The organism is Hufsiella arboris, assembly GCF_009834875.1.
GTDB classification, from domain to species: domain Bacteria; phylum Bacteroidota; class Bacteroidia; order Sphingobacteriales; family Sphingobacteriaceae; genus Hufsiella_A; species Hufsiella_A arboris.
In genome coordinates this window covers 1-230,686 of sequence record NZ_WVHT01000007.1, presented here as the reverse complement: position 1 = coordinate 230,686, position 230,686 = coordinate 1, and the positions used below count along the sequence as shown (strand labels likewise).

Here is a 230,686-nt window from a genome sequence, read left to right as displayed (position 1 = left end):
TGCCTCTACGTTCTTTTTAAAGCCCAATGAGCAGGAGATAAAGCGTGAAAAATTTGTGCAAGACTCAATTGCACGGGTTCAGCAAGGCAAACCAGCTGTCAAAAGCCAGGTGGCCAGCAAACCGGCAGTTGTTGATTCTTCGGTTCTAAAGGGTCCTTTTGGAGCTGCACATGCTGGAACCAATCAAAATATAACGCTTGAAAACGAACTTATTAAGGTTAATTTAAGTTCAAAAGGCGGCCGCATCGAATCGGTTGAACTGAAAGAATTTAAAACTTACGACAAAAAACCGCTGATTATGTTCAGCGGCGATGCTAATAAATTCGGCTTATTATTCAACTCGGCCGGCGTTAACATTTCTACAAACGATTTGTATTTCACTCCTTCATCAGGATCTGTAAACGTTTCTAAAAATGATTCCTCGTCGGTAACCATGCGTTTAACCTATGCCGAAGGAAAATATATCGATTACATCTATTCTCTTAAAGGCAACAGCTATAAAGTTGGCCTGACGATCGCCACCAAAGGCATGCAGGATGTCGTAGCGGCCACGCAGCAAAACCTTGTGCTAAACTGGGAAACCGTTCTTCCGCAAAAAGAAAAGGATATTAAATACGAAGAGCGTTATTCTTCCGCCTATTTCAAACACGGCGATGGAGAGGTTGACCACTTAAGCGTTAGCAAGGATGATAAAAAAGATCTTGGCGAGGACGGAAAAGTGCAGTGGATATCATTCAAACAGCACTTTTTCTCAAACGTATTGATCGCTAAAAATGGTTTCGAAAAAGGAACTATCGCAAATAATGTACTGACAATACCCGGTATGGTTAAATCATATGCTGCTAACATGCAGCTTCCTTTTAGCCGTAGCGATGTAAGCGCTTATCCGCTGGAATTTTATTTCGGACCGAACAAGTACAGCACACTTAAGGACCAAGGCTTTGATCTTGAACAGCAGATTGATATGGGCTACTGGCCTCTGAAATATGTAAATAGGTTCATAGTACTTCCTGTGTTTAATTTATTGAACGGTTTTGGCTGGAATTATGGTCTTATTATTCTTGTTCTCACTATTCTTCTGAAACTGGCACTTTCGCCGCTGACGTACAAATCGTACCTGTCGATGGCGAAAATGAAAGTATTGAAGCCGGAGATGGATGAAATTAAAGGCAAAGTTGGCGAAGATAATCCTACTTTATTACAACAGGAATATCTAAAATTATACAAAAAGGCCGGCGTAAATCCGCTTGGCGGCTGTATACCCATGTTGTTGCAGCTTCCGATTGTAATGGCGTTCTTCTTCTTCTTCCCTAACCTGTTTGAACTGCGCCAGGAAAACTTTTTATGGATGAAGGACCTTTCGACGTATGACGCGTTGATCACTTTCCCTAAAATTCCGTTGTTAAACATGGATCACATAAGTTTAATGTGTATCCTGATGACAATTTCGACGCTGATCTATACATATTTTAACAACCAGGTTTCGGGCGCTACAGGCCAGATGAAATATATCGGGTATATTTCTCCGATCATCTTCTTCGGCGTATTGAATAGCTACCCTTCCGGCCTGAATTATTATTATTTCCTTGCCAACATGCTTACATTCGGGCAGCAATTTATCATCCGTAGTTTTGTGAACGATGATAAAATCCATGCGCAGATACAGGAAAACAAGAAAAAACCCGCTGCGGAAAAGAAAAAATCCGGCTTCCAGAAACGTATGGAAGATTACATGAGACAACAGCAGCAAACTGCGAAAACAACTCCGACAAAGACGACTCCGGCGAAAAAGAAGTAAAATTTATATGTTATTATTGAAAAATGCTTATCGAATGGTAAGCATTTTTTTTTGCGGTTATTTAGCGTAAAAGGCAGTTTTCTGCTTGTCGATTTTAAATGTTCATTTATTAAAAGATGTCCATTTCGATCCGGTTTAGGCCGGACGGTCATTGCTCAACTTTCAACGTTGGACCGGTTCCTTTACCATGAAAGTTTGCCCCGCGTACAATAAACCCTGGTGAAGCGGCAGCTTTTTACCGGTGCAGATTTTATTTTAGCGATGCCGCTAACGGTAAAAACTACAGCGGAACAAGGGACTATCGAAACCGATAACGAAGAAACATGCTTTCCAAAATTTGTCAGTTTTGAGAAGTATTCGCGAATTTATTACTTTGGCTATTTATGCCGCATAAGCTTAAGCCCATAATAGATAACTATGAATCCGATTTTCTTAATACTTCGTTTGGTTCGAACTATATTCAATTTTCGCAATTTGAAGCGGAAATAAAAAAGCTTTGGGAAAATCCGTTATTCAAAATCGGGGAAGTCGGCAGTTCCTTTTTGCAAAGGCCCATCTATTCCATCCAGGCCGGCTCCGGATCAAAAAGCGTTATGCTCTGGAGCCAGATGCATGGCGATGAGCCGACCGCGACAATGGCTTTATTTGATTTACTTAACTTCTTTTCAGCAGACGACGAATTCAACAAAGTCAGGCATCTTATACTTAACAACTGTACATTTTATATCCTGCCTTTTTTAAACCCGGACGGCGCTGAGTTGAATACCCGTCGAAATGCACAAGGTATCGACATCAATCGTGATTATCTGGCCCAGCAATCTCCGGAAGGGAGAATTTTGCGCTTGTTTCACGAGAATATCAAGCCAGACTTTTCATTCAACCTGCATGACCAAAGCATTCAGTGGAGCGCAGGGAAATCGGGAAATCCGGCAACGATCTCGCTTTTAGCTCCGCCATACGATGATGCATGCTCTGTTAACGATACGCGCTTAAAGGCGATGCAACTTGCTACAAACATTAATGATGTTCTGCAAACTTATATCCCCAAATATATCGGCAAATGGTTCGATGAATTTGAACCCCGGGCTTTTGGCGACAATTGCCAGGCAGCGGGCAGCAGCACCCTGCTTGTCGAATCAGGCGGATACAAAGACGACTTTGACCGGCAGTTCGTGCGCAAAATTGTATTTATTGCTATGCTGACAGGTGTTTATTCGATAGCTGGCGCCGATTTTGGCGAACCTGATGTTTCAAGCTATGAGCAGTTGCCGGTTAACGAAAAAAGGCACTTCTCTATTCTTCTGAAAAATTGCCGGATAAATAACGCAGTTATAGATATCGGACTGGTTGCTGAACGAATAATCAGCAATTCAGCTATTTCTTATGTTTACCGGATTGAAGATATGGGTGACTTATCGGGTTTTTTCGGATATGAGGAGTACGATATTTCCGCTTTAAATATAGTCACTGAAACACCCCTGGCGATTGAACAACCGGCAAATTTCATTATCAAAGACAGCGAAAACGAAATTTTATCTTTCAACAATGGAAGGATTACTGCTAAAAAAATATAATTTCAACGGCTTGATTAACAAAAGAGGATGGCATTAAATTATATCTGGATCGCATTTTTCATTATCGCTTTTGTAGTTGCTCTCATAAAGCTGATTTTTTTTGGTGACACCGAGATATTTCAACATCTGATAGAAGGTTTGTTTGATACGTCAAAGTCAGCGGTGATGGATATCGCCTTGCCATTAATGGGCACAATGGCATTGTGGCTGGGTATTTTAAATATCGGTGAACGCGCCGGAGCTATCAATTTCCTCTCTCGTATTGTGGGGCCGTTCTTTAATCGCCTTTTTCCAGAGGTACCGAAAAATCATCCCGCAACAGGCCAAATGATGATGAACTTTTCGGCTAATCTTTTAGGACTGGATAATGCTGCTACGCCGCTCGGATTAAAAGCAATGGGAAGTTTGCAGGAACTAAATCCGCATAAAGAAACTGCTTCTAACGCGCAGATCATGTTTCTTGTTTTGCATACCTCTGGTTTACAAATATTGCCGGTAACTATTATTGCTCAAAGGGCCATACTTGGAGCCGCCGATCCTTCAGACGTTTTTTTACCCTGTGTCATCGCAACTTATGTTGCAACAATTGTCGGACTGATCGCCTGCGCCATCCGTCAAAAAATCAACCTGTTTGACAAAGTCGTAATCGCATGGCTTGGCGGACTAACTGCTTTTGTAGGATTGATCGTTTGGTATTTCGCTACGCAGCTCAGCAAAAACCAGATCAGCGAAGTTTCGAAGGTTTTCAGCAATATGATGCTGCTGGCAATTCCGGTCATCTTTATCATTGGGGCGCTGAAGAAAAAGGTCAACGTATTCGATTCATTTATTGAAGGCGCAAAAGGCGGATTTGAAACCACTGTAAAAATCATCCCTTACCTGGTGGCGATGCTGGCAGCGATCAGCGTTTTCAGAAACTGCGGTGCGCTGGATTATATCGTTGATGGGTTCAAATTTGCTTTTACGAAACTGAACGTTGATACGCGATTTACTGACGCCTTGCCGGTCGCGTTAATGAAACCATTGAGCGGCTCGGGCTCAAAAGCGATGATGATCGATACGATGAAAACCTTTGGCCCTGATTCATTCGCCGGCAGGTTGGGAAGTATTTTCAATGGTTCGGCTGATACCACTTTTTATATTGTCGCGTTGTATTTCGGGTCGGTCGGTATTAAAAAGTCGCGTTATGCGATTACCGCGGGGCTAATTGCTGATCTGGCGGGTGTTATTGCGGCGATTTTTATCTCATATTTGTTTTTTGGCTAACTAGCGGAATAATCAATAAATTATCGTCACGGGTCCGCGTAAAACCTGACTGTCGTTCTTTAAAGCGATAAGGTAATAATAAGTTCCCGAAGGCAATCTTTCGCCATTTTTTAATCCGTTCCATGGGATCGGATAACCTTTGCTGCTGAAAACAATTTTCCCATAACGGTTATATATTCGAACAGTAACGGTAACATCATTTTCGACACCCATGATCGACCACGTGTCGTTTATTCCATCCCCGTTCGGGGTAAAAGTATTTGCAAATAGCACATCGGAACAGCGATTATTAATCATCAGGTGTTGTGACGCTGTACAGCCATTACGATCCGTTACAGTAATATAACGGGGCCTGGCTCGGCGGTTGTAAACTTATCTGTTCCTTCCCTGCCGTTCCACTCATACTTTTTGAAACCTGGCGGTGCGGAAAGAGTAATTTTCTCTCCGCTGAATGAACAAACAGAGGTGTCGGATAAGTTCAATACCGGGTTAGCGAAAAACTTTATACCCATACCAAGAGTTACACTGCATCCGCTGGTCGGTTTAATTGTGGCATAGTACATGCCACTCGAATAAACACGAATCGAATCTTTAGTTTCGCCGGTCGACCAAGAAAAAGTACCGGGAGAATGAGTCGCCGTTAACACGACGGGCTGGCCGGCACACAAATCGGAAATATTCTGTTTGCTAATCGTCAGCTCCGGGAACGGAATAAAAGAAAGTGAAAAACCTTCCGATAATCGTTTGCATCCCGAAACACTGTCTTTCAATTCGACTGAGTAAAGCCCGGGCTCGGTAGTACTGATTGTTATCTTTCCATGTAAATCTTTTACTACTTTGCCATCACGCAACCAGTCGATGTTATTTGCTGAATCTGCATTTACATTTATACTTAATTGCGCCGTTTCACCCTCACAATAAGATGGCTTAGCAGAACTAATAACGGGCTCGGGCAACTCCACAAAGTTGATTCTGACACTTTTTGAAGAAACCCAACTCCCTTTACATGCGCTTACTTCTATTCTGTAACGTCCGCTTTCTGAAATATCCAGCCGGGCGTTGGTTTGATTAATCAGAACATTATCACGATACCATCGATATCTGTATGCCGGGTTGTTTTCTGTCTTAAGAGTTGCTAAAGAACCTTTGCAATATTTTAGTGTATCAGGGTACTCAAAAGAAAAAACAGGCGACTGGAGCACTGATACTTTTAAATGATTTGTTTCGATATGAAAGCCGGAACAAGGGTCATACAAAATAGCATAATACTCACCGGAACTATTTATCTTGAGATTACCGTCGCTCTCACCCGAAAGCTCAATTCCATTTCTGTACCATTGCGCAAGGCTGCCGACAGACGAAAAAAGAGGATTAATAGCTACTGTATTCACTCCCTGACATACCTGGATTACGGTATCGCCGGAATATTCGCCACCGAAATAGATAGCTTTAAGTCTCTTTTTAAAATCTATATATGGCGCGTAATCTGGCTTAAGCAAATAAAGTCCGCTTTCGGTTGAAACCCATACTCCATCTTCACAAACCGGTCGCTGATAAGAGGTAGCGTTAACACAGATGTCGTTTATAACTTTATCACCAAATCCAGGATGTTTGAAAAAGGAATATTTATTCATCCGATTCTCATCTAGTTCTTCATATCCTGAGGTACTGAAGTAAAAACCTTTATCGGTACCCACAAGAAGGTTCTCTTTAATTAGCCCGGGATTAAAAAAACCACCGCTACCGAAAGCTCGTAGGCCATAAATAGATGTGATTTTATTAACCTTAAGTCCATGCAGATAATGTTTGTGAGGACTGGTATAATTTGAAGAATAGTTGCGATCCTTTTGAAACAAGCCATTTTCAGATCCCCAGTAAATATTCATAAGGAAGCCACTTTCATACACAGACAAGTCAGCCGGATCGTTGCCAACCATCCCATAAGTATAATAAGCGGTATATATGTTATTGCCATAATCATCGGCTCCATAATATAAGGTTCCTCCATAACCACCGCTTGTGCCTTTATTAAGTTGAATAGTGGAATATTGGGGTATCAAACTGAAGAATCCTCCAAAATCAAGATTGCTAAACATCTCAGAGCGGTAAGTTGCCTCAAATACTTTCGCAGGTTTTTTTGTAGCGTTTGGCAGGATTTTTCCCAGTTTATAATCGTAGAGACACATGCCGTGGTCTGTCGCTATGAAAAATGCATCTCCCTCACGGCCTCTAAGATCTCCGTCAATGAAGTCATAAACGTAGCCTCCCGGATAATCCATTCCAATAGAATTTACTGTACCCGGAATGCCCTCTTGTGAGCCGATAACCTTTGTAAGCCCGTTTAGGTACAAAATTACGTTGGTTGAGCTGGTTGCGATATAAACTGAATCCTTGTTGTGTCCCGCGATATCAATGAAATTAAGATTTCCGTAAGCACTAAACCTGGCGGTATAATCCTCTAATACATTTGTAATACTGTTAATGCGGTAAACTTCGTTGTTTTTGGCAAGTACCCAGAGGTACGGATCTCCAAAATCGCGCTTTGCCTTTAGTATATTTTTGTTCTGAAGGAAAATCTTACTGATATGAAAATCCACGTCCTGCGCACTACAGGAGAGAAAAAAAATAAAACAGAAAACAGAAGCAAGAAGGAACCTGCACAAATTATGAAAGGCCATGAATCTACCTAAGTAACAGATAATTAGGCAAATGACAAATTGACAACATCGTGGAAATTGATTCAATTATCTTTTTCAGATCACTTAATGAGAAAAAATTTCGCAGACTGAAAAGCGGAGACTGGAACCGCTTTAGCTTAAAAAAATTGAAAAACTTTGTTTCCGTTAAATCAATACTAAATTGAAGATTCCAATTCAATACGCCTGTAAATTTTACAGGCAAAAGCCTAGGAAAATTTTCGTGAATAAATTGTGAAACATAATGTCACGATGCCGTTCACTTATTTTACAAGCCAGATTTAAGGCATCCGTTTTTACGTTATATTTCAAATTGGTAACAAAACATTAACCCGAAAAAAGCACTTTACTTAACTATGCGAGCAGCCATCATTACCCAACCCGGCGGGCCAGAAGTTTTACAAATTGCCGAGCGGCCGCTACCAAAAATAAAAGCCGACGAGATTTTAATAAAAGTAGAAGCCGCCGGCCTGAACGGCGCCGATATAGCACAGCGTAAAGGAAAATACCCGGCGCCACCAGGAACACCCCAGGATATTTTAGGAATGGAAGTGTCCGGCTATGTTTATGAATGCGGAGCGTCCGTTAGGAACTGGAAGCCCGGGGATCGGGTTTGTGCATTGATTCCAGGTGGTGGATACGCTGAATATGTACAGGCTCATGAAGGCTCCTGCATGCCAATGCCGGGAAACTTAAATTTCGTGGAAACAGCAGGTTTGCCTGAAGCTGTTTTGACGGTATGGCACAATGTTTTCCAGCGCGGCCAGTTAAAAAAAGGCGAGCGGTTCCTGGTACATGGCGGCTCAAGCGGAATCGGAACAACTGCTATCCAACTTGCCAGGGCTTTTAAATCGGTAGTTTTCAGCACCGCCGGCAGTCCGGAAAAGTGTATGGTTTGCACCGGCCTTGGGGCCGATATAGCCATTAATTATAAAGAGCAGGACTTCGAAGATGTTTTGAAAAACACAAAAGTGGACGTCATTCTCGATATGGTCGGCGGAGATTATACACCAAAGAACATTGCAATTTTAAATAATGATGGGCGGCTGGTTTTTATTAACTCCAAAAAAGGATCTGAAATGAATGCAGACATATTACAGATCATGCAAAAAAGGCTGACAATAACCGGAAGTACTCTTCGCAATCGCGACAATGACTTTAAAAAAGCACTGGCTTCAGAGGCTGTAGAACATGTCTGGCCGCTCATAGAACAAGGTTTGTTTAAGCCGATTATTTACCAGACGTTTCCGTTCAATGAGGCGGCAGAGGCGCATAAACTTATGGAATCAAGCAAACATATCGGAAAAATTATTCTGAAAATTGAGTAGTGTTTCGTGAAAGGCTTTAATTGAAAAATATCATAAATTTATGATAGTTAACACATTAATTGCCTGTGCCTTATCGATGCTTTGCTAAATACTTATTGATTCTAAGCGCCGTCTTATGTATTAGTCTGCAAGCCGCGTTTGCCCAGCCGGCAAATGATGATTGTGCACAAGCGACTTCTATTCCAAGCGGCAAACAATTTTGTTCAGCAAACGGCGCCTACAGCACAGATGGAGCCACTGAGAGCTTTATCGGAAGTGGTAATGACGTTTGGTTTTCGTTTGTTCCGCGCGATGGATATGATTTATACATTACCGTGGCCGGAGCAGGTGATGGCGGAACACTTCAATCGCCTAAAATCAGCTTGTTCAGCGACTGTACGCTTTCCAATGGTTTACTCGGCACAACTTCAACACAAAATAATTCAACTACATTTTACCGCGGAGGTTTAATTATCGGACAGCGATATCTTATATCTGTCAGCGGGGCGAATTCCGGATCTTTTTCGGTATGCGTTACTAACTCAGTGCCAAATCCCGAGCCGGGCCACGATTGCTCCACAGCTACTTATTTATGCAGTAAGGAGCAGGTAAAAGGAATAAATATCCACGGCATAGGAACTAATATTAACGAAGGATCAGGAACTTGCCTGGACGTGGCAGGCGGCAATGCCGAAATCAATTCAGCCTTTTATAAGTGGACTGCTGCGAACGACGGCTCGCTGGTTTTTACGATAACACCTTTTGATTCAAAAACCGGCGATATAGACTGGGTGCTTTATGACCTTGGAACTTCCGATAACTGCGCAAACCTGAATGCTGCACACGCCATCCGTTGCGCTGCCGGCTGGGGTGTCGGTTGTACACCTTTTTATTACTTGACGGGGCTCAGTTTTTCAGAGAACGATCTGAATGAACAATCTGGTTGCTCTCCAACGCAAAATGGGTTTTTAAAAGCTGTTGATATGCAGGCGGGCCATGTTTACGCGCTTTTGGTAAATATCTTCCAGGGAAACGACAATGGTTTCTCAATAGACTTTACAGATCCCAGCGGTAAAGCAGGTACCGGGGAATTTTTAGGACCTAACGCGTCATTTGACATGGCTGTTAACAACGAATGTTTGCCTAACCAAAGTTATACATTCACAAGCACGTCTACCAATACAACCCGCCTGGTGTGGAACTTCGGCGAAGGGGCTGATATACAAACTTCCGCCAATGGCACTGAGACGGTACACTATAATACACTCGGAACAAAAACAGTCGTTCTCGAAGCTCATAACGACCTATCCTGCTTTACTATCGCATCCAAAACTTTTGAAGTAGGCTTAAAGCCGCCAACACCTCAAATCTCATTGAATAAAACCCGCTTTTGTCTCGGCGATTCCATTGTTTTAAGCACAAATGCGGTTACCGGCGCAGTTTACAACTGGACCGGCCCGAACAACTTTACCTCCGCGCAGCAATCGCCCGTTATTCCGGTTAGCTCGTACCAGATAGCCGGCACATATACTTTAACTGTTGCCGTTGGTAACTGCGTAAGCGACGCAGCATCAATTGTGGTTCCTGTGGCGTTAACTACCCCAGTTCCGAATTTTGAAATTAACACGTTAAATCCCTGTACAAACTCTCAAAGCTTCCAGATAAACAATAATTCGGTTGATTTTACTTCGATAGACTGGGATTTTGGTGAGGGAGCAAGCACACGAACGGCACGTACAAACGGCCCTTTTAACCTTACTTATACGATAGCGGGAGATAAGGTTATAACCTTGACGATGCAAAATAACGGAAACTGTCCCGTTGTGTTAACGAAAATACTGCATGTCGACCTTGTTCCTCCTACGCCTAAAATTGTTATTAATAAGCCTGATTTTTGTTTGAAAGACACGATTCACCTGAGTACAGATTTACTCCCCAACACCACATACACCTGGACAGGACCTAATAATTTTGTCAGCGATCAGCCTTCACCTGCGATTCCGGTTACGAGTGAAAGTGTAGCAGGCGTTTATAACCTTTTCATCAAACAGGGTAACTGCAGCAGTGAGATTGTCAGCGTAACCGTCCCTCCCATCTACAAAAATCCGGTTGCTTCATTTACCTCATCCCCCGCTTTGCCGGCGAAGCTATCTAACCCAGCCTTAATTCAATTCTTCAACCAGTCAACCGAAGCCGATTCATATCTATGGGACTTTGGAGATGGTAGTACTTCCACCGAAATAAATCCGCAGCATTTATTCCAGATAAACGGAGAATATGAAGTAACGCTTACCGCATTTAAAAGTAACGTATGTTTTGCTTCTATTATCCAGGGAAAATTCGTGATAAGAGCCGACAACACCACATTTATTCCAAATACATTTACACCAAACGGCGATGGAGTAAATGATGAATTTGTTATAAACGTCACAAATCTGGCCAATTATCACATCAGCATATTCAATCGTTACGGAGTAGAAATGTTCCAAACCGGCAATATTTTCGATAACTGGAAGGGAACTTATAATAATCAGCCGCTCCCGACGGGAACTTATTATTACGTAATCAAGGCCAAAGACCTGGGCGGAAATCCGGTTGTAAGATCAGGTTACGTGGCGTTGATTTATTGAAGACGATCCTTAAAAAGAGTATCAATTATTAGAAGCGCAATGAATTTATAATCTAGTAGATTTTCATTAGTTGTGTGTTTTGACCTTCATATTTATTAAATCAGTGTGAGCAGCATTTCGGTTAACTTAAAAAGCTCTGGCGAACACTGGAAACGGCCGTTCATCACGTTTTGCATTTGCAGCCCCGCCATGCAGTCCAAGTCCTCGCACCAGCACACTACTAGCCAGCGCTTCGCTGTGGGCTTTACCTACTGTCGGGTTTACTGCCGAATGGTTTGCTTTTCATCGGTCGATTGGGATTGTGCAACGAGGTACTACCGAATATATTCGAACGGTCCTTCCGACTAAGCAGGATGTTGCCAGAAGCATAGACTGAAGTTGTTTAAACCCAATCGAAACGGCAGCTTTTTGCTTATCCTGTCTTTCATACAGTAGTCACATTGATGGCAAAAACTATAGTGGAGAGTGGGACTGAACCAGCCGAAGGATGGAAAGGCCTTGCTTTTCAATAAATCCTGGAAGCTCTGTGAACTCCTGCACAAATTTTTAAAAACCCTACTTCATTCTGGCAATTATCGGATCGGCTTACCGTTCATTACGAACTGCAACACACCGCCATTCATAATCTCATCGTGGGTGATATAAAGCCTGTCGAGCGGTTTACCATTTAAAATCACCTGCTTAACATAGACATTTTTATCACTTTGATTTTGCGCGGTAATACTAAAAGTCTTTCCATTTTCAAGAGTAATAGTGGCCGACTTAACTAGCGGACTACCGAAGTAATACTTATCCGAACCTGGAGCTACCGGATAAAATCCTAAGGAGCTGAAAATATACCAGGCACTCATTTGCCCGCAATCATCGTTTCCACCAAGGCCGGCGGCGCCGTTATGATATTGCTTGTTCAAAATCATTCTCACGGTCGACTGGGTTTTCCATGGCTGATCAGTAAAATTGTACAAATAAGCTACGTGATGGGCCGGCTCGTTTCCATGAACGTAGTTTCCAATGATGCCGTCGCGGGTGATGTCTTCGGTCTCAGCAAAAAACTCATCCGGCAGATGCATGGTAAATAACGAATCGAGATGTGTAACGAACTTCTTTTTGCCGCCCATCATCTGAATCATTGCATCAGGATTCTGAGGCACATACAGGCTAAAGTTCCAGGCGTTGCCTTCTATAAAACCTTGTCCGTCAGTTTTTAACACATCAAAATTCTTGCGGAAGCTGCCGTCGCTTAATCTTGGCCGCATGAATCCGGAAGCTTTGTCATACACATTTTTCCAGTTTTCGGACCGCTTATTGAACTCTTCATAAACATCTTTCCTGTTTAGCTTCTTTGCCAGCTGCGCAATACACCAGTCATCATAGGCATACTCTAAAGTCGAGGAAACGGAAACACCATTTTTCTCGGAAGGTATGTAACCCATATCCATGTAGTAACCCAAACCTTCGAATGATCGGTGTTTTGCGGTGGCTACGCATGCATCAAGAGCAGCATTTTCATCGCCCTTATAAGTTCCCTTGATGATCGCATCCGAAATCACCGAAACGCTGTGGTAGCCACTCATACACCAGTTCTCGTTCGCATAATGCGACCAGATCGGCAGCATGTGCATAGCAGTCTGATCATAATGCGCCATCATAGACGAAACGATATCCGCATTGCGGGACGGCGAAATGATGTTCAGGTACGGATGAAAAGCGCGGAAAGTATCCCACAATGAAAAAGAAGTATAATTGACAAAGCCCTTTGCTATGTGCACTTCCTGGTCGAGGCCCTTATATTGCCCGTTCACGTCCATATAAACAGTTGGCATTAACGCCGCATGATACATTGACGTATAGAAGTTCACCAGGTCTTCCTTGTGCGTGGTGCTGACAACTATCTTGTTGAGTTCCTTGTTCCACTGATCCTGGCCTTGTTTTTTTACCGCTTCAAAATCCCAGCCGGGTATTTCCGCTTTCATATTTTCCAAAGCGTTGCTCATACTAACCGGCGAAAGCGCCATTTTCAACTGAATCTTTTCGTTCTCATTGGTTTTAAAATCGAAATACATCCGAAGCTGTTTTCCGGCTAGCTCAGGGAAATTTTTGGACTGATCGAACTTGCCCCAAAAGCCGCGGTACACTTGCCTTTTTGAGTTGTTCTGGCAGCCATATTGGTTAAACGGTTTTGAGAATGACAATGCAAAGTATACGGTCCGGGTACGTGCCCAGCCATTTGTCTGCCGGTAGCCGGTGATCAGGCTGTCGTTTACAACCCGCACATAGGTCCACACATCTTTATCTTCATAATTATAGATTCCGGCCATCAGATCAAGAATAATATGTGCCTGATCTGTTTTTGGGAAAGTGTACTGATGAAATCCAACCCGCGTCGTGGTTGTGAGTTCGGCGAGTATGTTATTTTCATCAAGTTTTACTTTGTAATAGTTGGCTTCTGCCGTTTCATTTGCATGAGAATAAGCAGAACGATAACCATTTTCAGGATGTTCCTTTGTTCCGGGATTAAGCTGAAGTTTTCCAACTGTCGGCATGACCAGGAAATCTCCCAAATCGGAATGGCCCGTACCGCTGAAATGCGTATGGCTAAAGCCGACGATTGTAGGATCATCATACTGATATCCGGCGCAATATTTATAAACATCGCCGTTATACTTTCCGTTCAATTCATACGAAAGCGTATCGGTTTCCGGACTTAGCTGTACGCTGCCAAACGGCACCGTTGCACCCGGAAAAGTATGGCCCATTTTCGCGGTTCCGATTATCGGTTTCACGTATTGAACAAGATTCCCGGAAGGTTTTTGCTGAGCTGAAACGTTTAAAATTGACGAGCAAAAAAGTACTGTAAGTATCGATGTGTTTTTCATTCAAATAACCGTAATGAGTTTCAAATATAGAACAATCGGGTGTATGACAATGAAACAATGCTTTTACATGGGTTTTCGCCGGAGTCATGGCGAGGTTTGCCTACGAATCAATGATGGAAAAATACTCTGTCGGGATAAAAAAACACTTTGCTGGAATGCAAGCATACATTTCGGGGATAAGAGAACACTTTTCGAGGATGCTGGAATACTCTTTGGGAATGCTGGCACATCTTTTAGGGATGCAAGAACACTTCACCGGGATGCGAATATACTTTCTCAGGATGCAAGAACACTTCACCGGGACGCAGAAATACTTTTTCAGGATACAAGAACACTTTATGAAAATGCTAACTTTCAATATACTACAACAAACTTTTACCGCGCAAGAATACTTAGTCACAAAGCTAAAACGAGCTCTTATAGTGCAAGAAAAAACACCAAATACCTGTAAAATTTGAAGGCTTTTGAGTGTTTTGAAATAATTATCTTAGCGAGATAGAAGTAGAAACGTGGCTCCAATCCTGCCTGCGGCAGCGGGATTGGGGAGATCCGGTGGCTTCTATAAACAAGTTGGTGTTAAATGTAAAAACCTAGCTTGTTCACAATAACGACTCCAATATGATTGATTATTCCAGAGCAAAAGAAATTTTTTTTACTTATTCTAGCAGCAAATTTCAAATGATGAGAGATGGGTTTTCTGGAGAATATTACACCTTTAATGTAACGACAGAATTAGAGGGGCAATGGTTGCATGAACTCATACAACAAGAACTTAACAAACTCGACATAAACAACGCAGATAGCCTATTTCCTTTGTGGTACATATTAGAGACAAACTGCAGTATTAAATACCTTAAAGACATTGTTGAGTTTATTGAAACAATGCCAATAAAGCACTAAGCGAATTAAACTTCCTGAAATTTACAGCAAAAGCTTTAGATACGATTGACAAGCTTCAATCAAGTTGCAGTAAGATCAATAATGCTGAATTAAGAGAATACCGAAGACAAATAAGATCTCTGCGAAATGAACCATAATAAAAAACGCCAACCTTGTAAAACTATAAATCAACTAGTTAATTGACCAAACAAATCTCGACTAGATTAGCTAATAGTAGAAAGTTATTAAAAGAGGGTTATTTCCGGCTCTTGCTAGTGCACGCGTGCCGCCTGTGTTCATTATGCTTGACGCGTAGGTTCCTCTTAAAGCTTTATCGACTTCGATTATACAAACAATGCAAAAATGACAGCAGTAGCAGACAATAATATATTGGGGTTTTATGCAAGCTTTCAATCAGGTGAAACTGATCAGGAATTAATAAAACAATATTTATGGGGTGACGCTGGTTTGAAAGAACGACTAAAGAGTTTGAAGTGGCAAGAATTTGGCCAAGATTTTCACCTCATATTATTTGAAATCTATGTAAAACCTATTCCGTATTTGCGAGACGCATTAAAAGAAATTGGAAATTACAGACGTAAAGAAAAATCAATTGGAATTCCAGTGATACTTGACCAAGAGAATTTTTTCAGTCTAACCGAAACCGACAGACACAAATTCTTTCACTCGACAATTTTAAAAAGGCTTGAACTACTCAAAGAAAAAGTTAAAAGAAACAAACTTGACTTAGACCTTGAAAAACTGAAAACTAAGGCAGACAAACTATTGCTTGTGAAATGATGGTACAGCCAGCACATAACAGCACATTTGCAATAGGCGGGGTTCCGTGTTCGCAGACACATTTGTGCAAGCTCATCGCAAATCTACAAAACGTTAACACTCAAGCCATTTAAAAACATCCACGCCAATCAAAAAACAAGAAACCACTATGTCAATTACACAAGAAACCGAATTAATCGGCATGCAAAAGGCGAGTGAAGCCGTTGCTTACACTTTGAAGGAAATGAGTAACTACGCTCAGCCTGGTATGACAACCAAGGAATTAGACGACTTTGGAGCGAAAATACTTTCAGATTTTGGAGCTAAATCAGCGCCACACCTAAGCTATGGTTTTCCGGGGTGGACTTGCATAAGCGTAAATAATGAATTTTGTCATGGTATTCCGTCCGGCAACAACGTACTAAAAGAGGGCGATCTGATCAACATTGACGTATCAGCCGAACTTGGTGGCTTTTGGTCGGACAACGGAAACTCATTTGTGCTCGGCCAGGACATCAACCAACACCAAAAACTTATAGACGCTTCAAAACAGATTCTGCATAAAGCGATCAACAATATAAAAGGCGGAGTGCGCATTTCGGATATCGGTCGTCTTATAGAAACGGAAGCTAAGAAACGTGGTTACAATGTCATCAAGAATTTAACAGGACATGGAATAGGCAGGAGTCTTCACGAAGAACCAGGCGAAATAGCGAATTACAGGGACCGGTCTAATCAGACAAGATTTAAGAAAAATTCTGTTGTTGCCATTGAAACATTTATCTCAACAATATCAACATACGCCGAAACATTGAATGATGGCTGGACAATGGTTGGAAATAAAGGCGGTTTTATGGCACAGCACGAACATACCATCGTAGTTACCGGCGGAAAACCAATTATTCTGACAGAGATGAATGGTATTTGGAATTAGGGAAAGCTTGTAATAAGACCCGTTTTATTTATCCTCTTCCAGTACAGACAAAATATTGCCGGCAGGATCAGTGAACCAGGCAATCCTGGGTCCGCCGCCGCCTTCCGCAATCCCTTTTTCGTTGGTTTTTATATACTCGTTATCGTAGTGTTCGAATTTTACGCCGCGGCTTGTCAGCTCGTCAACAGCCTTTTCCACGTCCTTTACAGGGAAATTTAATATCGTAAACGTAGCCGGTTCATGATTAGGTTTTGTATATACGAGAATATCATTTCCCCCTTCAACTTTCAACCGGAGCAACCCTTCCATTTCGGGAATTTCCTCTACCGTTAATCCCAGGATGTTTCCATAAAATTCTTTGGCTTTTGCGAAATCGTTTACTGAAAATCCGCTGAATGCTTTTGTGTTTTTAAACATAATAAACTCCTTTGTTTAATACATTAAATGAATAAAACATTGAACTATTGTGCCCCGGGACGATATCAGCTAAAATTTCACAATGAAAGCCATATGCCTGCAGCAACAGAATAATTCCGGCAGGTTCAACAATAGCGACATTTTGCACCCGCAAAATATTATCACAATCTTCCAGGTCAAAATTCGCTTGATAGCCCCGGAATATTTGATGAAGCTCAAAAAGAATACGATTCGCATCGCTTCTTCGCTTAACATTTGTTTTAAAAACCTCAACCATATGCAAATAGTTTTTATATTGTAATAAACGGGCTGGCTTGATCGCAACACTGTACCTGGCCTCCAGAAAAACCATTTATAGATGATTATGAAATATAATTTTTTGCATCTTTATATGGTTTAATACAAACTTAACTAACCACTATCAAAGTATCAGGTGCAAATGCGCCAATGAACGGGTTGTTTACGACAAGCCAATTATATACCTTTAATTATGAAACACATATCGATTCTGGTACCTGAAAGGGCGATCATGGGAAGCATCGAGGGTCCACGACAGCTATTTACACAAGTAAATCAATTCTTCACAGCCAGGGGCAAGGAACCTCTGTTTGATATCCAACTGGTTGGACTGAAAAGTGAAACGGTCGTAAGCGGTGGAATTTACACGATACATTCGGATATACTTTTAAAAGAAGTCAAACATACCGACCTTATAATCATACCAGCGATTGACGGTGAGTTTCAAAGCCTGCTTGAAATTAACAAGGATTTTATTCCATGGATAAGCAAGCAATATCACAATGGCGCCGAGGTTGCCAGCTTATGTATGGGAGCGTTTATACTGGCTTCGACTGGTCTGCTGGACGGAAAAAAATGCGCAACACATTGGATGGCTGCTAACGAATTCAGAAGAATGTTTCCCGATGTCAATCTCATACCGGAACGATTAATTACTGATGAAAAGGGCTTATACTCAAGCGGCGGCGCTTTTTCATATCTCAACCTTATTCTGTATCTGATAGAAAAATATGCCGGAAGAGATATTTCCATTCTGTGCGCTAAAGTGTTTGCAATTGAAATCGACCGGGAGAGTCAGTCGCCGTTTATTATTTTCCAGGGCCAAAAAGAACATGAAGACGATTCGATCCGGAAAGCCCAGGAATTTATTGAAAGCAACTTCCGCGACAAAATAACTGTTGATCAGCTTGCGGATACGTTCGCAATAGGCAGGCGCAATCTTGAGCGACGCTTCAAAAAGGCCACCTCAAATACGGTGATGGAATATATTCAGCGTGTTAAAGTAGAAGCTGCTAAGAAGAACTTTGAAACCAGCAAAAAGAATATCAATGAAGTGATGTATGACGTTGGCTACTCAGATGTAAAAGCTTTCAGAACGATCTTTAAAAAAATTACCGGCCTCTCACCTACCGATTACCGGAGTAAATACAACAAAGAGCTGATCGTCGCTTAACGATCAGCTCTTTTAATAGTCATTCTCTGCAGTTTAAAAACGCTTAATTAATTGCTTTACTTTCGGCCAGCTGATAGCCAATCTCCCAATGTAAGCCGAAAGGATCTTCGAGTCGGCCAAGCCTCCAGCCATGCCCCTCGCCCACCGGAAAAATCTCTTTTGCTCCCGCTGTTATCGCTTGCTGGAAAAGTTCGTCGGGATTTGACACCGTTAACACCATCCTGACAGAGTCGCCTCCCACAGGTTCATCACTTTTCCCCGGATCACTACTTACCCAAAATTCCGCGCCGTTGACGGACAATCTCACTACAACTCCGCCTTCCGGATCTTCCAACCGGTAAGTTTCTATCGCATTGAAAGCAGACTGATAAAATTGCGAAGCCTGATCACCATCCTTAACAGTAAGCCATGGCGCAATAGCAGAGGCTTGAAATTTTTGATTTGATTGTTCCATCGGTTAGCTGCTGTACTAATTTACTATACATTAACCAAAAATTCATAAACCTGTATAGTTGCAATTACAAACTACGGACAACAAATTTCTTATTTTGGGCTTTTTGAATATTGTCCATAAACAACTTCATACCCGCATACTCGCTTGCGGGTATAACCTGGTTTTTGATTATAAATTCCGCTTTACTTATAACTTCATTTTTAGCTACAAGATACTCGTATGAAATAGTGTAGCTTCCGTATTTAAATTTAAGATCTACATTTTCCGGCAATGATTCTAACTTAAATCCACTTGGCAGATCAATTACTGTTAAACAGCTTTTTTGCATAGGATGCTGGAAATAATAATCCGTTTTTCTTTTCCCAGTTCCTGACAATGTATAATTCCACAGATCAAAAACCCTTGGCCGGTAAAACTTCCTGTTGCCGGTCGAGATATCCGAAAACGTGTCGTACTGCAAGTTAAAGTTCACCTCCTTTATATCCGATTTATCAGCTGTGCTCGCAAAATTGAATTCTGCCGGCTGTTTAAAATTTAATGTCCGGATGAGGTACTCCTTTTGTTTATCTTGACTGATACGAGGCAACTCACTAACGAATAAATCGCGATATCCGCCCTTGCACAAAAGTTTGACCGTTGCATCAGCACTTCCATCTGCTTTAATGTTCATATGAACTTCGCTGTTAAACTGATTGTCAGTGATCGAACTTTGCGGCGTATTAACTAATTTGCCGCCTTCCTCAGTTATCAACAGCGCATTACGATTCTCTGTAAAAGAACCCAGTTTACCAAAAGGCTGTGTATTACTTGTGCACTCCAGCCAGGTAGTATCTGATTTAAACGGAATACATAAGATGATATGGTTAAAAGGATCGGCAGGGAAATCCGCCAGCGCCGGTTCGTTATTTGTGCCTGCATTTACCAGCGCGTAGTACGAAGGAATATTAACGGCTTTCAGCATCGCATACATGTAATTTACCAGCGCCTTACAATCGCCGTATTTCTTTTGATCGACGAAATCTGCAGGAAATGGCTTGAGCCCTCCGAGGCCTAACTGGATACTCACATATCGAACGTTTTGCTGTAAATAATGATATAAAAATTCGGCTTTCTCCCTATCACTTTTCAAATTAGCAGTCATCCGCTTCAGCTCGTCGCCGCGTTGCAGACTTAATGTATTCACGTCAGCATTCAAAGCTGTATACCATTTTCCGTAACTGTTCCATGAGCTGATATCGCCGGGAATTCCGTTAAACTCAAACTTATCGGCGGCGAAAACAACCCGTTGGTCGACGCACCATCGGGGAATATCATCCTCAGGAATTACAGCCTTTAGATTGGCGACCTGCCATGTGTAAACACTGAACTTTTCTTCGACTGTTTTCCTGGGTTCTATCGTTGTGTTTCTGTTTTTAAACCGAAACCCTACTGACGAAACTGCCTTAACTCTGTATTGTGAAGATTGTATGGCGGTTTTTTCCGGCTGTATATTCCATTCGCCCAGATCAAGGTAACTGTTTGAGGACATTTCATAACTGATTTCGACGGTTGTGGGAAAGCTGGCAATTGTATGATGCAGGGCGAGTAAGCGCTCATCTGTTATTACGGAAAATCCGTCTGTCGCGGACCTGTCGTAGGCGTCACTCTTATTGTACTTTTTAATCAATTTCCCCTGTGCGTCATATATAAGCATTTGCATAGCATTGACGCTTTGATATTTCTTGCTGTAAAACAAAACCAATTCAGCGGCATCTTCAGCCTTATCATTTAATACCGTAACAATGCTATGATGTTTCCGGACAACATGTCCTGGTTCTGTTATTACCATTTCACTCTCCGAAAACCTGACAACTTTATCAGCATCTGTTTTCAGGGAATCGGGAATAACGGAAGCCTGGAATAATGCAGTGTTTTTATTTTTTTCCTGGCAAAAGGTATGGATGAAGCAGCTGGCAAAAACGAAAACCAGGCTTATTATTCTTTTAAAAAATGAAAGCATTACTAAGATTTTTTGAGTACAATCTGTTCGTTAATCAATTCAAACATCTTTTTATAGAATCCATAGAAATACTCATAGTCCTCCTTAAAGAACAAAGACTTTTTATAGTTAATTAGGTATCTGATTTCCACAGAACCATCTTTTTCCTCTATATATCGTTTGAATGAAATTGCATCGTCGGGCAATGACATCACCACGCTTTTCGGCAAGGTTTCCGTTTTAAAACCTGCCGGAAGTTTATAAAATCCACTGATTATATAAGTGTCGTTATGGCCAAGATCAATATCTGTGGTTCTGTTTTCGGATAAAAAAGGATTGGTACCAAAGGAGCTCATTAAATTTGGGTTGAAATAGATATACTCCTTATCCGAGCCTGAAAGCTCCATTTTAAAATCAATATTTTGGACAAAAGGAACGGTGTCGACATCTAATCCCTCGGTTTGAAGTGATGTGATGTCTAGCCCGGTTGTAATTTTTTTCAGGTCTTCTAAATATTTCTTTTCGCCTTTTTCCTTGTACTCTTCTACACTGCTCAGACGTGCATAGCTTGTGCCGCTTATTTGCACTTTTCCTTCCATTGTACCTTCCGGCTTGATATCGGCCATAACCATAACAACACTCCTTACCGGTTCCGTATTTTTAAGAAAAACCAGGTCGTAAATTTTATTTTCTTTATCTACAAACAATCCGTAAGAATTAAGCAGATTGGAAGGAATTGTTGAATAAGTGTTGTATTTACTGGTAGCATCCAGTATGTAGCTTTTGGCTGAGTCTACAGGAATATAAACCACGGCGCGATTAAACTGGTATAAGAAGCTAAACGCGGGATTTACCTTACCGTGAGAACGAGTACTAACGACCATCGGATAAGCTTTAACACCACTTTGTTTAAGAAGATGATAAAGAACCAAATTTACCTCAGCGGAATTTCCTGTTTTCTTTTCCCATGATTTGTTTGTGCCGTCGTTTGTATACCAACGATCAATACCATTCCATTTCATATTGGCTTTTACTTCATTAAAGAGATATATAATCTTCTCCTGTTCCGTTTTCAAAGCTTTTGCCTTGGCAATAATAAGTTCCTCACCGGACAACTTCTTTTTCAGCTGCATTCCAAAATCTTCGTCGTCGGCTAAAATTCCGCCTACTTTCGCCCATGAATCGGAATAACTTCGCGTAAAACCAGATGGTCCCGTATATCTTGTCAGATGGTGATAAATAGCCTGCATATTATCTGTAACCGAAGTCATGAAAGGCTCGTCAGGTGCAGAAACGACATTAGCCATGGCTAACTTATGCTGCGTTTCATTAAACATCATCGGTGTTCTGCCAATAGAAGGAATCGTCCGCGATTTTTCTTTCTTTTCATTAACTGTAAATGGTGTATAAACACGTTGCTGAACAGAAAAATAAAAATATTCAGGTATCAATGTCGTGAACTCACTATACCTTACCGGTATTTTTTCCTGGAAGAACCAATCAGGGATCGCTCCGAGTGAATTGATCGTTTCAGTGTATTTGTATTCAACAACTGAACCGGCTTTTACATTTGGGAAGGAAAACACGACAGCGTTTTGAAGCTTATCTATGTTTTCGATAAAAATTGTCTTTTTGTCAAGTTTGGTAACTTCGGTTACACCGTCACGAAGATTAAATACCTGGGCCTGTATATCGGTGATGGTTTCAAAACGATTTCCACCGTAGTATTCAATGCGTATATCGCCTTGCTTTTTGCCCGCCTCACTAAAAATTTTGATTCGCTTGTGATGTTCAACAACAATCGAAAAATCGTCGTTGTAATACATGCTGCCTTTATTGAAAAGCACCATCGCACTCGCGTCCTTTTCAAAATCGCAATTTTTTAGTTCAAGATCTTCCTTTTTGATTTTTCCGAAAGTTTCTGTAACCGGAACGGAGGTAGTCTGTCCATTGGCAGACAGTCCTGCAAATAGCAAAGCTATAGCAGTGAACATTTTTGTCATTATGATAAATTAGTTTAGTTTAGACAACTAACTTACAAAACTTTTTTAAAGTCGATTGCTCGAATTCTGCACAAATTTCGTTTTATTAAATTTTAGCATATTACCACGATACATGCAGAATAATAATCCAAACGCCACCTTTATAAGAGCTGGAGTTAAATGGCTCTGGCTGAGATGTGTAATGATTGCTCAATCGCTATCGCATACCGGTTCGTGCTTAACTGGAAAATTACAGGAATTTGCAATAAAACACAGTTTATTTGCCTGGTGATGCAGCTCGTTCGCTTTGTTTTTCATCGATTGATCTTTAACAGTGACATGCGGGTGCAGGATCACCTGTTTAAAATGGCCACCCCCGTTTGCCGTTTCCAGCATAATTCCGGTTGCGTTATCTTCATAAGCCGTTACAATAACCCCGGCTTCAGAACAAAGATGCAGATACCATAGCATATGACACGATGAAAGCGAGGCAACCAAGAGTTCCTCAGGATTATACCTGGTTGGATCGCCGCGAAACGAAGGATCTGATGAACATAGAATGTCGGCTTTATTTATAATTGAAACTGTATGGCTGCGTTCATACGTCCGGTAATTAACAGTTCCCTCACCCTTATTTCCCGTCCATTTAACCGTTGTTTTATATTCGTGTTGCTTAGTCATTTTGTTAAAACTTCCGTTAAAATCTGATAATCTATGGTTCCTGCGCGTCAAAATGCTGACGTATTTTTTCTTCCTCCAGATCGAGCAACTCTAATTGCTGTCTTATAATATCGTCGCTTACCCCTTCTTTTTTATTTAAAGTTATCAGAAGGTTCCGCTGTTCTTTTAACAGATCCGACATGGTATCACGGTAGATCTGCCGCGAACTGTTTTCAGCGTCCTGGTTCTCTGACGCGGGGTCGCGGCCTGATTTGATATCGGCACTTAATTTTAGTTTAAGTGATTTCAGCATGTCATTACTTTCCAGTTGCTCTTTATATTTCGTTTCGAGCAGTTGTAATGAATTTTTGGAAAGTTTATTTCGAACTAATTCCCTTTGCTGATCAAGCGATATGGTATAATCCGGATCAGCCATGTCAACCCATTTAACAAGAGCCGGCAACGTCAATCCCTGCAAAACAAGTGTAACCAATATGACGGTAAAAGTTATAAAAAGGATCAGATTACGCTGTTGAAAAGGCAATCCCGATTGTAAAGTGACCGGAACGCTTAAGGCCGCGGCCAATGATACGACGCCCCGCATTCCAGTCCAGCCAAAAAGCAATGGCGCCTTCCATCCCGGACTGCTATCTGCAGTTTTAATATACCGGCTGATAAACATAGTAAAGAAAAGCGCGCCGTACGTGCTCGCCAGCCTGGTAACAATCAATACGCCGGTTATAATAAGACTGTATTTAATGGCCGGGGCCAATCCTCCAGGCCCGAGAGATTTTATAATTACCGGAAATTCAAGTCCGATAAGTATAAAAATAAAACCGTTTAGCACGAAGGCGATAGCTTCCCAAACATTAACTCCCTGTAACCGGCTTCGATGAGTTAAAAATGAGTGCCGCCTGACTGATAAAAACAATCCTCCGCTTACGACCGCCAGCACGCCTGAAAAATGAAATGATTCGGCAACAAGGTACATTGCATACGGTGTTAGAAAAGTGAGGACAATATCGATGTTAGTGGTAGTAGGGAACCAACGATGTATCGCGTAAAATATCCATGCAACTGCCAGTCCGGTTAAAACGCCTGCAACTATCACAACAACAAAGCTAAGGGCCGCTTCGCCGAACACGAACGTACCTGTTGTTACGGCTGCGAGCGCAAATCTGAATACAATCAAACTGCTCGCATCGTTCAAAAGGCTTTCACCTTCTACGATCGCTACCAGTCTCTTCGGCACCTTTAAATTCTTCATAATGGTGCTTGCCGAAACCGCATCGGGAGGTGAAATGATGCCGCCAAGGAGAAATCCGGCGGCGAGCGTAAATCCGGGAATAAGATAAACAGATACTACGGCTATTACGCAGGATGTGACAATAACGATCAGAAACGCAAAACTCGAGATTACCCGCCGCCATTTCCAGAAGTCTTTCCAGGATGTGTTCCATGCCGCCTCATACAAAAGCGGTGGTAAAAATATCACGAATATCGTATCTGGTTCCAGTTCAATGCTACCCAGGTAAGGAATAAAGCTTAAAGCGAGGCCGGCGATGACAAGTAAAATCGGGTAAGCAATTTTAATTTTTCGCGCCAGCATAACGATAAACAAAATAATCAGCAGCAGGCAGGTGTACCGGATAAAGAGATTATGCATAATGAACGCTGTGCCACTAAATTAAAACAAATAACCTCTTTGAAAAAGCTTAACTGTTTTCGTCAAGGGTTTAGCGGATTGCCCTATTGAGACGAGTTATCAAAATATGTATAATCTTTTGTTATCAGGCCGTTTTCGATAGTAAAAATCGTGCAGATAGGTAGTTCGAATTTCTTCTTATTAAAACCTGTACCGGTGGATATGAATTCGACTGTCAGATGATTTCCTGATTCGTAACTGGCGATTATGCTGTCTCTGATATCCGGAAATATCTGGTTTAGCTCCGAATACTTCTTAAAAATATCGGCGCGGCTCTGAAGTATTGCTTTTTTACCATACGAGGGATCTTTCATCTCCGCAGTGTCTGCATACATACCAGCCATTTTCTGCCAGTCGTGCTTATTGAAGTGATCGAAAAACTGATCTACTATTTCCTTATTCGTTGATTTCTGTATTGGTTTTTTAGGCCGGTCTTTATCACAGGAAAATAAGCACACCGCGATTATGATTACAAGAAAAACTTTCATAAAGCAATTATTCAGGTAAATTTTATCGATCACACCGGCCGGCTTTGCCCTTCAAAATTTAATATATCCTGGCTCTACATAAAATTAGGAAATGAAAAATGGATAAACCTGCGCTTATCCATTTATTTTTATTCGCCGTATTTGTTAACAGATAAACAGTTAATTACTGATCAGATTATTAGCTAATTTCCTTATAAAGCAAACATCTCCAGCATCCACTGCAGCGCAACAGGTGAATGCAAACTCTTCGTCGATTCTAATGAAATCGAAGTAACCTCTGAAGCCCGGCATCTCATCTGAACTTCGTACTTCGCTATCGCCGTATGCAAATTCTGACAATCTCCTTCAGTAAGTTTTTCAGCAAGTTCAAACGCGTCCTGCATGGCCATGTTCACTCCTTCGCCGGCGTAAGGCGGCATCAAATGTGCTGCATCGCCAAGCAATGTGAGATTAGGTTTTGTTTCCCATCTTTGATCAAGCGGCATGCTATTGATCTGTCGCGGCATAAATTGCGTACTATCGTTTAAGAACAATTCATGCCATAAAGAATCCCAGTCTGAATATTCCTGCTTAAACCAGGAAAGAAGCTGGCTTTTATCACTAAAATCTAAGCCACTTTCGCGAATCCAGTTTTCGTTTGTTTTCCATCCGGCATAAAAAGCCAGGCTCCCGTCTCCTTTCGAGCTGACAACAAGAGTTTTATTATTCGCCAGGGCGAATATTTTGCCATCATTCAGTAATTCAAATATGTCCGGGGTGTTCTCTTTAGCGTCGTATACCGTTCCTTCTATCACGGTTACACCTGAATAAAAGGGCTTAGCAGGGGTAATGAACGGCCGGATTTTAGAATTTGCGCCATCTGCCCCGATAACAAGATCGGCTGCGGCAGAAGTGCCATTTTTAAAGTCAAGCTTCCAGCCTTCGCCTTCAGCCGACATTGATAAAAACTGGCTGTCCCAAATCACGGTGCCGGGTTCAAGTGAGTCCAATAAGATGTTTCTTAAGGGCCCCCGGTCTATTTCCGGCCTGAAATATTGATCTTCAAAATCATCAACGATTTCTCCGTTGTGTTCGTCGAAAAAAACTACTGCCTTACCATCGACGATACGGATCCGGTCTGCTCCTGGACGATAATTGGCTTTGAACTCGCCCATTAAACCCGCTCTTCGTAAAGCTTCCAAACCTGATTCATAGTGCAGATCAAGCGTTGCTCCCTGAACCCTGACATCTCTGTTCAGATCTCTTTCATAAACTTTTACGTCTGCGCCTTTTATTTGCAGTAATCTTGCAAGTGTTAGTCCGCCCGGACCACCACCAACAATAGCTATTCTTTTATTTTCAATCAGCATCCTTTAAATAGTTTTCTTTATACAAAACTATTTCTTCGTTAGGGCTGATAATTGTAGAAATCGGTCGTTTTTATTTTTGTAGAGATCCTTTGGCTTTACTCCTGAAAGCCTTTTTATCTCTTTGATAAAATGCGCCTGGTCGGCGAAGTTATGTTCCGGAAAAAGTTTGCCTTCAGCAATATGATGGAACGATGCCCGGAAACGCAAAATATTACAATATGTCTTAAGCGGCATGCCAAACCTGCTTTTAAAATAACGGTTTATCTGGCGGCTGCTCCAATGCACCTGCTCTGACAATTCTTCCACGCTTAGCGCGCCCTTTGATGAATAGATAAGTTGAAATAATTTCTGTTTCCTTAGGTCTGTAGTGAAATGCAAATTCTCTTTAATCTTATCGGATACCTTTTGGCAAAAGCCTTCAAATTTAATGAGGTCGCTTTTCTCAATTCCCCAAAAACCGCCAGGTAATAACTGCGTTCCGTTAACTATATCCGATATACTTATATTGAAGATGTATTCAATAGCCGGCAGTTTGAAGCTTACTGCGTATATCACTGTTTTGGGAGATAAGGTTGTCTGGGTTGGCTCGCTCTCCAGTCCCATCAACATAGCATGAAAAGGCTTTGTGTCCGAAAAAGAAAAGAACAGATCAATCCGTCCGTCAGGCACAACAACGAGATCTTTTGCAATATCTGAATGGTTTTCCAACATCCATAAACTATCCACAAAATCCGAAAGCGAACGTTCCGGCGCAGTTATTTTATAGGTGATGTCGCTGTCGTTCATTTATCGTTAAATGAAGCTTTGATGTTAGAAATTCAAATTTATATTTTTCCTTTTGATCTAAGCAGGAGCAGCTTGAGAATTTATTGCTGAATTTCCAATAAATAGAAACGCTCAACCACCGGTAAAATCAGGCGGCTGAGCGTTTTTATGATGGTTATATTTGAAATCAGGCTTTTAAATATTCATCAAGATTTTCCAAACCTGCGGTAAATCCTTCCTTGAAGCCCATTTCCAAGATCTTCTCAAGGTCTGAAAGCTTCTCGTGCTTTATTTCAATAATTACAAGCGTCGATTCCGGTTTGTCATTAAATGTGTTTGTCCAGAACGACCGTGGAAACTCATTATTGATCGTACCGTTTTCATCGCAAAAAGCATCCTTTAACGAATAGCTTTTCAATTGATCAATTGATTGATAGTCGGCGCGGCACCAATGCTCTACACCATCCGGGGCAACCATTGCATAAAGCCAGCGGCCGCCTTCCCTGAAATCCATTGATTTCGTTTTGGCCTTGTACGGCTTTGGCGCCCACCATTGGTCGAGGATCTCACTTTCCGTCCATGCCGCCCAAACTTTCTGCAGCGGTGCAGCAAATTCTCTTTCGACCTTAACTGTGTTGTTTTCCTTGTCGATGGAAAAGTTCATTAAAAGGGTGTTTTTCATTTTTCGTTTGTTTTTAGGTTATGTAATACTTCGTCGAGCTGGTTAAATCGTTTTTCGAAAAGAGCTTTAAATTGCTGCAGCCATTTGTCTATCTCACCGATCTTTTCGGCATTGAGGTGATAGTAGATTTCTCTCCCCACCTTTTCCTGCTTCAGCAATTCGCTATCGGTTAAAACTTTGATGTGTTTGGAGACAGCCTGCCTGGTGGAATGAAACTGTTCGGCTAATGCATTCGGCGTCATAGCCTGGGCCGCAATTAGTAATAAGATCGCTCTTCGCGTTGGATCGGCAATCGCCTGAAATATATCTCTTTTCATTTTAGCAACTAATCAGTTGCAAATATACCAGCAACCGATTAGTTGCGCAAATTTATTTATTAATTTGGCTTGTAAAAAACGAGGCCTCTCCTTTCGGTGAGGCCTTGGTGATTGGGTTTAGGTATAAATCAGAGGGGCAATGATTTATATTTTGAAGACATGAGCAACAGAAGGTCACTTAACCCAATTCGCTGTTGCCGTTATAATTTCTGTACGATATATCCTTCAGCTTTATCCGCCGCCTGTTGATAAAGTATCCAGGCTTTTCCGTCAGCTACTTTGATCACTTCTGCTTTCGCACAATTGACGCGTGCTGGTTCGGCGCCGCTTAACCTGCTGTATATCGTGGCACCGGTTTTAGCGCCGGCTACAGCAGGATCACCTTCAAACTCTAAAAAGAAAAATGACTTTCCATCAGGCGTCGACCATCCGAATTTTTGCTTGCTGCTACCGAAAAGTGCGCCCTTATCGTGGTAAATGACCTGGTTGCTTAAACCATTTTTTACGCTTCCGTTTGAGCCCCCTTCGAATCGCAGGGTTGCGTCGGCTTTAACTGTCGAGTAAGGATCAGCTTTGGGCTGCTCCGGCATATCCTTGCGACATGACGCCAATAAAGAACCAGCGGCGAAAAGCCACGCCAGCGATCTGTTGATATTTTTTGATTTCATCTGAACTTTGTTTAAGGTTAGATTAATTTGTCTTTTTAATTATCACTGGTTTCTCAATATTGAATTTGCCGTCGGCTGTTTCAGCCTTAACAGTGTGGTTACCCGCGGCGATTGATAACTCTAAATAAAATTTGTTTTCTACGGCTGTCACGGCAGTCCCGTCAATAAACCAGTTGATTAGCAATTCACTGCCCGGGCCTTTTGCTTTCAGCTCGACTTTATCTGTAGCTTTTTGCTGATACTCGTCGGCCAACCCGTCGAAAAGCGGGATGTACAATACTTCCGCTTTATTAACTGCGACGATAACAGCGACCGAGGTAACTGTCCCGGCGAGATTTGAGATTACACATTTGTAAGCCCCCGAATCTGCCAGAGCTGCCTTCTTGATTTTGTAAATAGCAGCTGTAGCGCCTGCAATATCTTTATCACCTTTTTTCCACTGATAATTCAAAGGAGTACCTGTAGCGGCAATCGTTAAGGCTAATGAATCATTTTCTGTAACGGTTATGTCCTTCGGCTGCGTAGTGATCTTTGGAGCGATATCCGACGTTGAAATAACCACTTTAGCGATATTTGACAACACATTGCCGCCCGTATTATACACAAGACAGGTATAGTCACCATTGTCTGTGTTCATTACCGGAGATGGATTTGTATAGGTTGTCGCAGTTGCGCCAGCGATATCAATGCCGTTCTTTTTCCATTGATATTTAACTGCGGTTCCGGTTGCAGCAACACTTAGCGTCAACGGAGTTTTTTCAATAACTGTTTGATCTGTTGGTTGGCTGGTAATTATCGGTTTTGCCAAATTAACGGTTACAATAGCCTGACCTGAACTGACTAAACCTTTTCCATTTGATACAACGCATAAATATTTTCCTGCATCGGCTGTTACAATTTTTGACTTTGTATAGGTTGAGGTGTTCGCCCCGGCAATATCACCTCCATCTTTCTGCCACTGGTATTTAAGGTTGGTTCCGGTTGCTGATATTGAAAGAGTAATATTACCGTTTTCCGTTACAGACACATCAAGAGGATCAACGGTGACGACAGGCATTACATCTGAAGTAGCTACCGTTATAGCAGCCGCATTGGAAGTGACAGAGCCGGTAGCATTCGAAACCACAACAGTGTAGTTCCCTGCATCCGTCATGGCGGCGTTCGTATTTGTATAAGTTGAAGAGACTGCGCCGGCGATATCCTGACCATCTTTCTTCCATTGGTAGGATAGATCCGTTCCAGCGGCAGTTATTGAAACCGTTAATGCAGTATGTTCAAGTACGAACTGATTTTGCGGGTGAGCGGTAATAACCGGCGCACCAAGGCTGATGGTAATCTTCGCTACGTCAGACGTAACGCTGCCTGCACTATTGGAAATTGTGCAAGAATAGTTTCCGGCATCATTTTTTTCAACGTTATTCTTTGTAAAAGTTGCTGCGGTTGCTCCAGAAATGTCCTGGGTGTCCTTCTTCCACTGATACGTTAAATTGCTGCCTGTTGAGGTAACGGATAAATTAAGGTTTCCTTTCTCGTTTACTGTTTGGCTTTGCGGTTGTGTTGTGATAACAGGAGTAGTTAGTGTAACAGCTATTGTAGCAGAACCAGATGAGACGCTTCCTGCAGTGTTCGTGACGATACAAAGATAGGCACCCGCATCTGTTGGCGTTATATTGCTTTTAGTATAATTGGCAGCATTAGCGCCGGAAATGTCTGCGCCATCTTTCCGCCATTGATAAGATAAACCTAAGCCGGTAGCTACAACATTTAACGTCAGTGTTCCATTTTCAACTATTGTTTGATTTTGAGGCTGAGTAGTGATACCAGGAAGCGCCTGGCTGATAGTTACTACACCGGGTGCCGTTGTTACGCTTCCGCCACCGTTTGACACCACACAGGTGTAAGTTCCGGCGTCCGCAGTTGAAGCATCTAAAATTGGATATATGTTATAATTAGGACCGCTGGCACCGGCGATATCTATTCCATTTTTCTTCCATTGATAAGTGAGATTTGATCCTGATGCATAAATTTCGAGCTTTGCATTACTTCCTTCAGGGATAACCTTATCTTTTAAATTAGTTGTAATTACAGGCGGTGCGATATTAATCGTTACCGTTGCAGTAGCTGAGGTTACAATTCCTGCGCTATTTGATACACCACATGTGTAATTACCAGCGTCAGCTAATGTGGCCGTTTTGGCATAGGTCGCAGTGGTTGCACCAGAAATGTTACTTCCATCCTTTTGCCATTGATAGCTCAGGTTGTTGCCGGAAGCCGTTACTGATAGAGAAATCAACTGATTTTCAATCCTTGTCTGATTTTTAGGCTGAGTAGTTATAACTGGTAATGTCGCAGTTGCGTTAACGGTTATATTGACTGCTCCCGATGCTGTACTTCCTGCACTGTTTGTGGCTATGCATGTATAACTTCCTGCATCCGCTATTACAACGCTTGCTATCGAATAAGTTTGCCCGGTGGCACTTGCAATGTCAACGCCTCCCTTTCTCCACTGATATGATATAGTGCCTCCAGCAGCCGTTCCTGTAGCGACTGCATTGAGTTTTAAAGGATCTCCAACCGCTAAGGTCTGAGCTTGTGGTGGCGTGGTAAATGTTGGCTTTGAAATTGATACAGTAAGTTGGTATCTGCCGGATATAGCCGGCGGCGGCGTTGTGCCTGTCACAATACAGCGATAATAGCCGTCATCTACTCCGTATACGGCACTTGGCTTTGAGTAAGTACTGGTTGTTGCGCCTGGTATGTCCGCCCAATTGGTTGTTCCGTCGGTTGATTTCTGCCATTGAAAACTAATTCCTCCCACGGTAGTAACCGGCCCCAAAGAGATCGGGCCACCCTCCGCCGTAGTTCTCGCTGCCGGATCCGTAGCAGGAGAAACAGTAGGCGCGGTTGCGGAGGAGCTGACACTTATCACTGCATCTGAAGACTGTACTTTGTCTGAGGCAGCCTTCGAATAGCTGTTAGCAACAACACAATAGTAAGTTCCAGCGTCACCTAAAACTACGTTATTGATTGTAAATGTCGCTGAATTTGAACTAAGTACATTTGCGCCGGCTATAGCAGTTCCGTCCTTATACCACTGGACCTCTGATACGCGCGATGCAGAGGCCCACCTTGCAGTTAATGTTAGTTTTGCACCAACGATCAGCGCCTGTGATGTCGGCTGTGTTGTGATTGTTGGTGTAACTGTTGCAGGAGTAACAGTAAGATTGAGCTCATTTGATACTGCTATACCAGCGCTGTTAGTCACAACGCAACGCCATATTCCCTGGTCAGCAGCAGATAATCCAAATTTGGTTACTGAATTGATATTAAAACCAGGAATATCAGAAAAAGTAGTTCCCCCGTCTTTGGAAATCTGCCATTGGTACGACAAATTATTTCCAGATGCAACGACGTTTATGATTAAAGTTGAGCCCTCTGCATTAGTTTGACTGGAAGGTAGATCGGCAGTAATTACTGGCGGCGAATCCGCGGCACGATTGGTTTCTGTTTTTCCTGCATTTTTTTCTACTGCATAACAGGGTTGCCAAGGAACCCCCGTAAGTACCATACCAAGCAGAAGGAACGTTAAGTAGTAAATTTTCCTCATTGTTTAAAATTTAAGTTGTTAAGGTTTTATATTATCAAAAAGTCGGAGTAATGACCGTTACTCCGACTTGCACTGTTAATATTTAATTACCACAAATCCTTTTCGAGAATTTCCGTTAGACAGTTCCAATACATAATAGTAAGTTCCTTGTGGTATTTTGCTTCCTTTATACGGCCCGGTACTTGCCGTCGCATCCCAGGTGTTGTTATAGTCTGTTGCCTCATAATGCTTCCGGCCCGACGCGTCAAACACAGTCAGGTGGTTACCGCCAAACTTTTCGATATTCTGGATATAGAAAACATCATTCGCGCCGTCGTTATTCGGTGAGAACGCCGTAAAAACTTGTAAGGAATTTTTATCGTGCGGCGTGTCAAGCACTTGTACCGGTATTTGAATAGATTGAGCTCCTTCGAAGGCCGTAACTGTTATTACGGCGTTTCCATAAGCCTGAGCTTTCACATTTCCATACTGATCAACGCTAACCAGTCCCGGGTAGTCTGATTTATAAACCGCATGAAGGCCTAAATTCAGCGGCTGCACGAGGCTTTTGAGTGTAATAGTATCGCCGACGGTCATCGTCAACTTAGTGGGACTTACGTCGAGCACCCCCTGGTTTCCGAGCCGGCCATCCAGCAGCATGTTTTGTGCATAGATATCTCCGGAATAAATCGCTCCGACCCTTGTATCGCTCCAGACAGCTACGACCTGGTTGTTTACCGGATCACCCACGTTGATAGAACCTTTTAAACTGGTTTTACCGAGGTCAGGATGATAGTTGGAAATGAGCTTTTCATAAATAGGTTTTTTCTCATTGGTGTAACGTATAGCTTTGATTTTGGTATTGGTTTGGTTATCCTGGTAAAACAAAATCGTTTGGCCACCTGGTTGCGGGATTGCCTTAGTCGGTAGAATAGATGCATTAGCAGGTGCATTTATCAAAACCTTCCCTGTATCTGCTCTGAGGTATCCGCGATCGTTAAACTCCTGGAATTCGATCATTTCATTTTTATAAGCAAGGTCCACTGACGCGTAATATACCGATAAGCACGACTTTTCTTTATTATAATAAGCCACCGGGGTACCGAATTGCCGGTGTAAGGTATCCGTCGAAATAGACAGATCTTTCTTATAACTCAACTTGCCGTCACTCCGGATATGCTGCACACGAATACTTGGTTTTTGCAGAACAGGTGAAAGGTACCCGAAAAGAATATAAACTCCACCCTTGTCATCGGCCACTGTCATATAATCTCCGCCTATACTAATCCCTTTACCTGTAAAAATCGGCGTTTTCCATAAGCGTTTTAAGTTAGCGTCATAGCCCATAGCATGAAACTGCGATGGTAAGTTAAAGCCCGTTCCGCCTGACTTAAACATATAAGTCGCCAGGTAATTGCCGTTAGAGAACCGGTTTGTTTTAAAGTTATTGATCACATAATTGGTATCGACAGAGGATGAAAAGATCGAGTCAGCCGCCAGAATCTTCCCGTCAGTAGCTGACACTTTTTTTACCAGGATGGCCCCGGTATTTTTCGCCTCGTTATAATCGGTCCAGTTTGCCAGGGCTACGTTACCTGGGTAAAGCGCCAGCCTCGGAGCCGAACATTCAATACCTCCCCTGCTGGTATTTAACTTTTTACCTTCTGCGCCCCACGTTGGCGAGCCGTCAGCGGCATATTTGTATACATAAACATCGCTGAAATAATAGCCCATCGCCCCGGGGCGTGGACGGAACTTTCTAAAATCCTTGAAGATCGCCAGCGTGCCATCATCGTCCGTTCCGGCCATCGAGTAATCATCACTGGCAGAACCGGTAGGCTTGTCGCTGATAACCAACCCTTTGCCCGGCCATTTCAGAACACCGTTTTTGCTTAAACACTGAAGATAAAGTACCTGCATCGCTCCTGTCGCCGGAGGAATCGGTGTATTTTCGAAAGAAATATAGGTGAAATACGTCGACCCGTCGGGATGCGTACTGGCTTTAATGCTCGTTTGCTGATTGGGTCCTTTCCATACAAGCGTGTTATTAATGTTATCGTCGGTAAACTGCGCAAATGCTCCGAATGATGTAAAGGTGATTATTAACAGGCAGAATATTTTTTTCATTTTCATTAATGTGGTGATTTGGGCCGTGTTTTAATTCTTTTTCGCTGGAATGGAGAGTCGCAGTCCGAGTTCATGCGTGGTGCCGGCTTGTTGCGAAAGCTCGCCCGTACCAGCGCCGAACGAATAGTTAAGGCCGATAAGTTTCTGGATCTTAAATCCGATATTCAGTCCTGCTTCCTGGCTTGTACGGTAAAGGGCGCCGATCCAGAACGTATCATCCATGAAAAGGGCCGTTAACACACCCTCGGCATTTACTGAACCGCTTGCCTGGTAGCAAACTAATCCGGACGGCCGCAGCTTCATACCCTGACTGGTTGCAAAGGTATATCCAGCTGCCAGATACGTCCGGAACATATTTTTGTCAAACAGCTGGGAGGTTACTTCATTGCCTTTGAATGAATTGTAGAAGAACTGCGGGGCTGATAGTCCAATATAATATTTATCACCATCGTAGTACATCCCAAACCCTGCGTTAAAGGCAAATGCCCGGCTGGTGTTAGCAAACAAGCCGGTCGTTTCCTGGTCTTTTATCAACAGATCTTCATTGCTTTCTTTCAATGATTCCCCGCCGCCTTGCAAACCAAAGTAAAGGGATCCGTTACTGAGCTGCAGTTTGTAAGAATATTGAGCCATTACATCTAACTGGCTGGTCACTCCGAAACTGTTATTATTTAAAAGAAGTCCTACAGAACCTTTTGTATTTCCCAGAGGCATGGCGATATTCATTCGCTGCGCTGAGGGAGCTCCCTCCACGTTAAGGGATTGTTTTCGGGCATTTAAACCTGCGGTAAAGCCTTCATAAGCACCGATGTAGGCCGGGTTAACCGCCACTTCATTAAAAGTATAGCTTAAAATTGGGCCGCTTGTCTGTGCCATACCTAAAGTGGCAGAGCACAGGACAGCCCCTAACATTAACAAACGCTTTATCATATATCTTTTTATCAAACTTAATTGATGATCGGCTAGCCGAATTAATTATTCATTTACTGTATTCTCTTTTCTGTTTCTCAACGTGACTGTAAACCAATAGCGGCTATCAGATCTGGAAATGAGTGTGAAGACACCGCTAGCTGCGGGCACCACCGTCAGCCCTTTGGGATCCAAAAGAACTTTGGTTACGAAAGGATCGGTGTAAATTTTAGGCCCTGAAAATCCGCTTGCGACAGTGGTTTTAAAAGTCAGGAATTGATAAAACAGTTTATCCTCGTCTTTTATCGTTGGCTTTAAATAATAACTATGAAAATCATAGGTCGCCCCGCCATCAAACGTTTCCACTGCCGTATATAAATTCTGATTTATATCGCCGCTTTGCGTTGTCCAGTTAAAGTATAACTGAGTGGTGTAGTATCCGTTCAGTAACAGTAGCTTTCTATAATAATCATCACTCACCAGCTGACTTACCCCGCTGATCTCATATTGCACCTGGCCGTCCATTAAAGCAGCACCCACGCCTTTATTACTATACAAGGCGGTATCTACAGGTGTAAGTGTCCCGCTAATACCTTTTGCGGCGTCGCCGATTGGGTAAACTCCGTTTGTTTGCCGGGTACCGAAATGCAAAGCACTTAACTGCTGATTACCTACATTTATCGGTTTTGTCAACTCAATCCCGTCAGCGGCTAATTTATATGGATACGAGTCTACTTGTGTCTGCCCGTCTTTCTGGTAAACCAGTAAAATACTGTTGGTGCGTGACTGGAAAACCGCTGTTGCCTGGAGCTTATTATTCGCAATATCTTTAAGATCAATCTGGCGGAAATACTTCATAGTCGGATCCAGCACGAACTGGCGGATTTCGCTCTGCATGTCAACCTTTGCTTTGAAAACCTTTAAACTTTCATCAGTAGCTTTTATCAAATGAAACCTAACGCCTTTATCAGCTAAATGAATAGGGTTGAGCCAAAATCCGCCTGAACTATCCGGTTTTATTTCAAATTCAAAATTACCCGAGGCCCGCTCATATAACCTTGCAAAAACGCTATACGTTTCGAAAGTAATTTCCGGCAAAACAACACCTGAAACTCTGTAATGGACATTTGACTGCTGGCGGTAGTCCTCGGTGCTGTTTATATAGTAATCAGATTCCATATGAACCGTATCACCCTTAAATGTCATGTGCATGTTGAAAGCCCCTGTACCCACCGCGGGTGTGTATTCAATTAGCCAGCCCTTGTCTGCTTCCTGCAAAGTTTTATTGTAGCTGGCGCAAATTTCGTCCATCCGGGGCAAGTCATCCGGAATTAAGCTGCCTGCTTCTTTTTGACATCCAGTAGCCAATACTCCTAAAAGAAGCCACAAAATATAGTGTTTAATTTCTTTCATAACGTATTAATTTCCAATATGATAACCTGTAATCGCCTGATCTACATTCACCTGAAGTATATGTATATCTATTCCCAGAGCTTTATAATAATCGTAAACCATGGCATACTTTTTTTCGAGCAAAGCGTTTCCTTTTATCGTTGCCAGGTAGTCAGCCTTTTGCATAGAAAGGATACCCTCCACCATCGTGGCAAAGTCTTCCGCTTCATTTGACATTCCGTAGGGAATCCAAAAACCACGGGAATTTGCTTCTGCCAGGCTATATTGGTCAAAACGGCTGCTTCCGGCATACAGGCCTTTTGATACATTATCAAAACCCTTTGGTCGCCCGTATAATTTATCCAGAACGTGGGCGAACTCGTGATGCATGGTTTTCGCCTGTTCCTTCATCCAGCTCATCCCGCTGTTGATTAGCCAAACTTTGTCGGTAGGCTTAAAATTGTTTAGGTCTGTCAGGATAATCCGGGAAGAGGATATAGCCAAACCGGCGGCGTTAAAACCAACCTCATCACCAGATTCATACTTCATTGTGGTACCAACGAGTACCACTTCTTTTGGCATGTTTTTAAGCATGAAATTATCTACCTGCATATCATAAGGTATAGCCCATATTTTTTCTAAAAAATCCAGGTAGTAAAGCACATTATCATAGTTGGGCGGTGCGATCACAACATCGTTGCCGAAATACCGGCGGTCCCATTTATAAATGAATTTCGACCGGTATTTACCTTCCAGTTCATAAACCTTAAGGTCGGTTGGATCGGTAGGTATCGGCCTTGGCGCTGGTGTGTCAAGCACAATTGGATCCTCGGTCTTACAAGCAGGCAATGCCAGCGCCGTGAGTGCAAGAATGAAGGATAGCTTAAAAAACTGTTTCATTTAAATTGTGATCAAATGTTCAATTAATTTCATGTCTTATCTGGGGTTAGGAACAATGGCTTTGTTAATAGTCAGTTCCCTGAATGGAATTTGAATGGCGTAGCGCAGGTCCCCGGAAGACAGCGTTTCAGTGCCTGATCCCGTGCTGTGGGTAACTGGTAGTTTCAGGCGTTTAATATCGAACCATCGGTAACCTTCGTATGCCAGCTCGAGCCTTCTTTCCGTGTAAACTCTTTGCAGCAACAAGTCGCTGAGCGTTCCGGTGGCTGAGAATTGAGCGGCTGTCAAGGCTGTAAACGGACTGTAACGCTTGATCAAAATCTTATTCAGATCAGTGATAGCGGCATTATAATCAGGTTTTAAAGAGCGCACATATGCTTCCGCTTGGTTCAGCAACACCTCCTCTACTGAGAAAAGTACCACGTTCGATGACTGCTGCCCTGAAAGCTTAAGCATTTTCCAGTTAGGCGATGTATTCGAACTTATCACGAAAATCTTTCCGCGGTAATCCTGGTTAAGGTAAAGCTGTTTAAACTCATTCGCGTAAAAACCCGACGAGGCGTACCCGTTGTAGGTTGCCGATTGCGCAACCAGTAAGTTGTTGGATTTGGTTACCGAGCCATAATCCAGCGAAAAGTTGTAGAACTCATTTTTATTCGGGATGTAGTTGTTATAGTCGGCAATCAGGTCACGGACAGAAGAATTTAGCGCAAGCGCTTTGTTTGAAGCGTCAATACAGCCGGCCCAGTCGCCTTCATATAATTTAACCCGGGATAAAAATGCGTAAGCGGAAGCTTTCTGAAAATGATATCCAGGCTCCGTAACTAGTTTATCGTTTACCATGTCTGCTCCTTTTAGCAGATCTGCTTCGATCTTGCTGTAAACATCGGCGACCGACTGACGTGGAAAGTTTTCCTGCTGCGCATCACCTGTGCCAAGCTGGTATGGAACCCCCGGATCTGCTGCAGCTGTCGCCGGATCATAGTGTTTTGCAAAAATATTCACCAGCATAAAGTGGCAATAAGCACGGATCAAATAAGCTTCACCCAATACCGAACGTTTCAAGTCTGACTCTTCCGGAAGTTTACTTAACCCCTCGATCACCACATTTGCGTTATATATCTTATTATAATAGCTATTCCATGCCTTTTCCGGCCCGATAGGCAGATTTTGGTCGTAGCCGTCGGACCAGGTATACAGCGGCTTGATCCAGCTGACTAGGCTGGGCTGATTGAAACTGGTGTAATCATAGTATCTGAAGTTGTCTGTCATAAATTCCGTAAACAGGTAATATGCCTCAGGATACGCGTTAACTACCATCGCCTGGTAATCTTCAACCGACTGCGGACTTACCCTCGCGTCAGGCACTTCGCTCAAATATTTTTTACAGCCGGAGAAAATCGCAGTAAGCAGGAATAAAGCAATCAGCAGATATGGGCTTTTCTTATTCATTATTATTCGTTTAAAAATCTACAGAAAGACTAAATGCTACAGTTTTTGTCATAGGCACATTGGTTCCGCCAAGCAATGATTCCGGATCTTGTCCGTTCAACTTCGCGTCGGCCCAAACGTGGAGGTTCTGGCCCTGCACCTGGAATTGCGCGTTTTTTATCCCTGCTTTAGTAATCAGGCGTTTCGGCAGGTTATAACCAAGGCTGACATTCTTTAAGCGCACATACGAGCCGTCGGCCACGCGGATGGTACTCCGGTTGTAACTGGTAACCGGGTCCGCGTTTTGAAGTCTCCAGCTGTCATATGTTTCCTGGTCGAGTATACGTGGCACATTTGTGTAGATTTCATCGCCCGGTGTCGTCCAGCGGTTTGCCAGGTCCTGGCTCAGCGCATTTACGTCATCGTAATAAGCCTGGTAAAAAGGAAGCAGGCGGATTTTATTTCCATAAGAGTAAGTAAGGAGCATCGACAAACTAAATGCCTTATATCGGAAAGTATTCGTAAAACCACCCGACGCAAGCGGGTCGCGGCTGCCTTCGTATTTCAACAGGCTCATATCGGTCGAATAGCGATTTATCAGCGATGTTTTCTCTCCTTTTTCATCGTAAAATAAAGGAAGGCCCTCTCCATCCAGCCCGGCAAACCTGAAAGAATACAAACCATTCAGCGGCCGTCCCACCTGGGCGCTGCCGGCGTCACCCGTGGCTTGTAAAACAGTTTGGTTAAAGAATGCATCGAGAACGGTGTTCTTGTTGTAGCCCCAGGTCAGTACCGTGTTCCAGCTCAGGTTTTTAACAACCGGTGTCGTAAAGTTAAGCGTCAACTCCAAACCAGAATTTTTCATACTGGCCCAATTCACATTTTTATTGGCAAAGCCGGTAACCATTGATGCCGGTATTGAGCCGATCTGGTCATACTCTCTACGGTCATAATATTCGATCGAGCCATTTAGCTTATTGAAAAATCCAAAATCAAGGCCGACGTTTAAAATATGTTCCTTTTCCCAACGCAGGTTTGGATTATCGGGAGCAACTACGTAGAGTGTCGGTTCATCTGTATCAACGTCAAGGCGGTTTGTTTTTCCATAATAAACAAGCATTTCGGAGCTACCGATACCACCGATATTACCTCTTAAACCATACGATGCGCGTAATTTCAGGATATCAAGCCAGCTCAGCTCTGAAAGAAAATTTTCCCTGTCGAGATTCCAGCTTGTTCCGGCCTGCCATGTTGGGAGGAACTTAAACCGCTGTGTTTTGCCAAGTCGGTTTGAGCCGTCAGATCGAAGAGAAACTGAGAAGTTATACCTGTCGAGATATGTATAGGCTGTGTTTGCGAAATATGAGAACTCGTTGTTTACCGAGGTTGTGAAGCCGTAATACGACGAACCCGAAAGCAGGTCGCGCTGCACGGCGCGGTAATCTGGCGATGCACTGCGGCCACGATAAAATTCATAACCATATCCTTTCGTATAGGTATTTTCATAGTCTTTATGACGGAGTTCAGTACCTGCAAGTATATCAAATACATGGTCCTTCCCGATAGTAGGTTTCCAGTTCAGTGAGTTCCGGACTGTATAAAAAGTACCACGGGTTTCATTCATGATCAAAATACCTCCGCGCGGCAGAACAGAGATCGGGTATTGATCAACATCGTTTGGATCGTTAAATAAATAAGGATTTCCGTTCCGTACTTCAAGATTGTCTGATACTTCGCGGTAAGCCTGAGCGGTATTGGAACGTTCGGTAATACTATGATCGCTCGCTGCGGTTGTCAGCCTGCCCGAAACAAGCCCGCTGTAAGTTAAATTTTTCGATAGCTTCAATCCCACATCCGCCTGCAGCTTGAGCTCACGCGTTTTCATATCGACAAAATTGTTCTGAAGCTCTTGCAGGACATTGAACGGTACGTAATTGTTTAAGTAATATTCGTAGTTACCCGCTTTGTCAAACGGCCGCATTGCACGGCTCGTGCTCATCGCATACGAGTAAGGGTTCAGGTCGAACTCCCGTGAAGTGATGCCATTATCCGTATAAGCATCGGCTGTTCCGAAAACACGCTGATTACGTGCCGACATGTAAAGCGTAGGACTGATTGTAAGCCTCTTGTTAATATTGAACGTTGCGTTCATGTTGGCGGTATACCGGTGTGTATTCTGACCATCCGTTTGACCGTTGTCATTATACAGGGATACAGAAGTATAATATTGCGCCTGGTCTGTACCTCCCGAAAGGCTTAAACTATGTTCCTGGGCTAGCGAGTTATGAAACAGTTCCTTAAACCAATCGGTATTCTGCATTTTGTCTTCTCTCATCAGCTGATCGAATCGGTCATCAGTGATCTGTTTTTTCGACCACTGCGAATACAGCGATCCGTAAGCACCATATGAACTGTTAAAATTCACAAGCGCATCAGGATTTTTCAGGTAATAATCCTCAGAAAATTCCATTCGCTGCTTAGAATTAAGCACGTTAAAATCCAGGATTGTCGGCTTAATAGTAAGCGTAGAATTATTCCGGTAATTAACGGACATCGCGCCCTTTCTACCCCTTTTTGTGGTGATAACGATCACACCATTTACGGCCTGTGTACCGTACATCGCTGTCGCGGAAGCGTCCTTTAAAACCTGGATATCCGCGATATCGCTCGGGTTTAGTCCGCTGATAGCTGAACTTAAAAGATCGGAGGCATCACCGCTATACAACTGGTTAGGGTTAATATTCACAATCTCATCCAGAACTACACCGTCGACGACCCATAAGGGCTCCTTGTTACCACTGATCGATGAGCTGCCGCGGATACGTATTTTAGGTTTTGAGCCGAAGGTGGATGAAGGTATTTCAACACTCACACCGGCAACCTGTCCCTGCAACATTTTCCCAACATCAGGTAATGCAAGCTGCTGAATTTTGTCGGCGCCGATCTTTCCTACAGAACCTGTAAACGTCCGTTTATCTACTTTTTGATACCCGGTAACAACGACATCTTTCAGCTCTTTTACCTCAATTGACATTTCAACATTAAAGCTGCCCTGATCAGTAATAGCGATCTCTCGGGTTTTATATCCTGCCATGCTGAACGTCAGGATTTTTGCATCGTCTGATACCGATAACTGGAAATTACCTTTCGCATCAGTGCTTGTTCCGGCTGAAGGATTACCTTTTACAAAAACACTGACACCCGGCATCGGTGCATGATCTTCCGCACTGGTAACCGTACCTCTTATGATTTTCACCGGCCTGCTTGCTTCGCTTTTCAGCGGACGAATACTTTTTTCCGCGTCATGTTTTAATACAATCAGGTTATTATTGATAGAGTAAACCAGGTTGTAATCGCTAAGCACTGTTGATAATACCTGGCCAAGGGGCTGGTCTTTTATATCCAGATCTATCTTCTTTTCAGAAGCGACATCATCTACGCTATAAAAAAAACTATACTGCGAACTTTTTTCGAGCTTTCGCAAAACAGTTTCCAGATCAGCATGCTTAACCTTCAAACTTACGTTAGCTGACTGAGAGTAAACAGTTGCCGAAAGCTGCATGGTTACAGCGAGGATCAGCAAGGTGGTTAATTTCATCGTTCGAAATAGAAGTTTTCTTCTCCCCGTTACCGGGAAGAACCGTTTTCGTTTTTTATTCATACTTTCGTATAGTTAAGTAGTTAACAGTGCGAAATACGTTGACCGACGCCGTTCGCACACATTCTAATTGACGGGAAGTGTGACCGCACTTCTCGTTTTATTTTACATAAATTTTATTGCCAGCTACGCTGATCTTTACCTTTCCTGTTCCTTCAAGGATATTGGCAATACGTTCAAAAGAATCTGTTTTGCTGACCGAGCCCTTAAAACGAACCTTTCTGAGCTGTTCATTTTCAAATTCAACTTCCGCTCCATACCATCTGCCCAGATCCGACATGATCTCTCCGAGAGCCTGATCTTCAAAATCAAATCGGCCTTCTTTCCACGCTATTGCTGGATTTACATCAACTTCCCTTACCTGCATTTGACCGCTGCCGGTAATGTAAGACGACTGAAAACCCGGTTCCAAAAGTGCTGTAGCCGACACGTTCGCCGGATCTGTCATTTTTGCTTTACCGCTAACTAACGTGGTGGTTGTTTTTGATTCTGCTTTATAAGATTTTACATTGAACGAGGTGCCGATATCTTCTACATTGATCCCGTTTGTTTTTACCAGGAACGGCTGTTTCTCATTGTGCTTAATATCGAAGAAAGCCTCACCATCTAACTGAACCTGGCGGATGTTTCCGTTGAAGGCGACCGGGTAAGTGAAAGTTGTTCCTGCGTTTAACCAAACGGTTGACCCATCGGCAAGCTGAATCTTAAAGTCGCGCTGAGCAGGGACGATGATTGTGTGGTACTGATCTTTTACAGACGCGGTAGCATCATAAACCAACTCCTTTGTATCCTTATCTTTAACAACTACACCGTTTTCTATTTTACTTGCATCATCCAGGTTGATCTTTTCTCCCGTTGATGTATAAAGCACAATGCCTGCCGGAGCCTTATTTGAAAAAGCTTGTGAATTCGGGACATCCTTTTTATTAAAGACCGTGAGATAAACCGCAGCTCCAATCAAAACCGGAAGCGCAATAATTGCTGCATATTTAATTAAAATACTCAGCGACCGAGATGCTTTATGTTCTCTGTTGCCAGCCCGTTGAACAAACTGATTCCAGTGTTCATTTATATCGAATTCTTCGTGGCGCTCAAACCTCTTTCCTATGGATGACTGAGCCATGAATTGGTTATAAAACTGCCTGTTATCGGCGTTTAAGTTAACCCATTGCTCAAGCTCCGCTGTTTCCTTCTCAGTAATTGAACCAAGCACCTTGCGCGCAAGAAGCTCACTTAACCGAAAATCTGACATATGTTGATGTTTCATAGTAATTTCTTACTTAGTTAACTTTCCGCTAACAATCACTAAGACACCGGCAAAAAGAAAGTGGGTAGTATGAGAAATAAAAAATTGTAGAAATTTATTTCCGGCAGGCATTTTTGTTCGATTCGAAATATAAATGGCCCTAATTTTTATTTACAGATTGAATATTTAAAAATTAGCAATATATTGGCCAGCTCATTTACAATCTTCTTGGAAAATAAATGGTTTATATGGGGATAATTTTACTATTTAGTGTAGATGACGGTGAGCATTGGTTTTGAAAAAAAAACCTCCAATCTTAACAGCTTTAAAAAAACTTACAGCGCGTATTTCGGGTCGGTTGTAACCTTCATTCAACGCATTACCAATGATTATGATGCAGCCGTCGATCTTGCGCAAGATACTTTTGTATCGATGCTCGATAAACAGGATACGATCAGAAATGAAGAGGCGATTAAATCCTATTTGTATTCCACCGCGCGAAATAAGGCATTGAACTACCTGCGCAGTTTAAAGGTTAGGGAAAAATATGTTCAGGAAGAGATAGCAGAAAAAGACAATGAAATCTATTTCCAACAGTTAGCCATAGAAGAAGATGCTTACCGGCTGATCTTAAAATCAATCCAGGAAAATCTCAATGATCAATGCAGGAAGGTGCTGTTGCACAGCTTAAAGGGTGCGAAAAATCATGAAATCGCAGAACTACTGGATATATCGGTCAATACTGTAAAATATCACAAAAAAAACGCTTACAGGATTTTAAAATTGAAGTTGCAGGATGTAGCTTTTTTATTAGCTCTGTCAGGTTTTCTTATCGCAATGAAAAAATAATAAAGCTTTTTAGTTTATACTGCTAGTTCTTCGGCCGGTATTTTTTCTCCATTCCTTTAATATAGGTTATCGATTTCTTTGAAAACACGGGTGGCTTCTGACTGTCCCTGGCGGCAGCCTTATTGTAGAGATAAATAAATGCAAACGGGTTTTGGATACTTGCTAACATATTTGTCTTAAAACCATTTCGCACAATTATGTCGGCCATATAATAGCCAGGGCAGTGTCCGCTTGTCCACCTGATTAAATTCCGGAATTCTTTCTCTGTCTTAAACTTTTCACCTTTCGAATCTGCCATATCCAGCAAGATCGTGTCAACCTGCCTGACAATGCTGTCGGCCTGGAACAGCTCAAAATCAGAAAACTGGAATTCCATTGGCAATTCTTTTTCATGCAAAAGTTCGTATGACTTATCGATCATATCTGCAGTACCTTCATTCAAAACACCATTAAGAAAATACATAATGCCGTTTTCGTTATCAGCTACATGTTCGAAGGCCTTTCCTTTACGCAACACATGGTGCATTTCATGTCCTCCAAGTATCCCTTCTTTCAGCTTATCCTGGTTATATGCGGTCCATAAAGTAGCAATTACGGTACCTCCGCCTGCTATCGCGTCATTTTCTATTCCCAGAAATTGAATATTGACCGTTGTATCTTTTTTTTGAAGGTTCCGTGGAAGCCAGTTAAAAGCATTTTTATATATAGAATCCAGGTAAGATGGGTTTGAAAGCTGTTTTTCGTAATTCTTCAGTTCCTTTTCATATTCTTTGTACACATAAACTTTATAGGTCATCCAATAAGACGCCGGGTCTTTTTTAATCGCTATTAACCTCGACTGTAAAAGGCTATCGTATTTAGGCATGTAAACGAACTGGATATTTTTCCTCAGCCGTTCCAAATAGTTCTTATCAAATCCCTGGTTGTCAACGTAAATATGGTTAGCTTCAATATTTAGAAATTTGTTCCAGTCGTCAACAGCCAGCGAATCCCCATGCTTCAGGGGTTCCACCATTTTCCAATAAGCGTCTAAGGGCGAGGTATCAATTTTTTGCGCCAGTAAGGAAGAAAAATTTAGTGAGAGAAAAAAAGCGACTAATAATTTAAAACGTATGTTCATATAATTGCAAAACGATGCGGAATGTCAAGGGAAACTCTATATTTTTTAAAGATATTAATTTAAGCGATCTTTTATAATCGCTGTCTGGCCCGCCCCTGGCTTAAGCTTAAGGGAAGATGGAGCGGAGATTTTCTTAATGCCTGTTATGACAGAACTTTTCAACTTCATCCGCTCAGTATCGCCCTGCCGGCGCAACTCTTGGCGCCCGAACAATGCGCTGCCTGGCTTGTGCCTCAATCGTATTTTTCTTGTTCATACGCGTTTTGAACGCTTACGATCTGGCGTAAACTGACGCCTGTCGGCGCATAATGGCAGCCCAGCGCGCAAAGTGTCAGCGTTAATTTCGCAATAAACTGACTATCAGCGATTTTGAAAAAATCGTATCTGCCGGTTACATTTGTTACAAAACGTTGAGCGATTGCTAGCTAAATTTCCCTCAACAATCCAGGAGATAAGTGCGGGTGCAAGTGCAAGCCTGATACAGGATTAACCGGTGAAGAAAGCTCCTTTTCCGTTTAGCTTAGCAGATAACGGTGGCAGGGCATCGATATGCATACGTTATGGGTAAACAAAGCGTTAATCGGTGTTTTCGGAAGTGTCGCTCCTGCCCGCTCCCCGCGGAATTGCAGCTCGTGACCAATTTGCAAAATAGCTCCTTTTCTAACCTGTTTTGCCGCGTTTTTAGCACCAAACCGGCATTAAAAAACGCTCCTTTTTCACCCTCCCTCAACACAACCTTAACACAAGGTCAACCCTTCTTATATACTTCTTAAAAAAGAGCAAAATCCTGTCTTTTTTTATATACTAAAAAACCGTCGAAAAACTTTCCCGTTCCGGCCTTCCGGCCGCTAAATTTTAACCAGTTCTATTAGCAGGAACACAGCATGTAATTATAACCCGAAGTTCTTAATTACAACCGCTGGTTGTAGCATGACCGGTGTCCGATGCTTTACTTCATGAATAGCCTTAAACAAAACTTATGGGTATTCACCGCGAACCAATCGATCCGAAATACGCCGGCCAGTACGATAAGAAAGTCGTCGTAAAACACTGGCTGGGAAAAACAATCCTTACCGCCTACCCGGACATGAGCAAAGTCGTACCGAGCCCGGCTCAACTGGCGAAAAAAAGTCGGTTCAAACAAGCAGTTGCCTACGCCCGTTCCGTGATCAGCGATCCGCGGCAAGCCGCTGTTTACCGTACCAAAGTTCAGGCAAATAAATCCATTTACCACGCAGCTATCGCTGATTTCATGCGTAAAGATAAAGGCTGTCAGAATGGTTTCTGAGCTGTCATCGGATCGTGCCTGTAAGGCATCTGAAAGGGTTCTTCTTCGGGTATCTTACGTTTTTCAGGACTGAAAGCCGAAGCAGGTACGACGAAGGTCCCTTATAGAACACTCACTGTAATGGCAATTTAAATTCAGGGTCAAATCAATAATACACGATAGACGTGCGAAGTTTCTACTTGCTAAGCTGTGCTAAATAATCACTTACTTTCTTAGCCGAATAGTCGGCTACTCCTTCATGCAGAAAAACAATTTCGCCGTGTTTGTTTAAAATGAAAGTTGTTGGAACTGAGCCCCGGAACAACGTTTCAGGAATTGTCCCCTCTACGCTATAAACAGGAAGCGAGTATTTTCTTTTATCCATGAATTTCCGGGAATTTGCCAGGTTACCATCAACGTCGACCATGATGAAAACAATCGAATCGTTTGCTTTTGAACTTTGGTAAAGCTTTTCAATTGAAGGCATTTCTGCCCGGCAGGGTGGACACCAGGTTGCCCAAAAATTGACAAAAACGACTTTTCCGCGTAGATCGCGGAGATCTGTTATTTTTCCCTCGGAATTTTTGAAAGACATCTCCGGAACCAGCTTAGCTTCTGCTGGATATGCACTATTCGGTTCAACCTGAAAAAGACCAACCTTCATCAAACCTTGTAATACAAATGCTTTCGCACCCGGGCTAAACAACAGGATTAAACAAAAAACCAGTATAGCTGCGGATGAAATGTTTGACGCTGATAACTTAAAGCGCTTCATAGTGGCCTTAATCTGCCTTGCTGATGTCGGAACTTCCGGAACTGCTGACTGTTTTCACGCTGGCGCCGCCTTTGTAACTTACGTCGCTGGCGCCGCTGGCCGCAATCTGTAAAGTTTTGCTTGCGTATAATTCAGCGTCAGACCCGCCGCTGCAAGTTGCATTACAGGTTTCTGCAAGTAACTTATAAGCAGACACGTCGGAACCACCTTTTGCCACAATAGTAAAGGTTTTGGCTTTTCCGCTTAACTCGGCATCAGACCCGCCGTTTAGAGACACATTTAATTCGCCGGTATTGATGTTTAGTTTAAGGTCACTGCCGCCCGACGCGTTGATTGACAGAGAACTTAAATTAATCGCGTTTTGTCCGTAAACATCGGTACCGCCACTTACGTTGAGAGATTTTAAACTTTTAAAAGTAATGTACGCTTTAACCGATTCTTTATTTCCTGACCAAAGTGAACCGGCACTTTTCTTCACTTCAATTTTTAAAACTCCGTTTTCCTGGCTTACCTGGACATCTTTCAGGCGATCTGCGTCGCCCTTTAACTCCAGCTTTTCAGCTGTTCCCTGGCTAAGATAGAGGTCAACACCATTTGCAGCGGTGATGGAAGTGAATGGACTAACAGTCACCTGTTTCGAAGTTGTCTGCGCAAATAAGGAAGTTGCTATAAAAACAAATAAGCTGGTAATTAAGATTTTCTTGTTATTCATCATTCAATAAATGTCTGCCTAAATATACCAATTTAGATCATTGCATTTAAGGCCGCCAGCTCAATTTCGTTTCAGTAAAGCGAAAGCCCCTAAGGCTGCACTAAATAGTAATCCAACGGCAATATACTTCCTGTGAGCCTTTGGTTTCCCGGGAATGCCGTGTCCGCCAAAAATACTATGACCAAAATCAAGAGAGTTGAACAGGTTGCCGCTCGTTGCAGGGGTAGTCTTAGCTTGCTTGAGGTAAGTATTCATTACAAGCCTGGTAGATCGCGTGGTAACGGCTGGAAAAAGAGCGTGTGCCAGGCGAAGTACCGACGATGCGCTACCTACACTCACCGAGCTTCGCGGATTTTGAACAAGTGATACCACAGCCTTTGCTACCCGCCGCGGATCATAAACTGGCGGCGCCGGCTTAATCACCTTTCCTGTATAATTGCCTGCATGCCTGATACCAGGCGTGTCAAGAAATGCCGGAAACAAATCGCAAACGTAAATATCCGGCCATACCGATAGTTCAGCTCTAAGTGCTTCTGAAAAGCCGCGTAATCCGAACTTGCTTGCCGAATATCCCGTGCCATACGGAACTGGCAAAAATCCTCCTATCGAAATATTATTTATCAGTGTTCCATATTGCTGTCCTTTAAAATAAGGCATAACGGCATGTGCGCCATGTATATATCCGAGCAAGTTTGTCTTAATAACCTGGTCGTGTATTTCAAGAGGAGTTTTATCAAATTCGCCTACAGCAAGGACACCCGCGTTGTTTACCCATACATCGATTTTTCCAAACGCTTTATTTGCGGCAGACGCAAGGCTGATCATCGCGCCTTTTTCGGTTACATCTGTCGGCACCACCAGCACTTCTGCGCCAGCCGCCTCGCATTCACTTGCTACTTCCTTAAGTATTTGTTCATTTCGCGACGCAAGCACCAGTTTGGGCTGATAAGCTGCTAACTCGAGGGCTATCGCTAATCCGGCGCCGCTACTCGCTCCCGTAATTACGATGGTTTGCCCCGCTATAGATTTTTGCTGTTTCATGTATCCTTTTTCAATTTAACAGGAGAGAACTACATAAGTTTGGACGCGATTTACGCAAAGCTTGTACCTTTTTTAACGATAAATGCGCTCACGAGGCAGCTCCTTTTTCTGAAGTTCGCATCTTTTTATTTGCCTCCAAGAATACTTCCCAATTTCCGGATAGCTGAAAACGGAGATGCTGAAATGTCCATAGATTTATCAATTGTACCGGAAAACCCAAAGGAGTTACGAACGAGGATTTGGAAGGAAAAGAAGGGCTAACCTTCCAGGAGAATTGAGCTTTGATTTTCAGATGATCGCCTTTATAAAAAATCAGTTTATTGATTTTAATCCGATCAAACAAATAAAGGGAGCAATGCCCGTTGCTCCCTTTATAAAAACTTATTAATGTGCACTAGTAAGCAGCTATAAACATACAGAAATACATTATTTCTCTGAGCGCTATTACGAAGTTGTGATAATTCTTGTAAACTAATTCTCATGTTTTCCTAATAATTCTCTACATCTAAACAAACATTATAACTGTATCAGCGGCGAACAAAATATGTTCGTTTGCGAACACGCCCTTATAGAAAATATGCCTTTCAGACCCTTTAGACCATTGGCACGTTATTTTATTAACCTATATAAAAACAACAAAGTGAAAACTCTATTTAACCAATCCAGATTCTTGCTAACCTATTTGGTGTTTGTGACAGGATTAATGGTTTCAGTGTATTTTTACAGGTATGTAACAGACTGTGTAATTGCACAGAAAAAAAGCGAAAGTGCGCCAGCTTGCAAAGAAAATGAATACACGCTGTTTTTCAAACAAACATCTAGCGATACCACCAGGCAACTAAATCGGATGCCGTGCCGGACCGACTGCTAGTTCGTCCGCGATATTTTAATTAAGCAGCGGGTTTGCGCACACTCATTCGTTTAACAGCTGCCTACCTAAGATGTTGTGTGGTTGGAATTGACCTGCCCCAACACGGCAATTGATCTTAGAGAAAACAAAATTACAGCCAGAAAACTTATTTGGATATGAGAACATTTAAATCTTTGCTGGCTGGTCTTGGCGGCGCCCTTACTTTAAATTTCATTCATGAAACCGTAAGACATTTTGATCCTGCGGCTCCCCGGGTGGATAAATTAGGCGAGCAGGCCCTGTCCAAATCTATGGTAAATATAGGCATCAATCCGCCGGAAGGAAATCAGTTATACCAGGCTACATTAGCGGGAGATATTTTAAGCAATGCATTGTACTACAGCTTAATTGATGGTAAAAACAAAACAAGGTACTGGCTTAAAGGCGGATTATTTGGATTGGCAGCAGGCATCGGCGCCCTGTCTTTACCGGAACCGCTGGGTCTTGATTCCGAACCAGTCGCCGGTTCAACTAAACGTAAAAATCTCACTGTCCTTTATTATGTCGCCGGCGGATTGGCAACGGCAGGTATCCTGCATCTCTTAAACAAAAAACGATAAACACAAAAGCCAGCTCACACATCAGGCAAACTGGCTTTCTGTTTAGGCTTCTTATTGCATTTGAAAAGAAATTGGAATCGTGTATTGTACACGCACCGCTTTCCCGTTTTGTTCGCCGGGTATCCATGCCGGTGATTTCTTTATTACTCTCATCGCCTCTTCATCGCAACCAAAGCCAAGCCCTTTCATAACTTTTATATTAGAAAGCCTACCGTCACGTTCAACTATAAAACTTACAAACACTCGTCCGCCTATATTATTCTCCACTGCATTATCAGGATAACGTAAGTTGCGGCTCAGGTATTTATAAAATTCTTTTTCACCGCCCTGGAATTGCGGCAGCTTCTCGACCGATTCAAAAACAGCATTAGGATCGGCCGTTTCAGTACCCTGCATGCCATTTCCTGCAGAGGGATTTATTTCCGGAGTTTGTGTTCCGGCCGGATCACCGGCTTTGTTAATTTTTCCAATCAGCGAATTAGTGAGATCCTCGATTGCAGGAGCTTCTTCAATAACCTCTTCCCGCTTTACAGTTTTAAAGGTGGTAAACTTTTTCGTATCAGCTTTCGGCTTTTGGATGGCAGCCGGCGATTCAGTATTCTTAGGAATAATAACTTTATCCGGAAGTATGACGTTGGTTACTTTAAACTCATTATCCAGTTTGGCAACGTCTGCCAGTGTTTTTTTGCCTTTTGATATCAGGAAAAAAACGACCAATGCCGACACCAAAAAGCCGGTTGTTAAAAGTGCTTTAGTCATTCGTTGTCCGTAATGATGCCGGAGTTCATAAGCACCATATTCCTTGTTACGATTTTCGAATACAACATCGAGCCACTCGATTTTGTACAGATCTGATTTGAAAAGGTTCATAAACTGTTTTCTTTCATGATGCGGAAAGAAAAAGAATTCCATAAACGTTATATATCACTGTTTATCAATGATGTGAAGACACCATTTAGTGGAATTAATCATTTTATACATTATAAGAGCTATACTAAAAGTGAGAAAAACGTCGTTGCAAGATTTTTTTGAACGATTTTTATAATTTTTCAATTTTTTTTAATTTTTATCAAACATTTTAGATAATTTTCCATCCGAAAAGGAAATTCATTAAAAACTTATTATTATTTCATAATAAACCATGTCAAACCTCCGCTTTCAGGCTCTTAATGCCGTACTTACCAGGACGATTCCTGAAGTAAAACCACCATCACACAAAATATCTGAGTATTTTGGTATTAATGTTTTCGATAAAAAGAAAATGAAAGAGTTTCTTTCGAAGGAAGCATTTGAAAGTGTAAACAACTCAACCAACTTCGGCACACCGATGGACCGTGAAGTTGCTGAACAGGTAGCTTCTGCAATGAAAGCATGGGCTATAGGTAAAGGTGCAACTCATTACACCCACTGGTTCCAGCCATTAACCGGTACTACTGCTGAAAAACATGATTCTTTTTTTGAGCCATCTGGTGAAAGCGGTCTTGAAAAATTTTCGGGTGAGGCATTGGCTCAGCAAGAGCCGGATGCATCAAGTTTTCCAAACGGCGGCATTCGCAGTACATTTGAAGCCCGTGGATATACTGCTTGGGATCCTTCATCTCCGGCATTTATTATCGGAAAAACTCTTTGTATTCCAACGGTATTCGTTTCATACACAGGTGAAGCATTAGATTATAAAGCACCATTGTTAAAAGCATTAGGTGTACTAGATAAAGCTGCGGTATCAGTTGCTCAATATTTTGACAAAAGCATCGAAAAAGTAAATGCATCTCTGGGTATCGAACAGGAATACTTCCTTGTCGACCTTGCTTTATACAATGCACGCCCGGATCTTTACCTTACAGGAAGAACGTTGTTCGGCCACATGTCGGCAAAGAACCAACAGTTAGAAGATCATTATTTCGGTTCTATTCCTGAGCGTGTACAGGCTTATATGCAGGATATGGAAACCGAAGCATTAAAACTGGGTATTCCATTAAAAACACGCCATAACGAGGTTGCTCCTTCTCAGTTTGAGTGCGCGCCGATTTACGAGGAAATCAACCTTGCAATTGACCACAACCAATTGTTAATGGATTTGATGGACAAGGTTGCCCGCCGCCATAATTTCAAGGTGTTATTGCACGAAAAACCTTATGCAGGCATTAATGGATCAGGAAAACACAATAACTGGTCATTAATAACCAATACCGGTAAAAACCTTCTTTCACCAGGTAAAACGCCAAAAAACAACCTGATGTTCCTTACATTTTTTGTAAATACTGTTAAGGCTGTTTTTGAACATTCAGATTTATTACGTGCATCTATCGCATCTGTAAATAATGATCACCGTTTAGGTGCCAATGAAGCGCCACCGGCAATCATTTCTATCTTCCTTGGAAGCCAGTTGAATGATGTTTTAGATGAAATCGAAACTTCACGCGTAACATCTAAAATGAAGCAGGAAAATGCTTTATGGACTAACATCCCTAAAATTCCGCAAATCCTGTTAGATAACACTGACCGTAACCGTACTTCTCCTTTTGCCTTTACCGGCAACAAATTTGAATTACGTGCGGTAGGTTCATCTGCTAACTCGGCAAACCCAATGACGGTTTTAAACCTGATCGTTGCGGACCAGTTGAACAAATTCAAAGTTGAGGTTGACAAGCTTTTGAAAAAAGGCGAGAAAAAAGATGTTGCCTTGATGACCATCATTAAGAAATACATCAAGGAATCGAAAGCTATCCGTTTTGAAGGCAATGGATACAGCGATGAGTGGGCTACAGAAGCTGAAACCCGTGGTTTAGCAAATATCAAAACCACACCGAAAGCTTTGGATGTTTTATTAACTGACACTACAGATAAGCTGTTTGAAGAAACCGGCGTTTACAGCAAACGTGAAAACCACGCCCGCCACGAAATTTTATTGGAAAACTATTACAAAAAACTTCAGATCGAAGCGCGTGTAATGGGCGAGCTGGTAAACAACATCATTATCCCTACCGCTATCGGCTACCAAACTGAGCTAATCAACAACGTTAAAGGTTTGAAAGATATCGGTTTGGGAGAAGATACCTACGCTGCACAGTTGGATATCATCAAGAAAATTTCAACGCACGTTAACTTCATCAAATCAAACGTACACGATATGATCGAAGAACGTAAAAAAGCGAATGTTATCGAAGATGCGCGTGAGAAATCAATCGCTTACGATGAAAAGGTAAAATCATTCTTCGATCCGATCCGTTACCATGTTGACAAACTGGAGCAATTAGTTGACGATGCAAAATGGCCGTTACCTAAATTCAGAGAGTTGTTATTCATCAAATAGAATCAACCCAAATAACAATAGCAAATCCCGGGAGTAATTCCGGGATTTTTTTGTTTATGGAGAAGGAACGAGTTTAAGATGACTGACAATTTTAACAAATCAAACGCTGGAATATTAAAGTAAAGTAGCTGTACGTTTGCTTGCAAAGTAATAATCAAGAAACTGCAATGCTGACAAAATATTTCTTTAGATTTTAGACTTGAAAACCAGCGGTTAGCACAAATATCAGTAAGCAGCCGCGCTTTACGCTCATACTTCACAGGCCTTAACCACCTGGCCGGTATCCGCTTCAATCGCGTTTATGATGAATGTTTGTGCAACAATAGCGCCGCATTTCTTCCGATGAAAGTATGTCCCGACTGTTTTAAACCCGATCAGCATGGAAAGCTTTTTTGGCGCAGAATACCTTCGGCTTTAGAAAATCATTGACAAAAAACTTGAAATAAAGAGCGGGACTGAAATGACCAATATTAGGCAGGTATTGTTTTTCTAAAAGACTTTAGCGACCGGCGTGGGATTTACACATAATCAGACGTCTATTCCTAAAACAACTTCTCTGCCATTTGACTATTTATACCGCCTATCAACGATCTATTTTTTACTTTTGTCCCGCACAGATATTGAGATATTACTTCTCATATCTCAGTACTCAAATCTCATATCTAAACAATGTCCGATACCAAATACAACCAGCGCGGCGTTTCTGCCGGGAAAGAAGATGTCCACAACGCCATTAAGAATATCGACAAAGGAATTTTTCCAAAAGCGTTTTGCAAGATCATTCCGGATATTTTAGGAGGTGAAGCCGACTGGTGTAATATTATGCATGCCGACGGCGCCGGAACAAAGTCGTCGCTGGCCTATGTGTACTGGAAAGAAACGGGTGATATTTCCGTTTGGAAGGGTATCGCGCAGGATGCGATCATTATGAACCTCGACGATTTGCTTTGCGTTGGAGCTATTGATAACATCCTGCTGTCGTCGACTATCGGCCGCAATAAAAACCTGATCACAGGCGAGGTGATTGCCGAGATCATCAACGGCACGGAAGAGATTTTAAGCGAGCTGCGTGAATTGGGAATCGGTATTTATTCAACTGGTGGCGAAACTGCTGATGTCGGCGACCTGGTGAGAACCGTTATTGTCGACTCGACCGTTACCTGCCGCATGAAACGCTCAGACGTTATCTCGAATGACCGCATTCAGGCTGGCGATGTAATCGTTGGACTGGCATCTTACGGCAAGGCAACGTACGAGAAAGAATATAACGGAGGCATGGGATCAAACGGCTTAACCTCCGCACGGCATGATGTTTTCCATAAATATATTGCCGAAAAATATCCGGAAAGTTACGACCCGGCGGTTCCTTACGAACTGGTTTTCGCTGGTAATAAAAAGCTGACTGATGTAGTTGCGGTTGAAACCGGAGAGGCCGTTGATGCTGGCAAACTGGTATTATCACCTACCAGGACTTATGCTCCGGTAATAAAAACAATCCTCGACAAATATCGCAGCCAGATAAACGGCATGGTGCATTGCAGCGGTGGTGCGCAAACCAAGGTGCTCCATTTTATCGACAATTTGCATATCATCAAAGATAATTTATTCCCTGCTCCGCCCCTGTTTAAGCTGATACAGGAACAATCGAACACCGATTGGCAGGAAATGTATAAAGTTTTCAATATGGGGCACCGGATGGAGCTATATGTTCCTGAAGAAATCGCAGGCGGCCTGATTGAAATTTCAAAAAGTTTCGGAATTAATGCGCAAATAGTTGGGCGCGTGGAAGCTGCTGACACAAAGCAGGTGACAATAAAGTCGGAATTTGGAGAGTTTGTTTATAATTAAGAATTAATCAAAAAAAGCAAAGAGCCGGCAATAAACCGGCTCTTTGCTTTTTTGGCGGCTTGGGCTACCTGGAAGTTTCATTAACATCGAATCCCCATTTACCGATATCAAGGCAAATATTCCTTTCGGACGAAATCAGCAAATCTCGGGAAGCCATTACCATCCGGTTAATATGAGCGAACAATATATCCCGCTCTTCGAAAGCTTGTTCCGACTGTTTCTTCAGAGATTTTGCTTCGCGGTGTTTATCGAGCGCAATCGCAATTGTCGGTCCTGTCGCGTTCCAGTTATATCCTTGTAATGCATTTAAGGGGCTGGCTTCGCCGTCTTCCAGGTGCTGCTGAAAAATCAATTCAGCAAGAGATAATAATTCTTCGATGTTTTCGGGTGCATTACCCCCTGAGGTTTGGTTGGGCATTTTTTGATAAGAGCTTTTGGTTGAAAGTTCATACAAGATAACCCTACAAAAAAGTAAAAGCAAGCGTAAGATTTTAACATTTCACAAAGAGTGTTAAAAACGATAGCCGGTTGATTAACAGGAAGCCATTTCAATTCAACCGAAACGCAGTTCTTTTCAATGGAACAATTTTGATCAGCAAAAATATATCCGGCTAAATAGCTGAAAACGCGCACAGTACCAACAAGAAAGCCGCCCCGGTTATCCCGAAGCGGCTTTCTTGTTTATTCAATCAACCTGGATTAGTTGAAAATGTATCTGAATCCAAATTGCATATAGTAAGTTGACAACGTCGTTTGCAAATCATTCACTGATTTAGTGATCAGCTGATTTTGGTAGGTAGCTAATCTGAATGTTGGCTTAGTAGTGCCGCCTGGCGTAAGGTTAGCTGTGTTGGTTGGAACAAGGATACTGCTGTTATTGACAGTTTGAACCAATCCCCAATCCTTATTGATCAGGTTTCCGATGTTGAAGACATCCCAGGTAAACTGGAAAGTATTTTTCTTACCTCCAACATTTTTGAAGATATCCTGAGTGAAACGAACATCCACCTGATTTCTCCACGGAAGTTTTGCACCATTTCTCACAGCATATTCTCCTTTATGTGAGCTCAGGTATTTATCCTGGTCAACATAAGCAAAGAATGCAGCACTTTGTTGTTCCGGTGTATAAGTAACGGCAGATGCGCCGGTACCAACGGTTAATGGAACAAATGTAACTTCAGACGCATCTTTAGGTATATAAATCAAGTCATTAACCTGACCATCTCTGTTAAAATCGGTGCTATAAGTATAAGAATAACGGCCCTGAATTGATCCTTCATAGAATAATGAGAACTGAGTGGCCAGGCTCTTCAAATATTCTTTACGGAAATTGATACCTGCAATAACACGATCAGGAACTACGTAGCTTGCATAGCTTAAGGCAGGATTGTTAGGATTTCCGGAAATGTTATTTAATGACCATGTATTTAACAACTGGTCACCGTTACCGTCATAAATGTTCTTTGCTTCGCTTCTTGTATAAGCAACAAACGCCGATAGTCCGTTTGAGAATTGCTTATCCAGCTTAGCTGTTACAGACCAGTAATAACCTTTATTTTTAACGTTATGTAACTGGATTGCGTTAAATGCACTTGCATCATTGCTTGAAGTAACTACAGGTTTCCCATCAACGGTAGTTCCCGGAGCAACAGGCAGACCTTTAATTAACGGATTGATGAATTTTTGTGTGTTAAAATTCGGATACATCGGGCGGCTATCCGGGTAACCGGCAACGTTTAATGCAGTTGGCTCAACCAGGTTAGGGTTTGTACCTAACGCGACAATTAAATCCTTTGTGTAAATCCCTTCTAACGTTCCAACAATTCCCCATGGCAATTTTGCATCAACCGCTAAACTGCTTTTCCACGACTGAGGGTTTTTGAAATCCGGAGCGATAGAACTGATGGTACTTGGAATGGTTGTTCCAGCGGCCGGAGGAGTAGCTGGAAGATATTTTGTTGGGTCCGGGCTAAATGGACCTGGTACTGTATTACCCGAATAAGTTTGGGTGATTTGTAGCAAACCTGAGTCGCCTGACTGCGAAACGATCCAAACAAATGGAACACGTCCAGTGAAAATACCTGAACCACCACGAACTTGTACAGATCTGTCTCCCATTATATCCCAGTTAAAGCCTAACCGTGGAGAGAATAAAAGTTTTTGATCTGGCAAAACACCGGTGTTAATTTTCTCACCATTAGCGAAGTTTAATCCGTAAACTAACTCATGAGTTTTGATTTCGCTAACATCCGGATAAGTTGGCAACTCGACACGAAGGCCGGCAGTTAACTTAAATCGGTCAGAAATTGTGAATTCATCCTGCGCATAAGCTGAATATTGAGCAAACTTAAAGCTAGGGAAAGCCTGAGCAAAACCTGGTGATAGCGAGTAAGTGATGGCGTAGTCCGTCGGTAATTTTCCACCAACAAAGTCAGCCCATGAGTTAAAGCGGTAGTAACTTGTCGCAAAGCGCTGGAATCCGTTTTTAGTCTGGCTGAAATCCGCCTGAGCACCCAAGGTAATAGTATGTGACCCCAGATACATGTTGAAGTTATCTAAAACAGTATATGTTGTTACATCTCTCAAATTTCCTTTTGTAAACGGCTCGTAACCAAATGAAGTAAATGGAGTACCATCTTTAAGGATGTCAACAAATGGAAAATCACGGCTATCAGAGCTTCTTGGGTCATTCTGGTGAGAATAGCTTCCTCTTAACGTATTAGAAAATTTGCTTCCAAATGTAGAGTTCAACTCTGCAGCTAATGTGTAAAGGTTAGCTTCCTGGTAGTAGTTCGAATTTGAGAAATGCAGTGCATTGATGCTTGTACGGCCGGTTGCTGTTGCAAAGTTAGTTACTGGCGAACTTGAGGTACTTGGAAAACTTGGATTCGAGCTTTCTACCTGGCTGTAACGTACATTGAATCGGTGGTTTTTAGCAATGTTCCAGTCTAAACGAGCAAGGAATTTTGTGTTGTCTTGTGCAAATGCGTAACCCTGGTATTCACCTGGCTCATATTGATAATTAGTTACCAGATAGCTTTTAATAGCATCCAGTTCGGTTACACTCGGACGAGCTACTACAGTTCCACTTGGCGAATAAGGTAAGGCAGCAGTAGAAGCAATCCTGTTCTGTCCAGGTACTATTTGCTTGTTCTTTTCTGCGTTTACAAAGAAGAATAACTTATTTTTAATAATCGGTCCACCCAATCTGAAACCATAAGTGCTGATATTAGTTCTCTGAACAGGAATGCTTACATCGCCAACCTGGTCACCTTGATAAGAGTTATTTCTGAACAGATAATAAGCTGACCCCGAAAAGCTGTTAGAACCTGAACGTGTAACAGCGTTTACGGCAGAACCAATAAATCCTGACTGTTTTACATCATAAGGAGTTACGTTAATCGAGATTTCTTCAAGGGCATCAAGCGAAATTGGCGATCCGTTAGCCGGAAGGTTGGTACCGATACCAAAAGAGTTATTAAAATCAGAACCGTCGACAGTAATAAAGTTCTGACGATAGTTACCGCCACCTATTGCACCACTATTAGCCGAAGATGCCTGCGGAGTGATACGTGTCATATCATTTAAGCTGCGGGAAATAGTAGGTAGCGAGTTGATATCTCTGGAGCCAATATTGGTGGTTGTTCCAGTTCTTTTTGCATTTAAAACAGACCTTGAGTTTGTAGCAGTTACAGCTACTTCACGTAACTCTGTTCCGGTATTTTGCATAACCGCATTTAAAGTGAAAGGTTCACCCAGTTTCAAATAAATGTTTTCGTACTTCAAAGTTTGATAACCCACATAGGTTATCTCAATAAGGTAAGGTCCACCAACCCTCATATTGGGAATAGTAAACCGTCCGTCACCATTGGTTGACGAACCATAAACGGTTCCCGTAGGCTGGTGAGTTGCTTTCACGGAAGCGCCGATCAAAGTTTCCTTTGAATCTTTAACACTACCCGTTAAACTGCTCGTCGTCACCTGAGCAAAGCCGGCAAAAGCCGTCAGGATCAAAACAAGCGATGAGAGTAAAAACTTCTTCATAAAGTGTTTTTAAATGAAATTTAGTTATGTGAATTTTGCGCAAATATAGACAGGTTTTCTCATAAATTTCATATTTATAAGTCTTTCTATGTTAACAAATTGTTAACTAAATCGACTGTCTAAATATTTTCTTGTTTTAAGCAAAAAAGGAAACATATTTAAACAATAAAGCCACCTAAAAGGTGGCTTTATGCTATCGTAAATAAGAAATATCTAATTAAAGATGTATCTTAAACCAATTTGCGCCTGCCAGCGTGAAAGCTGGGTTGTCAGATTCGTATAAGAATTTGTAAGAGGAATCTGATTACTGCTGTCAAGATAAGGAAAAGAGAATGTTGGCTTGCCTGTTCCCGCTTCTAATCCTTTATATGTTAGCAATGTCGGCCGGGTTAGCACCCTGTAAACGCCCCAATCCTTGTTAAGGAAGTTTGTAAAGTTAATGATGTTAAACTCAACACGTATGGTATTACGCTTTGTTCCGGCTTTAACAAAGAAATCCTGGGACAGGTTAAGATTGATATTGTTGAAGTATGGCAGCACTACGCCGTTTCTTTTGGCATACTCTCCCCTTTTATCATGAAGATATTCATCCTGCTTAATATAAGAATCTAATTGCGCCCATATCTGCGCAGGTGTACGTGAGTCTACCGCTCCTTTTGTCGGATCAGTGTTATCTGGCACGAGAACGATATCCACCGATGTTTTTGGCACATAGATCAAATCATTGGATGTTTGTGCATCGCCGTTAAGATCGCCCGAATAAGTATACGATGACACTCCATTGTTTGCAGATTCGAAGGTCAAACCGACCGATGTTGCGAAATATTTAGCGTATTCCTTGCGGTATGAAGCTGTAGCGATCACACGGTTCGGCATGTAAAAATTCGAATAAGAAGTAACATCAGCGTTCGGGTCACCTGAAACCACACGGTCTCTCCATGTTGATTGTGCGATAGAACCACCATCGTTAACAGTTCTCGAGTCGGAATGAGTATATGCCAAACTGAAATAGAATGCCGAAATCGTTTTTTGAACCTGGGCGGTAACAAAATAGGTGTAACCCTTATTTGTATTTGACAGCACAGTAACGTCAGATATGTTCGGATTCTGAGCGGTGTTCCCCCCCTGCGCAGCCGGTATTGAGCCGTATATCTGGCTCGCACTATACCTGATACGGTTATCCGAACCCGCTAAAGCTGCTCCGGTTGACGGCAGGTTGATATTCTGATACATTATACCGTTTATATCCTTACTGAATGATCCTTCAAGGGTTCCGATAATTCCCCATGGTAGTTTTTTATCTACCGCAAGGTTAGCTTTGAACAGTTTAGGAAATTTAAAATCAGGATCAGTAACGGCAAGGTTATATGAAGTACTCGCGATACCCGAACCTGCTGCCGGCCTGTTCGCGTCAACATTCGGATTAAAAGCAAGACGTGGATCAGTAGCTAACACGCCGCCTGTACCTGGCTGGATAGAATACGAACCGAACTGAACACCATTGTTACTTGCCTGGTTTGAGATGTAAACATATGGAGGCGGACCAACAAATAGCCCTAAACCTCCACGCAATTGAATGCTCTGGTCGTTTTTGATATCCCAATTAAAGCCGGCTCTTGGAGAGAATTGTATTTTGGCATCGGGATATTTAGCTACATCTACATGCTGGCCGTCGCGGAAGGTTAAAGCAGCCGCGTTAGGATTTGCCTGCGACGTTGTATTATAAGTTGGCAGGTCAAAACGTACACCGTATGTTAAACGGAAATTATCTTTTATTTGCCATTTGTCCTGTCCGTACAACGAATAAGTAGCCACTTTTACATCTGCATAAGGGAATGACGCGTCAGGCAAAGCAGAATATCGGAAATCATATCTCGCAGCATTCGTTAATCCCGTGTTAGCCGAGTTATAAAAATCCGTTAAGCTGTTAAAACGATAATAACCGTAGTAGCTCGGTGCAAAACCGTTCCTGAATTTGTTCAGTTCGGCAGCTGCACCTACTGTAAACTCGTGTTTTCCCGCAAAAATCTGGAAGTTATCAGAAAACTGCCAGGTATCTGTATTTAACAGGTTAAATGCAGTGAACGGCTCATATCCAAAAGATGTCAACGTAGAACCGGACTCAAGAATATCAACCAAAGGGAATGGTGAGCCTCCCGGTGAAGAACGGAAATCGCGTAAAGCCTGGTACCCAACAGTCAACTTATTTGAAAACTTGGCGCTGATGCGTGAGTTCAACTCGGCTATACCTATGTTGAAATTATTGTTGATAGTATAATAAGAGGAGAAGAATGGCAATGTTAGTGCACCCGGACTACGTGATGTAAGCGCGCCCGAAGCACTCGGAGGAACATCTCTGAATGACTTCAGATAGAAATATTTCAGTGACAGGCTATTTTTTGAGTTGATGTTCCAGTCAAGCTTTGCAGCAATACGATCTGAATTGGTACGAAGGTTATAATTCTGATAGGCTCCGGGATCGTATCCATATTTTGTGGTCAGGAAACTGCTTAACTGATCCATGTCTGCCTGCTTTGGGCGGGCGATATTACCGCCCGTAACTTGTCCGGCTTGTGCCGCCTGTAAAGACGTTGCAGGGTCGTTATTGCGTTCCTGCTCACCCGATACGAAGAAGAATAATTTGTTCTTGATAATCGGACCACCTAAACTTACACCGTACACGTGGTAATCTACCGTAGGCTTCGGAACTTCTGTCGTAAGCGTATTCCGGCCTACTAAATCAGCTCCTCTCCAATAACCATATGCGGTGCCTTTAAATTGATTGGTACCTGATTTTGTAACCGTATTGATACCAGCCCCGGTAAAGCGGCCTTGGGTAATGTCGTAAGGCGACAGGTCGACCTGGATTTGCTCAATTGCATCAAGTGAAATTGGCTGAGAGTTGGTTTGACCGCCAAGGCTGCCCGCAAGTCCAAAAGTATTATTAAATAAAGCTCCGTCAACTGTCAGGTTATTTGCGTTAGTACCGCGACCACCAAACGAGTTTCCGCCTACAGCTGTAGAATTCGCGCTCGGAGTAAGCTTGGTATAGTCTGATAATGAACGACTGATAGTTGGCAAACGATCAATCTGGCTGCGTGTTATAGTTTCCCGAGTTCCTGAACGGGAAGCATTGATCACTTTGTTTTGAGTTCCGGTAACAACTACCTCTCGTAAGGCGGTAGCATTATCGGTAATCTTAACATTCAGTTTGTAATCCTGGCCGATAGTCAGGTTTATTTCGCTTTCGCTGTAAGTCTGAAAGCCAATAAAACTCACTTTAACCGTATAGGGACCACCGATCCGCAGGTTGGGCAGGTTAAATCGCCCGTCGCCACGGGTTGAAGTGGTGTAGTTAGTTCCCGTTGGAACATGCAGTGCCTGAATGGTCGCACCTGCAACTGGTTCGCCTTTGGTATCTGTAATCAAACCACTCATGGAAGCGGTGGTTACACCTTGAGCGAATAGCGCTGCAGTAGCAAACATTAAAACAACTGTAAAAAGTAGAAACTTCTTCATATTTTTTGATTATTGTTAATATTTGAACCAAAAATATGCAGGTTTTTCAATATTTATGGAAAAATCAGATTAAATTAATGTTAACAGTCCATATTTTTATTAACATTTAATTTACACAACTATGTTTTTTCTGAAAATAGAAGAAATTCCAAAACAAAATTCAAAAAACTGCTTTTTATCAAATGTTTACATCTTCATATTATAGTTCAAGTTATCAGTAACCAAAACCATTTTGATTTAATAACTATCAGCAAGTGGTATTTATTATGACTTACGCCCTATCTTATTTTTTTGTATCAGCACGCAACAATTAGTAGTTTTGGCGCTCAACATTTTAGAGAATCAAATGAACTACGATTTAATTGTAATTGGTAGCGGTCCCGGTGGATACGTGGCCGCAATCCGGGCTGCACAGCTGGGATTAAAAACCGCAATTGTTGAACGCGAATCATTGGGTGGAATTTGCCTTAACTGGGGCTGCATCCCTACCAAAGCCCTTTTAAAAAGCGCACAGGTATTTGACTATATTAATCATGCTTCCGAATACGGTATCACAGTTGATGGTGCCAAAACTGACTTCAACGCTATTATCAAACGCAGCCGCGGCGTGGCCGACGGGATGAGCAAAGGAATCCAGTTTTTGATGAAAAAGAACAAAATAGATGTCATCATGGGAACCGCGAAAATTAAAAAAGGCGGAAAAGTAGAAGTTAAAGCTGCCGATGGTTCTGTAAAAGAATATGCCGCCAAACATACCATTCTTGCAACCGGCGGGCGTTCACGCGAACTGCCAAGCTTAAAGCAGGATGGAAAAAAAGTGATTGGCTATCGCCAGGCAATGAACCTTCCTGAACAGCCGAAATCAATGATCGTAGTAGGATCGGGCGCTATCGGAATTGAGTTTGCTTACTTCTACAATTCAATCGGAACAAAAGTTACCGTAGTTGAATACCTTGATAACATCGTTCCCCTGGAAGATGAAGAAGTTTCAAAAGCGCTTGCAAGAAGCCTGAAAAAAGTCGGTATTGAAATCATGACCAGCGCTAACGTTGAGTCGGTCGACACTTCCGGAAATGGCTGCAAGGCAACCGTAAAAACTGCTTCCGGCACGCAAACACTTGAAGCTGACATCGTTCTGTCGGCAGTTGGAATTTCAACAAATCTTGAAGGAATCGGACTGGAAGAAGTTGGCGTAAAAACTGATAAAGGGAAAGTTTTAGTAGACGATTTCTACAAAACTAACATTGAAGGGGTTTACGCAATCGGTGATATCGTGAAAGGACAGGCTCTTGCACACGTGGCGTCAGCGGAAGGCATAACCTGTGTTGAAAAAATTGCTGGCCATCATCCTGAGCCAATTAATTACAATAATATTCCGGGATGTACTTATTGCACTCCCGAAATCGCATCTGTCGGCTACACCGAGAAAGCGGCAAAAGAGGCTGGCTACGAAATTAAGGTGGGTAAATTCCCATTCTCGGCTTCAGGAAAAGCCAGCGCTGCGGGAGCAAAAGACGGTTTTGTGAAAGTCATTTTTGACGCGAAGTACGGTGAGTTCCTTGGTGCCCATATGATCGGTTCCAATGTCACGGAAATGATCGCCGAAGTGGTGGTAGCCCGTAAACTGGAAACTACTGGAATGGAAATCATTAAATCAGTTCATCCCCATCCTACCATGAGCGAAGCAATTATGGAAGCGGCTGCTGATGCTTATGGTGAGGTTATACATTTATAGGATTTTAGTAGTGAGTGGAGAATAGTAAGTCATAACAAAAGTTACCAGAAGTTGTGAATAGTAAACACATGCTATTAAAATAACAAAAGGCAGGAATTATTCTGCCTTTTGTTATACAGCAGTATTTATGTAAACAGATTAAGCTATGTTTATTATAAAATAATTCAATATGCTTATTCTTTCTCATAAAATCTTGATGTTTACAAATCATCAATTCTTTTGGCTAAACAGATTTACATCCTAACCAGTAAATTACCAACTGATGAAAAAATTCGACTTAAGTTCTCAGTTGAGAAGAGGTAGTATCTGTAGATTCTAATATTGCTGAAGGAGCTTCCAGAAAGTCGTCGACTGAAAAAAAAGATTCTATGAAATAAGCAGAAGTTCATTAGTAGAAATCGATACCCAAATAGAAATAGCGATTGCGACCACTTTAATTGACAATGGTGATATTTTTGAAATCCAGCCAACGGTAATTTCAATTTTCAAAATGCTGACAGGTTTGATCAATAAACTGGCAGCTCCATCGTCAACTCTAGTTCGTAATTACTTACTATTCACAATTTACTACTTACCGTCACTACTAAACTCACAATTCACAACTCGCCTTATGAAACTTTATTCTATCAACACCGGCAACTTCAAACTCGACGGCGGCGCTATGTTTGGTGTTGTTCCGAAAACGATTTGGCAAAAAACAAACCCTGCTGACGCAAACAATCTGTGTACCTGGGCAATGCGCAGTCTGCTTATTGAAGATGAAGGCCGGCTAATTCTTATCGATACAGGAATCGGGAACAAACAAAGTGAAAAATTTTTCAGTCATTATTTCCTTCATGGCGATGATACACTGGATAAGTCGCTGGCAAAAAACGGCTTTAACAGGGATGACATTACCGACGTTTTCCTAACACATTTACATTTCGACCATGTGGGGGGCGCCGTGGTACGGGAAAATGACAGGTTAATTCCAGCTTTTAAAAATGCGGTTTTCTGGAGCAACGCAAAACATTGGGATTGGGCCGTTAATCCAAATGAGCGCGAAAAAGCGTCCTTCCTTTCTGAAAACATTCTCCCGCTGAAAGAAAGCGGCAAACTTCAATTTATCCAGGAAGAACAGGATGTTTCTTTTTCTTCAAACATCAGCTTGAAATTTGTCTACGGACACACTGACGCGATGATGCTTCCGGTTATACGTTACAAGGATAAAACGATCGTTTATATGGCCGATTTGGTTCCCTCCGTGGGACACATTCCTCTGCCCTATGTTATGGCCTATGACATGTTCCCTTTAAAAACTCTTACTGAAAAACAAGCTTTTATGAAAGAAGCGGCTTCAAATGATTACATACTTTTCCTTGAACATGACCCGGTGAACGAATGCTGTACGCTGACGCAGACTGAAGATAAAATCCGGTTAAAAAGCACTTTTTTATTAAAGGACATTCTTTAACCTGCCTGTTTTTACAATAAAACAACACACCAGATAAAGCAATAGACGCCTTTTCACGTTTTTAACAGCATGATTTGTGGCGTTCGATTTTTGCTTTTATCTCTTTTTTTGCTTTCCGGATGCGACGCGTTTGAGTATAGTCCAAATGTTGCTTTTGACAATAACTCTCCCCGGGATATTAACGCGAAAAATCTGCAGAAACTACTAACGGTTAACAATGACGATACCATAAAAATTGCTCTGACCGGCGATACACAACGCTCTTATGAGCAGACGGCAGCATTTGTTGATAAGCTTAACTCTATTCCCAACATAGACTTTGTTTTTTTGGCGGGAGACATTTCAGACTTTGGATTACTGCAAGAGATGAAATGGGTGAATGACTATTACTCTAAGCTCAAAGTGCCTTATTTCGGCGTTATTGGCAATCATGACCGCGTTGCCAATGGCAAAGAAGTGTTTATTAACATGTACGGGCCGGTTAATTACAGTTTTGTTTTTGACGGTGTAAAATTCGTTTGCTATGACAGCAACGGGCGTGAATCAAATTTCGATGGAACAACTCCGGATATTGAATGGATACAGAATGAGTTAAAACCGCAAGCCGGCGTCAATAATTTTGTTACTGTCTGTCATGTTCCAGCCGGCGACGGCGATTTTGATCCAACACTGTTTGTACGTTATGGCAAAGTACTCGACACAACACCCGGCCTTCTTGCATCGCTGAATGCCCATAAACACAAAAGTGGTGTGTATTACCCGTATGGTGACAATATTCCCTATATCATAACGAGCGCCATCCAGCATCGGGAGTTTACCATTATCAAAATTTTTAATGGGCAGCTAAACTATGAGTTTATCGACTATTAGACCGAAATCATTCATTGTTATAATCCTGACCACATTTTGTTATGGTAACAACTTGCTTGCGCAAAAATTTCTGATTCCGAAAAACGTGACTATACAATATGCCGGAAGTATCGGCTTCATCAGTGGAGATTTTGGATATAACCTTTTTAAAAAAGAACGTGGCACAATGGACTTTGGTTACGGTTTTGTTCCTGCGTCGAAAGGTGGCCCGCTTAATATCCTGAATGTAAAATTTTCTTATAAGCCGTTCAATATCAAACTGAAAGAATGGGGAAATCTGCTTCCGGTAAATCCAGGTTTTTTCATTTCTTATCACCTTGGTTCCAATTACCATATTGGCTGGAACGATGATCAATACCCAAAAGGATACTACTGGTGGTCGACTGCGTTACGACCGAATATTTCTTTAAGCAGCGAATTAAAAATCAAACCGAACATTATCTTTACAAAAAGCAGGATGCGTTATATTAGTATTTATACTGAAGTAAGTACGAACGAGCTTTATTTTATAAGTTTTGTTCAAAATCATGATGAGTTTCCTTTCACGAATATTTTGAAACTTGGCATCGGAACAAAACTGTATTTTTAGTGTCACTACTATGCAAGGAATTAGCTGACAAAGCTGAAAATCAAAGCTGATGGAATGATTTTTGATAATTAATTATTTTGAAAAAAACAATACTTCCCAACCAACTTTTTCCGCTTATTATCGTTTAAACAGTAAAAGTTGTTAACTTTGCAGACTTTTAGAAAGGGACCCAATATAATAAATGAGACAACTCAAAATCACCCAATCGATTACCAACCGTGAATCACAATCATTAGATAAGTATTTACATGAAATTGGTAAGGTAGATTTAATTACTGCCGAGGAAGAAGTTATTCTTGCTCAAAAAATCCGTGAAGGCGACCAGGCGGCACTTGAACGTTTAACGAAGACTAACCTTCGTTTCGTTGTGTCTGTTGCAAAACAATATCAAAACCAGGGTTTAACCTTAGGGGATTTAATTAATGAAGGCAATCTTGGCTTGATTAAAGCCGCCAAACGTTTTGATGAAACGAAAGGATTTAAATTCATTTCTTATGCGGTTTGGTGGATCCGCCAGTCAATTTTGCAGGCTATTGCAGAACAGTCGCGTATTGTGCGTCTTCCGTTAAACCAGGTTGGATCATTAAGTAAGATCAGTAAAGCTTTTTCCAAGCTTGAACAGGAATATGAACGTGAGCCTTCACCGGAAGAACTCGCCGATATACTTGAAACGACAGTAGACAAAATATCAGATACGTTAAGTAATTCAGGGCGCCACGTTTCCATGGATGCGCCATTTGTACAGGGCGAAGAAAACACGTTACTCGACGTGTTAGAAAACAGCGATCCAAATACAGACAGTAACCTGATCAACGAATCATTGTCAGAAGAGATTAAACGCTCACTTGCAACATTGACTGAGCGCGAACGTGAAATCATCGTACTATTTTTCGGATTAAGCACCAATCATCCGCTTTCACTGGAAGAAATAGGTGAAAAATTCAACCTGACCCGTGAACGTGTACGCCAGATTAAAGACAAAGCCCTGCAACGTCTGCGTCATACATCAAGAAGCAAAATCTTAAAATCTTATTTAGGATAACGATATAATCAGTAATAAAAAAACCGTTTCGAAACTACCGAAACGGTTTTTTTGTTTATAAGCCATGCGGCCTTCAGAATACGAAACCCTGCGTCCCGAACAGGCAATCGATTTTCAACAAGAATTAAGAAAAAAAATCTGTATTCAACACCTCTCTACAGAAATTCGGTTAGTAGGGGCAGCGGACGTTTCCTTCAATAAGTATTCCGATGACATATTTGCCGTGGTAGTAATCCTCTCCTACCCGGATATGAAAATCCTGGAAAAGGTTAGTATTAAAACGGCTACCAAATTTCCATATATTTCTGGCTTGCTGGCTTTTAGAGAAGTCCCGGCAGTTTACGATGCCTGGATGCAGTTGCAGTTAAAACCGGATGTGATGATCCTCGACGGGCAGGGAATTGCACATGAAAGACGAACAGGTATCGCTGTGCATTTCGGATTGCTGGCAAATGTACCTACGATTGGTTGTGCAAAAAGCCGCCTGTCAGGTCGTTACGAAGAGCCAGGAAACAAGCAGTTTGACGAGAGCCCGATGCTTGATAAAAATGAAATCATTGGAACCGCATTAAGAACAAAACCTAACTGCAAGCCTGTTTTTGTTTCTCCGGGCCACAAGATAGATCTTAAGCAAAGTATTGAACTGATTAAAACGTGCGTTAGAAAACATCGGATACCTGAACCAACTCGGCTGGCTCATTTACTGGTTAACGAATTTCGCAAAGGATTTGAAAAAGATAGCAGTATCCAACATAGTTTATTTTGAACAGCTATTGCTCAATCGGCAGGGTAAAATAAAAAGTTGCACCTTTTCCCAATTCACTTTCTACCCAAATCTGTCCGTTATGGCGTTTTATTATTTCAGCACTGATATACAAGCCTAAGCCTAAACCTGAAAATTGAACGCCAGAGGTATCAACCCGATAATACCTGTCAAACAAATGCGGCATTTTTTCCGGACTGATCCCAATCCCGAAATCCTTGACTGAAACAAGAGCCATTCCGTTACTCAGGCCGATATTGATAATTATCTCTTTGGAATGCGGCGCATACTTTACCGCATTGTTTACCAGATTAACAATTACCTGATCTATCCGCACATAGTCCGCGCAAACCATCAACTCAGTATTGCCTTTGAGGATTATTTCGTGAGTGCCAGCTAACCTCACATGGTCGCAACAGCCATTGATCAAATTCGCCAGATTAATCCAGGTCTTATTTAAAATAAGCTGCCCGTTTTGCACTTTTGAAACGCTCATCAGATCGTCCAACAAATTGGTGAGTTTGCCAACATTGTTATTAGCCTTATCGACAAATAGGGGTAATTTTATGGAAGTCTGGTCTTCCTTAATAAGTTTCTGCAAAATTTGCATCGAAGCTTTTAATGACGTAATTGGAGTTTTTAATTCATGGCTAGCCACACTTATAAACTCATCCTTCCGCTGCTGCAATTGAAATTCGTCTGTTACATCCTGTAAAATTCCACTTAAACGGTATGCATTTCCATCCGAATCAAATAACGCTTTTCCTATTGCCTTTACAATTCTTGGGATATTATCAACCGGGCTTTGAATAGTGTAAATAATATTGTAGTTGCCATCCGATCCGTTTTGGACCGCATTAAAAATTGCAGCAATCACCCTTTCCCGATCCTTTTCAACAACCACGTTGGTAGCTTTTTCCAGATCAATCTTCTCGTCATGAGGCAAACCGAACCAAGTCTTAAGGCGATCGTTGCCCATAAAAACATTTGTTTTGGGGTCCAGATCCCATGTACCTAGCTCTGCGGCCTCTATAGCAAATTCAAGCTCTTTATTTGCCCGGTGTATTTCGTTGTAAGCTTTGACCTTATCTGTCGTTTCGTTACAAATTACTAATACGCCTGCAGGTTTTCCGGTTTCATCATTCACCCTGCTATAGCCGAATGTCCAGTAAACATCCTCAAGCGCATTATTACGGTAAATCGGTATCAGCTGATCTTCACTCCATGTTGCCTCCTGCCCTGTCATTACCTGGTCTATCAAAGGTTTTATAACCGTCCATATTTCCGGCCAGCATTCTTCGCCCGGCTGCCCCAAAGCTGTCGGATGCTTTCCATTGTTTCCTAAACTGGGGCGGTAAGCATCATTATAAAACTGTATTAACTGCGGCCCCCACCACAAAAACATCGGAAACTTTGAATTCAAAATGATACTGATCGTGGTAAGCAGGCTTTGCGACCACTTGTCCGGAGCGCCAATTGCAGAATTTTGCCAGTCGTATGAGCGGATCAGCTGGCCCATTTCGCCACCTCCGGCTAAATAAGCGTTATTGATAGATGTATCGGATTTACTTTGCAGCATTACATAGGTTGGAAATTTAACATGATGTGGTATAGATTGTTTGGGCAAACATAACATAATCAACAAGGCGTGAAATTGTAGCTACGTCGAAATATAGTCGAAGATAAACCGGACACTTAACTCGTCCTGGCTATTGCCACCAGACGAGATATTTCATAAATCGGAATATGACCTAATTCTGTTCAATTACTTTCCGGCCTTTCAACAATAATTGAATCTTTGCATAAATCAATAGAAAATGAAAACCTTAAAGATCTATCAGGCTGATGCTTTTACCGACAAGCTTTTTGGTGGAAATCCCGCCGCGGTTTGTCCTTTGGATGAATGGATTCCTGTGCCTCTCATGCAAAAAATCGCCGCAGAGAATAACCTTGCCGAAACGGCTTTTTTTGTTGAAACCACTAATGGCTTTGACTTGCGCTGGTTTACACCTGAGTTCGAAATAGATCTTTGCGGACATGCTACTTTGGCAACGGCTCACATTTTGTTTACCCAACTGGGATACGCTCATCCTATTATTCATTTCCATACTCAGAAAGCGGGAACTTTGACGGTAACAAAGAATGACAATCTGTATACGCTTGATTTTCCGTCGCGACCTGTTGAAACTACTACTATTCCATCTGAAATTATTGCTGCCTTGGGCGGAAAAATCCCTAAAGAAACCTATCGCTCGCGCGATTACTTTTTAGTTTACGACTCGGAAGAAGACGTCGCTTCGATGAGCCCCGACTTCAATGCGTTGAGCAAAATAGATGCAGTAGGAATTATCGTCACAGCGAAAGGTCGCGATTGCGACTTTGTTTCCAGGTTTTTTGCACCCGGAGCCGGCATAAATGAAGACCCTGTAACAGGATCCGCACATTGCAACCTCATCCCTTACTGGGCGGATAAATTAAACAAGACAGAGCTTCATGCTTTTCAGATTTCAGCGCGGCGCGGCGAATTGCGGTGTGAACTGAAGGGAGATCGGGTGCTTATGTCGGGCCAGGCTATTACATATTTGAAGGGAGAAATTTTTGTTTAACACAAAAGCATCTAAACTCGAAAACTAAAGAAGTTAAGATTCTGAAACTAACCAGGTTTTGGCGGCGCCTACGATCATAGTTGAAGTGTCATTGAAATTTAAACACGGGCGAAGTGGATACCGGCTTGTGGCTAAGGCCGCGTGTAGTATGAACGAAGCACGGGACTTTCCGTCGGCATGAAAGTGTGTCATTGCTTTTCTAATTTTTATATCTGATAAAATTAATCAACAATAAATCAAAGCTATTACTCATATCGCGAACACAGCAGCCGGCAAGTGACGCAATCATTCTGCCACTTTGACAATTAAACCGCTTTGGAACAAGCCTTGATGAACGTGTTCTATAAATTTTAACATTTAACTACATCATATTATGCAGGAAAAAGGCACGATTTCGATTCACACCGAGAACATTTTCCCAATTATTAAAAAGTTTCTTTACTCGGACCATGAGATATTTTTAAGGGAACTTGTTTCAAACGCTGTCGATGCGACACAAAAAATTAAGAGACTTTCTTCGCTTGGACAATTCCAGGGTGAACTAGGCGATTTAAAAGTTCAGGTTGCTTTTGATGAAAAGGCAAAAACCATCACCATCACCGATCGCGGTTTAGGTATGACCGCCGATGAGATAAAAAAATACATCAACCAGATTGCTTTTTCCGGCGCGACTGAATTCGTAGAAAAATTCAAGGATGCTAAAGATGCTAACGAACTTATCGGAAAATTTGGCTTAGGTTTTTACTCGGCATTTATGGTTGCCGACAAGGTAGAAATCAACACCTTATCTTACCAGGAAGGCGCCGAGCCAGCCAGGTGGATATGCGATGGAAGTACTGAATTCGAAATAACAGAAAGCGACCGCAGCGATCGCGGTACCGAAATCATCTTACATGTTAACGCTGACTCAGAAGAATTTTTAAATCAGCATAAGCTACAGGAAATTCTTGATAAGTATTGCAAATTCCTACCTGTTCCAATTCAATTTGGTACCAAAACCGAAAGTGTTGAAGATGGTGAAGATGAAGAAGGCAAGCCAAAATACAAGTCGGTTGAAGTTGACAACATCATCAACAATCCGAACCCAATCTGGACAAAGTCACCATCTGAGCTAAAAGACGAGGATTATATCGCATTTTACAAAGAGCTTTACCCGTTCTCGGAAGATCCTTTATTCTGGATTCATTTAAATGTAGATTATCCGTTTAACCTGACAGGTGTTCTGTATTTCCCGAAAGTGAAAAACGACATGGAATTTCAGCGCAACAAAATAAAGCTGTTTTCCCGCCAGGTTTTCATTACTGATGAAGTAAAGGATATTGTTCCGGAGTTTTTAATGCTTTTACACGGCGTGATTGATTCACCGGATATTCCGTTAAACGTGTCGAGAAGCTTTTTACAGGCCGACAGCAACGTTAAAAAAATCAATAATTACATTACCAAAAAGGTAGCTGACAAATTATCTGAACTGTTTAACAAAGACAGAAAAGCCTTTGAAGAAAAGTGGCAGGACATCGGCCTTTTCGTGAAATACGGAATGATCAGTGAAGATAAATTTTACGACAAAGCGAAGGATTTTGCACTTCTTGGAAATACGAAGAAAGAATTCTTTACACTTGATGAATACCGCGAAAAGGTTAAAGATGTACAAACAGACAAAGATGGAAACGTTGTTTACCTGTACACCGTTGATGCCAGCAAGCAGGATTCCTTTATTCAATCTGCTAACCGCAAGGATTACGATGTGTTAGATATGAGCTCGCCGCTCGACAATCACTTTATTAATCAGCTTGAGCAAAAACTTGAAAAAACACAACTGAAACGTGTAGATTCAGACGTCGCTGACAAGTTGATTAAAAAGGACGATGCCCCTGCTCATGTTCTGACGGAAGATGAAACAACCACTGTAAAGTCTGCTTTTGAAAAGGCGATCAGTAAGGCAAATTATAAAGTTGAAATCGAAAGTTTGAATCCTGATGAACTTCCGGTAAGCATTACCCAGGATGAATTTATGCGCCGCATGAAAGACATGGCGCAAATGGGCGGAGGAATGAGCTTTTATGGGTCATTACCTGAAAATTACAAAGTAGCAGTTAACGGGAATCACCCGCTGATTAGCCGCATTGCTAAAGCAGATGATTCGGAAAAAGAGAAGCTTGCTAAACAGGCTTTTGACCTGGCATTATTGTCTCAGGGATTGTTGACAGGTTCGGATTTGACGGAGTTTGTAAAAAGAAGCGTTGAACTGATTTAACAGCAACATTAAATGCAGAAAGGCCATCTTGTTAAGATGGCCTTTCTGCATTTGAACCTTATATTTTTTCGATGCCATGGGCAGATTCGAACTGCCGTAAAAGGTTTTGCAGACCATAACCTATCCACTCGGTCACATGGCTTTGTCAATTAAAAATTTATCCTGAATTTTCCTGTCAAGATGATTTGCTGTCATCTGTTTTCTTATCTGCGCCTGTAAACAGGCAGGAATTAGCACCTTGTCGGTACAGGTTGCTAAGACATCATCGGGCCTTTCCCTCCGTCTTTCTGGATAAGTAGTTAAAAGAACTATGATGCAAATATATACAATCAATCTATAATTCCTATAGACTAAAATATTTTTTTTATTTAAACAATGTTACCTTCGAACGATTATAAGGATATGCTTCTAAAAATATACCCGGAAAACCCAAACCCCAAAGCGATTCAACAAGTGGTAGATTGCTTAAAGTCAGGAGGTTTAGTAATTTATCCAACCGACACTATTTACGGTTTAGGCTGTGACATTACTAATCAAAAAGCTATCGAAAAAATTTGTAAAATTCGAGGCATCAAGCCTGACAAAGCTAATTTTTCGTTCATCTGCTACGACCTAAGCCATATTTCGGATTATGTAAAACCATTGGATACTACACAATTTCGTTTATTGAAAAAAGCACTTCCCGGCCCGTTCACCTTTATTTTTAATGCAAATAATAACGTTCCCAAACTTTTAAGTTCCAACAGAAAGACGGTCGGAATTCGTATTCCGGACAACAATATTCCAAGGCAAATCGTGCATGAGCTGGGTAACCCGATCATTACAACTTCTATCCATGATGAAGACGAGATCATGGAGTATTCAACAGATCCCGAGTTAATTCACGAAAAGTTTGAGGATCTCGTAGACATTGTCATCGATGGAGGTTATGGCGATGCAATTCCGTCAACGGTAGTAGATTGCACATCAGGAGATTTTGAAATTTTAAGACAGGGCAAAGGTGTTTTAGAAGAGTATGTCTGAAAGGTCAATTCGAAGGATGCCAGAAGAAGAAAATCAGGCTTCTCTTTTTAAACTTATCCCAATCTGTTAATCAATCAGAACAATGACGCCTGAACGTAAGTCCGGCTTTCGGTCATTGCAAAATCAGTAGGTTTTTCATAGTGCTGAATGTGGTAAACATCCGTTTCCTGGTAGCGTGATGCGACGGTAATTTCAACACCGTTTGCGTGCAGGCTGAACAGATTTGCAACCAAATCAGGGCAATTGTTTTCTCTCGATAAATGCGATAAAAACAATCTCTTCAAATACGGCGAGCGGTGAGCTTTAAATAACTCGAGCGCCTGCGAATTGGAAAGATGCCCTCTCCCGCCGCGGATTCTATTTTTCAAAAAGTAAGGATACCTGCTATTGTTCAGCATTTCTTCATCATAATTGGCCTCCAGGAACGCCGCATGGCATTCTTTAAAGTACCTGATGAGTTGCTCGCAAGGATGGCCCAGATCAGTGAAGACACCTATTTTTACGCCATTACATTCTACTAAAAAACTATGAGGATCGGCCGCATCGTGGATTTTGGGAAATGCGGTTATGTTTATTTCACCAATTCTTATTTCGTCGAAACTTGCTATTGGGCGGAGCAGATTATCATCAATGTGCAAACCACCATTGACCCAGGTTGGCAAAGTAACGTAAACCGGGAGCTGATATTTTCTTGCCAGAACCGGAATTCCTTTAATATGGTCGGTGTGCTCGTGTGATACAAAAATTGCTTTTACTATGCGGATATTTAGCCCGATCCTGGCCATTCGCTTCTCTACTTCTTTACACGATATGCCAACATCTACCAGGATTGCTTCTTCATCATTACCCACATAATAGCAATTTCCATTACTTCCCGAATTCAACGACGCCACAAACAAAGACATGTGCTAAAAATAATAGTTTTCTCAGTTAGATCGGGCAAATTAAAATGGTTTTTTTATTTTACGCCAAATGGCCGTTTCCTTTGATCTTAATCGTTTTCGTGAGTTTTTCAGATCTGCCAGCAATAGCGGGATTATTTTAATTGCTTGCGTGATTATTTCAATTACAATTGCAAATACCTCTCTGGCGAATACATTCAAACACTTACTTGAAACACAATTTGGCGGAAATCCTTTTGGACTCCATTTACGATATTCCGTTGAAGGCTGGATTAACGACGGCCTGATGGCTGTCTTCTTTCTGCTGGTAGGTTTAGAAATTAAGCGGGAAATAGTTGAGGGAGAACTTTCGGAGATAAAAAAAGCGGCCTTGCCTGTTTTTGCCGCCTTAGGCGGAATGTTGATGCCGGCCATTATCTATTATGGTATTAACCGCAATTCCGGATCGGCGCAAGGCTGGGGAATTCCCATGGCTACCGATATTGCTTTTGTGCTAGCCATAATTGCGCTTCTCGGCAAAAAGGTACCTTACAGCATGCGGATATTTACCGCCGCTCTTGCTATTGTGGACGACCTTGGCGCTATCATCGTGATAGCGGTTTTTTATACTTCTAAGATCCAGTTTGATTATTTGCTTGGAGCCGCCGGCGCGTTATTCATCCTGGTTTTAATGAATCGTTTGGGCGTAAAGAACATTATTTTGTATCTGGTGCCGGGAATTATTCTTTGGTATTTGATTCACAATTCGGGTATTCATGCCACCATTTCGGGTGTTTTGCTGGCGCTTACCATTCCAACAAATCCGGAGAAAAAAGCCTCGCCGCTTGAATTCTTGGAACACAAGCTGCATATACCCGTAAATTTTATCATCATGCCTATCTTCGCGCTGGCCAACACCAATATTCATTTTAACAGTAAAATGCTGGATGGCCTTACATCTCCGCTAGGCCTGGGTATCATAGCAGGACTGTTGCTCGGGAAGCCTATCGGTGTCAGCTTATTTTCATGGCTTGCGGTAAAACTAAAGCTTAGTGTTTTACCGGAAAATTCTCAGTGGAAGCACATAATCGGGATAAGTATTTTAGCTGGTATCGGCTTCACCATGTCGGTATTTATTTCACTCTTGTCCTTTAAAGAAATTTTTGAATTCCAGGAAGAAGCAAAGTTCGCTATCCTGCTGGCATCGTTATTATCCGGCGTTTTGGGCTTTATATATTTCTCTGTTCTGAGTAAAAAAGAAAGCAGCTAATTACCCTTTATGCTTTGCACGAACGAACTAATTTTATTCATGTAATCAGGTTCTCCAAGCAAGCGTACAAAGGCGCTGCCAACGATGGCTCCACTCGTATATTCGGCCGCTTTATCAAAACTTTTCTTATCGGAAATACCAAAACCGATCATCAAGGGATTCTTAAGATTCATAGCCTTGATCCTGCCGAAGTAAGTTTCGGACGATTGTGAGACATCCAGTTGTTTCCCCGTTGTAGCTGATGACGAGAGTAAATAAATAAAGGCGTTACTCAGGTCATCGATCTTCCGAATACGTGCTTCAGATGTTTGCGGAGTTACCAGGAAAATATTGCTGACATTATGTTTCAGGAAGCAATCCTTGTAAAGTTCCTCATATTCATACATCGGTAAATCCGGCACTATCACCCCGTCGACACCCGCATCTGCGGCAGCCTTGCAAAAGTTCTCAACGCCGAACTGCAATACCGGATTTACATACCCCATCAATAAAACAGGTATGCTCACTCGTTTACGGAGCTCTTTTAGCCGCTCGAACAGTACTTTAAGCGACATTCCATTATGCAGCGCTTTTTGCGAACTTTCCTGGATTACAGGGCCATCCGCCACCGGGTCGGAATAAGGAAAACCTATTTCCAGGAAATCTGCACCCGCTTTTTCAAGAGCTTCCGCGATATTTACCGTACTGTCTATCTCCGGATATCCGGCAGTGTAATAAATCGATAAAAGCGGTTTGTTTTTATTTTCGAATAACTGTTTAAGTCGGTTCATTTTTTAAGTAATCAGTAGTAAGTATTATCCGGTCAGTTGTAAGTCTTTACGCCTTACATCCTTTTTTCTTACTCATTTATAAATTAAAATATTTCATATAAGTATTCAGGTCCTTGTCGCCGCGGCCTGAAAGGCATATTACTACGGTTTCTCCTTTTTTGAAGTTCATTTTCTCCAGGTGGGCTAAGGCATGAGAGCTTTCAATTGCCGGTATGATCCCCTCCAATTTGGCCAAAAGTAAGCCTGCCTGCATTGCTTCATCATCTGTCGCGCAAACATATTCAGCTCGCCTGGTTTTAAAAAGATGAGCGTGCTGCGGGCCAATTCCCGGGTAGTCCAAACCGGCGGAGATTGAGTAAGGTTCGATAACCTGGCCATCGTCCGTTTGCATCAGGATAGACCGGCTTCCGTGTAAAACTCCTTCTTTTCCCAGGATAGTCGTTGCTGCAGATTCACCTGAATTTACACCGTGTCCAGCCGCTTCAACCGCTATCAGTTTAGCATGCTGATCATCAAGGAAATGATAGAACATCCCGGCCGCATTGCTTCCGCCACCAACACAAGCCAATACGTAATCAGGACTTTCGCTGCCCGTATGTTCTTTTAGCTGCCGGCGTGTTTCCTCAGAAATAATCGATTGAAACCTGGCCACCATATCAGGATAAGGATGCGGTCCAACAACCGACCCAATTATATAATGCGTATCTACTGGGTTATTTATCCAATCGCGCATAGCCTCATTGGTTGCATCCTTCAAAGTCTTACTTCCGGAAGTTGCAGCTACCACAGTGGCTCCCATCATTTTCATACGTGCGACGTTTGGCGCCTGGCGTTCTATATCTATCTCACCCATATAAACAACGCATTCAAGCCCCTTTAACGCGCAAACAGTTGCAGTCGCAACGCCATGCTGTCCGGCTCCGGTTTCGGCGATGATCCGTTTTTTTCCCAGCCGTTCAGCCAATAAAATTTGCCCTACGGTATTATTGATTTTATGCGCACCGGTATGATTCAAATCTTCACGCTTGAGGAAAATGTTTGCGCCGTATTTTTCTGACAGGCGATTAGCAAGGTACAATGGAGATGGGCGGCCAACATAATCCTTAAGTAACTGATCGAATTCCTTCTTAAAATCGGCACTGTTCATGATATCCAGGTACTTTTGCCTCAATTCTTCTACATTCGGATAAAGCATTTCCGGAATATAGGCCCCGCCAAAATCGCCGTAATATCCTTTTTCGTTAACGTGGTAATTCATAGTTCGCTTATTTTTCAGCCCTCGCTGTCTTTAATTTTCTAAAAACTTTATCAAGTTTAGCCAGGTCTTTTAAACCCGGCTCTGACTCAAACTTACTGTTTAGATCAATCGCATATAACCGCTCATCCGTCATTTCAAGTATCGAATCAATATTCACCTCATCGATACCGCCGCTTAAAAAATACGGCTTGCTCAATGTGTAATGTTGCAGCAACGACCAATCGAAACTTTTGCCAGAACCGCCGTAAGCTGCAGTTTGGGTATCAAAGAGAAAATAGTCACAATACTCAATATATTGGTTCAAACGCCCGAAGTCAAAAGATTCATCCAAACCAAACGCCTTAATAACCTCAACATTTAAGTTCTTTATTTCATTGCAGAATTGTGGTGTTTCGTCACCGTGCAACTGTACGGCCTTTAAACCATACTGGCTAATTTTTTCTCCGATCTCCGCTTTTGATGCATTGACAAAAACTCCCGTTCTTATGATTTTTCCAGGAACATGCTTTAAAATACCGGGATTCAAATCGCCTGCGAAGCGCTTAGACTGCGGGTAAAAAATAAGTCCCAGGTAATGCGGATTTAACGCAGCTAAGCCGACGATGTTTTCAGCGTCCCGCATACCGCAAACCTTTATTTTAAGATCGGAGCTTCGCATTAGTTTATCAGTTTTTCAAAGCTCTTTAAAGCCCGTTTACTTAACAATGATTCCTCAGCTTCGTAATAACAATCTGCAAACGATGATTCGTGATTAATTGTCTGAATGGCTACCGCGGCATTACATAAAACCACGTTTACTTGCTGGGTAGTGGCATTTCCGTTTAAAACATCCTTAAATATTTTTGCCGAGTCCTCCACTGTGCTGCCACCTTCGATAGATGTGGGATCAATTTTTTCGAATCCGATATCCGAAAGCCTGTTCAGCTTTTCGCCGCCATTAGAAAATGTTTTGTAGTCACATGTCAGCGATACCTCGTCGTATCCGTCCACAGCGTGGATAATCGTGTATCGCTTGTCGGTTTTTTGGTAAAGATAATTGTAAAGGCGGGCCAGCTCAAGGCTGTATACCCCAACTGTCTGAAACTTTGGTTTCGTAGGGTTAACCATAGGGCCAAGCATATTGAAAAATGTCTTTACGCCCAGCTCACGACGGATCGGAGCAACATTTTTCATAGCAGGGTGAAAAAGAGGCGCATGCAAAAAGCATATTCCGGCTTCCTCAACCGACCGTTTAAGTTCGGACGGATCTGCAGAAAACTTATAACCAAGATATTCCATCACATTGGATGAACCGCACCCCGAAGAAACTCCATAATTACCGTGTTTGGCGACCTTGTACCCGGCTCCTGCAACTACAAAAGAGGCAAGCGTAGAAATATTGAATGTATCTTTTCCATCGCCTCCTGTTCCGCATAAATCGATCAGGTCATATCCGTTTAATTGCGGATCGACACATAATTCGAGCATCGCCTCACCAAATCCTTCCAGTTCATCTACAGTGATGCTTCGCATACAATAGGCTACCATAAAAGCAGCCATCTGCGACTGGTTATATTTTCCAAGCGCAATGTTGGTAAGGATCTCTTTAGCTTCTTTCTTAGAAAAGGTTTTGTTCTCGAAAAGATGGTTTAATATTTTCTTCATAAAAATTATGACATAAAAAAAGGGTTGCCTGTACGACAACCCTTCCCTGTTATTTTAAAAACAGCACACTACAGCGGATTGCCTAACGAATTTTCGTTATGCCACCACCAGTTTTTATGTGCGTTTGTTGTAATCATTTTGCTCGGTGACAAATATGTATAATCTTTTTTTGGGATGCAAGCTGAATGTTAAATCTTTCCATTTTTCGGCTTTTAATTCGTTTAAAAAGATTGAAAATTGTATTTTATGACCTCACCTTAAATTTTTAGCCGATGAAATTAAATAAACGCTACAGAAGATTTGTCCAGTTACAGAAAGAAGCAAAAAATGTCCTTTTAATCATTTTAGGCGTTTTTAGTGCCGCATTCGGCCTTAAAGGTTTTTTAGTTCCGAATCATTTTATCGACGGTGGGGTCACAGGTATTTCACTTTTAACCAATCAGCTGACAGACATTCCTGTTTCTGTTTGGCTGGTTGTTTTTAATATCCCCTTCATATTTTTAGGTGCCAAGCAGATAGGTAAAAGATTCGCCGTTACCACGTTGATAGCCATCATGATGTTATCATTGCTGATCTTTTTCATCAATTTTCCCGTGATTACGCACGACAAACTGCTGATTGCAATTTTCGGTGGTTTTTTTGTTGGGGCAGGCATTGGCCTGGCGATGCGCGGCGGCGGCGTTCTAGACGGAACAGAGATTCTTGCAGTTTTCATTACCCGCAAAAGCGTTTTTAGCATCGGCGACATTATTTTAATTATTAACCTTTTCATCTTCGGCGTTGCGGCTTTTGTTTTAAGCATTGAAAGCGCATTATATTCGGTTTTGGCTTACCTGGCAGCATCTAAAACCATTGATTTTATTGTTCAGGGTATCGAAGAATATACCGGCGTTACCATCGTTTCTCCCAAAAGTAACCAGATCAGGGAAGCGATCATTAATAATTTAGGCCGGGGCGTAACTATTTATAAAGGAGAAAGAGGTTTTGGCATTGGCAACACGAATAAGGACATAGATATTATCTTTACCGTTATAACACGATTGGAGACGACCAAGCTGCGACAGGAAGTGGAGCGCATTGACCGCAAGGCTTTTATCGTGATGAACGTGATTACCGATACAAAAGGCGGCATTGTTAAAAGAAGGCCGCTGCATTAGGAGACAAATCTTTAGATGCAGCTAGCCGAAGACAACCGGGCTCATTCCGAAGGCTACCGGACTCATTCCGAAGACAACCTGCTTCTAACCGATAACAACCAGCCTAATTCCGATGGCAATCTGAACCTGGTTAATGTCACTTGGATGCAGGCCGCAGGCATTCATTTACGGTCCAAAGGCATTCGTTTATACTCTGAAGAAGGTTTATAATTAAAGCATAAATCTTTCATATTCTTTTTTTGAAAACGAACGCAAGTATTTCATCGGCCCTACGGCCCTGCTGTTTGTTACAAGCTTTTTATGAATGGAAATGCCAACACGAAGGCGATTTCAACAAAAAGCTTTTCACGGCCATCAGGTTTATTGAACGACAGACTGTTCAACTATAAACCTTCAGTTTCGTCACTGCAAGAAATTTCTGCTGTAGTACATCTGCGTGTACGTAAGAAACATTGAGAACCCATCTCCCTGTTCTCCAGTCCTGTTCCTTTAAGAAATCAAGGGATCTTTCTCTTTCGAGAATAATTTGAAAACCTGTTTATCAACCCAGGCCGGGATCAGCTTATTCATCAGCACCGCTAATTTTCCCTGCCCGGTCATTATCAGACTACGTTTCCGATCGTTTACTCCATCGGCGATTATTACTGCAACCTCCTCTGCGGTCATCATTTTACCTTCGTCCATGCTGCTTTCACCCTGCTGACTACCGTCTTTAACGAGCGCCGTATTCCGAATATTAGAAGCGGTAAATCCGGGAGCGGCAATCATTACGTGCAATCCTGTTTTGAGGTTTTCCACCCGCAGCGCTTCCAGAAAGCCATTCATAGCAAATTTCGATGCCGAGTATCCCGTTCTTCCCGGCAAGCCACGGTAACCAGCTATTGATGTCACACCAACAACAGAACCCTTGCTTTTCAACAGTTCGGGAAGTGCATATTTCGTGCAGTAAACAGTTCCCCAAAAGTTTACGTTCATCAGGTTTCTAAGCACTACCAGGTCCAGATCTTTAAATAGCGCCCGCATGCTGATACCTGCATTATTTATCAGCACATCTACCCTGTTAAATGTTAATACAGCCTGCTTGATTAGCTGTTCACAATCGTCTTCTCTTGCCACATCGCACTGAACCGCCACGGCTTTCACCCCGAATTTCTTTTCTATCTCCTGGGAGATTTCACAAAGGGTAACATATTGTCGCGCTCCAAGAACCAAATTAGCTCCACGCTTAGCGAATTCTTCGGCGCAAGCCTTCCCAATTCCGGAAGAGGCGCCGGTGATGACGATTGTTTTATTCTTAAAATCCATTGATTATTTAACAAGAGAGTTTTCGTAGGGAATGCGTGTAGCGATCGAGCGTCCTAACGTTATTTCATCTACATACTCCAACTCACCGCCAAAGGCAATACCGCGGGCAATTGTTGTAATAGGCAGGTTGAATTCCTTCAGTTTTTTGTACAGATAAAATATTGTTGTGTCACCTTCCATGGTGGCGCTTAACGCGAGGATAATTTCCCCTGTTTCACCGCTTTTCACCCGATCCACTAAGCTTTCGATATTCAGGTCAGACGGCCCGACACCGTCAATAGGTGAGATTAATCCTCCTAAAACATGGTACATTCCGGTGTATTGATTGGTGTTTTCGATGGCCATTACGTCGCGGGTATCTTCAACTACGCAGATAATAGACTTATCACGTTTTACGGCCGAGCAGATTTCACAGATATGCAAATCGGAGATGTTATGGCAAACCTTGCAATACTTAATTTCGTTTCGTAAACGGGTAATTGCCTGGCTGAATTTTTCTACATCCTCGCTTTGCTGGTTCAAAAGGTGAAGCACTAATCGAAGCGCTGTTTTTTGGCCAACTCCCGGTAACTTCGAAAACTCTGCAACAGCATCCTCTAATAATCGCGAAGAAAAATTCATGATACAAATTTATGTTTTCAGATTAAAAAGATGATATTGCGAATCATAATTCAGTTCAATCATCGTGAAAACACATCTTTTTTTAGTTTCTGCACTGATGTTTTTTGCCAAAATTTCTACCGCTCAAAATATCATTCCTTTGTATAAGAATGTTCCAAATTCCGTTGCCGTCGAAAACCTGGAAAAAACCGAAACTGCCGCTGATGGAATTACACGCGCGAGCAAAGTTTCTGTTCCGACTTTATCTGTTTACCAACCCGAAAAAGGCAAAGCTAACGGAACGGCGGTTATCATTTGCCCCGGCGGAGGCTATGCTATACTTTCAATCGTGAAAGAAGGTTACGATATCGCAAAGGAATTTAACAAGCGCGGTATAACGGCTTTCGTGTTGAAATATCGTTTGCCGAGTGATGTTACGATGAAGGACAAATCAATAGGACCATTGCAGGATGCTCAACAAGCCATAAAACTTGTACGCGAACGTGCCGGCGAATGGAACGTTGATCCCGCAAAAATCGGGATCATGGGTTTTTCAGCGGGCGGTCACCTGGCGTCTACAGCAGCTACACATTACAATAAGGCAGTAATTGAAAACTCCAATAACACAAGTGTACGTCCTGATTTCCAAATACTGATGTATCCTGTAATCAGTTTTACCGATAGTATCGCACACAAAGGGTCAAGAGAAAATCTGCTGGGTAAATCTGCGCCGGCAGAGCAGGTAAAACTTTATTCGAACGAAGAACAGATCACATCAACAACACCGCCCGCTTTCCTTATTCACTGTGAAGACGATAATGTTGTGCCAGTGTTGAACACGATCTGGTATTATGAAGCGCTGATCAAAAACAAAATTCCTTCCGAAATGCACATCTATCCAAAGGGTGGCCACGGTTTCGGCTTAAACAATAAATCAACCAGCGATCAATGGTTCGACCGCTGCATAAACTGGATGCAAAGCAGTGGACTGCTGAATAAAACAAACTAAAACTTTATACAGATTAACGAATGTCGCCGGCAATACTATTAACTTTTATACTGAGCTATTTTGCAGTTCTGATCTTCATTTCCTATCTAACATCACGTAAATCATCAGACAATTCAACCTTTTTTATTGCTAACCGTAATTCCAAATGGTACCTGGTTGCTTTTGGAATGATTGGCACAGCTCTCTCAGGAGTTACCTTCATATCTGTTCCGGGTGCTGTAGGAAAAAGCAGTTTTGGCTATTTCCAGTTTGTTTTAGGCAACGCCGTTGGCTTCATCATCATAGCCACCGTTTTACTGCCGCTTTATTATCGCATCCGGTTAATTTCTATCTACACATATTTAGAAAAGCGTTTAGGCTACTGGAGTTACAAAAGTGGCGCGGTGATATTCCTTATCTCGCGCACTATAGGATCGGCTTTCCGGCTTTATCTCGTTGCCATCGTATTACAAAAATTTATTTTTGACGCGTGGAACGTTCCTTTTTGGCTGACGATTGTAATCTGCTTAACTCTGATTTGGCTTTACACGCGAAAAGGAGGTTTAAAAACCATAATCATAACCGACACGTTGCAAACCGTATTCCTGCTTTTATCCGTGGTTTTGTCTATTTACTTTATTTCGAAATCCTTAAATCTCGACATAGCCGGAACAATAGAAGCGGTAAAAAACAGCAGCTACTCAAAAATATTTTTCTGGGATGATTTTTCAGGAAACAAGCAGCATTTTATCAAGCAGTTTCTTGGTGGTCTGTTTGTTACCATCGCAATGGTTGGCCTGGACCAGGACTTGATGCAAAAAAACCTGAGCATGAAAACGATCGGTGAAGCGCAAAAGAACATGCTCAGCTTTACCACGGTGTTTGTGATCATGAACATCTTTTTTCTGAGTGTTGGTGCTCTTCTTTATGTATATGCCGCACAAAACAATATAGATGTCGCGTCATTGGGAACGCCGGACAATCTTTACCCCGAGATTGCGCTGAGACATCTGAATATTCTTCCGGGAATTATTTTTATGCTCGGCCTTACTGCCGCCACATTCGCCACAACCGATTCGGCGTTAACAGCATTGACAACCTCGTTTTGTGTCGATTTTCTGCATTTTGATAAAAAAGAAAATCAAAATGATCCGAAATTGGTTACAACAAGGCATTGGGTACACATCGGTTTTTCACTGCTCATGACGATTGTAATCCTGATCTTCCGGGTTATCAATGATGATTCAGTTGTAAATTCTATCTTTAAAGCCGCCGGATACACATACGGGCCTTTGCTTGGTTTATTTGCTTTCGGGATGATCAGCAAACGGGCTGTAACGGATAAACTTGTTCCGTATTTTTGTGTGCTTTCGCCGATACTCTGCTATATCATTGATACACATTCTGTAAAATGGTTTGGCTATTCGATGAGCTTTGAGCTCATCATTTTAAACGCATTGATAACATATTTGCTGCTGTTGAGTACAAGTAAGCCAACAAGCATGCAAACAAAATTTTAGAGTAAATTCGAATATGACTAGTGACGATAAGATTAGAAACGCTTTCGAAAATAAGGATTGGCAGGAAATAAAAGTTACTGACTCCTGGCAGATATTTAAGATCATGGCCGAATTTGTTGACGGCTTTGAAAAACTTGCAAAAATAGGTCCCTGTGTATCTATTTTCGGCTCCGCAAGAACATCGAACGATAACAAATACTATAAACTGACGGAGGATATAGCGAGGCTGCTCACAGAACGCGGATATGGTGTTATATCTGGCGGAGGGCCTGGAATCATGGAAGCCGCCAACAAAGGCGCTTATGAAGCCGGTGGAAAATCGGTTGGGTTAAATATTGAACTTCCTTTCGAACAGTTTCACAACAAATACATCGACCGTGATAAGATCCTGGAGTTCGATTATTTCTTCGTTCGTAAGGTTATGTTCATGAAATACTCCCAGGGATATATCATTATGCCGGGTGGATTCGGAACACTGGATGAGATGTTTGAAGCTATCACACTTATTCAAACCGGCAAAATCGCCCGCTTTCCAATTGTTCTTGTGGGATCCGAATATTGGGGCGGCTTAATAGACTGGGTAAAAGAACATATGCTGGCAGCTAAAAACATCAGCCCCGACGACATGAACTTGTTCAGGATGGTTGATACAGCGGAAGAAGCCGCGGAACATATCTTCCGCTTCTACAACAAATATGTACTAAAGCCAAACTTTTAATCATGAATATAGCCGCTACAAACCTGCTTTTTTATTGTTTTGTAGCGGCCTTATTGGTTACAGCTGCCGGATTCAGAAAAACCTATTGGTTTATAAGCGTTGGATATGCATTCAGCGTGATGGCAATGGCACTGATAATTTGCATTTTTTACCTTCCAGAGCTCCGGATTTATAACTGGTTTCAAAATCTCGCCCTACTTGCGTGGGGCTTGAGACTTGGATTTTTTGTGTTAAAAAGAGAACAGAACACCGCTTACAATAATAGCATCGAAGATCTGGCCGCGAAAGCAAACGCCGTAAAATTTCCTGTTAAGCTACTTATCTGGGTCGGGGTAAGCGTTTTATACGTGTGTATGATTTCGCCGTCAATATTCACATCTATACATTTTTCACACTTTGACCGAACGCTGAAGCATGTGGTTATGATTGCTGGAATTATCATTCAATACACAGGATTTACAATTGAAGGTATTGCCGACAGGCAGAAATCAGCATATAAAAAATCTAATCCACAAAAAATTTACCTGGGCGGCCTCTTCCGCTTTATTCGTTATCCCAATTATTTCGGTGAGATCCTGTTTTGGTCAGGAAATTTCATCATTGCTATTCCGTTCCTGGTTTTTTGGTGGCACTGGGCGATCGCACTTGCAGGCCTCGTCTGCATTTGGCTTATTATGCTCGGTTCAACAAAACGTCTTGAAATAAAACAAAACCAGCGGTATGGAGATCAGCCGGATTACCAGGCGTTTATTAAAAATGTGCCGGTACTTTTTCCCTTTATACCGGTGTTTTCCATGAAAAAGGCCAAATTCTACCTGGGATAACAGCAAACCTAGTTTAATACTTATTGCCAACCATGCTCGTTTCTCATTTAATGGCAATATGTTTTTTGATAAATCTATATCCGGAAGTACTTGTTATTCCTTTATGGATTTAAAAAACAGGATAAGCGTTATACAGGGCGATATAACTAAAATAGCCGTCGATGCAATTGTAAATGCAGCAAATACTTCATTGATGGGCGGCGGTGGCGTGGACGGAGCAATTCACCGGGCTGGCGGGCCGCAAATACTTGACGAATGCAGGGATATAATTGCCAGGCAGGGTAAGTGTAATACTGGTGAAGCAGTTATAACTAAAGCAGGTAAACTCCCGGCGGATTATGTAATCCATACCGTCGGGCCGGTATGGAACGGCGAAAAGCACAACGAAGGCAAGCTCCTTGCAAGCTGTTATCGAAACTCGCTTGAGATCGCGTCGAATAAAGGGATTAAAATCATTTCATTTCCAAATATCAGTACCGGCATCTACCATTTCCCCAAACAGGAAGCTGCCGAAATAGCGTTAAAAACTGTTACTGATTTTTTATCTGGCAGTGATGCTATACACAAAGTGATTTTTGTTTGTTACGATGAAGAAAACTTTTCGATCTACAGCAAACTGATCGGAACCTGAGAAAAACGTTAACGATGGTGCCCGATGCCGCTGACTCCGCCGCTTACAACAAATTTCATTGCGTCGGGCCCATTCATTTTAAGCGGTTGGATTTTCTCTTTACTTACCACGCAAAGTTGCCCGGCAAACGAATAGCTATAAGGAAAATAAACAGCTACCTCTCCGGGCAGGTCGAGGGAAGTCAAATCCTTTTGTGTCAGAAATCCGATTTTCTTTAAACCAGTCTCGTTTACTTCAACCAGTACTGGCTCATTAAATTTCTTCTCGTCGCCAACAAAGGCCTCCGTCAAATCTTTAATTGAGGAATATAGAAAATTGAACAGAGGCAAGCGGTTGAACCATCGGCCTACCCAGTTTTTTATCGGGTCTGTTACAAAATTAGTTACCACGATTCCCGCAATCATGATAATGACGAGCACCGTTAAAATTCCTAATCCCGGAATATAAATTGGCCTACCCGTTTTGGGATTCACCCATAGTACATCGCTGAGGTTCAGGGCGTCGTCTACTGAAGACATGATCCAGAATATCAGAAATATTGCGGCGCCAATTGGTACCACTACTAATACTCCTTTCACGAAATAATTGAGCAACGCCCTTACGATCCTATTCATGCAGCAAATTTAATTGAATTAAGCTCTTTACACTAATTTCTGAAGAACGGGTCTTATTCTGAGAAGTAAACCCGCTTAACCCGCTGTGAAATCCCCGTCAATAATTCGTAGGCGATAGTTCCGATATCAGCAGCCACCTTTTCAATTTTGATATCCTTACCGAAAACGATCACTTCATCCCCTTCTTTCACATCGATCCCGCTTACATTAAGCATACACATGTCCATACATACATTCCCGATCACTGGAACGATTTTACCATTGATCGACATTTGCCCAACACCATTTCCAAGCCGGCGATCATAGCCGTCTGCGTAACCGATTTTCACGGTCGCGATGGTACCGTCATCAGACAATACTCCTTTTCGGTTATAACCAACGGACTCTCCTGCTTTTAAATTTTTGAGCTGCGATACACTAGTTTTAAGAACTGCCACTGATTCGAGTGGCGAACGCTCCTGGTAAGCATTGTCAATTCCATACAATCCGATTCCAAGCCTTACCATATCGAACTGGGCCTGTTTCCAGCGACTAATTCCGGAAGTATTGGCGATATGCCGGATAAATTTATATCCTAGTGATTTTTCAATTTTATCAGTAATTGTTGCAAAAGATGAGATCTGCTGATCTGTAAAATCATCCAGGGACACATCTTCTGAGCCCACCAAATGAGAGAAAGCACTCTTTACTTCTATCGCATCAGTATTATGAATAAGGTCAAGTAATGCGTCAACTTCGTTATCCATAAAACCCAGCCTGTGCATGCCGGTGTCTATCTTAATATGAACAGGATACTGCTCAATATTTTTCTGGTTAAGAATATCGATAAAGTTTTCGAGTACCCGGAAATTGTATATTTCAGGTTCGAGCTTATGCTGAATGATTGTTTCGAAAGCTAATTCGTCGGCATTCATCACCATAATAGGCAAATTGATGCCAGCTTTTCTAAGTGTCACGCCTTCATCGGCAAAAGCTACCGCGAGATAATCGATTTTATTAAACTGTAGAAGATTTGCAATTTCGAAGCTGCCACTACCGTAAGAGAAAGCTTTAACCATTGCCATCACCTTCACGCCAGGATTCAATAATGATTTATAGAAATTGAGGTTGTTTTCGAGGGCGTTAAGATTGATCTCTAAAACCGTTTCATGTACCTTTTGAGTTAACGCACGGCTTATTTTTTCGAAACCAAAAGCTCTCGCTCCTTTTAATAATATCGTTTCATTAAAAAACGGCAATTCATTCAAGTGCTGCAGTAAATCTTCCGTAGAATCAAAAAAACGTGATTCTATCTTAAATAAGTCGCTATTACTGCTAATCATCGGCCCCACTCCAATTAATTTGTCGAGATCTTTATTTTCCAGGAGCCGGGCAACCTGTTCATATAAATTTGCAGGATCAACGCCGCTTTCAGGTATATCAGAAAGGATCAAGGTTCGTTTTACGTGTTGATTTTGCTGCCTTAAAAAGTCTAGCGCAATGGTTAGAGAAGAAATATCCAGGCTGTATGAATCATCGATTACAGAACAATTATTATTGCCAGTTTTCATTTCCAGACGCATCCTTACAGGAAGCAATTTCTCCAGTCTTTTATCGGATATTTCGGGATTATAATCCATCGCCAGCATCGTCGCCCAACAGCAAATGGCATTTTCAACCGAAGCGTGATCGGTAAAAGGTATAATACATTGAACTTCACCGCCTTTAAATTCGCCACGCAGAAACTGGTATTTGTTTTCCAGGATTTCATCGCCCCAAACATCAAGGTCCGCCTTGGCATGATGGCACCAGGTGAACTGTGTTCTTCCGGGAATAGTGCCTGTATATCCGCGTAAATAAAACGGTGAGTAAATAAACAAGCCACAATTTTCAAATAGCTTTAACTTCTCTTCGATCTTTTCTTCGGTTGATGAAAAGCCTTCATTATGCGCTTCCCCGATATTCGTTAAAATACCGATAGTTGGCTTAACGATCTTTTCAAGCGCCTCCATCTCCCCTGCTTTTGATATGCCGGTTTCGATAATTGCGAGTGTGTGCTCATCAGTCATTTGCCAAACCGAAAGCGGCACACCAATTTGCGAATTGTAACTTTTCGGACTGCGAATAACGGTGAACTCAGGCGATAAAAGCTGGTAAAGCCATTCTTTAACAATAGTTTTCCCGTTGCTCCCCGTGATAGCGATTACAGGATAAGTAAACAAGCTGCGATGATAAGCTGCAAGTAATTGAAGCGCCTTCAAGGTATCATCAACAATTAAAAAATTAGCGTCAGGAAATGCTGAAACATTAAATTCCTTATCATAAATCACGAAACTCCTTATCCCGCTTTCGTAGATGTCGGTTATAAAATCATGGCTGTTTCTCCGGCCTTTTAATGCGAAGAAAAGCGCATGTTCCATATCAGTTAGTTTGCGGCTATCAATCGAAAGTGTACGGATTGAGGTTTCCGGGTGATTGATAACACCATCGGCATGAATGATCGCTTGTATTTCCTGGATTGTATAAAGTTTATGGCTCATCAGCTTGCTAAGTTCATTTAATTTTTACGATTTTCATGGCTATAACATGGAATCACCTAAAAAAGTTATAACAAAAAACGAAGCCGTTTCAAAGATTGAAAGTTACTGCGCTTACCAGGAGCGTTCACAAAAGGAAGTGCGTTACAAACTCATAGATCTGGGCATTTATGGAGAAGATTTAGAGACGATCATTTCGGATTTGATACAACAGAACTTTTTGAACGAAGAGCGTTTCGCTAAAGCGTATGCACTGGGAAAATTCAGAATGAAGCAATGGGGAAAAATTAAGATCAGGCAAGGATTAAAATTAAAAGGCGTTCCGGAAAAATTGATCCAAAAGGCATTGAAACAAATAGATGATGATGATTATTATCAAACCTTAGCAACCCTGCTGGACAAAAAAACCTTACAAACTGTCGCTAAAAATCCAATACAAAATCGATACAAGCTCTCGCAGTACGCCACTGCTAAAGGCTATGAAAGAGATTTGATTTTTGAAATACTGAGAGACAAAGAGTTATGATCTTTTATCAAAAAAAGTAAAAAATTTCTTGACAGGATTGCTTTTCTGCCTATATTTGCACTCACCAAAACGCAAGGGACAAATAGTTCAAGCGAATTGCGAAAGTAGCTCAGTTGGTAGAGCACGACCTTGCCAAGGTCGGGGTCGCGAGTTCGAATCTCGTCTTTCGCTCAAATCCCTTCCCGAAAAGGAAGGGATTTAATGTTAAAAGGTTAATCGCCTGCTCGGGTGGTGGAACTGGTAGACACGCAGGACTTAAAATCCTGTTCCCGTTAAAGGAGTGCGGGTTCGATTCCCGCCCCGAGTACAAAGCCCTGATACATGTCCGTATCAGGGCTTTTTGTTTCGATTAATTCTCTCACACCCGCTAGTAAAGAGTGATTACGTCATATTGCCTGTTCAAAACAGCTGGCCGGGTCGCGTCGGCTCCGGTTTCTTCAAAATAGCTATAACTAACTATTGCTGATTCATCAAATCGACACTAGCTTTGGAACAACGCTACACGGTATCTCCGATTTTGAACAGGCACCGTTGCGCCCGGTTGACTTGATTTTCCTTTAAACGAACTATGGCCTTCGCAGAACCATCCAACTTCTCGCCCGGGACAAGTCCTGCCGTTATGCCAGCTGCGAGTTTGGGGCAAATTAATGTTGATGTGCGTCCTGATATTTCTTTAAATCCTTTGGCGTCGTTAACTATCCAGTCAATAAATAAGGTGTCTCAACCAACAGATTCACCCCCGGCACCACCGAATGTCATTTACAGAAAATGTACTTGTTCAGCGAATGACGATCTGAATGAACATATCCTTAGCCGCAATGCACAGAGCTCCGCATCGCCGGTGGAACTTTCAAGTTCTTTTATGTCTTCTCTAACTGCCAGCCAAGGCAGCGGCAGTCCGCTGCCCGAAAGTTCAAAAAATTTTATGGAAAGCCGGTTCAACAGTGATTTTTCTGATATAAGAATACACAACGGTCATCAGGCGGCAGAAATGAGCAAGGAAATAAATGCACACGCATTCACCACGGGGAACGATATCTATTTTAACCAGGGACGTTTTGATGAGCACAGTATTTCCGGTAAAAAATTGTTAGCCCATGAACTGACACATACCCTTCAGCAGGATTATGAAAACAAGTTAAAACGATTTGTCGCCTGTGATCAGCCTTCTTTGTCAGGAGAAAAATGTCCTGCCAGGGAAAAGGGCGAGGAAGAGAATTCAAAAAAGGGACCAATGGCATTTTTAAGTGATCCTACGAATTTTTACGTAGTAAATTTTGAAATCGGCCACAGCGATATCAAAAAAAATCTTAAAGATCTGATCTACTGGCAAAACGCTATGAAGCTCATGGCAAAACCTGGTACGATTTGGAATATCTGGGGCCTTTCAGACTGCGATGGTACAGAAAAATCAAACATGGCTATTCGGAAAGCTCGTGCCGAAGCTATCTATAAAATCCTGCCCGCCAAAGCAAAAGCCAATGTAGCTAGCATTGAGGCTGCTGCAATTACTGACTGTCTGGTTCCAAATCATATCCCCGCCGACCGGACGGTTAACCGAGCCGTCATGATTGAACAGGTGCAAAGTACCCTCGATATTGACGAATCGGAAAGCGAACTTATTGAGGTTGATGTTCCCGAGTTCCTTTGCGGCCCCGACGTCACGTCGCAAGTGGCAGGAGCAGTTGATAAAGCAAAAACAATGTTCCTTGGTTGGAATGCCGATCAACAGGAAGAAGCCTGTGATGCATTGGTAAGCTTCGGGGTTGGCGATTGTTCGTGGGACATTGTCGAATTGCATAATAATGCATGGATCAACGAGCAATACCGGCCGCCCTGTGCAACCAAAGGTGCTAAGCCAACTTGTGGTGAATCCGTCCAGATCGACACGGATTGCCACCATGCCGGTTCGTCGAATTATGTTATTTATGGATTGATGTTCAAATTATGTCATGACAAAGTCTCGGACGATTATAACCGGGTGGCGATGAAATCCTTTATTGATATGTATAAAGGTTCAGGTGTCTCGGGCGTGGCGACACCTTCTTCGAACTTTCAAGCTTCACTTGCCTGGGCTTACGCAGGTTACGATGGCTGGCCAATGAGCGGTTCGCCGGCGGGCGATCGGAATAACTGCGAACCAAAATGTCCGACAGCATATTCCGGTCCGCCTTTCAATGTACACTGGTATCCAAATTCCATGGAAGAAACTTGTTCAAGATAAAACCAACACGATTGGATCAACTGTGAAGTTTTTTGGCATCATTAAATACTTCAATTAACGCCAGGTGAGTGCGGGCACCGAAATGCATCGCATCCAATTTCAAAGCGGAATTAAAAAAAGATGCCGCGTAATCAAAATCTTCCAGCCCTAAATATCCTAATCCGCATAAATACTGGCAATGAATAAAGTTTCGCTTGTTTAAATCGTCTTCGAAGATTAACAAATCAGGCAAAGAAACAGCGAAATAGTCTATTTCAATTTCATCAGACTGGTGGTTTTTTCCATGATTGATCATGCTTTCAAAAATTCCCCGGGCTTTATCCTCCTGTTTAAGTTGCCTGAAGGCAAGTCCCTGGTAAAAGATTTTATCAGGCTGCTGATCATTATAGAATATAGCGGCTCCGAAATTTGCCGACCCCTTTGAAGCCTTTTCCCAATATTCAATTGCTTTTCCAGATTCTTTTAAAGAGAAAAACGCGGCGCCCGACCAATAAAAAATATCGTTTTCCTGAGCTCCGGCGATTTTGCCCTCACCAAGATTATGAGGATACTGCTGAGCCTGCTCCAGCTTTTGAATTGCATCATGATATTGCTTGTTCTTAATATCAATTTTTGCCAGTTCAACTAAACTAAAAACGTATTGTCCTGATACTTTCCCCTCTCCTCCTTCCCAGGGATGAAACGTACGATTTTGTATCATTGTTAACGCAGCCTGGTAGTTGCCCAGGAAGTTTTCCAGAGCGATCATTTCTAAATAAATGTCGTCGCGAGTCCATGCTACACCCTTTACATCTTTTAATTTAGTAAGCCGTTCCGCAGGCGACCTATTCAATTTCTTATATAGCTGATCAAGTTCCATCAGCACTCTTGCATCGTTCTGATCTGAATTATAAGCGCGCTCGAAATACTCCAATGATTTTGCGGCGTCTGCCTCCTTATTAAAAGCGGCTATCGCAAGATTTCGCAGCACCGTCGCGAAAGAATTGTTTAAACCAGCGGATTTATTCCAGGCTTCGAGCGCTTCAGGGTACTGCCTTTTGTCATACCATAAATTTCCAAGATAGTAAAGTGCTTTATAGTCACCAGGGTTCTGAGCGATAACAAATTGTAACACACCGATATCTTCCAGTCTGTTCGGAAAACAAAAAGAAGGATCAGCTTTTTCGGCGACTTTAAGAATTTCTGAACATTTTTCCGGGCAACCAGAATGAAACCAGCAATAAGCAAGGTAATATTGAATCAGCGGCGTACTGAGCTCTGAAACTGATGCACATTCCATTAGTTCAATGGCGTTCGAATAAAGCCCGATGTTTATATATTCGATTGCAAAATCAACCAGCGTATTCGCATTGCTTCTACTTAAAGCTTTCAGTTCATTAAGTAAATATTCAGAAGCTTCAGGTGAGTCACAATCCCGGTGGCAGCGAGACAGTTCAAACAATACGCTCAAGTTAAACTCATCTCTTTTCAGCCCCTGGTTTGCAGTTTCAAGCGCTTCATTAATCCTGTTAAGCTTTCGAAGTATATGAACCTTAAGCATCCAGGCTTTACCGTTACGCGCGTTTCTATCGAGAGACCAATCAATATGCTCTAGAGCGGCTGCATAATCTTTTTGCAAGATATCATACTGTGTAACATAAAAATATGCGGAGTCCTGCCATGCCGCGCTCCAGGCTGCCTTATGAAACTGATCATGAGCTTCGGCAAGTTTTCCCTGGCATTTCAGCGATAACCCCAAATTATAATATGCTTCCGAATCGTATGGATTTGGATTTCTTGAGGTAGCAGTTTTGATTGCGGTCCGAAAATACTTTTCGCTTTTTTCAAACTGTCCCCTTCTCAACAACCATAATCCTAAAGCATTATTAACACGAATATCCTGCGGATCGCGGCGCAAAGCCTCCTCATAATAAGGTACCGGACTATAAGTAGCGTGCCGGTATTGTTCCAGGTGCTGCCCGGTTAAAAAAAGTTGCTCATTGTTTTCAACCAGCTCGGGACGGAGCGCAGGTTTTGCCGGCTCGGGAATTTCCGTTTCGGTGGGTTCTTTTTCCTTAAACTCCAGCAATGGAAATCCTGACAAGTTATTAATCGTTACCGCCAACAAATCTTTTGTTTCCTCAAGCGGAAAACTGAATTCCTTGCTGAATATGGATTCCGGATTCAGCTTAGCTTGCTCTTCAAACAACACCTCTGAACCGTGACGTAACGCGATGCTTACCTCGAGATCGGATGTAGCCTGTATTTTTAGGATTATTTTGTCTCCTCGCCTTTCGAGGTTCAACAATAAGTCCTTTGACGCATTTTTAACTAAACCTAATTCCCGGTAGGGCAGAAAATATTCGGCGAAAGATTTTTCCTCGAACGGCATCAGCCAGCTGAAATCGGGCTGATTATCAGTGTACATACCGGTCATTAATTCGATGTACGGCCCATCCTCATCGGTTAAATTTCTGTCCCAGGCGAAACCGAAATCGCCGTTTCCCCAGGTCCATTGCTTTTTACCGGGAGAAACATGATGATCGGCAACATGCAACAATCCGGCTTTAGTATCATGCTCATAACCGCCGATAAAGTTGTATTTCGAATCGACAGCCATGTACGAAGTTGGAACCGGTATATTTTGATACCTCGAAATATCAGTTCCCGGTGAATAGTCAATTTTATAATATGTGCCGGTAGCAATCGGGAAACTTGAAACATCGCGCTTGCCGTGATCAAAAACAGCATGCACATCGGGAGGAAATACCGACTGATAATGCTCATCCACACTTACCGCAGGATTCGCCCACCATAAAAATGTTTGAGGAATATTCGTCCTATTATACAACTTGCCTTTTATTTCAAGATATGCCTTGTCGGGATACAAGGTAAAAGCTGCCATTCCTTTGGTGTGGAACATCTTTTCCACTTCACTGATCAATATTGTTTTACTGCCGTCGGCGTTTTCTTCTAGTTTGAAATCTACTGGCTCAAAAGTACTGGGGCGATGATGTTGAGGCCAGTTAAATTCTATCCCACCTGAAATCCAGGGACCGCACAAACCGACCAGGGCCGGCTTTATTACCTGGTTATAATAGATAAAGTGGCGGTTGGCAATTTTATCATAAGCCATTTGAACACGACCGCCAATCTCAGGCAGGATCAAAATTTTAAGATACTTATTTTCGAGAAACAAACCCAGGTAATCCTTATCTACTTTGGTATCTTCTACTTTTTCGATTACCGGATTTGGGTAGACAACCCCACTGCTTCCCTGGTACACCCTTTTTTCAAAAAACATAGGATTTTTTTCCGGCGCCCCAACCGGATACGTTGGTATGGTTACAGTCTCCTGCCAGATCTTTACACTCATATCTTCAGAGGTTTTTATTGTTCGTTAAAAGTTTGTTCCAATTGTTCGAGGGTTTGGCCTTTCGTCTCTTTCACTTTAACCATGATAAATACAAAACCAAACAGGCAAATCGCCGAGTACAAATAAAAAGGGCCATAAGTTCCCAGGTATTCCGCAAGCACCGGGAATGTAAAAACCAGGATGAAATAAGCCAGCCACAAGCAGACGATGGCTACCGATGAAGCGGCTCCTCTTATCTGGTTAGGAAAAATTTCGGAGATCACCACCCAGGTGACAGGCGCTAGTGAGGTGGCGTACAGTCCGATGGCGGCCAGCACAAATATCGATACCCAAAGCGCAGCTGCTTTTTCCTGCAGCAAGAGGGCCAGCACAACATAAACCAGCATTAAGCCGAAGGAGCCGGCTAACATTAAAGGCTTACGGCCCAATTTATCGACCTGCCACATCGCCAGCAGCGTGAATAATAAATTAACAATTCCAATTGCTACCGTTTCAAAAAGCTGCCTGTTCAAATCGGCGCCGACCGCCTGAAATATCGTAGAGGTATAATTAAAGACGACATTTATTCCACACAGTTGCTGAAAGACGGCAAGCACAATACCAATAATAAGCGCGGGCCTGACTTTTTTTGCGAACACGTCACGGTAGGATACTTTTATGGGACCGGCAGATAATGACGACTTAACATCTGTCATCACCTGATCTGCATACGGTTTGGACCCAATCTTTTTGAGGATAGCCTCAGCTTTTGAATTTTGTCCATCTTTAATCAACCATCGGGGACTTTCCGGCAGAAAAATAACGCCGATCAGAAATAATAAAGACGGCACTACTCCCAGGCCAAACATCCACCGCCAGACATCACCGCCCTGATCCGCAATGAAGTAATTAATAAGGTTGGTTATAAGTATTCCAATAACAATAGTTAATTGATTAATAGCAACGTTACGTCCTCTTACACTTGCAGGAGACACTTCCGCAATGTATAAAGGACTGAGCATAGAGGCCATTCCGACACCGATTCCAGCCGAAAATCGCATCACAATGAAAATAAGCAGGTTTCCGGAGAAAGCCATGCCAAGCGATGACAATGCAAAAATTCCTGCTGCCATGATTAATCCTGGCTTTCGTCCATACTTGTCCGATATTTTTCCGGCAACCAGGCAGCCCGCGATGCATCCCAAAGCTAAACTGCCCGTTAAAAATCCTTCCCACCAGGATGTCAAACCAAAGGTGTTACGTAAAAATGGCAGCGCGCCCGATATAACAGCGAAGTCAAAACCGAATAGATAACCCCCGAGTGCCGACACGAAGGATATTCCCAAAATATAGCCGTGATTATACTTCATACCGGCCTGATCCGTAACTGGAATGTGTATTGAATGATTCATTAAAATTTTAGGTTGGTTTTATATTCCGGAATAAAACTCACTGAGTTTATCTTCAGTAACGGCTTTTCATTTGATACCTGCTTGTTAACCGCGTCAGGTAAGTCCATCAGATATGGTGCATCTTTAAAAATCGGCCTGAAATAAAAAGCCATTTGCGGATGTCCGGGACTTATAAATCGCTTGAGACCTATTTGCCAGGGAACTCCCTTGTAAAAATCATCAGCAACAAGCTCTCCATTGAGAAAAGACATGCCGGTATCTCCTGTATAGTTAATCGTTAAAAAAACATCGTTTAATCCTGCAGGCAATTTTGTGGGCAAATTGACAAATAGCTTTCGCTGCCCTACCGTTTTAAAGTCTGGACTTAGCTTAACTGCGGGCAAACCAAACGCAAAACCTGTAAAAGAAGTGTTTCCGCTAATTTTTTTGATTGTGCCAACATCGGTGGTTGGCGTCCTGGTAATTTTCGGATAAACTTCTAGTTTTCCTGTAGCATTTCCTGTTGACAATAATTGAAAACCTTCATTGTCATTTAGTAACAGTGCATCCGAAAACACGAGGTGTTTAATTCCTGAAATTAAGACTTGCTGTGCCTTCAACGCCAGTTTTTTAGGAATTACAAGAACGTTGGTTTCTTTCTTCCCGGACGAACTGATTGTAAACTCCGCGACACTTCCAGGCGAGCATTTGATGATTTGTCGTTCGCTATACTGTAGAACACTTGCGTTTTTCAGATTGCGGATCCGGGTATCTTTATTTGCGAAGCTTAGCTCCGCATTCGTTCCCTCCGGATAAAAGAATATGTAAAAAGGTCTGTCTGACTTATCCGACTTTGTTAGCAATTGCGCGGTGGAGTAAACAAGGCGGTTCCCATTAATATCCAGATTAAATGGCATAATGATATTTTCGCCTGATTTTAAAGAAAAGCTACCCGACTGAGGAATAGAGATTGTTTCCTTATCAGCTTCAATTGTTATCCGCAGATTGGTTTGATCCGGCGTTTTAAAATGATCCTGAAAGTTGTTTATAAATAAGAATCCAGATTTACCGTCCGTTCTGGCCGCATAGCGAAGATCGGTGCTTTCAGGATTTATTCCTGCAGCATTTTTTGGCAATACCGTGATTTGCTTTGCCAGCACATCGCCAAAGTCATTGATAAAGAAATGGAGCAGCTTAAGCCGGTTAAAGGAAGGATTTATTTGTCCGTACTCGCCAATAGGTGCCTGAAAATCGTAGGATATTTTAGGATAACCGTAAGCTTCATCATTAAAAAAGTACTGATTTGCAATCGGCGTGGAACCGCCGTGAAACATGTAGTAACCGATGCCATTTGCACCGCTTCCAAGCGTACGGTTGATCAGTGCATCGACGCTTTCCGCTGGCACAATCGGCCGCCGGGAGTAAGTAGACATAATTCCAGAACCAAGTTCCGCTGAAAATGCCGGATAACGTAAAGGATCATACCTGACAGGCGAATAATCAGGCTTTTTGTGCAGTTCGGTAAAAAGGTAGAATGGCGACAATTCATTTTTTGTCGTCCATGTAGGATAAGCATACGCAGCTGTTACCGGAAGCGTTTCATTTTCAATGATAGCAGCATAGCCCCAGCCGGTAGCGGTATAAAACGGCGTTGTTATCCCTGCTTTCTGAGCCAGGGCTTTAAGCACCTTCATATGATTGTCGCCCAGATTAGCATAAGGATTATCCGCGCTTGCCACACTTACGCCCTCCTTTGCAGAAGAGCGGTCGCGGTCGGCTACAGTAAAATCATAAGGCTGGCCGGGATATGTAAGTCCCCACGGCGATGCCGAATGCTGATATTCATTCTCAATCTGCGTTCCGATGATCGGGCCGCCGTCCTTAAAATAAAGACCTCTAAGCTGCCCGGCTATCTGATTGTACAGCAATTCTACATAATGCAGATATTCGGGATCATTATCTCTCACTGTAAGAGGCTTCGAAAGTAGCCAATCCGGCAATCCACCGTTTCTGATCTCTCCATGGTCGAATGGACCAATTCGTATCATAACCATCATGGAATTTTCGGCACAGAGCTTTATAAATTTTCGAAGATTCCTATTTCCGGTCCAGTCAAAAACTGCTTCCTTTTCTTCGTGGATATTCCAGAAAATATAGGTCGCGATTGTATTGACACCGCCAGCTTTTATCTTCTTGATCGACTCATCCCAATACTGTTCGGGATATCGTGAAAAGTGAAATTCTGCAGTTACCGGAATAAAAGGAACTAAATTTTTACTGATGTAATAACTGTTAGCCGATAGTTTATTGCCAGACGGATCTGAACCGCTCAGTTCGGTAAGTTCGTTCGGCGCTATCGGTTGAACTTTGCTGATATCCAGTTTAAATTCTCTAACCTGTGCAAAACTGCTATGAACAAATAACAGTTGGATCAGCATAAGCGCAAACAATTTCGGTTTGTTTCCGAAAAAAAATATCGTAAAATCAGTTACGTAAACAGTCATTAACAGGTGTAATTGGTTTTCTAAAAATAATCGCTGTCCTAGCTGTGGCAAATGGATTATGAAGTGTAAAAGATGGATAATTTTACTTTTTATGTACCTTGAATTCCGATGAATGATTTTAATTATTTGAAGCAGATGCCAGGTATTTACAGCTCCGGCATGGCTCAATTTGAACACGTTTATATGGCAAAAACTTTTATCAGAAGCATTAATTTCTAAGCCAGGAAAAATTATGAACAATATAGCGACAACCGATAAAAAGCTTAAAGAAGGATTCGTTGGCCAGAAAATGATCGTTTTACCTCCGGATATAAAGAAAGGAATTTTAAAAAATGATCTTATTAAAAATTTTCATCTCACGGCGATAGGATATTATCCGCATGCGAGTTATCATGATAGGGAACGCAAAGCCGGATGCAGTGAATATATTTTATTGTATTGTACAAATGGCTCAGGGTCAATAAAAATCCGGGACGCGATTTACACTCTTACACCGAATACTTTTTATATTTTACCTAAAAACTCTTATCACCATTACAAATCCTCCAAAGAAGATCCTTGGTCAATTTACTGGTTGCATTTTACCGGGGAGCTGGCCGACTCTCTTTATCAGCGGTATATTGAGACGGGAAACTCTTTTATGGCGCTTCCTTATGAAGAAAAACGTATCGAAGCATTCGACGCCATTTTTGAATTGCTCGAAAACAGCTTTGATTTGCGAAACGTCGAAATCGCCAATATTAAACTGTTGGATTTCATCAGCTCATTCATTTATTTCAAGGAAATTAATCCGACAATTCAAGACGACGATCTGATTAAGAAATCGATCGTATTTATGAAAAAAAATCTTGACAGCCGATTTTCTGTTGATCATTTCGCTTCAAGTCAGCATTTGTCTGTATCGCACTATTCCAGGCTTTTCCGTGCAAAAACTGGTAGTTCACCCAATCAATATTTCAGCCTTCTGAAAATTCAGAAGTCCTGCCAATATTTATATTTCAGCGATTTAAGCATTAAGGAAATTTGTGCCAGGCTGGGCTTCGATGATCCGTATTATTTTTCGAGACTCTTTAAAAAACTTATGGGCACCTCACCAGCAAAATATAGAAGCAAGCATAAAAAGAATTAACAGATAAAGGCCCTTCACAGGGCCTTTAATAATAATGCTAATTGAACTCCGGTTAAAGGTGTCAATTTAAAATTTGGCTGATAGCAGACGCGCTGATTGTTTTATCAGGTGAGAATCTACCACTTGCCATGTAATTCAGAATGCTGTATTTCAGTTGTTTTGCCACCGGCCTTTTGTCCATGTCAGTAAACAGGTCAATCCCCGAAACCATTAAACTTCCCTTGCCTACTTTGCATTCAAATAATAAGCCAAGCGGCCTGGCAGTTACCCAATCGTCAATAACGCGGACCAAAGGATCTATATTGTCGGATAGCTTGTTTAACAAGATTGGGCTTGAATGCGTCATGGCATCGAACCATTGCCAGTTGCTATATTTTTGAGTTGGGAAGTTTTCAAAAACCGCATGTTCCGGATTACAAAGAACTCCCATAGTAACAGGCGGCTGACCTTTTGTCCAGGCTGTATTCCAGAAGATCGTAGAGAAACCGATGGCTATGTCGCCGCCGAATTCAGGTTTTAACGAACCTTTTTTCAATGTCAATAATACTTTTTTGCCCGCTTCTAATTGTGTTGTCACATCGACCGTAAGTTTATCGACAATTAATATTCCGTTATCGTTAGCGGCCTTTTCCGGTGGGTAAACAAATATGTCCCATGCGTTTTTATAATTTTCTATCTCTACTTTAATAGTTAAATGGGAAGGTTTGGTTATCGAAGAAAGAGGCTGCGAAAAATCACCCAAACTAATGTTTCCGTTTACAATGTCTTTAGCCGGCAGTTTGCCGGAGAATAACATCTTGCCGCGATCATCGGTAATTTCCCATTCAGTCGCTACGTTTTTAAGTTCCGAGGGTCCAAACTGAGCAACTTCTATATGCCCCTTAATCGTTTCTGCAGAATTGTAAATCATCTTCGGAAGCCGCAGCAACGGAACTACAGGCCCGCAAAATTGACTAAATTCTTTCGCAGATATATAACCCTTGTCCTGCCAAAAAGCGTCTAACACTCCTACCAGTGCGGTGCCCTGGCCTGGAAAATCATTTAACCCAAGTAATTGAAACCCCCCGAAACCATTGGTTCTTAGAGCAGCCTCAATATCTGCTTTGTAGCAAAGCGACTGTAGCTTACCCGAGGCAAAAAGGAAATCGTTGCTACGATTTTTCATTCCGTGCTCATTCAGTAAATCCTGGAAGATCTCGAAGTTTTTAGCTTTTAAAACACCGTTATATTTCTTTATCTCATCAAAATCAGGATAAACGCACCATTGGCCAATTTCATGGCTTACTGTTGGCTGTTTCAAACCTTGTAACTTCGCCGACCAGTCATACATTGTGTTCGGCTCTTTGCTATTGATTATACTAGTCAGGCCCTCGCCCCACTGCTGAATCCTCGGCGCAGGCGTGCTGTTATAATCAGACTCTTTAACTATCGGCCACCCGGCGGCCGTGGTATATAAACGCCTCTTATCTTTCTGCTGCCAGTATTTTACGAAGCTGGTTAAATACGCAATATGATTTTTCCCGGCAGGTTCGTTTCCATAAGCCATCAGACAAAAAGAAGGATGATTGCCGTAAGTGCTTACAATCCGTTCACTTTCTGCGTATAAATAACGATCAAGCGGCTTCCCATCTCCCACAGTGGCACCCTGATTAGCCCACGATCCGCATTCGATCTGAAAATACATGCCAAGCTGGTCGGCTGCGTCAAACGCGGCTTCCGGTGGGCACCATGAATGAAACCGGATATGATTCAATCCATAATCCTTGCAAATTTTCAGTTCACGCAACCAGGAAGCTAAATCAGTCGGCGGGTAACCGGTTTTAGGAAACACAGCGCACTCCAGCGTACCTCTCAAAAACGTTAGTTTACCATTAATCGTAAACTGCGTGTTTTTAACGCCGAACTCTCTCATGCCAAATTGTTGTAAGCGCTCATCCTTTGTAGTTCCGCTGCCGGCAGAAACTGCCATCCGGTAGAGATGCGGATTAAACTCATCCCAAAGCATGGGGGTTTTTCCCATCGGATAAATTACCGTAACCAACTGCTTTCCGCGAATCTTTACAGATTTTGAAATTACCGGCAACTTATCCGATGGGCGGTCCACATTCAGGGCTTTTAAAGAAACTCCAATGGTTTTTTCACTTGCGGAATTATTGTTCACCAAAATTTTCGCTGTCACAGTTCCGGTTTTTATATCCGGGTATAGCTTAACGTCTTCTATTATAACCTGCGGATAAGCCTCCAAAAGAATTTTGCCAACAACACCATTCCAATTTGTTTGAGTATGATCAGAAATACTGTGTGAATTTTGGCCGACATTGATATCTGAAACACGGTTATCAACCCTGATAGTTAGTTTGTGCTTTCCCGAACGAAGATTTGAAGGAAGAGTAAAAATATTAGGTGTCGACAGGCTGTTTTTGGTACCGAGAGATTGATCGTCCAGCCAAACACCTGTCGTCCAATGGCATCGCTCCAGATATAGTTTAATTTGACTGCCGCTCCATGATTCAGGTATTAAAACCGCTTTTTGGTACCAGGCGGCACCCTTATAGTATTTTACTGGTTGCAGCCAAAATGGAACTTTGATATTCTTAGGGTCGCGATATTTTGCATATTCCTTATTCCGAAACCATGATGAATCTTCGATACTTCCGGTCCACGGCGTATTGACCGTGATGTCATCGCCCTTTAGGTTGGTAGTCATTGATCCCGGAAGTGTCACTTCATCTTCCAGATTTTGGCTGTACCATTTCTTACTGATTCCTTCATCCAAACTATCAACCCGGAACTTCCATTTTCCTGAAAGGTCGAGATTAAGCTTAGATTGCGCAGTAACACAACCAACGGTACACAGCGATGCCACTAACAGGGCAAAAAACCTCTTAACCATATTCATAACATTTTAAAGACTAAAAAGCGCATGCTAAGAAGAAGCATGCGCTGAAGAAAGATATTACCAATTTGGATTTTGAACCATCTTCGGATTGGAGTTTATCTCCGATTGTGGAACAGGGAAGTAATCGAATTTTGGCGATGCAAAAAATTGCTTTCCAACTTTATCGCTGTTGTCAATCTCCTGCTTAAGAAGTCCCCAACGTTTTAAATCATAGAAACGCTGATTTTCACGTGCAAACTCGATCATACGCTGGTGCCTGATTTCAGCCATCATCTGGTCCTGGCTATATCCGGCAGGTAAATCAGCCAGGTGTGCACGGTCACGGATTTGTTTAACAAACGGATAAGCATCCGGAACTTTACCTTGCATTGTCATAGCTTCCGCGATCATTAAAAGGACATCCGCGTAGCGTAAGGCCCTCTCATTGTTACTTGAGGTATAGTCAGATGCTCCGCTCGCACCAGTCAGTTCGCCGTCCTGGTTATAGTTTTGATACTTTTTAATTATTGTACTGTAGCCAAAAACCAACTTAAAGCTGCTAAAAGGCTTGTTGTATAACACGGCACCGGGATAATCCCAAACCATTGTTGCATACATCCTCGGATCCAGTTCATTGCTCACAGTTTTTTCCTTTTGAAATTCCTTAAACAATTTATCGGTGAAGGAAACCTCGAACCATCCTGCAACCTCCGAAGGCGCGAATTCCTGCGCGGTTGTTACACCAATTGCCTGAGCAGCATTTTCGCCAGCCCATGGATTTGTACCCCCAACGTCTGCAAGCTGAATCTCAAATACCGATTCCTGGTTATTGTCTTTGCTGGCAAGAAAATTGTCACCATAGTTAGGCATTAACTGATAGCCATAACCGCTGGTAAGTTGTTTTAACGTCGCTTCAGCCGCCGTATAATTTTTAGTATAGAGCTGCGATTTTCCAAGGTAAGCAATAGCAGCGCCTTTTGTCGCTCTGCCAACCCATTGCGCGGGATAAGACTGTGGCAAGCCGGCTGCAGCATCAGTAAAATCCTGTATAGCTTGTTTCCAAACGTCCGCTTCGGGAGACTTGACAGCAAAATAGTCGTCTTTACTTTGAGGAGTTTTTGTAATTATAGGGCCATCGCCAAAGTTTATGGCGAGAATAAAATAGTTCAGCCCTCTTAAAAATTTAGCTTCCGCGATATAACCTGTTTTTGCCTGATCGCTTAAGCCTGGCACCGTTGGCGCATTTTCAATGATTTGATTCGCACGAAATATCGCACGGTAACTGGTGTTCCACAGATCATTCAGCACACCGTTATCGGGAGTGTTAGTAAATGTCGACAGCTGGTATAAATTGGCAACATCATTCCGAATGAAGAAGTCGTCGCCGCGACCATTTGCCAATTCAATACCTCTTACGCCCCAAAATCCGCCATTTACGTCCCTAAGCAAACCATAAGTTGCCGCAAGGGAGCTTAATACATCATTTTCTGTCTTCCAGTAAGTAACTGTAGTGATCTGGTTTGGATTATCAAGTTCCAGGTCGCTCTCCTTACAATTGGAAAATAGTGTGATGATACTTAAAAAAACAATTGCCTTTTTCATATCTAATATTTTTACTTTTTAATTGGTTAGTGTTGTTATAAGGATAATTGCAGACCTACAGAAATTGTTCTTGCTATAGGATAAGCAACGTGTCCAAAGTCAACTCCTCTGTCAAAAATGCTTCCTGTACGACCAAGGTCAGGATTAAATCCAGTGTATTTTGTTATCGTAAACAAATTATCTCCGCTAACATATGCTCTCAGGTTCGTTAGCTTCAACTTCTTTTTCAGCAGATCAGTAAATGTATATCCTATCTGAAGCGTTTTCATCCGGAAGTATGATCCATCTTCCAAAAACCGTGTAGAGGTACGGTCGTTATAGTTAGGATCGTTTATAACGGCTCTAGGCACATTTGAGTGATTTTCAGGAGTCCATGCATTTAGCGTTTCTTTAGAATAATTAAATTCAAGGCTCATGCTTTCAAGGTCCTGGCGTAAGCCGTTATAAATTTTATTTCCCTGTGTGCCCTGGAAAAATGCAGTGATATCAAAGTTTGCATACGAAGCATTGAATCCAAATCCATATTCAAACGATGGGAACGGACTGCCTGAATAAACTTTATCCTCGTCGCTGATTTGCCCGTCATTATTAGTATCCTGGAATTTTATATCGCCGGGAGCGGCATTTGGCTGGATTAGCTTGCCGTCTTTGCTATAGGCATTGATCTCATCCTGGGTGTTAAAGATTCCAACATCCTTGATCAGGTAAAACGCTGTGATCGGGCCACCTGCTTCAGTTAGCGTACTGGAGGCACCATGGTGGGTTGGCTGGCCGCCAAATATTTGCTGAGAACCTGTGCCAAGCTCTAAAACTTTATTGTCAACCGTGCTTAACGTCCCGAAAACTGAATAATTGAATTTTTCGTGATGATCTGTAAAATTAGCGCCAAGTTCAAATCCTTTATTTCTCAATTTTCCGGCGTTAACCACAGGGTTAGACGTTGAACCTGCTGATCCGGGAATAGGAACATTTAATAGAACATCATCCGTTGTTTTATCGAAATAATCTGCCGTTAAACTAAGTTTATTATTAAACATTCCCACATCCAGTCCGATGTCAGTTGTCTTCGTATTTTCCCATTTTATGTTTGGCGACGCAAAAGTAGTTTGTATCGCACCAAACCATTTCTGCTGTTCGGAACCTGTTACATAATTTATATTAGAAGCAATCGCCGCACTGTACTGGTAATCGCCAATTTCCTGGTTACCCAGCACACCATAACTGGCCCTTAATTTTAGCGTTGGCAGGACATTTTCCAGCTTTCCGTAAAATTTCTCATTTGAGATATTCCATCCTACAGCAATAGACGGGAAGTTACCGTACCTATTATCGCTTCCAAACCGGGAAGAACCATCGCGGCGGAAACTGGCTGTCAACAGATACCTATTATCATAGGAGTAAATCACACGCGCCAAAGCCGATGCAAGCCGGCTTTCATTACTGTTTCCACCTGTTGTTGAAGTTCCGGCACCCGCATCGATATTTTCAATTCCGTCCGGAAGATCTGTTCTGGCAGACAACAGATAAGTGTATTTATTCTTCTGATAGGTGTAACCAGCCAAGGCTTGCAAGCTGCTTTTTCCAAATGTTTTGTTATAATTCAGTGTGTTTTCAATCAGAAGTAAGTTGTTTTGATCCTTGGTCTGACTTAAATCGTTTGTAGGGTGTGAAAACAGCGTTCCAACAACGTAGCGGCGGTAGTAATCATTGCCGCTACCGAAATTACTGGTATAACCTAAATTTAGTTTGTAGGAAAGTCCAGGTGTAAAAGTAACCTCCCCATATGCGTTTGCTAAAATATTTGAAGATATTCTGTCTATATCTTCCAGGTAAAGCTGAGCCACCGGGTTTGCTACGTTTACAACCGGACCATAAGCACCGGCATAACCACCAATAGCCGCAGGATCATATATCTGGAAAACAGGAATCATTTTCGCAGCCGAACCAACTGGATTTCCACCTTGTCCACCCCATCCGCCGGCCATGTTAATAGTACGCTCCCGGGTTAAAAGAAGGGTTTCACCGAACTTAAAAATACCTTTTGTAGTTTCGGATTTTGCCCGAAGGTTATAGCGGTTATAACCAGTCACGTCTACAATACCTTCCTGATCGGTGTAGCTTCCGCTTACACTGTAATTTGTTGACTGAGATCCCCCACTTACCAATAGTTCATATTGCTGAACGGGAGCCGACTTATAAATCGCATCCTGCCAATTTGTACCTTCCCCAAGGCTTTGAGGATTCGCAGCGATATCTAATTTTGGCAATCCGGCTGCATCGTGTGCCGCATTGCTTACGTTTGCCCATTCTTGCGCATTCAAAACACCGATTTCATGAGCAATATGCTGAACACCATAATTCGCGTTAGCCTGAACAACGGTCACTCCGTTTCGTCCCGATTTAGTTGTTACTAAAACTACGCCGTTTGCTGCCCGTGATCCATAAATAGCCGCAGCCGATGCATCTTTCAAAACATCGATCGACTGAATATCTACCTGGCTTAAATTATTGATATTGGCAACCTGCACGCCATCAACAATATATAATGGCGCAGCGTTTCCGAGGGTTCCTACCCCCCTGATCAATATTCGTGTGCCAGCACCCGGATTACCGCCGGCCGATTCGATAGTAACTCCTGGCAGCCGGCCTTGAATTGACTTTGTGATATCACTAACACCCTGCGACTTAATATCAGAACCTTTGATATTTGCAACGGCGCCGGTCAGGTCCTTTTTACGGATTGTTCCATAGCCAATAACAACTACTTCATTTAAATTGCTTGCCTTTGATTGCAGCGTTATGTTTAATGTATTCGTGGAAACGGCCACTTCCCTTGTTTCAAATCCAATAGCACTGAATACAAGCGTTGAGCCTGCCTCCGCTCTGATAGAATAACGTCCATTAGGGTCGGATGCAACGCCATTGGACGTATTTTTCACTTTGACACTTACTCCCGGCACAGGAGATGCGTCATTCGAAGTGATCGTACCGGACACAACATTTTGCTGCTGTGCATGAGCTGTAGAAAACAGCAGCCCTGCGAAAAACAGTGTACTGAGACACCACTTTTTTAAATAGCTTGGTTTTAAATTTCGCATAATTTTTTAGGTTTTTGATAATTGATTGGTTTGTAAATTCCATAAGGGTCGTGTGTAATAATCGGCAAAAGCAGATCAAGCAGAGTTGTCTTCATTGCCCATACTGGAAGTCTCGAACGTCTATTCTTTCCTCATAATTGAAATTTTAGGTTTTAAAAAGCATCCTTTCATTCACAAGACCAGGGAATCAGCTGCGATGAAAAGGATTGTAGTAATTGGTTATTGCAAATAAAGTGTATTTACGACACATAAAAAAATACAATCAGTATATTTAAAGCTTAAGTATTACTATATCAAACTTATCAGTAAACTTAAACCTGCGACAAAGTCTTTCAAATGGACAAATGTTTTGAAAAAATGGATTATTCGACCTTGTTAAGTAAGTCCGTAACGGCGCCCGCATTCCGCCGTAATGAATCCATCACTTAAGCGTCGGATTATACATTTTCGAATCCCAATTAACTATTCATCAGGAAACAACCTTCAAAAACGGTACATATAATTTTAGCCCGATAACGTCTCCCGGCAGCGGCCTGTCATTCCAGTTATTATGAATGGCTACCGCGGCGCCCATGGCGGTTGCCTGCGCCATAGAAGCTGCGTAAACCTCAAATCCCGGAAATGCCATGGCCAGCAAATTCATGTAAATAACGTTGCCTGAAAAGCCGCCGTCGACGAAAATTCGTTTTACTTTACTTTTTTCCAAAACCAGATTGGTAGATATAAATTGCTTAAAAATCAGCGTATAAATTAAATAGTGATAGGCTTCAGTATCACTGCTGAAACGGCTGAGATCTTCTTTTTCAAAGTTCAGATAATTAATACCGAGTCTGTTGAAATATATCGGCAGAGCTTCTTCGGGCAGAAACTTTCTCATGATCTTCAGATCAAATTTTAAGGATTTATATTTAGTATAAGACTGGCCGAAATATTCTGCGATTCGTTTTACTTCCTTATCATGCTCATAACCGGCAAATAAACGCGATGCCTTGACCGGCTTACCTTTATAACTGAGGTAGCAAAGGCAATCCTGCGAAAGTTCAAATTTCGTTAGAGGAGAATTGTTGAAAGGGTTCAGGCTGATACACCAGGTTCCCGTTGAAATTAAGATAAAAGGTTCGTGAAAACTTTCAAGGTAGGGTATCAACGCTGCGGAACTATCATGAAGACCGACACCTGAAGGAAACTTGTCACTGGGAAAAACGGAAGGAATGACGGCATCTCCAGGAAAAATCGGAGCTAGTTTATCAGCCAGCTTTTCTTTTGAAACCCAATCCTGGTATGTGTTCTTCTGAAAGTTCCATAAGCTTGTATGACATCCGATACTCGTGATATCACTGTATAACTTACCAGTTATAATGGAGCTCATGTATTGCGGAAGATGAAGGGCGTAACGTACCTTTTTAAAAATCTCCGGCTGCTCACATTTCAGCCGATATAACTGCATGCCGGAATTTAAACTGCCCAAAACAGGCGATGCGGAACTTAAAGCAAGTTCTTGTTCATCACCATATTTGCGATAAAATTCATACTTAAGCTTTTCAGGATATGCTTTCAGGTAATTATAGAGCGGCGTCAGCGGACGTCCACGCTGATCAACATAAACGAGACTGGCTCCATAAGTGGAAAAGTTAATCGCCTTAATATCAAACTCCTTGTTTCTGATTACCTCACTCAGGGAATCGAAAACCGACAAGCGAAGGCTTTCCAGATTTTCGCAGCTATCACCGTCTTCGTCAACGGTCTCTGTAAATCTCGCTGAACGTTCAAAAACAATCCGGTAATCCTCGTCGAAAAGAAAAAGCTTTTTATTGGTTTTACCTACATCAAATATGGCAATTACTGGTACCGGCATCTTGAAAGACTAATTCACGGTTTATAATCCTGTGGCTACAGTTTTCAGTCCACGCTCATCAATTAGTTTTTTACGCACATCCAGCGTTCTGAAAAGTGCTATCGGATCTAACGCGGCTCCTGCTCGTAGTCTGGCTTCGGCAACCAGCGGGCGAACATCCGTTCGGTGTGCATGCTGAAGAATTTCCTGGCAAAGAGCAACATCATGGACCTGTTGAGCTGCTTTCAAAGCTGTACGATCTACCAAAAGTGATTGCGCATAAGCCATCATGATCGCTTCAACTGACTGAAGCAAATCTTCGAGCGGATCTTTTACATTATGGGAAGCATCGATCATCCAGCCAAGATCTGTTGCATGATTCATACCCCTGGCATCCATTCCTTCAACAAGTTCGTTGAATATCAGAAACAGCTGATATGGTTTTAGAGAACCTGCGGTAAGATCATCGTCGCCGTATTTTGAATCATTGAAGTGAAACCCTCCCAGCTTACCTTCCATCAGTAGCAATGATACGATCTGCTCGATGTTGGCATTAGGTAAATGATGTCCAAGATCTACTAATGTGAATGCCTTCTCTCCCAATTTGGTTGCATACAACAAGGATTGACCCCAATCGCCAACTGTAGTAGAATAAAAATTAGGCTCATATGCTTTGTACTCTACAAATATTTTCCAGTCGGTCGGTAAAGCGGCATAAATTTCACGCAGGCTGTCGAGCGTCCGTTGAAAGGCTTCACGAAAGTTTAATTGACCAGGGAAACAAGAGCCATCGGCAAGCCATACAGTTAAAGATTTTGAGCCAAGGGCCTCGCCATGTTTTATAACTTCAATATTATGCTCAATCGCCTGCCGTCGTACATTCTCATCCACATGCTGCAACGATCCGAATTTGTAACTGAACTCTTGCGCGGCCTGATCCTGGAAGGTGTTCGAATTCATCGCGTCGAACTTCAGGTTTAATGATCCGGCCAGGTTTTTTATTTTTTCGGCATCTGATGGAATATCCCATGGAATATGTAGCGATACAGCGCCGCTGCTTCCGTTTAACTGGTGCAAGAGGCCGATGTCCATTAATTTATCTTCAAGATTCCGGGGTTCACCGCCTCCGGAAAATCTCCCAAAACGCGTACCACCGGTTCCCAAAGCCCAGCTTGGAATGGCAATCTGAAAATCAACTAGCTTTTGAATGATATTTTTAGCTGATGTATTTTCCTCCAGGAAAAAGCTTATCCTTTTCTGGTGTTTATCGTCGAGCTCTGAATTATGCTGATCAATCCTATATTTCTCTAACCTCATTATTTTAATTTAAGAAGATTAATTGGTTGTAATTTCTATCTGACAAAAGCCATAGCCACGCCGCCATCTACGTTCAAAACATTACCTGTAGACTTATCGAGCAAACCGCCAACAAATGCGAAACAAGCATTGGCTATATCGTCCGGTAATATTATTTTATTCAGTAATGTTCGTTTAGCATAATATTCAGGAAGTTCCGCGACCGTTATTCCGTAAGCTTTCGCCCGGCCTTCGGCCCAGCCGCCAGCCCAAATATTGCTGTCGCTTATAACCGCATCCGGATTTACTACGTTAACACGAATACCTGCCGCTCCAAGCTCAGCCGCATTCAACCGGCTTAAATGCAATTGTGCAGCTTTTGCACTTCCGTATCCGGCATTGTTGGGCCCGCTTACCAAGGCGTTTTTGCTGACAATATTGATAACGTCGCCGCCTGTATTTTGGTCTTTCATTAATTTCACCATCGCCTGTGTGACCATAAACTGCCCTTTTACAAGCACATCGTACAATAAATCCCAATCTTTCCCGGTATGATCTTCAATCGACTTAGAAATCGAAAGGCCCGCGTTGTTTACAACGATATCCACCCCGCCAAAGGTTAAAGCAGTTCTTTTCAGTGCTTTTTCAATTTGCTCGTGATTAGTCACATCTAAGGGCGTGGTAGCAACCGAATCTTTACCAAAATTACTGATGAACTCATCTCCTGCTTCTTTCAGGCGTTTCTCATTCATGTCATTTAACACGACACAAGCGCCTTCTTCAACAAATTTTTTAGCAATGGCTTTGCCAATTCCGCCGCCGCTGCCTGTAATTAAAGCAACCTTACCCGTCAGCGGTTTCGGCTTAGGCATGCGCTGGAGTTTCGCTTCTTCCAGTAACCAGTATTCGATATTAAATGCTTCCTGGCGCGGCAGCGATGTGTATTCAGATATCGCTTCTGAACCTTTCATAACGTTGATGGCATTGATGTAGAACTCGGCGGCAACACGCGCAGTTTGTTTATCTTTTGAAAAAGTGAACATACCAACGCCGGGATAAAGTATAACCACCGGGTTACTGTCGCGGATAGCCGGACTGTTTGGATGCTTGCAGTTTTCGTAATATTCACGGTACATTGCCCGGTATGTATCGAACTGCGGCACAAGCTTATTTTTGATTGCTGCGACATCAGAAATATCTTCGTCTGGCTCCAGGTTAAGTACCAGCGGACTGATTTTAGTTCGTAAAAAGTGATCCGGGCAGCTTGTACCAAGCGGCGCCAACCTGTCGAGATCGTTTGAATTAATAAATTCCAGAACCCTGGCATCATCGGTAAAATGGCCAAGCATTAAGCGGTCGCTGGAACAAAAACCACGGAGTACCGGGGCTAACGATGCGGCCTTTTCGTGGCGTTCATCTTCCGGAAGGCTGTTTATCTTTTGTCCGCCGAATACCGGTTTACTTTTCCCGTAGCTCTGCTCCAAGTAGTCTGCGCACTTTTCAATTACCTCTAAGGTATTGATATAACTTTCGTAAGCAGTGTCGCCCCAGGTAAACAAGCCATGGGAACCCAACATGATTCCGCGAATGCCTGGGTTTGCATCCAGGCAAGCTTTTAATTTTAAGCCAAGGTCGAAACCCGGCTTTTGCCAAGGCACCCAGCCAATCGTACCGTTAAATAATTCCCGGGTAATTTGCTCGCCGTCTTTGGCGGCAGCGATTGCGATTGCTGCGTCGGGATGCAGGTGGTCTATATGTTTAAAGGGCAAAAACCCGTGCAGCGGTGTATCAATTGATGGCGCTTTCGAGCATAAATCGTAGATACAATGATTAAAGAGATCAACCATTTCATCCTCATGTTCGATACCGCGGTAAATATTTTTCAGGTTACGTAAACGATCAACATACAGCGCCGCCAATCCACTCCTTTTCAGTGTACCCAAGTCGCCGCCCGAGCCTTTTACCCACATTACTTCCGTGTCTTCGCCCGTAAGCGGATTTTTGGATATCACTTTACAAGATGTGTTGCCTCCCCCATAGTTAGTCAGACGCAGATCTGCGCCAAGCAAATTAGAACGATAAATTAATAAAGCGACTTCATCACCAGCCAGTTTAGCCGCTTCCGCCTCGTCCCACAAATAACTTACACGTTTAAAAGATGATGTTGTCAAAGACATATTATTGTTATTTAAAATGTTATTTAATCGAATTGCCTATACCTACAATAATTATAGATAAAAGAATTACCATGATGCCAGCCACTATCGTCAGCATAGTTTTTCTGCTGACTCCTTTCCATTCTTTCAACACCAGGCCCCATAAATTTGCTACCAATATGATTGAAGCCATATGCAGTATCCACGAGCTGGCGCCGTTGCCAAGCCTGCTTTCGCCCATGCCGTAGAAGAAAAACTGCAGGAACCAGGTTGTACCCGCAAGCGCCGAGAATATATAATTTTTTAAAAGCGGCGTTTTGCTGTTCGTGTAATCTCCGAAAGATTTATTGCGGTAATTTAAGATCATGCACCAGATAAAATTGGTTGTTAAACCGCCCCACAATACAACCACGTAGGTAACATTATTCTGAAACAAAAACTCGCCCTGACCAGGATTAGCGGCTTTCCACAGTTCATTCGCCTGGTTCGCCATGTCTTTTCCGGCGTCGATGCCGAAGGCAAAACAGGCACTTAACACGCCCGAAATAATTGAAACGATCAACCCCAGACCGAGCTTAAACTCGGCGTTTGATGACTTCTTTTCTACAGCGCTCATCCCTTTATCTTTCATCTGGCCGGCTTTTCCGCAAATGACAATTCCGATGATACAAACGAGAAGCCCAAGAATCACTAACTGTCCCCAGCTTGAGGAAGCCATCATGCTTATTGTTTCTTTACCAGCTTTTGGGTAAAATTCGTAGTAGACAGATGGTATCAACGACCCAAATACTGAGCATAAACCCAGAATTATGGAACTACCAAGGGCTACCCCAAGATACCTTACTCCCAATCCATATGTTAAGCCCCCGATTCCCCATAATAAACCGAACAGGTAAGAATAAAATAAAGTTGATGAGGAAGTTGACGCTATGATCTCCCAGAAAGAAGGAATAGTTAGAAACGCGGCTAAGGGTGGAACGATAAGCCATGAAAAAAGGCCGCCAATAATCCAATAACTTTCCCACGACCAACCCTTAACTTTTTTGTACGGAATGTAAAAACTGCCTGAAGCAAATCCACCAAGTAAATGGTAGAAAACACCGAAAATTGCTTGCATTTATGTCGATTTATAATTAGTTTATATTGGCCCTGCCAAAGTAGGAAGATAAGAATTTTCAACTGTTATGTACTATCATGTCATAAGGCAACTGAAATCAAACATGTAAGTTTACCGTCCCAAAACGTTAAAAAACGGGAATTATCATAAAAGAAACGGTAAGCACACGGCGATGCGGATTTATCTTTCCCGCGATTCAAAACAATCACAATTAATTAAATCGACGGCCTGATTGTTATCCGGAAAGGTACTTCTTTATGCTCGATCGTTTGATTTTTAATCATCTCGGCAGCCATCGCCCCCATCATTTTAAAATCGGTTGAAATAGTAGTTATACCATTAAGAAGCAGCTTTTTTAAAGGTGTTTCATTATAAGATATAATTCCTACTTCCTTGCCCATTCGCAGGTTTAACGACATGATACGCTCTATCAGCTTAACGAGGTCGTCTTCCATCAGGTTAATAAACACTTCGCCTTTCCCGATAGGTTCATTTTCGATGTCATCTACTACGAAATGATTGAAAGCATATTGCCGGCAAAAGCGCTTAAAACCGTTTACAATCTCTTTTGGAAAATAACTGGGTTTGGGAAATATAAGCTTCAAGGTATGATATTTTGTTAGCTGGCCTTTGGCGTCGTCAAGCGCTTTATAGATATCATTTTCAAAATTCTCGTAAATGGCGGCAAAAGTGCCATCAACACCCGGAACTTTTTTATCAAGGAGGATAAGCTTTTCTTTTGGAAGCGTATTAATGATTTCATAAGCATTTTCGCCGCCTTCTACAAAATGCGGCAGGATCACATAGTGCGAATAATCGGTCCGTTTGTTCTGAATAAGCCGTTTAAAAAGCGCGAAATCATTATTGTAGATATAGAAGTCAATTGCTGCATCTTCACCAAGCGATGATACGAAAGAGTCGTAAATAATTTTTTTATGCGCCGACAACTTATTGAAGAGTAAAAATATTTTGATCTTCCGCTTAAAATCGGTGTTACCGATATAGTAGCCTTTGCCTGGAACAGAAACGATGACCCCCCTTTTTTTCAGATATTTATACCCTTTCTCGGCAGTGTCACGGGAAACTTCCAGTACATAACTCAGCTCATTAATCGACGGAAGGATATCGTCTTTTTTTAGATATCCATTTTCAACAGCTGCAATAATTGATTCACTCAACTGCAGATATTTAGGCGTCGCGGAATATTCATCAACAACTATAAATTTGAAAAAATCAGGCGCTTTCATTATCAAAACATCGTTATGTACAAAGGTCAGTTGCTATCAAAGGACTTCTGTAAAATACTTAATTCCGCTTTTGTTATTTCCAGTATCGTTCCATGACGGATTCCCTTCGGAAGGTCAATTTCATCGGAAATGTCTTTCCAATTTTCTAAGTCACCGGAAGAAATTGCGCCATAGCGATGTAAAGTGTATTTATCGAAATAGATAATCCATTGTGAGCCTTTTTTCAATAAAGTAGGCCCTTCCGCCCAGTAATCACTAGTAATCGGTTTTCCCGCAGCTGAATACGGCCCGGCTAAGTTTTTACCGGACGCGATCTTCAGATTTTTTTGCGGTGGCTCGCGGGTTTCATCTTTCATAAACATCAGGTACCGGTCGCTATCTTTAACGATTGTTGCATCGATCACGTTGAAGCCGGGATCATAAAGCAATTTAGTTGGCGAATAAGATTTGAAATCAGGTGTTGTTGTATAATAGATACGGTGATTGTAGCCGCTTTCCTTTTCTGATGCCGTCTCGGTGAATTTTCCGGTTATAGTAGTCGACCAGTATATCATGTAATTACGCTTTTTAGTATCGTAGGTAATCTCCGGAGCCCAGCAATTCCGTGATCCTTCTTCCTGTTTCATTACCGGAAGAAACTCCTGCTCCGACCAGTGTACCAGGTCGCTGGAACTAGCGTAACCAATGCCCTTATCCTTCCAGCTGGCCGTCCATACCATATGAAACTTCTTATCGCCGCCGCGGATTATGCATGGGTCGCGCATAAGCTTTTCATTGCCGACCGCCGGCTTCAAAACAGAGCTGTCTTTGTGCAACGCTTTCCAATGAAAACCATCTTCACTATAAGCCAAATGCAGGCCGTCCTCTCCATTATTTTTAAAATACGAAAACAGGTAGATAGTATCGTTTTTGAACTGCCCAGAAGAAAATAAAACACAAAAAAACGTGGCAAGAATGCTCAGGCAGATTACTTTTTTCATTCGTTTCAATCCAGGTGAAAAACTATTTTTAACGGTTTGCTGACCGGCGAAAGATCATCATTTGTTTCCATGATGTCGGCCATGTAAGCCCACCATTTTTTAACTATTTCTGTGTCTCCAAGATCCTGCGATGAAGCACCGGTTTGCTGTTGTACCGCGAATAACTGGTTAGTGTCTTCGTCTAAAAAAATTGAATAATCGCTCACGCCATTTTTTTTCAGCAATTCCGCCAGTTCCGGCCATATTGCATCGTGCCGCTTTTTATACTCCTCTGCAAATCCGTTTTTTAACTTCATTACGAATGCTGTTTTCATATTGCTACTTTATAAGTCGAATTATAATCTCAATTTCAGGGATGCTTCTTTTTGCTATTTCATTTTATAAACTTCCGAACCTGCGAGCAGGAAACATCCCAATCCATAATCTTCAAAATCGGGAATATGATCATAGCTCACCGGCTGTCCATCTTTTGGTTCCTTGCCAGTGCCTTGTACAAACCCAAGCATCCCGTCAGGATGTACAGCGTTTTTGCATACGGCATTCCATGCTTTAGACAGAACGGGCTCGTAAGTCGCGCGGTCCAGCCAACCATGATTGATGCCCGCTGCCATTCCGTAAATAAAGAGTGATGTTCCAGAAGTTTCCGGACCACCGAAATGTGTTGGATCATGAAGACTGACATTCCAGAAACCATCGCTGCGCTGAAACGGAAGCAAGGCTTTCATCATCTGCTTATAATCCGCCATGTATTCGTCCCGATGCAAAGCATTTTCTGGCATCAGATCCAATACTTTAACAAGAGCGGCAACAACCCAGCCGTTGCCACGCGACCAGTAACAGTCTTCTCCGTTAGGCTCTTTATACGGCGGCACAAAATCTTTGTCCCGCCACCAAAGTCCGTCCTTTTCGTTATATAAGCCACCGCCTTCAACCGTTTTGGAATGCCGGTACATTTTGTACATGTACCCGAGGTATTTCGGGTCGTTTTTCAGCTTGCTTAGTTTGGCGAAAACCGGCATCCCCATCTGCAGCGCATCAATCCAGGTCCAGTCGTCAACCCTACCCGATGAAATCATCAGGTCTATAGATTGAGAGATCGCCTCGATACGTTCCGGTTTTTGATCAATTTGATAAAGGTCGATGTAAGTTTGCCCGCAGGCCTGATCGTCTGCATTTCGGGCGTTTACGCCGCCACGAAGGTTCCACTGATGTTTTTGACCCCATTCTACCGCATAGTCATAATATTTCTCATCCTTGTCGATGCCATAAAGTGCCATCAAACCTTCATAGTAAACAGCACGTGTCCAGATGTTGCTCGGGCGTTCTTTGTTCGTGACGATTGACTTGCCCGGATCGGGCCACTTTTGCATAAAATAGACGTTAGCCTTGCGCATACACTGGAGTGTTCCCTTCTTATCGGACACAAGGCCTTTTTTGGAACTACAACCAGCGATCAGGAGTAAGGCCAATGGAAAAAAAAGATAGTCCAGAAACCGATGCATAAATTTTATTTTGTGATTGGTATAATTAAATTATTCGTCCGACTGGTTGCAACCTTCCGGATAACCATATTTGTCATTTTTAATAGTTCGTGCAGCGAAGCTTAATTGGCTAAACCGCTATTTTAAGTTTAATGCCGATGTAACGCAACCTGCTGCATCCTGTATATACTTGTATTTTATATTAATTTAACCGCTTCCAAACCATTTCTGCGATTTCTTTTTGCCCGGCGAGATTCGGATGTAATCCATCCGCGTAGTTTGATTTACTTACCGTATGCAGCAATGAAACGAACTCCACATGTTCTTCTTTCGCCAAAGCTTTATATTTCTTGCTCAATGCCTGAAGCGCATTTTTGGTATTGTCATTATACTTCTTCTTTATGTTCACCTCGTTCATCGTTTTTAGATTGATATCCGTTGGCGCGAGTATTACAATATCTGCTTTCCCGTTGACTTGTCTGATTTCGGCTATCATCCATTTCATATTTTCCACACAACTATTCACCATTGAACCTGTTCCGTCTTTTAAGTCATTTACACCAAGAAAAATCAGGTATTCATTAGCTTTGGGATATTTTTCAAGTACGGGTAGCAATTCTTTTTTATCCGATGTTTTTCTCCCGCTTCTGCCGGCGTTAACGAAATCGACTTCCGGATGCAGTTCTTTTAGATACGACACCCAACTGTACCCATCGACATTTGCACCATAAGTAATAGAATCTCCAAAACATACCGCCTGGCCGCTTAAGCCTTTTTCTTTAAAGCCAACAAAGGCCAAAGCCAATAGAGATATTAACGCAATTTTAATTTTCATACTGTTTGATTTAGCCCTGGCCAAATGCTACACGGTTCACTTTCCCGTTTTTCCAGGAATTACGTGAAACCATCTTACAAAGAAATTTAATGTTCCGGATTGATTATAGCCGGGTCTTTTGGCTAATTTACAACATCCAAACCATTCGCATTGAAAACGACTATTATGTTGAAAAAACCCTTTGCCATTGCCTTACTCGCTCTTCTTTCTTCAACCCTTTTCGCGCAAGATGCGGTCATTCAGGTAAATCTTGATAAAGAAATCGGTTCGATGACGCCAATCTGGAGCTGGTTTGGGTATGACGAACCAAACTACACCTATATGAAAGACGGACAAAAGCTGCTGACCGAGCTTTCGCAACTAAGCAAGTCGCCGGTATATGTTCGCACCCATAATCTGCTCACTTCGGGCGATGGCACGCCGGCGCTGAAATGGGGTTCAACCCATGCATACACCGAGGATAAGCATGGAAATCCTGTTTATAACTGGGAAATCACAGACAAAATATTCGATACTTACGTTAAGCGCGGGATGAAACCGCTTGCACAGATCGGCTTTATGCCGGAAGCTTTGTCGACCAAGCCGCATCCATATCAGCATCAATGGAAACCTGGTCTTCCTTATAGCGTTATTGAAACCGGCTGGGCCTATCCGCCAAAAGATTATAAAAAGTGGGGCGACCTTACTTATGAATGGGTGAAGCATTGTGTAAAGCGATATGGCCAAAAGGAGGTTGAAAGCTGGTATTGGGAAGTATGGAATGAACCCGACGGCGCTTATTGGAAAGGTACGCTACCTGAATTTTTCAAGCTTTATGACTACGCAGCCGATGGCGTTAAACGGGCCTTGCCAACGGCAAAAATTGGCGGAGCGAATGTTACCGGCGGAGGCATGAAGTTTTTAAACGCTTTCATTAAACATTGCTTGTATGATACCAACTATGTTACCGGCAAGATTGGCTCACCGCTCGATGCCGTGCTGTTTCATGCGAAAGGATCTCCCCGCCTCGTAAATGGCGTTGTACAGATGGATATACGCAGACAGCTCAGGAATATCGACGACAATATGAAGGTCATTGCAAGTTTTCCCGAGTTAAAAGACAAAGCTATTATTATTGGCGAGTCTGACCCGGAAGGTTGCGCGGCTTGCGGGATGTCGACCAACCCGGAGAATGCTTACCGTAATGGCACGATGTATTCCAGCTACACGGCCGCATCCTTTGCAAGGCATTATGAACTGTCCGACAAATTTAAAACAAATCTCATTGGCGCCGTTTCCTGGTCGTTTGAATTTGAAGATCAGCCCTGGTTTGCCGGTTTCAGGGACCTGGCGACAAACGGCGTGGACAAGCCGGTTTTAAACGTGTTCCGCATGTTTGGAAAAATGAGCGGATCAAGGGTGGCGGTAACCGGTAATAGCATGTATTCCTTAACCACAGTTCTTGATTCAAGTATCCGAAATAAGAACGAAATCGGTGCCATGGCAGCTAAAGGAAAAAACTCGGCAACGATTATGGTCTGGAATTATCACGACACAAACAAACCCGGCGATATCATCCCGGTTTCTGTTGCAGTAAGCGGCCTGGCCCAAAAAGACATCACCTTAACAGAGTATCGCATTGATGAAAGTCATAGCAATTCATACACCGCATGGAAAAAGATGGGCAGCCCCGCAAATCCAACCCAGAGTCAAATAAAACAACTTCAGGAAGCAGGGATGCTGCAAACTATAGAAAATAATAGCCTCCGAAAAGAAACCGGTAGCACGGTGGTTATCGAAACCCAATTACCCGGCCAGGCAGTGGCCTTAGTTAAACTCACCTGGTAAGGATTTTCAGCATCCTTGTCAAATCCTAAACTGAAAATGACAACCTATTCACCATACTATTTTATTTGAACCGCGCTGTCGTTAATTTCGAAAGGATGCTTTTCAAGAAGCCTGTAAATTTCGGAACCGGCTAGCAGAACCGGTCCGTAACCATGTGCGGCGAAATTGCTTATCGGCCTGTAGTAGTAAAACGCCGGGTCGAAAGCCATCCCCGTTCCAACACATGTGCCTTCTACCTGCCCTTTCTGATTTACTTTTGTACTTACAGCGCTCCACGCTAACAAAGCTGCCGGACCATAAGCCTTTGCCTCAAGCCAGCCCTTGTTTATCGCACGTGCGAAGCAATAGGCATAAATCGCGGTAGCAGAGGTTTCTAAGTATGAATCGTCACGATCCAGAAGCTGATGCCAGAATCCGGTTTTATCCTGTCTTTGCGCTAAACCTGCTGCATGTTTAGCTAATTGATCCAATATGAATTGCCGTGAAGGATGATTTTCCGGCATAACGTCCAGCAGTTCGATCATCGTCATGATAACCCAGCCATTTGCCCTGGCCCAATGAAACTGCGGATGAGGCTCCATGCCTTGTACCCATCCGTGCATGTACAGGCCGCGTTCGGTATTGAACATTCTTTCGGAAAACTGTTTAAACTGCTTGCCGGCCTCATCGAAATACTTACTGTCTCCTGTTAGCCTCCCCATTTGCGCCATCGCCGGTAAACTCATATACAGATCGTCGAGCCATAACGTATTGGGCTGGGGCCGGTTACGGGCTAGTGTCCCATCGGCCAACCGAAATTCTTTTGTCATGATGTAATTGAGGTAATTATCAACCATTGGCTTAACCAGTTCTTTTTTCGCACCCTGATTCATAGCCTTGATCATAGAAGCAGCGATTGAGCCCGCGTCGTCAAGTGCATGAGGCGCTAACACCGAACGGACGGGTGTGGCGACATTCGGATTCTTTTTCAAAAAATCTTTATAATTTTTTACAACGTCGCCGATAAAATTCACCCGGTTAAGCGTGTATGATGTAAACTTTTTGTCGCCGGTTGCTATCCCCGCTTCGAGCATTCCGGTATAAGTAACGCCCCATTCATAACTTAACAGCCTGAAATCTCCGGGCTTGAAAATTGAATTGGTATCAGCCTTCGACAAGTCAGTGACAGCCTGATCTGATGTTTTGTCAACCAGTTCAGTTGGTGTTACCGCATTCAGATAATTGTAAACCCGGTCCAACACGATCTTAACGTTATCTTTCGTAGTCTCACCGTAAGGCGTTTCATATTGGGGCTTCATTAAATGAAGTGGCATCGTTGAATCGTTACCTTTTCCGGTTACGTATTGCGCGCCGACATTAAACGAAAAAAACAATAGCGCCGCGCTGAAAACGGCTGACCTGTTAAAGAAACGTTGATAGTTCATTGTTAGTTAGATTTGGTTAATTGAATCTGGTTGAGCGTTATCAATTGGTTAATTTGTCAGGATATTTTCTTTGGGCATTACAAACTGCCTTGAATTATTATCGCCTTTTTGAAGTCCGAAATAAAAATAAAGTGTCCGTCTTTTTTCTCCGCTAAATTCATTCATCTCTCCAGCAGGGCCGTAATTCTCGGGATGCGGCGTAATTCTCATTCCCAGCTTGCTTCCAATTGCGGGAATGCCATCAAGGAAAGAAATATCTCCTTTCGGAAGATCAGGGTGAGGTTTTAGACCCGTAAGGCCGTAAAAATCAAAAAGACGCACATAAAGTTCATCATCCGGTGTTCCGACAAGAAATTTACCTTCCACTGTATTCATCTGGATCCAGCTGACATCCGCGAAATAACCCTTGAATTCAGGATATATCCAGGGCGCGGCACCGGTTTGAGTATTATTTTTCAGATTTTCCCAAGTGCTGCACGAAACGCCTTCCAGCCTGTTCTTCCAAACTCTGTAAGGGCCTTTGCCAAGCCAGCGTGCGCCTAAAACGAAATTTTCCGGATAATTGAAACTGATTCCGCCGAAAGGATATTTTCCCTGCAAGGTGTATGAATAGTCCATTTTTAACCATCCCGACGGCACCATAGTCCAGGTTATTTTTTGCATGTCACCGGTGTAATTAGCTTCAATAGTAGCCTGGTTATTTTCTAGTTTGTAACTCAGCGAATCGAACACCGCGTTTCCGCTTACCAATACCGGACCGTCTTTGAATGATAAAGGCATGCTTGTTGAATTTGCCAGCGAAGCGATCATACCTGTTCTTTTGCTGAACGTTACACTTATTTCACCGCCTTTAACTGTCAGCAGGGAATCGTTTTCGGAAACACGTACACTATCCGGACCTTTATCGCTAACGATATCTTCGAGCAGCTGCTTATTAGATTTGACCTTCCAAACCCAGCGATATATTTCCTTTCCGGCCGGATCAGATGCGGAAAGCGCTAATCCGTCGGCATGCTTCCAGTCAGCTGGGAGCTTCAGGGCGAGGATTCCTTTTTGTGTTGGCGCGATATCCGGCGATCTGGCAGTTCCGCTGTTTAGTATTTCTTCACCTGCAAACTGATCTTTCGGCGAGCGAAATTTCAGTGTCGACCATTTAAAACTGCAATCCGCTATATTGATGAAGTTGTACCGATTTTCGATAGAAATCTTTCCCTTAAAATCATCCGGAAGCTTTTTCATGTCGATTTTAACAGGCGAAAAGATCTCGCGTATGGCATAAAAACTGCCTTCTTTTTCCCGGTGGGGGCCTAAAATTCCGTCGGGGGCATTTACACCGTTCACATCGATCATTCCATTGTGATCCGTTCTTGCCAGCCCTTCATCAAGCAAGGCCCAGATAAATCCTCCGGCTCCGCGCTTCGAATTCCAATGAAGATTCCACATTTCCGAAAGCCCTGCACCACCGGCACCATCATCCTGCGCATGCATGAACTCGGTAACCATGTAGATATTTGAGTCGGCAAGTATTTTCTGTGTGCTGTAGTAATCCTCGTAGTGATTACAGTCGATACCGTTAATAGCATTGCCTGGTTTATGATGGGCATGAATCACGGTTCTGGCAGAGAGATCGTATTTGGCATAGTCGTCATCAAGGTCGAAATTATGTCCGCCTTCGTTCCCGTTACTCCAAAAAATGATCGAAGGATGGTTCGCATCCCGTGTCACCATTTCCTTCACCAGGGGTTCGCCGGCTTTAGTGCTATAGGCTTTCTGCCAGCCTGCCAGTTCGTCTAATACGTATAATCCGAGTGAATCGCAATAGTTCAGGAAAGACGCATCCGGCGGATAATGAGAACAGCGAACGGCGTTCATGTTCATTTCCTTGATAAGTTTCACATCATTCAGATCGATTCCGGCATTCACACATCGCCCGCTTTCAGGCCACCAGACATGCCGGTTAACGCCTTTCATTTTAATTTTCGTTCCATTTACATAGATCCCGTCTCCTTTGCGCACCTCAATAGTTCGGAAGCCGAAGCGTTCAGTTGACTTATAAACCGTTTGTGTTCCTTCCGATAAGGTGGTTGTAACTTCATATAGATCTGGAGTTTCCGCCGTCCAGAGATCCGGGTTATTAACTTTTGTTTTTAGCGTAATTGACGTGTCAGCTTTCGAATTCGTGAACTGGGTGTTTCCGACAATCCGACCTTCGCCGTCTTTGATCTGCGCGGAAATAACCGCTCCTTTCACAGGGTTTTCAAGATGAACAGCTATTGCGAAGTTGCCATCAGCTTTCGCATTGATGGAAGTCCATTCGATGTGATGACGCGGAACTGCTTCAAGGTAAACCGGGCGAAAAATTCCTCCCAGAATCCAGTAATCTGCAAGCCGTTCGGCATTGTTAACAGATTGATCTGCTGACATTTTGCTTACGGCAACTTCAAGTTGATTAGGTTTTCCGTAAACAAGCTTATCGGATATATCGTACTTAAAGCGATAGAAAGCCCCCTGATGGATTTTACCGGCAGGTTTCCCGTTAATTTTAACTTCCGTATCTGTCATGGAGCCTTCAAAAACAATCTTAATTTCCTTACCCTTCCAGCTTTCGGGAACGCTGAAGTTGTATTTATAGAACCCTTTTTCGTCGGCGAAACGAAAGTTCTTGCCATACGTAACATAGTCACGGCCATAGTTATAGTCGCCAAAACCTTGCTGCTCCCAATGTCCGGGAACATTGATTTTCTGCCAACTGCCAGCTTTGCGGCCTCCTGAACAAAAGAAATCCCAGGCAACCGTATGGTCGTTGTCCTTTCCTGACAAATATTGAACAAGCTTAGTTTGCGCAGTGACACTATCTGAAAATAAACCTGTTAAGATGATAATGGCTGAAAAAAATCTGAACTTCATTTTATTGAGGTTTATTAAACTTTACCGGGGTTAAAGATACCGGACCGATTAAACCGGAGGCGTGCGGAGTCCAGTTTTTGGCAGTAAATTTTCCATCTTCGCCCCTGTTTTCTTTAAGCCTGGCCGACATGTTGATGTTGTAAAACTTCCGGTAAGGCCGGTTATTTTTATCCATGTAAGCGATGCGGTTAGCCATCAGGTTGGCGACTTCAACAACAAGTGTATTTTGCTTTTTTAATTGCGAAGTTGCAATAATCAACTGATAATCCGGACCAATAAGTGTTTCAAGCAAATTGCCATTCAAGTATACTTTCGCACTACTTTCAACTGATCCAAGATTCAAAATCCAGGCATCAGAGTAACTTTTAGGTTTACCGAACTTAACCGAATAACGAGCTGTACCAGAGAAATTTTTATAATCCTGCCCTTCAAAATCCGTCCACGACCGAAGATTTTCGGTTTTTACCTGTGCCGGTAAACTCGGACCGCCATTTATAAAATCAATCGTCCACAAACCTTTTACGGAAACCGGCTCTCCGGCAACTTCCGGATATTGATAATTTGCTGCATGATCCTCGTCATCGAATGTTTGAACAATAACGCTCTCGCTGTTTTTCAACTGCAGATATATTTCTGTGTTTCCGTTTTTGTGTCTTATAGCGCCGTAACCTGATTGGCCGACCAACGGATTGAATACTGCGATTGATTTGGCTTCGGCGTTTAACTGAACCCATCCGGTAATATTTTTTCCGCTTTTATTAACCAGGAAATAATATTTACCTGTTGCATTTGCGCGTCGAATAAATTCGATACCGGAGGCAGTCATTGGTTCGGCGTAAACGTTTAGCAGTTTTAGATCGTTCAAGTCGGTAACAAGCATAACTCTCCCTTTGCCAACCGTTGCCGTTTTAGCTGAAAATTTCAAACCTGATATGATTTTTGCTAATTGAGCCCGCCGGTTTTGCAGATCATTGAAACCGGGAACATCTTGCGGCATTTTTTGATAAAAAACGATTGACGCTCCGTTTTCAGCCAGCTTAACCAGGTGCTGCAATGTTTCAAGCGGCATTTGCTCAGCTGCCGGAACAATAATCGTTTTGTATTGCACATCGGCTGTTCGTATTAATCCATTTTCAGCTTTTGTATTCTGAACCTGGCGGTCGGAAATAAAATCAAACGAATAACCTGCTTTGTATAGCTGATTAGCTGCACTATCAAATGAGCTACCCTTGAATCCATGTTCTATGCCGTCGAAATGCACAAGCTGCGAGCGTCCCTTTATAGCTACTGCATCGTAAAAAGGTAAATAAACAAGCACGTCATTGTCGGGCTTTCCCAGTTGCAAAAACGACTGAACCCTTGCAACATAATTGTTCAGCGTCGGAAAATCTTCCCAAAACGTATTATCAGGAGTAAAGTGCACAGCGGCGTAGAACAGCCATCCCGGCCAGGCAGCATCTTTTGGAGTATAATTTGCCCCATGGTAAAATGTATGATTTATTCCGCCAAGGAAATACATATCCATTTTTCTTTTCACGTCGCCCAAACCAGAAAGAAAGTGTTCATTCAGCCAGGTTGCCGACTCAGATGAGGACAATTTTTTGCCGGTTACATGTGCGGCAGAGGAAGCGAACTTAACCCGCAGTACATCATCGCCCTCTGCTTCGGGGATATCGGTTGCCGCATACAAATCGAGTATATTTGCAGGTGAACCGTGCGCCTGGTTCCGGATGAGCTTACTTTTTTGTGCGGCCCACTTATGCCAGGCCATCGTGTAATGTTCAAGCAGTAAATCGGATACTGTTTCACGATAATCTGTAAGCACACGCTTGTTCTCATCCGCCGACGCCAACCCAACAAGCGCCGGCAAATGACCTTTCAGATCATATCCTCTTCTCGATTTAAACTGGCTAAGGAAATCAGGTGTCCAGTCTGCTTCGCCTATCGCGTCGTCAACCTCGTACGAATCGTTGAAAAATCCCCGCAAATAAGAAAGATCATGCCCGGCAAACGCCCGATCAAAATGATTTAAATAGTTATTTGTAGCACTTAAGGAAAAATGATCAATCGCGTAGCCTTCTCCTCCCGGACCGGCGCGTTCAACCATTTTTCCGTGAAGGCCCTGAAAAATAGCTACGAGCGTCCACTTTCCTGCGGGCGCTTTCCAGCTAAGCATTCCGTTTTTACCTACTTTAGCCGATAGATCTAGCACCTCTCCTTTTTCAGAATAGGCCATCAGTGTTTCCGCTGGCAGCGTTTCCGGGTAACGAACCTGGTCGATTGCTAACAGCTGCAAGTTCTCATTTGCAGTTATCGGCTTTTTGAGTACAGCCAAATCTATTTTCTGCCCTTCCTGTCTTAAAATACCTTTTTGATCGTAAATGACGGGTTCTTTCAATGTTTGTCCCCCGCTAAGTTTGTAAATCTTGTAATCGAAGTATTTACTGGCATCAGCATTTTTCACCCATGGCCCACCGAATGGCCAACCACTCGCCTGCGCCATATCAATTCCGAGGCCGGCTCGTTCTGCTTGTTTTAACGTATAGTCAAGCATATTCATCCATTTCGGTAATGTGAAATCGATAAATTTATTTTCTTCTCCTTTTACACCGTAAATGCTTGTAATTTCCATTCCGCCGAGGCCGGCGTTTTTGTATTCGTTGATGATCCATTTTAAATTAACTGTATCAACAGCGCTGCCCTCCCACCACCAGCGTGTCCAGGGCTTTGCCTGCTGAGTTATTTCGGGCCATGCCAGGGAATTTTGAGCAAAACTCTTTCCCGGGAAAAACCAAAGAGTAGCAGAAAATAGCGTGATCGTTAAGATATTTCTTTTAAGCATGCAATTACCTGTAAGGTCCGTGAAACAACAAGGTCTAATAGTAAACGCTGTTTCACCTGCCTAATTTAGGTGTAATCATCTGTGAAGATGAATTGGTTATTTATCGTATCCTAAAAGTATGCACTACCACACGTTAGATTGTCCTGTGGCATCCTGTATCGATACATATCTAACAAGATTTTTACGTTCTAACAAAAAGAGGTCGCATTCGGGCGAATATGACCTCTTTTAACCAACGGGAACTGTGAACTAACTAATATAGTTCGGCTTCTTAATAATTCAATATTTAAAAACTTTCCCTCCTGCCATAACATCTTGCGTACTCTCGTTAAACGTTGCCTTGGTACCGGTTCTTACGGCTGCGTTAGTCATGATATTTGCGATGGAATGATAGTAACCAGCTTCAACCGGCGCATTAGGTTGTTTGCGGCTGCGAATACATTCCATCCAGTTTCTAACGTGATTAAGTACCAGGGTATCTGCCCCGGTATTTGCCGCAGCAACCGCTTGTACCGACTTATCGGCAAGTGTAACATTGGGAAGCAGGTTCGGCTTCATATTCATTGCCGATGCAAACTTTTCGGTTAAACCACCTTCCGGCGAAACTGTATTGGTAATCAGATTCAGCTCACCGCCATTTGAATAATAGATTTCGGCGGGGCGCTCATCACCGTTTTGCATACGCGAACTGAAAATAACCTGGAAGCCGTTTGATGGATCGCCCGATGGGCCATAATCAAACACAGCAGTGGTCGTATCCCAATTTTTACGGCCGTCTTTCCAAGTATAAATGCCGCCGTTTGCCACAACACTGCGCGGATGTTTTAAACCGGAAAACCAGTGCACGGTATCAATCTGGTGGCTCATCCACTGTCCCGGCATACCGGAGGAATAGGGCCAGAATAAGCGATATTCAAGATATTTCCTCGGATCGAACGGTTCGTAAGGCCGGTTTAGCAAAAAACGCTTCCAGTCGGTATCTTGTTCCTTTAGCTTAGCAACCAGTTCAGGCCGGCGCCATCTGCCAGGCTGATTAACATTCCAGGTTAGCTCAACCATCGAGATATCGCCGAATTTGCCTGATTTGATAAAATCTTCGGCGGCTTTATAATTGCTTCCGCTTCGGCGTTGTGACCCGATTTGAACAATTTTCCCGGTTTCTTTAACCGCTTTCAGCGCGGCCCGGTTATCTTCCATCGTTTCAGCAAAGGGTTTTTCTACGTAAGCGTCGCAACCGGCTTTTACCGCTTCGATACAATGCAGCGCGTGCTGGAAATCAGACGAAGTAATAAAAACCGCATCCAGATCCTTCACATTGTATAATTCGTCATTATTTACGCAGGCCGTAATATCATGACCCATTTTCTCTTTCAAATAGGCCTGGCCCTCCTCTCTGCGATATTTCCATATGTCGGAAACTGCAATAAGATCAAAGTTAAGCTCCTTGTTACTTGCCAGGAAAGCCGGAAATAATGAAGATCGAAAGCGGTCAGAAAATCCAACCAATCCAACCCGGACACGATCGTTGGCTCCTAAAATCCGGGCATAACTTTTTGCACTAAAGCCAAGCGTACCAGCGTAAGTACCGGCAGCCGCAATTGCCGACTGTTTTATAAACTTTCTTCTTGAATATGCCATAGTTTTATTTCAATACGTCGATTTTAATACTTCTGTACGATACGGTATTGCCGTGATCCTGCAATAGGATGTGACCTTTTTCAGCCATGCCGAAATTTGGCCAGATTTTGTATTTGCTTTCGGATACCAACTTTAAATATTCCGGTGAGCCGCGATGATATTCTACGACTTTCTGACCGTTAAGGTAATGCTCCACTTTATTATCCGGGTAAACGATTACGATCCCCTGATTCCATTCGCCGATGTTATGCCGTGAGTTTGCAATTTTTAGTGAGGGTATTAAATCATAAAGCGACGCCAGTGTACGGTTACCGTCCCTTCCTAATTTAGCGTCTGGATGTTTGTCATCGTCAAGAACCTGGTATTCCAATCCAATGGCCGATCCCGAGCTTTTCTCGTTTTCGGTAACGAAATATTTTACTCCGCTGTTGGCGCCTTCGGTAAGCTTGAAATCGAATTTTAACACAAAAGCGCTGTATTCTTTTTGTGTGACAATATCGCCGCCTATTCCGCCTTCTTTTCCGCCCGAATCGCGGATCGTAAGTACTCCATCCTTAATTTCCCAACCAGTACCAGGAAAACTGGTTTTATACGCTCCGCGCCAGCCGTTTGAAGTTTTCCCATCGAATAACAGAACGTAACCCAGTTTTTTCTCCTGGGCAGAAAGATCGTTTGGAATCGTGTTAACAACAAACGTATTATCCAGCGGCCTTGGTTTAAGATTGGCTGTTTGTATACGGACGTTTCGCCAGTGAATTTCTTTACCTACATTTTCCGGCTTATAAATTTCGTGCACCTGCAGTGCGATGAAGCCTTTTGCTGTTTCTGCATCTACTAAATTAGCGGTGGGAATTCCGTTAACCCATGTGCGGATACTGCTTCCGATACATTCAATATGATATTTATTCCATTCACCATTCTTAAATGCTTTTTTCCCGGAAGGATTAACATCCATTGGATAAAGCCAGCCGCGGCGCGCTTCGTCATAAAGTCCGCCGCTCCATCGGCGCGCTGAAGGATCCACTTCAACCTGATAACCGTGCACACGGCCGTTTTGATAATCCGGAGAGCTCAGGCTTCTGATCTGAATTCCTGAATTCATTGATGTGTCCACTTTAAGATCAAGCTCGAGGATAAAATCGCCATATTCTTTTTCGGTTGCCAGAAACGAATTCTTTTCATTAGGCACAGTAATACCCACAATTTCATCACCTCTCACCTGGTAAGTCGCTTTTCCATTAAGCTGTTTCCAACCTTTCAGATCTTTGCCGTTAAATAATTGTGTCCATTGTTCTTTTGTAGTTTGACTAAATGATTGCGAAGCAAAAGCCAGGCATACCAAAGTCACGATGGTTTTTTTCATAAAGTATAATAAAGGTTTAACTGAATAAAATCAGATCTATTAAATTGGTATCGCAATATAAAGTTGCATTTTTTTTTGTTGAAATCCCACCGGTCAAAAATAGTATGGGAACGTTCCCTATGCGTGGGAACATTCCCACGATTTTTTTTTAAATTAAAAACTTTAAAACCCCAATTATACTAACCAACTTAAATTTATGAAGCATCATCAAATAACAATTGTTGATATCGCTAAGCAACTAAATACCTCTAAATCAACTGTTTCGAGAGCTTTAACGGGGCATCCGAAAGTCAGTCCGGAGAAACGCAAAGCTATTCTGGACCTGGCACACAAACTCGATTATCAAAAAAATCTGATTGCTTTAAGCCTGGTAAAAAGGAAAACAAATACTATCGGCGTAATTGTACCGGAGTTTTCAAATTCGTTCTTCCCGCATGTAGTTATGGCCGTACAAAAGATTGCATCGCAAAATGGCTACAGCGTAATTATCAGCCAATCTGATGAGTGCTATGAAACGGAAGTCGAGAATGCCAGGGTTATGCTTGCCAACCATGTTGACGGCCTGCTGGTTTCTATTTCAAAACAAACAACTGATTTCGAACACTTTAAAGTATTTGAGCGAAAAGGTATTCCGCTTGTATTTTTTAACCGGATCTGCAATGAAATGCAGGTACCTAAAATAATAGTCGACGACCGCCATGGCGCTTTTCAGGCCGTCGAGCATCTAATCAAGATTGGAAAAAAGCGTATCGCCCACCTCGCCGGCCCTCAGTGTTTGCTTATCGGGCAGAACCGGATGAACGGATATCTTGACGCGATGAAAAAATACGATATACCTGTTGATGAAGAACTAATTAAAGTTTGCGACCTGACGGTGCCAGTTATTAAAGATAGCGTCAATGCATTAATGGATATGAAACAGCCACCCGACGGATTATTTGCCTTTAATGATCCAACGGCCATCGAAGCTATCAGAGTTGTCAAGTCCAGGGGTTTTAAAATTCCGGATGATATCGCGATCGCTGGGTTCAGCAATGAGTATGTATCTTCTTTTGTCGAGCCCAGCCTTACAACAGTTGCCCAGCCTATAGATGAAATAGGTCGGTGCGCAACGAATGCGTTATTTGAGCAAATGAAAAGGGATGTTTCCGAATGGAAAGCCGTTACAAATGTTTTAAATACCGAACTGATTATCCGAAACTCAACTTTATCAGATATCAAACCGTAAAAGTATCAGTTTGCATAAACGCCAATAATAAATAAACCTCGGGGCAGGGTAACCGAAACCTGTCTCTATTTTACTAACCAAAACTAAACAACGTATGAGACCAATTAAACTCTTACTGCTGTCGGCTATGCTATTATTTTGCGTGGTTGTTACGGCACAAAACAAGAAAGTTACAGGCAGGGTAACTTCCAGTGACGACGGCGGACCGCTCCCCGGCGTATCTGTCAAAATCAAAGGGGCGACAGCCGGGACCGTCACCGATGCCGGCGGAAATTACACAATAAATGCCGCCTCAACTGCCACCCTGGTATTTACCTATATTGGCTATGATCCGAAAGAAGCCGAAGTCGGAAACAGGACAACCATTAACATTCAAATCAAGCCACATGAAAACTCCTTACAGCAGGTAGTGGTTGTTGGATACGGCACACAAAAAAGAAGCGATATAACCGGTGCGGTTGCGTCAGTTTCATCCAAGCAAATCAGTGAACTTCCGGTAGCCAATTTGCAACAGGCATTGCAGGGACGCATTGCAGGGATCGACGTAGCAAGTAACGGCAGCAAACCAGGGTCCGGAGTTGTTGTACGCATCAGGGGAAGACGTTCGTTTGCGGCCGGAAACGACCCTTTATATGTAGTTGATGGAATTCCTTTTTCAGGCGATCTCGGAGATATCAGCCCTAATGACATCGAGTCAATGGACGTTTTGAAGGACGCATCCGCAACGGCGATTTATGGTTCACGCGGGGCGAACGGCGTTGTTCTTGTTACCACGAAACGCGGAAAAGTGTCTAAACCTTCTGTTTCTTACGCAGGCTATGCGGGGTTTTCGACACCGCTCGGTTCATATGATATACTGCAAGGCGATAAATTTGCCAGCTACAAACGGGAGGCGTACCGTGCGATAGGACAATATGATCCAAACGATCCGGGAGCTATAATTGACGACCCGGCTACATTCAAAACAACAACCGTATTCGAACCTGTTGAACTTGAATCCATGAAAACAGGCCGTAATACTAACTACCAGGACATGATCCTGGAAAATGGCTTTCAGCAGCAACATTATTTGGGCTTCCTCGGAGGAAATGATAATACAAAGTATGCAGCCTCCGCTAATTACTACGATGAAAAAGGTGTTATAGACGGACTTGATTTCGAACGGTTCAACCTTAAGCTTAACCTGGACCAGAACATTGGAAAAAAAATAAAAATTGGCTTATCTACAATTGCCACTCTCGGACAAAGAAATGGCGCCTCAATAAATTACCTTGGCCAAAGCCTCGTCAACAGCCCGCTAACAGTGCCATATGACGCAAATGGTAACCTGGTATTCAAGAATTCGAATGATGCTTTACTGTCAAATCCACTATCGGAAGTTGTTCCGGGAGCAAATGTCGATGAACTAAATCGTACTCGGATCTTTGCAAGTATATTCGGTGAATACCAGATAATAGATGGACTTGCATTTCATATCAATTTCGGTCCAAGCTACTATTCTACCCGTAACGGCAGGTTCGTCGGCCGTTACACCAACGCGCGAAATTTAGGAGAACCGCAGGCGTTTACTGCTAACACCAACAACTTTTCTTATACTTTAGAAAATATTCTGACGTATAAAAAGCAGATAAAAGATCATTCAATCGGAGCAACGGCTTTATACAGTATTCAGAATGACCGGACTGAAAATTATTCAGATGCCGTTGAAGGTGTTCCTGTTGAATCCCAGCAATTTTATAACCTCGGAAATGCTACCACAATAACAAGTGTCGGAAGTAATTTAACTGAATGGACAATTGAATCTTTCATGGGGCGCTTAAACTATGGTTTTAAAGATAAGTACCTGGTCACCCTTACCGGCCGTGCCGATGGTTCTTCGCGTTTCGCACCCGGAAATAAGTGGAGCTTCTTCCCTTCCTTCGCTGTTGCGTGGAGACTAAAAGAAGAAAATTTCCTTAAAAACAAAGAATTCCTAAACGATTTGAAATTGCGGGGCGGTTACGGCCGGACCGGCAACACAGGAATTAGTCCTTATGCCACTCAGGGCGCCTTAGGCCGAACCGTTTACGCATTCGGCAGCGCCAGCGCATTCGGTTTTTCTCCTACCGCTATTACCAATCCTGATTTAAAATGGGAAACAACCTCAACGATTAACCTTGGTTTAGATTTCAGCTTTTTCAATTATCGCCTGAACGGCTCGGTTGACCTATATCGCCAAAACACCACTGATCTGTTAATGCCCCGGCAACTTCCAATTACCGGAGGATATAGCACAGTGCTGCAGAACGTCGGAGCCACACAAAACAAAGGGGTAGAATTATCGCTTTCGTCAATAAATTTCGACACTCCTGGCGGTTTTAAATGGAGCACAGAACTCAACGTAACGATTAACCGTGAGAAAATTGTCAGCCTTTATGACGGGACAGCAGACGATATCGGAAACAGCTGGTTTATCGGACAACCGTTAACTGTTTATTATGACTTTGAGCGGATCGGCGTATGGCAGACCAGCGAAGCCGCAGAAGCTGCAAAATACTCGGCCAAAGTAGGTGAAATAAAAATTAAAGATCAGGATGGAAACGGAACGATTGATGCGACAAAAGATCGTGTAATTTTAGGCTCCGATATTCCTAAATGGACAGGCGGCATCACCAACCGGTTCAGCTATAAGGGATTTGATTTCTCCGCATTCATTTACGTTCGCGAGGGAAGCATGATACGAAGCAACTTCCATTCAGATAACGGAACGTATGCCGGAAGATACAATGTAATAGCAGCAGATTACTGGACCCCTGAAAATCCTAGTAATTATTATCCACGTCCGAACAAAAACCAGGAGCGTCCAAACTATGTAAGCACGCTAACTTATTACGATGGCTCATTCTTAAAAGTTAGGAATATGCAACTGGGCTACAGTTTACCAAAAAAGGTCATTGATAAAATAAAGATACAATCGTTGCGTGTCTACGCCAGCGCTCAGCAACCCTTTATTTTGTTTTCATCTTATCGTGACAAGTATCATGGAATTGATCCGGAGTTTGCGGTTGGCCCTAGCAACGGACGTGAACAAAGCACTTCAATCAGCGTAGATGCACCACCAACGCGTACGTTTATTTTTGGTGTAAACGCTAGTTTTTAATCCTCATTTGATTTAATATGAAAAAACTTACAAAACGGCTTATCGAACAGTTTGAGAAGCTTTATAGACCGACATTCTTTCCTAAATTAAAGTATATAACAGTGCCCGTTTTTACGATGGTATTGTTGCTGGTCTCCCCTTCCTGTAAAAAGATACTGGATGAGGAAGTTATTTCCGGCGTTACGGAACAATACCTCAATACAAAACCAGGATTTGAAAGTGCTGTAAAAGCGTCATACAGCGGTTTGCGTATTTTTTTCGCCAGTGGTGAAATGGGTATGACGTTGACAGAATTCGGCACCGATATGTATACGCACGGCGCCGATGGCGACTTCAAACATTACGATTTATACGATACCAAATTGAATTCGCGTGATGCAATGGTCAGGGATCTTTGGAACAACTTTTACACAACAATCAACACCTGCAACATTGTAATAGATCGCGCGGCTTCTGTTCCCGGTATTGATGATGCCACTAAAAATAAAAGTATCGGAGAAGCCAGATGGCTGCGTGCACAATATTATTTTATTTTGGTTCAAACCTTTGGGCCGATCCATTTGGCGCTTAAGGAGAATTCGGAAATTACAACAGAAGCAAAACGATCATCCGTTAAGGAAGTATATGATGCGATCGTAGCCGACCTTGAATTCGCGATAGCTAATCTCCCGGTTACACAAGCTGATTACGGGCGTGCAACGAAACCAGCTGCTGAAAATTTACTGGCCAAAGTTCTGCTTACCCGGGCTTATATACCTGAAGCCGCCCAGCCCACTGATTTTGCAAGAGCTGCAGAATTAGGAAAAAATGTGATCAACAACTATAATTTCAGATTGCTGGATGATTTTGCCGACATTTTTAAACAAGGCGCGGGTGAAGTAAATGCAGAAGTTATATGGGCTGTTCAATACACCACTGATAAGCTGAACGATGGAAATGGTAACCGTATGCATCCATATTACGTAATGCAATACGATATTTTACCTGGCATGGTACGTGATCTTGAAAACGGGAAATGCTTTAAGCGTTTAAGGCCCACTAATTTCGCGCTCGCAAATTTTGGTGATCGCACGGTCGATTCACGCTATAACAAAAGTTTTAAAGTTGCTTGGATCAGTAACAACGCTGCAAACATACCAAAGGACGCGGCCGGCAAACCTAAATTTGCAGTTGGTGACACAGCAATCTGGCTGCCTGGTAAAAACCTGGCACCCGAAGAAGTTGCAAAAAAACCATACCTCGTTATTTTGCCGAAGGATTATACTGAAACCAAATATCCATCGCTAATTAAGTTCATGGATAAAACCCGGTCTGCTGTTAATGACGATGTAGGTTCGCGTGATTACCTCGCATATCGCCTGGCGGATACTTATCTGATGGTTGCAGAAGCATATATCGGAGCTGGAAACCTTGCTGAAGCCACTACTTACATCAACAAAGTTCGTGAACGCGCCGCTTATCCGGGCAAAAAGGCACTCATGGATTTAACCCCGGATAAACTGAACATTGATACCTTACTTAATGAACGTGGAAGAGAATTATCTGGTGAGTTATGTCGTTGGTTCGATCTGAACAGAACAGGAAAACTTGTTGAACGCGTAAAGCTTTACAATGACGAGGGCAAGAAAAATATACAGCCTTTCCATGTTTTACGACCAATACCACAAGATCAGATAGACAGAACAACGAATAATTTCGGTCAAAACACAGGTTACTAAAATGACTTTCAATTTAAAAATACTTGCATTATTTTTTTTGGGAACTGGCTTTACGGCCAGCTCCCAAAATTTACCGGTTCAGCTTAATTCGAATACGTCTGCGAAAAAAGTTGACGTTTTAATCGGCGGAAAATTATTTACGTCGTTTCATTATCCAGACACCATTGAAAAGCCATTTTTATATCCCATTAATACGGTTTCGGGAAGAACCTTAACCAGGAAATTTCCACTTGAAACCAAGGCTGGCGAGCGGACAGATCATCCGCATCACATTGGTTTATGGATGAACTACGAGAGTGTCAATGGTCTGGATTTTTGGAACAACTCATATGCAATCCCTGCTGATAAAAAATCCAAATATGGCTGGATCACAAATGTCAAAGTAGAGAAAGCTAAAAGTGGAGACAAAGGCGAGTTGCAATATTCAGCCGATTGGAACAACCAGGACAAAAAAGTATTGCTCAGAGAACAAACTGTTTTCTCGTTTTCCGGAACAGAAAAAATGCAGGTGATTGACCGCACCACAACATTAACTGTTCAAAAGGACACTGTAAAATTTGCAGATGTTAAAGACGGTTTTTTGGCAATAAGAGTAACCGGTGAATTGGAATCGCCTCTCGAAAAACCACAGGAATTCACCGATATACATGGCAATAAAACAACGCTTTCAACAACCGGCCAATACAAAGCTAATGGTATCTACTTAAGCAGCGAAGGTAAGACCGGGAACGATGTTTGGGGAACACGTGGTAAATGGTGTGTTTTAAACGGAACGGTCGAGGGCCAGGACGTTTCAATTGCAATTTTAGACAATCCTCAAAATCCCGGTTATCCAACGTACTGGCACGCAAGGGGCTATGGACTGTTTGCGGCCAACCCGCTTGGCCAAAAGGTTTTTAGCAATGGCAAAGAAAATTTGAACCTGGTGCTAAAACCCGGAGAGGCGGTAACTTTTAAGTATCGGATAATTATTAATAGCGGCAGGTTAACTACCGAAAACATAAACAAACTGTTCGATGAATTTACGCCGATAAATAGGTAATTTTTAGCTGTAACTGAGATTAATGATAGTTTTAAAATTAAAATTTCACGTAACAATACACAACTACTAGTTAACATCTTAAAATATATTATAAGTGGTAAATTGCAGGTAACTGCTTAAAGCAAGCAAGTAACACACTACATCTACCATACTTATGATTATTGAGCTACGGGGCGTGGACTTTGTAAACAAAGGCGCCGAACTGATGCTGCACGCAGTTTTTAAGCAGATAAAAGATTACAATGAGAGTGTCGTAATCTGTATGCATAAAAGCCCAAGAGTTCCTGCCGAAAAGTTAAAGCATTTTGATATTTCGATTAAACTAAGCTCCCGGAAATTGAATTTTATCGGAAAACTTATCCCCCGATTTTTTCGCAGAAAATTGGGTATCGTTTTAGAAGATGAGATTAACATTGTGATCGATGCTTCTGGTTTCGCCTTTGGAGATCAGTGGGGCGCGGAATATGCTCAACGACGATTAGGAAATAAAATAGTCGAATGGAAAGCTAAAAGAAAAAAGATCATTCTTTTACCGCAGGCATTCGGGCCGTTTTCAACCGAACCGATCAGAGAAGTGATGAAAAAAATCATTTCAAACGCAGATTTGATTGTAGCGAGGGAAGAAGAATCGTTCGATTATCTGACAGGTGTACAGCAATCGCCTCACATTATACAGTCACCGGATTTTACAAATCTGATCAGTGGATCTGTTCCCTCCGATTTCGATCCGTCAAAAAATGAAGTAGCTGTTATTCCCAATTATAAAATGATCGAAGAAGATGTCGTAGGTAAAGATCATTACTTTGGATTTTTAAAATTTATAATTGAAAAAATTCGATCAAAAGGTTTTATACCTTACTTTTTAATTCATGAAGGGAAAAAAGATGCCGAACTAGCTTATCAGCTAAATAAAGAGCTGGAAAATCCGCTGGATGTTGTTATTAAAGATAATGCGCTGGAAATCAAAGGAATCATTTCAACAGCCCGCTTTGTTGTGTGCTCGCGTTTCCACGGAGTTGTAAGTGCATTGAGCCAGGGCGTACCCTGTATGGCTACAAGCTGGTCGCATAAATACCGAATGCTTGTTAAAGATTACGGCTTTGAAGAAGGCCTGGTGGAGGACTTAAACGACTTTGAACAAGCGGAAAAATTGCTGGATAAGCTTGCCGACCCCATTTACAATTCCCAGGTTTCCGAACGCTTAAAAATATTGAGTGCTAAACAAAAAGACTTATCAGTGCAAATGTGGAAGAAAGTGTTTAAGATTATTCAACCTCAAACCACTTCTGTTGTGCAGCCGATGCTATCCATCAATCAAAGTACCTCTCTGTTATTGCTTCTCCTCAACGAAAATTTCCTGACGGGGTTGGGTGAGATATGCATTTAGCCACAAAAAGAGAGCCGCCTATAGCTGGCGGCTCTCTTTAAGTTATAACTGACTATCTTGACCGGTCCTTACCCCGATTATCATGACCGTCCCATCTGTTATCCCTTCTCTGATCTCTATCATTATCCCTTGCGTATTTAGCGTTATTATTGTAGTCGCGAATGCTGCGCTGATCGTGTCTGTTTCTATATGAGCCGTACCTACTGCTATAAACATTATTGTTTATCCATGGATTACGGTCATTTATTACAACTTTATATGACCGGTATAAATCGTAGTTTTTATATCGCGATGGAAGCGAGGTTTTTGTAACCCATCTGTTTCCTTGCTGATAAGTATAGTTACGTTGTGCTACATTATAATATGCACCAATTTCCGGAAGGTAATAGTAATCGGCACGGTCATAGCCATAAGGTCCCCATTCTGGTTGATTGCCAATGTTAACATTGATCCTGATCTGAGCGTCTGCTGCTTTGTATACAAAGCTTGATAAAACAAGAGCAGACATAATTAAAAGTTTTTTCATCTTTCTTCATTTTAAATTAACAGTAAACACGGACGTCCTTTGTTTTGCTGTTGTTTGAATATTCGACTGGAAGAAAGGATGATTAGTTTAGAGAGGCTACTGTTAAAAAACGTTAATTACGAAAACCAAAAAAATATCGACTTATTACATTTCTACTAGTTTATGCTTAATCGCATATAGCACCAATCCTACCCTATTTTTGATCTGCAATTTCTCGAATAACTGATCGCGATAACCATCAACGGTTCGTATGCTGATACACATTTTATCAGCAATTTCCTTGTAAGTTAGCTCACTGCAGTTCCAGATAAGGAACTCTGTTTCACGTTTATTAAGCGTCACTTCTCCATTGGTCTTGGGAGGAGGTTTAAGCTTCTGCATCATATGTTTTGTTACAAATGACGGAAAGAAAACATCGTCTTTCGACACCGTATCCAAGGCACGCTTAAAATCATCCATGTCCGAATCTTTTAAAAGATAGCCCTTAATGCCCATCTCAACCAGCTTTAAAATCTTTTCCGAATTGTCGAACATAGAAAGAATAATCACGTGAATTTCGGGGAAGTTTTTGTGCAGCCAGTCAGTTGTGGCGATACCATCCATTTCGGGCATGTCGAGATCAAGAAGAACGATATCAGGCTTGAATTTTTTGCTTATTTTCTGAATAAACTCTTTGCCGTTAGACGCCTGGAGCGAAACAATGTATTCGGGAAAATTGCCAATTAACGAAGCCATACCGTTTCGGAAAAGCCGGTGATCATCAACCAGAGCCACTTGGTATTGCCTCATTATCGTTAACTTGAGAATTTCCTGACGGATTTAAGCTAATAGTAATTTGGCAACCTTCATTTGGTGAGCTATTCACATCCATTGATGCACCAATCAGGCTGGCCCTGTTTCTGATATTTTTTAAACCATTCCCCTCACAATTTTTTAAAATTTCCCCGGCATTAAAACCTAAACCGTCGTCTTCAACGGTTAAATTAAACATTTCGGGAAAATATTGCAAGCTGATTTTCAGATGTTTAGCCTTTGAGTGCTTAATGATATTATTAATTGCTTCCTGAAAAATTCGATATAATACAAGTTCAATTCGTTGATCCAGGGAATAATGCTGACCCGAGATAATAAAATCTATATCGTAAGCGCCTGTGTTTTGCAATGTCTGAACATCGTTTTTAATCGTTTCCGGAAGACCGTGTTTAACAATATGCTCAAAACTTAAACTATGCGAGAGATTTCGAAGATCGACAATTACATGACTGATCAGCTCACGGCTTTCATCAATCTTCTCCTGTTTCTGACCGCTGTCCAGGTTTTTCGCCTGGCTGAGGTTAAGCTTGATGAAAGACAGTACCTGCCCAATGTTGTCATGGATTTCATCTGAAATATGTTTAAGAGTTTGTTCCTGGATCTCGATACGGGTTTTCAAAAGTTCCTGATGATATTGCGCGACCATCTGGTCTTTTTCCCGGTCATTTTTTAACTGTTTATTTCGGTACACGAAAATAAAATAGATGATAAAACCCACCAGGCATGAAAACACAAATATCCCCAGAAAGAATAAAAGGTATATTTCAGCTTGTTCCGGTGATCTTCTCATAACTTCTATTTTCTGTCAAACCACAATGCTGCTCCAAGTAAGATATAAAAAATGTAGTTGGCGATGTAAAAAAGCATATATATGTAAGTTTCGTCAAGCTTGTGCCGTTCGAAATAATTATACAAGCCGATACTCGACAGCATGAGCACCGGAAAGACCAGAAAGGCTGTTGCGCTCCAGAAAATGCTTTGTTTAAACAGGTTAAGTTTAATTGGCGAATTGATCATTTGAATATACAAAAGCAGCGAATACAATAAAAAGAGGCTATGTGATATCAAAGCAAAGTTTGATGGATATGTATGGGCCTTTTGAAAATAAACGCTGTTAATCACACCTGCGATACAAACTGGTATCAATAAAACAAGACTAAATATTTTGATCTCCAGGCGGGAGAACGAATAATAGAAGAACAATGTCGCCAGGACATATTGTAAAATAAAAAATATATGGTAGTTGATCAATGTCTTATCACCCAGATACATTCCGATACACTGGTTTATCAACCCGGAAAAAATCAAACAGCATAATATCTTACCAGCGATACTATGCTGTTTGAAACGGATTAGTCCGGTCACAAATGAAAGGAAGATAATTCCCAGTAATATCCAATACAGAATCATCTGCTATCAGGGTTTTGGTTCAATGCTTTTCGGAGGTGGAACTCCGTCTAATAATATTTTGCCTGCGATCAGTTTATTGAATGAATTCACATCGAAGGTGTTGTAGCTCGTATAGGCGGCCCGTTCTTCAGGCGTTGCAGAGAAGAATACCATTGAGTATTCACCCCTTTCGGAAGTGCCTTCGGATGGCTCACGGATACCGAAATAAAACACGAGTTCCTCTGATCTTGATTCAGACACTAATGTTCTGACAAGGTTATTGTCGAGGTAGAATCCATAATGCAACAGATCCTGAAGTGACGGCCAGCTGGCTAATTCATCTAAGCCGCTGATGCATCGATTAATCATATCTCTGGCTGTTTGATCGTCGATCCTGTGCCTATCAATGTTAGGTAAACGGCTTGCAAAGCCTTGACGTTCCGTAGCAGGAATTTGATCTGGGATACGCGTAGCATCCGGCTCTACGGGCTTTATACGTTTTCCATAATAGTAACCTAAAATAAGCCCGATTGCGAGGGCAATAATAATTGTTCCTAGATTTTCCATAATGTTAGTTAGTATTTGTATATGAAGTTAATTGTTAATTTCCTGGAGGCGGAACGCCATCGAATTTTTTGCCAACTAACGCCTTAGCTACATCTGTTTGTGTACTGTCTTCTGCTAGTGCGGATGCAGCACCGTCATCTCCTGCGTAAATAGCAGTGAAGTGGACATATCCTCCACTCTTTCGACAGTTGATCCCAAAAATTATTCGAACTCCCTTGATGTTAGGATTTTGGGTGTCATGGAGAATTTGCTCCAAAGACGCTTTGCTTAGGAATAAGCCTTTTTTTAATATTTTGACAAGGTTGGTGTGTTTTTTTAAAGCCCTATCGTTTTTTAAGAAGGGATAATCAGAAAGTCCATTGACAAGATGATTAATTTGGGTATCTGAGATTGGTATTGTAGGGTCAATTTCGTCTAAATGATCTGGATCTGTTGTGCAAAATGATGGCGATATACTGCAATCAGCAGCAAAATTAATACTATCCGCAGCCAAACTACTTGCATTTATTTCGTTTAAGTTTTTCTGCTTCGGATCACCGCATGCTGAAATTAACACAAAAGTTAAAAGGACAAAAAGCCCTTTCAATGTTGCTCTGATTTTGTTAATCTGACTCGTTTTCATAACACTAATTTTTAAAAGGTTTGAATTACATTAAAATTAGTGATGAAATTTTTCGGACGCACCCCGTGTTTTCACCCTTTTTTTATGTGAAAACACGAGAGCGATAGGGTGTTTCTCCGGTGGATGCGCGTAGCTGCCAAAATGAACTTTGAGGTGTAAATCAAAACATCAAAAAGTCATGAAAAAGCTATCATTTTTACACTTAGTTTCAATCACAGCAGCAAAGTTCGGAGTATATGCCCTGGGATTATTTTTCGCTTTCCAGTTACATGCCGGAACAGCTTCACAGAAAACAGAAATGAATTTTAAAACTCAGAATTTAAGCCTTGTAATTAACGCAATGGAATCTGTAAATACAGACGTTACAGGTTTAACCGATCACAAGGGCAAACCCGTAACAAACGTTCTTTTTTCTGAAAACGCGTTAACAAGATATACAGAAGATCAGGAACATGCATCAGAAGACATGAGCCACCACCATTTAGCTGAAGAAATTGATTTCTCGAAACGCATGAGATTGTTAGTTGCGATATTGTTTCAATCACTTATCTCAATTTGCCTGATCGTGTTGTTTTCAGTCGTTTTTCTCTAATAAAAGTTCGTGTTTATTTTAAAAATTTCAACAAACGGTCGGCCGGCCAATTTTAATAAATATGTACAAACAAATCTACAAGGTAGTGCGCTCGTCAATTCTTCATCGATTTATCTCTAACCGCTTTAAACTCGGAGCCATTTTTCCATCCCGGAAAAGTAGTTTCATTGCCAAGCTTCCAACCAATCTGGTATAATATATTGGCAATTTGAGTGATGCCTCCGTAATCCTTTATCAGCGAAAAATTATCCGATGGTTGATGATAATTATCGTCATTATAACTTTTGCTTTGTGCTTTTCCCCAATCAGCTCCGTGCAATACACTTTCAATTCCTGTGTTGATGTCTAATGCGGGAACGCCGACTTTCGCAAAATTGAAATGATCTGAACGGTAATAGCTTCCGGCGCCCGGCTTTGTATCACCGATTGTATGTTTACCGTTTTCTTCGACAATATCTTCAACATAATCTTCCAGTTCATTTTGTCCTTTTCCGGTAACGGCAACGTCCGTAGTTTCGCCAAACGGATGTAAAGCGTCCATATTGAGATCGGCAACAGTTTTATTCAGCGGGAATAACGGATGCGCAGCATAATATTCCGAACCGAGCAATCCTTGCTCCTCGCCCGTTACTGCCAGGAAAAGAATTGACCTTTCCGGCTTTTCCGATTTGGAAAAAGCCTTCGCCATACTTAACAACGCTGCCGTGCCTGTACCGTTATCTACGGCGCCATTGTAAATACTATCTCCTTTAGCGTCAGGCTTTCCTTTACCAAAATGATCCCAATGGGCGGAATAAATTACACATTCATCGGGCCTTTTAGTTCCCTTAATTAAAGCTGCAACATTGTGCGAGGTTGAATATTTAAGTTTATTATTTAATACTAATGACATACTAGTATTCAGCGGAATCGCCTTAAAGCCCTTCTTCCTGGCAAGCGCTCTGAAATCCCCCGTAATTCCGGCGGCAGCCAGCAATTTTGTAGAGGCTTCCTCAGTAATCCATCCTTCAACTTTACAGCGGGACATGTGTTTGTCACTTTGCTGAAGATAAAGTTTCGCACCGGAAAAGCTGTTATTTACGACATGCCAGGGATAACTCGCCGGCTCGGTTTGGTGAATAATTAAAACACCCGCAGCTCCCTGTCTCGCCGCTTCTTCGTATTTGTAAGTCCAACGGCCATAGTAAGTCATCGTGTCTCCATGAAATAACGAAGGGTCATTCGATTTAAATCCCGGATCATTTACCAAAACAATAACGGTTTTTCCTTTTACGTCCAGTCCGGCATAATCATTCCACTGGTATTCAGGAGCTACAATACCGTATCCGGCAAAGACTAATGGTGAGTTTTGAATATTGATCGTTTCAAGCTCCTGCCTTGATCCAGCTACGAAATCTGTATATGGCTTCAACGATAAATTGGACTTTCCGGACAGTTTTAAATCTCCTGCTGGTTTACTCGTAACTTCTACCATCGGTACATCCTGGAAATAACTTCCTTTATTTGCCGGCTCCAAGCCCAATTTTTTAAATTCATCCGATAAATAACGGATTGTTTTATCCTCACCCACAGTAAATGGCTTTCTACCCTGTAATGAATCATTAGCAATAACCGATAAATAATTTTTTACATCGTTTTCAGATATTTTACCTGATTGTTCAGCGTACTTGTTGCAGGATGCAATTGCGAAAAACAGTATGACGCTTAAAACGGATAAAGACTGGACTTTCATGTTGATAAGTTCTTAATTCTAAGAAAGAGTTAAAATCTGAATTTATCAACCGTTTAGGCTAAAAATTACGAATAATCAAAAGCGATTCTAAATTTACTGGCATCCGATTACGCTTGTTTAATAATTGGCTTTATGGCTCGGTTGTTGGAACATTTGATAAGACGACTGATGCGTCAATTGTTTACTGGAAGAAAGAAAAACGAGCACATGCAGACGTGCTAGTGCCGCTAAACACACAAAATACCAGTTGATAATTAAAGGTAATGGTTCTTATAGACCAATTTGCAGAAAGTCGGGATAAGTAATTGTTAATCACTATAGCGCTCAAGGTTCGGGCAAACTTTGAATAAGATAAGCCCTTTGGCTATAATAAGCCGTACCTGATTGGCAATTCTTTCCCGGCTTTTTCAAAATCAGGGAATAAAATGCACAGTTACACGATATAATAATAAGATTATCAGAACATTCCATTATTACCATCTTTTGGATAACAAGTTAATCAGCCAGTTATTTGTGAGAAGTCCAAGTGAAAACAAGTTTTAAGCCTTTTCCGTCACATACTAAAGCCTAAGATACTGCTACTTTACGCAGAAATCTCTGCCATTTGTCCAAATCGGATAATATCTACCATAAATTGAATAATTTAATCGAATATCAGAACTGGTAAAAATCCGTGTTTTGGAATTCTAACTAAAAATTCAAAATAATGGAAAATAATTTATTTCCGCTGGACGATACTATCCATGTCGGCAATGATCAGGTCAGCGCATTCCGAGAAAACGGCCACGTGCTCATCCATGAAATATTAAAGCCAGAGGAGCTTTCTTACTACCGGAATGTCATTAAAAAAGCAGCTTACCAATACAATACGGAAAAACGCGACTTAAAAGACCGGGACACTTATGGGAAAGCCTTTCTACAAATTATGAATTTGTGGCAAACGGACAAAGAGGTACGACGATTCACTCTGGCTAAACGTTTTGCAAAAATTGCGGCGGATTTACTAGGCGTGGAAAACGTTCGCATTTACCATGACCAGGCGCTTTTTAAGGAACCTGGCGGAGGATTTACTCCATGGCACCAGGATCAATATTACTGGCCGCTGGATACTTCGAAAACTGTCACGATGTGGATGCCATTGATCGACATAGATGAAGAAATGGGAATGCTGACCTTTGCTTCCGGATCGCATACCGCAGGCTTTGCCGAAAATATTCCGATATCTGACGAATCAGAAAGCACATTACAACAATTTATTGAACGGAATAATTTCCCGGTTACACGAGCCAAAACCATGAAAGCTGGTGATGCAACATGGCACTACGGCTGGACATTGCATACAGCGCCCGGAAATTCCTCAAAAGACGTCACCCGCGAAGTTATGACGGTTATCTATTTCGCAGATGGCGCTCACATTACCGAACCGCAAAACAAGCACCAGGAAAATGATCGCCAGACATGGCTTAAGGGGCTGGCTGCGGGACAGCTTGCCGCTTCTGAATTAAATCCAATGGTTAAATAGCACTCGCAACCTCAATTTAAAATGCAAAAATCTCAAAACCAGTCTTGGCTGATAAAAATTGCCATATTCACACTTATCATTATCGCGTTTTCATTGGATTCCCGCGCTCAAACCGCCCAGAAATGGCCGGAGAAAAAGGCATGGGATTGGTATAACAAACAACCATGGTATTGTGGATTTAATTACATCCCGGCTTACGCAATAAATTATACGGCGATGTGGGATAAAACAACGTTTGATCCGAAAGCGATTGACCGGGAGCTCGCCTTGGCTGAACAGTCGGGAATGAATTCGTTGAGAGCTGTATTACAGTATGCTGTTTATGAGGATGACCCTGCTTACTTTTTAAAAACGCTTGATACTTTCATGGCGCTGTGTTATAAGCACCATATTAAGTTCATACCAGCGCTATTTGATGACTGTTCATTTGGTATAAAAAGCGATCCGGTAGTTGGAAAGCAACCCGAACCGCTAAAAGGCTGGTATGCCTGGGCATGGTCGCCGAGCCCGGGCCACAGTATGGTTACCGATTCGACAACCTATCCCAAACTTGAAAAATATGTGAGGGATATCATTAATCACCACAAAAACGATGAACGGATTTTATTTTGGGATCTCTACAATGAACCGACGAACGGAGGACTTGGCAGCGCAACTTTTCCGCTGTTAAAAAAGGTAATCGTATGGGCTCGTTCAATTAACCCGGATCAACCGTTAAGCATCGGTATGTTTGATCAGAATCCAAGGTTAAATGAGATCATCATCAATAATTCGGATATAATTACTTTTCACGATTACGGAAACAAAGAAACCGTTACCAGGGCTGTCGAAAAATTTCAGAAGCTGAACCGTCCTTTGATAAATACCGAATGGATGAACAGGCCGTTTGGATCGACCGTTAGCGAGATCCTGCCTATCTTTTATCAATATAAAATTGGGTGCAACTTATGGGGACTAGTAAATGGTAAAACTCAAACAGATTTGCCATGGGGGCATCGGCCTGGTGATCCCCCGCAAGATTTATGGCAGCATGATCTTTATCACGGTGATTTCAAACCATATAAACCGAGTGAGATAGATACAATTAAAGAATACATTGATCGTTCGGAGAAGAAAGAATATATTGAGTTGCACAAACATCAATGATCTGAATGGTTAAACCGTCCTTAGAAGCTATTTCGGAAAGTGAAAACGGTTCGTTCCTAGTCAGAACCTTCGAGGAATCTGAATTCCATGCACCGTTTCATTTTCATCCTGAATTTGAATTAACGGCAATCCTGAAGGGCGAAGGCAACCGGTTTGTTGGGAATGACATGTCCGTTTTTAATTCCGGCGACCTGGTACTAATCGGTTCTAATGTTCCGCATTGCTGGAAAAATACTATTTTAACCGAGGAAATAAACGCCAGATCGGTAGTTATACAGTTTCAACGCGACTTTTTAGGAAGCGATTTTTTCCGGAAGCTTGAGACCGCCAGGGTTTCCCGCCTACTTAATCAAAGCTTTTTTGGCATTCATTTTTATGGCGAAACAGCGGAACTGGTTACCCTAAAAATGAATGAATTATCCGCAGAAACAGATCCGCTTAAAAGATTAATTAATCTGCTCGATATATTCAGCCAGTTATCAAACACGAAATTTTTCAAACTGCTGAATGACGAAACGATAATTTACGAGCCAGGCACCCATGAACATCATCGCTTAAATGAGGTGCAGGCATTTATTATTGAAAATTTCCGCAATAAAATCGGTCTAAATCAAATAGCGGAAATTGCGCGGATGACACCAAATGCCTTTTGCAAGTACTATAAAAAAATGACCGGCAAAACGTTCTCAGAGGTTATTGCCGGTTATCGCGTCAACTACGCCCGGCAGCAACTAATCAATACCGATAAACCTGTGAGCCAAATATGTTTTGAATGTGGATATGCTGATATAGCCTTCTTCCATAAAGTATTTAAACACACTACCCGATTCAGCCCCCTGACATACCGCAAGGAGTATATCAATCGGCTAAAATTTCAAAGCTAATTAAAACTGCAAAACGCATAACACGGGACAATGATCCGAGGGGAATTTACCACGGTAAGTATCAGTAAGTATTCCCCATTTGGATGCATGAAACTTGCTGGAAATAAAAATATGATCAATCACTTCATCATTTTGAAACTCCCTGCCAAAATCAGTGTATGACGAATTATTTTGATATGGATTTTTCACCTCTTTTACCGAATCGTGAATAATGCCAGATGAAGCAAGAATTTTATACCATTCACTTTTCCGGTCGCCGTTAAAATCGCCCGTTAATACAACCGGTTCGTTTCCGGCAATTGAATTAATCCGTTTGATCATCAGTTTTGCGCTTTCAACACGTGCAACTTTCCCTTGGTGATCAAAATGTACATTGAACATATAAAATTTCTTACCACTTTTCAGATCCTGGAAATACGCCCAGGAACAGACCCTGTTGCAGCATGTAGCGTCCCAGCCTAAGGATGGCTTTTCCGGAGTTTCCGACAGCCAGAAATCACCGCTTTTCAGTAATTTGAACTTATCTTTTTTATAAAATATCGCCGAGTGTTCGCCACCGTCCTTTCCATCGTCTCTACCCTTGCCGTACTTTGAATATTCGGGAAGATCCTTCAGCAGATCACTTAATTGATTCTTTTTTCCTTCCTGGGTTCCAAATAAGTCAAAATCGTGAAAACGTATCAGGTCGGCTACATACTTTGAGCGATCCTTCCATAGGTTTCCGCTGTCTGCCGGATTATCATAACGGAGATTATAGGTAGCAACCCGAATGGAATTTTGCGCGCTGCAGATCAGACAACTGAATAAAAATAAAATTGCTAATAATAAGGAATTGCTTTTCATAAATTGGCTTTTGAATCTGCTCGAAAATTAAAGATTTTACATCACTCAAAGGAAAAAGAATTTGTAATGAAACCGTTAGTTGTCCTGATCGTAGTTTTTGTAATCTCTGTTGCCGGTGTAAAACTATATACCGGAGATTCTGATTATTCCATGGCCGGAAGAATTGGCTTGTCGGCCATGCTTTTTCTCACCGCAAGTGGGCATTTTATGTTTAAAAAAGGGATGGTAATGATGATTCCTCCACCCGTTCCCTTTAAGCCGCTGATGGTTTACGTAACTGGAATAATAGAAATAATCGCAGCTGTTACCCTGCACGTTCCAGAGTTAAGAACTATTACGGGCTGGCTTTTAATACTCTTTTTTATTGTGTTGCTTCCAGCAAATAGTTACGCGGCATCGAAACAAATAAATATGGAAAAGGCAACGTATGACGGACCCGGCTTGAAGTATCTCTGGTTCAGAGTCCCTTTACAGCTGTTTTTTATTGCCTGGACCTATCTTTGTTCTATTGGCTAAGTCGTCTTAATGTATAATTTGTGCCCTTAACGCATGAAGGCCAACAACACCCTGCAGATCTTCAACCTGGAAATTTTCAACTACGTCAGCCAATATTTTTTCGTTCTGTAATATCTCAATGTACTGTCTGTATTCTTTCTCCTCTGATCTGCCGGAATAAACAATCGTTATTTTGCCGGTCTGTGTAATGCGTTCAGTAGTGTCTTTAATGAAGGCTTTATCGATACGCTTTTTGACAACCTCATAACGCGCGTTGTAAGTACCGTCAACATCAAACCGTTTTTCATCCATCCTAAACCGAAGTGAAATACTTGAATGATAAGCAAGGATCAACGAAGTTACATCAAGGGGATAAGGTAATTCCTTTTTTAACTGGTGATGAGCGAGCTCCATCTTGCATAAAATCCGCAATTGCCATAACCGGAGATCTTGTAGAAGCCTGATATCGAAATGATGTTTTGGCGAAATAGAAGGCCCGATGTAAAGATTGTGTTCAACACCGTCTGTTTTAAACCGCTCGTAATAATGCGGATAAATTGTCTGGGCCGAAGCTTCACTGTTGTCAAAATACGTCGCGAGCTTGTTATTGATCATCGAAACCGAAGTTTCATATTTTCTCCGGTTCGCATAAAATGTCCCGAACTTTTTATCATTCTCAATAAAATAAGCATCTACCAATGGCATTACTTCCTTGCCTGCGATCTTTTGCAAATACGGGTGAATTTTATTTTCCAGAAAGTCGTTGACATATTGTTCGGTATTTGCATAAAACAAGTGTTTAATCGATTCGAAATTATCCTCTATCTGCTTCGTTCTTGTATCATAATCAAAATCGGTTAGATAACTTTTAATTTTTGGCAGCAAAATAAGGAGATGTTTAAGCTGGCTGGTTAAGTCCTGGCGAATGCATTGGTTCCTGGTATCCGACGAACCCTTTATATCGGTTTGACCATATAACGGATAAACATCGTCAAGGATTATTTCCTTTAAGACATAGTCTTCGCCACGGCGATTTGCCCTGATGAGATTTTGTGCTTCGCTGGAAAATTTCCAATAAACGCTTGAATGGATGCTGGTATAATTTTTTTGGATAACGGCCTGAACTTCATTCCTGAATTCCGTAATAAGCCTGTCGATTGTATCTACCAGAAACGGCATCACGATTTCCAGTTTATGGGCATTTACGCTGTTCAGCTCTTTTGACCTCATGGATACAATTTCAAGAACGCCCATCAATACGCCATTTTTGGTTATGGGCGCTAAAATAAAACTGTTGATTCCCTGTTCTGCCATATGCCGGGCAAGCAAATTCTCCGGCTCGGCAGCTAACAGTGCCGCAACATCAGATACAGCAAAAAAGTCCTGTTTTTCAATGATACAGAAATGAGATTTTGAACAAAATGTATTTTCAGAGTTGTGCTGACTCCCTTCTTTTAAAACAAAACTTTGCAGTGGTTCGCCAAAATCGATGATATCAAATGTTTGGTGCTCCCTGCTAAATATGCTGGCACCAATCTGTATATCCGGAATTTTATAAATAGAGCGAAAAATTGACTCCATGCTTCCCTTAAATTTTCCAGTATTCGATATCAGTAGCTTTTCCTTCAAAATTGAAACTGCATTTTCCACAGTTGCATCGTATAAAGTCATGATGGCAAAACCGCTTAGCCGCCAGCTTCCTTTCGGAAACTTTTCCTTCCACAACTCAAGGTTGTCGTAATTATCCAGCAACTGATTAATGTCCTCAGCTGTTAAAGAGATGGATTTCTCGGTCGGTATAATATCCAGGAAATCCGCATTATAAAGTATCCGATAGTGTTTAAGTACCCCATTCGCAGTTGGAATGTCGTAGAACAACGGTTTACTGAAATCCAGCTGAGTTCCATAAAATTCATTTAGTATGAGGCAGCAGCTCGATACATAAAACTGATGTTCGGTATAATCCCTGATATTTATTTCGAAGTCGAGATCGGCAGCCCGCAGCAAATTTTTAAACCGCTCGGTCGGGTTAAGCAAAACCTTTGTAAATGGAATGGTAGCTGCCTTAATTTCATTTAAGGTAAGCGCAGGTGGAAACATCGCTTCCAGCAATTGCCCTATCAGATCCTCGTTCCCGTTTAACTGGTCGAAGTCGATACTGCCATCTTTTAATTCAGGATGTAAAGAAACCTTATTTAATACGCTTTGTGCTTTAACAGCGTCTGGATTTAACGGATCGCTTGCCACTTTTTCAAAATGTTCGATGATGCCCGAAAAAGACAGCCTGATATCAAACGGCGATTCAGGAAAATATGGAAGTATCATTTGTAATTCCTTCTAGATTGGCTTCAGAATTTAAAGATAGCAAGTTTGCAGCGGTACAAAATAATGTTAATGTCGGATTGTGTATGGCATAAAGCTGCTTGCAAAAAAGGCAGAGTACTTATCACTCTGCCTTTCATTAAATTCGCATCACTACTTTATACTGATAGCAAAACCGCCGCCCGGTGCAACAAACTGTTTGAGAACGGTTTTGCTGTTAACTTTCAATTTTCTGATTGCATAGCTTTGCGGGTTCTTATCGAAACTGGCATCTTTACCATCGGCGTATATGATAGCTTCGTAGGTTTTACCTTTTGGCAAAAACTCAAAAGTCACATTTGCTATACGAGAGTTTTCATCAGTAATGCTTCCCAGGTACCATTCTTCCTTGCTTTTCGCTTTACGGACCAACGTAATGTAATCGCCCGGTTCAGCTTCGATAACCCAGGTATTGTCCCAGTCGACCGCCACATCTTTAATAAACTGGAAAGCATCCATGTGCTTGTTATACGTTTCGGGAAGGTCGGCAGCCATTTGCAGCGGACTGTACATTGTTACATATAAAGCTAATTGATGGGCAAGCGTTGTATGAACGAACGAGGTATTCTGCGGATTATAAGCACTTACTTTGGTCTGAAAAATACCGGGTGTATAGTCCATTGGGCCGCCCATTAACCGCGTGAATGGCAAAATAGTGGTATGGTCGGCATTATTGCCGCCAAACGCCTCATACTCAGTGCCGCGGGCGGATTCATTGCCAATAAGGTTTGGATATGTACGGCTTAGCCCGGTAGGACGGATAGCTTCGTGAGCGTTCACCATGATTTTGTATTCAGCCGCCTTTTGTATTGTGTACAGGTAGTGATTTACCAGCCATTGGCCGTAATGGTATTCGCCGCGCGGAATAATATTTCCAACATAGCCGCTCTTTACGGCATTGTAACCATTTTCCACCATGAATTTGTATGCGGTATCCAAATGGCGTTCGTAATTTCTGACCGATCCTGATGTCTCATGGTGCATGATTATTTTGATGCCTTTTGAGGCGGCGTAACGATGCAACTCTTTGACATCAAAATCCGGGTACGGCGTAACAAAATCAAAAACGTAATCTTTCGACTTGCCGAACCAATCTTCCCAGCCAACGTTCCAGCCTTCAACTAAAACAGCGTCAAGGCCATTTTGAGCGGCAAAGTCAATATATTCTTTTACATGCTGTGTATTGGCGGCGTGAGTTCCGTTTGGCTTTAATTTTGAGTAATCCGTTTCGCCAAGTTTTACACTCGGAACGTCGGCGTAAGACCATGTGCTTTTCCCTGTTATCATTTCCCACCAAACACCGACATATTTTATTGGCTTGATCCAGGAGACGTCTTTAAATTTTGTTGGTTCGTTTAAGTTCAGGATAAGTTTTGAAAGGAGAATATCGCCGGCTTTGTCGCTTACAACAATTGTCCGCCATGGAGATTGTGTTGGCGCCTGCAGATAGCCTTTATTTCCCTGGGCATCCGGCGTAAGCCACGATTGAAGTACGAAATTCTTGTCATCGAGATTTAATGACATACAAGAATAGTCAACCAGCGCAGCTTCATGAATGTTGATGTACAATCCGTCTTTGCTTTTCATCATCAGCGGAGTTTGCAAACCCGTTGGAGAAAAAGGTGTTTGGGAAGCATTCGGCGTGACGGCGGCTTTCATTTTCCCGCGTACTTCCGATAAGTTCGAAGTAACAGTACTGTATTCCTGTGTATCATAATCGCCGGGCAGCCAGAACGCTTTATGATCGCCGCTCAAAGCAAACTGAGTTTTTTCTTCTTTGATGACAAAGTAGGTCAGGTTTTTTTGCTCTGGAAATTCGTATCTGAAACCCAGGCCGTCATTAAATAAACGAAAGCGAATACGAATCTCCCTGCTTTCAACGGCTTTCTGAGCCAGCGTTACCAGCAATTCGTTATAATGATTCCGGATTTCTTTTTGCTCACCCCAAACAGGGCTCCAGGTTTCATCAAATGTACTTTGTTCGGTTTTTGAGATGGTAAACCCATCAAGGAAAGATGGTACATCCTTGGTTTCTATTCCCAATGTGCTGGGTTTTATCACCTGTTTGTTTTTATAAGTTAACTGATAAGATGGAACACCGTTCGACTGAAGCTCGAATTTAAGTGTCAGGTTTTTATCCGGAGATGTAATTACCTGGGCTTTGAGCATAGCTGAACTTATTATTGACAAGACAATAAATAAGAGGGATTTACGCATAATAGTTTTGTTAATTTCTACCTGCAAATCTTGTAAAGAAATTTAATATTCCTACTGTTTTTAAAAACAGCCGTTGCTAACATTCATTTTTGAAAACTTAATGAAATACTTTTTAACTTATTACTGTGCGTTTAGTTTATAGCTTTGACCCTTTTTTGTTAGAAATGTTGTCACATATCCGAAATCGGTTTTCTTGAACGGAACATCTTTACTATCAACTTTTAAAGGAATTGCAGATCTGACGACGCAGGCCTGGCCTGCAAAAGACGTTATCACCGCCTCATCCAGGCGGCCGTTTTTCCATTTAATATCTACCTGGTAATCTCCGCGCGCCCTTAGTCCTTTGACGAACCCGTTTTTCCACTCATCAGGCAGGGCCGGCAAAAGGTGAATTTCATTATTCTGGCTTTGCAATAACATTTCGGCAATGCCCGCGGTGCCGCCAAAATTTCCGTCGATTTGAAAAGGCGGATGCGCATCGAAGAGGTTAGGATAGGTGCCACCTCCTTCTCCGTAATTAGCATTGTTTTCAGTTGTTAAATGTAAGAGATCGCGAATGAGTGAATAGGCATGGTTTCCGTCCCAAAGTCGCGCCCAAAAGTTTATCTTCCAGGCCTTGCTCCAACCTGTCCCTTCATCCCCCCGGATTTCCAGTGTTTTACGTGCTGCAGCTGCCAGCTCCGGAGTGGCGGCAGGTGAGATCTGGTTGGCTGGGTGCAGTCCGTATAAATGAGAAACATGCCGGTGATGAACTTCCACTTCATCCCAGTCTTTATACCACTCAACGATATTGCCTCTCTTGCCGATATGAAAAGGATACAGTTTTTTTTGCTTTGCAATAACCTGCTGCCGCAATAATGAATCGGATTTCAGTAATTGCGATGATGCAACAAAATTGGCAAATAATTCACGTATGATCGACATATCCATGGTACTCCCCATTGCAATTGCTCCTTCCTTTCCATTCTCGTCTTTGAATACATTTTCAGGTGAGCCGGAAGGCGATGTCACCCAATAACCGTCTTTGTCTTGTATCAGGAAGCCCATTGTAAAAATAACCGCTCCTTTCATCAGAGGATAGGCTGTTTGCCTTAAAAACTCCTTATCGTTTGTAAACCGGTAGTAGTCCCACAAATGTTCACAAAGCCAGTTAGCCCCCATAGACCAATTGGCCCATTTGGGATCGCCTTTGCCAAGATCGCCAACGGGGTTTGAAGTTGCCCAGATATCGCTGTTATGGTGTGCCACCCAACCATCGAGCCCGTAAAACTCTTTCGCAGTTCGCGCGCCGGTAATGGAAATATTTTTGATCAGTTCGATAAAAGGCTTATTGAGTTCAGCGAGATTAGTAACCAGTGACGGCCAGTAATTCATTTGGGCGTTAATATTAATGGTATAATTGGAACTCCAGGCGGGACGCAAGTCTTTATTCCAGATTCCCTGAAGGTTCGCAGCCGTTTGCCCGGGCCGGGAACTCGATATCAATAAATATCTTCCGTATTGGAAATACAAAGCCTCCAGGCCGGGATCGTGGCCGCCACCAGTGTAAGCCATTAATCGTTTATCGGTTGGAAGCTTAGCCGCCCTGGCGGTGTCCTGTCCGAAAGAAATATCGACCCGTTTAAAGTACTTTTGGTAGTCTGCTTTGTGATTTTCCAGCAACAGGTTATACGATTTCAGAGACGCTTTCCGCAAATAGCCCATTGCAAGGCTTTTTTCATTTTTCCCCTGGGAGGAAGGACACTTGTCAAATCCTTTAAAGCTTGTAGCAGCAGACACAAGTAACAAAACCTCCGTTGCACCTTTAACTGATAATGCATTTTTGTCGCTTGTTACCGAGCCGCCTTTATTTATCGCTTTAATGAGGAGATTAAAGTTCATACCACGGCAACCGCCGGAATCTGCGTATATCACCGGCTCCTTGTTGTATCCGACATAACTTGGATCAACGTGGGCGGGCGCCTTTCCGCTCATGGAAAAAATGTTATTGGCAATCGATTCTGTAGTAAATTTTAATTGGCTTTTCGAGGAAATTTCAAGGTTTAGCTGGCCGGGCTTATCTGCCCTGATTCTAATAACAATCACCTGGTCGGGCGCTGAAGAGAAAATTTCGCGTGTGTAATTAACACCCCCGGCCGTGTATTTTGTCGTGGCAACCGCATTTTCAATATTCAGATCTCTGTAATACGATCGCAGGTTTTCAGACCGGAAGTTTTGTTTAATACGAAGGTCGCCCAACGGCATATAGCTTTCCGTATACAATCCCTGCATTTTTTTGCAAAGTTCAGCGCCTTTCTGATAATCGCCGTCGAAAATTGCTTTACGAATCAGTGGTAGATATTTCCGAGCGTCCGGGTTAATACTGCTTTTGACAGGCCCACCGGACCAAAGCGTACTTTCATTAAGTTGAATCAGTTCTTCCTGAACGTTGCCAAAGATCATTGCACCCAAACGGCCGTTGCCAACCGGCAGAGCTTCCGTCCATACGCTCGCCGGTTGTTCATACCAAAGTTTTAAATCAGTTTGTCCACATGCGAAGGCCGGGATCAGGATTAACAAAAGGATGCGAAACTTCATTAGTTTAATTTTTCTGGTTATCAGCGATTATACTTATGCATTTGCCAAAGCACGGTCCAGGTGAACATACCCCCCGTCGACAAATAACAATTGCCCTGTAGTATGACTTGAGCGTGAAGACAATAAAAAGGCCGTTGTATTGGCAATTTCTTCCGGCGTGGTCATCCTGTTTTCCAGCGGAATTTTGCCTGTTATTTCTTTTAATTTATCTTCAGGGTCCGACAATGTTTGAATCCACTTTTCATAAGCAGGTGTCCATGATTCTGCCACGATTATAGCGTTTACCCGAATTCCATATTTTAAAAGCTCTACCGCCCATTCTCGAGTTAAGGCTATACGACCGCCGTTTGCCGCGGCGTAAGCGGAGGTATTCCCCTGCCCGGTGATTGCTGTTTTAGAAGATATATTGACGATCGAGCCTCTGGATTTTATTAAAGCTGGTAAAGCATGATGCGCCAATAAATAATAATGGACAACATTGCGGTGCAGTGATTCCATAAACTTTTCATAACTGCCATTTTCCAGGCCTACACCGTCATTAACTCCAGCGTTATTTACCAGCCCATCGATTTTCCCAAACTGATTCAAAACCACATCAATTGCGCGTTTGCACTGGGTGGGATCAGATAATTCAGCGACCAATTGAAATACCTTGTGGCCCTGCCCCGATATCTCTTTGGTTAACTTCAAATTGTCATCCTCATTTCTACCAATGATAACCGGAATAGCACCTTCCTTTGCCAACACTCTGACAATGCCGTTTCCGATGCCTTTTGCACCGCCCGAAACGATGATTACCTTGTCTTTTAACAATAAATCCATAGTTTAATAATCTTTTGCTAGCTTTTGAGCCGGTAAAAATTGGCCGCGTTTTTACCCCAGATCTGTTCCTGCTCGCCTGGCGATAAATTTGAAAAATAACTTTGTACGATGTTCACTACCGAGGCGTAGGTAGCGGCAACAAGGCAAACCGGCCAATCCGAACCGAACATGATACGTTCCGTGCCAAATGTTTCAAAAATCACATCAAGATATGGGTAAAAATCTTCATTCTTCCAATTGTGCCAGTTTGCTTCCGTTACCATTCCGGAAACTTTACAACTGACATTTTCATAGCTCGCGAAAGCTTGAATATCATCTTTCCAGTGGTCGATTTTGCCGCGTTTTATATCAGGTTTGGCTATATGGTCGATCACAAAAGGCTGATCCGGGAAAAACTCAACAAGCTCCTGTATGTAACGCAACTGATCGGGAAATATCAAAATGTCATAAGTAAATCCAAAACTATTTAACATGCCCAGCCCCCTCTTGAATTCAGGTTTTAACATTAAAGCTCTATCCGCTTCGCCTTGTAAAACATGGCGAAAGCCTTTCATTTTTTCAAATTGCCTGTAATGCGCCAGCCGATCTTCAATATCTTCAGCCTGTAAATCCACCCAGCCAACTACGCCCTTAATAAATTCATGCTGCCCGGCGTTACCAAGCTGGAATAAATTCTCTTCTTCACTCTGACTGGATTGAACAACAATACAACCATCAAATCCATTTTCGTTTAACAACGGCTCGAGATCAGCCGGTAAAAAATCATTTCTGATAATAGCCATATCATCCGTTATCCAGCTGTCCCGAACGGCATCGAATTTCCAAAAATGTTGATGGGCATCTATTTTCATGTTCGCTATTACCGTTTAAGCTGAAATATTTTTTTCATAAGCAGCCATTTTTCTCCGTGCTCCGCCCATGGCAAGGGTTGTTGGTATTTCCACATAAGTTTTTCCCAATCCTGAACTTTCGGATTTGCAGCATCTGATAGGGCTTTTCTCTCGAAACTGAAGTCATCCGTAGTATCCATAATCATGAAAAGCCGGTTTCCGAACCTGTAAATTTGCATATCGGTTATTCCTGAATCCTGAATGCTTTTTATGATTTCGGGCCAGACATTTTGATGCCAGTCTTCGTATTCTTTTATTAATGTCGGATCATCAATTAAATCCAGTGCAAAACAATGACGGTTCATAATTGCTAGTTATTTCTGGCCTGTTCGTTAACCAGGAATCATTTTGGTTTGCTTTCCCACCTGTGCTATCCACTCTCTTGCCATAAGTTCATGTCCGGCCGGCATTGGGTGAATACCGTCCCATATCCAATATTCTGCAGGTGCACGACTTAAGGCTTTATCGAAGGCACTTTGAAAAGCCACAAATACAGCGTTGTATTCAGCGCTAAGTTTCTTTACTACTATTTGTCGCTTTTTAACTTCCTCTGAATACTGTGGCCACTTTTCTTTCACATTACCGACCGGCAAAACAAAAGGTTCACAAAGCACGAACCTCACTTCGGGAAGTCTTTGCCTGGTCTCGTCAAGCAAGTCCCGATATCCTTTTTCATAATTTTCGGCAGTATAAGAATGGTCACCGTTCAATAACGCAGAAATATCGTTAATCCCGATTAAAACACTCAACAGATCCGGTTTCAGGGAGATAGTGTCGCTTTGCCAGCGCGCAGCCAGATCAGTTATTTTATTACCACTGATGCCGCGATTAAAAAAGTGATAGCCATTTTTAGGATAATCAAACCAAAGCCTGCTTGCGATGAGGTAAGCGTATCCATGGCCCATAACATGATTCCAGTCATCATTCCGGCTTCGATTGCCGTCGGTGATAGAATCACCCTGGAACAAAACCGTTAAACCGTCTTTCGCCTGCTGCGTATCATGTGATATCTGCATTCCCGACGCTAAAATGTTGTTGGACACGGCGGAAACCGCACACAGCGCTAAAAATCTATTTAAAAAAATTCGTCGCTGAAGCAAATTTCCTTTTTTCATAACTTGTTATTAACGGGATAACTTTATTGTACCCGAATTTCTAGTTTTCCTGGTTGCAAACCCCTAGCATTTGTCAATAAATTAACCGCCCCGGATTTACCAACCGGCCTGACAATGACCAAACAGCGGCCCTGATAAGTATCGTGGTTTAATTGCCTGAAGCTTTGCATTCCCTTTGGATTTCCATTTCCGATGGCCGCAATTTCTGCAGCCCCACTTATCGAAAAATTGACCGGCATAACTGCGTCCGGGACAAGTTGATCGTTTTCATCCAATACCTCCACAGAAATATATGACAAGTCGTTGCGACTGTTGTCGATCCTTCTTCTATCAGCCGTTAATCGTAATTTAAAAGGCTTTCCGACAGTTTTGAGACTGGTTGCACCTACAACTTCATTATTCGTTATGGCAAAGGCTTTTATTTCACCAGGATTGTAAGGCACATTGAATTTAAAAGCAAGTTTTGCCGGATCGCTAACCTGTTTTTCAGCAAGTGTTTTACCGTTTAATTCCAGCCTCACTTTATCGCATTTTGAATAAACAGTAATTTCAAGCTCTTTCCCTTCATTTCCCTCCCAGTTCCAGCTGCGGTATTCATCGGGCCAGCCCCAGGCACTGAAAACGTCTTTATGACCGGCAGGAACCGGCGCATGCACAGCCATTTCGATAACACTCCTGTCCCACACAACGTCCCTGAAGTATGATTGTGGACGTTTAATTCCCGTGACATCCAAATCTCCGCAATTAGAAATATAATAAGCGGGCCACATACTAGCAGGCATAGGTTTCACTGAATCTAAATCATTATGACCGATCGCCGCTTCTCCCATGTAATCCATAGCGGTCCAGACGAAATCGCCAATTACGTACGGATGTTTTTCTACCTGCGACCAGTTTTCTGCGGCTTCATATGCAAACGATTCAGTTCCCATCATAATTCTTTCAGGATATTTTTGATGATCACTCTCATAATTCTTCCATTCGTAATTAGAGCCGGCGACGTCGAGTGGTTTAAAAGCATTGGCCGAATGATCCCATTCTACGCCAGGATGATCCCAAAATCCACATACTCCTTCTGTTACTTTGCGGGTTGGATCGATGCTTTTAACGAGCGAAACCATTTGAGTCGCAAGGTCAACACCATCTGTTTCCGCACGTTCATTAATCTCATTCCCGATGCTCCAGAAAATCACCGAAGGATGGTTGCGATCTCTCAGCACGATAGAACGGAGGTCTTTCTTCCACCACTCTTTGAAATACAAATGATAGTCGGCTTTATTTTTAGGATGCTGCCAGGTGTCGAACGCTTCATCGATCACGACCATGCCCAACTTGTCACATGCGTTTAAAAACTGCTCTGAAGGCGGATTATGCGTGGTTCGTATCGCGTTAAAGCCGTTGGCTTTTAATTGTTCTACTTTTCGCTCCTCAGCACGGTCGATGGTAACTGCGCCTAAAGCACCGTTATCATGATGTACGCCTCCGCCTTTTAGCAACAATTTTTCACCATTTATGCGTAATCCGTAAGTTGCATCAACGCTTATTTCCCGTATGCCGAACGTTAATTGTTTTCGGCTTATTAGTTTTCCGTTGATTTCGATGGTGATATCCGCTTTGTATAAATGAGGTGATTTTGGCGACCATAAATCAGGTCGTGCAACATTCAATGCTTTTGTTAACACTGTTTTACCTGACGCATTCAATTTTGTATTAATTTTTCCCGAAACTACTTTTCCCCCTTTGGTAGAAAAAATAGTAAACCCGATGACAGCATTTTTTATCTCCCTGCTTACATTTTCAACTTCGGTTTGAAACTGCACTGTAGAGAGGCTTTTATCAACCTTTGGACTGGTAACAAACGTTCCCCATTCGGTAAAATCAATCTTGTTTTTCATCATCATCCAGACATGCCGGTAAATACCCGAACCACTATACCAGCGGCTATTCACACCCAAATTTTTCACCTTTACAGCGATAACATTGTCTTTACCGGCAGGATTAAGAAAGTTTGTGAGATCGTAATAAAACGGTGTGTAACCATATGGATGATTTCCCAGGTGTTTTCCATTTATCCAGACATCCGAGTTCATGTACACGCCATCAAACAAGATACTAATTTGCTTCCCAGCTTCGCCAGGTTTCAGCGTAAAATGTTTGCGGTACCAGCCTGTACCGCCCATCACATAACCAGTCGCACCCGCTGATTCACTTTTCTTTGAAAAAGGACCGATAATGCTGTCACCCGCTGAACCCTGCAAATCCTCAATGCTCCAGTCGTGTGGAAGATCTATTGTACGCCATGCCTTGTCATTAAAAACAACAGATTCTGCGTTGAAAAAATCGCTCTTTTCGAATTTCCAGTTTGCGTCAAAACTTTGTTTAGAAGTAAATGGGGCAGACTGACCGAAAGCTTCCGATTTGAAAAACCATAAAGAAAAGGAAATCAGGACGAACGTCGTTTGTCTAAAAAGGTTAAAGTGACTTTTGAACATGCAGTTTTAAATCATCGACGCCAATTTATGGCGTATAGGTTTATTTAAAGAAGATTAAATTGGTTCTTATAATCAAATGTAAAATAAAAAGTATGCAGTCAAAGAACATAGGTCTTAATCCTCAGTTTTCTGGATCTTAACGACTTGGTGTAACTGCTAAAAACAAAAGCCACTGATTAAATCAGTGGCTTTATAAATCAACTTATCCGTAATTCATCAGATCGAGCCAGTTAGATTTTATTTAACGGGCCTAACATGAAAGACAAGAGCGATTATTGGGTGATATTTTTAAAAAATTGAGGAACCGTTCCGTATTGAGGCAATTTCCCGTCCCATTTTTCAATTACAAGCTGTTGCACTAAAAGTGGTGTAAGCGATTGCTGCCTCAGGCGATTGGCTTCAGCTTCGGCTCTCGCTCGCACCAGCAAAGCAGCCGCCTCACCCTCGGCTTTTGCTTTACTTACAGTTGCTTCAGCAATGGCCTGTTTAGCTTCATTTTCCGCTTTGAGACGTGCCTGTATCGATGCGTTCTTTTCATCTATCATTCGTCTTAAAGAGGCCGGCGGACTTATCGCAGATGTCAGTTGATCATAAACAAACCCGTCTTTCCCGAGATTTTTGGTGAGCAACACCTGTATTTTATCTTCAAACTTTTCACGGTTAGACATGACAGAATCCGATGTAAATGAATTTGCTACGATCCGGTAGGCATCGTAAATCGTATTTCGCATAAACTGTTGCTCAATCTCAGAGAGCGACTTCCGGTATTGGCGATAAATCTGGGGAACCATTGCAGAATTGATGTGATAATTTAACTTTGGATCGACCTGAAACTCAGCGGCGTCTCTCGTCGTTACAACAAATGGCTCATAATCAACGGATTGGGTAAAAGTCGGAAATTCGATGATTTTTGTCGTCCATGTATTGTACCAAACACGTCCGGTTACAATAGTTATGTTATCAACGCCACGATCAGAACCATACAGGTTTATTTTGATCCCCACATTTCCGGCATCGATATTTTCATAGGTAAACGGCTGAATGATCCAGATAATTACCAGCAGAACCAATCCAACACCAGCCTTAATAAGCTTTGAACGTAGGGCGCCTCTGCCCTCGTTATTTTGAGAATCCATAATTATAATTGTTTGATAAGAGTTTTGGCAGGATTGTATACTAGCGCAATAGCGGTAAGAATTAAGAATATTCCCAGTGCTACCGACAAATTTGAGGGTTCGCTTATTTTATTACAGCCTAAGGTTATTAAAATGATTGCGAGCACTACTTTTAATACGATGAAAAAAAATTTCATGAGCTAAATATAGTGAAGCACATCGAATAAGCAATTCAGATAACAAAAAATGCCTGACACTTTCGTATCAGGCATTCTGTACGCCCATCAGGATTCGAACCTGAGACCGACGGTTTAGAAAACCGTTGCTCTATCCAGCTGAGCTATGGGCGCAGCTTTTTCAGCGATGCAAAAGTAAAAAATAATTGCTTTAATTAAAACCAGAATATGATTATCCGACCTATTTCAACTCTATTTCAGTTAAGACGTTGTAAAACACATGGTAAATTGTCCTCAGCGCTTCGGGTTCCATAATGCCATGCTCAATTCTCAGCTCCAGAAAAGGCACCTTTTGATCGGTCTCAGGGACAGTATAATGTACGATCCCCAACGTAAAATTGGTTAAATTACCAATTGCACTTCTTACCTGGCTATCTTTAAACGCGTATTTAACCTTCTCCGCGTTATTTGTTTTAATGATAACTTTTTTATCGAACTCAGGATAACCAATCTCGATATCTTCCATTCCGAAAAACTTGCCGACCTCGTCAACAAAACTTTCAGGATGGATCGCAAACCGAAAATCATTTTCGGGGCTCACGACTGCACTTAACGTTGTTGTTTCGTAACCGCCTTCAAAACCACCTCCCGGGTCGATATCAACGTCGATAATTGTTGTTTTGCCAGCTTGATTTACTTCAGCATGGAACTGGAAACTATCATTATTTGCAACCAGCGCACTGTTGAGCTGGGTCCAAACTTCGTCTTCTGTATTGCCGGAAAATGTTAATGTCTGATCCATTGTGTTTTTTAATGATCTCAACATGAAAGGCAAAAAAAAGTTGGCCTTTGAACTTACTTATTTTGCTTTAATCGCCGTTACCTTTGTCGCTTCCTCTCGCCGCATTGTTTCGAAGACGATCTTTGAATCGCTCAGCTCGCTTACCAGGAAAGGAAAATCATGGGTACGGCCGCTATCAAGAAGTTCGTGATAACGGATCATGTTACCGTCGATTTTATAGGTGCCGTGCGAAAGCGTTTTACCTTCCCAGATCATTTCAAGCTTACCGTTGGGATGAAACGTAATACTTGGATCTGCGAATTTTATTTCTTCGGCGCTTGTCGTATCTGGCGGATGAGTGTTTGGATCTTCGACCTTTATATATTTCCAGGTACCGTAAAGATCATTTTCTTTCATTTTACTTCGACAACCAAAAGCAGCAGTTACAAATATTAAAAGAATGCCGCATAATACTCTATAACACATCAGCAAATTTATTAAAATAGAAGTTAAGTTAATTTAAAATTTATGCATTGAAAATCAATTGCTTAAGGACAAAAATAATCATAAAGAAAATATAATATTTTTTATTTCAAAAATTATTTCTTTTTTAGTAGCACTTAACATTATTACATTTTATGAAACAATTATTACTCACGTGCATATTTGCACTAGGGGCTCTTGTTGCAAGTGCTCAATCAGAAACTTTTAAACCTTTCAAAGTCGACGTAGCCTTCGGCTACGGAATTCCTGGCGGCGGTGACGCAAAAGGAGGAGTTCTTTTTGCAATCGAACCAAAGTATGCTATCAGTGATGCCTTAGCTTTTGGATTGCGCTTTGAAGGAGCGGTTCTTGCAAGAGCCTCTATGGATGTTGATGGTTATGTTGAATCTGTCGACGCAAAGCTCTCGGGCTCTTACCTCGCTACCGCGGATTATTATTTTACAACAACCACTGTTCGTCCGTTTTTCGGGCTTGGGGCTGGTCTGTTCCAGCTGGTTCAGGCACAATCCACCACTATCAACATGGGTGACGAATATGTGGACCTTGATGAGTCCAGCACTGCTACCAAATTCGGATTCACACCACGCGCGGGTATCGAAGCCGGACATTTCAGAGCAGCTGTCGAGTATAATGTCGTTGGAAAAAACGAAGGCGTTAACGGCAACTATTTAGGAATTAAATTAGGCTTCTTCCTTGGAGGCGGCCGGAAATAACTTTTAAAAGAATGAGGCTAAATCAGTAGCCTCATTCTCATTTCATGTACAAGCTGACTTGAAAAAGGGTCAATCCGTATACACTTCCTCGCCCGTTGACTTCAATTATTTTCGTAAACGAACTGCTCCGTTTACGGCGGCCGACAGTCCAGCTATCCACTTTTACTCCTCGCCGGCATCATGCATATGTCAACACGGCCGTAGGATAACGCTGATATTCTGTTTATAGTGAAAAGCAACCGCCAGAATATGCCGGAGCACTTATCTTGTGAGCTTCAATTTTATTAAAAGCCGGTTCTCTAGTCACAAGCAGCCATCGAATATAATTTTGTTGCGAAAGTGGATGAATTCAACAACAACTACTTTGGCATTAAAGCTGGCTTTTTTCTCGGCGGAGGCCATCGTTAACTGTTTGTGCACAGGATTTAGTATCCTGTGCCAATTTAGCTATCCCATAATAGCACAACAGTTTCTTCCGCTTCTATTTCAAGATTTAAACCGGCTATTGCGGATGATTTTTGCGGGTAAATTATTTCAGGCTTCAGATCAAGTGTTGTTTTGATTTCAATATTTAGAGCACTTCCGGATTTGTTAATAATTACCGTTAGATATTCATTTCCATTACGCAAAGACTTCATCAGCACACCTTCTCTGTAATCATCAAATCGAAACGGTTGATTGCTTAACTCAGTAGCCAAGTACTTGCGGAGCAATGCAGCCAACGGCTTCCTATCTTCTTTTACCCGCGCACCCAAACCTAACGGTGAAGGGATCCAAAGTACCCTCCCTTCACCAAATAAATTTTCGCTGGCAAGTACAAAATCCGCTCCCAGGGATCTCGCGGAAGTAAGTTTTAATTCTCCTCGCCACATATGTGCCGGCAAAATCAAATCGCCCTCGATGTGCACATCAAATAAGTCTCCGGCTACCTTAAATTCCTTAATTTCTGCTCCAAACAAGTCTTTTAACGGAAAATTTTTGAGCCTGCAAACCGCCCACTCGTCATAGTAAGCAGTCAGCCCGTCAACGATCAATGTTCCCCCCTTAGCAACAAACGCCTCTAGCTTTGCGTAATACTTGGCCGGAATTGCTACCTGATGAGACAAGATGATAACTGAATTTTTGAAATCCGGTGTATCGAAGTCAAACTCCGATATCTCTTTAAAAGCCGGCTGTATGCCCAATTCGGTGAGCGTTTCAAACCAGGTTAGAGATGAACGCATAACCGCCCCGTTTGTCCTGGCTTCTATTTGTTCTAAAGTTTCGATATTCAGCTTTTTTTCAACCCATAAAGATTCTCTTACATACAAAACATTAAAATCTGGCTCCAGGGAAACTGCGTTCTCAAAAAAAACAGCTTTCTTATTTACACACTTAATTACATCGGCGGCCGCCAGCATACGGTCAGATGGTTCGTCCTGGTAGTTCAACATTGCCCACTCTCCTGCTTCAAAACCCGACATTCGCGGGTTAAGGCACCAAAAAATAGCGCCCTTTCCGCCGGAAGCCAGCGTAAGCCACAACCATTGCGTTATTTCTTCTTTCGTTGGGCACAGAGGTTGAAAAGCGCTCATGGTGTTGTTCCCGCCTTGCAATTCGGTCATTAACCAGGGCGTTTCTCCTGCGCCGGAACGGATGATTTCACAATTTGCCGACACAGCCAATGTATATTGATGTCTTTTAAAGTAACCGAAATGCCAGCTTGCGTGTGCCGAGCCGCCAAAACTTGTCAGGAACTTTCGCCAGGCCGGGAAATCATATTCTGCGACGTTTTTAAATATCGCATGATTATTCACATGGATCTCAGCGTGTGGCTCGTATTTTAGAATTTCTGCAGACAGCCAGTTGAGGTACCAGCTATTGTAACTTAACAGGAAACGTTCTTCTTCAAATTTAAAATGAAGAAACGAGGTATCAGCTGCCGGACCGATTTGAATTGCTTCTTGATCTCCCCGCATTTTGGTGGATAAGGGGTTTTCAGGCAGAATCTCAGCGCCTGGTTCATTAATTGGCACCCACCCGGCGTGTGAATCAAACTTGCTGAAATGCATAACAACCTGCTTTATGTAATCTGCGATTAATTGCAAATGGTTGTCATCACGCGGAAATTTAAAACCGCCAACGTCATCAAAAGTTGTCTCAGGGAAAAGGTTGCCATATATTTTTATTCCATACTTATCACCGGCTTTGTATGCCATATCAAACAAGGAAAAATCCCAGTTGCCGTTCTCGTTTTTCATATACGTTTCAAACAGCCTTATGCGGGTAATATTCATTCCGCACTCACGAAGCCGCAGGAACCATGTATCGATTTCATGTTGTGTCTGGCCAGGTTCAATAAAAACCTCTGCACCTATAAAAATTCCGTCGGTTATTCTGAAACTCATTTTTGAAACAGTGATACGGGATTAAGCGGTTTTCACACTCCCAGTGCCTGAAATATTTCCTTTATTGAAAACTCAGCGCCACAAACAAACTCATCGGAGGCGCCGTAATAAACCGTGATTGTATCGCCATCAGGATGAACAAAGTGCCCGTTAGTGAAAACAACATGACCAAAAAATCCACTCGTTTCATAAGTTTCTGTCGGCTCCATAATCGGCTCGTCGGTTCTTGCGATTACCCGTGACGGATCATCGAGATCCAAAAGGAAAGCTCCAAGACAATAACGATGCTGCGAAGTGGCTCCATGGTAAATTTCCAGCCATCCTTTTTCTGTCTTAATTGGCGATGCTCCGGCGCCTACCCTCCCGCTGTCCCAGTTATCCGACCGTGTTTTCAAAATACATTTGTGATTACCCCAATGAATGCCGTCGGGTGACTGCGCCAGCCAGATGTAGTTTCCACCCAAATCGACGCTGCTTGGTCGATGCAAAGCGTAAAACATCCCGTTTATCTTCTCCTCAAATATTGCACAATCTTTATTATGGGGAGGCAGTATCATGCCATGCGAAGTAAAACGCTTCCAGTCATGCGTCGTTCGTAAAGAAACGCCAACGCCGCTGGGTGACACCGCAGTAAAAGTCAGATAAAACTGATTTTCAATTTCAGTGACGCGACAATCCTCGATTCCGAAAGTCTGCAGCTCACCTGTTCCGAAAAGTTTAGGATATTCTTCCGGCTCGTAAAATTTTATACCATCGTCGCTGCAAAGCAAGCGGAGATGAGATAAGGTTGTCAGGTAATCGACGCCTTTGTAACGAATCACACGCGCATCTGTGGCGATGAGTTCATTGTCATTAAGCGGAATTTCCATGATCTCAGTATCGCCATCGGGCGATAAAACCGGGAAGGAAACCGTAAATTCTGTTTGTAACGGCCTCTCAGCAACACGAACTATCAACCAGGTTTTGTTTTCAAAACGAAAAACACCTGGATTCAGCAGACAGGCAATGTGTAAGCCTTCAGCGCTAGGCTTAAGATCCTTCGGGGATAACAGTGGGTTTTGCGGAAATCTTCTGGCGATGTCACTCATTATTTTTTGTTTATCATGATAGGTAACCACATGGCGATAGCGAATGTTTTCTCCGATTTACTGCTGTAATTTTTCTTGCCATACTGTTGGCGCAGTTTTCAACTATCCAAACCAAATATCCGCGAGCCTGTTAAGGTGGAACTATGAAAACGAACAAAACTATTTTTCCATACCTGGTAGCCGGAGCAGGTATAGCAGCCGGACTTATTGCGCTCAACTCGTGCGCTTCGATACCAAAAGGGGCCGCAGCCGTTAAGCCATTTGAAAAAGACCGCTACCTCGGAACCTGGTACGAAATCGCGAGGATGGATTACCGGTTCGAAAAAAATCTGGCCGAGGTAACCGCGAATTATTCAGTTAAAGATGATGGCAATATCAAAGTCCTTAACCGGGGCCGCGATGAAAAAACCGGGAAGTGGAAAGAAAGCATTGGCAAGGCGAAATTTGTGAATGAACCTACAGAGGCCAGGTTAAAAGTTTCCTTTTTCGGACCGTTCTTTGCCGGATATAATGTCATCGCCATTGACCCGCAGTATCGCTACGCGCTGGTGGCTGGGAATAATCTGAATTATCTGTGGCTTCTTTCCCGGGAAAAAACGATGCCCGAGAATATCAAGCAAGATTATCTTACAAAAGCTTCTTCATTGGGATATGATGTAAAGAAGTTGATTTGGACGAAGCAATGAGATAGGTAAGATAATTACTGACAATTATTCAATAATCAAAAAGTTGCGAGGTTTTGATTGAAAACGAACGCTCGTCACTTTTGGCATTTGCAGTCCCGCCATTCAGTCCAAGTCCTCGCGCCGGCACATAACCCATCACATGCTGTGGGCTTTCCCTTTCTGTCGGGTTTACAATTGATCGCCGGTGTTCCATTTGCAACGGGGCCAGTGCGCCTGGATATTGCTGCAATGCATTAACGGTTTTAAACCCGATCCCGATTAATCGGGACGGAAATCCTTAAAAAGTGTACGCAGTTTCGATTTTAAAAGACTATTCACTTTTTAAGGATTGCCGCATTGGCGGGACTAGCGGAAACTACTGGCGTAGGAACTGCTTTTCAAAAAATTAAGCTTTACGACATTATTAGCGTAGTCGAAACTAACGCATTTACTGCATTTCAGTTACGCTAATAATGACGCCCAATCTCTTAAAAAACCTCATCTCAAACACAAACTTCACTTCTTCAACAGCCTGCATCCGAACACACCACCTGCCGTGCTGCCTTCCATTGCCTGGAACTTCACTGTAACAGTTTTTTTGCCGGCCAGCAACTCCGTTGGAATTTCGTATACTTCGTTGTAAAGCTGGTTAGGATGTTTTGCATCCAGCTTCTCGCGGGCGATCTCTTTTCCTTCAATCAGGATCGCAAACTGCCGGTTGCCGCTATCGCTTCCCCAGTATGTGCATTGGAGGTTGGCATTTGCATTCCCTTTTGTGTCCAACGTAAATGAAAACCAGCCACCATCCCGGGCATCACGCCATTTGCTCGAACCCATGCTTCCCGTTTCGGTTTTATCGCCGGTAAGATTATGGTCTCTTTCAGGCTGCATTTCTCCTATCCGCATCACATCGATTGTTCTGGCTGCAAGTTCTTCATCAGCCTTACGTTCCGCCTCAAACTGAGCCTTTTTCTTCGTCCATTCTTCGGGGGTAAAGAAATCCCAATATACGGCTTGCTTCTGTCCGTAAACTTTATAAAGCGGCGCCAGTGTTAGCTTGCCTGTATTGGTCGACATCGTTTCGAAAACATTCGGTTTAGCCGGGTCCTTTTTCACCCATTGAGCGAGATTCTCATTTGCTGAGACAAACATTGGGATGTCCCGCGACTTCAATTCGCCGTTGCCCAGTTCACCTGCAAGTACCAGCGGTCCATACAGAAAAGCTTTTTTATCTTTATTATCCGGCATGCTTTCAGTGTACAGGCTCATAGGAAAAGTCAATTGCACTTTATCTCCTTTTTTCCAGCTTCTGTTTAAGGTAATGTATGAACCTGGGTTGCTCTTTACCTCTTGCGGTTTACCGTTTATCAGCAGTTTCGCGCCATTTACCGCCCATTTAGGATAGCGAATAGCAAGCGGCATTTGCATGGCACTCTTTACTTCACTAAACGTGATATTTACTGTCTGATCGTCCGGATATTTCGAATCGAGCTGGAGCTTTATGCCCTTCTCCTGCCAGTTTAAAACCGAAGGAATAAACAGGTTGACATAAAGTCCGCCATCCGCTGCTTTGTAATAAATGCTTTCTCCATACTTGGCATGATTTTCCATTCCTGTTCCTGTGCAGCACCAGAACGAATTATCGGGTGTTCCGAAAGGCTTTTCCGATCCCGAGGCGAGCGGCATGTAATATAAAACCATACCATCATCCGGGTTTTGCGATGCAAGGATATGATTGTAGAGCGCTCTCTCATAATAGTCCATATAAGAAGACTTAGGGTCCAGTTCGTACAAATGCTCAGTCAGTTTCAGCATGTTGTATGTATTACAGGTTTCGGTTGTATTATCGCTCAGTCGGTCGTTCAGTTTATCAGGCTCACCGAAATGTTCGTGATCACTGTTCCCGCCGATTACATAGCTATGATGGCCGGTAACTTCGTTCCAGAAATACTGTGAGATTACATGATCTTTTGCATCGCCGGTAAGCTCATATCTTCGGGCGCAACCGATAATTTTGGGAATCTGCGTATTGGCATGAACGCCGGCTAATTGATCTTCCTGCCGTGAAAGCGGATCCAGGATCTTCTTATGATGGAAACGATACGACAAAGCCAGGTATTTCTTATCTCCCGTAATAGCATAAATATTTGCCAACGCTTCGTTCATGCCGCCATGCTCGCAATCGAGCATTTTCTGAAATTGCGCCTCTGTCAGATTTTTAAACTTGGTATCGATCCAGTCGCAAAAACGGACGGCAACCTGTTTGGCTTTTTCATTACCAGTATAAGTGTACGCATCGATCAATCCGGCAAGAACCTTATGCTCTGTATACCACGGCACCCAGCCGCCGTTCAGGTCAAAGCCCTGCGAACGAATGTCACCGGCCGCTACCTGGTCGAATATTTTGTCTTCATCGGGAATCCCACCAACATATCCGGTTTTACGGGCATCCTGGCATATCGCCAGTTCGTTAACAATATAATCGACCTTTTCCTTAAATCGCTTATCGCCGGAAGCAGCATACATCATCGAGCAAGCCGATAAATAATGTCCGAGTGAGTGCCCCGACACACCTCTTGCTTCCCATCCTCCATAGATTTCACCTTTTGGCTGCAGACCGGCATTCGTCATAAATCGATTCAAAAAACGATCAGGGTCAAGGGACAGCAGCCATTTCGCATCCAGCTCCATCGCGTGTTTGAATGGAGATGGCAGCAGCCTGACATTCTCAAGCTTAAAGGGAACAGCTTTTTGCTCCACCTTCGACTTAACTATATACCCATCCTGAGCGCTTACTTTACCCAGGCAAATCCCAGCAATCGCAAAACAGATTAATACTTTTTTCATAATTGATTTAACACCCGTTAGTTGTTTACTATGTTAAAAAATATACGTCATAATGACAAGTAATATCCAGGTAAGATAAACTGGCAGCTTTGGTTTGTTTAGAATGTGTTGAATGATGCTACTTCCTAATATATGGCCCCTTTTCCGACCATCCTATTGGGATGTTACTTAAATACCAGGTTTTGCCATTGTCGTTATTTCCCTGGTAAAACAGGTAGGTTTTACCGTTCGAATCCTGAAAAATTCCCGGGTGACCAGACTCGCTGGAATTCCAGCTGCCAGGCTTTCCGTTTGGAAGAAATGGTTTGTCGCTTAGGCGTTTCCAGGTTAATCCGTCACTGCTTTCTGCAATACCTATTTGCTGAGGAGCATTGTTATAGGCCCCGGCATAAAACATATATAGCTTTTTATTTTTGGTAATAACCGATGCACCTTCCACACATTCTCCCTCCCAGGGTAATTCCGGTTTTAAGATCGAACTATCAACGGCTTGTTTCCAGTCGGAACGTTTAAAATCGGTATTTGCCGGCGCTGTCGCTACACCTTGTTTTTGGATTTTCCCGCTTTTATCTCGCGTAGCGAAATGCAGGAAATATTGATTTTTAAAAAAGTGAACTTCAGCATCGATGGCACGGCCATTTGTCCACTCACCTGTTGGATGAAAAATCGGGTTGCTCGAATCCCGTGTGAACTGAATTCCATCGCTTGACCAGGCGTGACAAATCGCGTCCTTTTCAAAATTGCCGTACGTTTGGTAAAAAAGGTGAACCTTACCGTCGCGCACTAATGCTCCCGGCGCACAAAGACCTTTCTTTTCATAGTCAGCTTCCGGTTTTATCTCCCCTATTTTTTTCCAGTTATAGAGATCACTACTTTCGGCAATGCCTATCTGCCAGCCATTCATTCCATTAGTTTTGTCGTCAATCATTCGCATGGAGAAATACATCAGGTACTTTCCTTTGAATTTGATTACAGTTGGATCTTTACTGAAAGGCACACCCAATGCGCTAGTGTCTCCGTAATACATTTTAGGTTTTTGTGCTTTTGCTGAGAAAGACAAAATCACCATGGTGAAAAGATAAAATACGGTTTTAATTAAGCCTTTATTTGACATCTGAAAGCATGAAATTTTTGAAAGAAGCTGATTGATTTTCCTTGCCTGTGGCTACTATGCCGGCGCGCAAGCCTCTGTCCCACGGTGGCAATCCAGCCGCGTTGATTGGCTCAGGGTTAAGCTCCCGGAATGTTTGCCCGCTTGTTTTGTACAGGAAAGTCACAGTTGAATTGTTCCTTACCTTCAGCTGAAAAGTAACAAGAGGCGATTTTGTTATTTCCGTTTCGGCAACGATACGCGACTTGCCATCTTTGACTTCTGTTACCGTAATTTTATTTAAAGAGACTGTGGCTGTGAGCAGATTTTTTTCATCACCGATCAACGCGAGTCCTCCGGCTGCGGTTGATTTTGCCGATACAACCGTAACCTGCACGTCATAATCGGACGAATAAACTGTCTGTCCAATAAATGAACCCACTTTTGGCAAAGCTGAAATCGTCAGCGTATTTGCCTTTACGCTTTTACTGAACTTTTCAAAAACATTCCACTGCCAGGCCAGTGAAAGTTTATTGCCGGCAAAATTGTCATTGATCGTTACTGGCTTAGGCGTGGTTCCATTGCAATTTTCTACAAACTGAATCCAACCTTCCGGCGTGAACTCAAATTGCTTTAGAACACCTTGCCGGCCGGCAAAATTGGCACTTTTGGTATTATAAGCATGATATAAAAAATAATTCTGCCCGTTAAAAACAACCGGCGTTCCATGTCCCGGGCATTTCCAGCTTGCATTATCGCTGATTATCGGATTTTTATCAAATTTCTCCCAGGGGCCCAGCAAAGATTTGCTTCTGGCAATACCTGTGGCATAATTGCAGCTAGTCCCGCAGCAACCGGCGGCCGCATAAAAAGCGTAGAAAAATTCTCCGTGCCTGGTAATTGAAACACCTTCTACCAGTTTTGATTCCCAGGGTTCCGTCGCACGAAACAGCTCTTTCTTCTCACCAATCAAGCCGGTACGGTCTTCTTTCATTTCCATCGCCCAGATCGGCGTTGGTTGGCCAATGCTGTTTCCGTCTTCCTTCCAGATCAGGTAAAGTTTCCCATTCTCATCACGCATCGAAAAAGCGTCAATCGATCCGTCAGGCTGGCCGATCAGCGGACCAAGATCTTTGTATGGTCCTTCGGGCCTATCCGCCACAGCGGCAGCCACGCAAAGACTTCCGCCTTTTTTATGGCCATTGTAGTAGATATAAACCTTGCCTTTGTCGTAGCTGATTTCCGGTGCCCATAAATAGTAATCGGCCCAATCTGGCAGTTTTGTGAAGGCCACAGCACGTTTCGACCAGTGAACCAGGTCTTTGGATTCATATAACGGAAAGGCCGGCAGCCAGTTCGACGTGGTCGCAGTGGCCCAGTATGAATTTCCAATTTTCACAACAGAGGGATCCGGATGATCACCTGGCAGAACCAACTGCTGCGCGGATGATTTTAAACTAAAAATCACCAATAAAATGGCGAGTGTCTTTCTAAGCATATCTTTTATTGGATGTAACTGATAATAGAACATTTGACAAAAGCTTAATTGTTTGGTGTCTTCTTTTTTAATTGATGTTTGCCTGATGCATCGGCAGCTTCAGCTACGAACTCCTTTTGGGCCGTGGATTTCCTTTCGTTGTTCGAAGCACTGTCCGTTCAATTTAAACCGGATGAAAGCGGCATCCTTTTTTGTGAAAAATGACAAGTGCATTGGATTAAAAAAAGATACAGCGGACAGCCGGACTGCAAGCCGCCATAAGCAAAGCCATACATTTTCAAAAAATAAGCAGACCTTAGCCACGTTGATTTCACTATTATCATATTGAACGATTTGATGGATCACGCAACAGCAAACGAATGCAATTGTCAGCAATGATTCCTTCATGCAAAATGTTAAAATGGTGGGGTGTGGTATAAATTGGTTGGCCCCAAATATAGCTTTGCAATCTCAATCTGCAAAACGAAAGACGAAATACAAATTCAGTTTAACACTCAGGCAAACTGATCGGAATATTAACCGCTAAACCGCCATCAGAAGTTTCTTTATATTTTGAGTTCATATCCAGGGCTGTTTGCCACATCGTTTTAACAACGGCATCCAGACTTACCTTGGCGTGATCCGGATTTGTTTGCAACGCCAGCTGCGAAGCTGTGATCGCTTTGATGGCGCCCATAGTATTCCGTTCAATACAGGGAACCTGAACTAAACCGGCAATCGGGTCGCAGGTTAATCCAAGGTGATGTTCCATGGCAATCTCTGCAGCCATTAACACCTGGCGTTGCGAGCCGCCCAAAACTTCGGTAAGCGCTGCCGCTGCCATTGCAGAGGAAACTCCTATTTCGGCCTGACAACCGCCCATGGCCGCTGAAAGCGTAGCTCCCTTTTTGAATATGCTGCCGATTTCAGACGCGGTCAAAAGAAATTGAATGATTTTATCATCGTTCGCGTCCTGGCAAAACGCTATAAAATAATGTAACACCGCCGGCACAACGCCTGCAGCTCCGTTGGTTGGCGCCGTTACAACCCGCCCGAACGACGCATTTTCTTCGTTTACAGCCAGTGCGAAGCAACTTACCCAATTTAAAATATTGCTAAAATCAGAACCCGTTTGCCCCACGGCTTTTAACCATTCGTCGTAATTTGAGTACGGATTCTCTTTAATCAGTTTCTTATTCAACGTAGCTGCACGCCTCGAAACGTTTAGTCCGCCGGGTAAATTACCGGATGTATGGCAGCCGCGATACACACATTCTTTCATTATCCTGAATATGTTCAAAACGCCATTCCTGGTTTCCCTCTCTCCGCGCCAAACACATTCATTTTCCATAACGACCTCCGAAACTTTTAAGCCGGTTTTCAGGCACCAGTGCAATAAATCGCTGGCTTTATCTATCGGAAATGGAAGATCGACGCTATTTTCATCGGTTGCCAGGTCGTCATTTTCCTTAATAACAAAACCTCCTCCAATAGAATAATAAGTTTCTGACAATGCTTTTCCATCGTTTAAAAACGCCTGCAGCGTCATTCCATTTGGATGATACGGCAAGCTTTCCGAAAACAGGAAATACAAATCATTTTCGTAATCAAAATCAATCAGCTGAGATTCTGAAAGATTAAGTTGTTTCCGTGACTTGATTTGCTCAATGTCCTGATCTATTTTATTTACGTCAAATGTTACAGGATCGTAACCGCTCAAACCCAATAAAATTGCCACATCGGTTCCATGGCCTTTTCCGGTTTTAGCCAATGATCCATAGAGCAGAATTTTTATCGAAATAACTTTACCGAGATTGCCGCTGTTCCGAAGTTGTGCAACAAATTGCTCCGCGGCACGCCATGGGCCTAATGTATGAGAACTTGAAGGACCAATACCGATCTTAAAAATATCAAAAACTGAAATCCGTTCTTCTACAGCTACGCTCATGATTCGTCGGCCAAAGGCCTTTTCTTTTTAGTAACTTTTTTTGGCTGCAGGACAGCGGGGCGTTTCACTGTTTCTATTTTATAATCCAGCAGATCGCGAATAACCACCGAGGCACAAACACCACCAAATGCCGCCGGAAGGTAAGATATCGTTCCGTAGGCTGATCGTTTAAAATTGCTTCCATCGGTCATTATAAGTGAATCGCGCATAACTTCCTCGATGGAAAAAACCGCCTTGATACCTTCCCGAACACCCAAACGTTTAATCCGCTTTCGTACGTATTGTGCGAAGACGCATTGATAAGTTTCCATCAGGTCGGTAACCCGAAGCTTTGTCGGATCAAGTTTTCCGCCGGCGCCCATGGAACTGACGACACGTTGTCCATTCTGATAAGCGATTGAAAGCAATGTCACTTTTGGTGTGATGCTGTCAATGCAATCCATCACATAATCGAATTGTGTCTGCATTATTTCACGGCACTTCTGCGGCGTTAGAAAATCTTTACGCACATGCAGTTTAAGATCAGGATTTATAGCCAGCAACCGTTCAGCCATGATTTCCGCTTTTTCTACGCCGTGGTTAGTCGCCAGTGCTGGCAGCTGCCTGTTACGGTTTGACGGATCTACGATATCACCGTCAACAATAGTCATTTCACCAACACCAGCCCTGCAAACGAACTCTGCCGCAAATGAGCCGACCCCACCTAGACCAACAACTAATACATGGTTTTTTTGTAATTTTTCAATACCCTCGTTGCCCACCAGCAAAGCCGACCGCGACAACCAACTTAAATCAGACATTATTTTTCGTAAACTTTATCAGAAGGGAGTAAACCCACTTTTTTCCAATTTGCAAAAATAACTTCTTTTAATTTATCTGTTGATATATTTCTTTGGTCTGCAGCAAGTTTATAAATCTCTTCGATCGGCAATTCTGAATAATCACTTTCAAGAAACAGGCGATCAAGGTCAATTCTCCTAAGTAATTTTGAAGCATTTGAATCGGGAAAAGAAAGCGCTTTTCCTAAGGAAAAATAACAGTCATGCGCCAAAAGCTGATCCGCTATCTGCTCGTTGTTATTGAAGCCGTGGAAAATAAAAGGAATTTTTGGTTTCAGCTCGTTCATTATTCCCATTATCTCGCTGTAGCATTTTACGCAATGAAGAATTAACGGCTTACTCAGCTTTTCGGCAAGTTCGATATGATCTACAAAAACGGTTTTTTGGGTTTCGAGATCAGGGCCGCGCAAACGGTCAAGGCCACTTTCGCCGACCGCGATAACGGATGGCTTTGCACACCATTCGGTGAGAACATTCTTTTGCGATTGGTAATCGTTCTCGTCGATAAACCAGGGATGTATTCCAACGGAAAATATTCCATCCTGCTCGCTGGAAATAAATAATTCATTATCCTGGCTGAGGATAATGTTTCGTAATGTGAAATAATCTGTTTGATTGTGTGAGTGCAGATTTAAAAACATAGATTACCACGCCTGGTCGCCGACTAATGGCACAAAGCGGAATGTATCTAACACGATCTTATCGTATTCGGTTTCGCTTACACGTAAAACGGTGATCATTTTCTGCACATTTTCATCACCAACAGGAATTACCAATATTCCACCGATTTTAAGTTGCTTCAATAAAATTTCAGGAACGAGCGGCGCTCCTGCAGTTACCAGAATTTTATCGTAGGGCGCTTCATTTTCATAACCAATGGAACCATCGCCTAAAATAAATTTTGACTGGTAGCCCATTTTACCCAAAAATTGGACGGCGCGTTTATGAAGGTTTTCCTGCCGCTCAATTGTAACGACCTTAGCTTTCAGTTCCAGTAAAATACAGGTCTGATAACCGGAACCTGTACCAATTTCAAGAACCTTATCACCCGGTTTTACGTGTAAAAGCTGCGTTTGATAGGCTACAGTATATGGCTGCGAAATAGTTTGACCATCCCCGATCGGAAAGGCAATGTCTTTATAAGCCTGATTCCAGAAGGTTTCATCAAAAAAGAAATGACGCGGCACCTTTCCAATGGCCTGCAATACATCCTCATCGCTGATTCCCCGATCCTTCAAAATCGACACAAGCTTTTTCCGGGCACCTTTCTCGCGGTAATTATCTACAAATTTATAGGCCATTATCGATCAAAATTAGAGCAAAATATTCAGCTGAGAAAAAGTATCACACCTAAATTAAACAAACAAGTTATTATCAGGTTAATAAAATTCGGCTGCAACTTTTGAAACTTTATTTTGCTATTTTCGCAGAAGATACCGTCTGTTATGAAAATATTTTTACCCTTTTTTATTTTAGCATCCATTTTTACGGCAGGAAATGCCCAGGTAGTTAAGACGGACACTACAAACGCTCCATTGGTCTATCCAAAAAATCAAAAAAAATTAATCCAAAGCGACTTCATGTATTCTATTGCGGTAAGCGGATATTCATACCAGCAGCTTCCGAAAATCATGAACCAAGTTAATTATTCAGATTATAAAAGCTCATACCTGAACGGATTGATGATTAAATTCAACGATAACCAGATCAGCTATAGGTTAACCGGGTATTACTACAAGGATGATATATCCTTTAAAAATAATTGTAACAGTTGTGAAATCGCAAAGGGAAAATTAACTGACTATAGTTTTAAAATTGGCTTTGAGAAGAACATTAGTTATTCGAGCGTTCAGCCTTATTTTGGTGTCGACCTTGGATACCGCTATAACCAGTTTCAAGGCACTTCCTATGATTTTAATTCGGGTGCCGCATTGTACGACGCTAATGCACAAAAGAACAGCGTTGTTTTTTCGCCGTTTTTCGGACTCAGATATAATTTCGTAAATCATTTCTCAATCGGCGCGGAAGCTGGTCTTGACATTTTATATTCCTATGAGCGCCAGGAAAAAACACCTGTCGGAAGCTTTCCTTCTGTTAATAAATACAACCGCTGGGAATATTTACTGAAGCCATTGAGCATGATTACGCTGCAATACAGCTTCGGCTCAGTATACTAATAGGGATCTACATCCACTCTTAAAACGATACCCTTGTTATTTTTGTCGGCCTCGAAATTTTGAAGCACTGCTTGAAGTGTTTTCTTGATTTTAGCAATAGAAACATTTGAACGTTCAATCTTCAGCATCAATGTCTTGATATAGTAGTTGCGGATCTTCCCGATCAAAGGAAATTCGGGACCAACTACCCTATCGCCTAAAATCTGTTTTAACGCTTGTCCCAGCTTCTCCGCTGTATAATTGGCCTGCTGCAGGTTTTGATGCTTAACATCGATTTGGATCATCCGATAAAAAGGCGGGTATTTAAAATTTCGCCTTTCGATAAGTTCAGCCTGCGCCATACTGTCGTAATCATTTTTAATAACCTGGTGGATTATCCGGTGTTCGGTATCGTAAGCCTGAATAACCACTGTTCCGCTATTATTTCTTCTGCCGGCGCGGCCTGCCACTTGCGACAAAAGCTGAAAACTTCGCTCATACGCGCGGAAGTCTGGATAGTTCAGTAAGCTGTCGGCACTGATTATTCCAATGAGCGTTACATGAGCAAAGTCAAGTCCTTTGGTAACCATTTGTGTTCCAACTAGGATGTCAACTTTTCGATCTTCAAAATCCGCTATAATTCGTTGAAAGCTATTTTTTGAACGGGTAGAATCAAAATCCATCCGGGCTAATCTGGCTTCCGGGAAGATCATGGACAAATCATCCTCAATTCTTTCCGTACCAAAGCCTTTTTCTTCGATGTGTGTCGAACCGCAGGCCGGGCAAATGGACACCGTATCCTGCTTATAGCCGCAATAATGACAATGCAACTTCCCTGTACTTTTATGGAAAGTTAGACTAACGTCGCAATTGATACATTTGGGAGTATAGCCGCAGGTTTTGCAACGCAGCAGCGGTGTATATCCACGCCTGTTTTGAAATAAGATAACCTGTTCCTTTCGTTCGAGTGTTTCTCGTATCGCATTTACCAGGTTTTCGCTAAAATTACCTTGCAGCGTTTGCTTGTTTTTTCCATCTGTAAGGCTGGTTACATTTATTGCTGGTAATTGTGATCCGCCGAATCTTTCCATTAATTCGGTAAGCCCATATTTACCTGCCCTGGCGTTGTAATAGCTTTCCAGCGATGGGGTTGCCGATCCTAAAAGTGTTTTTGAATGATGTATTTGTGCCAGATAAATCGCAGTATCCCTCGCGTGATACCTCGGTGCCGGATCAAACTGTTTGTACGACGGCTCATGCTCCTCGTCGATAACGATTAAACCAAGATTATTGAAAGGCAAAAACACCGCCGAACGCGCCCCTAATACCAGGTCATATTCACCTTTCAGTAATTTGTTCCAAACTTCTGCACGCTCATTATCATTAAACTTCGAATGGTAAACACCTACCCTGTTTCCGAAATAATTTTTTAACCGTTCTACAAGCTGTGTAGTCAAAGCGATTTCAGGAAGCAGATAAAGCGCTTGCCTGCCGGCCGAAATAGCCTGTTCAATAAATTTGATATATAACTGCGTTTTCCCCGATGATGTTACGCCATGCAACAGTACAACGTCCTTTTCCGTTAACTGGTCTTGAATGGAGTTAAAAGCGGCCTGCTGTGTTTCGCTTAGCAGGAAGTCCTTGCTTATAAATTCATCGCTTTCCAAAAACCGGCTTACTACTTGTTTTTCCGATATGAAAATACCTTTCTCCGATAGTGTTTTAATAGCGGCACCTCCGCAATTAGCTGTTTCAAGAAGCTGTGATTTAGCCACCTGCCCTTCGTATTGCCGGCTGAGCTGCATATATGCCAGCAAGGCGTCGAGTTGTTTCGGTGCACGTTCCAATTCAGCGAACAACACCTTCAGATTATCGGCATCCTGGTAAAAAGGATCAAGCTTTATGAACGTTTTCAGCCTCGGCTTATATCTTTCTGAAATCTCTTCGGAGATGTGGATTACATTTTTATCGAAAAGTGATTTCAAAAGCGGAAACACTGTTTTCTGCCCCAACAGTTTGCTGATATCACTTACCCTAAGTTCACTATGAATCTCAAGTGCATCGACGATAAGAAATTCTTTATCGCTTAGCAGCGTTTTGTCGTAACCGGATTCCGGCAGGAGAATAACTTTGGTTTCACTGGCAAGTTTAAGTGCTGACGGTAGCGCGGCCTGCATAACCTCGCCGATCGAACAAAGATAATAGTCGGCAATCCACTCCCAGAGTTCGAGCTGCTGAGTAGTTACAATGGGCTTTTCATCAAGAACATCTATCAAATATTTTGCCTCATACAAAGTGGGCGGCTCATTACTGATCTTATAAATGATGGCGGTGTATATCCTGCTTTTCCCAAATTGCACCACTACGCGTTTACCAATTTCAATTTGCTGATTTAATTCAAGCGGAACACGGTAAGTGTATGTTTTTGAAATTGCCAGGGGTAAAATTACTTCTGTAAACAGTGTTTCGCGCTGGCCGGTCTCTTCATTTAATTCAAGCATCAGTTTTCTTTACGGGAGCAATTATCAAAAACAACCATCCAAGAATTAGAAGTAATCCGCCAATTGGCGTTACCGGACCTAAAACAGCCGTTGAAATACCAGTAATCGCCCTGGTTGCCAGCAGATATAACGATCCTGAGAAGCATATTATTCCAAGAATGAAGAGCAAAGCCGCATTGTTTATCTTAATTTTTTGGTTGACCGACGTGCCTGATATGACAAGTAAAACAAGTGCGTGAACAAACTGGTAGTTAGCGGCGGTTTTCCAGTTTTCCAGATCCTGAACGCTGATCTTGTCGCGCAATCCATGTGCGCCAAATGCGCCTAACGCAACAGCAATTAATCCTAAAATAGCAGCTGTTCTAAATATTTTCTGGTGCATCCTTAAATAATTGTTTGCTAAAATAGTAAGGCTTTACATTCTTAACTAATTAAAAATCTAATTTTGTAAAGCTCCGTTCATGAAAAAAGTTATAGCTCTTATCATTTTACTCATTGCAGCAATTTTTGCTGTGGCCGCTTTATATTTTTCAAAGGTCAACGTTTCAAACCGCAACAACGGAGTAGTGTTAAGTTACATTCCCGCAGATGCCTGCCTGGTTGCATCGGTGAGATTTGACAAGGCAACGTCGGAAATTTTCGACGATTATGAAGGCTTTGAAACGCTTCTCGGACGTGACGAATTTAGAAAGTTGTCTTCCCTGAACGACACACTGCTCAGCTATCCGGCGATAAGTAACCTGTTAAATGAAAGCAACATTTATTTCAGCGTACATGCTAAAAATGACGATAAAGAAGACAATCTCCTTTTCCTCGCTGCGCTGAACAAAAAAATAAGTACCGCTGAACTTCAATCTATTTTGAAAACGGTAAAAAATATCAGCGTAGAAAATTTAAAAATCGGAGACAAGGAAGCATTTAACATCAACGTTGGAACGTCAAAAAACAACTTCTTTTTATTTGTTGGAAACAATGCTGTTGTTGCCAGCTTCTCGAAAAAACTATTGGAAAAAAGCCTGGGAAACATGCCTAAAATCAGCAATGAATATATCGGGCAGATAACCTCCGGCGGGCAGCGAAGCGAAAATTCACCTTTCAATATCTACATTAATCATTCGCAGGTTAACTCGTTTACTGAAAGCTTCTACTCTTTTCCAAAAAACAAAAGCAATTTACTTGCGGAACTTTCGGGATACAGTTCACTGAACATGAACTTCAAAAGCGATGCATTGATGTTTAACGGTATCAGCACGATCGACACAAATAAATCAGCGTATTTAGCCTGTTTTTTACATCAAAAACCGATCAGGAACGACATTATAAAAGCCTTGCCTCAGATTACTGCCGCTTATACTGTATTTGGAATTTTCGATTACCGGCTTTTTTTTAATGATGTTGCTGCATTGCTGACCAGGCGTGGGCAATATGATGAACTTAAAAAGAAAATTCAGCAGGTCAAATCGGAAACCGGAATTGATCTTGAGCGTGATCTAAAATCTTATCTCGGCAATGAATTCGCATTGATTCAGCTAAGTAACCAGGAAAAGCTTGCAGTAATTCATGTTAAAAACGGAGATAAAGTAGATTTCTTTTTACAGCCGGTAAGTTCAGTGTATGCCGAAAACATTCATCATGTTAACTATTCAGAAATCTTCTACAACTACTTTGGTGATGCATTAAAACCATTCTATAAACCGTTTTATACTGTTGTTGACAACTATCTTATTTTATCAAACTCTGCTGCAGCACTAAATCAGTTTACTATAGAATACAAGCGTGATCTTTTGTTAAATAACACGGAAAACTTTAATGATTTTACGAAATACACCGCTAACCAAAGCAACATATCGTTCTTTTTGAATATTAAAAACTTCAGACAAATCGCTGCGTCAGATTTAAAATCACCGATTTCAAAAAGCTTTAAAGACGAGGAAGGTTTAAAAAAATTCTATTCCTTTTCCTGGCAGTGGAGCAGTGATCGTGACCATTTTTTCACAAACTTTTACGCAAATTTTAGCAGGCAAAAACAACAACCTGATAGTTTACCTAAATTTACACAACCCTGATCAAACAAATTTCAAGTTATAATCTTTTGGGATAAACAGAAGCGATGAAATGTAAAGGCATCATCATATCAGCAATGACGTTTGCAGTTTCATTAAGTGCTTCTGCACAGCAGTTTGCCTTATATAATACCAGGACCTTATATGATGCTTTTGAGAACCCTTCACAAAAAGCGTTTTATGCAGACAGCAGCAGGAAATATGCATTTAACTTTTTTATCCCTTCGGCCGGATTTAACGGCGTTTTTACCGGTCCGGCCCAAACCGCTTTTAAAACATTAGTTTACCGGGGAGGCTTCAGCGGGGCCAGCATTGATGTAAACAACACAGATCCGAACAAATTTTTCGGTAATCTGAACAGCTATTTACTCATGTTCCGTGTGTTCAAGTCGATAAAACTTAACAGGGAGCTGGGGTTTGCCTGGCAAGTGAAAGCAGAAAGTACGATAGATAATTTCAGTAACCAAACGTTTGCCATTCTACAGGATTACAGGTATTTCCCTGACGGAACAAGCAACGATATATTTAACGACAAGGGTTATGCTCAAACCTATCATCAATTCAGTTTTAACTATCGCGAAGATCTGAATAAACAAATTGGCTTGGGTATTAAGATTGGTTACCTCAGTGGCATTGCATATACCAGATTGGATATTAACCAGTCGTCGCTCACTAAAAATCTTGAAGCTGATGCGTACGATATGGTATTAAAAGGCGGCTTGCAAAGCAGTTTTAATTATGGAGATTTCGGTGATATAACTTATGCGCCCGGATTTACCAACCCGGGCGCTGCCTTAACCGCAAGCGCTAATTTTAAATTGAGAGGCGGCTGGTTTCTGCTTACAAATCTAAAAGACATCGGATTTATCCATTGGAACAACGAATCGTATCAATACTACATTAACACCGACCTTGTGGTAGAAAATGCTTCAGAGAATAACGGATCAAAATATTTGTTTAACCGGATTTATAATTCCTTTAAAAGAAATTATACTCAGAAAAGCTTTACGACGATGATCAATGGCAAAGCGGAAGTATTGCTGAATAAAGACTTTGACCGCTATCAGCCCAACCTGCTGGTATCAAAAAATCTTTTTTATAAAGGCTTTGATATAGCGCTAATGAATACTTATAAAACGGAGAATTTTAATTTCAGTTTGTCAACAGCCTACAGCGCTGAGAATTTTCAGGTGGGCGGAGTCGCGATGTATAAAACGCCAAACGCCGAATTCTTTTTGGGGACAGACAACGTATTGAAAACTTATTATACCACTAAGGGGCTCATCACCAATAACGAAAATATTGGAAATGGTTACACAGGAGCTTCGTTTTATTTGGGTTTTGGCTTGAAATTCGGAAAAATAATGGAGCACGATATGAATTCGTCAAACATACCAGGATTTGGCAGCCGGGGTGACGATTCAGGTTTCTTTGGAAGGCTGTTCGGACGAAAATCAAAAAATTAGTTTGCCTTTTTCGGCTGCAAGGCGATAAACTCTTTTAGATAATACGGATCGAAATAGGCGGTGTTCTCAAATTGCTGGTTGCTAAACTTTTCAAAAGCTAACAGATTCATTCCTCTTGCTGAATTTTGAAAATCGTTTACAAAAGAGGCGTTTTCATGTTTTAAAATAGCGGACAATTTTTCACAACCGTCACCGAAAAATACCAGCTCATGCTTTTCAAGCAGTACTGAAAATGAATTCTCGTCGAGGATCATCGCCTCCGTTGCCATGACTTCATCGAGATTGTGGTCATAAACAGCCGTATAAACCTCCATCCTCCTGGCATCGATCATCGGGCAAAGCAACCTTTCTTCACCAGTTTCAGCAGCTATCATGGCCGCCATCGACTGTAGCGTATTCACACTGATTAAGGGGATATCCAGGGCATAGCAGAGCCCTTTTGCCGTCGACACACCGATTCTTAACCCGGTGTAGGAACCAGGGCCTTTACTTACCGCCACAGCGTTTAACTCTGCGAGCTGCTTGCCTGCATCCTTCATTACCTGCTGTATAAATAATGTGAGGTTGCTGGCGTGGATATTCCTGTCGGTCTGCTCTTTGTATGCAAGCAGTGATCCGTTTTCAGACAAAGCGACAGAACAAGTTGCTGTTGCCGTTTCTATTTGTAAAATTAGAGCCATGTTCTAACACTTCAAGGTACAGGATCATGGCCATGGCCACCCCAGGGATGACACCGGCCAATGCGTTTTAATGTCAACCAACCGCCTTTGAACGGCCCGTATTTCCGTATAGCTTCCATGCCATATTGCGAGCATGTTGGCGTATACCGGCATGACGCTCCTAAAATCGGCGACAGCAAAATTTGGTACAAACGGATCAATAATAGAAATAATCCGCCAATTACTGGCTCCAAAATATTAGTCCACAACCTTCTCATGGAATTCGTCGGATAATTTTAGCAATGTCGATTTGAGTTTTTTTTCAACAAACGAAAAAGGGAAAATTTCCTTTCCGACATAATGTATCGATAAGACGATACGATTCTTGCCTTCTATTTGCTGATATAAAAGTTCTTGTTTATTCAGGCGGTATGCCTCACGGATTCGACGTTTTATAACGTTTCGATCGACCGCGCGCTTGAAATTACGTTTTGGAACGCTGATTACAACCCGAACAAGTTGCGCTGATTCATCAGAAGCAGCCATCCAGGTGATACGGAATGGATATAAAATAAAAGAAGAGCCGCTACTAAAAAGCCCTTGAATAAGCTTCTCACTGCATAACCGCTCTTCTTTTTTAAATGTGTACATTTTCTGATTGACTTAAGCCATTACATCAGCGCTGATGCAATTCCAAAAGGATTGGCAGCAACCAAAAATTATGCTTTATGACGACGTTCGTCGGATACCGATAGTCTTTTTCTGCCTTTAGCTCTTCTTGAAGCTAATACCCTTCTTCCATTAGCAGTGCTCATGCGCTCTCTGAAACCATGTTTGTTTCTTCTTTTTCTTTGAGAAGGTTGGAATGTTCTTTTCATGACGATTTATTATCTATTGAAGCTCTTTAAAAAACAAGAGCGCAAATATAGGCCTATTATTCCTTAATCACAACACCTGTTTTAAAATATTAACCGTTTATAACGGCTTATTTTGCTGGCTGCGTAATAAATCACGAATGTCGGTTAACAGAAGCTCTTCCTTGGTTGGCGCGGGATCCACAGTTGGCGCAATGGCCTCCTTCTTTTTCATTCGATTTATCGCTTTGATAAATAGAAACAACGCTAATGCGACAATGATAAATGAAATGATCTGGGATAAAAAGTTGCCATACTTAATTGCTGTCCCCGGAATGGTCAGCTGGTTTAAATCAGACAAATTTGCCGCCTTAAGTGCAGGCGTTAATATGGCAGGAGTTATAATGTCATCAACAAGTGATTTTACGATACTGCCAAATGCCGCGCCGATAATCACTCCTACTGCCAAATCAAGAACATTGCCCTTAATGGCAAATTCCTTAAACTCTTTTAAAAATCCCATATGATTGCAATTTTAATGTATTGTAAAAATATATTTTTTTCTTGATCAGGCAATTACCACAAAAATTCGACCGTTGTCAGAACAATTTCATTTAAGTGCTTGTTTGCCCATCTATCAATAATTAATGTAATTTTGGAGCATTAATAATTATGCTTAAACAACATCTTCAACAAAAACTTTTACAAAAGCTATCTCCCCAGCAAATTCAGTTTATCAAACTTTTGCAGGTGCCAACAGTTTCGCTTGACACCCGGATAAAAGAAGAACTGGAAGAGAATCCGGCGCTTGAAGATTTGAGTTTAAGTGTAAGCGAGCCTGTTGAAGAATACCCGGATAAAGACCCGGATGACAATTACGACGCAGAAGAGCAGGGCTCTGACGATTTCGACGAGTTTAATATCGATGATTATCTGCAGGACGACAACGCCAACGACTATGGTTCAAAGTACGACCAAAATGGCGATGACGATGATGACAGGAAAGAAATACCGATAGCGATCCAGAATTCATTTTTTGAGAATTTACAGGCGCAGCTTGACCTGGTTCCTCTTCCGGACAAAGATTTTCAAATCGGCATGCAGCTAATCGGCAGCCTTGATGACGACGGATATCTTCGCCGCTCAATTACCTCATTAGTCGACGATCTTGCCTTTTCGCAAAATATCTTCGCGGAAGAAGGTGAAGTGGAAGAGATGCTGAAAGTCATACAGTCGTTTGATCCTGCCGGTGTTGGCGCCCGCGATCTGAAAGAATGTCTGCTCATTCAGCTTCGAAAAAAAGATCCTTCAAATCCGGTTATTCAAAAAGCCGTCGTGATCGTTGAAGAATACCTGGACGAATTCACAAGAAAACATTACGATAAGTTAGAGAGATTATTAAATCTTGATTCGGAACATCTCAGGGAAGTTATCGGCGAAATCCTTAAGCTGAACCCAAAACCTGGCGATGCGAGTGAAGTTACAACTAAGCAGTTGCAGGTAATTCCTGATTTTCATATTGCTAATAATGATGGCGTTCTCATTTTAACTTTAAATTCGAAAAATGCCCCTGAATTGAAGGTCAGCCGTTCTTACCAGGAAATGTTTGAGCATTACGATAAAGTGTCTCAGAAAGACAAAAAGCTAAAAGAAGCTGTTCAGTTCGTCAAGCAAAAACTTGATTCGGCGAAGTGGTTTATTGACGCGATTAAGCAACGCCAGCAAACGCTGCTTAAGACCATGAACGCCATCATGAATTACCAGTATGATTTTTTCCTTACCGGTGATGAACGTAACCTTCGCCCGATGATCTTAAAAGACATTGCAGATCGTATCGGAATGGATATATCCACCGTATCACGGGTAGCAAATTCCAAATATGTGCAAACGGAATTCGGGACTTTTCTTTTGAAATCTTTCTTTTCTGAAGCAATTCAGCTGGAAAGCGGCGAGGAAGTTTCCAATAAAGAAGTTAAGAAAATCCTGGAAGAGTGCATTGGCAACGAAGATAAACGCCGGCCTCTTGCAGACGAAAAACTGACAGAAATCCTCAAAGAGAAGGGCTACAATATTGCCAGACGAACAGTGGCAAAATATCGGGAGGCTATGAATATCCCGGTAGCCCGGCTTCGTAAAGAGCTTTAAAATGTCCGTTGCGGACAGGTAACTTTATAACGGTTATTTAGCAGCAGGCCAAGAACAATTTCATGACTGCCAGAACTAACCGACTTCAATTCGGAGGTAGTAAAATCATACGAATAGCTCAAACTAAATAAATAGCTGATATTAAAACCGGCCATCGCTGAAAACGAATCCTGGTTCCGGTAACTTCCGCCCAGCCAAAACCGGTCTTTAAACGCGAACTTCAGGTTAATGTCATAGCTGTCAGGCGCTGGTTTTACGTGTTTGTACATCACCGAGGGAAGCATCCCGATATCGTCCGTCAGAATAAATTTATAACCGGCTGTGATAAAAAAATGAGGCACTTCTTTACCAACATTCAGATTGTCGTTATTGGTAAATGCGATATCCTGGCCCAAAATCTGATCGACTGAAAACCCTGCAAAATATTGCGGACCGTAAAGCCAAATGCCAAGCGCGAGGTCAGGTTTTAGTACATTGGTCAAATTGTTTGGAATCGCCGGATCGTTTTGCTGATCAGTACTGATTTTTGACGCATCCAGACCGATATTTGTAAGGCCCCCGGCAACTCCTACCGCAAGATTCATTTTACTGGTTAGCCCTAAATGATACGCGTAAGTTAAATTAGCGTCTGTACGTTTTAGCGGACCAGCCTTATCAAAGACAACATGAAACCCAATACCATGATGATTTTCCGCGGCCTGGTATTCCTGTACAAAACTTCTCTCCATCGGATTGGTACCCTTGCCGGGAAAAGCATTCGCATCCCCCTGAACAAAACTCTTTCCAATCGGCATATTTGCCGACAAATAAGTTGTCACCGGCGCTCCATCCAGCCCTTGCCATTGAGAGCGGTAACCAGCCTTCACATCGATATAATTTTCAATGCCCGATAAGGCGGGATTGAGTAAATAGTTATTAAAAATATACTGTGTGTATTGAGGAAGCTGCTGACCGAATGATGTGTTGTTAATTAAGATCAGAAGTAAAAAACTTAGCCAGATTTTTTTTGTCATTACAGCCTTAAAAAGTGTCTATCTCGTAACAGAAGTGTATAAAGCTACACAAAAACTGACTACAAATAAAGGACAGGATTTCACGTTTTAATCAACAAGCCTTTCGAAAAAGGCTTGTATTATTATGGAATAAAGGTCTTTGCTTTTGCGAGCGCCGCACTAATACCATCCGGATTTTTACCTCCGGCCGTAGCATAGAAAGGCTGGCCGCCTCCGCCCCCTTGTATCTCTTTTGCTAACTCCCGTACGATGTTTCCTGCGTGAAGACCTCTTTCTTTAACGAGATTTTCGGACACCATAACCGTTAAAGATGGCTTACCATCGATTTTTGCCGCTAATACCAACAACAAATCATTTACAATATTTTTCAGGTTGTAAGCCAGCGTTTTTACAGCATCGTTATTTGGAAGTTCTACTTCTTCAGCGATAAAATTTACGCCATTTATATTTACGGCTTTAGCGGCAAGCACCGTTTTTAAACCGACTGCTTTTTCGAGTACGCTTTTTTCAAGCTCCTTTTTTATACGCGAATTTTCTTCCAAAAGCGATTCGATGGATTTTGCTATATCCTGAGGATTTTTTAACAGTTGCCTGATGCCGCTAAGAACCTCGTCCTGGCTTCTTACATAATTTTCAGCGGCAACGCCGGTAATTGCTTCAATTCGGCGAACCCCTGCAGCCACGGCACTTTCTGAAATTATTTTCAAAAACCCTATTTGGCCAGTTGCCCGAACATGCGTTCCGCCGCAAAGCTCTTTCGAAAATTTATCGTCAAAAGTAATTACGCGAACGAAATCGCCATATTTCTCGCCAAACAAGGCGGTAACTCCCGAGTTGATCGCTTCCTGGTAGGCGACATTTCGCTGTTCTTTTAACGGTATATTTTCACGTATTTTTTGATTAACAATGATCTCGATCTGCTCTATTTCTTCATTGGTAACCTTTGCAAAATGAGAAAAGTCAAAACGCAGATAATCCGCGTTAACCAATGAACCTTTTTGATTAACATGCGAACCAAGTACTTCTTTTAAAGCGGAATGTAGTAAATGGGTCGCTGAGTGATTGTTTTCAGTTGACAAACGGTTTTTCGTATCGACAACCGCCCAGAAAGCTCCCGAAACATCGTCAGGAAGTGAATCAGCAAAATGAACGGTCAATCCGTTTTCCTTTTTTGTATCCGTTATTTCTATAGCAAATAAACGGCTTTTATCCTCTAGCCTGCCCGTGTCACCAACCTGGCCACCGCTTTCAGCATAGAAAGGCGTTTTATCCAGAACCAGCTGATACTGCTCCTTACCTTTCGCATTAATTTTCCGGTACTTTAAAATGAGGCACTCGATCTCGAGTTTGTCATAGCCGACGAATTCCACATTGTCACTTTCTTTCAGAATGATCCAATCACCGGTGTCAACTGATGTAGCGGCCCGCGAACGGTCTTTTTGCTCTCCTAACGCTTTATGATATCCAGCCATATCTACCGTCCAGCCGTTTTCCCTGGCCATCAGCTCCGTAAGGTCGATCGGAAAACCAAACGTATCCTGCAATTCAAATGCAAAGTTGCCGGAAACAACTTGATTGTCATTGGTTTGAAGGTATTTCTCAAAACGATTTATCCCTGTTTCCAGCGTTCTTAAAAAAGCCGCTTCTTCTTCCAGAACAACCTTTTGTACAAAGTCCTTCTGCGATTCCAATTCAGTAAAAACACCCGCAAACTGATCGGCCAAAATTGGTACCAGCTTATTGATAAATGGTTCTTTAAAACCTAAAAACGTGTATGAATATCTTACAGCACGACGAAGTATCCGCCTGATCACATAACCGGCTTTGTTATTTGAAGGAAGCTGGCCATCGGCGATAGCAAAAGAAACCGCACGAATATGGTCGGCAATTACCCGCATTGCAATATCAACCTTTTCATCTTCTCCGTATACAGCTTTAGCCTCCGTGGCTATAAATTGGATCAGCGGCTGGAAAACATCGGTATCATAATTGGAAGTTTTATTCTGCAAAACGCGAACGAGGCGTTCGAGGCCCATGCCTGTATCTACATGTTTTGCCGGCAGCGGTTGCAACGAGCCATTTTTCAAGCGGTTGAACTGCATGAATACATTATTCCAGATTTCGATCACTTGCGGATGGTCGGCGTTAACAAGCGACTTTCCGTCACCTGCCGCCCGCTCCTGAGGTGTGCGGCAATCCACATGGATTTCGGAGCATGGACCGCATGGACCGGTTTCACCCATCTCCCAAAAATTGTCTTTTTTATTTCCTAAAACGATCCTTTCTTCCGGCACAAATTGCTTCCAGAAATCAAAAGCTTCGTTATCTTTTGGCAGTCCTTCTGCTTCGTCACCGGCAAAAACCGATACGTATAATTGATCCTTCGGAATTTTATAAACTTCGGTTAAAAGTTCCCAGCTCCATGCAATCGCTTCTTTTTTGAAATAATCGCCAAAGCTCCAGTTACCAAGCATTTCAAACATGGTGTGATGGTACGTGTCGATACCGACTTCCTCCAGATCATTATGCTTGCCGGACACGCGAAGGCAACGCTGAGTATCGGCGACACGAGAAGATTTTACGGGCGCTTCCCCAAGAAAGATATCTTTAAATTGATTCATGCCCGCGTTGGTAAACATCAATGTCGGATCGTTTTTAACAACAATCGGCGCTGAAGGCACAATCTCGTGGCCACGTTCCTTAAAAAAATCTAAAAAAGCTTTCCGTATCTCTTTCGTAGTCATTCTGAAAAAATTTTGTGCAAAGTTAAAATCATAAATAGATTATAAACAGAAATAAACAAAATTGAATCACAACCAATCAATAGAGTCTCTTGTATTACCCTTTACCACTTATATTGTAAATCCTTTTTTATTCAAAACGTTTTTAATAAATTGTGTATCAAACTTTTTTTACTTTTACAACCCTCGTCCAATTAAAGTAATGAATTAGTTTATTTTGATTGAACGAAAAGCAAGGACGAATTTTCAATTAAAGCCAGTCCCGTGTTCCGCTCATACTGCGCAAGCCTTAACCGCCTGGCCGGTATCCGCTACACCCGGGTTTATTGTCACTCTGTGCTGCTACTTTTAAAGTTAGCGACGGATGTTAAATTCAGCCGCTTTGCATAACAAATAAATCAAACTTATAACCGGATGCCTTATAAAGAGCGGGAAATAAACAAACTTTACTATACTATGGGTGAAGTGACAGAAATGTTCCAGGTAAATGCTTCACAGATAAGATTTTACGAACGCGAATTTGAAATTTTACAGCCGAAGAAAAATAAAAAAGGCAACCGCTTATTTTCCCCTGAAGACGTCGAAAATCTTAAGATCATCTTTCATCTGGTAAAAGACAAAGGCTACACACTTCATGGCGCAAAAGATTATTTGAAAACCGACAAAAATGCGGTTAAAGAAAATCAAAAAGTAATTGATTCGTTAGAGCGGTTAAAACAGTTCCTTCTCGAAGTCAGGGAGCAGCTTTAACTGATATGGATAATTCCCTTTTTAAAAAAGTATTTTTTATTGTCAATCCAAATTCCGGTAATAACGCAAAGGATGGACTTGAAAAAATAATAGAGGAGCATTCAACCAGGCTTGGATTCGATTACGAAATACAAAAGGTTGAAAGCGACGCGTCGTTAAAAATCAAAAATGCCATTGCCGCTTTTAAACCTGATTTAGTGGCGGCATGTGGTGGCGACGGAACGGTAAATTTAGCTGCATCTATTTTAGACAGCACCGGCATTCCGCTCCTGATCGTACCCTTTGGATCGGCAAATGGGATGGCAAAAGAGATTCAGATCAATTCAATTGAGCAAAGCTTGGAATTACTGAGCAATGGCACAACCCTAACAATTGATCTGATAAAAATCAACGGAAAAACCTGTATTCATTTAGCTGATGCAGGCTTAAATGCCAGAATTGTTAAACGCTTTGAAGCAGACGGCAGGCGCGGAATAATTACGTATGCGAAACACTTGTTCGGTGAAATGTTTCTGCTAAAGCAATACAGGTTTGTTATTCGGTATTGCGACAGTATTATCAAACGCAAAGCCGTTTCTCTGACATTTGCGAACGCGTCAAAGTATGGAACCGGGGCGGTTATTAATGCAACCGGAAAACTTAATGACGGAAAATTTGAGATAGTTATCGTAAAACCATTTCCCAGCAGAAAATTGTTCTCAATAGCCTGGAAAATGTTTTCTGGAAAACTTCAGACATCCGAATACGTGGAAGTTTTACGATGCACTGATGCGGTTGTCACCTGTAACAAAAAAACAACGTTTCAAATCGATGGAGAGATAACCGGGAAAATAAAGGAGTTTACAGCGAAGATTGTTCCCGGAGCTTTAACACTCGTAGTTCCTCCTAAAGCCGGCCTTTGATAATTGTTTCATAAATTAGCTTGCCACGCGGGATTTCGGAATCAATCGCCCATGCAGAAACATGAAGATCACCGTCTGCATTAAATCCAAGCTTAAAAAAACCTTTCTTTTTAGCTCCAAATAATAAGTTTTTCCCCTCTTCTAACACATATTTTAGTTTTGAACCTGCCCCACTGATGATGAAATGATTTCCATCTTTTTTTATGTGCTGCAAATTATGCTCGTGGCCTGCCGCGTAAATCAAGCCGTTATATTTGGCCAGTAATTCTTTCAGGCGGTGCCGGAGTTTTCGATATCTCGGATGAGCGATATCTTCCCTGGCACCAAAATATTTGCGATACAAGGGAATAAGCGATCCGATAACCGGTAAGGGAACGTACGCCCCACGCTTATAAAGCGTAAAGGGAAACAAATGATGCTTCAGTTTATATCGTCCGCCATGGATAGCATAACTGTAAACAGGTGCATGTCCGGCGATGACGATACGTTTACCGCTATTGTTTTTTAATATCGATTCAAGCGAGTTAAAAAAGTCATCTTCCGTATCAACGCTGCATCCGCAGTTACTTCCAATAGGCCTGAAACCACTTTGCAGCCACCACTGAGTATTAATAAGAATTAAAACCAGATTCTCTCCGAGGTCAATCTTTACAGGTCCCGGGCATCCGCCGGTTGGAAGAAAAACATTCCGGTCGCCGAACAATTTTTCAAGGTATTTTTCCTGGCGCAGAACATATTCGTAACCATCCTTTCGGCCTTTGTTCCAATCGTGGTTTCCTGAAATAAAAAGAACTTTTCCATGATAATTTTTCATGGCTTCCCAATGCTGATTTAGCGCTTTCTCAGCATCGGCCCGTAAAATATTTTTTTTATCAGGCAGACCTCTTGGGTAAACATTGTCGCCCAGGAAGACGACAGCGGATTTGATTTCCGGATCAAAGTGAGCCTTCATTGTCTCCAGCACCTGGTCATTTCCCGTCCGCGCAATACTTCCGGTATCACCGATAAGAAAAAGCTCGAAGTATTGATCCGGGCTTTTTAATTTATTTACGTGTTCAGGAAGCACAATGCATTAACGTCAAAAGCTGGTACTTGTTGAATAAATTCGTCAGTAGTCAATTAAATAAGCTTTATTCCTTTTCAGAACATACACGTTACAATTGCTCGATTTTGCTTCGTCCTGCCATTGTTTTATTTTGTGATCGCGGTTTGATCCGTCAATAAGCAGCAACTTAAAAGCAATATTCCGTTTGATATCCGCAATGTCTACTTTAGGATTTAATCTGAGCATAACCACGTCTGTTTCAAGTTTTTCAGAAAACGTCTTATTATTAAACGTCGTATCCCAGACAAATACCCGCCAATTTTGAAATTCAATAAAATGTCTGTTAGCAATGTTTTCAAAACTTACTTTTGAAACGGCTGCATCTAATGAAGGTTTTACGGAAAATTGATAGGTCTTATCTTCCGGCGGTACATCTGCAATAACCCGCGCTGAATTCCCTTCCATGAATGCCATTGCTGAGTTTTTCCTGAGACTGTAGATAACAACCCGGCGTTGATTCATCTTAGTAACCGAGGAAAACGATTGATAGGAAGCCAACACAAACAATCCAATGAAGGCGCAGTAAACAAGCCCCTTACTTTGATAACTGAAACTCATGGTAAGCGACAAGATAATCAGGAATATAAGAAGGTAATACCATTCTGGAATCCACAGTCCGTCGATATTGGCATAGGGAATATTTTCAATCCAATACAATCCCTTATTGGTAAAAACAATCATTTTTTCCAGGATCCAGCCTAAAGAGGTCAATACCGGCTCCCAGGGAATGAAAAGGAACACGAGGCCTGCATACAAGATTAACGTTACGGGCAATAAAATGAAGAGATTACTTACTAAAAAACAGACCGGGAATTGGTGAAAGTAAAATACACTTAATGGAAAAGTTGCCAACTGTGCGGCGAAAGAGAGCGCGATAGCCTTCCATATTTCATTTAAGAACCAATTTTTGAGGTAAATGAGGTGTTGGATTTTCGGGTAAAAATAAATCAATCCTAACACAGCAAGATATGACAGTTGGAAACCCACATCCACCAGGTAAAACGGGTTATATAAAAGGAGAATAAAGGCCGACGACGCGATAATATTATACGAATTCGCCTTCCTGTTTATCGATTTGCCGATAACCAAAAAACTGAGCATCAATGCCGCGCGGCAAACAGAGGGTGAGAAACCAGTTATAATTGAGTAAAACCAAATCGACATCACTATTAAAATTGCTCTGAATATTCTCAGCGTTTGGCTTTTATCCATGAAACGTAAAAGAAACATTAATACGGCAAACACAATGGCAACATGCATTCCTGAAACGGAAAGAACGTGCATTGTTCCTGTTTTTGAATAGCTGTCTAACACTTCGCGACTGAGATCATTTCGATAACCGAGAATCAATGTCGACGCGACGGATAGCGCATCGGCATCGTGGATATATCTGGCATATTTAACAACCAGTTTCTTCCGTAAATTAATTGCTACTTCAACAAGCTTATTTCCCTGGTGTTGCCTTACAAGTTTAACTTCATTCTGAGTAAAAAAAGCCTGGTAGTAGAGTTGTTGATTCGCGAGGTAGTTTTTATAATCAAACTCATTTGGATTGTATGGCGGCTCGACCGGGCTGAACCTGGAAACGGTCAGCAATTCATCACCATATTCAAAAGTTTTGGCCGAATCAGTTTTAACGGCAATCAATATTTTACCACTTAGTGCGAAGCTTGAATTTCCTTCAAAACCCTCCAATACATCAGCGGTAAAACGAGTTATTCCCTCCTTTACGTTAGGTTCTGAGTTAACCCTGATTAATAAAGCGCTTGTCTTTCTCTTACTGAAATAATTTGGAGCATGAAGTCCTTCGCTGTAACTGGTTAAAATTTGGGCGCAGAAAAATACGATCCCGTGAAGTATAATTCCTGAGATCCACCTGAATCGGTACAACCTTAACGATTTGTAAAAAACGATGCTTAATGTGAATAACAGAAACAAACAGCAGAAAATCACTTCCGCCAACTGGATATTGCCTGGCGACAACTTAAAATAACTTGCACATGCAATGCCGGCCATTAACGGCATTAAAAGCCGCACAAATGGAATTTCGCCCTTGATTAATTTAGGTTTCAAAACTGGTAGCGCAATTGGATTTTAATATCCGAACGTTTGTCTCCCTCGCTAACATCTAGTGCAGAGCCAACCTCTGTTTGGTTTACATAGGAGGTAAGGCTGTACCTGAGCCATAAATCCAATCCACGACGAAATTTCAAACGTGAATTGATATAAAACCTCAAACCCTGATTTTGGTAAGCAGGAAAAGAATAGCCGTAAAGCACATCATCTTCATAAGTATAAATCCTGGTATCAAAGCCTGGTGTATCGAAAAGCGCTATACGGCCATTAAGCGATACTTTGTTAGAAAGTTCAAAATCTGCGTCCTGGTAAACCATATATCCGATATCGTTGCTTTTGCTGAGATTGCTGTATTGAACAACTTCGGCCCGGTTACTCAAACTGATTTTGTCGTTAAGTTTGTAGGAAAGTTCTATCCTGTAATTTTGCTTTTTAACCTCTGAAAGTTTCGACAGAACCTCTGTATACTGATTTTGCTCTTTGTTTTTCAAACGATATCTCGCAGTAACCGACAGCCTTTTGAATGGGTTGTAAGTTACCTGACTAAAAAGTTCATAGCCCTTAGAAGGCACGTCTACCTGATATTTCAGCCACGGAAATTTGAAGAGATCTGAGTACAGCGACCATTGTACTTTTGGCAAAGGTTCTATTACCAGGCCCGCATAAAATCCTTTCTCATTCTGTGCCGTTGTGGATTCTGATATCGCCTGGTTGAAAAACGACAAATAATCGGATTGGTAATAACGTTGAAGTACCGAAAGAGAAACGCGTTGAGTTAAGCTTGCGAGCATTCCATTCATAAATGCCCATCCATGGTCGAAGCTATGGGCGGCTTCTCCAAAAAAGTACAGATTATTGAAAGCGTAATGATAATAGAAGCCCGCATTGTTCAAGTCTGAACCGGTAAATTCATAACGCTGATAAGGGCTGTTTCCTAAAGCAAATGAATGGTCAAAACCAGTTCTATATGCAATTAAACCAAGCTCCAGATTGCTTCGATTATATTGCATAGTTAATCCGTACGAACTTTGAGCAACCGAGTTCCGATTGTTAATTTCGGCCGGGGTGCGATGGTATCCCGTTTGAAGGATGGAATTCACCAGGTTGTCATCAGAAATTGAAGCATCAATCTTACGATACGAAATGAACGGCGTAAAACTAACCGGCCCGTACTGGATCGTTGCGGCCGATCCTCTGAAAAACAACAGTTCATTTCGGGATGTATACGCTTTTAATCCAAGTCCTTGCTTTGGAATCGTAGTTAATGCAGCCCCTTTCCCGAAGCTCAAACCAGACCATAACGTTAATCCCTGGCCAAACTGAAGAGAAAAATCGCCCAAAACTACTTTTTTGACATGCCCTAGATTTTTCAGGTAAAGGCTTCCAGAATAGAAATCAAAACCCCGCCTCTGCGTACCCGAGAAGAACTGCTCGCCCGCGTCTTTGTCCATGTTTAATGAGAAATATACATGCGGATCAAACGCGTACCGGTATCTCACAAACAACCTCGAAGGCGATCCCAGATAGCCTGCGGAAGTCTCTGAATTTACGTACCCTTTTTGCGGCTCGAGCACTTGTCCGTACAATAACATCAGGTCATTTTCCGATTTTGAAACGGCATCTTTTAACCTGAATGACAGCTGATCAGCGGGATCAGTAACCGTTATAAATAACATAAGCTGTCGCACGGTTTGTTCGTTAAAGCCTTCAAGAGCCTGTAATTCCAAAATATTAACAAACCTGCCGCTCTCTTTGGGATAATCCAAAATCGTTTGAATTTGTAAAGGCGAAAGAAATGTCAATTCTTGGAGATCTTCCCGTGATGCGTTGTTTAGATTAATCTTATGCCTGTAATGATAATTAAGGCGTTCGGCCAGTTCTGAATAGTCAAAATTATCACCCGCGCTTTCGGCGATTGATTCTAAAATGGGTTCCAAAACCGGATCAATTTCAGTTTGCGCAGCCGAATAAAAAGGAACGAAAAGTAAAATAATACAGAAATATTTAAAACGCATAAGTTAAACCAATCTGTGGTAAGTAACCTAAGTCTGGGTGGGATGATACAGCAGAATCAAGACGAAAACCATGATAATCGAATCCAAATCCGGCGTACTGCATAAAAGGATTTGCCGAAATTCCGCCGCGTAATGAAAACCAATCTGCAAGAGCATATTCTAAACCCGCTCTTACGTCTGCACTGGAATCCAGCGTCTTCATTACTTCTGCAGATAATAACACTTTGCCGGCGGTTCGCCAGGCGACGCCTAACTCAAACACCGTGGGAATAAAGCTTCCGAACTTGCTGTAACCACTTTTGCTGAGGTTCGATACGTGCGAACCAATAATCAAATCATCATTAATAAAATACTGCAAGCCCGCGTCGACGGAGTAGGTACTTTCATTTCCATAACTGCTTATGCTGAGCTGATGATAATTAAAGTTAAGAGCCATATTTAATTTGCCGCCAAAACTCCTGGCGTAACAAAGACCGATCTTTTGTTCCTTGTATGCTGAAAATCCAAACGATTGAAAGCTTACTCCAGCGGCGTTGCGATCCATAAACGGAACAGCCATTACCGCCGATTTTGTAGCTACATCCGTAGATGCGTAATTCTGAAGATAAGCAGCTGAAATGATAGGTTTTTTCGATTGTAAAATTCCGGCCTGGTTCGATTGCATTGACCAAACATCTTGCATGGCTACGGAAGCGTTTGCTAATCCTGTAAGTCGCGGGCCGGTATTGACCTGGCAAAAAAGAATGGTTGGTTTTACAAGAATTAAAAAAAGTAATCGTTTAATCATATTAATAAACCGGGCAACTCATTAATATTCACGTTAATTAAAAACTATTATCTAATGTAATAAAAATTTCCTTCCAAAAAAGAAAGCAATTTTCGTAACAAATCATTTAATTTTACATCAAACAGGATAATTACCAAATCATGAAAAAAATCATTTTAAGCTTAATAGCTATTGCGTTTTCTGCGGGTGTGTTTGCCCAAACGCCAATTAACGAAGGAACCATCACCTATACGGTTGAATGGGAAGTACCGGCACAAATGCAGCAAATGGCTAGTATGTTTCCGAAAGAGCTTACTGTATATTTTAAAGGCGACTCAAGTGTAGTAAACCAAAAATCACAGATGTCAACATCAAATGTGATTATGAATTCTAAAACGGATTTTGTTCGGTTACTTCTTGATATTCCGATGATGAGCAAAAAATATGTGATCAATTTTACACCTGCCGACCTTGAAGAAATGAAAGAAAAATGGCCTGAATACGAATTGAAAGCCGGAACAGAAACTCAAACCATTGCCGGATACAAAGCCACCAAGTATACGATAACAGAAAAGAAATCAAATAAAACATCCGAAGGATGGTTTACTAAAGACATCGCTACTCCGGCAAATTCACTTACACAGTTTTTTGATAAGTCGAACGGTGTCCCTTTGAAATTTGACAGCTTCCAGAGCGGCCTTGCAATTCATGCAACCGTTAAAGAAATCAAACAGGGAGCTATTCCGGCCGGAGCATTTGCCACCCCTGCAGGTTATGAAACAATTACATTTGATCAGTTAAAAGGAATGATGGGCGGACGCCAGTAAGTCATTATAAATTAACAATTGCTTAAAGGCTTTTTAACAAGGACCGATTTTTTTAAGTTTGGCCCATGTTAAAAAGCCTTTTCGTTTTAATACGTTTTTTCCTGTTTTGGCTGGCTTTCTTTTGTATCGACCGGTTAATTTTCATCCTTTATTTCCGGGAGAAAGTTAGCGTCGAAAGCCTTCCGGAGATTTTAAAGGCTTTTTTATACGGGCTTTGGATGGACGCATCCATGGTTGGATATATTTCATCGCTTCCATTGCTACTTTATCTTTTTACATGGATTGTTCCAGACGTAAATGTGTCTCCAAAAGTTTTCCGGGCGTTCACTAAAATCCTGATCGTACTTTTCTCGTTTATAACTATTGTTAACCTTAACATCTACCGCGAGTGGGGAACGAAAATAAACTTTCGCGCGCTTGATTTCGCTGTTAATTCGCCAAATGAAGCAATCGCCTCCAGTGCATCCTCCCCTATTATTTCATCATTCCTTGTATTTTTTTTACTGATCGCTGCCGGTTTTCTTTTACAAAAAGTGATCATTTCGTATAAACTGCCGCCGCGCATCAGCTTCGTTAAAGGAGTTTTATCGGGCCTGCTTTTTATAGGATTGACATTTTTAGCGATCAGGGGCGGCACGGACGTTGCTCCGATGAATGAAAGCATGGCGTATTATTCGTCGAACACATTTCTGAACCATGCCGCAATAAATACCGAATGGACTTTCATGAAGGATATTTTAAGTAATAAGTATGGAAACAAAAACCCATATAATTACCTGCAACCGGCAATGGCGGATCAGCTAATTAGAAACACTTATACAATGCCTCCCGGCTCTCCTCCAAAGATACTGACGACCGAGCGGCCCAATATTGTGTTTATAGTTATGGAAAGCTTTACAGCCGGGGTTGTGAACAGCCTTGACGGTGATCAAAATATCTCACCGGAATTTGAGAAGCTTACAAAAAAAGGTGTTTACTTCAAAAATATTTATGCTGCCGGCGACCGTACAGACAAAGGCCTTGTTGCCGTATTAAGCGCATTTCCCTCACAGGCAATCAGAAGCGTTATTCACCAAAACAGTAAACAGGAGAAATTACCTGCAATTTCTAAAATGCTGCTGGAGAATGGCTATCATACATCATTTTTCTATGGTGGGGAGAGCCAGTTTTTCAATTTCAAATCGTACATATTAAGTCATGGATTTCAGCAGCTGGTTGATAAAAACCATTTCAGCGCAAAAGATATGAACTCGAAATGGGGAGCTTTTGACCATGTTGTCTATAACCGGCAGCTTGCCGACCTGGGCAACGATCCCAAGCAGCCATTTTTTTCGACGCTTTTAACGTTAACTAATCATGAGCCATTTGAGCTGCCGGGCAAATCAAAGTTTAAGGGAACTACAAATGAAGACAAGTTCATGAGCACTTCTTTTTACTCTGACTCGTGCCTTGGCGACTATTTTCGTAAAGCTGAACAAAAACCCTGGTATAAAAACACGGTATTTGTTATTGTCGCAGACCATGGTCATCGTTTACCACAAAGCAGGTATGACATCGACGACCCGCACCGTTTTCATATTCCTCTTTTAATTTTAGGGGGCGCCGTAAAACCCGAATACCAGGGAACAGAAATTATGAAAGTTGGCAGCCAGGTTGATATAGCAGCTACGCTGTTAAACCAGTTAAACTTAAGCGCTAAGACTTTTAACTGGAGCAAGGATCTCCTCAATCCGCAAACTCCGGAATTTGCCTTTTACAACTGGGACAATGGTTTCGGCTTCGCAACTGCAACACAAACTATATCCTTTGACAATGTTGGCAAGAGAGTTTCGTTTGTAAAAAACAGGCAGATTAGTCCCACCATCGACGATCAGATAGTACAAACAGGCAAAGCGTTTATGCAGAAAGTTTTCCAGGAATACCTGGATTATTAAGATAAAACGCCAGTTCATTTAGCCAGAGTTAGTTTGACGGAAGGAAGAAATATTTTGGTGGTTGCAAGTTTAGGATTGGCGGTTAGGAGTTTAGGTTTAGCGGAAGCAAAAACAAACTCTCCGGATGCGAAAAAGAACTTCGCGGAGGCAAGAATATCTTTTGAGGAAGCTTGAACAAACTTTATTGCCTCAAGAAACAGTTAGTTTAAACAAGCTGATGTTCGTTATTCAATGCGGCGATCCAATCCTTAAATAAATCCAACTCAAGTTGAACAGCTTTTTGAGCGTGAGTTTCCCAATCGGCTGAAAAGTTTTTCAATTGATGAATCATCTCCTCCAGGTGTCCCTCTTCTTCCAGGATAATTGATTTCACATTTACTTTGCTACCGGCTTCATCAAGCGCTTCCTGGTAGTATGGATAAAGTTCATCCGCACGTACCTCTATTGCGTAGGTCACAAGTAAATAAGCTGCAAAACGCAATTCCTGTCCTGACAGTCCGAGCTCGTTTTTCAGGTAGCGGCAAACATCCACATCCAATTTATTGAGATAAAATCTGCTGTGATGCGGAGATAATAGATATTCATCGCTATACGTGGGACAAAATCCTCCGTCTAATTTCGAAATCTGCTTTTTAAGATAATAAGCATGACGATGTTCTTCGGCCGCGTGTTTAAGGATGATAAGCGTGACGTCCGTTTTGTGTTCACAGGCCGATATTTTGCGCGCGCCGGTATTTTCCATCAGCGATAAAGTGTTCAATAACCTGGCGTGTGTTTCGTTGTTGCTTATGAGTTTGCTAAAAAGATCTTTCAATTCCATAATAGTATCTAAGTAAACCAGCTGGTTAAAATTTATCGAGCGCCTCTTCAATTTTGCTGTAAATGTAGTTCAGATCGTCGTTGCTGATACAAAATGGCGGCAAAATATAAATGATGTTTCCAAGCGGCCGGAGGATAATCCCGTTATCTAAGAAAAACGTATAAAGCTTATCACGAAGATCGCTAAAATAAGATGTGGTTTCGCCTGTATTCCATTCAAATGCGATAATCGTTCCTGTCTGCCTTACAGCTTTTAATTTTGGATGCGATTTAATCCGTTCTAAAAAATGGTTATGCGATTGTTTAATGCGATTCATATTATCGCTTGTTTCCGCTTTAAGCGTCAATTCTAGGCTGGCTAATGCAGCAGTACATGCAATCGGGTTAGCAGTGAACGAATGACCGTGAAAGAGCGTTTTAAGCCTGTCATCAGATAAAAATGCATCAAATATTTGCCCGGTAGCCGTTGTAACTCCGAGCGCCATTGTTCCTCCTGTAAGCCCTTTCGACAAGCAGAATATGTCGGCCTTATTTACGAGATAATCAGACGCGAATAATTTTCCGGTCCGGCCGAATCCGGTCATCACTTCATCCGCGATGGTAAGAATACCGTTCTCTTTACAAAATAGCAGCAGCTCGTCGAGGTACTCAGCCTCATACATCAGCATCCCGCCTGAACCCTGTACAAGCGGCTCAAAAATAAAAGCAGCTACATCCTGCAAACCAAGGATCTGCGATTTGAGTGACGAAATATTCTCCGCATTTGGCGTGTCGATATACTCAACCTCGAACAATAATTTTTCAAAAGGCTCTGTAAAGGCGCTGCGGGCGCTTACCGCCATAGCACCGAATGTATCGCCGTGATAAGAATTTTTAAACGCTATTATTTTGGTCTTTGTTTGTCCCTGGTTGCTCCAGTATTGCAAACACATTTTCAAGGCCACTTCAACGGCAGTGGAGCCGTTATCAGAATAAAATACTTTTGACTGATCGGCTGGCAAAATTTGCAATAGTTTTTCAGCAAGTTCAATAGCTACCGGATGTGTAAATCCTGCAAAGATCACATGCTCCAGCGTTGTAAGCTGCTCAGCAATTTTTTGCGCGATATACGGATGTGAATGGCCGTGCAGTGTAACCCACCAGGATGACACAGCATCTATGTATCTTTTCCCGTCTTCATCAAAAAGATAAGCACCTTCGCCGCGTATAATCGGAACAACCGGAAGCGCTGTTTTCATTTGTGTATAAGGATGCCAAATTACGGCCCTGTCGCGTTCAATCAGGCTTTTATCCATCGTAATTTTAATAATTCAACTACACGCTGGTCGGTAGGAAACGTAACATCCTCAACCTGGATTTCCGAGACCGCCTTCCACCGGAAAGCTTGTTTTATATCTCCTTCCATGTCAAAATCAAAAAGCTCCTGCTTAAAGTTCAAATCGATTGCCGACAACGGCTTAACAAGATAGTACACGCTGATTACCTGGCTTTCATTAAAAGCTGATTTTATAAAGAAATCGGTGGTATAAAAATGCTCGGCAACTTCTATCGCGAGATTACATTCCTCAACAAATTCCCGTTTCAAACCTTCGATAAGTCCTTCACCAAATTCGAGGCCGCCTCCCGGAAATTTTGTAAATCTAACGCCAAACTCTTCTTCATCGCTGATTAGAATTTCATCGGATTCATTAATCAGTAAACCGTAGACTCGCACATTAAATGGATACATAGCTATTCAAAGTGTTTATGGTTGCGTGTTACATTTTCCATAGTCCATGTGATGTCGATTCTTTTCTCCTCACTCCGAACCGGGCAGTCTTTCATTCTGCAATAGTGGCAGCACTTCGGAAGACAAGGATCCGGATGGATAAAAAATTCTGTCCGCCCAATACCTTTTTGATTGACTAAGGAATCGATCTGCGATATTTCCTCATGGACATGGTTAAGATCAAAATAATACGGAAGCGTTACATGGCAGTCGATATGAAGTTCGTTACCGTAAATCTGGGTCCGCAGGTTATGAATATCGATCCAGGCATCATGACGGTTATTATTTAATATCTCAACAACTTTTTTTATTGTTTCAACATCCGATTCGTCCATCAATCCGCCAACCGAACGACGCACCAGCCGGTAGCCGCTAAAAATAATATAAAGTCCGAGGACGATCGATAAAACACTATCAAGATAGACGATACCAGTAAAATATATAAGCACCAATCCGCAAACCAGTCCTGCACTTGAATAAGAATCGACTTTCAGATGTTTCCCTTCCGCATAAAGAGTAATGGAATTTAGTTTTTTGCTTTGAGCGATCAGGTAATGCCCCAGCAGAAAGTTAACCAGCCCGGTAGCGGCTACAATCATAATACCATCGAACAGGTCTTTAACAGCGTGAGGATAGAAAAGATTATAGACGGATTTTAACGAAATAAGCAGGCCGGCGATAATAATCAGGATACCTTCCACAAACATGGAGAAGAATTCAACCTTCCCGTGGCCGTAAGGGTGATTCACATCCTTTGGTTTTGCCGCAAGGTATACGCTGTAAAATGCAAAACTACTCGCAAGTACATTGACAATGCTTTCTGCTGCGTCGGTTAAAATAGCGTTGGAAGATGTGATCAGGAAAGCCCCGAATTTTCCGAGCATCAGCACCGCTCCAATTATCAAGGAAAGTAAAATCAGTTTTTTTTGCATGCCCGGAGTTAGCCTGCAAAACTACGATTTCATTAAAAGCTGGACAAACCGGGCCGAAGATATATTCCATTAATTAATAATCGATTTATGGCCTAGGTTTTTATATTTGCCTTTTTATAAACAATCATGGCAATTTTATCTGACAGAATTAACAATCTGGCCGAGTCAGCTACCATAAAAATGGCGAAACTGGGCAGAGAATTGGCGGCAAAAGGTGTTGATGTAATCAGCCTTAGCCTCGGCGAAACTGACTTTTTCACGCCTCAGCATGTCAAACAGGCTGCGAAGGAAGCTATTGATCAGAATTACTCCTATTATACGCCGGTAGCCGGTTATCCGGAACTGCGTAAGGCTATCGCTGCAAAGCTGAAAAATGAAAACGGCCTTGATTATGGTTTCGACCAGATCGTTGTTTCTACCGGAGCTAAGCAATCGCTGGCAAACGCCCTGATGTGCCTTATTAATCCTGGAGATGAGGTGATCATTCCAACCCCTTATTGGGTATCGTATTCGGAATTGGTTAAGCTGGCTGAAGGCGAATCGGTATTTATCGACGCTACGATTGAAAGTGACTTTAAAATCACGCCTGAGGAGCTCGAAGCGGCCATAACGCCAAAATCAAAAGTATTTATGTTTTCGTCGCCTAACAATCCAACCGGGTATGTTTACAGCTATGACGAACTTGCGGCGCTGGTTAAAGTTTTGGAAAAGCACCCTGATATTTTTATCATTTCAGACGAAATATACGAACATATAAATTTCCTTGACCGCCACGTTTCCATTGCGGAATTTGAAAGCGTTAAAGATCGTGTGATTATTATAAACGGACTTTCAAAAGCCTATGCAATGACAGGCTGGAGACTTGGATATTCAGCGAGTAATAAAGAAATCGCCGCTGCCTGCGATAAACTGCAAAGCCAGATCACTTCAGGAACATGCTCGATAACACAACGTGCTGGAGTTGCAGCCTATGAAGGCGGCCTGGAATCTGTTCGCGAAATGAAAGAAGTATTTCTTCGCCGCCGCGACCTTGTTTACGGATTGCTGAAAGACATTGATGGCCTGAAAGTAAACTTGCCTGACGGCGCATTCTATTTCTTCCCTGATGTAAGTTCTTTTTTCGGAAAAACAACGGCTGATGGCCAGACTATCGCAAATGCGGATGAACTGGCTCTTTACCTGCTTAATACAAGCCATGTCGCAGTGGTAAGCGGTGATGCTTTCGGCGACCCTAAGTCAATCCGTATCTCGTATGCCGCTGCAGATGAAAAATTGATAGAAGCATGTAAACGCATTAAAGCCGGCTTATCTCAATTGAATGAAAGACCTGTTCCAGCGGTTTAATGACCTTACTGTATTAATAATCGGCGATGTGATGGTGGACAGTTACCTTTGGGGTAAAGTCGACCGGATATCTCCCGAAGCTCCTGTGCCTGTCGTGCATATCTACAAGCGCGAAAACCGGCTGGGTGGTGCAGCTAACGTGGCTCTTAACATACAAGCACTCGGAGCCACGCCTGTTATCTGTGCCGCTATCGGCGAAGATAAGGATGGCGAGGATTTCCTGGAGGTGATGGTTAACCAGCAGCTTTCCACGGATGGTATCATTCGTTTTCCGAATCGTCCTACCACGGTTAAAACCAGGGTGATCGGCCATAACCAGCAAATAGTACGGATCGATTCGGAAACAGATGTAAATCTTGATGAGCCATCCACATCACAATTGGTAAAAAAAATCGCCGGGCTTATTTCCAGTCAGAAAATTGATGCCATTATTTTTGAGGATTATGACAAAGGGGTTATCTCGCCCTCTTTAATTAACCAGGTTGTCGAGTTGGCTGAACAAAAAGAAATTATTACGGTAGTTGATCCCAAGAAGCGTAATTTTCTTGATTATCATAAAGTAACGCTGTTCAAACCAAACCTTAAGGAACTTCGTGAAGGCCTAAAGGTCGAGGTAGATCCTCATAAAAAGGAAGAGCTTGACGCGACTGTAGCCTTGTTGCAAAGCAAACTTGGCTGTAGCAAAGTAATGGTTACTTTGTCAGAACTGGGAGTTTACATGAACACCGGTAATGACCACAGAGTGATACCAGCTCACATCCGCAATATTGCTGATGTTTCCGGTGCAGGCGATACAGTAATAGCAACCGCCACTTTATGTCTTGCCGCTGGCCTCGACGATTTTACTACAGCAGCAGTTGCAAACCTTGCCGGTGGCTTAGTTTGTGAGCATATAGGTGTGGTTCCTATTAATAAGGAAAAACTTTTGCAGGAAGCTGAAAAGCTTTAAATAAATCAACAAAGCGGGTCAACAAGATCCGCTTTTTTATTATTTGCTTCTTATCGCCTCTACCGGGTCCAATCGTGACGCCATAAATGCCGGGATTATCCCGGAAATAATCCCGATCGTGGTTGATATTGCAAACATCATGATAACCTTTCCAGAGTCAACAACGATGTTCAGATCAGCTGCAGCTTTGGTGATAAATGCAAGCAGGTAGACAATTCCAAGTCCTATTAAACCGCCGATAATACAAAGCAGCACAGATTCAAACAGGAATTGAAGAAGAATAAAATAATTTTTGGCGCCCAGTGATTTCTGAATACCAATTAAATTGGTTCGTTCTTTTACAGAAACAAACATAATATTCGCGATGCCAAAGCCTCCCACCAATACAGAAAATCCTCCAATAAATAATCCGGCAAAGTTCACCACTGTGAACATCTGATCTAGGCCGGCAGTCAAAATAGTAGATTTATTCAGGGCAAAATCATCTTCCTTAGAGGGTGAAATTCGATGAATAGATCGCATGAGTCCTCTTAACTCACTTTCCAATTCTGTTACTGTAACTCCGTCTTTACCTTTCACGGTAATTTGCGGACCGTAACGTTCATCTTCCACATCAATAACATTCTTAGCAAAATTTAACGGCAATAAAATAGTTTTGTCGTTCGATACGCCCAGCATGTCTTCGCCTTCCCTTTCGAAAATACCTACCACCGTTACCTTTCTTCCAAGAACGTTTATTATTTTCCCGATACCGTTTTCGTTAGGAAATAAGCCATCTGCTATAGACGAACCAATAATTGTAACCGGGCTTCCGGCACGCGACTCTCCATCTGTGAAATAACGGCCATCCTGAAAGTTGAATATTCTGGTTTTGTAATAATCGTTAGAAGCAGCCGCTAACTGAGCGCCTTCAACACTATTGCTTTTATATTTGATCAGCCTGTCCCCAATACCGATTTCAAACGCAACGCCATCAGCTCCTTCTACACGGTCTTGCAATTTCTCAAAATCCCTGATTTTAGGCTCAGGCCGGTTCATATATTTCCACCAGGGATAATCACCCCCGAACTGCCAGGGCCATTTTTGGATGTAAATAGTATTACTTCCCAACTTATCAACGCTGCTTTGTAAGTTATTTCTTAGCGTGTCAACGGCTGAAAACACGCCAATAATGGTCATAATGCCAATTGTAATTCCCAGCAATGAAAGAAAGGTTCGTAGTTTATTTTCACGAAGTGCCGAAAAAGCAAATACAAAACTTTCCGCAAAGAGCTTTAGAAAAATCATATACGTTAAGACTATTACTGGATATAAACGTTACACGAAAAGTAATCATTTATTTTTACAATCGACCACCGAAACCGCGATTGCGCAATAGGCCACGACATTATTTAAGCCAGTAAAGCTTAATTCAAACATTATTATTACCAAACGCAAACAATCACAGGAGATTAAAGGTAAATATTTACTGATTTATTTTCTAAATTTGCGCCCTAATTTATTGACCATTTTATGAAATTATCGCAGTTTAAATTCGATTTACCCGACTCTTTAATTGCCCATTCGCCTGCATCAACACGTGATGAGGCCCGATTGATGGTACTGGACCGTAAAACCGGCGCTATCGAGCATAGAATTTTTAAAGATCTGCTGGAGTATTTTGATGAGCATGACGTGATGATTTTAAATAACACGAAGGTTTTTCCTGCCCGTATGTATGGTAATAAGGAAAAAACCGGTGCTACAATCGAGGTTTTCTTGTTGCGTGAACTAAATAATGAATTGCGCTTATGGGACGTATTGGTTGATCCTGCGCGTAAAATCAGGGTTGGAAATAAACTATATTTCGGCGAGGACGATCTGCTGGTTGCCGAGGTTGTTGACAATACGACATCCCGCGGAAGAACAATTCGTTTCTTATTTGACGGGACAGATGAAGAGTTCAGAAGAAATATTGAAATTTTAGGCGAAACTCCGCTTCCTAAATATATTAAACGTAAAGCCACTGCTGAAGACAAAGAGCGTTATCAAACAATCTTCGCTAAAAAGGAAGGTGCAGTAGCCGCTCCAACTGCGGGACTACATTTTAGCCGCGAGCTATTGAAACGCCTTGAATTAAAAGGAATTGAATTTGCAGAAGTAACATTACACGTTGGCCTTGGTACGTTCCGCCAGGTTGAAGTAGAAGATCTGACAAAACATAAAATGGATTCGGAGCAATTCATTATTGAACAAAAAGATGCTGATATTGTAAACAGAGGTATTGAGAATAAACGCCGGGTTTGTGCTGTTGGAACAACAAGCATGCGTGCAATTGAATCTGCAGTGTCTGCGGGACGGACATTGAAAGCAGCAAACGACTGGACGAGCAAGTTTATTTTCCCACCGTACGATTTCAGCATTGCTAATAGTATGGTTACTAATTTTCACACACCTGAGTCAACTTTGTTGATGATGGTAAGTGCATTTGGCGGGTATGAACATATTATGAATGCCTATGAAGTAGCCATTAAGGAAAAATATCGCTTTTATAGCTATGGCGACGCCATGTTGATTATCTAAATAAAACAAAAGTATATTGACAAGAGATGCAGGTTAATTCCTGCATCTCTTTTTTTTATATTGACCACCGAAAAATATGTCCCAGTTACAGATAAAAGACGAGAATTACTACGCGATCATCGTAGCAGGTGGATCGGGCAACAGGATGAACTCCGATGTACCAAAACAATTTATGCTGTTGGATGGCAAACCGATTGCGATGCATACTATGCAAGCCTTCTATGAATCGTCGTTTAAGCCCGAAATAATCCTTGTCTTACCTGGAACGTCACATGTCTATTGGACAGCGCTATGTGAACAATATGAATTCAAAATACCTCATCAACTTGCAAATGGCGGAAAAACCAGATTTGATTCAGTTAAATCTGCTCTCGAGAAAATCGTTGGAGACGGCATTATCGCCATTCATGATGCGGTACGACCGCTTATCTCGACTGAAATTATTACAAAGGCTTATGATACGGCTTTAAAAAAAGGAACGGCCGTTACAGCAGTAAAAAGTAAAGATTCTGTGCGGCAATTAGTTAATGGCTTATCTAAAGCACTCGATCGCGAACAAATCTATCTTGTTCAAACGCCGCAAGTTTTCAGGTCTAATATTTTATCGGACGCTTATAAACAGCCGTATGATGAGTTATTCACCGACGATGCTTCTGTAGTAGAAAAAGCAGGCCATCGAATTGAATTGATCGAAGGTGATAACCAAAACATCAAAATCACCTATCCGGAGGATCTTGAAATGGCGCATGCTATTTTAAAAACAAGAAAGGTCAGAGCATAAAAAAACCGGCTCTTCGCCGGCTTTTTTTATTTTGTTTAACCTCTGCTAGGCCGCTCCCCGTATAACTCTTAATAAGATAGCAATAATTGCTATTACAAGAAGTACGTGGATGATATTACCTCCGAAAGGAGTAATAAATGCTCCGAAGATCCAGATGATGATCAGGATAACAGCGATTACATAAAGTAAATTGCCCATAGTTTTTGTTTTTTAGTTTGATAGTTATTTCAATTAATCAATCTATAAATATCAATTATCGGGCAAAAGTTTGTGAGAAAATAAAAAATTTCCCGAAAAGATTTAGAATCAACGTTTTAAACAAGAAAAGCCCATTTTCAGGGCTTTTAATATTCGTCTTCGTTAAAAAAGAAGTCGTCTTTTGTAGGGTAATCAGGCCATATTTCCTCTATATTTTCATACGGTTCTCCGTCGTCCTCTAAAGCCTGCAGATTTTCTATTACTTCAACAGGTGCACCTGATCTGATAGCATAATCGATTAATTCGTCTTTAGTTGCGGGCCAGGGTGCGTCTTCCAGATGTGATGCTAATTCTAGTGTCCAGTACATTGTTTATAGAATTTAATTTTGGGCAAAAGTATAATAAAAAAAATAAGATTATAAAATATTTTTCAATAGCTTGTTCAAACTCTTGGTATCCATTTATTTTCGGCAATTCCCAAGTCAAAACCAAGCTTCCGTGCCATTACAAATAAGAAATCGCTGAGCCTGTTCAGGTAGATAACTATTAATGGTTCGACAAAGCTTTCCTCTGAAAGATTAACAGCAAGCCTCTCTGCTCTTCTGCAAACACAGCGGGCAATGTGACAATATGAAATTGTTGTATTTCCGCCGGGAAGAATAAAATGCGTTAAGGCTGGCAGTACCTCGTTCATCTGATCGATCTCCTTTTCCAAAAAAAGAACGTCGGCTTCCAACAGATCAGGTATAATCATTTTTGACTTTTCAGGATCGGACGCTAACGAAGCGCCAATAGTAAAAAGCCTGTCCTGTATCTCTTTTAAAGAAGATTTATGGTGATTACTCAACTGCTGGTCGGCAATTAATCCAATGTATGAATTCAACTCGTCAACTGTTCCGTAAGTCTCTATACGTAAATGATGCTTAGCAACCCTTACTCCGCCAATCAACGACGTATAGCCGTTATCACCCGTTTTCGTGTAAATCTTCATGCCGAAAATTTACTTAAATAAGTGATATTGAACAGGAAAAGTTTCAATTTTGTCACTTAATTTCCTCAAAGTCGATACCCTTTTCCTTCATTTGAGTGAGGCGGGGAGACACTGATTTAACTTCCACATTTTGGTAATCGTTTTCAATCAGGCCGTCGCGCATACGCACGATCCGATGAGCATGTTGCGCGATATCTTCTTCGTGAGTTACCAGGATGATCGTGTTACCTTTTGAGTGAATTTCTTCAAGTAAACCCATGATCTCTACAGATGTCTTAGTGTCCAGGTTTCCGGTCGGCTCATCTGCGAGGATAATTGATGGATTATTTATCAACGCACGTGCAACCGCAACACGCTGCCGCTGTCCGCCAGATAGTTCGTTGGGTTTGTGATCAACCCGGTTACCGAGACCTACATTTTCCAGCGCTTTTTGTGCACGCTCGTCTCTGTCTTTTTTTCCTATCCCTGAGTAAACAAGCGGCAAGGCAACATTGTCTAACGATGATGATCGCGGAAGAAGATTAAATGTCTGAAAAACAAAACCTATCTCTTTATTTCGAACTTCGGCGAGCTCATTATCTGTCATATCGCTTACGCGGATGCCATTTAGAATATATTCACCTTTTGTTGGCGTATCCAGGCAGCCCAGAATATTCATAAGTGTAGATTTGCCTGATCCGGACGGGCCCATCAAGGCAACAAATTCGCCTTTATTGATATCCAGGCTAACGGATTTAAGTGCGTGAATAGTTTCCGAACCAATAACATACTTACGCCCGATGTCTTTGATTGTAATAAGCGGTTGTTCAGCCATTTTTTTCTTTTTAGACGGTTATTAGCGCGTGCTTGTTACAGAGGTTTTCGTGATTGTTTATTTAACGATGACTTTAGCAACCTTGAAATACTTTTCATCATGATCCGGAGCATTTTTCAATGCTTCGGAAACCGTGATATCGCGTTTAACCACATCGTCTCTTACCACGTTCACGGCTTCAGTCATATAAATCAACGGCTCAACACTCGATGTGTCCAGTTCGTTCAATTTCTCCATAAAGCTCAGGATATTTTCCATATCCTTTATTAGAGCAGGTTTATCGTTTTCGCTTACCTCTAATCGCGATAAATGTGCAATGCGATCTATTGTATCATTATCAAGCTTCATTGTCCAGTTCTGTTTTTATAATTCCGAACACTCTGTCACGAAGTAAGTCGGCGTCGGCAAGCTCAATATCTTTGGTATCTACAGGCCTATGGATACAAATATGGCAAATTCCTGCCCTACTTCCATATTTTGCTCCGTCGTCCCACATTTTTTTCCATGAATCTTTGATCGTTACCGGAATTATGGGAATTTTCAGTTCGATGGCCAGACGAAAAGCTCCGTTCTTAAATGAATGTAATGTCGGCGGAAAATCATCAGGGATTTTACCTTCCGGAAAAATAATAACACTAACCCCGGATTTTAAATAATCCTGGGCTCGTTTAAACGCCCGGAAGGACGAAATCTTACTATCGCGGTTAACCGGAATGTCGATCGTTTTAAAAAAAAGGCGGGTCACAAAATTATCCAATAATTCATCCTTACCCATGAATGCAAAATTTGTCTTAACCGAAATGCTCATCGCTGTAATGTCAAGATTCGATGTGTGATTCGGACAGATGATATAAGGCCTGTTCCAATCTATTTGCTCTTCATAATTTATGAAATAAAAAATGCCGGCTGCTGCAGAACTCGAAAGTCCTAACAGGTACCTGACGTGGTTTAAAAACTTGTATCGCGATGGTTTTCTGGAAAAGTAATATAGAAAAGGAAATAGCAACCCAAAAAAAAAGCACACTGCGCCTAAGTAAAAATAACGGTGAATCTTCCTGAAAAAATGAATCATTTAATATCTGTAAGCTTCGTCAAATCACTAAGGTAACATAAGCGAAATAGCTTTTCAAGTCTTTTCCGTCACATCAAAAATAGAAAAAATCCTTACTTTCGCCGAAGTATGGAAACAGTAGTAAGTGGTATAAGAAGTACCGGAAAACTTCATTTAGGTAACTATTACGGCGCAATCAAAAACTTCCTGAAAATGCAGGATGAATATAATTGCTTCTTTTTTATTGCAGATTACCATTCGTTAACTACCCATCCAACGCCTGAGAACCTTCACGGCAGCGTTAAGCAAGTTCTTGTTGAGTATTTAGCCGCCGGAATCGATCCCGAGAGATCGACCATTTATGTGCAATCCGATTTGCCTCAGATTCCGGAACTTTATCTTTTCCTCAATATGAATGCCTATATGGGCGAACTGGAAAGAAGCACATCTTTTAAAGATAAAGTTCGCGCAAACCCTGACAATGTGAACGCCGGCTTGTTAACTTATCCCGTATTAATGGCCGCAGATATATTAATTCACAAAGCTACCAAAGTACCTGTAGGTAAAGATCAGGAACAGCATCTTGAAATGGCGCGAACATTCGGAAACCGCTTTAACAGGCTTTATAATAACGAATACTTCCCGGAACCTTACGCATTTAATTTTACTGAAAAGCTGGTAAAGATTCCCGGACTTGACGGAAAAGGAAAAATGGGAAAATCAGAGGGCGAGGGAAATGCTGTCTACTTGTCCGATAGCCCGGAAGTAATTCGTAAGAAAGTAATGCGCGCGGTAACTGACAGCGGGCCAACCGAACCGAATATGGCCAAGCCGGATGAAATACAAAACTTGTTTGATCTGCTGAAGGTTGTATCAAACGACGAAACGTATAAATACTTTGACGAGTCATACAATAATTGCCAGATCCGGTATGGTGATCTAAAAAAACAACTCGCAGAAGACATGACCATCGCAACCGAACCGGTACGTAACCGCATCGAAGAAATTGCTGCAAACACCAGCTATTTAAAGGAAGTATCGGCATATGGTGCAGAGAAAGCCCGCGCCAGCGCAGCTAAAACAATTAACGAAGTACGGGAGATTATCGGGTTCAAAAAATTTTAATTCAGCTCATTTTTTGACTTTTATCTTTTGACGTTTAACTTTATCAGATGCACATAGCCATAGTAGGTAATATCGGCGCAGGTAAAACTACGCTTACTGAATTATTAGCCAAACATATGGGGTGGGAACCCCAATTTGAAGCCGTTGACAATAACCCGTACCTGGAAGATTTTTACAGTGACATGAAACGCTGGAGCTTTAATTTGCAGATCTATTTTTTAAATAGCCGCTTCCAGCAAATTACAGAAATACAAAAGCAAAAAAAGGACATCGTTCAGGACCGCACAATTTATGAGGACGCTTATATTTTCGCGGAAAATCTACACGAAATGGGATTGATGACCTCCCGTGATTACGATAATTACCGGGCTATTTTTGACAATATAACTTCGTTTATTAAGCCTCCGGATTTACTCATTTATCTTAAAGCCTCGGTGCCAACGCTTGTAAACAATATTCAGCGTCGGGGCCGTGAGTATGAGGCTGGCATCCGGCTGGATTACCTCTCTAAGCTGAATGAAAAATACCAGAAATGGATTGATGGTTATAAGGAAGGCCGGCTATTAATACTTGACAAGGACAAGCTGGATTTTACTAAAAATCCAGAAGATCTCGGCTTTATCATCAACAGAATTGAAGGTGAATTGCACGGGCTGTTTTAATAGCTTGATATGAAAATTTTAGGCATCATTCCCGCTAGATTTGCGTCTACCCGTTTCCCGGGCAAGCCGCTGGTTGACATTCATGGTAAGTCCATGATCCGGCGTGTTTATGAGCAGGCGAAGAAAAGTGAAAAGCTGGATGACGTTATTGTTGCTACCGATGATGAACGCATACTTTCCCATGTACTGGCGTTTGGCGGAAAAGGATTGCTGACTTCTGAAAAACACGAAAGCGGAACGGACCGCTGTGCTGAAGTAATGCAGAAGATTATTGGATTTGATGTAGCGGTGAATATCCAGGGGGATGAACCCTATATTGATCCGAGACAAATTGATCTGCTTTGCTCCTGCTTTGCTTCCGATGACATAAGCATTGCCACGTTAATTAAGGAGATTCGCTCAACAGACGAATTGTTTAATGCCAACTCGCCGAAAGTACTGATCAACGTCTTAAATGAAGCGATTTATTTCAGCCGTACCCCTGTGCCTTACCAACGAAACCAACCCGAAGGCGATTGGCTGAATCACCACAAGTATTTTAAGCACATCGGCATATATGGTTATCGGAAGGATACCTTGGTAGCTTTAACAAATTTGCCCGTATCATCGCTTGAAAAAGCTGAAGCGCTTGAACAGCTTAGATGGATAGAAAATGGCTACAAGATTAAAACTGCCTTGACAAGTATCGAAACTGTCGCTATCGACACTCCTGAAGATTTGTTGAAACTGCCGGCAGATTTATAATCAGCCGACAGTTAGTTATTTGAATTATTAATGCCCGCTATGACCGTCAACGCCATGAGCATGGCCGTGAGACAGTTCATCTTCAGTTGCCGGGCGAACATTTAAGATTTCGCCTTTAAAGTGGAGGTTTTGTCCAGCCATCGGGTGATTGAGATCTACCGAAATTGCCTTTTCATCCACGTTGGTCACTCTTGCTCTGAATTGATTTCCCTGGTTATCCTGTAACGGCAAAATTGAGTCGACCACCGGAAGTTCTGCATCTTTAAACATATCAATCGGAAGCTGAGCAACTGCGTTTTCGTCTTTTTCGCCATAAGCATCGACAGCCGGCAATTCAAAATCATACGTATCGCCTGCTTTCAAGCCATTTAAATTTTCCTCAAATTTTGGAAGCATCATTCCCACACCGTATAAAAAAACAAGTGGGTTTTCGTTGTTTGCCTGCTCTACAAAAGTTTCTTCACCATTGTCTGTGGTGTATAAATCATAAGTAAGCGCTACAACGCTATTTGGTTCTATAGTCATAATTATTAATTTTCTGATTGATTAATTAGTTGATTAAGTGCATCCTGTGTATTAGTAACGGGCATTTTGCAGGTTCTGTTTTTGCAGACAAATATTTTTGTTTCGCCCAACCACTTATCATTCAGCAAAGGTAATGTTCCGGTTGAACCTCCAAGAATTATTTTATTAGGGACGTAATTATTTTCTAATTCCTTACGCTTTGTCTCATAATCAGTGCCCGTTATGGCAACTTCATAAATTCCAAACACATGATAAAGCAATAAAGTTGCCCAGTTAGAATAACCCGAACCATACTTTTTTATTTCAGGCTTTATATTTCTAAGCATTTGCAAAGATCGTTCGATGTACGATTCATTATCGAAGAAGTGCCCCAATTTAAACAGGTTTATTGCCATTACCGAATTTGATGCCGGTATAACGTTATCGGTAAGCTCAAATTTGCGCGCGATTAACTCTTCAGCAGTATTTGAAGTAAAGAACAACATTTGACTTTCATCATCGCTGAAATGCAATAAGGAGTACTCTAAAAGCGCTTTCGCTTGTAGGATCCAGTTCTCGTCAAAAGTACATTCATACAAACCGATAAGACCGTCAATTACAAAAGCATAATCGTCAAGAAATCCTTTTTGAGCGCTTTTATACATTCTCAGCAAAGCTCCATCTGCCGACAGAAGATTACCGGTTATGAACTCCACATTCCGTTTTGCAATCTCCAAAAAACGATGATCATCAAAAACACGATAGGCATCAGCAAAACCCTTTAACATCATCCCATTCCACGACGTTAAAATTTTATTGTCGAGCCCTGGCTTAATGCGCTGATCACGGTAGGCAAAAACTTTATCCCGCGCTTGTTTCAGTGTAGTCAGTTCAATCTCGTTTAATTCCGTTTCATCCCTGAAAAGCACGTTCGTTTTTTCTTCATGCCAATTACCGTCATTCATAACATGATAAAATTTACTAAATAGCGGCTCAGCATCGCCCAGCAATTGAACAAGTTCATTTTTTTCGAAAGTATAGAACTTTCCTTCAACGCCTTCGCTGTCTGCATCCAAAGCAGAATAGAAGCCCCCTTCGTCAGACATCATTTCCCGTTCAATCCAGTTAAGTGTTTCATAAACTATATCCTTGTAAAGCGGAGTTTTCCAGGCCTGATATGCCTCGCTGTATAAGCTAACTAACTGGGCATTGTCATACAGCATTTTTTCAAAATGAGGAACATGCCATCTATCATCTACTGAGTAACGAGCAAATCCGCCACCAATATGATCGTAAATGCCACCGAGCGCAATTTTTTCCAGCGTTATTTTGGTGATGATCTCAGCAGATGAATCTTTCATTAAATGTGAATAACGAAGCATAAACTGCCAGTTATTTGGCAACGGAAATTTGGGAGCGCGATTGTAGCCACCTTCTATCGGATCGAAATATCTTTTCCACGGCTCATAAATTTCCCTGAGATCGTCAATGTCAAATTCATCTTCCGATTCATTGAACTTTATCTTATCGCCTTGTTTTATTCCTTCTGTAAGCCGGACCGCATATTCGACAGCTTCATCTGGTTTTTCGGTCCAAAAAGCGGCAAGGTTTTGTAAAAGGTTCATCCAATCGCCTTTACGGAAATAAGTTCCGCCATAAATTGGCCGCTGATCCGGCAGGCAAAAACAATTCATCGGCCATCCACCCTGGCCTGTCATTAATTGCACGGCATTCATATATATCTGATCGATGTCCGGCCGCTCTTCCCTGTCCACCTTTATACATACAAAATGCTCGTTCATTATTTCAGCCACTTGCTCATTTTCAAAGCTTTCATGCTCCATCACGTGACACCAGTGACAGGCGGAATATCCCACACTAACTAAAATCAGTTTGTTTTCTTTCTGCGCTTTTGAAAGAGCTTCAGGCCCCCATGGGAACCAATCAACCGGATTATTGGCATGCTGGAGGAGATACGGAGATGTTTCATTGATCAGACTATTCGGCATAAAAATTATTTCCTGTAAAGTTAAGTCGCCGGATGGAGAAATGTTTTTTATAATTGAGATTTGAAAAACAAGTTTATTACCCGCTAATTCCATGATTATAACTAAAACCGAAATCTATCGCTTCAGCATCCCGATGGTTCCTTTTGCCATAGCTACCGGCACTATGAGCAGTGCCCAAAACGTTTTTATCAGGATATATACAGACCAGGGACTTTACGGTGTGGGTGAATGCTCTGCTTTTCCGATGATTGTAGGAGAAACCCAGGATACCTGCCTTGCATTAGCCAAAGATTTCGCAATGCTATGGAAGGGAAGAAACGCATTGGAGATTGACGAGCGTCTTAACGAGCTGAATTTATTCGTTGCTGGCAATACGACAATCAAAAGTGCGTTTGACATGGCCTTGTACGACCTGGCTGCTAAAAACGCCGGCCTACCTCTGTACAAATTCCTGAATGGCGCAAAAAAAGAGATTACCACTGATATAACCGTTGGCTTAGGATCGCCGGAAGAAATGGCTTCTAAGGCTGTCGAATTTGTCTCGCAAACCGCAATGATTCTGAAGGTTAAGCTTGGTAAAAATCCATTCGACGATATTAAACGGATTGAACGAATAAGAGAATCGATACCGGAAAATATTTCAATTCGTGTGGATGCTAACCAGGGCTGGAGTTTTGACGAAGCAGTTATCGCTCTACAAGGACTTGAAAAACTTAATATTGAGTTTTGCGAACAGCCCATGAGAGCTTATCACGATCGCTTTTTGCCAGATTTACGAAAAAAAACACCAGTTAAAATTATGGCTGATGAAAGTTGTTATTCTCATAAGGACGCGGAAAGATTAATCGACACTGATTCATGTGACTATATCAACATAAAATTTTCGAAGTCTGGCGGCATTCATGAGGCTATAAAAATTTATAACACAGCACGGAAAGGTAATATCCCCTGCATGATTGGCGGCATGCTTGAGAGCCGCATAGCTTTAAGCGCCAAGTTACATTTCGCCTATGCAAGCCCCGAACTCAGATTTCACGATATGGATACCTGCATGCTCGGACATCTTGAAGACCCCTGCGTTGGCGGTGTTAAATTTAATGGATATAAGCTTTCAATAGATGACTTGCCCGGAATCGCCGCCGATGCTGATAATACGTTTCTTGATAAATGCAAAAAATGGGTGATCTGATTACCGGATTAAATATTGCCTGAATGCCGTGCTGTCCATCCGATATACATTAAAATCAACCGGATGGTTAATGCCATTGACTTTGGCTTTGTCCGAATGTTGCCAGAACAGCCAGTTGCTGTTAACGGATATACCGAGTTTTGATTTGTAATAATGAGCAATCCACAGTGGGTATCCATCAAAGTAGCCTTCCAGGTAATCCTGATAAAATTTTAAACCAGTATAGATAATTGGCTTTTGACGACTTCTCACTTCCACGTAATCAAGGAACTCCGCAAGTTCGCCCCGCATCTTTTCCGGAGTTGAATCATCCAACTCTTCTATGTCAACAACGGGAGGCAAGTCCCCGTCTTCGGCATTTACGACTTGTAAAAAAAACTTTGCCTGTGCCTTTCCGTCCTTTCTTGGCCTGAAATAATGATAAGCGCCGCACACAATGCCCACTTTAGGAGCTTCCCGCCAGTTCCGGGAAAAGTATCTGTCTACCCTGGTTAATCCTTCAGTTGCCTTTATAAACGCAAAACTGATCTTTACGCCATCGTCATTCATTCTGCTTACCTCTTTCCAGTTTATTTTTCCCTGGTAATAGGAAACATCAATTCCATGAACCGTATATTTTTTTGGAATTTTAATTCCATAGCTTTCATAGGTTCGATAGTCCGTATCCTCTCCTATATCCGAAACCCATTGCCATGCTGAGCTAAACGATTTTAAGATGTAACCATAATAGAGAGGAGAAAGTAGTATGAGTGCAACGACTATTCCGGCAAATTTTAACTGAAGTGGAATCGTCTTTTTCTTTTTGACAGGTTTTCGTTTTCTTGGAGCTGGAGCCATATAAAAAAAGGCTTATAGGTACTGCAAGGCAGCTCCCAATAAGCCTTTGGTAAGTTTTATTTACTTAATTCTGCGAAATACTTATGAAACAATGGGAGCGTCTCGATTCCCTTGTAATAATTATATAGGTCGTATTTTTCATTGGGTGAATGCAAAGCGTCGCTATCAAGTCCAAATCCTAACAAAACGGATTTAATTCCTAAAACATCCTCGAACAAGGCAACAATCGGAATGCTTCCGCCGCCTCGTGTTGGAATTGCTTTTTTTCCGAATGACTCTTCAATGGCTTTCTCTGCCGCCTGGTAGGCAATGCTATCAGTAGGAGTTACAACAGGTTCGCCGCCATGATGTGCGGTTACTTTAACCTTCACATATTTTGGCGCGATACTTTCAAAATGCTTTGTAAACATTGCTGAAATTTCTTCTGAACTTTGATTTGGGACCAAACGCATCGAAATTTTTGCATTCGCTTTGCTCGGAAGTACCGTCTTTGCGCCTTCGCCGGTATAACCGCTCCATATGCCGTTTACTTCTAAAGTTGGCCTTGTTCCTGTGCGTTCAGTAGTCGAGTAACCTTTTTCGCCCCAGACTTCGTCGATTGAAAGGTCAGCTTTATACTCTTCCTCATCATACGGTGCAGAATTTAATGCTGTTTTTTCTTCATCACTGAGCTCTAAAACCTTGTCGTAAAAACCTGGAATAGTTACGTGATTATTTTCATCGTGAAGAGATGCGATCATTTTGCACAAGATGGTGGCCGGATTTGCTACTGCACCTCCATAAACACCCGAGTGCAAGTCTCTGTTTGGGCCCGTTACTTCGACTTCCATATAAGCAAGTCCGCGCAGGCCGGTTTCGATAGATGGATTTTCCATGCTGATCATGGACGTATCGGATATAAGAACAATATCCGCTTTCAATTTTTCGGCGTTTTCCTTTACGAAAATTCCAAGATTCGCAGAACCCACTTCTTCTTCCCCTTCTATCATGAATTTGATATTACAAGTGAGTGTACCGGTTTGCGACATTAACTCGAAAGCTTTTACATGCATGTAGAACTGCCCTTTGTCGTCACATGCACCGCGGGCATAAATTTTACCGTCGCGAATAGTAGGTTCGAACGGCGGAGTTTTCCATAGCTCCAGCGGGTCGGCTGGTTGTACATCATAATGACCGTAAACCAAAACAGTCGGAAGACTGGGATCAATAATTTTTTCTCCAAAAACTATTGGATAACCCGCAGTTTGACAAACCTCTACGCTGTCAGCACCGGCATCTTTTAATTTTTGAGCTACGTAATCTGCTGTTTTGAGAACGTCAGATTTATATTTTGGATCAGCGCTAACAGATGGAAAGCGCAGTAATTCAAACAATTCGTCTAAAAAACGCTGTTTGTTATCCTCAATGTATTTTTTGATTTCTTCCATTATATCGTTTTGAGCAAATATAAGCTCTATGTATGACAATGGATGATCATACAAACGATAGTGGAAAAATAAGTTATTCTTTAAATCAGGTTATGGCGTTTACTTTAAGAGCGAGAGTAAGCAATTTAATTTAGACCGATAAATAGCTGAGCTAATACGAATCACTGGATTAGTCCCAGCTGCCAGTGTCTTTCTGATCAGCGATTGTCGTTTTTACTTTGGCCGATGGCGTGGCTGTTTCGTCTTTCTTGCAAGCTGTGAATCCTAAACCGATGATGGCTATTAATGCGAATGCTATCTTTTTCATTTGTTGTATCTGTTTTGATTTTGATTGATTAGTCCCAGCTGCCAGTGTCTTTCTGATCAGCGATTGTCGTTTTTACTTTGGCCGATGGTGTGGCTGTTTCATCTTTCTTGCAGGCTGTGAACCCTAAACCGATGATGGCTATTAATGCGAATGCTATCTTTTTCATTTGTTGTATCTCTTTTGATTTTGATTGATTAGTCCCAGCTGCCAGTGTCTTTCTGATCAGCGATTGTCGTTTTTACTTTGGCAGATGGTGTGGCTGTTTCGTCTTTCTTGCAGGCTGTGAATCCTAAGCCGATGATGGCTATTAATGCGAATGCTATCTTTTTCATTTGTTGTATCTCTTTTGATTTTGATTGATTAGTCCCAGCTGCCAGTGTCTTTCTGATCAGCGATTGTCGTTT

General features: G+C 42.1%; 186 protein-coding genes, 4 tRNA genes, 1 pseudogene and 1 riboswitch (1 of these 192 cut by a window edge). Of the genes and pseudogenes, 67 read left to right on the top strand and 124 right to left on the bottom strand.

Annotation, left to right across the window (positions count from 1 at the left end; genetic code table 11):
• The 3 genes from yidC to GS399_RS15445 form a co-directional block, all read left to right on the top strand.
• Window positions 1–1,798, top strand: the 3' portion of a protein-coding gene (yidC, locus tag GS399_RS15455) for a membrane protein insertase YidC (protein ID WP_160845545.1). It extends 50 nt beyond the left edge of the window; the window shows 1,798 of its 1,848 coding nt (coding positions 51–1,848); the start codon falls outside the window, past its left edge; the stop codon is at window positions 1,796–1,798.
• A 383-nt stretch (window positions 1,799–2,181) separates the two neighbouring features.
• Window positions 2,182–3,372 (top strand): M14 family zinc carboxypeptidase, encoded by a 1,191-nt coding sequence (locus GS399_RS15450; RefSeq protein ID WP_160845544.1) that lies wholly within the window; start codon window positions 2,182–2,184, stop codon window positions 3,370–3,372.
• Window positions 3,373–3,399: 27 nt separating this feature from the next.
• Window positions 3,400–4,638: a nucleoside recognition domain-containing protein gene (locus tag GS399_RS15445; protein WP_160845543.1), complete on the top strand. Its 1,239-nt coding sequence runs from the start codon at window positions 3,400–3,402 to the stop codon at window positions 4,636–4,638.
• A gap of 12 nt (window positions 4,639–4,650) precedes the next feature.
• Here GS399_RS15445 and GS399_RS15440 read toward each other — a convergent pair whose 3' ends face one another.
• Window positions 4,651–4,935 carry a T9SS type B sorting domain-containing protein gene (locus tag GS399_RS15440; RefSeq protein WP_160845542.1) on the bottom strand — a complete coding sequence of 95 codons (285 nt, stop codon included), beginning with the start codon at window positions 4,933–4,935 and terminating at the stop codon, window positions 4,651–4,653.
• 35 nt (window positions 4,936–4,970) lie between these two features.
• A complete protein-coding gene (locus tag GS399_RS15435) occupies window positions 4,971–7,235 on the bottom strand; it encodes a hypothetical protein (protein WP_160845541.1) in 2,265 nt (754 codons plus the stop codon).
• A 455-nt stretch (window positions 7,236–7,690) separates the two neighbouring features.
• Here GS399_RS15435 and GS399_RS15430 point away from each other — a divergent pair, with 455 nt between their 5' ends.
• Both GS399_RS15430 and GS399_RS21030 read left to right on the top strand, forming a co-directional pair.
• Entirely contained in the window at window positions 7,691–8,662 is a 972-nt protein-coding gene (locus tag GS399_RS15430) for an NAD(P)H-quinone oxidoreductase (protein WP_160845540.1), read from the top strand.
• A gap of 95 nt (window positions 8,663–8,757) precedes the next feature.
• Window positions 8,758–11,271, top strand: a complete 2,514-nt coding sequence (locus GS399_RS21030; protein WP_160845539.1) for a T9SS type B sorting domain-containing protein — start codon at window positions 8,758–8,760, stop codon at window positions 11,269–11,271.
• A 572-nt stretch (window positions 11,272–11,843) separates the two neighbouring features.
• Here GS399_RS21030 and GS399_RS15420 read toward each other — a convergent pair.
• The gene (locus GS399_RS15420; RefSeq protein WP_160845538.1) at window positions 11,844–14,147 is read right to left on the bottom strand and encodes a GH92 family glycosyl hydrolase; all 2,304 of its coding nucleotides are present in this window, start codon (window positions 14,145–14,147) and stop codon (window positions 11,844–11,846) included.
• A 13-nt stretch (window positions 14,148–14,160) separates the two neighbouring features.
• Between GS399_RS15420 and GS399_RS15415 the strand changes: the two genes are divergently transcribed.
• From GS399_RS15415 to map, 4 genes are all read left to right on the top strand, one after another.
• On the top strand, window positions 14,161–14,598 hold the full coding sequence (locus tag GS399_RS15415) for a hypothetical protein (protein WP_160845537.1): 438 nt from the start codon (window positions 14,161–14,163) through the stop codon (window positions 14,596–14,598).
• Between the two features lie 167 nt (window positions 14,599–14,765).
• Window positions 14,766–15,047 (top strand): hypothetical protein, encoded by a 282-nt coding sequence (locus tag GS399_RS15410; RefSeq protein WP_160845536.1) that lies wholly within the window; start codon window positions 14,766–14,768, stop codon window positions 15,045–15,047.
• Window positions 15,048–15,389: 342 nt separating this feature from the next.
• Complete coding sequence (locus GS399_RS15405) at window positions 15,390–15,827, top strand: Imm44 family immunity protein (RefSeq protein ID WP_160845535.1); 438 nt, start codon at window positions 15,390–15,392, stop codon at window positions 15,825–15,827.
• 148 nt (window positions 15,828–15,975) lie between these two features.
• Window positions 15,976–16,740 (top strand): type I methionyl aminopeptidase, encoded by a 765-nt coding sequence (gene map / locus GS399_RS15400; protein WP_160845534.1) that lies wholly within the window; start codon window positions 15,976–15,978, stop codon window positions 16,738–16,740.
• Between the two features lie 24 nt (window positions 16,741–16,764).
• Here map and GS399_RS15395 read toward each other — a convergent pair whose 3' ends face one another.
• Both GS399_RS15395 and GS399_RS20705 read right to left on the bottom strand, forming a co-directional pair.
• Window positions 16,765–17,157, bottom strand: a complete 393-nt coding sequence (locus GS399_RS15395) for a VOC family protein (RefSeq protein WP_160845533.1) — start codon at window positions 17,155–17,157, stop codon at window positions 16,765–16,767.
• Window positions 17,150–17,509 (bottom strand): hypothetical protein, encoded by a 360-nt coding sequence (locus GS399_RS20705; RefSeq protein ID WP_202409477.1) that lies wholly within the window; start codon window positions 17,507–17,509, stop codon window positions 17,150–17,152. Before GS399_RS20705 ends, GS399_RS15395 begins: the two co-directional genes overlap by 8 nt.
• Before the next feature lie 138 nt (window positions 17,510–17,647).
• Between GS399_RS20705 and GS399_RS15385 the strand changes: the two genes are divergently transcribed.
• On the top strand, window positions 17,648–18,628 hold the full coding sequence (locus GS399_RS15385; protein WP_160845532.1) for a GlxA family transcriptional regulator: 981 nt from the start codon (window positions 17,648–17,650) through the stop codon (window positions 18,626–18,628).
• Window positions 18,629–18,671: 43 nt separating this feature from the next.
• Here the strand turns inward: GS399_RS15385 and GS399_RS15380 are convergent, their stop codons facing one another.
• The 19 genes from GS399_RS15380 to GS399_RS15290 form a co-directional block, all read right to left on the bottom strand.
• On the bottom strand, window positions 18,672–19,082 hold the full coding sequence (locus GS399_RS15380; protein ID WP_160845531.1) for a VOC family protein: 411 nt from the start codon (window positions 19,080–19,082) through the stop codon (window positions 18,672–18,674).
• Between the two features lie 64 nt (window positions 19,083–19,146).
• On the bottom strand, window positions 19,147–21,081 hold the full coding sequence (locus GS399_RS15375) for a DUF3857 domain-containing protein (protein WP_160845530.1): 1,935 nt from the start codon (window positions 21,079–21,081) through the stop codon (window positions 19,147–19,149).
• Between the two features lie 2 nt (window positions 21,082–21,083).
• Complete coding sequence (locus GS399_RS15370; protein WP_160845529.1) at window positions 21,084–23,063, bottom strand: DUF3857 domain-containing protein; 1,980 nt, start codon at window positions 23,061–23,063, stop codon at window positions 21,084–21,086.
• 189 nt (window positions 23,064–23,252) lie between these two features.
• Entirely contained in the window at window positions 23,253–23,723 is a 471-nt protein-coding gene (locus tag GS399_RS15365) for an OsmC family protein (protein WP_160845528.1), read from the bottom strand.
• A gap of 31 nt (window positions 23,724–23,754) precedes the next feature.
• Window positions 23,755–25,368 carry a Na+/H+ antiporter gene (locus GS399_RS15360; RefSeq protein WP_160845527.1) on the bottom strand — a complete coding sequence of 538 codons (1,614 nt, stop codon included), beginning with the start codon at window positions 25,366–25,368 and terminating at the stop codon, window positions 23,755–23,757.
• Between the two features lie 83 nt (window positions 25,369–25,451).
• Complete coding sequence (locus GS399_RS15355) at window positions 25,452–25,895, bottom strand: nuclear transport factor 2 family protein (RefSeq protein WP_160845526.1); 444 nt, start codon at window positions 25,893–25,895, stop codon at window positions 25,452–25,454.
• A gap of 191 nt (window positions 25,896–26,086) precedes the next feature.
• Complete coding sequence (locus tag GS399_RS15350; RefSeq protein WP_160845525.1) at window positions 26,087–27,244, bottom strand: FAD-dependent oxidoreductase; 1,158 nt, start codon at window positions 27,242–27,244, stop codon at window positions 26,087–26,089.
• A 27-nt stretch (window positions 27,245–27,271) separates the two neighbouring features.
• Window positions 27,272–28,030, bottom strand: a complete 759-nt coding sequence (locus tag GS399_RS15345) for a helix-turn-helix domain-containing protein (RefSeq protein WP_160845524.1) — start codon at window positions 28,028–28,030, stop codon at window positions 27,272–27,274.
• A gap of 166 nt (window positions 28,031–28,196) precedes the next feature.
• A complete protein-coding gene (locus GS399_RS15340; RefSeq protein ID WP_160845523.1) occupies window positions 28,197–28,691 on the bottom strand; it encodes an SRPBCC family protein in 495 nt (164 codons plus the stop codon).
• Complete coding sequence (locus GS399_RS15335; RefSeq protein ID WP_160845522.1) at window positions 28,688–29,008, bottom strand: ArsR/SmtB family transcription factor; 321 nt, start codon at window positions 29,006–29,008, stop codon at window positions 28,688–28,690. Before GS399_RS15335 ends, GS399_RS15340 begins: the two co-directional genes overlap by 4 nt.
• Window positions 29,009–29,208: 200 nt before the next feature.
• Window positions 29,209–29,676, bottom strand: a complete 468-nt coding sequence (locus GS399_RS15330; protein ID WP_160845521.1) for a hypothetical protein — start codon at window positions 29,674–29,676, stop codon at window positions 29,209–29,211.
• A gap of 22 nt (window positions 29,677–29,698) precedes the next feature.
• Window positions 29,699–33,283 (bottom strand): immunoglobulin domain-containing protein, encoded by a 3,585-nt coding sequence (locus GS399_RS15325; protein WP_160845520.1) that lies wholly within the window; start codon window positions 33,281–33,283, stop codon window positions 29,699–29,701.
• Window positions 33,284–33,358: 75 nt separating this feature from the next.
• Window positions 33,359–33,922 (bottom strand): T9SS type B sorting domain-containing protein, encoded by a 564-nt coding sequence (locus GS399_RS21195; RefSeq protein ID WP_439649253.1) that lies wholly within the window; start codon window positions 33,920–33,922, stop codon window positions 33,359–33,361.
• A gap of 1,497 nt (window positions 33,923–35,419) precedes the next feature.
• Complete coding sequence (locus tag GS399_RS15315) at window positions 35,420–36,319, bottom strand: PorP/SprF family type IX secretion system membrane protein (RefSeq protein WP_255491688.1); 900 nt, start codon at window positions 36,317–36,319, stop codon at window positions 35,420–35,422.
• A gap of 45 nt (window positions 36,320–36,364) precedes the next feature.
• Window positions 36,365–37,711 carry a DUF4302 domain-containing protein gene (locus GS399_RS15310; protein WP_160845517.1) on the bottom strand — a complete coding sequence of 449 codons (1,347 nt, stop codon included), beginning with the start codon at window positions 37,709–37,711 and terminating at the stop codon, window positions 36,365–36,367.
• Between the two features lie 6 nt (window positions 37,712–37,717).
• Complete coding sequence (locus tag GS399_RS15305; protein ID WP_160845516.1) at window positions 37,718–38,590, bottom strand: substrate import-associated zinc metallohydrolase lipoprotein; 873 nt, start codon at window positions 38,588–38,590, stop codon at window positions 37,718–37,720.
• A 36-nt stretch (window positions 38,591–38,626) separates the two neighbouring features.
• On the bottom strand, window positions 38,627–40,042 hold the full coding sequence (locus tag GS399_RS15300; RefSeq protein ID WP_160845515.1) for a RagB/SusD family nutrient uptake outer membrane protein: 1,416 nt from the start codon (window positions 40,040–40,042) through the stop codon (window positions 38,627–38,629).
• A 10-nt stretch (window positions 40,043–40,052) separates the two neighbouring features.
• Window positions 40,053–43,682, bottom strand: a complete 3,630-nt coding sequence (locus GS399_RS15295; protein ID WP_160845514.1) for a SusC/RagA family TonB-linked outer membrane protein — start codon at window positions 43,680–43,682, stop codon at window positions 40,053–40,055.
• Between the two features lie 97 nt (window positions 43,683–43,779).
• Window positions 43,780–44,946 (bottom strand): FecR family protein, encoded by a 1,167-nt coding sequence (locus tag GS399_RS15290; protein WP_160845513.1) that lies wholly within the window; start codon window positions 44,944–44,946, stop codon window positions 43,780–43,782.
• Between the two features lie 255 nt (window positions 44,947–45,201).
• On the opposite strand from GS399_RS15290, the gene GS399_RS15285 reads away from it, so the two are divergent.
• A complete protein-coding gene (locus GS399_RS15285) occupies window positions 45,202–45,774 on the top strand; it encodes a sigma-70 family RNA polymerase sigma factor (protein WP_160845512.1) in 573 nt (190 codons plus the stop codon).
• 22 nt (window positions 45,775–45,796) lie between these two features.
• Here GS399_RS15285 and GS399_RS15280 read toward each other — a convergent pair whose 3' ends face one another.
• A complete protein-coding gene (locus tag GS399_RS15280) occupies window positions 45,797–46,894 on the bottom strand; it encodes a DUF5700 domain-containing putative Zn-dependent protease (protein ID WP_160845511.1) in 1,098 nt (365 codons plus the stop codon).
• Between the two features lie 979 nt (window positions 46,895–47,873).
• Here GS399_RS15280 and GS399_RS15275 point away from each other — a divergent pair.
• Complete coding sequence (locus GS399_RS15275) at window positions 47,874–48,182, top strand: hypothetical protein (protein WP_160845510.1); 309 nt, start codon at window positions 47,874–47,876, stop codon at window positions 48,180–48,182.
• Window positions 48,183–48,357: 175 nt separating this feature from the next.
• Here the strand turns inward: GS399_RS15275 and GS399_RS15270 are convergent, their stop codons facing one another.
• Genes GS399_RS15270 through GS399_RS15260 form a run of 3 tightly spaced genes read right to left on the bottom strand, consistent with a single transcriptional unit; the run spans window position 48,358 to window position 50,689 of the window.
• Window positions 48,358–48,936 carry a TlpA family protein disulfide reductase gene (locus tag GS399_RS15270; RefSeq protein WP_160845509.1) on the bottom strand — a complete coding sequence of 193 codons (579 nt, stop codon included), beginning with the start codon at window positions 48,934–48,936 and terminating at the stop codon, window positions 48,358–48,360.
• 7 nt (window positions 48,937–48,943) lie between these two features.
• Window positions 48,944–49,651: a head GIN domain-containing protein gene (locus GS399_RS15265; protein ID WP_160845508.1), complete on the bottom strand. Its 708-nt coding sequence runs from the start codon at window positions 49,649–49,651 to the stop codon at window positions 48,944–48,946.
• 57 nt (window positions 49,652–49,708) lie between these two features.
• On the bottom strand, window positions 49,709–50,689 hold the full coding sequence (locus tag GS399_RS15260; protein ID WP_160845507.1) for an SDR family oxidoreductase: 981 nt from the start codon (window positions 50,687–50,689) through the stop codon (window positions 49,709–49,711).
• 1,026 nt (window positions 50,690–51,715) lie between these two features.
• Between GS399_RS15260 and GS399_RS15255 the strand changes: the two genes are divergently transcribed.
• Complete coding sequence (locus GS399_RS15255) at window positions 51,716–52,159, top strand: hypothetical protein (RefSeq protein ID WP_160845506.1); 444 nt, start codon at window positions 51,716–51,718, stop codon at window positions 52,157–52,159.
• Window positions 52,160–52,210: 51 nt separating this feature from the next.
• Here the strand turns inward: GS399_RS15255 and GS399_RS15250 are convergent, their stop codons facing one another.
• A complete protein-coding gene (locus GS399_RS15250) occupies window positions 52,211–53,029 on the bottom strand; it encodes an energy transducer TonB (protein WP_160845505.1) in 819 nt (272 codons plus the stop codon).
• A gap of 271 nt (window positions 53,030–53,300) precedes the next feature.
• Here GS399_RS15250 and GS399_RS15245 point away from each other — a divergent pair, with 271 nt between their 5' ends.
• Window positions 53,301–55,472 (top strand): glutamine synthetase III family protein, encoded by a 2,172-nt coding sequence (locus GS399_RS15245; RefSeq protein ID WP_160845504.1) that lies wholly within the window; start codon window positions 53,301–53,303, stop codon window positions 55,470–55,472.
• A 669-nt stretch (window positions 55,473–56,141) separates the two neighbouring features.
• Window positions 56,142–57,320: an AIR synthase related protein gene (locus GS399_RS15240; protein WP_160845503.1), complete on the top strand. Its 1,179-nt coding sequence runs from the start codon at window positions 56,142–56,144 to the stop codon at window positions 57,318–57,320.
• Window positions 57,321–57,384: 64 nt separating this feature from the next.
• On the opposite strand, the gene GS399_RS15235 is transcribed toward GS399_RS15240, so the two are convergent.
• The 3 genes from GS399_RS15235 to GS399_RS15225 form a co-directional block, all read right to left on the bottom strand.
• Entirely contained in the window at window positions 57,385–57,738 is a 354-nt protein-coding gene (locus GS399_RS15235) for a hypothetical protein (RefSeq protein ID WP_160845502.1), read from the bottom strand.
• A 281-nt stretch (window positions 57,739–58,019) separates the two neighbouring features.
• Window positions 58,020–61,364 (bottom strand): TonB-dependent receptor, encoded by a 3,345-nt coding sequence (locus GS399_RS15230; protein WP_160845501.1) that lies wholly within the window; start codon window positions 61,362–61,364, stop codon window positions 58,020–58,022.
• A 213-nt stretch (window positions 61,365–61,577) separates the two neighbouring features.
• Window positions 61,578–64,883 (bottom strand): TonB-dependent receptor, encoded by a 3,306-nt coding sequence (locus GS399_RS15225; RefSeq protein WP_160845500.1) that lies wholly within the window; start codon window positions 64,881–64,883, stop codon window positions 61,578–61,580.
• A 346-nt stretch (window positions 64,884–65,229) separates the two neighbouring features.
• Between GS399_RS15225 and lpdA the strand changes: the two genes are divergently transcribed.
• The 7 genes and pseudogenes from lpdA to nfi all read left to right on the top strand — a co-directional run bounded on the left by lpdA (window position 65,230) and on the right by nfi (window position 71,338).
• Complete coding sequence (gene lpdA / locus GS399_RS15220) at window positions 65,230–66,618, top strand: dihydrolipoyl dehydrogenase (protein WP_160845499.1); 1,389 nt, start codon at window positions 65,230–65,232, stop codon at window positions 66,616–66,618.
• Between the two features lie 370 nt (window positions 66,619–66,988).
• Window positions 66,989–67,123: pseudogene (locus tag GS399_RS21115) on the top strand (four helix bundle protein); the annotation flags it as partial.
• Between the two features lie 105 nt (window positions 67,124–67,228).
• Window positions 67,229–68,071: an MBL fold metallo-hydrolase gene (locus GS399_RS15210; RefSeq protein ID WP_160845498.1), complete on the top strand. Its 843-nt coding sequence runs from the start codon at window positions 67,229–67,231 to the stop codon at window positions 68,069–68,071.
• Between the two features lie 69 nt (window positions 68,072–68,140).
• Window positions 68,141–68,941: a metallophosphoesterase family protein gene (locus GS399_RS15205; protein WP_160845497.1), complete on the top strand. Its 801-nt coding sequence runs from the start codon at window positions 68,141–68,143 to the stop codon at window positions 68,939–68,941.
• A complete protein-coding gene (locus GS399_RS15200) occupies window positions 68,922–69,530 on the top strand; it encodes a hypothetical protein (RefSeq protein ID WP_237487959.1) in 609 nt (202 codons plus the stop codon). Before GS399_RS15205 ends, GS399_RS15200 begins: the two co-directional genes overlap by 20 nt.
• A gap of 181 nt (window positions 69,531–69,711) precedes the next feature.
• Complete coding sequence (locus tag GS399_RS15195) at window positions 69,712–70,572, top strand: sigma-70 family RNA polymerase sigma factor (protein WP_160845496.1); 861 nt, start codon at window positions 69,712–69,714, stop codon at window positions 70,570–70,572.
• A gap of 64 nt (window positions 70,573–70,636) precedes the next feature.
• Window positions 70,637–71,338 carry a deoxyribonuclease V gene (gene nfi / locus GS399_RS15190; RefSeq protein WP_160845495.1) on the top strand — a complete coding sequence of 234 codons (702 nt, stop codon included), beginning with the start codon at window positions 70,637–70,639 and terminating at the stop codon, window positions 71,336–71,338.
• 4 nt (window positions 71,339–71,342) lie between these two features.
• Here the strand turns inward: nfi and GS399_RS15185 are convergent, their stop codons facing one another.
• Window positions 71,343–72,914 (bottom strand): PAS domain-containing sensor histidine kinase, encoded by a 1,572-nt coding sequence (locus GS399_RS15185; RefSeq protein ID WP_160845494.1) that lies wholly within the window; start codon window positions 72,912–72,914, stop codon window positions 71,343–71,345.
• Window positions 72,915–73,152: 238 nt separating this feature from the next.
• Between GS399_RS15185 and GS399_RS15180 the strand changes: the two genes are divergently transcribed.
• Together GS399_RS15180 and htpG are read left to right on the top strand one after the other, a co-directional pair.
• Entirely contained in the window at window positions 73,153–73,941 is a 789-nt protein-coding gene (locus tag GS399_RS15180; RefSeq protein ID WP_160845493.1) for a PhzF family phenazine biosynthesis protein, read from the top strand.
• A 373-nt stretch (window positions 73,942–74,314) separates the two neighbouring features.
• Complete coding sequence (gene htpG / locus GS399_RS15175) at window positions 74,315–76,195, top strand: molecular chaperone HtpG (protein WP_160845492.1); 1,881 nt, start codon at window positions 74,315–74,317, stop codon at window positions 76,193–76,195.
• A 71-nt stretch (window positions 76,196–76,266) separates the two neighbouring features.
• Here the strand turns inward: htpG and GS399_RS15170 are convergent.
• A tRNA-Cys gene (locus GS399_RS15170) sits at window positions 76,267–76,337 on the bottom strand.
• 58 nt (window positions 76,338–76,395) lie between these two features.
• Window positions 76,396–76,493: riboswitch (SAM riboswitch) on the bottom strand.
• A 104-nt stretch (window positions 76,494–76,597) separates the two neighbouring features.
• On the opposite strand from GS399_RS15170, the gene GS399_RS15165 reads away from it, so the two are divergent.
• Window positions 76,598–77,218 carry an L-threonylcarbamoyladenylate synthase gene (locus GS399_RS15165; RefSeq protein WP_160845622.1) on the top strand — a complete coding sequence of 207 codons (621 nt, stop codon included), beginning with the start codon at window positions 76,598–76,600 and terminating at the stop codon, window positions 77,216–77,218.
• A gap of 74 nt (window positions 77,219–77,292) precedes the next feature.
• Here GS399_RS15165 and GS399_RS15160 read toward each other — a convergent pair whose 3' ends face one another.
• The gene (locus tag GS399_RS15160; protein WP_160845491.1) at window positions 77,293–78,123 is read right to left on the bottom strand and encodes an MBL fold metallo-hydrolase; all 831 of its coding nucleotides are present in this window, start codon (window positions 78,121–78,123) and stop codon (window positions 77,293–77,295) included.
• 67 nt (window positions 78,124–78,190) lie between these two features.
• On the opposite strand from GS399_RS15160, the gene nhaA reads away from it, so the two are divergent.
• Window positions 78,191–79,369 carry a Na+/H+ antiporter NhaA gene (nhaA, locus tag GS399_RS15155; protein WP_160845490.1) on the top strand — a complete coding sequence of 393 codons (1,179 nt, stop codon included), beginning with the start codon at window positions 78,191–78,193 and terminating at the stop codon, window positions 79,367–79,369.
• On the opposite strand, the gene trpA is transcribed toward nhaA, so the two are convergent.
• From trpA to trpD, 4 genes are all read right to left on the bottom strand, one after another.
• Window positions 79,366–80,139 (bottom strand): tryptophan synthase subunit alpha, encoded by a 774-nt coding sequence (trpA, locus tag GS399_RS15150; protein ID WP_160845489.1) that lies wholly within the window; start codon window positions 80,137–80,139, stop codon window positions 79,366–79,368. The two genes, nhaA and trpA, sit on opposite strands and share 4 nt — an antisense overlap.
• 76 nt (window positions 80,140–80,215) lie before the next feature.
• On the bottom strand, window positions 80,216–81,397 hold the full coding sequence (trpB, locus tag GS399_RS15145) for a tryptophan synthase subunit beta (protein WP_160845488.1): 1,182 nt from the start codon (window positions 81,395–81,397) through the stop codon (window positions 80,216–80,218).
• Window positions 81,398–81,404: 7 nt separating this feature from the next.
• Window positions 81,405–82,055: a phosphoribosylanthranilate isomerase gene (locus tag GS399_RS15140; RefSeq protein ID WP_237487958.1), complete on the bottom strand. Its 651-nt coding sequence runs from the start codon at window positions 82,053–82,055 to the stop codon at window positions 81,405–81,407.
• The gene (gene trpD, locus GS399_RS15135) at window positions 82,055–83,041 is read right to left on the bottom strand and encodes an anthranilate phosphoribosyltransferase (RefSeq protein ID WP_160845487.1); all 987 of its coding nucleotides are present in this window, start codon (window positions 83,039–83,041) and stop codon (window positions 82,055–82,057) included. Before trpD ends, GS399_RS15140 begins: the two co-directional genes overlap by 1 nt.
• A gap of 272 nt (window positions 83,042–83,313) precedes the next feature.
• Between trpD and GS399_RS15130 the strand changes: the two genes are divergently transcribed.
• On the top strand, window positions 83,314–84,198 hold the full coding sequence (locus GS399_RS15130) for a YitT family protein (RefSeq protein ID WP_160845486.1): 885 nt from the start codon (window positions 83,314–83,316) through the stop codon (window positions 84,196–84,198).
• Window positions 84,199–84,213: 15 nt separating this feature from the next.
• A complete protein-coding gene (locus tag GS399_RS15125; protein ID WP_160845485.1) occupies window positions 84,214–84,408 on the top strand; it encodes a hypothetical protein in 195 nt (64 codons plus the stop codon).
• Window positions 84,409–84,687: 279 nt separating this feature from the next.
• Here GS399_RS15125 and GS399_RS15120 read toward each other — a convergent pair whose 3' ends face one another.
• Together GS399_RS15120 and recR are read right to left on the bottom strand one after the other, a co-directional pair.
• The gene (locus GS399_RS15120) at window positions 84,688–85,503 is read right to left on the bottom strand and encodes an SDR family oxidoreductase (RefSeq protein WP_160845484.1); all 816 of its coding nucleotides are present in this window, start codon (window positions 85,501–85,503) and stop codon (window positions 84,688–84,690) included.
• A gap of 3 nt (window positions 85,504–85,506) precedes the next feature.
• Entirely contained in the window at window positions 85,507–86,124 is a 618-nt protein-coding gene (gene recR / locus GS399_RS15115; protein ID WP_160845483.1) for a recombination mediator RecR, read from the bottom strand.
• Between the two features lie 97 nt (window positions 86,125–86,221).
• On the opposite strand from recR, the gene GS399_RS15110 reads away from it, so the two are divergent.
• From GS399_RS15110 to GS399_RS15090, 5 genes are all read left to right on the top strand, one after another.
• Window positions 86,222–87,112 (top strand): alpha/beta hydrolase, encoded by an 891-nt coding sequence (locus GS399_RS15110; RefSeq protein WP_160845620.1) that lies wholly within the window; start codon window positions 86,222–86,224, stop codon window positions 87,110–87,112.
• Window positions 87,113–87,132: 20 nt separating this feature from the next.
• Window positions 87,133–88,611, top strand: coding sequence for a sodium:solute symporter (locus tag GS399_RS15105; protein WP_160845482.1), 1,479 nt, complete (start codon window positions 87,133–87,135; stop codon window positions 88,609–88,611).
• A gap of 13 nt (window positions 88,612–88,624) precedes the next feature.
• Complete coding sequence (locus GS399_RS15100) at window positions 88,625–89,329, top strand: LOG family protein (RefSeq protein WP_160845481.1); 705 nt, start codon at window positions 88,625–88,627, stop codon at window positions 89,327–89,329.
• A gap of 2 nt (window positions 89,330–89,331) precedes the next feature.
• Window positions 89,332–90,153: a DUF1295 domain-containing protein gene (locus GS399_RS15095; RefSeq protein WP_160845480.1), complete on the top strand. Its 822-nt coding sequence runs from the start codon at window positions 89,332–89,334 to the stop codon at window positions 90,151–90,153.
• A 103-nt stretch (window positions 90,154–90,256) separates the two neighbouring features.
• Complete coding sequence (locus GS399_RS15090) at window positions 90,257–90,784, top strand: O-acetyl-ADP-ribose deacetylase (RefSeq protein ID WP_160845479.1); 528 nt, start codon at window positions 90,257–90,259, stop codon at window positions 90,782–90,784.
• 8 nt (window positions 90,785–90,792) lie between these two features.
• Here GS399_RS15090 and GS399_RS15085 read toward each other — a convergent pair whose 3' ends face one another.
• Both GS399_RS15085 and GS399_RS15080 read right to left on the bottom strand, forming a co-directional pair.
• Window positions 90,793–91,398 carry a DUF502 domain-containing protein gene (locus GS399_RS15085; RefSeq protein ID WP_160845478.1) on the bottom strand — a complete coding sequence of 202 codons (606 nt, stop codon included), beginning with the start codon at window positions 91,396–91,398 and terminating at the stop codon, window positions 90,793–90,795.
• 53 nt (window positions 91,399–91,451) lie between these two features.
• The gene (locus GS399_RS15080) at window positions 91,452–93,917 is read right to left on the bottom strand and encodes a bifunctional UDP-N-acetylmuramoyl-tripeptide:D-alanyl-D-alanine ligase/alanine racemase (RefSeq protein ID WP_160845477.1); all 2,466 of its coding nucleotides are present in this window, start codon (window positions 93,915–93,917) and stop codon (window positions 91,452–91,454) included.
• Between the two features lie 46 nt (window positions 93,918–93,963).
• On the opposite strand from GS399_RS15080, the gene GS399_RS15075 reads away from it, so the two are divergent.
• The 4 genes from GS399_RS15075 (at window position 93,964) to GS399_RS15060 (ending at window position 96,664) form a co-directional block, all read left to right on the top strand.
• A complete protein-coding gene (locus tag GS399_RS15075; RefSeq protein WP_160845476.1) occupies window positions 93,964–94,440 on the top strand; it encodes a regulatory protein RecX in 477 nt (158 codons plus the stop codon).
• A gap of 98 nt (window positions 94,441–94,538) precedes the next feature.
• Window positions 94,539–94,611 (top strand) — tRNA-Gly (locus GS399_RS15070).
• A 51-nt stretch (window positions 94,612–94,662) separates the two neighbouring features.
• A tRNA-Leu gene (locus GS399_RS15065) sits at window positions 94,663–94,747 on the top strand.
• A gap of 261 nt (window positions 94,748–95,008) precedes the next feature.
• Window positions 95,009–96,664 carry an eCIS core domain-containing protein gene (locus GS399_RS15060; RefSeq protein WP_160845475.1) on the top strand — a complete coding sequence of 552 codons (1,656 nt, stop codon included), beginning with the start codon at window positions 95,009–95,011 and terminating at the stop codon, window positions 96,662–96,664.
• 16 nt (window positions 96,665–96,680) lie between these two features.
• On the opposite strand, the gene GS399_RS15055 is transcribed toward GS399_RS15060, so the two are convergent.
• Genes GS399_RS15055 through GS399_RS15045 form a run of 3 tightly spaced genes read right to left on the bottom strand, consistent with a single transcriptional unit; the run spans window position 96,681 to window position 103,893 of the window.
• Window positions 96,681–100,019: a DUF5107 domain-containing protein gene (locus tag GS399_RS15055; RefSeq protein WP_160845474.1), complete on the bottom strand. Its 3,339-nt coding sequence runs from the start codon at window positions 100,017–100,019 to the stop codon at window positions 96,681–96,683.
• 14 nt (window positions 100,020–100,033) lie between these two features.
• Window positions 100,034–101,410: a sugar porter family MFS transporter gene (locus GS399_RS15050; protein WP_237487957.1), complete on the bottom strand. Its 1,377-nt coding sequence runs from the start codon at window positions 101,408–101,410 to the stop codon at window positions 100,034–100,036.
• A complete protein-coding gene (locus tag GS399_RS15045) occupies window positions 101,410–103,893 on the bottom strand; it encodes a beta-galactosidase (RefSeq protein WP_160845473.1) in 2,484 nt (827 codons plus the stop codon). The genes GS399_RS15050 and GS399_RS15045 overlap by 1 nt, the downstream gene beginning before the upstream one ends.
• A 232-nt stretch (window positions 103,894–104,125) precedes the next feature.
• Here GS399_RS15045 and GS399_RS15040 point away from each other — a divergent pair, with 232 nt between their 5' ends.
• Window positions 104,126–105,022, top strand: a complete 897-nt coding sequence (locus GS399_RS15040; RefSeq protein WP_160845472.1) for an AraC family transcriptional regulator — start codon at window positions 104,126–104,128, stop codon at window positions 105,020–105,022.
• A 61-nt stretch (window positions 105,023–105,083) separates the two neighbouring features.
• Here the strand turns inward: GS399_RS15040 and GS399_RS15035 are convergent, their stop codons facing one another.
• From GS399_RS15035 to GS399_RS14980, 12 genes are all read right to left on the bottom strand, one after another.
• Window positions 105,084–107,915 carry a DUF8487 domain-containing protein gene (locus tag GS399_RS15035; protein WP_202409476.1) on the bottom strand — a complete coding sequence of 944 codons (2,832 nt, stop codon included), beginning with the start codon at window positions 107,913–107,915 and terminating at the stop codon, window positions 105,084–105,086.
• Between the two features lie 63 nt (window positions 107,916–107,978).
• On the bottom strand, window positions 107,979–109,502 hold the full coding sequence (locus GS399_RS15030; RefSeq protein ID WP_160845470.1) for a RagB/SusD family nutrient uptake outer membrane protein: 1,524 nt from the start codon (window positions 109,500–109,502) through the stop codon (window positions 107,979–107,981).
• Between the two features lie 35 nt (window positions 109,503–109,537).
• On the bottom strand, window positions 109,538–112,600 hold the full coding sequence (locus tag GS399_RS15025) for a SusC/RagA family TonB-linked outer membrane protein (RefSeq protein WP_160845469.1): 3,063 nt from the start codon (window positions 112,598–112,600) through the stop codon (window positions 109,538–109,540).
• A gap of 469 nt (window positions 112,601–113,069) precedes the next feature.
• Window positions 113,070–114,455, bottom strand: coding sequence for an FGGY-family carbohydrate kinase (locus GS399_RS15020; RefSeq protein ID WP_160845468.1), 1,386 nt, complete (start codon window positions 114,453–114,455; stop codon window positions 113,070–113,072).
• Window positions 114,456–114,476: 21 nt separating this feature from the next.
• The gene (locus GS399_RS15015) at window positions 114,477–115,751 is read right to left on the bottom strand and encodes a sugar isomerase (RefSeq protein ID WP_160845467.1); all 1,275 of its coding nucleotides are present in this window, start codon (window positions 115,749–115,751) and stop codon (window positions 114,477–114,479) included.
• Window positions 115,752–115,786: 35 nt separating this feature from the next.
• Entirely contained in the window at window positions 115,787–117,907 is a 2,121-nt protein-coding gene (locus GS399_RS15010; protein WP_160845466.1) for a bifunctional aldolase/short-chain dehydrogenase, read from the bottom strand.
• Window positions 117,908–117,926: 19 nt separating this feature from the next.
• Entirely contained in the window at window positions 117,927–119,003 is a 1,077-nt protein-coding gene (rhaT, locus tag GS399_RS15005) for an L-rhamnose/proton symporter RhaT (protein ID WP_160845465.1), read from the bottom strand.
• Window positions 119,004–119,218: 215 nt separating this feature from the next.
• The gene (locus tag GS399_RS15000; protein ID WP_160845464.1) at window positions 119,219–120,250 is read right to left on the bottom strand and encodes a GntR family transcriptional regulator; all 1,032 of its coding nucleotides are present in this window, start codon (window positions 120,248–120,250) and stop codon (window positions 119,219–119,221) included.
• A gap of 26 nt (window positions 120,251–120,276) precedes the next feature.
• The gene (locus GS399_RS14995) at window positions 120,277–121,230 is read right to left on the bottom strand and encodes a glycoside hydrolase family 43 protein (protein ID WP_160845463.1); all 954 of its coding nucleotides are present in this window, start codon (window positions 121,228–121,230) and stop codon (window positions 120,277–120,279) included.
• A 5-nt stretch (window positions 121,231–121,235) separates the two neighbouring features.
• Window positions 121,236–121,544, bottom strand: coding sequence for an L-rhamnose mutarotase (gene rhaM, locus GS399_RS14990; protein WP_160845462.1), 309 nt, complete (start codon window positions 121,542–121,544; stop codon window positions 121,236–121,238).
• Between the two features lie 54 nt (window positions 121,545–121,598).
• Window positions 121,599–122,732, bottom strand: a complete 1,134-nt coding sequence (locus GS399_RS14985) for a glycoside hydrolase family 88/105 protein (protein ID WP_160845461.1) — start codon at window positions 122,730–122,732, stop codon at window positions 121,599–121,601.
• A gap of 181 nt (window positions 122,733–122,913) precedes the next feature.
• Entirely contained in the window at window positions 122,914–123,546 is a 633-nt protein-coding gene (locus tag GS399_RS14980) for an SGNH/GDSL hydrolase family protein (RefSeq protein WP_160845460.1), read from the bottom strand.
• 165 nt (window positions 123,547–123,711) lie between these two features.
• Here GS399_RS14980 and GS399_RS14975 point away from each other — a divergent pair, with 165 nt between their 5' ends.
• Complete coding sequence (locus tag GS399_RS14975) at window positions 123,712–125,373, top strand: GH39 family glycosyl hydrolase (RefSeq protein WP_160845459.1); 1,662 nt, start codon at window positions 123,712–123,714, stop codon at window positions 125,371–125,373.
• Between the two features lie 56 nt (window positions 125,374–125,429).
• On the opposite strand, the gene GS399_RS14970 is transcribed toward GS399_RS14975, so the two are convergent.
• The 5 genes from GS399_RS14970 to GS399_RS14950 all read right to left on the bottom strand — a co-directional run bounded on the left by GS399_RS14970 (window position 125,430) and on the right by GS399_RS14950 (window position 135,547).
• Window positions 125,430–126,797, bottom strand: a complete 1,368-nt coding sequence (locus GS399_RS14970) for a glycoside hydrolase family 88/105 protein (RefSeq protein WP_160845458.1) — start codon at window positions 126,795–126,797, stop codon at window positions 125,430–125,432.
• 48 nt (window positions 126,798–126,845) lie between these two features.
• A complete protein-coding gene (locus tag GS399_RS14965; RefSeq protein WP_160845457.1) occupies window positions 126,846–129,704 on the bottom strand; it encodes a glycoside hydrolase family 2 protein in 2,859 nt (952 codons plus the stop codon).
• Between the two features lies 1 nt (window position 129,705).
• Window positions 129,706–132,546 (bottom strand): glycosyl hydrolase, encoded by a 2,841-nt coding sequence (locus tag GS399_RS14960; RefSeq protein WP_160845456.1) that lies wholly within the window; start codon window positions 132,544–132,546, stop codon window positions 129,706–129,708.
• Window positions 132,547–132,825: 279 nt separating this feature from the next.
• Window positions 132,826–134,184, bottom strand: a complete 1,359-nt coding sequence (locus GS399_RS14955; RefSeq protein WP_160845455.1) for a Gfo/Idh/MocA family protein — start codon at window positions 134,182–134,184, stop codon at window positions 132,826–132,828.
• A gap of 4 nt (window positions 134,185–134,188) precedes the next feature.
• A complete protein-coding gene (locus GS399_RS14950) occupies window positions 134,189–135,547 on the bottom strand; it encodes a 3-keto-disaccharide hydrolase (RefSeq protein WP_160845454.1) in 1,359 nt (452 codons plus the stop codon).
• Window positions 135,548–135,743: 196 nt separating this feature from the next.
• Between GS399_RS14950 and GS399_RS14945 the strand changes: the two genes are divergently transcribed.
• The 5 genes from GS399_RS14945 to GS399_RS14925 all read left to right on the top strand — a co-directional run bounded on the left by GS399_RS14945 (window position 135,744) and on the right by GS399_RS14925 (window position 144,061).
• Window positions 135,744–136,775, top strand: a complete 1,032-nt coding sequence (locus GS399_RS14945) for a LacI family DNA-binding transcriptional regulator (RefSeq protein ID WP_160845453.1) — start codon at window positions 135,744–135,746, stop codon at window positions 136,773–136,775.
• A 94-nt stretch (window positions 136,776–136,869) separates the two neighbouring features.
• Window positions 136,870–139,914 carry a SusC/RagA family TonB-linked outer membrane protein gene (locus GS399_RS14940; protein ID WP_160845452.1) on the top strand — a complete coding sequence of 1,015 codons (3,045 nt, stop codon included), beginning with the start codon at window positions 136,870–136,872 and terminating at the stop codon, window positions 139,912–139,914.
• Window positions 139,915–139,931: 17 nt separating this feature from the next.
• The gene (locus tag GS399_RS14935) at window positions 139,932–141,632 is read left to right on the top strand and encodes a RagB/SusD family nutrient uptake outer membrane protein (protein ID WP_202409475.1); all 1,701 of its coding nucleotides are present in this window, start codon (window positions 139,932–139,934) and stop codon (window positions 141,630–141,632) included.
• 1 nt (window position 141,633) lies between these two features.
• Window positions 141,634–142,674, top strand: coding sequence for a DUF6807 domain-containing protein (locus GS399_RS14930; RefSeq protein ID WP_160845451.1), 1,041 nt, complete (start codon window positions 141,634–141,636; stop codon window positions 142,672–142,674).
• Window positions 142,675–142,828: 154 nt separating this feature from the next.
• The gene (locus GS399_RS14925; protein ID WP_160845450.1) at window positions 142,829–144,061 is read left to right on the top strand and encodes a polysaccharide pyruvyl transferase family protein; all 1,233 of its coding nucleotides are present in this window, start codon (window positions 142,829–142,831) and stop codon (window positions 144,059–144,061) included.
• A 52-nt stretch (window positions 144,062–144,113) separates the two neighbouring features.
• On the opposite strand, the gene GS399_RS14920 is transcribed toward GS399_RS14925, so the two are convergent.
• From GS399_RS14920 to GS399_RS14895, 6 genes are all read right to left on the bottom strand, one after another.
• On the bottom strand, window positions 144,114–144,587 hold the full coding sequence (locus GS399_RS14920) for a hypothetical protein (protein ID WP_160845449.1): 474 nt from the start codon (window positions 144,585–144,587) through the stop codon (window positions 144,114–144,116).
• Window positions 144,588–144,731: 144 nt separating this feature from the next.
• Window positions 144,732–145,376 (bottom strand): response regulator transcription factor, encoded by a 645-nt coding sequence (locus GS399_RS14915; protein WP_160845448.1) that lies wholly within the window; start codon window positions 145,374–145,376, stop codon window positions 144,732–144,734.
• Entirely contained in the window at window positions 145,348–146,190 is an 843-nt protein-coding gene (locus GS399_RS14910; protein ID WP_160845447.1) for a sensor histidine kinase, read from the bottom strand. Before GS399_RS14910 ends, GS399_RS14915 begins: the two co-directional genes overlap by 29 nt.
• Before the next feature lie 5 nt (window positions 146,191–146,195).
• Window positions 146,196–146,810, bottom strand: coding sequence for a hypothetical protein (locus tag GS399_RS14905; RefSeq protein WP_160845446.1), 615 nt, complete (start codon window positions 146,808–146,810; stop codon window positions 146,196–146,198).
• Between the two features lie 6 nt (window positions 146,811–146,816).
• Complete coding sequence (locus GS399_RS14900) at window positions 146,817–147,356, bottom strand: hypothetical protein (RefSeq protein ID WP_160845445.1); 540 nt, start codon at window positions 147,354–147,356, stop codon at window positions 146,817–146,819.
• Between the two features lie 34 nt (window positions 147,357–147,390).
• Window positions 147,391–147,978: a hypothetical protein gene (locus GS399_RS14895; RefSeq protein ID WP_160845444.1), complete on the bottom strand. Its 588-nt coding sequence runs from the start codon at window positions 147,976–147,978 to the stop codon at window positions 147,391–147,393.
• A 178-nt stretch (window positions 147,979–148,156) separates the two neighbouring features.
• On the opposite strand from GS399_RS14895, the gene GS399_RS14890 reads away from it, so the two are divergent.
• Complete coding sequence (locus GS399_RS14890; RefSeq protein WP_160845443.1) at window positions 148,157–148,570, top strand: hypothetical protein; 414 nt, start codon at window positions 148,157–148,159, stop codon at window positions 148,568–148,570.
• Between the two features lie 94 nt (window positions 148,571–148,664).
• Here GS399_RS14890 and GS399_RS14885 read toward each other — a convergent pair whose 3' ends face one another.
• Entirely contained in the window at window positions 148,665–150,302 is a 1,638-nt protein-coding gene (locus GS399_RS14885; RefSeq protein WP_160845442.1) for a M28 family metallopeptidase, read from the bottom strand.
• Window positions 150,303–151,008: 706 nt separating this feature from the next.
• Here GS399_RS14885 and GS399_RS14880 point away from each other — a divergent pair.
• From GS399_RS14880 to GS399_RS14870, 3 genes are read left to right on the top strand one after another with little or no spacing between them, the layout of a single operon-like run.
• Window positions 151,009–151,824, top strand: coding sequence for a phytanoyl-CoA dioxygenase family protein (locus GS399_RS14880; RefSeq protein ID WP_160845441.1), 816 nt, complete (start codon window positions 151,009–151,011; stop codon window positions 151,822–151,824).
• Window positions 151,825–151,845: 21 nt separating this feature from the next.
• Complete coding sequence (locus GS399_RS14875; protein WP_160845440.1) at window positions 151,846–152,970, top strand: glycoside hydrolase family 2 TIM barrel-domain containing protein; 1,125 nt, start codon at window positions 151,846–151,848, stop codon at window positions 152,968–152,970.
• A gap of 5 nt (window positions 152,971–152,975) precedes the next feature.
• The gene (locus tag GS399_RS14870; protein ID WP_160845439.1) at window positions 152,976–153,854 is read left to right on the top strand and encodes an AraC family transcriptional regulator; all 879 of its coding nucleotides are present in this window, start codon (window positions 152,976–152,978) and stop codon (window positions 153,852–153,854) included.
• Here GS399_RS14870 and GS399_RS14865 read toward each other — a convergent pair whose 3' ends face one another.
• Window positions 153,855–154,697, bottom strand: a complete 843-nt coding sequence (locus GS399_RS14865) for an endonuclease/exonuclease/phosphatase family protein (RefSeq protein WP_160845438.1) — start codon at window positions 154,695–154,697, stop codon at window positions 153,855–153,857.
• A gap of 66 nt (window positions 154,698–154,763) precedes the next feature.
• Between GS399_RS14865 and GS399_RS14860 the strand changes: the two genes are divergently transcribed.
• Window positions 154,764–155,213: a DoxX family protein gene (locus tag GS399_RS14860; protein WP_160845437.1), complete on the top strand. Its 450-nt coding sequence runs from the start codon at window positions 154,764–154,766 to the stop codon at window positions 155,211–155,213.
• A gap of 6 nt (window positions 155,214–155,219) precedes the next feature.
• On the opposite strand, the gene GS399_RS14855 is transcribed toward GS399_RS14860, so the two are convergent.
• The 12 genes from GS399_RS14855 to GS399_RS14800 form a co-directional block, all read right to left on the bottom strand.
• Entirely contained in the window at window positions 155,220–157,517 is a 2,298-nt protein-coding gene (locus GS399_RS14855; RefSeq protein ID WP_160845436.1) for a GAF domain-containing protein, read from the bottom strand.
• A gap of 150 nt (window positions 157,518–157,667) precedes the next feature.
• The gene (locus tag GS399_RS14850; RefSeq protein WP_160845435.1) at window positions 157,668–159,770 is read right to left on the bottom strand and encodes a glycoside hydrolase family 97 protein; all 2,103 of its coding nucleotides are present in this window, start codon (window positions 159,768–159,770) and stop codon (window positions 157,668–157,670) included.
• A 120-nt stretch (window positions 159,771–159,890) separates the two neighbouring features.
• Window positions 159,891–162,347, bottom strand: a complete 2,457-nt coding sequence (locus tag GS399_RS14845) for a glycoside hydrolase family 95 protein (protein ID WP_160845434.1) — start codon at window positions 162,345–162,347, stop codon at window positions 159,891–159,893.
• Between the two features lie 33 nt (window positions 162,348–162,380).
• On the bottom strand, window positions 162,381–163,169 hold the full coding sequence (locus GS399_RS14840; RefSeq protein WP_160845433.1) for an L-fucose dehydrogenase: 789 nt from the start codon (window positions 163,167–163,169) through the stop codon (window positions 162,381–162,383).
• A 17-nt stretch (window positions 163,170–163,186) separates the two neighbouring features.
• On the bottom strand, window positions 163,187–164,020 hold the full coding sequence (locus tag GS399_RS14835) for an amidohydrolase family protein (RefSeq protein ID WP_160845432.1): 834 nt from the start codon (window positions 164,018–164,020) through the stop codon (window positions 163,187–163,189).
• An 8-nt stretch (window positions 164,021–164,028) separates the two neighbouring features.
• On the bottom strand, window positions 164,029–164,364 hold the full coding sequence (locus GS399_RS14830) for an L-rhamnose mutarotase (RefSeq protein ID WP_160845431.1): 336 nt from the start codon (window positions 164,362–164,364) through the stop codon (window positions 164,029–164,031).
• A gap of 27 nt (window positions 164,365–164,391) precedes the next feature.
• Entirely contained in the window at window positions 164,392–165,174 is a 783-nt protein-coding gene (locus tag GS399_RS14825; protein ID WP_160845430.1) for an SGNH/GDSL hydrolase family protein, read from the bottom strand.
• A 23-nt stretch (window positions 165,175–165,197) separates the two neighbouring features.
• Window positions 165,198–167,666, bottom strand: coding sequence for a glycoside hydrolase family 2 TIM barrel-domain containing protein (locus GS399_RS14820; protein ID WP_160845429.1), 2,469 nt, complete (start codon window positions 167,664–167,666; stop codon window positions 165,198–165,200).
• 272 nt (window positions 167,667–167,938) lie between these two features.
• A complete protein-coding gene (locus GS399_RS14815; protein WP_160845428.1) occupies window positions 167,939–168,802 on the bottom strand; it encodes an SPFH domain-containing protein in 864 nt (287 codons plus the stop codon).
• Between the two features lie 255 nt (window positions 168,803–169,057).
• Window positions 169,058–169,131, bottom strand: a tRNA-Arg gene (locus GS399_RS14810).
• A gap of 67 nt (window positions 169,132–169,198) precedes the next feature.
• The gene (locus GS399_RS14805) at window positions 169,199–169,759 is read right to left on the bottom strand and encodes a hypothetical protein (protein WP_160845427.1); all 561 of its coding nucleotides are present in this window, start codon (window positions 169,757–169,759) and stop codon (window positions 169,199–169,201) included.
• Window positions 169,760–169,816: 57 nt separating this feature from the next.
• Complete coding sequence (locus tag GS399_RS14800) at window positions 169,817–170,155, bottom strand: hypothetical protein (protein WP_160845426.1); 339 nt, start codon at window positions 170,153–170,155, stop codon at window positions 169,817–169,819.
• Between the two features lie 221 nt (window positions 170,156–170,376).
• Here GS399_RS14800 and GS399_RS14795 point away from each other — a divergent pair, with 221 nt between their 5' ends.
• On the top strand, window positions 170,377–170,955 hold the full coding sequence (locus tag GS399_RS14795; RefSeq protein WP_160845425.1) for a hypothetical protein: 579 nt from the start codon (window positions 170,377–170,379) through the stop codon (window positions 170,953–170,955).
• A gap of 443 nt (window positions 170,956–171,398) precedes the next feature.
• Here the strand turns inward: GS399_RS14795 and GS399_RS14790 are convergent, their stop codons facing one another.
• Together GS399_RS14790 and GS399_RS14785 are read right to left on the bottom strand one after the other, a co-directional pair.
• Window positions 171,399–173,342: a beta-galactosidase trimerization domain-containing protein gene (locus GS399_RS14790; protein ID WP_160845424.1), complete on the bottom strand. Its 1,944-nt coding sequence runs from the start codon at window positions 173,340–173,342 to the stop codon at window positions 171,399–171,401.
• Window positions 173,343–173,374: 32 nt separating this feature from the next.
• Window positions 173,375–174,430: a glycoside hydrolase family 130 protein gene (locus GS399_RS14785; RefSeq protein ID WP_160845423.1), complete on the bottom strand. Its 1,056-nt coding sequence runs from the start codon at window positions 174,428–174,430 to the stop codon at window positions 173,375–173,377.
• Between the two features lie 143 nt (window positions 174,431–174,573).
• On the opposite strand from GS399_RS14785, the gene GS399_RS14780 reads away from it, so the two are divergent.
• The gene (locus GS399_RS14780; protein WP_160845422.1) at window positions 174,574–175,116 is read left to right on the top strand and encodes a lipocalin family protein; all 543 of its coding nucleotides are present in this window, start codon (window positions 174,574–174,576) and stop codon (window positions 175,114–175,116) included.
• A gap of 28 nt (window positions 175,117–175,144) precedes the next feature.
• Here the strand turns inward: GS399_RS14780 and GS399_RS14775 are convergent, their stop codons facing one another.
• The 8 genes from GS399_RS14775 to GS399_RS14740 all read right to left on the bottom strand — a co-directional run bounded on the left by GS399_RS14775 (window position 175,145) and on the right by GS399_RS14740 (window position 184,597).
• Entirely contained in the window at window positions 175,145–175,345 is a 201-nt protein-coding gene (locus GS399_RS14775) for a hypothetical protein (RefSeq protein ID WP_160845421.1), read from the bottom strand.
• A 266-nt stretch (window positions 175,346–175,611) separates the two neighbouring features.
• Entirely contained in the window at window positions 175,612–177,942 is a 2,331-nt protein-coding gene (locus GS399_RS14770) for a glycoside hydrolase family 127 protein (protein WP_160845420.1), read from the bottom strand.
• Between the two features lie 118 nt (window positions 177,943–178,060).
• The gene (locus tag GS399_RS14765; RefSeq protein WP_160845419.1) at window positions 178,061–179,056 is read right to left on the bottom strand and encodes a family 43 glycosylhydrolase; all 996 of its coding nucleotides are present in this window, start codon (window positions 179,054–179,056) and stop codon (window positions 178,061–178,063) included.
• Window positions 179,046–180,563: a family 43 glycosylhydrolase gene (locus tag GS399_RS14760; RefSeq protein ID WP_202409474.1), complete on the bottom strand. Its 1,518-nt coding sequence runs from the start codon at window positions 180,561–180,563 to the stop codon at window positions 179,046–179,048. Before GS399_RS14760 ends, GS399_RS14765 begins: the two co-directional genes overlap by 11 nt.
• Before the next feature lie 454 nt (window positions 180,564–181,017).
• Window positions 181,018–182,457 (bottom strand): L-serine ammonia-lyase, encoded by a 1,440-nt coding sequence (locus GS399_RS14755; RefSeq protein ID WP_160845418.1) that lies wholly within the window; start codon window positions 182,455–182,457, stop codon window positions 181,018–181,020.
• The gene (locus GS399_RS14750) at window positions 182,454–183,257 is read right to left on the bottom strand and encodes a tRNA threonylcarbamoyladenosine dehydratase (RefSeq protein ID WP_160845417.1); all 804 of its coding nucleotides are present in this window, start codon (window positions 183,255–183,257) and stop codon (window positions 182,454–182,456) included. The genes GS399_RS14755 and GS399_RS14750 overlap by 4 nt, the downstream gene beginning before the upstream one ends.
• Window positions 183,257–183,937, bottom strand: a complete 681-nt coding sequence (locus tag GS399_RS14745) for a TatD family hydrolase (protein ID WP_160845416.1) — start codon at window positions 183,935–183,937, stop codon at window positions 183,257–183,259. Before GS399_RS14745 ends, GS399_RS14750 begins: the two co-directional genes overlap by 1 nt.
• Before the next feature lie 3 nt (window positions 183,938–183,940).
• Window positions 183,941–184,597: a protein-L-isoaspartate(D-aspartate) O-methyltransferase gene (locus GS399_RS14740; protein WP_160845415.1), complete on the bottom strand. Its 657-nt coding sequence runs from the start codon at window positions 184,595–184,597 to the stop codon at window positions 183,941–183,943.
• A 144-nt stretch (window positions 184,598–184,741) separates the two neighbouring features.
• On the opposite strand from GS399_RS14740, the gene GS399_RS14735 reads away from it, so the two are divergent.
• Complete coding sequence (locus tag GS399_RS14735) at window positions 184,742–185,473, top strand: hypothetical protein (RefSeq protein ID WP_160845414.1); 732 nt, start codon at window positions 184,742–184,744, stop codon at window positions 185,471–185,473.
• Here the strand turns inward: GS399_RS14735 and priA are convergent.
• Both priA and GS399_RS14725 read right to left on the bottom strand, forming a co-directional pair.
• Complete coding sequence (priA, locus tag GS399_RS14730; RefSeq protein ID WP_160845413.1) at window positions 185,470–187,953, bottom strand: replication restart helicase PriA; 2,484 nt, start codon at window positions 187,951–187,953, stop codon at window positions 185,470–185,472. The two genes, GS399_RS14735 and priA, sit on opposite strands and share 4 nt — an antisense overlap.
• Window positions 187,946–188,335 (bottom strand): DUF423 domain-containing protein, encoded by a 390-nt coding sequence (locus GS399_RS14725; RefSeq protein WP_160845412.1) that lies wholly within the window; start codon window positions 188,333–188,335, stop codon window positions 187,946–187,948. The genes priA and GS399_RS14725 overlap by 8 nt, the downstream gene beginning before the upstream one ends.
• A gap of 79 nt (window positions 188,336–188,414) precedes the next feature.
• Between GS399_RS14725 and GS399_RS14720 the strand changes: the two genes are divergently transcribed.
• Both GS399_RS14720 and GS399_RS14715 read left to right on the top strand, forming a co-directional pair.
• Window positions 188,415–190,019, top strand: coding sequence for a DUF3352 domain-containing protein (locus GS399_RS14720; RefSeq protein ID WP_160845411.1), 1,605 nt, complete (start codon window positions 188,415–188,417; stop codon window positions 190,017–190,019).
• Between the two features lie 44 nt (window positions 190,020–190,063).
• Window positions 190,064–191,482: a DUF5723 family protein gene (locus GS399_RS14715; protein ID WP_160845410.1), complete on the top strand. Its 1,419-nt coding sequence runs from the start codon at window positions 190,064–190,066 to the stop codon at window positions 191,480–191,482.
• Here GS399_RS14715 and tsaB read toward each other — a convergent pair.
• From tsaB to mscL, 5 genes are all read right to left on the bottom strand, one after another.
• Window positions 191,479–192,162 (bottom strand): tRNA (adenosine(37)-N6)-threonylcarbamoyltransferase complex dimerization subunit type 1 TsaB, encoded by a 684-nt coding sequence (gene tsaB, locus GS399_RS14710; RefSeq protein ID WP_160845409.1) that lies wholly within the window; start codon window positions 192,160–192,162, stop codon window positions 191,479–191,481. The two genes, GS399_RS14715 and tsaB, sit on opposite strands and share 4 nt — an antisense overlap.
• Before the next feature lie 11 nt (window positions 192,163–192,173).
• Window positions 192,174–192,419, bottom strand: a complete 246-nt coding sequence (gene yidD, locus GS399_RS14705; protein WP_160845408.1) for a membrane protein insertion efficiency factor YidD — start codon at window positions 192,417–192,419, stop codon at window positions 192,174–192,176.
• A complete protein-coding gene (rnpA, locus tag GS399_RS14700) occupies window positions 192,400–192,792 on the bottom strand; it encodes a ribonuclease P protein component (RefSeq protein WP_160845407.1) in 393 nt (130 codons plus the stop codon). The genes yidD and rnpA overlap by 20 nt, the downstream gene beginning before the upstream one ends.
• Before the next feature lie 68 nt (window positions 192,793–192,860).
• Window positions 192,861–193,019, bottom strand: a complete 159-nt coding sequence (gene rpmH / locus GS399_RS14695) for a 50S ribosomal protein L34 (protein WP_092390256.1) — start codon at window positions 193,017–193,019, stop codon at window positions 192,861–192,863.
• A 97-nt stretch (window positions 193,020–193,116) separates the two neighbouring features.
• Complete coding sequence (gene mscL, locus GS399_RS14690) at window positions 193,117–193,518, bottom strand: large-conductance mechanosensitive channel protein MscL (RefSeq protein ID WP_160845406.1); 402 nt, start codon at window positions 193,516–193,518, stop codon at window positions 193,117–193,119.
• A 149-nt stretch (window positions 193,519–193,667) separates the two neighbouring features.
• Here mscL and rpoN point away from each other — a divergent pair, with 149 nt between their 5' ends.
• Window positions 193,668–195,140, top strand: a complete 1,473-nt coding sequence (rpoN, locus tag GS399_RS14685; RefSeq protein ID WP_160845405.1) for an RNA polymerase factor sigma-54 — start codon at window positions 193,668–193,670, stop codon at window positions 195,138–195,140.
• On the opposite strand, the gene GS399_RS14680 is transcribed toward rpoN, so the two are convergent.
• Window positions 195,137–196,153: a PorP/SprF family type IX secretion system membrane protein gene (locus GS399_RS14680; protein ID WP_160845404.1), complete on the bottom strand. Its 1,017-nt coding sequence runs from the start codon at window positions 196,151–196,153 to the stop codon at window positions 195,137–195,139. The genes rpoN and GS399_RS14680 overlap by 4 nt on opposite strands.
• Window positions 196,154–196,275: 122 nt before the next feature.
• Window positions 196,276–198,897, bottom strand: coding sequence for an alanine--tRNA ligase (alaS, locus tag GS399_RS14675; RefSeq protein WP_160845403.1), 2,622 nt, complete (start codon window positions 198,895–198,897; stop codon window positions 196,276–196,278).
• A 411-nt stretch (window positions 198,898–199,308) separates the two neighbouring features.
• On the opposite strand from alaS, the gene GS399_RS14670 reads away from it, so the two are divergent.
• On the top strand, window positions 199,309–199,644 hold the full coding sequence (locus tag GS399_RS14670; RefSeq protein ID WP_160845402.1) for a MerR family transcriptional regulator: 336 nt from the start codon (window positions 199,309–199,311) through the stop codon (window positions 199,642–199,644).
• Window positions 199,645–199,649: 5 nt separating this feature from the next.
• Window positions 199,650–200,546 (top strand): diacylglycerol/lipid kinase family protein, encoded by an 897-nt coding sequence (locus GS399_RS14665; RefSeq protein WP_160845401.1) that lies wholly within the window; start codon window positions 199,650–199,652, stop codon window positions 200,544–200,546.
• Here GS399_RS14665 and GS399_RS14660 read toward each other — a convergent pair.
• Genes GS399_RS14660 through GS399_RS14645 form a run of 4 tightly spaced genes read right to left on the bottom strand, consistent with a single transcriptional unit; the run spans window position 200,530 to window position 206,529 of the window.
• Window positions 200,530–201,612 carry a metallophosphoesterase gene (locus GS399_RS14660; protein WP_160845400.1) on the bottom strand — a complete coding sequence of 361 codons (1,083 nt, stop codon included), beginning with the start codon at window positions 201,610–201,612 and terminating at the stop codon, window positions 200,530–200,532. The two genes, GS399_RS14665 and GS399_RS14660, sit on opposite strands and share 17 nt — an antisense overlap.
• 42 nt (window positions 201,613–201,654) lie before the next feature.
• Window positions 201,655–203,724 (bottom strand): ComEC/Rec2 family competence protein, encoded by a 2,070-nt coding sequence (locus tag GS399_RS14655; protein WP_160845399.1) that lies wholly within the window; start codon window positions 203,722–203,724, stop codon window positions 201,655–201,657.
• Window positions 203,721–205,742: a ComEA family DNA-binding protein gene (locus GS399_RS14650; RefSeq protein WP_160845398.1), complete on the bottom strand. Its 2,022-nt coding sequence runs from the start codon at window positions 205,740–205,742 to the stop codon at window positions 203,721–203,723. Before GS399_RS14650 ends, GS399_RS14655 begins: the two co-directional genes overlap by 4 nt.
• Window positions 205,732–206,529: a PorV/PorQ family protein gene (locus tag GS399_RS14645; RefSeq protein ID WP_160845397.1), complete on the bottom strand. Its 798-nt coding sequence runs from the start codon at window positions 206,527–206,529 to the stop codon at window positions 205,732–205,734. Before GS399_RS14645 ends, GS399_RS14650 begins: the two co-directional genes overlap by 11 nt.
• 140 nt (window positions 206,530–206,669) lie before the next feature.
• Between GS399_RS14645 and GS399_RS14640 the strand changes: the two genes are divergently transcribed.
• Together GS399_RS14640 and GS399_RS14635 are read left to right on the top strand one after the other, a co-directional pair.
• Window positions 206,670–207,335, top strand: coding sequence for a DUF4412 domain-containing protein (locus tag GS399_RS14640; protein ID WP_160845396.1), 666 nt, complete (start codon window positions 206,670–206,672; stop codon window positions 207,333–207,335).
• A gap of 65 nt (window positions 207,336–207,400) precedes the next feature.
• Entirely contained in the window at window positions 207,401–209,269 is a 1,869-nt protein-coding gene (locus GS399_RS14635) for an LTA synthase family protein (RefSeq protein ID WP_160845395.1), read from the top strand.
• A 205-nt stretch (window positions 209,270–209,474) separates the two neighbouring features.
• Here the strand turns inward: GS399_RS14635 and GS399_RS14630 are convergent, their stop codons facing one another.
• From GS399_RS14630 to GS399_RS14615, 4 genes are read right to left on the bottom strand one after another with little or no spacing between them, the layout of a single operon-like run.
• Window positions 209,475–210,089 carry a hypothetical protein gene (locus GS399_RS14630; RefSeq protein ID WP_160845394.1) on the bottom strand — a complete coding sequence of 205 codons (615 nt, stop codon included), beginning with the start codon at window positions 210,087–210,089 and terminating at the stop codon, window positions 209,475–209,477.
• A 25-nt stretch (window positions 210,090–210,114) separates the two neighbouring features.
• Window positions 210,115–211,383 carry an adenosylmethionine--8-amino-7-oxononanoate transaminase gene (bioA, locus tag GS399_RS14625; RefSeq protein WP_160845393.1) on the bottom strand — a complete coding sequence of 423 codons (1,269 nt, stop codon included), beginning with the start codon at window positions 211,381–211,383 and terminating at the stop codon, window positions 210,115–210,117.
• Entirely contained in the window at window positions 211,368–211,817 is a 450-nt protein-coding gene (locus tag GS399_RS14620; RefSeq protein ID WP_160845392.1) for an NUDIX domain-containing protein, read from the bottom strand. The genes bioA and GS399_RS14620 overlap by 16 nt, the downstream gene beginning before the upstream one ends.
• A gap of 2 nt (window positions 211,818–211,819) precedes the next feature.
• Window positions 211,820–212,788: a cation diffusion facilitator family transporter gene (locus tag GS399_RS14615; RefSeq protein ID WP_160845391.1), complete on the bottom strand. Its 969-nt coding sequence runs from the start codon at window positions 212,786–212,788 to the stop codon at window positions 211,820–211,822.
• A gap of 126 nt (window positions 212,789–212,914) precedes the next feature.
• Between GS399_RS14615 and GS399_RS14610 the strand changes: the two genes are divergently transcribed.
• Together GS399_RS14610 and GS399_RS14605 are read left to right on the top strand one after the other, a co-directional pair.
• Window positions 212,915–214,132 (top strand): pyridoxal phosphate-dependent aminotransferase, encoded by a 1,218-nt coding sequence (locus GS399_RS14610; RefSeq protein ID WP_202409473.1) that lies wholly within the window; start codon window positions 212,915–212,917, stop codon window positions 214,130–214,132.
• Window positions 214,107–215,081, top strand: a complete 975-nt coding sequence (locus GS399_RS14605; protein ID WP_160845390.1) for a bifunctional heptose 7-phosphate kinase/heptose 1-phosphate adenyltransferase — start codon at window positions 214,107–214,109, stop codon at window positions 215,079–215,081. The genes GS399_RS14610 and GS399_RS14605 overlap by 26 nt, the downstream gene beginning before the upstream one ends.
• A gap of 39 nt (window positions 215,082–215,120) precedes the next feature.
• Here the strand turns inward: GS399_RS14605 and GS399_RS14600 are convergent, their stop codons facing one another.
• Window positions 215,121–216,368 (bottom strand): ABC transporter permease, encoded by a 1,248-nt coding sequence (locus GS399_RS14600; RefSeq protein WP_160845389.1) that lies wholly within the window; start codon window positions 216,366–216,368, stop codon window positions 215,121–215,123.
• Window positions 216,369–216,593: 225 nt separating this feature from the next.
• Here GS399_RS14600 and queA point away from each other — a divergent pair, with 225 nt between their 5' ends.
• Entirely contained in the window at window positions 216,594–217,643 is a 1,050-nt protein-coding gene (gene queA / locus GS399_RS14595) for a tRNA preQ1(34) S-adenosylmethionine ribosyltransferase-isomerase QueA (protein ID WP_160845388.1), read from the top strand.
• 76 nt (window positions 217,644–217,719) lie between these two features.
• Window positions 217,720–218,424 carry a 2-C-methyl-D-erythritol 4-phosphate cytidylyltransferase gene (locus GS399_RS14590; protein WP_160845387.1) on the top strand — a complete coding sequence of 235 codons (705 nt, stop codon included), beginning with the start codon at window positions 217,720–217,722 and terminating at the stop codon, window positions 218,422–218,424.
• A 45-nt stretch (window positions 218,425–218,469) separates the two neighbouring features.
• Here GS399_RS14590 and GS399_RS14585 read toward each other — a convergent pair whose 3' ends face one another.
• From GS399_RS14585 to GS399_RS14560, 6 genes are all read right to left on the bottom strand, one after another.
• Window positions 218,470–218,622: a lmo0937 family membrane protein gene (locus GS399_RS14585; RefSeq protein WP_160845386.1), complete on the bottom strand. Its 153-nt coding sequence runs from the start codon at window positions 218,620–218,622 to the stop codon at window positions 218,470–218,472.
• A 146-nt stretch (window positions 218,623–218,768) separates the two neighbouring features.
• A complete protein-coding gene (locus tag GS399_RS14580; RefSeq protein ID WP_002996718.1) occupies window positions 218,769–218,990 on the bottom strand; it encodes a DUF2795 domain-containing protein in 222 nt (73 codons plus the stop codon).
• A gap of 74 nt (window positions 218,991–219,064) precedes the next feature.
• The gene (locus tag GS399_RS14575; RefSeq protein WP_160845385.1) at window positions 219,065–219,613 is read right to left on the bottom strand and encodes a cob(I)yrinic acid a,c-diamide adenosyltransferase; all 549 of its coding nucleotides are present in this window, start codon (window positions 219,611–219,613) and stop codon (window positions 219,065–219,067) included.
• 52 nt (window positions 219,614–219,665) lie between these two features.
• On the bottom strand, window positions 219,666–220,427 hold the full coding sequence (locus tag GS399_RS14570) for an ABC transporter ATP-binding protein (protein WP_160845384.1): 762 nt from the start codon (window positions 220,425–220,427) through the stop codon (window positions 219,666–219,668).
• A 57-nt stretch (window positions 220,428–220,484) separates the two neighbouring features.
• Entirely contained in the window at window positions 220,485–220,775 is a 291-nt protein-coding gene (gene gatC / locus GS399_RS14565; RefSeq protein WP_160845383.1) for an Asp-tRNA(Asn)/Glu-tRNA(Gln) amidotransferase subunit GatC, read from the bottom strand.
• A complete protein-coding gene (locus GS399_RS14560; RefSeq protein ID WP_160845382.1) occupies window positions 220,765–221,499 on the bottom strand; it encodes a lysophospholipid acyltransferase family protein in 735 nt (244 codons plus the stop codon). The genes gatC and GS399_RS14560 overlap by 11 nt, the downstream gene beginning before the upstream one ends.
• Window positions 221,500–221,607: 108 nt before the next feature.
• Here GS399_RS14560 and trpS point away from each other — a divergent pair, with 108 nt between their 5' ends.
• The 3 genes from trpS to kdsB are packed head-to-tail and all read left to right on the top strand — an operon-like array spanning window position 221,608 to window position 224,009.
• Window positions 221,608–222,603 carry a tryptophan--tRNA ligase gene (gene trpS / locus GS399_RS14555; RefSeq protein WP_160845381.1) on the top strand — a complete coding sequence of 332 codons (996 nt, stop codon included), beginning with the start codon at window positions 221,608–221,610 and terminating at the stop codon, window positions 222,601–222,603.
• A 47-nt stretch (window positions 222,604–222,650) separates the two neighbouring features.
• Window positions 222,651–223,265 (top strand): deoxynucleoside kinase, encoded by a 615-nt coding sequence (locus GS399_RS14550; protein WP_160845380.1) that lies wholly within the window; start codon window positions 222,651–222,653, stop codon window positions 223,263–223,265.
• A gap of 9 nt (window positions 223,266–223,274) precedes the next feature.
• Window positions 223,275–224,009 (top strand): 3-deoxy-manno-octulosonate cytidylyltransferase, encoded by a 735-nt coding sequence (gene kdsB, locus GS399_RS14545; protein ID WP_160845379.1) that lies wholly within the window; start codon window positions 223,275–223,277, stop codon window positions 224,007–224,009.
• A gap of 27 nt (window positions 224,010–224,036) precedes the next feature.
• On the opposite strand, the gene GS399_RS14540 is transcribed toward kdsB, so the two are convergent.
• Together GS399_RS14540 and GS399_RS14535 are read right to left on the bottom strand one after the other, a co-directional pair.
• A complete protein-coding gene (locus GS399_RS14540) occupies window positions 224,037–224,534 on the bottom strand; it encodes an FKBP-type peptidyl-prolyl cis-trans isomerase (protein ID WP_160845378.1) in 498 nt (165 codons plus the stop codon).
• A gap of 5 nt (window positions 224,535–224,539) precedes the next feature.
• Window positions 224,540–226,522, bottom strand: a complete 1,983-nt coding sequence (locus tag GS399_RS14535; protein WP_160845615.1) for a thioredoxin domain-containing protein — start codon at window positions 226,520–226,522, stop codon at window positions 224,540–224,542.
• A 91-nt stretch (window positions 226,523–226,613) separates the two neighbouring features.
• Between GS399_RS14535 and GS399_RS14530 the strand changes: the two genes are divergently transcribed.
• Window positions 226,614–227,711 carry a mandelate racemase/muconate lactonizing enzyme family protein gene (locus GS399_RS14530; protein ID WP_160845377.1) on the top strand — a complete coding sequence of 366 codons (1,098 nt, stop codon included), beginning with the start codon at window positions 226,614–226,616 and terminating at the stop codon, window positions 227,709–227,711.
• Here the strand turns inward: GS399_RS14530 and GS399_RS14525 are convergent, their stop codons facing one another.
• The 5 genes from GS399_RS14525 to GS399_RS14505 form a co-directional block, all read right to left on the bottom strand.
• Window positions 227,712–228,548, bottom strand: coding sequence for a glycoside hydrolase family 25 protein (locus tag GS399_RS14525; RefSeq protein WP_160845376.1), 837 nt, complete (start codon window positions 228,546–228,548; stop codon window positions 227,712–227,714).
• A 56-nt stretch (window positions 228,549–228,604) separates the two neighbouring features.
• The gene (locus GS399_RS14520) at window positions 228,605–229,975 is read right to left on the bottom strand and encodes a dipeptidase (protein ID WP_160845375.1); all 1,371 of its coding nucleotides are present in this window, start codon (window positions 229,973–229,975) and stop codon (window positions 228,605–228,607) included.
• A gap of 169 nt (window positions 229,976–230,144) precedes the next feature.
• Complete coding sequence (locus tag GS399_RS14515) at window positions 230,145–230,282, bottom strand: hypothetical protein (protein ID WP_160845374.1); 138 nt, start codon at window positions 230,280–230,282, stop codon at window positions 230,145–230,147.
• Window positions 230,283–230,310: 28 nt separating this feature from the next.
• Entirely contained in the window at window positions 230,311–230,448 is a 138-nt protein-coding gene (locus tag GS399_RS14510) for a hypothetical protein (RefSeq protein ID WP_160845374.1), read from the bottom strand.
• A 28-nt stretch (window positions 230,449–230,476) separates the two neighbouring features.
• A partial coding sequence (locus tag GS399_RS14505) for a hypothetical protein (RefSeq protein WP_237487956.1) occupies window positions 230,477–230,686 on the bottom strand: 210 nt, incomplete at its 5' end.

Coding starts and splice junctions, on each gene's coding strand:
- GS399_RS20705 (WP_202409477.1), bottom strand. CDS start 17,509: ATGGTTTTTCTGGAGGCCAGGTACAGTGTTGCGATCAAGCCAGCCCGT.
- rpmH (WP_092390256.1), bottom strand. CDS start 193,019: ATGAAAAGAACATTCCAACCTTCTCAAAGAAAAAGAAGAAACAAACAT.
- GS399_RS15120 (WP_160845484.1), bottom strand. CDS start 85,503: ATGGATTTTAAGAATAAAACAATCGTCATCACCGGCGCCTCTTCCGGA.
- GS399_RS15275 (WP_160845510.1), top strand. CDS start 47,874: ATGGGTATTCACCGCGAACCAATCGATCCGAAATACGCCGGCCAGTAC.
- GS399_RS15255 (WP_160845506.1), top strand. CDS start 51,716: ATGAGAACATTTAAATCTTTGCTGGCTGGTCTTGGCGGCGCCCTTACT.
- GS399_RS14515 (WP_160845374.1), bottom strand. CDS start 230,282: ATGAAAAAGATAGCATTCGCATTAATAGCCATCATCGGTTTAGGATTC.
- GS399_RS15360 (WP_160845527.1), bottom strand. CDS start 25,368: ATGCATAATCTCTTTATCCGGTACACCTGCCTGCTGCTGATTATTTTG.
- GS399_RS15345 (WP_160845524.1), bottom strand. CDS start 28,030: ATGAACGACAGCGACATCACCTATAAAATAACTGCGCCGGAACGTTCG.
- GS399_RS14615 (WP_160845391.1), bottom strand. CDS start 212,788: ATGCAAAAAAAACTGATTTTACTTTCCTTGATAATTGGAGCGGTGCTG.
- GS399_RS15010 (WP_160845466.1), bottom strand. CDS start 117,907: ATGTCTTTGACAACATCATCTTTTAAACGTGTAAGTTATTTGTGGGAC.
- GS399_RS14830 (WP_160845431.1), bottom strand. CDS start 164,364: ATGAACCGTCATTGTTTTGCACTGGATTTAATTGATGATCCGACATTA.
- htpG (WP_160845492.1), top strand. CDS start 74,315: ATGCAGGAAAAAGGCACGATTTCGATTCACACCGAGAACATTTTCCCA.
- GS399_RS14770 (WP_160845420.1), bottom strand. CDS start 177,942: ATGAAAAAAGTATTAATCTGTTTTGCGATTGCTGGGATTTGCCTGGGT.
- nhaA (WP_160845490.1), top strand. CDS start 78,191: ATGGCCGTTTCCTTTGATCTTAATCGTTTTCGTGAGTTTTTCAGATCT.
- GS399_RS15350 (WP_160845525.1), bottom strand. CDS start 27,244: ATGCTGATTGAAAATAAAAGAATAGCTATTGTTGGTGGTGGTCCGGGC.
- rnpA (WP_160845407.1), bottom strand. CDS start 192,792: ATGTACACATTTAAAAAAGAAGAGCGGTTATGCAGTGAGAAGCTTATT.
- GS399_RS14815 (WP_160845428.1), bottom strand. CDS start 168,802: ATGGATTCTCAAAATAACGAGGGCAGAGGCGCCCTACGTTCAAAGCTT.
- GS399_RS14920 (WP_160845449.1), bottom strand. CDS start 144,587: ATGAAAAAACTTTTAATTATGTCTGCTCTTGTTTTATCAAGCTTTGTA.
- GS399_RS14535 (WP_160845615.1), bottom strand. CDS start 226,522: ATGCCGAATAGTCTGATCAATGAAACATCTCCGTATCTCCTCCAGCAT.
- GS399_RS15040 (WP_160845472.1), top strand. CDS start 104,126: ATGAACAATATAGCGACAACCGATAAAAAGCTTAAAGAAGGATTCGTT.
- GS399_RS14785 (WP_160845423.1), bottom strand. CDS start 174,430: ATGAGTGACATCGCCAGAAGATTTCCGCAAAACCCACTGTTATCCCCG.
- GS399_RS15230 (WP_160845501.1), bottom strand. CDS start 61,364: ATGAAGAAGTTTTTACTCTCATCGCTTGTTTTGATCCTGACGGCTTTT.
- GS399_RS15260 (WP_160845507.1), bottom strand. CDS start 50,689: ATGAAACAGCAAAAATCTATAGCGGGGCAAACCATCGTAATTACGGGA.
- GS399_RS15340 (WP_160845523.1), bottom strand. CDS start 28,691: ATGAAAAACACCCTTTTAATGAACTTTTCCATCGACAAGGAAAACAAC.
- GS399_RS15410 (WP_160845536.1), top strand. CDS start 14,766: ATGATTGATTATTCCAGAGCAAAAGAAATTTTTTTTACTTATTCTAGC.
- GS399_RS14720 (WP_160845411.1), top strand. CDS start 188,415: ATGAAAAAAGTTATAGCTCTTATCATTTTACTCATTGCAGCAATTTTT.
- GS399_RS15285 (WP_160845512.1), top strand. CDS start 45,202: ATGACGGTGAGCATTGGTTTTGAAAAAAAAACCTCCAATCTTAACAGC.
- GS399_RS14900 (WP_160845445.1), bottom strand. CDS start 147,356: ATGGAAAATCTAGGAACAATTATTATTGCCCTCGCAATCGGGCTTATT.
- GS399_RS14955 (WP_160845455.1), bottom strand. CDS start 134,184: ATGGCATATTCAAGAAGAAAGTTTATAAAACAGTCGGCAATTGCGGCT.
- GS399_RS14825 (WP_160845430.1), bottom strand. CDS start 165,174: ATGAAAAAAGGAAATTTGCTTCAGCGACGAATTTTTTTAAATAGATTT.
- GS399_RS14845 (WP_160845434.1), bottom strand. CDS start 162,347: ATGAAGTTTCGCATCCTTTTGTTAATCCTGATCCCGGCCTTCGCATGT.
- trpD (WP_160845487.1), bottom strand. CDS start 83,041: ATGAAGAAAATATTAAACCATCTTTTCGAGAACAAAACCTTTTCTAAG.
- GS399_RS14570 (WP_160845384.1), bottom strand. CDS start 220,427: ATGGCTGAACAACCGCTTATTACAATCAAAGACATCGGGCGTAAGTAT.
- GS399_RS14575 (WP_160845385.1), bottom strand. CDS start 219,613: ATGAAGATTTACACGAAAACGGGTGATAACGGCTATACGTCGTTGATT.
- rhaM (WP_160845462.1), bottom strand. CDS start 121,544: ATGAAAACAGCATTCGTAATGAAGTTAAAAAACGGATTTGCAGAGGAG.
- GS399_RS14985 (WP_160845461.1), bottom strand. CDS start 122,732: ATGCATCGGTTTCTGGACTATCTTTTTTTTCCATTGGCCTTACTCCTG.
- GS399_RS15090 (WP_160845479.1), top strand. CDS start 90,257: ATGGATTTAAAAAACAGGATAAGCGTTATACAGGGCGATATAACTAAA.
- GS399_RS14630 (WP_160845394.1), bottom strand. CDS start 210,089: ATGGAATTGAAAGATCTTTTTAGCAAACTCATAAGCAACAACGAAACA.
- GS399_RS14965 (WP_160845457.1), bottom strand. CDS start 129,704: ATGAAGTTCAGATTTTTTTCAGCCATTATCATCTTAACAGGTTTATTT.
- GS399_RS15105 (WP_160845482.1), top strand. CDS start 87,133: ATGTCGCCGGCAATACTATTAACTTTTATACTGAGCTATTTTGCAGTT.
- GS399_RS15310 (WP_160845517.1), bottom strand. CDS start 37,711: ATGAAAGAAATTAAACACTATATTTTGTGGCTTCTTTTAGGAGTATTG.
- GS399_RS15130 (WP_160845486.1), top strand. CDS start 83,314: ATGAAATTAAATAAACGCTACAGAAGATTTGTCCAGTTACAGAAAGAA.
- gatC (WP_160845383.1), bottom strand. CDS start 220,775: ATGAAGCTTGATAATGATACAATAGATCGCATTGCACATTTATCGCGA.
- GS399_RS15020 (WP_160845468.1), bottom strand. CDS start 114,455: ATGCCGGTACCAGTAATTGCCATATTTGATGTAGGTAAAACCAATAAA.
- GS399_RS14590 (WP_160845387.1), top strand. CDS start 217,720: ATGTCCCAGTTACAGATAAAAGACGAGAATTACTACGCGATCATCGTA.
- GS399_RS14790 (WP_160845424.1), bottom strand. CDS start 173,342: ATGAGTTTCAGAATAACCGACGGAATTTTTATAGGTGCAGAGGTTTTT.
- GS399_RS15050 (WP_237487957.1), bottom strand. CDS start 101,410: ATGAATCATTCAATACACATTCCAGTTACGGATCAGGCCGGTATGAAG.
- GS399_RS14885 (WP_160845442.1), bottom strand. CDS start 150,302: ATGAAAGTCCAGTCTTTATCCGTTTTAAGCGTCATACTGTTTTTCGCA.
- GS399_RS14930 (WP_160845451.1), top strand. CDS start 141,634: ATGACTTTCAATTTAAAAATACTTGCATTATTTTTTTTGGGAACTGGC.
- GS399_RS15415 (WP_160845537.1), top strand. CDS start 14,161: ATGAGTTTCAAATATAGAACAATCGGGTGTATGACAATGAAACAATGC.
- GS399_RS15080 (WP_160845477.1), bottom strand. CDS start 93,917: ATGAGCCATAAACTTTATACAATCCAGGAAATACAAGCGATCATTCAT.
- GS399_RS15075 (WP_160845476.1), top strand. CDS start 93,964: ATGGAATCACCTAAAAAAGTTATAACAAAAAACGAAGCCGTTTCAAAG.
- nfi (WP_160845495.1), top strand. CDS start 70,637: ATGCGGCCTTCAGAATACGAAACCCTGCGTCCCGAACAGGCAATCGAT.
- GS399_RS14995 (WP_160845463.1), bottom strand. CDS start 121,230: ATGAAAAAAGTAATCTGCCTGAGCATTCTTGCCACGTTTTTTTGTGTT.
- trpS (WP_160845381.1), top strand. CDS start 221,608: ATGGAAACAGTAGTAAGTGGTATAAGAAGTACCGGAAAACTTCATTTA.
- GS399_RS14945 (WP_160845453.1), top strand. CDS start 135,744: ATGAAGCATCATCAAATAACAATTGTTGATATCGCTAAGCAACTAAAT.
- GS399_RS14755 (WP_160845418.1), bottom strand. CDS start 182,457: ATGAGCGTAGCTGTAGAAGAACGGATTTCAGTTTTTGATATTTTTAAG.
- GS399_RS14820 (WP_160845429.1), bottom strand. CDS start 167,666: ATGTTCAAAAGTCACTTTAACCTTTTTAGACAAACGACGTTCGTCCTG.
- GS399_RS14605 (WP_160845390.1), top strand. CDS start 214,107: ATGAAAGACCTGTTCCAGCGGTTTAATGACCTTACTGTATTAATAATC.
- GS399_RS14640 (WP_160845396.1), top strand. CDS start 206,670: ATGAAAAAAATCATTTTAAGCTTAATAGCTATTGCGTTTTCTGCGGGT.
- GS399_RS14940 (WP_160845452.1), top strand. CDS start 136,870: ATGAGACCAATTAAACTCTTACTGCTGTCGGCTATGCTATTATTTTGC.
- recR (WP_160845483.1), bottom strand. CDS start 86,124: ATGAATTTTTCTTCGCGATTATTAGAGGATGCTGTTGCAGAGTTTTCG.
- GS399_RS15085 (WP_160845478.1), bottom strand. CDS start 91,398: ATGAATAGGATCGTAAGGGCGTTGCTCAATTATTTCGTGAAAGGAGTA.
- GS399_RS14970 (WP_160845458.1), bottom strand. CDS start 126,797: ATGAACTATCAACGTTTCTTTAACAGGTCAGCCGTTTTCAGCGCGGCG.
- mscL (WP_160845406.1), bottom strand. CDS start 193,518: ATGGGATTTTTAAAAGAGTTTAAGGAATTTGCCATTAAGGGCAATGTT.
- GS399_RS15325 (WP_160845520.1), bottom strand. CDS start 33,283: ATGAGGAAAATTTACTACTTAACGTTCCTTCTGCTTGGTATGGTACTT.
- GS399_RS14525 (WP_160845376.1), bottom strand. CDS start 228,548: ATGGCTCCAGCTCCAAGAAAACGAAAACCTGTCAAAAAGAAAAAGACG.
- GS399_RS15045 (WP_160845473.1), bottom strand. CDS start 103,893: ATGACTGTTTACGTAACTGATTTTACGATATTTTTTTTCGGAAACAAA.
- GS399_RS15100 (WP_160845481.1), top strand. CDS start 88,625: ATGACTAGTGACGATAAGATTAGAAACGCTTTCGAAAATAAGGATTGG.
- GS399_RS14910 (WP_160845447.1), bottom strand. CDS start 146,190: ATGAGAAGATCACCGGAACAAGCTGAAATATACCTTTTATTCTTTCTG.
- GS399_RS15250 (WP_160845505.1), bottom strand. CDS start 53,029: ATGAACCTTTTCAAATCAGATCTGTACAAAATCGAGTGGCTCGATGTT.
- GS399_RS15445 (WP_160845543.1), top strand. CDS start 3,400: ATGGCATTAAATTATATCTGGATCGCATTTTTCATTATCGCTTTTGTA.
- GS399_RS15395 (WP_160845533.1), bottom strand. CDS start 17,157: ATGTTTAAAAACACAAAAGCATTCAGCGGATTTTCAGTAAACGATTTC.
- trpB (WP_160845488.1), bottom strand. CDS start 81,397: ATGAATTACCACGTTAACGAAAAAGGATATTACGGCGATTTTGGCGGG.
- GS399_RS14950 (WP_160845454.1), bottom strand. CDS start 135,547: ATGAAAAAAACCATCGTGACTTTGGTATGCCTGGCTTTTGCTTCGCAA.
- GS399_RS14870 (WP_160845439.1), top strand. CDS start 152,976: ATGGTTAAACCGTCCTTAGAAGCTATTTCGGAAAGTGAAAACGGTTCG.
- GS399_RS14540 (WP_160845378.1), bottom strand. CDS start 224,534: ATGACTATAGAACCAAATAGCGTTGTAGCGCTTACTTATGATTTATAC.
- GS399_RS14650 (WP_160845398.1), bottom strand. CDS start 205,742: ATGCGTTTTAAATATTTCTGTATTATTTTACTTTTCGTTCCTTTTTAT.
- GS399_RS15365 (WP_160845528.1), bottom strand. CDS start 23,723: ATGACTAAGCAACACGAATATAAAACAACGGTTAAATGGACGGGAAAT.
- GS399_RS15405 (WP_160845535.1), top strand. CDS start 15,390: ATGACAGCAGTAGCAGACAATAATATATTGGGGTTTTATGCAAGCTTT.
- GS399_RS15330 (WP_160845521.1), bottom strand. CDS start 29,676: ATGAAATCAAAAAATATCAACAGATCGCTGGCGTGGCTTTTCGCCGCT.
- GS399_RS14760 (WP_202409474.1), bottom strand. CDS start 180,563: ATGTTCTATTATCAGTTACATCCAATAAAAGATATGCTTAGAAAGACA.
- GS399_RS14715 (WP_160845410.1), top strand. CDS start 190,064: ATGAAATGTAAAGGCATCATCATATCAGCAATGACGTTTGCAGTTTCA.
- GS399_RS15430 (WP_160845540.1), top strand. CDS start 7,691: ATGCGAGCAGCCATCATTACCCAACCCGGCGGGCCAGAAGTTTTACAA.
- GS399_RS15225 (WP_160845500.1), bottom strand. CDS start 64,883: ATGAAGAAGTTTCTACTTTTTACAGTTGTTTTAATGTTTGCTACTGCA.
- GS399_RS14865 (WP_160845438.1), bottom strand. CDS start 154,697: ATGAAAAGCAATTCCTTATTATTAGCAATTTTATTTTTATTCAGTTGT.
- GS399_RS14610 (WP_202409473.1), top strand. CDS start 212,915: ATGGCAATTTTATCTGACAGAATTAACAATCTGGCCGAGTCAGCTACC.
- GS399_RS15025 (WP_160845469.1), bottom strand. CDS start 112,600: ATGCGAAATTTAAAACCAAGCTATTTAAAAAAGTGGTGTCTCAGTACA.
- GS399_RS14960 (WP_160845456.1), bottom strand. CDS start 132,546: ATGCTTAAAAGAAATATCTTAACGATCACGCTATTTTCTGCTACTCTT.
- GS399_RS14765 (WP_160845419.1), bottom strand. CDS start 179,056: ATGTCAAATAAAGGCTTAATTAAAACCGTATTTTATCTTTTCACCATG.
- GS399_RS15270 (WP_160845509.1), bottom strand. CDS start 48,936: ATGAAGCGCTTTAAGTTATCAGCGTCAAACATTTCATCCGCAGCTATA.
- GS399_RS14585 (WP_160845386.1), bottom strand. CDS start 218,622: ATGGGCAATTTACTTTATGTAATCGCTGTTATCCTGATCATCATCTGG.
- kdsB (WP_160845379.1), top strand. CDS start 223,275: ATGAAAATTTTAGGCATCATTCCCGCTAGATTTGCGTCTACCCGTTTC.
- GS399_RS14975 (WP_160845459.1), top strand. CDS start 123,712: ATGTTGAAAAAACCCTTTGCCATTGCCTTACTCGCTCTTCTTTCTTCA.
- yidD (WP_160845408.1), bottom strand. CDS start 192,419: ATGAGAAGGTTGTGGACTAATATTTTGGAGCCAGTAATTGGCGGATTA.
- GS399_RS15200 (WP_237487959.1), top strand. CDS start 68,922: ATGAGTTTATCGACTATTAGACCGAAATCATTCATTGTTATAATCCTG.
- GS399_RS15110 (WP_160845620.1), top strand. CDS start 86,222: ATGTTTTTTGCCAAAATTTCTACCGCTCAAAATATCATTCCTTTGTAT.
- GS399_RS15180 (WP_160845493.1), top strand. CDS start 73,153: ATGAAAACCTTAAAGATCTATCAGGCTGATGCTTTTACCGACAAGCTT.
- GS399_RS15165 (WP_160845622.1), top strand. CDS start 76,598: ATGCTTCTAAAAATATACCCGGAAAACCCAAACCCCAAAGCGATTCAA.
- priA (WP_160845413.1), bottom strand. CDS start 187,953: ATGCTTGAATTAAATGAAGAGACCGGCCAGCGCGAAACACTGTTTACA.
- GS399_RS14860 (WP_160845437.1), top strand. CDS start 154,764: ATGAAACCGTTAGTTGTCCTGATCGTAGTTTTTGTAATCTCTGTTGCC.
- queA (WP_160845388.1), top strand. CDS start 216,594: ATGAAATTATCGCAGTTTAAATTCGATTTACCCGACTCTTTAATTGCC.
- GS399_RS14880 (WP_160845441.1), top strand. CDS start 151,009: ATGGAAAATAATTTATTTCCGCTGGACGATACTATCCATGTCGGCAAT.
- GS399_RS15420 (WP_160845538.1), bottom strand. CDS start 14,147: ATGAAAAACACATCGATACTTACAGTACTTTTTTGCTCGTCAATTTTA.
- GS399_RS15265 (WP_160845508.1), bottom strand. CDS start 49,651: ATGATGAATAACAAGAAAATCTTAATTACCAGCTTATTTGTTTTTATA.
- GS399_RS14890 (WP_160845443.1), top strand. CDS start 148,157: ATGAAAAAGCTATCATTTTTACACTTAGTTTCAATCACAGCAGCAAAG.
- GS399_RS15140 (WP_237487958.1), bottom strand. CDS start 82,055: ATGCGAAGCTCCGATCTTAAAATAAAGGTTTGCGGTATGCGGGACGCT.
- GS399_RS21195 (WP_439649253.1), bottom strand. CDS start 33,922: ATGCTGCTGGATGGCCGGCTCGGAAACCAGGGGGTGCTCGACGTAAGT.
- bioA (WP_160845393.1), bottom strand. CDS start 211,383: ATGGATAAAAGCCTGATTGAACGCGACAGGGCCGTAATTTGGCATCCT.
- GS399_RS15125 (WP_160845485.1), top strand. CDS start 84,214: ATGCAGCTAGCCGAAGACAACCGGGCTCATTCCGAAGGCTACCGGACT.
- GS399_RS14750 (WP_160845417.1), bottom strand. CDS start 183,257: ATGTCTGATTTAAGTTGGTTGTCGCGGTCGGCTTTGCTGGTGGGCAAC.
- GS399_RS14725 (WP_160845412.1), bottom strand. CDS start 188,335: ATGCACCAGAAAATATTTAGAACAGCTGCTATTTTAGGATTAATTGCT.
- GS399_RS14935 (WP_202409475.1), top strand. CDS start 139,932: ATGAAAAAACTTACAAAACGGCTTATCGAACAGTTTGAGAAGCTTTAT.
- GS399_RS15000 (WP_160845464.1), bottom strand. CDS start 120,250: ATGAAAGCGCCTGATTTTTTCAAATTTATAGTTGTTGATGAATATTCC.
- GS399_RS14805 (WP_160845427.1), bottom strand. CDS start 169,759: ATGGATCAGACATTAACATTTTCCGGCAATACAGAAGACGAAGTTTGG.
- GS399_RS14895 (WP_160845444.1), bottom strand. CDS start 147,978: ATGAAAACGAGTCAGATTAACAAAATCAGAGCAACATTGAAAGGGCTT.
- GS399_RS15440 (WP_160845542.1), bottom strand. CDS start 4,935: ATGATTAATAATCGCTGTTCCGATGTGCTATTTGCAAATACTTTTACC.
- GS399_RS15195 (WP_160845496.1), top strand. CDS start 69,712: ATGAGACAACTCAAAATCACCCAATCGATTACCAACCGTGAATCACAA.
- GS399_RS15280 (WP_160845511.1), bottom strand. CDS start 46,894: ATGAACATACGTTTTAAATTATTAGTCGCTTTTTTTCTCTCACTAAAT.
- GS399_RS15370 (WP_160845529.1), bottom strand. CDS start 23,063: ATGACAAAAATGTTCACTGCTATAGCTTTGCTATTTGCAGGACTGTCT.
- GS399_RS14560 (WP_160845382.1), bottom strand. CDS start 221,499: ATGATTCATTTTTTCAGGAAGATTCACCGTTATTTTTACTTAGGCGCA.
- GS399_RS15030 (WP_160845470.1), bottom strand. CDS start 109,502: ATGAAAAAGGCAATTGTTTTTTTAAGTATCATCACACTATTTTCCAAT.
- GS399_RS14875 (WP_160845440.1), top strand. CDS start 151,846: ATGCAAAAATCTCAAAACCAGTCTTGGCTGATAAAAATTGCCATATTC.
- rhaT (WP_160845465.1), bottom strand. CDS start 119,003: ATGCAAGCAATTTTCGGTGTTTTCTACCATTTACTTGGTGGATTTGCT.
- GS399_RS15295 (WP_160845514.1), bottom strand. CDS start 43,682: ATGAATAAAAAACGAAAACGGTTCTTCCCGGTAACGGGGAGAAGAAAA.
- GS399_RS14645 (WP_160845397.1), bottom strand. CDS start 206,529: ATGATTAAACGATTACTTTTTTTAATTCTTGTAAAACCAACCATTCTT.
- GS399_RS14925 (WP_160845450.1), top strand. CDS start 142,829: ATGATTATTGAGCTACGGGGCGTGGACTTTGTAAACAAAGGCGCCGAA.
- GS399_RS15055 (WP_160845474.1), bottom strand. CDS start 100,019: ATGAGTGTAAAGATCTGGCAGGAGACTGTAACCATACCAACGTATCCG.
- GS399_RS14530 (WP_160845377.1), top strand. CDS start 226,614: ATGATTATAACTAAAACCGAAATCTATCGCTTCAGCATCCCGATGGTT.
- GS399_RS15160 (WP_160845491.1), bottom strand. CDS start 78,123: ATGTCTTTGTTTGTGGCGTCGTTGAATTCGGGAAGTAATGGAAATTGC.
- map (WP_160845534.1), top strand. CDS start 15,976: ATGTCAATTACACAAGAAACCGAATTAATCGGCATGCAAAAGGCGAGT.
- alaS (WP_160845403.1), bottom strand. CDS start 198,897: ATGACTACGAAAGAGATACGGAAAGCTTTTTTAGATTTTTTTAAGGAA.
- GS399_RS15205 (WP_160845497.1), top strand. CDS start 68,141: ATGATTTGTGGCGTTCGATTTTTGCTTTTATCTCTTTTTTTGCTTTCC.
- GS399_RS15245 (WP_160845504.1), top strand. CDS start 53,301: ATGTCAAACCTCCGCTTTCAGGCTCTTAATGCCGTACTTACCAGGACG.
- GS399_RS14915 (WP_160845448.1), bottom strand. CDS start 145,376: ATGAGGCAATACCAAGTGGCTCTGGTTGATGATCACCGGCTTTTCCGA.
- GS399_RS15375 (WP_160845530.1), bottom strand. CDS start 21,081: ATGCTTTCATTTTTTAAAAGAATAATAAGCCTGGTTTTCGTTTTTGCC.
- GS399_RS15355 (WP_160845526.1), bottom strand. CDS start 25,895: ATGAAAGTTTTTCTTGTAATCATAATCGCGGTGTGCTTATTTTCCTGT.
- GS399_RS15385 (WP_160845532.1), top strand. CDS start 17,648: ATGAAACACATATCGATTCTGGTACCTGAAAGGGCGATCATGGGAAGC.
- GS399_RS14905 (WP_160845446.1), bottom strand. CDS start 146,810: ATGATTCTGTATTGGATATTACTGGGAATTATCTTCCTTTCATTTGTG.
- GS399_RS14800 (WP_160845426.1), bottom strand. CDS start 170,155: ATGAAAGAAAATGATCTTTACGGTACCTGGAAATATATAAAGGTCGAA.
- rpoN (WP_160845405.1), top strand. CDS start 193,668: ATGCTTAAACAACATCTTCAACAAAAACTTTTACAAAAGCTATCTCCC.
- GS399_RS14620 (WP_160845392.1), bottom strand. CDS start 211,817: ATGTATCCATTTAATGTGCGAGTCTACGGTTTACTGATTAATGAATCC.
- GS399_RS15235 (WP_160845502.1), bottom strand. CDS start 57,738: ATGCCCAACCAAACCTCAGGGGGTAATGCACCCGAAAACATCGAAGAA.
- GS399_RS14980 (WP_160845460.1), bottom strand. CDS start 123,546: ATGAAAATTAAAATTGCGTTAATATCTCTATTGGCTTTGGCCTTTGTT.
- GS399_RS14520 (WP_160845375.1), bottom strand. CDS start 229,975: ATGGAAGAAATCAAAAAATACATTGAGGATAACAAACAGCGTTTTTTA.
- GS399_RS14635 (WP_160845395.1), top strand. CDS start 207,401: ATGTTAAAAAGCCTTTTCGTTTTAATACGTTTTTTCCTGTTTTGGCTG.
- GS399_RS14855 (WP_160845436.1), bottom strand. CDS start 157,517: ATGATACTTCCATATTTTCCTGAATCGCCGTTTGATATCAGGCTGTCT.
- GS399_RS14835 (WP_160845432.1), bottom strand. CDS start 164,020: ATGAAAATAGATGCCCATCAACATTTTTGGAAATTCGATGCCGTTCGG.
- GS399_RS14580 (WP_002996718.1), bottom strand. CDS start 218,990: ATGTACTGGACACTAGAATTAGCATCACATCTGGAAGACGCACCCTGG.
- GS399_RS14740 (WP_160845415.1), bottom strand. CDS start 184,597: ATGGCCTATAAATTTGTAGATAATTACCGCGAGAAAGGTGCCCGGAAA.
- GS399_RS15305 (WP_160845516.1), bottom strand. CDS start 38,590: ATGAAACAGTTTTTTAAGCTATCCTTCATTCTTGCACTCACGGCGCTG.
- GS399_RS15335 (WP_160845522.1), bottom strand. CDS start 29,008: ATGAAAAGAGATATATTTCAGGCGATTGCCGATCCAACGCGAAGAGCG.
- GS399_RS15380 (WP_160845531.1), bottom strand. CDS start 19,082: ATGGAACAATCAAATCAAAAATTTCAAGCCTCTGCTATTGCGCCATGG.
- GS399_RS14680 (WP_160845404.1), bottom strand. CDS start 196,153: ATGACAAAAAAAATCTGGCTAAGTTTTTTACTTCTGATCTTAATTAAC.
- GS399_RS15300 (WP_160845515.1), bottom strand. CDS start 40,042: ATGAATAAGAAAAGCCCATATCTGCTGATTGCTTTATTCCTGCTTACT.
- GS399_RS15185 (WP_160845494.1), bottom strand. CDS start 72,914: ATGCTGCAAAGTAAATCCGATACATCTATCAATAACGCTTATTTAGCC.
- GS399_RS15240 (WP_160845503.1), top strand. CDS start 56,142: ATGTCCGATACCAAATACAACCAGCGCGGCGTTTCTGCCGGGAAAGAA.
- GS399_RS14840 (WP_160845433.1), bottom strand. CDS start 163,169: ATGGATTTATTGTTAAAAGACAAGGTAATCATCGTTTCGGGCGGTGCA.
- GS399_RS14670 (WP_160845402.1), top strand. CDS start 199,309: ATGCCTTATAAAGAGCGGGAAATAAACAAACTTTACTATACTATGGGT.
- GS399_RS14780 (WP_160845422.1), top strand. CDS start 174,574: ATGAAAACGAACAAAACTATTTTTCCATACCTGGTAGCCGGAGCAGGT.
- GS399_RS15290 (WP_160845513.1), bottom strand. CDS start 44,946: ATGAAACATCAACATATGTCAGATTTTCGGTTAAGTGAGCTTCTTGCG.
- tsaB (WP_160845409.1), bottom strand. CDS start 192,162: ATGGCTCTAATTTTACAAATAGAAACGGCAACAGCAACTTGTTCTGTC.
- GS399_RS14745 (WP_160845416.1), bottom strand. CDS start 183,937: ATGTTTTTAAATCTGCACTCACACAATCAAACAGATTATTTCACATTA.
- GS399_RS15015 (WP_160845467.1), bottom strand. CDS start 115,751: ATGAGGTTAGAGAAATATAGGATTGATCAGCATAATTCAGAGCTCGAC.
- trpA (WP_160845489.1), bottom strand. CDS start 80,139: ATGAACCGACTTAAACAGTTATTCGAAAATAAAAACAAACCGCTTTTA.
- GS399_RS14850 (WP_160845435.1), bottom strand. CDS start 159,770: ATGCGTAAATCCCTCTTATTTATTGTCTTGTCAATAATAAGTTCAGCT.
- GS399_RS14510 (WP_160845374.1), bottom strand. CDS start 230,448: ATGAAAAAGATAGCATTCGCATTAATAGCCATCATCGGTTTAGGGTTC.
- GS399_RS15210 (WP_160845498.1), top strand. CDS start 67,229: ATGAAACTTTATTCTATCAACACCGGCAACTTCAAACTCGACGGCGGC.
- GS399_RS14665 (WP_160845401.1), top strand. CDS start 199,650: ATGGATAATTCCCTTTTTAAAAAAGTATTTTTTATTGTCAATCCAAAT.
- GS399_RS14795 (WP_160845425.1), top strand. CDS start 170,377: ATGAAACAATTATTACTCACGTGCATATTTGCACTAGGGGCTCTTGTT.
- GS399_RS15315 (WP_255491688.1), bottom strand. CDS start 36,319: ATGATAAAGCGTTTGTTAATGTTAGGGGCTGTCCTGTGCTCTGCCACT.
- GS399_RS15095 (WP_160845480.1), top strand. CDS start 89,332: ATGAATATAGCCGCTACAAACCTGCTTTTTTATTGTTTTGTAGCGGCC.
- lpdA (WP_160845499.1), top strand. CDS start 65,230: ATGAACTACGATTTAATTGTAATTGGTAGCGGTCCCGGTGGATACGTG.
- GS399_RS14550 (WP_160845380.1), top strand. CDS start 222,651: ATGCACATAGCCATAGTAGGTAATATCGGCGCAGGTAAAACTACGCTT.
- GS399_RS14735 (WP_160845414.1), top strand. CDS start 184,742: ATGAAAATATTTTTACCCTTTTTTATTTTAGCATCCATTTTTACGGCA.
- GS399_RS15060 (WP_160845475.1), top strand. CDS start 95,009: ATGGCCTTCGCAGAACCATCCAACTTCTCGCCCGGGACAAGTCCTGCC.
- GS399_RS15450 (WP_160845544.1), top strand. CDS start 2,182: ATGCCGCATAAGCTTAAGCCCATAATAGATAACTATGAATCCGATTTT.
- GS399_RS15035 (WP_202409476.1), bottom strand. CDS start 107,915: ATGGTTAAGAGGTTTTTTGCCCTGTTAGTGGCATCGCTGTGTACCGTT.
- GS399_RS14600 (WP_160845389.1), bottom strand. CDS start 216,368: ATGATTTTTCTAAAGCTCTTTGCGGAAAGTTTTGTATTTGCTTTTTCG.